Source organism: Streptomyces sp. AHU1, from assembly GCF_045343905.1.
Lineage (GTDB): Bacteria > Actinomycetota > Actinomycetes > Streptomycetales > Streptomycetaceae > Streptomyces > Streptomyces triticiradicis.
In genome coordinates, this window is the sequence record NZ_CP174283.1 from 3970686 (window position 1) to 4200056 (window position 229371).

Sequence of the window (229371 nt, forward strand, 5' to 3'; positions counted from 1 at the left end):
GTGCTCGGGGAAGCCCCAGAAGTCGTACACGAGGGGGACCGTCTCGACGGCTCCGAGGGCGAGCGGGGCCTCCTCCCAGTGGGCGGAGACCATGAGGATCGCCTTGGGGCGGGGCAGGTCGGCGGACCAGGCGGCGAGCTGTCCGGGCCAGACCGGGTCGTCGGCGAGCGGCGGGGCACCATGGCTGAGGTAGAGGGCGGGCATGCGCTCCGGCGCGGGGCGCTCCTCGGTGGCGGCGGACATGGCGGCTCCCTCCGGAGAGTTCCATCGTACGGCGACAGTGTTTGACTCTTGAAGCAGTTACTTAAAGTCTCAAGTTTTTCCGTCGAGGTCGAGACTACGGCGAGTTTGTTTAAGATTCAAGGAGAGGCTCGTACAGTGGAGTACATGAACACGGCACCCGCTCCCGCTGAAGAGCCGCGCTGGCTCACCGACGAGGAACAGCGCATCTGGCGCGCGTACATGCACGCCACGACCCTCCTGGAGGACCACCTCGACCGTCAGCTCCAGCGCGACGCGGGCATGCCGCACATCTACTACGGCCTGCTCGTGCAGCTCGGCGAGACACCGGACCGCCGGCTGCGGATGACGGAGCTGGCCATGAACGCGAAGATCACCCGCTCGCGGCTCTCGCACGCCGTCGCGCGGCTGGAGAAGAACGGCTGGGTGCGCCGTGAGAACTGTCCCTCCGACAAGCGGGGCCAGTTCGCGGTCCTGACCGACGAGGGCTACGAGGTGCTGCGGCGCACCGCTCCGGGCCATGTCGCCGCCGTGCGCCAGGCCCTGTTCGACCGGCTCGGCCCGGACCAGCGGAAGGCCTTCGGAGAGGCCATGCGGCTCATCGCCGAGGGGCTCCAGCCGAAGGACGCGGGCGCGGACCTGCCCTGGCTGCGCTAGGGGGCGCGGACCTGCCCTGGCTGCGCTAGGCCCTGTCGTCGAATTCCCGCCCGCCCGGCGACGGCGCGAACCGTCGGGCAGGTCCTGGGACAGCCCCCGGACAGGGGACCGCCCCGGTTCCGTGTGGCGTGGAACCGGGGCGGTCCCGGGGAGTCGTACGGACGGGGCGTCCCCGTCCCCGTCCGTACGCGACGTCCGTACGCGACGCGTCGCCGTACGGGCCTCGGAAGTACCGGAGTACGGGCGGCCGCGGGATCAGTGCGCGACGACCGGCACCTTCAGCTCGTCCTCCGCGCCCTCGCCCGTGCCCGAGCCGACGACCGCGGAGGCGTCGGGACGGCCGGTGTTGATCAGGGTGAAGGCGATCGCCGCGGCGGCCACGAGGATGCCCACGGCGAACCAGATCGCGTTGCTGTAGCCGTGCACCATGCCCTCCGCCTGGACCAGCTGCTGCTGCGCCTTGGTGCCGGCGCCCGCGATGTGGTCCTTGATGTAGGCGGTGGTCGCGGAGGCGGCGATCGTGTTCAGCAGGGCCGTGCCGATCGCGCCGCCGACCTGCTGCGAGGTGTTGACCATCGCCGAGGCGACACCGGCGTCACGCGGCTCGATGCCGTGCGTGGCCAGCGACATGGCGGGCATGAACGCCGTACCCATGCCGAGGCCGAGCAGCAGCATCGCCGGCAGCACCAGGGAGGCGTACGACGAGCCGATCTCCAGCTGCGCGAGGAGCAGCATGCCGACCGCGGCGACCAGGAAGCCGGGGCCCATCAGCAGGCGCGGCGCGACCCGGGTCATCAGCCGGGCACCGATCTGCGTGGAACCCGTGATCATGCCCGCGATCATCGGCAGGAAGGCGAAGCCGGTCGAGATCGGCGAGTAGCCCTTCACGATCTGCAGGTAGTACGTGAGGAAGAGGAACGTGCCGAACATGGCGATGATCGCCAGACCGAGGGAGAGGTAGACGCCGCCGCGGTTGCGCTCGAGGACGACGCGCAGGGGCAGCAGCGGGGCCTTGACCTTGGACTCGGTGAAGACGAACGCGGCCAGCAGCAGGGCCGAGGCCACGAACAGGCCGACCGTCAGGGAGTCGCTCCAGCCGTCCGACTCGGCGCGGGTGAACCCGTAGACGAGGGAGACCAGACCGAGGGTGGACAGGACGACGCCCGGGATGTCGAGCGGCGAGCGGTTGCGGCCGCCCTTCGGCTCACGGATGACGAAGTACGCGCCGGCCGCGGCGACGATCGCGAACGGGATGTTGACGAAGAAGGTCCAGCGCCAGTTCATGTACTCGGTGAGGACACCGCCGAGGATGAAGCCGACGGCGCCGCCGCCGCCGGCGATCGCGCCGTAGATGCCGAAGGCCTTGGCGCGCTCCTTGGCGTCGGTGAACATCACGGCGAGCAGCGAGAGGGCCGCGGGCGCCAGCAGCGCGCCGAACACGCCCTGGAGGGCACGGGCGCCGAACATCATGGCGCCGCTCTGTGCCGCGCCGCCGATCGCGGAGGCCGCGGCGAAGCCGACCAGGCCCACGACGAACGCCCGCTTGCGGCCCCACAGGTCGGCGATGCGCCCGCCGAACAGGAGCAGGCCGCCGAAGGCGAGGGCGTAGGCCGTGACGACCCACTGCCGGTTGCCGTCCGAGATGCCGAGGTCCTGCTGGGCCGAGGGCAGCGCGATGTTCACGATCGTGGCGTCGAGCACCACCATCAGCTGGGCCAGCGCGATGAAGACGAGCGCCTTCCAGCGGTTGTTGTGCGCGTCGGACACCGGGTCCGGAACTGCTTTGGACGTGCCTGTTTCAGACATGGGGGTACCCACTCCGGGACTTCGTGAGGAAAAAATGAAAGGAAAGGGGACGGCCCGTCGACGGTGACGGCCGGGAGGCGGCTCGGCACGACCCGTCCCTGACGACGAGTGCGCCTCACGCGCGATGAGTTCGAGCTGTGCGTGGTGTAAGGGCTTTAAATGCCGACGAGTTATGGGTGGTGCGGGGCGAGTCGCGCGCCGTGACGCGCGAACCGTGGTCCGTGGGTCGCGAGTTGTCGGATACGAGCAGGAGTCACGAGTTCCGACCGGTGTCCCGCGCCGCGCTCATCGGCCGGAGGCCGACCGGTCACGGCGCCCGACGGGCCGGTCACATGCGTCGCAGTCCCTCCAGGTCGGCCGCCACTCCCGGCAGTTCGGAACGGGCCGGAGCCCGCATGCCGTCCAGGAGCAGCTGCAGATGACGGTGCACGAAGCGGTCGATGCCCTGGCACGCGGTGCCCGGCAGCGGCCTGGTGAGCTGACTGACGGCGATCATCAGATCGCCCAGCTCGACGTCGGGACGCAGCTGTCCGGCCTCACGGGCACGGGCCATCAGCCGCTGTATCAGTTCGGTGATCCGGTCGCGCGCGGCGACCAGGTCGGGGTGGTTCTGGTCGAAGCTCTCGGAGAGCATCGGGCACAGGGCGCCGATCCGCTCGTCGGCGGCGAAGTGCACGAAGCCGCTGAGCGCCTCGAACGCGTCGCCGTCCGTGGCGAGCGCCTCCTCGGCCCACTCCGAGGTGCGGTCCATGACCGAGCACACGACCTCGCGGGCGAGGGCGTCGCGGTCGGGGAAGTTGCGGTACACCGTGGCGTTGCCGACACCTGCCCGGCGGGCGATCTCGTCGAACGGCACCTCGGCGCCGAACTCGACGAACATCTCGCGGGCGGCGGCGACGATCCGCTCCCGGTTGCGCAGGGCGTCGGCACGGGGCCGGGTCACTCGACGCTGCACGGGGGCTGCGGTCTTCACGGCGTACTCCTCGAAGCATCTCGGAGACTGGACGCGATCCGGGGATTCACTCCCCGTTTCGCTCGGACGTATGGCTAAACGGGGAAACGATCCCCGGTTATTTCCCTGATCCGGAAAAGGAATATGTGACCTGCGTCACATTCTGCCGTCCGAGACGGCCGCTCGCCCGCTCCCCGCCCTCCGTCAGGCCCACCACCTGCCCTTTCGGCTTTTCCGCGGCTCCGCCGCACCTCCGGACGGCGGCCGTTTCGCCCCCTCCGGCGCATGAACCCGATCGGGCCCGTCCAGCGCGCGCCCCGCGTGTCGGCGACACAGGGTGATCGAGAGGGCGCAGTCGGACACCGGTGGCTGCCGTGGAGCGAAGGACCTTCCGCATGCAGCCGTTCAGCCGCCGCATACGCCCGCGCCGCATAGCCGCGCTGGCCACGGTGACCGTGCTGACGCTGGCGGTCAGCACCTCCGCCGGCACCGGGCACCTGACGGCAGGCTCCACAACGGCGGGCCCCACGGCGCTGGCCCGCTCCACGGCGCTCGGCCCCTGCATGATCAGCGGCCCCTCGGACGTCCAGATGGGGGAGGGGATCCCGACCGCGACCGGTTACGCCCGCTCCACCGGGACCCTCCGGGCCCTGACCCTGATGGTCGACTTCTCCGACGCGCCCGCCAGGGGCAGCGCCCTCGACCGGTACGACGAGTTCTTCCCGAAGACGCAGGAATGGTTCCGCACCGCCTCCTACGGCCGCCTCGACTACCGCCCCGAGGCCCCGGTCCGGCACTGGCTGCGGATGCCCAAGCCGTTCAAGGCGTACGGGATAGAACGCGGCGCCCCCTTCGACCCCGGGTACCGCGAACTGGTCCAGGACATCGTGGCCACGGCCGATCCCGAGGTCGACTTCCGGTCGTACGACATCCTGAACGTGCTGGTCACACCGAACGCCGGGCCCTCCGCGCTGGACACCGTGCTGTCCGTGACCTTCGCCGGCAACACCGAGGCGCCGGTGGCCGACGGCGTCCCGGTCGCCAACGCGTCCTTCGTCTACAGCCGCCAGGACGACGGCTCGGGCTCCTACGCCGACACCGGCTACCGCGTCCTGCCGCACGAGAACGGCCACACCTTCGGTCTGCCCGACCTCTACACCCAGGACGGCGGCGGCGCGGTCGGGCACTGGGACATCATGAGCGAGGACTGGGGGGCCGACAACGACCTGCTCGGCTGGCACAAGTGGAAGCTCGGCTGGCTCGACGCCTCCCAGGTCAGCTGTGCGACGGCGCGCGGCACCAGCGAGTACACGCTGACCCCGCTGGCCCTGCGGGGCGGCGCCAAGCTCGTCGTCATACCCGTCGGCCCACGGAGCGGGTACGTCCTCGAACTGCGCACCCGCGCGGGCAACGACTCCGCCGTCTGCCGTCCCGGCGTCCTCGTCTACAAGGTCGACACGGGCGTGGACACCGGGAACGGGCCCGTCACGGTGTACGACTCCCACCGCGACAGCGGCGGGTGCACCCGCTCCCCCAACGTCCAGGCGGAACTCTCCGACGCGCCCTTCTCCCCCGGGGAGACCTTCAAGGCCGCCAAGGAGAGGATCACCGTCCAGGTCGCGTCGGTGAACGCCGCGGGGAAGTACCGGGTGTACGTGACCCGTCGCTGACCGCCGGGCGACCTGGCGACCGGCCGACCCGCTCCGGCGTCCGGGCGAGCACTACCGTGACTCCTCCGGGAGCCCCATCGGAGAGCCCATGCCATCACGTCCCACGTCATCGAGCCCCACCTCGTCGCACGTCACGCCCTCGCGCCCCGCGTCGGCGGGGACGGGGGGCGGGTCCACGGCGCCCGGGTCCGAGGTGCCCGAGGAGGCGGTCACGCCACTCGTCCGCGGGCTCGCCGTGCTGCGGAGGCTGACCGAGGCGGACGGGGCGGCCAGCCTGAGCGGGCTCGAACGGGCCACCGGGCTCGCGCGGTCCACCGTCGACCGGATCACCGCGACCCTCGCGCGCATGGGCTACGTACGCCTCGACGGCCGGGACGCCGTACTGGCCCCCCGTCTGATGGAGCTCGGCAACGCCTATCTCGCGGCCCTCCGGCTCCCCCGCCTGCTGGACCCGCACGCCGACGCCCTCGCCGACGCCCTCGACGAGTCGGTGTCCATCGCCGTCTGCGACCGGGACGGCATCCGTTTCGTCCATCAGGCGACCCGGCGCCGCGCAATGTCCCTGCACTTCCGCATCGGCGACCTTCTCCCCGCCGAACGCACCGCGCCGGGACCGCTGTTCGCGTCCGAGTGGAACGAGGAGGAGTGGAGGCGCTGGCGGGAGCGCCGCGCGGCCGATCCGGAGGACCGCGGCTTCCCTGCCGTACCGGCACGGAGCAGGCCGTACGAGGGAGGACCGGATCCGGCCGCACTGCCGGCCTCCCAACGACCCACCGTCGGGGACCACTTCGAGCAGCGTGCGGCCGAAGCGGGCCGAGCGGGCTGGGCGTTGGACGACCAGCTGATCGAACCGGGGCTCGTCGCCGTCTCGATGCCCGTACGGGAGGCGGGGCGGATCGCCTGCGTGGTGAACGTGGTGAGCCACACGAGCCGGCACAGTGCCGCCGGACTGCGGGAGGCACTGCTGCCACGGCTGCGGGCCGCCGTGGCCGAGATGGAACGGGCGCTGGACCGGGAACCAGTGCCTGAACTGGAAGAACCGGCGCCGGAGCGGAAGGCGGGGCCCGCGCCGGGCGGCACACGGGCCGGGACGGGCAGTGCGCGGGCCGGGACTGGCGGCGTGGAGGGCACCGAGGGCGCCGGGGACGCGGAAACCGCGGGGAAGGCCGCCGCTCCTTCCGGGCTCGCCGACTGGACCGGCGCCTCCGAACAGGAACTGGGCCGGGACTTCGTCGAGTCGCTGGCACGGGGCCTGACCGTGATCACCGCCTTCGGCGAGGGCCGCGCCGAACTGACCCTCACCGCTGTCGCCCGGGCGACCGGACTCGCCCGCGCGACCGCCCGTCGAGCCCTGATCACGCTGGAACACCTCGGATACGTCACCACGCACGACCGCGTCTTCCGGCTCACCCCCCGCGTCCTGGGGCTCGGCTTCCCGCCCCTGTCGCGGATCTCGCTCCCCGAGATCGCGGCCCCCCACATGACCGGGCTCTCCCAGCGGCTGCGCGACTCGGTGTCGCTCGCGGTGCTGACCGGCACCGAGATCCAGTACACCGGACGCGTCTCCACCCGCAGCGTCATGAGCGTCGACGTCGCCGTCGGCACCCGGCTGCCCGCGTACGCCACCTCCTTGGGCCGGGTGATCCTGGCCGATCTTCCGGAGGACCGTGCGACGGAGCTGGTGGCCGACAGCGCGCCCGGGGACGTCCCCCGGCGGCCCGCCCCGGACCCGGAACGGTTCAGGGCCGAGCTGGAACGGGTGCGGAAGGATGGATACGCCCTGGTCGAGGGCGAGTTGGAGCAGGGGCTGCGGTCCATCGCCGTACCGGTGCGCGACCGCGCCGGACGGGCCGTGGCCGCGGTGAACGTCGCCATGCACAGCAGCCGCCGCACCGCCGAGGCATGCGTCGGCGACGTACTGCCCGAACTGCGCGCGACGGCCGCCGGCATCGAGGCGGACCTGCACGTCGCGGGCCGCTTCCGCCGGGTGCGGACGAGCTGAGCCGGACACCGCGGGCACAGGACGCCCGCTCCCGGCCCCACCCTTTTCTTGCGCCTTAAACAAGCCCTGTACGCAGGGCAGTTGCCTTATGGCGTGAAGATGATCCACAAACCCGGGCCCCGTTGACAGATCCAAAAGCGGGTTCCTAGCGTCGCTCGCGGCAGGACGAACAGCAGCCGAACCACAAGGAGCGTCCGGGTGGTCACGTCATGGTGAGGCAGGAGAGGTCCGATCGGACCAGGCGCAACCTGATCCGGGCCGCCTCGACCGTGTTCGACCAGGCCGGCTACGAACGGGCCACCCTGGCCGCGATCAGTGATCGCGCGCAGGTCACCAAGGGCGCCCTGTTCTTCCACTTCGCGGCCAAGTCCGATCTCGCCCGCGCCGTCCAGGCGGAGGCCTGCGTCAGGTCCGACGCCGCACTCGTGAAGCTGACGCGGCGCGAGACCCCGGCCTTCGAGACGGCCACCGCCATGGCCCACACCCTCGTGGGCCTCCTCGAGACCGACATGACCGTCCGGGCGGGCGCGCGCCTGGCCCGGGAGATCAGGACGCCCGACGACCCGTCCCTCCACTGTCACCTCAACTGGCTCGACGCCCTGTACCGGATCCTGGACCGGGCCCGGAACGACGGCTCGCTGCTCCCCGGCGTCGACGTCCGCGCGGCCGCCGTGCTGATGCTGTCCATGATCACCGGCACCACGGTCCTGCCCCGCCTCCCCGCCGGCCCCGGCGCCTCCGGCCCCTCCGGCCCCTCCGGCCTCCAGCCGGCCCTTCCCCCGCGACACGCCTCCGGCCTCCGCTTCCCCCGGGAGAACGGCGACCTGTGGCTGACCCGCATGCTCCACCTGACCCGCCCGGCCCTCTCGGACCTCCCGGCCGGCTGAGCCGTACTTCGCGATCCCGGAGAGGATGCCGAACAGCAGTGACGGACAAGCGAGTTGTCATCGTGACCGGTGGGGGTTCGGGCATCGGGGAGGCGACGGCCCGGCTGCTGAGCGAGGGCGGCCACCACGTCGTCGCGTCCGGCCGGCGCGGCGAACCCCTGCGACGCCTCGAAGCCGAGACCGGGGTACTGGCCCACCCGTCCGACGTGGGGGACCCCGGGGCGGCCGACAGTCTCGTCCAGGCGGCCCTGGCCGCCCATGGGCGGCTCGACGGAGTGGTGCTCAACGCGGGCATCGGGCGCGGCGGAGCCGTGGGCGACCTGTCGCCGGATGACTGGGACGAGGTGATGCGCACCAACCTCACCGGCCCGCTGATGCTCCTGCGCGCGGCGCTCCCGAGCCTGCTGGAGACGGGCGGGGCCGTGGTCGCCGTCGCCTCGGTGTCCGCGCTGCGCAACGGCACGAGCAACGCCCCGTACGCCACCTCCAAGGCGGCCCTGCTCCAGCTCTGCCGCTCCGTCGCCGTCGACTACGGGCGCCGGGGTGTGCGGGCCAACGTCGTGTGCCCCGGCTGGGTACGCACCGAGATGGCCGACCGGCGCATGACGCGTTTCGCGGAGGAGGCGGGCCTCGACGGCGGTGTCGACGCCGCCTACGAGGCGGCGACCGCGCTCCTGCCCATGGGGCGGCCGGGTGAACCGCGTGAGGTCGCCGAGGTGATCGCCTGGCTGCTGTCCCCGGCGGCTTCGTACGTCAACGGCTCGGTCCTCACCGTCGACGGCGGCGCGACGGCCCTCGACCCCGGGACCCTCGGGTTCGACTTCCGGATCACCCGACGCGACCGGTGAGGCGCGACGACATTCACCGGATGCCCCGGTCGGCGCGGTCCAGGAGCCGGTCGGCGCGGTACGGGAGCCGGTGATCAAACACCGACGCCGATCTCACCCGACCCGCTACACTGTCGGCGGTGGCCCAGACCTCACCGGCCTGCCCACCACAGCCTGTCGGCAGCAGGCCCGAAGCCCAACACCGTTCACACCGGGTTTCGGACGCGTTTTCCGACAGATCCCCGCCTTCGTAGCTCAGGGGATAGAGCACCGCTCTCCTAAAGCGGGTGTCGCAGGTTCGAATCCTGCCGGGGGCACCAGGGCAAAGGCCCCGGACCGATCATGGTCCGGGGCCTTTGACATCCAGTTCTGACATCGGCGCGGGCGACCGGGACGACGGGGGCGGCTCCCGCGTCCGCGATCAGGCAGCGCGTTCCCCTCGCGGCGCACCAGGAAAGCCGCCACGGGAACTCAGCGCGGCGTCAGGCGATCGATTTGAGTTACAGCCTTCTTCACCGGTTCAAGCCCGGCTGCGCTCCGGTCCGCCGGGCGCGGTGATCGTGCGCACCGCCGGGGTCGCCCCGGCCGCCGGTACCGACGTCAGCTGCGGCGCCGTCACGACTCCTCCATGACCGGCAGCCCCTGGACAGCGAAACCAGCGCGCCCTCGCGACACAAAGAAAGGGTGTCCAATATCACGGGGAAACTTCACCGCCGCCCGCCACCCTTCTGACAAGCGGCAGAGCGGCGAGATCAGGGCTTACGGCTGGAGTATCAAGTGTTCTGCTGCATGCGGCATTTGACGTCGCATCACATAGGCGTGTGATCATGTGACGTGAGTTGAGGTCCAAAAGTATTTCAATCATGAACAGCGGGGTTTCGTATGAGCATGCTCAAGAAAAGTCTGACGATGGCGGCCGTGACAGGTGCATTGCTGGGCGGCACGTTCGTCACACCGGCCGCGGCGGCTGATCCCAACACCTGTCCGAAGGGATATGCGTGTGGCTGGACGGGAGCGAACAGGACCGGTGAGAGGCACGTCAACTCTCTGACGCCCGGCTGCTACCCCCTCCAGAGGGTCAACCGCTCCGTCTCGAACCAGACGTCCTACCGCGTGGTGCTCTGGCACGTCACCGGTGGCTGCGGCAGCGGCACCAAGCTGGCCACCCTGAACCCGGGCACCTACGCGGACAACCCCGGCGCCGTCACCGGCATCGAGGTTTACAAGATCTAGTGCCGCGGCCTTCATCTCGAAGGCCGAGCCCGAGATGCATCGGCGGTGTTCCGCCCGTCACGGGCGGAACACCGCGCCCGAGCCGTCCTGGCCTGCAAAATGCGGCTCTTGGCACTCCGGCCGCAATAACGATGCGCCGGTGAACGTGCGGAATCGGGAACGCGAAGAACTCCCCATGCGGACCGTGAGCCATTTCACCCGGATCGAGTCGCATCGAGTCACGGGGACACGGTGACGAACGGGCAAGAGGTCGCAGCGTCCCTTGTCGAGGTGCCCGGACGGCGGCATGCGCCGGCGCCCCCGCACGGCGGGGACCGGGCCGGGGGATCTCCTCCAGCCGCCGGCACCACCGGTCGGTCTCCTCTTCGCCGCCGTCCCGGCCGGGAAGAGGGCCCTCCGCGACAAAAGCCGAATCTCGGGTCTCGCCCCTGCATGCCCACCCGCCCGCCCCCGGTGAGCAAGGCGCGGATCCGCGAAGCGCACCACGGCGCCCCGCCCCGGGCACCGCACTGGCATGCGAGTGAACGGCCGTATCGTCGAATCGCCCGGATCGTTCCCAGGCCATGAAAAAGATCATCACTGTCGCCGCACTCGCTCTCGCGGGCGCGGCCCTCGCCGCCCCCGCCCACGCCGACAACGACAGCAACTTCGGCAGCGGAGTCAACGCCGCCGACAACTGGAACTTCAGCGCCGCCTCCGTCTGCTTCCAGGAACTGGCCGTCGTCCCCGTGGGCGGCGCGTGGGTGGGCGACGTCCTCAACCACTGCGTCAACGGCAACGTCCTGAACCACAGCCGATAGCGAGCCCGCCCCCGGGTGGACCGACAGTCGGTCCGCCCGGGAACGGCGGCGCCGGCCTGGAGATCCTCGTCACAGGGGACCCCGTCACGGTGCCGGATCCGGGCTGCTCCAGGGCCGAGGACGGTGCGTGCGGACGGGTCCGGCCAACCTCACAGATAAATCTCAGACATCTTCATAGCGAATACCGGTCATCCAGCAGGTAAAGTCCGACCACCTTCTCGAAGCAGAGAACGTCCGTACGCATCGGCTTCCGGCTCGTGGTCATCCGACCCGCTGGTCAGCGAAGCCGTGCGCGGGAATGTTGAGTCGCCTGGAGCCCGCGAAGTGTCAGCCTCATCCGTGCCCGCCCGGTTGCGCACCGCGGCGGCCCGCCTCCTCCTGCCCACGGTGCTCGCCGTGACGTTCGCCGGTCAGGCGGTGGGGGCACTCCTCCCCAGCGTCCCCCTGCTCGTGGCCTGCGCCGCGATCGGGCTGACGGTCGACTACGCCCTGCACCGATGGCAGCAGAGCACGGCCGCCACCCTCGGAAAACTGCACGCGACGGTGTTCGCGCGCCAGGTCGTCCGGGACATGCTGCTGGTGACCGGCCTGATCCGGATCGAGGACCAGGACTACGAGACGAAGTACCTGGCGCTCATCTGCGGTCTGCTGGTCTTCTACGGCCTGCACTTCGCCTGCCAGGCGCTCGCGATCCTCGTGCGCCGCAGCCGCACCCTGCCCGTGGTGACCCGGAACATCGACGCCTCACCGCTGCAGCTGAGCCCCGGCCTCCCGGCGCTGGTGATGCAGCGCTCCGGACAGCGGCTCCTCCTGTTCTCCCTGCCCTCGACGGCCGGCCTGCTGGCCACCGCGACGAGCGGCTCGGCCCGGTGGGCCGCCGCGGGAATCGCCCTGTCCGCCGCCTTCGCGGTGGTGACCGTCGGCATGCTGATGCTGCGGCTGCTGCCGGGACGCAGGCCGAAGACGGGCGATCAGGCGCTGGAGTGGTTCGAGGCGTGGCTCGCGGAGTACCAGCCGACGGTGGGCATGTACTTCTCCGGCGGCACCAGCTCGGTGTACCAGGCGAACATGTGGCTGGAGCCGCTGGCCAAGCTGGAAGGCCGTCCGCTGATCGTGCTGCGTGAGCGGTTCATGGTGAAGCAGATCGCGTCCACCGACATCCCGATCGTGTGCCTGCCGAAGGTCGCCGACCTGATGCGGCTGGAGCAGTCCACGCTGAAGATGCTGATCCACCCCTCGAACTCGGGCAAGACCTCGCAGGTGCTGCGCATCCCCACCATCAAGCACGCGTTCGTCAACCACGGCGAGAGCGACAAGCTGTCCAGCTGCAACCCGTACGCGAAGGCGTACGACGAGGTGTGGGTGGCCGGTCCCGCGGCGCGCGAGCGGTACGCCCTGGCGGACGTGGGCATCGACGACAAGGACGTCGTGGAGGTCGGACGCCCGCAGCTGGACGCGATCCAGCCGCACACCGGCGCGCCCACAGGCGCGTACACCACGGTCCTCTACGCCCCCACCTGGGAGGGCTGGGACGGCAACCCGGGCAACACCTCGATCATCGAGGCCGGCGAGAACATCGTCCGCGCCCTCCTGGCCGATCCGAAGGTCCGGCTCCTGTACAAGCCGCACCCGCTGACCGGATCGGTCGTCCCCCGGGCCGGAGCCGCCAACGTCCGGATCCAGGAGATGATCCGCGCCGCGAACGCCCTCCGTGCCGCGGAACACCCCGATGAGCGTCCGGCGCCCTCCGCGGCGACGGAACTGGCCCTCCGGACCGCCGAACTCGAGAAGCTGACCACGACCTCGTTCCGGAGGGGCGCGGACGACGTGGAGCGGATGCTGCTCCAGTCGGTCCCGGAACCCGGGCGCGCCGCGGCCGTGGCCGCCGCCACCGCCGCCTGGGAGACCGCGCACTGGGCTTCGTTCCCCGCGTGGGAGCACCGGATCATCGTCGAGTCGCGGCCGAACGTCTACGCCTGCTTCAACACCGCCGACGTGTTGATCAGCGATGTCTCCAGCGTCATCTCCGACTACCTGGCGAGCGAGAAGCCCTACGCCGTCACGAACACCAGCGGCCTTTCCGAGCAGGAATTCCGCGACGCCTTCCCCACCGTCCGGGCGGGTGCCGTCCTCACCCCGGACGCCTCCGGCGTACCGGCCCTGCTGGAGTCCGTGCGCCACCCCGAGAAGGACCCCTACGCCGAGGCCCGCGCCGAGCTCAAGCTGCACCTGCTGGGTCCCTCCGACCCGCCGTCCGCCGTCCGCTTCAACGACGCCGCCCTCGCCCTGTGCGCGACGGCCGACGCCCGCCTGGCGGCCATGGCGGTGCGGGCGCTCCCGGCGATCCCGAGCCAGCGGGAGGCCGGGGCGGCGCTGGAGAGCGAGCCCGTCAAGGGCTGAGTCCCCGGGACGTGTACGACGGTGTCCCACGAAACGGCCGGCATGCGCACCGCTCGGTGCGGATGCCGGCCGTTCCCGTGGGACGCTCCGTTTCCGGCTCTAGGCGGCGCCGCTGACGTCCGGGGCGATGTAGCGCCGGTGCAGCGGGTGGAAGGACGTGTCGGGGGTACCGGTGATCCCGGCCTTCTGGACCGCGGGGGCGAGGCGTTCGGCGAAGAAGGTCTCGAACGCCTGCTGGGACTCCCAGACGTCGGTGACGTGCAGTCCCCGGGCGTCGAACCAGGCCACGTGCATCTGGCCGCCGGCCCCCGGGACCTCCTCCCATTGGACCGCGTCCCGCACCGTGTCGTACTGCTCCGGCGTGGCTTCCGCCCAGTGCATCGACATCACGATCGCCATGTCCAGCCCCTTGCTGTTCGTAGTGGTGCCGTCGTTCTCGGAACCGGCAGACATCCGTTCGGCGCCGCTCACATCTCCACGGGGGCCGAAGGCGTTCCCCGCCGGTACCGGGCACCGGGATCGTTCCACCCGCCGGGCCGCACCGGACAGAGCGTGCGGGGGCACTCCGGCGCCCGCGGAAGGCCTCGTACGCTCACCGCGGGCGCCTCCGCGGCCGTGGAAGTCTCCGAAGGGGGCCTCCTGCCACGGAGGCCCCCGGGCCGGAGCGCGGCCCTCCTCCGCCCCTCTCAGTTCTGGTGGACCCGGTCGCTTCCCGGGCCGCCGGAGAGGGTGTCCGTGCCGGAACCTCCGTGCAGGAGGTCGTTGCCGCTGTTGCCGTAGATCTTGTCGTTGCCGGAGTCGCCGTAGAGGCGGTCGTTGCCGCGGCCGCCCTGGATGTTGTCGGCGCCCGCGTTGCCGTGGATCGTGTCGTTGCCGTCGTCGCCGAACAGGCCGTTGTCGTAGTCGACGTAGCTGCCGTCGGCCTCGCTGACACCGCCGCTCAGGACGTCGTTGCCCGCGCCGCCGTGGCAGGTGTAGCCGCAGGAGGTGAGGGTGTCGTCGCCCGCGCCGCCGAAGGCGCCCTCGCCGTAGACGCCGCCGCCCCCGGACAGGCGGTCGTTGCCGTCCTGGCCGTAGAGGACGTCACGGCCGTGGCCGGTGAGGGTGTCGTTGCCGGTCCCGCCGTAGATGCGGGAGTACCCGTGGTTGTCGGGGTCGACCGTCGCGGTGTCGTTGCCGTCCCCGAGGCTGACGATCAGGGTGTCGAGGTCGGAGCCCGAGGTGTTGGGCTCGGTGACCGTGCAGACCGCCTGGGTGGTGTCGCCCGAGGCGGGACGGACACAGCCCGCGCCGAGGGAGATCTTCACCGTGTCGTCGAACGTGTAGATGTAGTCGGCGAGCTGGGAGTCGGGGTCGGTCGCGCCGAGCGCCCAGGAGATCTTCAGGTGGTTCGTCTGTCCGGCGGCCGCCGTGTAGTACAGCTTCTGGCCGGTGGAGACCGCCTTGGCGGTCCTGGAGTCCGCGGCGGTCGCCGTCGGGACGGCGACCGCCGCGGACACGGCGACCGTGGCCGCGGCGAGCGCCAGCGCTTTCGGAAGGACGGCGGTACGACGGCTGAACATGGTTCCCCCTCGTCGGGTTTCCGCGGCCTGGCGGCTCGGCGGGTCTGTCGTTGCGGGGCCGTGGGCGCTCCGGTGTGCCCAGGCACCCCGTTCGACGTCGGTGGGGGATGGGGGGTTGTGACCCCTGTCGTACGACTTCCTTCGGTTCAGGGAGAGTTCATCTCCGATTGCCGTCCCCTTGGTGCGGACGGCTTCGGACGTTGGCACTCCGGGGGCGTGGCGCGGCGCCGGAGCAGCGCGGGGGCCAGGCTCAGCGTCACGGCGATCGAGGCGGCGGCCATCACCGTCATCGCCGTTGCGGGCGAGGCGAGTTGGGCGATCACGCCCGCCAGCGCCGCGCTCACGCCCTGCATCGTCAGCATGCCCGCCGTGTGGAGCCCGAGGGCGTGGCCGCTGAGCTCGTCGGGGATCAGGGCCACCAGCCGTTCCTGCTGGATCAGGCTCGCCCCGAAGCCGATCGAGGCGAGGGCGGCGAGGGCCGCCGCCACGGCCGCTCCCGGACGCAGGACGAAGAAGAGGTACGGCGTCGCGAGGAGCAGCAGGAACGGGATGCCCAGACGGGCACGGACCCGGGGCGGCAGCAGGCGTCCGGTCGTCACGTCGCCCACGAACATGCCGAGGGCCGCGCAGGCGAACAGCGCGCCGGCCCGGCCCGGCGCGTACGACACGTACAGCGATTCACAGCCGACGACCAGGCCGTTCGGCACCCAGAGCAGGAGGTAGAGGGTGCGGCGCTCCGGTGAGGAGAAGAGGCGGGCGTTCGCGTGCCAGGTCCGGGCGACGGACGGGCGGCCCGAGGCGCGGGGGGCCCGGGGCGTCAGACCGAGCCGGGCGGTCAGGGCGGCCGCCAGGTACAGCCCGGCCGCCAGGAGGAGCGTGACGCGCGGGGACAGCAGGACCACGAGGACGCCTCCGGCCGCGTACCCGGTGATCTGGGCCAGCCCGCTCATCATGTTGAACACCGAACGCCCCAGCAGATAGCCCTCCTTGGCCAGGATCTCGGTCAGCAGGCCCCACAGGACCCCGCCGCCGAAGGACTGGACCAGGCCGAGGAGCAGGAGGAGGGCGAAGACCGTCCAAACCGGGAGACCGGGGACCGCCATCACCGCCGTGCCGAGCCCGAAGACGAGCGCGACACCCGCCACCGCCGCGCGCGGCGGCAGCCGGTCGGCGGCCGAGAGCAGGGTGGTCGCGCCGGCCACCTGGGCGAGCGAGGGCCCGAACATGCTCAGCGCGGTGAGCAGCGGCGAGCCGGTCGCCCGGTGGACGAGGGTGCCGAGGGCCAGACCGCTCACCGTCGAGGCGGCGGTCCGGAGACAGGAGGACAGGAAGAGCGGGGTGAACTCCCGCGTGCGGAAGAGCTCGGAGTAGCTGCGCATCCGCGGAGTCTGCGGGGCCGCCCGGGCGGTCGATACTGTTTCGCGCGGGTGCGAAACGTCAGGGGCGGGAGGGGGCCGGGCATGGGCTGGTGGCAGGTGAACGCCGACACCCTCGCCGGGAGCCGCTTCGTGCTGTCGCCCCTCGCCGAGACGTTCGCCTGTCTGAAGCTGCTGCACACGGACACCGCCACGCACCCCGGTGAACGCGCCTGGCTGGACGCCCGGCTCCCGGCGTACCGCGGGCGGCTGGCCGCCGACCCGGTCACCGCGCTGCTCGTGCGGTGCGGGCTCGGGCGGGAGTGGATCGCCGACTTCCTCACCCCGACCCCGTACGGCGACGAGACCTTCGGTACCGAGGTCGCCCGGGTGCGGGAGGCAGCGCCCGAGGAGGCCCGCGCCCATCTCGTCCGCGCGGTGGGCGGTCCGCTGCCCGCCGCCCTCGCGGACCGCGACGATCTGCCCGAGCGGGCCGCCGCGCTGCTCACCGCCGTCTGGGAGGAGGCCGTGCGCCCCGACTGGGAACGGCGGCGGCGCGTCCTGGAGGCCGACGTGGTGGCGCGGACCGCGCGGCTCGGCCAGGGGGGCTGGGCGGCGGCGCTGGACGGGCTGCGGCCCGGGACGCGCTGGCTCGGCGGCAACCGGCTCCAGGTCAACCTCCACGAGTACCCGCCGCGCGAGATCTCCGGCGCCGAACTCGTCTTCGTCCCCGTCACGCCGAAGGCCGGCTGGGTGTCCTGGGAGGGGTCCCGCCGCTACGCCGTGGTCTACCCGTGCTCGGGCGCGCTGGCCGACGCGGGGGCCGTGGTGGTCCCGGAGAGCCTCGGGGCGCTGCTCGGGACGGCCCGGGCCGGCGTCCTGGTCCGCCTCGACTCGCCCCTGTCCACCAGTCAGCTGGTCGCCGTGACCGGCCAGGGGCTGGGATCGGTCGGCCGCCACCTGCGGGTGCTGCTGGACGCGCGGCTCGTGGAACGGCGGCGGGCGGGACGGTCGGTGCTGTACTCGCGCACGGCCGCCGGTGAGGTGCTCGTCACAGCGCAGCGCCAGGACCTGCCCGGAGCACGGGAATTGCCGGACGGGCCCGGGGAGCGGAGCGGCCGGACCGGCGGGAGCGCCACCTACCGGAGTTAGCATCCGCTTATGACTACTGACAACACCGGTACCTCCGTGCTCGACGTCGAGATCGGCGCCCTCCAGGGGGGCTCCGCCGACCTGTCCCAGTACGCCGGCAAGGCCGTCCTCGTCGTGAACGTGGCCTCCAAGTGCGGACTGACCCCGCAGTACGCCGGTCTCGAGCGCCTGCAGGCGCGCTACGCCGACCAGGGCTTCACCGTCCTCGGCGTGCCCTGCAACCAGTTCCTCGGCCAGGAGCCGGGAAGCTCCGAGGAGATCGCCGAGTTCTGCTCCGCGACCTACGGCGTGACCTTCCCGATGACCGAGAAGGTCGAGGTGAACGGTGACGCGCGGCACGGGCTGTACGAGCGTCTGGTGGGCACCGCCGACGCCGAGGGGCACTCCGGTGACATCCGCTGGAACTTCGAGAAGTTCCTGATCGGGCGCGACGGCTCGGTCGTCGGCCGCTTCTCGCCGCAGACCGAGCCGGAGGCGGCGGAGCTGGTCTCCGCGGTCGAGAAGGCCATCGGCTGAACCCGCCCCGCCGTTGACCTTGCCCCAGGGGCAAGGTGGAGCGTCCCTGTCACCGGGCGGAAGGCGCCCGGTGACGGAGGATGACGGGGTGGACGAGGACCTGCTCACCATCGGCGCGTTCGCCTCGCGGGCGCGGCTCTCGGCGAAGGCGCTGCGGCTGTACGACCGGCTGGGGCTGCTGGCCCCGGCGTACGTCGACGAGGCCAGCGGCTACCGCTACTACCGGGCCGGGCAGATCGAACGGGCCCGGCTCGTCGCGCTGCTGCGCCAGCTCGACATGCCGCTGGCGCGGATCGCGGACGTGGTGGAGGCACGCGGAACGGAAGCCGCCGCGCTGCTCGCCGCGTACTGGGAGGGCGCCGAGGAACGGTTCGCCTCGCAGCGGGCGCTCGCCGACTACCTCCGTGGACGTCTTTCCGGGAGGAGTTCCGAGATGTACGAGAAGTTCGCCGTCGAGACCGCCGAGGTGCCCGAGCGGGTCGTGCTGACCGAGAAGCGGCACGTCCTGGCGCCCGAGCTGCCGGTGTGGATCCCCGGCTCGCTGGGACGGCTGGAGGAGGGCGCCCGGGAGGCGGGGGGCGTCACGGCGCCGCCGTTCGTCGTGTACCACGCCGAGGTCACCATGGAGAGCGACGGTCCGGCCGAGGCGTGCGTGCCGGTCGCCGACGAGGCCGCGGCACGGGCCTGGGCGGAACGGCAGGGCCGGGCCGGCGGGGCCGGGGTCCGGGTCGAGCCCGCCCGGCGGATCGCCTTCGCCCGCATCACCAAGGCCCAGGTCGCCCATCCGCAGATCCTCGCCGCCTTCGAGGCGGTCGAGAACTGGGCCGCCGAACGGGGGCTGTCCGTCGACGGCCCGTGCCGGGAGATCTACTTCGCCGACTGGGACGCGGCGGGACCGCAGGACCCGGTGTGCGACGTGGCGTTCCCGGTGAGGTGAGCTGCGTTCCCCGCGACGTGACGTGACCGGGCGCGGAGCGACGGCACGGCGCGGCACGGCCGCCGCGCCACGCCCGCCTCCGTGTCACGGCGCCCACTTGGTGCGGTGCAGCGCCCACCTTCGTGTGACATTGCGGGCGCCGCGCCCGGGAGCCGTGTACGAGTGGGTAGTTTCGGTGGTCTCGTCCCCTCTCGGGAGTTCGCTGTGCCTTCTGTCGCTTCCTCTGTCCATGTTCCCGCCCCCGCGCCGGGAGGCGGGGCGTCCACGGAAGTGGCGGAACACCGGCTCCGGTGGGAGGGCTACGCGTACACCGCGCGGGTCTCCCGGTTCGGCTCCCCCGTCACGGAGCCGCTGCTCGTGCTCGGCGGCTCGGACCAGACGCGGTACTCGTGGACGCGGCACGAGCGGTGGCTCGGGGAGCTCGGGACCGTCGTCACGGTGGACCTGCCCGGGTTCGGGGACGCGGACTTCCTGCCCGTGGAGCACGGGATCGACTTCCTGGCCGAGTGCGCGGCCCACATGGTGCGCGAACTCGGCCTCGGCCCGGTGAACCTGTACGCGGGGTGCTACGGCGCGGCGGTCGGGCTCCGGCTCGCCCAGCGGCGTCCGGAACTGCTGCGCCGGGTCGCCGTGCAGGGGATGCCGGACCGCGTCCCGGGCTGGTTCGCCGAGACGCTCGTGGAGTGGGTCCGGCTCCTGGAGCAGGAACGCATCGAGGAGGCCGCCGAGGAGGCCGTCCGGTGCTTCGTGCCGCCGCCCGGCGAGCACACCGTGCGCAAGCACGCCGCGCTGACCCGGCTGATGTACCGGCAGTTCGCGGCGCGGACCCCGCGTGACGTCGCCGTGACGGTGGAGCGGAACCGGCGGCTGCTGGCCCACGAGTGGTACCGGCGGGCTCCCGTCCCCGCCGTCCCGTACCTCGTGTTCACCGGCGAGCACGACACGCTGGCCACGCCCGACATGGCCCGCTCGGTGGCGGCGGACCTGCCGGGCGCGTGGTTCACCACGCTCACGGAGTGCGGCCACCTGGCCCATCTCCAGCGGCCCCAGGACTTCTGCGATCTGCTCGTCCGCTTCTTCCGCGACCACCGGCCGCAGGACGCGGGCCTGCCGTACTGCGGCCCGTTCGAGCGGTTCCAGGACCGCTAGGCGCTCAGCGCAGCCCAAGGCCTCAGCGCAGCTCCTCCGGGCACGGTGTTCCCCGGGGGAGCTGGTACGGCGCCGCGAGCCGGTAGGTGCCCGGCCTGGGGGCGAGCAGCTCCGTCCACGTGTCGCCCGCCGCCGTCTCCTCCGTCGGCGTCAGACAGCCGTTGAGGTTGTCGTACGTCTTCGGGGCGCCGTCCGCGCGGCGCTTGGACGCCTTCGTCTCCCGGGGCGCCTCCAGGCTCTTGCCGTCCTCGTCGACGATGCTCAGCCACGGCGAGTACGGGATGCGGATGAGGATGCGGCCCGCCTCCTTGACCTCGATGGTCATCTCGCCCTGCTCGGCCAGGTCGACGACGGCGTGCGGCTCGGCGAGCGGGGTGGGGTCGGTGACGGTGAAGAGCTGCCAGTTGGCGTCGCCCCAGATCTGCCGGAGATAGGGCATGCCCCGCTGGACGAGTTCGCGCTCGCGCTGGCCGCCGTCGCCGTCCGGCTCGCCCTTGGGCAGCACGACGTAGTGGATGGCCCAGCGCTGCAGCCATTCGTGGTAGTTCGCGGAGTTGAGCGTGTCGTCGTAGAAGAGCGGGTTGCGCTTCATGTCGGCCTGGCGGTTCCAGCCGCGGGCGAGGTTCACGTAGGGGGCGAGGGCGGACGCCTCGCGGTGCGAGCGGGCGGGAACGACCTCGACGCGGCCCTTCTCGGCGTCCGCGAGCTGGAGCTGGTGGACGAGGGGGGCCAGCTCGCGCGCCCAGGACGCCTCGGGGGTCGTGTGCACGATGTCGTCCCCCGTCTTGATCCCGATCCACACGGTGAACCCGACGAGGGCGACGACGGTGACGTACCACTTGCGCGACTTCGGCACGGTGAAGGGCAGCGCGGCGACCAGGGCGACTCCGGCGAACAGCATCGCCAGGCGCGTGATGTTCGAGCCGATCTGGGAGCTGATCAGCCAGACGAGGACCACCGCGAGGCCGTACACCGCCGCCGTGATCCGTACCGTCGTCCACTCCTTGGGGACCACGTAGTAGACCGAGGCCGCGGACGCGAACGGCAGGATGACCGAGAAGAACGTCATCGGCTGGGTGCCCGAGAAGGGGAACAGCAGGGCCGAGAGCCCGACCACGACCGTCGGGGCGATGCCGAGGGCGTAGGCGCCCGGGCGGCGCTTCTGGAGGAACATGGCCGCGGCCAGCAGGCCCACGAACAGTCCGGCGACCGGTGAGGCGGCCGTGGCGAGCGCGGCGAGCGGCGCCGCGCACAGGGCCTTCGCCCAGCGCTTGTAGCGCCAGCGGTGGGGCCAGCAGAAGACGACGGCGACCGCGCCGAGCGCGAACGCCGTGCCGAGGCCGTACGTCACCCGGCCCGAGATGGCGTTGCAGACCAGCGCGAAGACACCCGCGAGCGACGTGGCGACCGGGTTCCGGACGGTCCGGCTGCGGACGAGGATCAGCGTCAGCAGGCCGGCCGAGATCGTCCCGGCGATCATCATCGTCGTGCGGACGCCGAGCACCGACATCAGGTACGGCGACACCACGCTGTAGGAGACGGGGTGCATCCCGCCGTACCAGGCGAGGTTGTACGCCGAGTCCGGGTGCCGGCCGACGAACTCCGCCCACGCGTCCTGCGCCGCCAGGTCGCCGCCACTGTTCGCGAACGTGAAGAACCACACGATGTGGAGCACGCCGGCGAAGACGGTGAAGACGGTGACGGGGTAGCGGCGGAGGAGGCCGCGCAGCGCGGTGGCGACCGGGGAACCCGGTGCGGACGGCCCGGTCCCGCCGGGCTCCCCCGCGGCGGGGTCACCGCCCGGGTCCGGGTCCGCGCCTACGTCACGGACCGCCTCGCGGGCGCCTGCGGGCAGCGGTATTCGCGGGTCCGTCCCCTGGCCCGCGTCATCGGCGTGTGTCGGCTCCACTGTCGCCACTGCAAGGTTCTCCCGGTGTCCCGTCGGTCCGTTCTGGGCCGGGACCCGCGGCTCGCCAGCAGCCCCGATTAGCGCGACGCTAGCACGCGGTCCGCCGGACGGTCCCCGAGTGGGACGCCGTCCGACGGACCGCGGTGCGGATGCCGCTCCCCGCCGTACGTCACCGGTGCGTGCGCGCGTACGTCACCGGGGTGCGGGTCCGCTCAGCCGACGCGGGTCACCTTCGCGCCGAAGCCGGGCTCGGCGAGGTCCGACTTGAGCGCGACGGGGATGCGAACGGCCTCGCTGGAACCGTCGCCGACCCTCAGCTCGCCGACGACCGTGCCCGCCTTGCCGGTGTGCGGGACAGCGGACCCGCCCTCGCCGATGCTCAGCTTCGTCTTCAGGCCGGGCCAGCCGATCGCGGTCATGTTCTTCGTGGCGACGACCGGGGTCCGGCCGCCGAGCTGGTCGTCCACGTACCCGACGACCTGGCCCTTCTTCACCACCGTGGCGGTGATCAGGCTCTTCTGGACCTTGTCGATCAGCTTCTGGCTGTTCACGAGCGCCAGGTGGAGGCTGTCCCAGACCTTGCCGGTGCCGGCGTCCTGGTTCATCACCGCGCCGTAGATCGTCTGCGTCTTGCCGTCCACGACCTTGGTCGCGGCCCACACCAGGTTGCCGCCGGCGGGCGTCGACGAACCGGTCTTCAGGCCGATCACGCCGACCTGCTGGACCAGCAGGTCGTTGTTGTTGTAGATCGTGCCGGGCAGCCCCGGGATGTCCGCCTTGGCCATCCCCACGATGCTGCGGAAGACGTCGTTCTTCATGACCTCCTTGGCCAGCTTGACCTGGTCCGTGGCCGTGCTGACCGTCGTCTTCTGCAGACCGCTCGGGTCCGTGTACGTCGTGTTCGTCATGCCGAGGTCCTTGGCCGCGGCGTTCATCTTGGCGACGAAGCTCTTGGCGTCGGAGTCCCAGCGGCCCAGCAGCCGCGCCACGTTGTTGCTTGAGGGGATCATCAGCATCTGGAGCATCTGGCGCTCGGTGAACTGCTGGCCCTTCGTCATCGGCGCCTTCGACTCGTCCGGCAGCTTCGACTCGTCCTCGGCCTGCTGGTCGACGGTGATCTTCTCGCCCTCCTCGTTCCCCTTCAGCGGGTGTTCCTTGAGGATCACGTACGCCGTCATGATCTTGGCGACGCTCGCCGTGGGGGCGGGGGTCTGCTTGCCGTCGGTCCCGAGGACGCCCACGCCGTCCACCTCGATCGCGGACTGGCCCTGACCGGGCCAGGGCAGGTCGAGGGCGCCGCCGTCGAAGGTGTACGTGCTGTCGGCGCTGAGCTCGAGAGCCGCGGCCGGCAGCGGACGGAAGGCCTGCGCGACCGCAAAGACCAGCACGAGCAGCAGGACCAGCGGGGTCCAGATCTTGACCCGCCGCACGAGGGTGCGGACCGGGGTCTGCGGCGGCGGCGGGGTGTTCGTCAGCTCGGCGAGCAGGTCCAGCGGGGGCTTCGGCGGAAGCGGGAGCTGGGTGGTGCGCTCGGGACCGACCTGCGGAATGGCCGCGGTGGCCGCCGCGGGTCTGTCCACCGGCTTCGGGGCGGGCGCGGGCTTGGGCGCGGGCGCCGCGGTCCGCTCGGACTCGGACTTCGCGGCCCACTGGGGCTTCTTGGTCCGCTCGGGCTTCTCCGCGGGTTCCGGCTTCGCGGCGGGCTCGGGCTTCGCGGTGGGTTCCGGCTTCGCGGCGGGTTCCGGCTTCGCCGCGGGCTCGGGATCGGGCTTCTCGGTCTCGGCGGGCTCGGGCTTCGGGCGCACCGGCGGGAAGTCGTCGAGCCGGTTCAGGGGGACGAACTTGCTGGTGCGCACGGGGGCACCGGCGGGCTTGGCACCGGGCTCGTCGGCGGACTTGTCCGCGGGCTCCTCCGCCGGGTCGGCCGCGGGCTTCTCGTCGGCCGGCTTCCGGGCGGCGCCGCCCAGCTTGAGCATCGTGGTGGGCTGGTCCACGGACGGGCGCCGGGGAGTCCTGAAGACGGCGGTGGCCTGGTCGACGCGGGGCTCGGGGACGGAGTCCTCGACGGCCTCCGCGTCCGGGACGTCGTCGGTCTTCGCGTCGGACGGCTCGTCGGAGACCGTGTCCGAGATCTCGTCCGCCGGGGTGTCCGAGGGGTCGCCGGAGGAGTCGGCGGCGTCCTCGGGTTCGGCGTCGTCCTCGTCCTCGGGTTCGGCGTCCGCGGGAGCCCCGTCAGAGACGGCCTCCGGCTCCCGGCCGGACCCGGCGTCCTCGTCCGTGTCGGCGTCGGCATCGATGTCGCGGTCGGACTCGGCGTCCTCGTCCTCGTCCGTGTCCGTGTCCGCGTCGGCGTCGGCGTCGGCGTCGGCGGACGCGTCCTCGGCCTCGCCGGAGGCCTCCGTGCCGTCCGTGTCCGCGCCGGACGCCTCGGCGTCCTCCTCGGGCCCGTCACCCTCCGCGGAGCCGGAGCCGGAGCCGTCCTCGTCCGATCCGGCGACCCACGCGGCCACCGCCGCGCGCAGCCGGGTGTCGCCCTCGGCGTTCTTGGTCCCGGAAGCACCGTCGTCGTCGGCGGACTCGGAGACACGCTCCGGCTCCGCCGTACGGGAGGCGTCCGCCTTGCCGGAGGCCTCACCCGACAGCGCCTTCGTGGAGAACACCGCCGTCGCCTGATCCACCCGTACCGTGGCGGCCCTCTCGCGGGCCATCGCCATCCGGGGATCGGCCGGAGCCGAGCTCTGGGTCGACGTCGACGCCGCCGCGCCCGACCGTGCCGGACTCGGAACCGACGCCGGGGTCACCGGCGTCGCTTCTGCCGACGACGCCGACGACTCGTGCTGCTTCGACCTGTCGGGGGACTCGCCCGCCACCGATGCCTCCTCCATGCGGCGCGCGCCCAGTGCGCGCCGAAAACGAACCGTCAAACCCTTGAACCGCCGCCCGGACACCGCTGCCCGAACCATGTACCAGTGTCCTGCGTGAGGGCTCGACCCTTGTGGTAGACGAGAACGACATACCTGCCGGTTCCCTCATATTCCGGTCACGTGCTCTCGACAGACCAATGTGAGAGGGGTCACCCTGTCATTCATCCACGCGGGGAGGCATGGATGGGCAAGAGCCGCAGAACAATTCCGGAGGAGCTTCTGCTGCTGGCGCTGGACCCGGCCACGGGTACCACCGCACAGCCGCAGTCGCTCGACCTCGGTCTGGCCGGAGCACAGCTAGTGGAGCTGGCGCTGGCCGGACGGATAGCCCCAGACGGGGATCGTATCGCCGTGGTGGTGCCACGGCCGACCGGAGATCCGACACTCGACTGTGCGTTGGAACTCCTTCGCCGCCGCGGAGCACCCGTACGCGCGGTCAACTGGATCGGCGGACCCCGCCTGGGGCTCCGTCAGACCTATCTCTCGCATCTGGAGAGGTGCGGCATGGTCCATGCCGTGGCGGGCCAGATGTGCGGGGTCCTTCCGACGACTCGCTACCAAGCGACGGACACGGACATCAGCCGGGAGATCCGAGCCCGGCTGGACAACGCGATCCGCACCGGCGTACCGCCGGACCCGCGGACCGCGGCGCTCGCCGCACTGGCCCACGCGGTCGGTCTCGGCAAGCACCTGTATCCGGGGAACGAGGGGCGATCGTCCCGGTCCCGGCTGCGGGACCTGATCAGGCACGACCCCATGGGCGGCCTCGTGGCGCACGCCGTGATGGACGTTCAGAGCGGTGTGGCCGCACAGCCGCGCCGGGGCCCGGCACCGGCAGGCCGTCCGGCCACCGCCGGGGTCAGGTCCGCACCGGAGCCCGCGCGCGGTGTTCCGGCGCAACCGCGCCACGGTTCGATGGCGCGCGCCGTGGCCCACTGAGCCGCGAGCCCACGGCGACCGGCACCACGCACCGCCGGCGGCACCCGCGGCACATCGCACCCGCACCGCCGGCAACCGCACCGCCAGCACCGCCAGTACTGCCAGCACCGCCGTAAGACAGCCGCACGGCACGAGCGCCGCACCGCAGTCCCCATGATCCGGTTCGGGAGCCGCAGGCTCGCGCGGGGCGGCGGGACCGTACGTCCGGACGACGACACGGTCCCGCCGCCCCGCGCAGCCGCATCCGCATCCGCATCCGCATCCGCATCCGAGGAGAACACGTCCCCTCTGGGGGAGTTCGCGCGGTCCGCGGCGACAGCGCCCGGCCGTGTATACACGCGGAATCTGTGAACTTGCGCCCACCCGGCGCATATACGCCGTTTCCCAGCGGTAGAAAGCACCTTGGTGGCAATCTGCTCAACAGCAGATACGCAAAGTACAGGCCCGCAGCCGGAGGTGCACGTCCCGTGGCGTCAAGTGTCAATCCCACCGTCCGGCGGCGCCGGCTGGGCCAGGAGCTTCGGCGGCTCCGTGAACTCAAGGGCATGACGGCCGAGGAGGTCGCCGAGCGCCTGCTGGTGTCGCAGTCGAAGATCAGCCGTCTGGAGAACGGCAGACGCAGCATCAGCCAGCGCGACGTCCGCGATCTGTGCGGGGTCTACGAGGTCGAGGACCACCGGATCGTCGACTCGCTGATGCAGATGGCCAAGGACTCGCGCCAGCAGGGCTGGTGGCACTCCTTCGGCGACATCCCGTACAGCGTCTACATCGGCCTCGAGACCGACGCCGCGAGCCTGCGCGTGTACGACCCGCAGGTCGTCCCGGGTCTGCTGCAGACCCGGCAGTACGCCGAGGCGCTGATCGCGGGGGCGCTGCCGGAGACCGCGCCCGCCGACATCGACAAGCGCGTCCAGGTCCGGATGAAGCGGCAGGAACGAATCTCCGCCCCCGACAACCCGCTGCGCCTGTGGACCGTCCTCGACGAGTCCGCCCTGCGCCGGGCCGTCGGCAACCGCGCGCTGATGCGCGAGCAGTTGGAGTACCTCGTCGAGCAGTCCCAGCTGCCGCACGTCACCGTGCAGGTGATCCCCTTCGACATGGGCGCGCATCCGGGCCTCAACGGCCAGTACGCGATCCTGGAGTTCCCCGACGCGGCCGACTCCAGCGTCGTCTACATCGAGGGCGTGACCAGCGACCTGTACCTGGAGAAGGCGAACGACGTCCAGAAGTACAGCGTGATGTACGAGCACCTGCGGGCCCAGGCCCTGAACGTGGAGCAGTCGCGCCAGTTCATCGCGGACATCGCGAAGGAATACGCGCGCTGACCGGCGTGCGGGGGCGGTCCCACCAGGGCGCCCCCGTCGATGAGCGGCCGGACCCTACACTGTCGCCGCCCTGACGCGGAAGACCCCTATGGAATATGCCATCCAGTCGAGTGAATAGTCGCTTCGTCGGCCGATGTTGGCGAGTAGCGTCGATCACGCCACGGAGCAACAACGTTGGCGCAATCCGGACTGCGGGTTCCCTGACAGATCCGCAGTCCGGTGACAGTGCGCCGACGGCTCCGTGGCGGCAACTCATCGACGAACGACAGCTTTCTGGAGCGATCATGGCAATTCAGCAGGGCGCCACCGACACCTGGACCAAGTCTTCCTACTCCACCGGCAACGGCGCCTGCGTCGAGGTCAAGTCCCCGGTTGTCGCGGCGATGGCCGTCCGGGACTCCAAGGTCCCCGCCGGCCCCACCCTGGCCTTCCCCGCGGACGCCTGGAACGCCTTCGTCACCGAGGTGAGCCGCGGAGCGTCCGCCCTCGTCTGACCCCTGTGGCCGGAACACATCCGTACGTTCCACCGCCAGAGCCCTCTCGTCCGGCCCGCCGTCCTGGCCGAGAGGGCTGCTTGTTTTTCAGCGCAGCCGGTCCACGTACGTGTCCGTTCCCGGCACCGTGGGGACGAACGGGGCCACCAGCTCCACCCGCCCCAGCCCCGATTCGGCCACGGCCTCGTCCAGGCCCGTGAAGTGCTCCTCCCAGCAGGCGCGCGGGTCCGTCTGCAGGAACCACAGCAGGGTCAGCCGGGTGTCGACGCCCTCCACCTGCTTCACGTAGGTCATGCGGTCGCCGGGGAGCGGGGTCGGCCGGAAGACGGTGACGAGGGCGGCGGGCGAGCCCGCCAGGCGCCTCGGGAGGTGGCGGGAGCGCAGCCACTCCAGCAACTCGGCCCGCTGCTCGGGGGACTCGGCGTCGATGACCTCGACCACGAGACCGGCGTAGGGGTGGTCGAGGGCGTGGAAGTCGCGGGGGCCCGCGGCGCCGTCGCGGTAGACGGTGGCCTCGTGGTCCTGGAAGGCCGTGAAGACGTGCGTACGGTCCTGGTAGACGCGGCCGTCGCGGTTCAGCCGCTTGTTGATGCCGACGGTCCACTTCATGTGGTCGTCGTAGCGACCCTCGGTGACCCAGTAGGTGGAGATGTAGCAGCCCGCGGTGACCGGCTGGGCGACCGCCGACTTCTCCGGGTAGCGCAGCAGTTGGAGCTCGCGGGTGGCCACCCAGCGGCGTCCGGCGTACATCCAGGGCATGGCCATCGCGCCCGCGTAGTAGTGGTCGTCCTCGTACCAGCGGTTGTAGGCGTACTCGTGGCCCGGGTGCGGTTCGACCAGGGTGATCAGGGCGTGGCCCGGGTGGACGCCGTACGGGCCGAGGGCGGCCAGTTCCGCGTAGGTCTCGCTGCGGGTCTCCTCCGACATGACGAACCCCTTCCTCGGTGGACGTGCGCGGCACTTCCTTCCTCCGCCGGACGCCCATACTCTGACGCCCCGTCAGACAATGCGCCAGAGCCGAGGAGGCCCCGGATGTCTTTGCTCGCCGGCAGGACCGTGGTGGTGTCGGGTGTCGGAGCCGGGCTCGGCCACCAGGTCGCGGCGGCCGTGGTGCGCGACGGGGGCAACGCCGTGCTCGGGGCGCGCACGGAGGCCAACCTCGCCAAGTCGGCGGCCGAACTGGACCCGGACGGCACGCGCACGGCGTTCCGGGCGACGGACATCACCGACGAGGGGCAGTGCGAGGCGCTCGCGGCACTCGCGGCCGAGCGCTTCGGACGGATCGACGCCGTGGTCCACGTGGCCGCCTGGGACAGCTACTTCGGCGGTCTGGAGGACGCCGACTTCACGACCTGGCAGTCGGTCATCGACGTGAACCTGCTCGGCACGCTGCGGATGACCCGCGCCTGCCTTCCCGCGCTGAAGGAGCGCGGCGGCTCGGTCGTCGTCATCGGCACGCAGTCGTCGGTCGCCGCCCCGAGCCAGGTGCGCCAGGCGGCGTACGCGGCCTCGAAGGGCGCGCTGACGAGCGCGATGTACTCCCTGGCGCGGGAGCTCGGCCCGCACCGGATACGGGTCAACACCGTGCTGCCCGGCTGGATGTGGGGCCCTCCGGTCGAGGCGTACGTGCAGTTCACCGCCCACACCGAGCAGGTGCCCGAGGCCGACGTCCTGAAGCGGCTCACCGAGCGGATGGCCCTGCCCGAGCTGGCCACGGACGGGGACGTCGCGGACGCCGCGGTGTTCCTCGCGTCCGACCGGGCGCGGGCGATCACGGGGCAGTCGCTGCTCGTGAACGCGGGCGAGATCATGCGGTAGGCGGTGCGGCCGGCGGCTCCTCTCCCAGGCGTACGGGACCCGCATCCCGTACGGCTGTCGGCTTCTCCTTGCTGCTGTGGGTCTGGCGAAGTGCCCGCCCATGGTGTGGCCCATGTCACGCGCACGACAACCGCCCGGTGGGTAAAGTGGAGGCAAAATCGTTCTCCTTTCTGATCTGCGTTCATATCTGTGACCGCGTGAGGGCTTGACCGGCCGGTCGGACCGGCGGTTCAATCCCCGAAGTCCCCGCTCCCGCACGGGGCCGCCCGACTGCCTACTGGCGAAGTGCCGTCCGGTATCTGCAGGTTCACAAGGCGGACCCCTGGAGGGGGCACATGAACGGTCTCGACTGGGCCGTCCTGGTCGCGTACTTCGGCGTGATGACCGCGATCGGCGTCTGGTCCCACAAACGGGTGGGCGATGTCAGCGACTTCTTCACCGCGGGCGGCAAGATGCCGTGGTGGCTGTCCGGCATCTCGCACCACATGTCGGGCTACAGCGCGGTGATGTTCACCGGCTACGCCGGCATCGCGTACACCTACGGCATCACCTCGTACGTCACCTGGGCGCTGCCGATCGCCATCGGTGTCGCCATCGGCGCCAAGGCCTTCGCGCCCCGGCTCAACCGGCTGCGCTCACGGCTGCACGTCGCCTCGCCCCTCGAATACCTCAAGGACCGCTACAACGTGCCGACGCAGCAGGCGCTGGCGTGGTCCGGCATCCTGCTGAAGATCGTGGACGTCGGCGCGAAGTGGGCGGCCATCGCCACCCTGCTCAGCGTCTTCACCGGTGTCACGCTCACCCAGGGCATCATCATCACCGGCGGCATCACCGCGGTGTACTGCACGATCGGCGGCCTGTGGGCGGACGCGCTGACCGAACTCGGCCAGTTCGTCATCCAGTTGCTGGCCGGTCTGGCGATGCTGGTCATCGCGCTGAACAAGATCTCCGACCAGGGCGGGCTCTCCAAGGCGCTGGACTCGCCGAAGCTGCACGGTCACGGGGACGGGTTCGCGGGCCCGTACCTGACGGTGTTCTTCATCGCGTACCTGTTCATCAAGCTCTTCGAGTACAACGGCGGCATGTGGAACCAGGCCCAGCGCTACATGGCCACCAAGAACGCCAGGGAGGCCACGCGCTCGGCCCTGCTGTCCGCCGGACTGTGGTTCGTGTGGCCGGTGGTCCTGTTCATCCCGATGTGGCTCTCACCGCTCCTCGTCACCGCGCAGAAGCCGGACGGCTCGGACGCGTACGGCCTGATGACCGAACAGCTCCTGCCGCACGGACTCCTCGGCCTGGTCGTCGTCGGGTTCTTCTCGCACACGATGGCCATGTGCTCCTCGGACGCGAACGCGATCTCCGCCGTGTTCACCCGCGACGTGATGCCGGTGCTCTCCCGGGCCGCGCGCGCCTGGGACACCCGGGCGGGGCTCGTCGCGGGCCGCGTGACCACCGTCGCCTTCCTCGGCCTGTCCATGGCGGTGGCGACCCAGGTCAACTCCCCCACGTTCAAGGACATCATCACCGTCGTCATCAAGTGGGTGGCGGGTCTGATGGGGCCGATCGCCATCCCGTTCATCCTCGGTCTGCTCCGGCCCTTCCGCAGGTCGGGACCGACGGCGGCCCTGACGAGCTGGGCCTGCGGACTGCTCGCCTTCTTCCTCGTCAACTACCACCTGGACTTCTCGCAGCGCACGGACGTGAAGCTGGAGTACCAGGTCGCCCTCCCGATGGTCATCTCCCTCGTCCTGTACGTCCTCGTCGGCTTCCTGAGGCCCGAGGACACCCCGGAGCGGGACGCGGTCATCGAACTGATCAACACGGACGACGACGGCTCCGCCGCCGCGGCGGTCCCGGCACCGGCGGGAGCGGCGGACGGCGTGGCGGGCACGCCGGTGAAGGACTAGGGAGTGCTTCGGAGGTCCCGTGCCCGCCCCGCTCAGGCGCGCGGGTAGCGGGCGAGCCAGCCCGGGGACGATGCGGCGGGCCCGTGCAGCGCGGGCCCCTGGGTCATCTCCATCGCGAAGTCGTCCGCGAGGACCAGCACCGTGGGACGGCCCTCCAGTTCGGCCAGCCAGGCCGGCGGAAGGGCCGTCTCGCCGTGCAGGGCGCCCAGCAGACCGCCCGTGAGGGCGCCGGTGACGGCGGAGGGCCCGCCGTGGTTCACCGACAGGCACAGGCCGTGCCGGACGTCCTCGCCGACGAGCGCGCAGTACACCGCGGCGGCGAGCGGCCCCTCGGCGATGCCGCTCACGGCGAGCTCCTGGACCCGCTCGGGTGAGGGCATCCCCTGCCGTACGACGCCCAGCGCGCGCTGGAGCGCGGCGGCGACCGGCTGGTGCCCGGGACGGACCGAGAGCAGCGCGAGGGTCTGCTGCACGGCCGCGTCGGGGTTCTCGCCGCGGGCGAGCGCGTGCACGGTGACGGCGTACGCGCCCGCCGTCAGGTACGCCGAGGGGTGGCCGTGCGTCTGCGCCGCGCACTCGACGGCGAGCTGCATCACGAGCTGCGGCTCCCAGCCGACGAGCAGCCCGAAGGGCGCGGAGCGGGCGGCGGCCTCGGGACCCTGCTCGCCGGGGTTCTTGGGCGCGTCCAGCGTCCCCATGATCCCGTCGGCGAGGCCGAGCAGACAGGCCCTGGCCGGGTCGCGGCGGGCGTAGAGCCACTCCTCGCGGGCCAGCCAGCCGTCGTCCTTGCGGCGCTCGTCGGGCCCCCAGTCGCTCTGGGTGGCCGACCAGCGGCGGTAGGCGCGGTGCACGTCGGACGGCGGATGCCAGGCGCCGGTGTCACGGCGCACCTGGGCGCGGACGAGCCCGTCGACGCCGAACAGGGAGAGCTGGGTGAGGTGCGTGACGGTGCCGCGCCGCCCGTACGCGGGGGCCGGGCCGAGGAGGCCCTCCGCGCCGTGGGCCTCCCGGATCGCCTCCAGGGAGAGAGCGTCGACCGGTGCGCCCAGCGCGTCGCCGACGGCCACGCCCAGCAGCGTCCCGCGGACCCGGCTGCGGAAGTCCTGCTGCTCCCCGCGCCCCCAGACGGCACCGGCTGTCGCACCCACCGAGACCTCCTGAGGCACTGTCCGCACGTCCGACAGCAGAGCACTGTAATCGAACGGGAACGACCGGTTGAGGCCATGGATCATAAAGATCCGGTCGGATCCGCCACGCGTGTGATCAGCCGGTGTGGCGCTCCCGGACGGCGTCGCGGGCCGCGGTGACCGCCGCGAGGCGCGGGGTCAGCTCGGCGCTCTCTCCGCCGGGGCAGCGCAGGAGTTCGGCGAGGACGTCCACGAGGTCCGCCAGCTCGTCCCAGTCGGGGTCCATGGACAGCAGGCCGTCCAGTTCCCGGTCCGCGGCGGCCCACTCCGCGAGGGCCCAGCCGACGATGCACCGGCCGGACGCGCGGACCCGTTCCTCCGGTTCGGCGTCCAGCAGCAGCGCCAGCTCCCGCCACCAGGGCTCCGCGGCCGTCCGGCCCCGGGACCGCTGCTCGGTCATCGCCAGCTGGAAGGTGCCCGACAGCGCGTCCTCGGCACGCAGCCGCTCGGCGAGCTGCCGGGCCCGCTCCCACCGACCGGTGTGCCGGAGGACCTCGACGCGCAGGTGGTCGCGGTTCGGGACGAGGTCGTCGTCCGGGCCCGGCTCCGGGCCGGCCTCGGCCAGCCGGGCCATCGCCTCGTCCCACCGGCCGCAGTGGACCAGCAGCTCCACGATCTCCAGACGTGCCGTGTCCGTGGCCCCGCCCAGGGCGATCCGCCTCTCCCAGTCGGCCAGTGCCCGCTCGGTCCGCCCGGTCGCCATGAAGACGCGGGCCCGCTGGTCGAGGGCGTAGGCGTAGTCCGGGTCGGCCGTGAGGGCCCGGTCCAGCCAGACCAACGCCTCCGCGTGATCCCGGAGGTCGTGGTGGGCCGCTCCCAGGCAGCCCATCGCCGAGACGTTGCCGGGGTCCCTCTCCAGCAGGCGCCGGAAGACGGCGATCGCCTCCTCGTTCCGGTCCTCCAGCCGGTAGGTGTTGCCCCGTTCGAGCTCGATCCAGTCGGCGTCCGGGTCCACCGCGAGCGCGCGCCGCAGGTCCTCGTACGCGCCGGGCAGGTCGTCGAGGCGGCGCCTCGCCCTCGCCCGCATCACCAGCGCCCAGGAGTACTCCGGGACCAGTTCGAGGGCGCGGCCGAGGTCGGCCAGGGCCTCTTGGCCGTGGCCCAGTTCGAGGTGCGAGGCCCCGCGGCTCGCCAGGGCCGAGGGATGGTCGGGCTCAAGGGTGACGGCCCGGCCGAGTTCGGCGACCGCCTCCTCGAAACGGCCCGCGAGCCGGTAGGTGTCGCCCCGTTCCGACGCGACCCAGGCGGAATCGGGTTCCAGGCGGGCCGCCCGGTCCAGATCGGCGAACGCCTTCTCCCACTCGTCCGTGTCCCGGCGCAACCGGGCTCTGCGCACGAGCGGCCACAGGAGGTCCCCGTCGATGCTCAGCGCCCGGTCGAAGTCCGCGGCCGCCTCCTCGAACCGGCCGAGGGCGTGCCGGCACACCGCCCGGGAGGCCAGCGCGTCGGCGTTCGTCGGGTCAAGGGCGACGGCCCGGTCGAAGTCCGCCGCCGCTTCCTCCATGCGGCCCGCCATGCGATGGGTCTCCGCGCGCTCGGCGATGATCCAGCCCGTCGCGGGCAGCAGTTCGTCCGCGCGGTCGAAGGCGGCGAGCGCCGCGGGGTGGTCGCCCAGCAACTGGTGGGTGAGGCCCCGGCCGTAGTGCACCCGCGCCTCGTCCGGGTCGAGCTCCAGGGCCCTGTCGTACTCGCCGAGGGCCCGCGTGTACTCCCCGGCGATCCGCAGTTCCCTGGCCCGCACCCCGTGCGCCAGGGCCCGGCCCGGCCCCTGGAGTGCGGGGCTGGCCAGCATCAGCTCCATCGCCCGGCCGACCCCGTCCCCGTCGTCCGCGAGAGCCCCGGTCAGTGACCTGCCCAGCTCGCCCAGGACCGGGGCTCCGGCCACGTCCCCGGCCTCCTGGAGCATCCTGGCCCAGGTGCGCCCGGCCACCCGGTCGACCCGGCAGGCCCAGACCATGGTGTGCAGCGCGTCGCCGAGCGCCGCGCGAGGGCTTGCGCACAGCCGGTGATAGGACTCCTCCAACCGCAGCCGCTGCCACGGCTCGTGCCGCCACACCTCGTCGGGATCCGCCAGTCCCCGCCCCGCCTCGTCGCGCCACCGGCGGAAGACCTCCGCGAGCCGCTCGTGGCGCTCGGTCCAGCCGCGCGGGGAATGGCGCCGCTGGAGCCGGAGCATCGCCTCTCGGACGAGGTCGTGGTACCGGACCCGGTCGCCGCGGGCGTCCACGAAGGGCAGCGCGCGCAGCCAGTCGAACAGCGCGCCGCTCTCGTCGTCCGCGTGCTCCTCGTCCGCGCGCTCGACGGCCGCCCGGAACACGTCCAGGTCCAGGCTCCGGGGCAGGGCGCATGCGAGCGCCACCGCCCGGCGCAGCGGATCCGGTTCCCACTTCAGGAAGCGTTCGACAGCCGTGGCCGAGGGGTCTCCGACGTCACCGGGATCCGCGGGGCGCTGCTCGGCCAGGGTCGAGACCAGCAGGGGGAGTCCGCCGGTGAGCCGCAGGACCTCCGCGACCACCGGCTCCGAGACGACGCCCTTGCCGGCGAGGAGCCCCCGTGCCTCGGTCTCCGTGAACGGCCCGAGGGGCAGGTCGGTGACGAAGTCGCCGAAGCCGCCCCAGCGGGCGGTGTCGAGGGGGCGCTGTCCGGCGGTCACCACGACGACCGTGGCGGGCAGGACGCCGTACTCGCGGGTGGTCATCATCGTGTGGAGCCAGCCGTCGAGGAAGGGCCCGGTCCGCTCGTACGTGTCGAGGAACAGGACGATCCACGGCACGGCCGGGGCCGCCTCGCAGAGCTCGGCGACGAGGACCGGGGTGAGCACGGCCTGCGGCGCGAGGACCAGCCGTACGTCCTCCTGGCTGCGCAGCCGGGCGCTGACCCTGGCGTGCAGCCAATCGGCGCCCTGGGCCAGTTGGGCGGGGTCCACGATCCCGGCGAGGGCGCCGACGCCCGGCACCATCCCGAGACCGAGCAGGCCGGCCCGCGCCACCGCCAGTCCGGCCACCGAGGGGCCGGCCCGCTCCGTGTCCTGCGGGGCGAGGACGGCAGTCTGCGCCTCGTGACGTCGCTCGCGATAGGTAGCCAGCAGACGGTCGAGCTCCTTGAACCGGTGTCCTTGCGCGGCGAACTGACGGCTCATCGTCTCCATGGCCTCGGGCAGCCCCGTGGCGTTCTCGTCGATGTACGCCGTCAACGCACGCTGTTCGGCTGCCAGTTGTTTCATCTCCCGGAGGAGGAACGACTTCCCGACGCCCGCGTCGCCGTGCACGTGGAACAGGAACCGGTGCCGCTCGTCCTCCGGGGGCAGCTCGAAGTTGGCGCGGAACAAGGCCCGTTCGGTACCGCGCCCGACGAACCCGTTCCGCTGCCGCCCCTCGATCAGCTCCTGCATCGACGGCCGCGCCCGTACCATCGGCCCGCTCCCTCCCCCGTGGTCCGACCGGTCCGTTCCCCAGTCTGGCGCACCCCGCCCCGGACCGGGCGGTGACGACCGGACACGTACGGGCGACCGGAACGCGCTTCCGGCCGCCCGTCTCGACGGTGGTCGGTCCCCGGGGACCGGCGGGATCAGGGGTTGATGTCGGCGCCCCAGCCCAGCTGGGCGATCTGGGTCTCGCTCAGGACTCCCTGGTAGGCCTGCACCTCGTCCACGTCGCCGCGCAGGTACTCGGTCCAGCCGTCACCGGCCTTGGCCCGGCCGACCTGGAGTGCGCCGGCGCTGTGCCAGCCGTTCGGGAAAGCGGCACTGGCCCGCGCGTCGAGGCTGCCGTCGACGTAGAGCTTGATCGTGTCGGCCGCGTCGTCGTAGACCACCGCGATGCGGTGGCCGAGGCCCTCGCCGCCGTCCGCGAACTCGGCCTGGGACACCACCTTCTCCGGGGCTCCGGCCTCGTCCTTCTCGGGCATCCGGAGCTCAGGCCAGGTGCGTGTGTGCGAGGACGGCTCTTGACATCCTCCCCGGGCTGAAGGCCGGGGATTCCCGCCTGCACTCAGCCGGTCGGCCGACAGCTTCGGGTGGGTTCCTGCTTCTTCCGCACCGGGGTGCGGGTTGCGCGCTGTGCCGGTACGGGTACCGGTCTTACCTGCGCTCCACGGGCGTTTTGGGTCTCCGCCTGTCCGGCGGCGACCTTCGATCCTTCGGCACGGATGTTGCGGGCCGCGTTTACATCCCGGTCGTGGACCGTCCCGCAGTTCCCACAGGTCCATTCCCGGACATCAAGAGGTTTGGGCCCGTCCTTGAGGCCGCAAGCGGAGCAGAGCTGCGAGGACGGAAAGAGCCGGTCCACGCGAATGAAGACGCGTCCGTACCGGGCGGCCTTGTACTCCAGCATGTCGACGAACGCGGACCAGCCCGCGTCGTAGACGGACTTGGCGAGGCGTGTGCGGGCGAGGCCCTTCACCGCGAGGTCCTCGACGTGCACCGCTTGGTTCTCGCGGGCCAGCGTCGTGGACAGCTTGTGGTGGAAGTCCTTGCGCGCGTCGGCGACCCGGGCGTGAGCCCGCGCCACCTTCACGACCGCCTTCTTACGATTGCTGCTCCCCCGGGTCTTGCGGGCCAGACTCTGTTGGGCCTTGCGGAGCTTGCGCTCCGCGCGGCGGAAAAAGCGGGGTGAGGCGATCTTCCGGCCGTCGGAGAGGACCGCAAAGTACGTCAGGCCCAGGTCGATGCCCACCTCACCGGCGGTCTCGGGCAGCGTCTCGGACGGGTCGGTCTGAACGACGAACGACGCGAAGTACCGACCTGCGGCGTCCTTGACCATGGTCACCGAGGACGGTGTCGAGGGCAGCGGACGGGACCAGCGGACGGGGATGTCGCCGATCTTCGGCAGGCGCAGCTTCCCGCCGGGTGTGAGCGACCAGCGGGCGTTCGCGGTGAAGCGGACCGCCTGCCGTTTGTCCCGCTTCGACTTGAAGCGGGGCGCATTCATGCGCGGGCGCTGGCCCTTCAGGCTGTCGAAGAAGTTCCGGTACGCGGCATCCAGGTCGCGCAAGGACTGCTGCAACACGACTGTCGAGATCTCGCCCAGCCACGCCCTCTCGGGGGTCTGCTTGGCGTTGGTGATGAGCAGCTTCGACAGGTCGCCGGTCTTCGGGAACGGCAGGCCGTCCCGGCGTGCGTCCTCGCGAGCCCGCAGCGCGTCGTTGTATACCACTCGCGCGCAGCCGAACGCCCTTGCCAACGCTGCGCGTTGGCCGGGACCCGGCTCGATGCGGAAGGTGTACCTGAGCTGCACACCGATTCACGCTACAAAAGTGATGCACAAGTATCCACGGGAACGTTCGTCCAGGTAGTCACTGCGGCATCCTGCTTGACGTCCACCTGGCTCTCATGACGAAGGACCGGCACAAGGTGTGCCTTCGGCGACCGACACCTGAGACGCCTCGAAGAGATAACGCACAGTGTGCAAGGACTTCGAGGCTGAGCCAGCCTGATTCAACGGCGGGGCAAGCACGTCCATCTCGCCGTGAACTTCCCGCTCAAGGCAGCCCTGTCCAGACTTGTCAACAGCCTCAAAAGCGTCAGCTCCTGCAGCATGCGTCTGGGACTCCCCTCAGTCGAGTACCGGCAGCAGTTCCGGCAGGTGGCCGTCCGAGGCCGCCGCCGCCCGCTGCCGTTCCAGGGGGACCTCGCCGTAGAGCGTGGTGCGGGGCCGGGCCGGGCGGCCCGCCGCCTCGGCCACCGCGACCAGGTCCTTGACCGACATGTAGGAGCCGTAGCGGGAGCCCGCCATGCGGGAGATGGTCTCCTCCATCAGCGTGCCGCCCAGGTCGTTGGCGCCGGAGCGGAGCATCTCGGCGGCGCCCTCGGCACCCAGTTTGACCCAGCTGGTCTGGATGTTGGGGATGTGCGGGTGCAGCAGGAGGCGGGCCATCGCCATGACCGCGCGGTTGTCGCGGGTCGTCGGGCCGGGGCGGGCGATGCCGGCCAGGTAGACGGGGGCGTTGGTGTGGATGAAGGGGAGGGTCACGAACTCCGTGAAGCCGCCGGTCTCCTGCTGGATGCGGGAGAGCGTGCGGAAGTGGCCGAGCCAGTGCCGGGGCTGGTCGACGTGGCCGTACATCATGGTGGAGGAGGAGCGGATGCCGAGTTCGTGGGCCGTGGTGACCACCTCGATCCAGGTCGCCGCGGGCAGCTTGCCCTTGGTCAGGACCCAGCGCACCTCGTCGTCCAGGATCTCCGCGGCGGTGCCGGGGATGGTGTCCAGGCCCGCCTCCTTGGCCGCGGTCAGCCACTCACGGACGGACAGGCCGGTGCGGGTCGCGCCGTTCACCACCTCCATCGGGGAGAAGGCGTGGACGTGCATGCCCGGGACCCGTTCCTTCACCGCCTTCGCGATGTCGAAGTAGGCCGTGCCGGGCAGGTCCGGGTGGATGCCGCCCTGCATGCACACCTCGACCGCGCCGACGTCCCAGGCCTGGGCGGCGCGGTCCGCGACCTGCTCCAGGGAGAGCGTGTAGGCGTCGGCGTCCGTGCGGCGCTGGGCGAAGGCGCAGAAACGGCAGCCGGTGTAACAGACGTTGGTGAAGTTGATGTTGCGGGTGACGATGTACGTGACGTCGTCGCCGACCGCCGCCCTGCGCACGTCGTCGGCGATCCGGCACAGGGCGTCGAGGGCCGGGCCGTCGGCGTGCAGCAGCGCGAGGGCCTCGTCGTCGGTCAGCCTCGTCGGGTCGTCCGCCGCGGTCGCGAGGGCCGCCCGTACGTCCGTGTCGATGCGGGACGGCACCATCCCGGGGGCCGCGGCCTCCCGCAGGGCCGCCCAGTCGCCGTACACCGTGTCGAAGTCCTCGCGGCGGTCGCCGGTGCGGCCCTCGGTGTCGATGGTGCTGTGCAGGTCGGTGCGCCCCGAGGACGTGAAGGCCTCCTCCGGCTCCTGCCAGGGCCGGCCCTCGACCACCGCGTCCGGCAGCGCGAGCCCGGTCTCCGGGTCCGCGAGCGCCCGTACGTGCGGCAGCAGCCGCGGGTCCAGCCAGGGCTCGCCGCGCCGCACGAACTCCGGGTAGACGCAGAGGCGTTCGCGCAGTTCGAAGCCCGCCTCGGCCGACCGCTCGCGCAGCAGCTCGATCTGGGGCCAGGGCCGCTCCGGGTTGACGTGGTCGATGGTCAGCGGCGAGACCCCGCCCCAGTCGTCGATCCCGGCGCCGATGAGCCGCCCGTACTCGCCGGCGACCAGGTTGGGCGGCGCCTGGAGGCAGGCGGACGGGCCCATGATGTGCCGGGCGACGGCGACCGTGGCGATCAGCTCGTCCAGCTCCGCGTCCGGCATCCCGCGCATCGCGGTGTCCGGCTTGGCGCGGAAGTTCTGGATGATCAGTTCCTGGACGCCGTGGTGGGCCCGGGAGATCCGGCGCAGCGCGAACAGGGAGTCGGCGCGCTCCTCGTAGGTCTCGCCGATGCCGATCAGCAGCCCGCTGGTGAAGGGGACGGAGGAGCGGCCGGCGTCCTCCAGGACCCGCAGCCGCACGGCGGGCTCCTTGTCCGGGGAGCCGTAGTGGGGGCCGCCGGGCTCGGACCACAGCCGGGTCGCGGTGGTCTCCAGCATCATGCCCATCGACGGGGCGACGGGCTTGAGCCGCTGGAAGTCGGTCCACGACATCACACCCGGGTTCAGGTGCGGCAGCAGGCCCGTCTCCTCCAGGATGCGAATGGAGATCGCCCGTACGTAGGCGATCGTGTCGTCGTAGCCGTGCGCGTCCAGCCATTCGCGGGCCTCGGGCCAGCGGTCCTCCGGCTTGTCGCCGAGGGTGATCAGGGCTTCCTTGCAGCCGAGGGCCGCGCCCTTGCGGGCGATGTCGAGGACCTCGTCCGGGGACATGAACATCCCGTGGCCGGCCCTGCGCAGTTTGCCGGGGACGGTGACGAACGTGCAGTAGTGGCACTTGTCCCGGCACAGCCGGGTCAGCGGGATGAACACGCTCTTGGAGTACGTGATGACACCGGGCCGGCCGGCCGCCTCCAGGCCCGCGTCACGCACCCGCGCGGCGGAGGCCGCCAGGTCGTCCAGGTCCGTGCCGCGGGCCTGGAGCAGCACCGCGGCCTCGGTCACATCGAGCGCGACGCCGTCCCGGGCGCGCTTCAGCGCTCGCCGCATGGAGTTCGCCGTCGGCCCGGATCCGGGAGTCGCGCCCGTAGCGGAGGTCGTCATCCTTCGAGCATACGGTCGAGGTGATCAGGTATCGCCGGACGTGCCCCATTCGAGCCGCACGGCATCTGTCGGCCTCCCCGCAAACCGTCGATTCCCCCGGCTTGCCCCCGCGTTCACGGCCTGCCCCCACAGTGGTCCGTGGCACTTCGCATCACTCATGTCACTGTCACACCCGGCCCCTGGGAGCAGCAGTATGTGCGAGGACGACGACGGCATCGGCAGACGCGCCCTGTTCGTGACGGGAGCGGCCGCCGCGCTTACGTTGGGAAGCGTGACCTTCGCCAGCGGTGCGCACGCGGAAGCGGCGGACAATCAGGAGACGCGGACGGTGCGCGGCACCCTGCCCACCGGCTCCCCCGACTTCGTGTACCTCCCGGTCGAAGTACCGGCCGGGGTCGCGGAGATCAAGGTCTCCTACACCTACGAGAGGCCGTCGGTCCCGGCCGGCACCGCGGGCAACGCCCTGGACATCGGCATCTTCGACGAGCACGGCACGGAGCTGGGCGGCCGGGGTTTCAGGGGCTGGTCGGGCGGCGCGCGCACGGAGTTCTTCATCCGCTCGGACGACGCGACCCCCGGTTACGTCCCCGGGCCGGTCCGCCCCGGCACCTGGCACATCGTGCTCGGCCCGTACACGGTGGCGCCGCAGGGACTGGCGTACGCGGTCACGATCACCCTGACGTACGGGAAGCCCGCTCCGGCGCCGGAGCCGGTGTACCCGCCCTCGCGGGCCAAGGGCCGCGGCCGCGCCTGGTACCGCGGCGACTGCCACCTGCACTCCTGGTACTCCGACGGCCGCCGCACCCCCGCCGAGATCGCGGCGCTGGCGCGGGCGGCGGGCCTGGACTTCATCAACTCCTCGGACCACAACACGCATTCCTCACACGCGCACTGGGCGGACCAGGCGGGCGACGATCTGCTGATCATGCTGGGCGAGGAGGTCACCACGCGCAACGGGCACGTGCTGGCGCTCGGCACGGAGCCGGGGATCTTCGTCGACTGGCGCTACCGGGCCCGCGACAACCGCTTCGGCCGGTTCGCGCGCCGTATCCGCGGTGCCGGCGGGCTCGTGGTGCCCGCCCACCCGCACGCCACCTGTGTCGGCTGCGGCTGGAAGTTCGGCTTCGGTGAGGCGGACGCGGTCGAGGTGTGGAACGGCCCGTACACCCCCGACGACGAGGTCGCCCTCGCCGACTGGGACAACATGCTGGTCGCCTCCGTGCACGAGGGCCGCGACGGCCGCGGCTGGCTCCCGGCGATGGGCAACAGCGACGCGCACCGCGACCCCGACCCGGTCGGCTCCCCGCAGACGGTCGTCCTCGCCGACGACCTGACCCGCGAGGCGATCCAGGAGGGCATCCGCGCGGGCCGCTCCTACGTCGCCGAGTCGAAGCTGGTCTCCCTCTCCTTCACGGCGTCCGGCGCGAAGGGCGAGCACGCCGGCATCGGGGGGCGGTTGAGGGTCGCGCCGGACATCCCGGTCACCGTCCGCCTGGAGGTCACCGGCGCCCCGCGCTGCACGGTCCGCTTCGTCACCGACCAGGGCACGCTGTTCACGAGCGACCCGCTGCCGGTCGCGGGCTCGGGCACGGTGGAGTGGCGTACGACGGCGTCCTACGCGGCGTACGTCCGCGCGGAGCTGCGCCACGAGACGGCGGCGGGCCCGGTCCCGGGGGCCTTGGCGGCGTTCACGAATCCGATCTTCCTGGGGGCTTAGCCGGGGCCGGGGCCGCCGCCGCGAGTGGCATCCGCGCCTGTCAGCCCACGATCAGCGGATCGCGGAAGTAGTACACGATGGTCACTCCCAGTCCGGGAGTGTGCGTGTGGACGACGGTGATCGCTTCGGCCGAGTCCCGGGCCAGCGGCGTGGTGTACGTGTACTCCACGGAGGGAGGGCGCCGGCCGGGGATCTCGCGGCCGACCGCCGGGTCCCGTCCGATGGCCGCCAGCGCGTCCCGGACGGCCTCCCGCTCCCCCTCCGTGAGGCCGGTGAACGCCTTCCTGGCGGGCCCGGCCTCCTCCAGCGGGATTTCCGTTCACGTGCCGCCGACTCCGCCGCGCGCGTCTTCCAGGGCCGCCATGATGTCCGGGGAGTTCCTGATCCGGACCCGGTGACGGTAGGCCCTGACCACGGCAGCCGCACCTTCGAGATCGTTGACCGGCGAGGCTCCTACGGCGGCGGCCAGTTCCTTCTCGAACCTCTCCCTGTCGCCGGGAAACCCGTAACGGCTGAGCGCCCCGCGCAGGTCGTCCACGGTCCGGACGAGCGGGACCGGCGTGGTCACCGGGCGCCCGTCCCGCCCCGGCATTCCGCCCACAGCAGTTTCCCGCCTCTCGACGCGCCCATCTCGCGCAGCACGGACACGCCCCATGCGTCGGCGCAGGCCCGTACGAGGTGCAGGCCGCGGCCGTTCTCGGCGTCCGCCGGGGGTACGGAGGCGTGGGGCTGCCCGTAACCGGGCGGGACTCTCGGGTCGTTGTCCCAGACGGCGACCGTCAGCCGGTCCGGCTCCTTCGAGAGGACCCGGAGGGCGTACGGGCCCCGGGTGTGCAGATGGGCGTTGGTGAGCAGTTCGGAGGCCAGGAGCTCGGCGGTGGGGGCGAGTTCGGTGAGCTCGTGCGCCGCGAGGACGGTACGGAGGGTGGCTCGGGCGATACCGGGGGCACGGGGATCGTGCGGGAGTTGGAGGGTGTAGGACCACGGCGGCGATACGGTGGCCATCGGAAGTCTCCGATCACGAGAGGGGGGTTGATCTCTTCGTCTCCGGTGCCCAGTGACCTGGCCGCTCCGTCGAGCGGGGTGCTTCTGGGCGGGGCGCCTGCATACGAAGATACGGCTCCCGCAAATGGAATTTGCGCGAGTTCGAGATGATCCTGCTCGACTTCCCTCGTGTGGGTGACGACTCAACTGGACTTGCGCACCTGAGGAGTTCGCATGACCGCACGGCCAGCCCCCACGGCACGGCGAATTCGCCTGGCTGCAGAGCTGCGCAAGATGCGCGAGCGCGCGGGCATGACGTCAACCGAGGCGGCGCGCGCCCTCGGGACGAGCCAAGGGCAGCTCTCCAACGTCGAAGTGGCACGGTTCGGTGTGAGCCCCGACCGCATCAGGTCCCTGGCCCGCTTGTACTCGTGCCCCGATCAGGCCTTCGTCGAAGCCCTGGTCGAGATGGCGACGGACAAGACGCGAGGTTGGTGGGAGGCGTTCCGCGAGACCCTGCCGTCAGGGCTGCTCGACCTCGCCGAACTGGAACATCACGCCACCGCCGTTCGCACGGCGTACACCACCCACATCTCGGGGCTGCTCCAGACCCGTGAGCACGCTCGCGAGATCTTCCGCCACGTGATCCCCGCCCCCACTCCCCCGGAGATCGAACACCGCGTCGCGCACCGCATCATGCGGCAGGACGTCATCTACCGTCCCGACCCGATCCAGTACCGGACCGTCATCCATGAGGCCGCCCTGCGTATGCGCGTCGGCGGACAGGACGTGGCACGCGCTCAGCTGCAGCACCTGCTCCACATGAGCGAACGGGACCACATCACCGTGCGGGTACTTCCGTTCGACGTCGGCGCGTTTCCGGGGTCGGGCCAGTCCATCAACTACCTGCACGGTCAGGTCCCCCAACTCGACACCGCTCAACTCGACCAGTTCCACGGCCCCGTACTGCTGGACGCCGAGGCACTCTTGGAGAAATACCGCAGCCTGCTCGACATCGTCGAGGACACCGCCCTGAGCCCGGCGAAGTCCCGGGATCTCATCCACGCCATCGCCCAGGACCTGTAGAGGAGCCTCCATGTCCAGTCACGACTGGCAGAAGTCGACCTATTGCCAGGAAGGCGACGCCTGCCTCCACGTCGCAGCCTCTGGCGGCACCGCAGAAACGGTCCATCTCACCGAGAGCGCCGACCCCGCCCACTCCATACTCTCGACCACCCCCGCCGCTTTCGGCGCCCTTCTCCGTGTGCTCAAGGGCGACGGCCGCGGCTGAGTCACCAGGGCTTCAGGGCGTGTCCCGGCCGCCGGTGGGGAGGGACAGCTCGGCCACCATGGCCATGTGGTCCGAGGGCCAGACGCCGCCGACCGGGCCGTCGCCGGCCCGTCGTACGGACCGGACGTGTCCGAGGCCGCCGGGGCCGGGCGGGCCGACGTGGACGTAGTCGATGCGGGCGGCGGGGCTGTGCGGGCCGACGTGGGCGTTCGCCGGGTCCCAGGTGGCCCAGGGTGCCGTCGGGTCGGCGTACTCCCAGGCGTCGAGGAAGACCTGTCCGGGGACGACGGGGGCCGTCTTGTACCCGCCGAACAGGCGGATCTCGTCGGAGTCCGGCCAGGCGTTGAAGTCACCCGTGACGACCGGGGGGAAGTCGGTGCCGCCCCGGTGCGCGGCGACGAACTCCGCGAGCGCGGTGACCTGTTCGCGGCGCACGCCCGAGGCGTGGATCGCCGAGGTGAGGTGGGTGGTGAAGAAGGGCACCTCGTGGGTGGGCGTGGCCAGGCGGGCGTGAAGGGCGAGCCGTCCGTCGTACAGCTCCTCGGGAGCGGGCAGCCGCAGCACCTCCTGCGCCACCACCGGCCAGCGGCTCAGCACGGCGTTGCCGACGTCGACCGTGGGGTCCCCGATCCGCCGCTGCCAGCGGTCCGAGGCGTCGGAGGCGGCCCAGACCCAGTGCATCCCCAGCTCGTCCGCGAGCCATCCGGCGAGGTTCTGGCCGCCGCACTCCCAGACCTCCTGCAGGCCGACGACGTCGGGCCGCAGTTCGCGCAGCACGGCCAGGATCGCTTTCTGCCGCTCCTCCCAGGGCCCGAACCGCCACCAGAGGTTCCAGGTCACGACCCGCATCCCCAGCCACCTGCTCCCGTCGCGCGACATCGGGGACCATTGAAGCAACTTCCTCGTTCCACACACCAGTCCGGACAGGAGACCCACGGACCATGACCCGCCCCGCCGACCTCAGGTTCCGCGCCACGACCGCCTTCCAGCGGCACGTCGTCAACCCGCTCGCGCGCCGGATGCCGTTCCAGACGCTCCTGGAGACCACCGGCCGTGTCTCCGGACTGCCCCGGCGCACCCCGCTCGGCGGCCGCCGCGTCGGCGACGCCTTCTGGCTGGTCTCGGAGTTCGGGGAACGGTCGCAGTACATACGCAACATCCAGGCGGACCCGAAGGTGCGGGTGCGGCTCCGCGGCCGCTGGCACGAGGGAACGGCGCACCTCCTCCCGGACGACGACCCGGTGGCCCGGCTGCGTACCCTGCCCCGGGGCAACAGCGCGGCGGTACGGCTGATCGGGACGGGGCTGCTGACGGTGCGGGTGGACCTGCGGGGGTGAGGCCGCCGGGGTCCTCGCGTCCCAGGCGGACATCCCAGGCGCGCACGTTCTCCGCAGGTCATCGGGGGTGGGATGGTTTCACCGTCCCGAGTTGGCGGGCGGCCGTTGTCCCGGTCCCCCGAGGAATCCCATGCTGTGGGTGTCGCACCGGCCGAGCGGATCGTCCGCCCGGCAGCGCCACAGCACCCCGGCCCACCCGTCCACAGGGGACACCCATGTCCTCGTGCACCCGGGACCGTCGGCGAGTGCGATCTCCGTACTGACCGAAAAGGAAACGGGACACCATGAACACGCCTGCCCGCAGGAACCGCAAGAACCCCGGCAACTGGAAGTCCTACGCCCTGGGGGCCGTGGCGGCCGCGGCGCTGCTCACGACCACGGCGTGCGACCCGGGCGCCGCCGAGGGTTCGGACGGCTCCAAGTCCTCGGCACGGCCGAGCGGAACGGCTTCGGCGAAGCCGGGCGACGCGGGCGGTACGAGCGCCGCGGGCGGCACGGGTGGTACGAGCAGCGCGGGCGGCACCGGCGGCACGGGCAAGGCGGGCGGCGTGACCGGCGGTACTGGCAAGACGGGCGGCACGGGCAGCGGCGGCACCGGCAAGACGGGCGGCGCGAGCACCGGCGGCAGTGGTGGCAAGGCGAGCGCCGGCGGCACCGGCAGCGGCGGCGGCACGGGGGCGATCCCCGCCTGCACCCAGAGGGAGCTCGGGGTGTCCGCCGTGAAGGAGAGGGACTTCCGGCACCTCCTGCTCACCGTGCAGAACGCGAGCGACAAGAAGTGCAACCTCTACGGCTACCCCACCGTGACGCTCGGCGCCGACGCCCAGTTCACGACCCCGGTGATCAAGGACAGCAACGGGACCCCGGGCGAGCCCGTCACCCTCGACCCGGGCCGGGAGGCGTACGCCGCCCTGCTCGTCAGCAGCGGCAACACGGGCGAGTACGAGGCGAAGAGCATCACCCTCAACCTCCAGGGCAGCAAGCCCGGCAGCAGCGTGGGCAGCCCGATCGACGTCCCCATGCCCACCAGCGCCCTGTACGCGGACAACAAGCAGCTCGTCACCTATTGGACGACCGCCTCCGGCTTCGCCCTGCGCTTCATCATGTCGAAGTGACGACCTGACTAGTCGGGCCCGGTCCAGTCGAAGGTGATGTGCTTGCTGGACCGGCCTTCGCGGCTCCAGAGGAAGCCGTGGGCATCGGCGCGATCCACCGTCGAGCGGCCCCAGGTCGCGACCTGGCCCGGTCCGGTCTCCGCACCCGGAAGGTTGGTCGACTGGACGCGCGCGCCTTCCGGGGTCGTGGGTCCGGTGAGCGCGGCCGCGCTCGCCTCGACCCGGCCCGGTACCACGGCCCGCCAGTTCGCGAGGTCGTCGGCGACCTCGATCTCGATGGGGGCGAACTCCATGCCGCGCATTTCGGCGTCCATCATGCTCACCATCTCGGCGGGCCAGCTGCCCGCCCGACCGCCGAAGATCATCTGGAGCGCCTCGCGCTGGGGCCCGTCGGCGCGCTCGTCGACGAAGACCGCGGCGTACGCGTCCGTGTGCTCGGCCCAGATGTTGCCGACGAACGAGGCCACCATCAGCACGTTCAGGCCGTCCAGTCGTACGTCGCCGTAACGGCCCTCGCGGATGTGCCAGGCCAGGATGCCGTCGCAATCGCCGTGGGTGGGCAGCTGCGCGAACGAGCAGGGGCAGGGCACGTTGCACTTGCAGGTGTCGAACCAGTCGCCCGCCGCGTGCCACCGGGGAATGGCCGCCGTCGTCTCGGACATCTCCCTGCCTCCTCGTGACCGGGCCGGGACGTGGGTCTCGGGAGGACGGCAGAACCCCAGGGAGCCACCGCCGACCCATGCCCGGGTCGTGCGGATGTCCACCCATTCTCCCACCTCAGGGGTCACCCGGAGGAGGTGCTTGCCGCGTACACGCGTTCCCGCGCGCACGCGCGGGTGCGCCGTGATGTGCTGGAGGTGTGCGCCTCGACCGGAAGGCATTGTCACTCCCTCTGCGTCCGGCGAACCTGCTGTCTGCCCGGCAGCTCGCGTTCGCCTGGTCCGTGATGGCGTCGATCGCCCTCCTCGCCTGGGTGCTGGTGGTCGACCAGGCACGTGGCATGGGGGTCGAGCCGGGAACCATGGGCATGGGCGTCCCGCTGTTCCTGCTGCTGTGGCTGGTCATGATGATCGCCATGATGTTCCCGTCGGTGGCCCCGGTGGCCCTCACCTGGGCGCGGGCCATCGGGCGCCAGTCGCCCACGGGGGTCGTGCGGGTGGCTCGTACCGTTCAGTTCGTCGGCGGGTACCTGCTGGTCTGGACGGCCTTCGGCCTGATCGCCTACGGGCTCCTCGCCGCGACCGGTGCCCTGGTGGACGAGCACCCGGGCACCGGGCGCTGGATCGGCGCCGGGGCCTTCCTGGCCGCCGGGCTGTACCAGTTCGGCGCGTGGAAGGACCTCTGCCTGCGGCACTGCCGGAGCCCGATGGGCCAGCTCGTGCGCTACGCGGGCTTCCGGCCCCGGGCCCGCGATCTGCGGGTCGGGGCGCACCACGGGGCGTACTGCGTGGGCTGCTGCTGGGGGCTGATGGTCGTGCTCGTCCCCCTGGGCGTCATGAACGTCCTGGCGATGGCCGCGGTGGCCGTGGTGATCTTCGTGGAGAAGCTCTGGCGACTGGGCCCCGTCTTCTCGCAGGTCGTCGGGGCCGTCTTCCTCGTACTCGCGGTACTGAGCCTCTTCCAGCCCTGGCTGCTGCCGGGCCTGATCCCGCCGCAGTCGCCCATGACGGAGATGCTCGGTCCCTAGGGCGTGTTGGCGAGACGGTCCAGCCACTCGGTGAGCAGGGCCGTCTCGGCGGAGGTGAAGGCGGGGCCCGGGTCCTGCCGGAGCAGTGCGCCGAGGTGGGTCGCGGCGGCCGGGACGGTGGAGGTCTCGGAGCCGGCCGCCCGCGCCCCGGGAGCGGTCACGTCCGGGGTGAAGACGGAGGCGTGCACCGCGTCCCGGACGCGGCGGGACAGGGTCTCGTCCGCGAATGTCGCCGGGCGGGAGACCAGCATCAGGCAGACGCCGACGTTGGCCGACATGATCATCTGCGCGGCGAGTTCGGGGGCCAGTCGCAGCTTGCCCTGCTCGGCGGCGCGGCGCAGGTCGCCGGTGAGGATCCGGTGGGCCTCCAGCGCCGCGGCGGGCGGGGTGCGCATCGCCGGGGAGTGCATCAGGCGGTAGAGGTTCGGGTTGCGCAGGGCGAACTCGGTGTGGCCGTCCCAGCCGTCGCGCAGGTCCTGGACCGGGTCCGTACCGGGGTGCCGTTCCCGTTTGGCCGCGAGGTACCGCTCCCAGCCGTGGTCGACGACGGCCGACAGCAGACCCTCCTTGTCGCCGAAGTGGCGGTAGAGCGCGGGGGCGCCGACCCCGGCGGCCTCGCACACGGCCCGCGTCGAGACGTCACCGTCCGGGGATTTCGCGACCAGGTCGGCGGCCACGGCGAGGATGCGGTCCTTGGTTCCCGAGGGGGCGGCCGTACCGGGGTTCGTGCTGTCACTCATGGCGGAGATCCTGGCACCTTCGGGGCCGCGGGCGGAACGGACGGTGTCAGGCGATGCCGCCGTTGGCGCGCAGGACCTGGCCGTTGACCCAGCGGCCCGAGGGGCCCGCGAGGAAGGCGACGACGGAGGCGATGTCCTCGGGGGTGCCGAGGCGCTCCAGTGGCGGCTGGGCGGCCATCCGGGCGATGGTCTCCTCGTCCTTGCCGTCCAGGAAGAGTGCGGTGGCGGTCGGGCCGGGGGCGACCGCGTTGACGGTGACGTCCCGGCCGCGCAGCTCGCGGGCGAGGATCAGGGTCATGGCCTCGACGGCGCCCTTGGTGGCGGCGTACGCGGTGTAGCCGGGGAGCGCGAGGGCCAGTACGGAGCTGGAGAAGTTGATGATCGCACCGCCCGTGCGCAGGCGGCGCGCGGCCTGCTGGTCGACGACGAAGGTCCCGCGGATGTTGGTGCGGTGCATCCGGTCCAGGGCGTCGAGGTCGAGGTCGGCGAGCGGGGCCAGGGTCATGACACCGGCCGCGTGAACGACCACGTCGACACCGCCGAAGGTCTTCTCGGCGAGGTCGAAGAGGGCGGCGACCTCCGCCTCCTCGGCGACGTCGGCGCGGAAGGCGACGGCCTGTCCGCCCGCCTCGGCGATCGCCGCGACCGCCTTGTCGGCCTCGGCGGCGTTGCCCGCGTAGTTCACGACGACGGCGTACCCCTCGCGTGCCAGCCGCTCGGCGCTCTCGCGGCCGATCCCGCGGGACCCACCGGTGACGATCGCGACGCGCGGGGAGGTGCTCGGCTGCTCACTCATGGCGTTGCTCCTTGTCTCGGCCGGGGTAGCGGTGTTCACCATCCCGATGAAAGCAACGCTAACACTTGCGCCGTAGCATCGCTATCCAAAGAGGTCCGCCGTACCGGTAGCGGCACGGACGGCGCCGGATCAGCGGCGCCGCCCGAGCCGTCCGAGCCGCCCGAGCAACGTGGGCGGCGGGATGTCCACCGGCCGGGTGGTGAGGTACCAGGAGCCGCCGCCGCGTTCGTCCTGGACGACCAGGAAGCCGGGGCGGGGAAGACGCAGCGTGTAGTGTCCGGCGCCCCACCCGAATTCGAGTTCGAACCGGTCGTCACCGGGGGTGCCCCTGGGCCATGCGGGCGGGCGGCAGTCGCAGTCCGGCCGGAACCGCAGGCACCGGCCGCACACGTAGCGGACCTTCCTGGCGCAGTGGGTCCGGAGCTGGACGGTGAGCACCGCCGGGCCGCCGTCGTAGCGGAGCACTTCGTCGCCGTGGCCGCGGTGTTCGGGGGCGAGTGCCTTCGCGGCCGACAGCGGGGCCACCCGGATCGACCAACGGCGTTCGTCGCGGCCGTGATCGGTGGTGGTGACGAGCAGGTGGGTGGGGTCCACGGGCAGGTACCGACGGCCGTGGTACTCGCCGGAGATCCAGATCAGGGCCTCGTCGGTGTGGGTCCGCTCCTCGGTGTTCGTCATGGTCTTGACGTCGAGGCTGCCCCCGCCGGTGACGTCGAACTCCAGCAGGGCCGGGCGGCCGGGCTCGGGGCGGTCGATGAGCACCTCGGTCCTGCCCTCGCCGTGACCGGTGGCCACATGGCGTTCGCCGGTGCCGGTGAGCGGCCGGGGGCGGCCGGGTGCGGCGGCGGGCGGCAGGGCGTCGATCGGGACGGGCCGGCCGTGCCGCCGGGCGCCGAGGCGGATCATGGCCGCGCGGCCGTCGTGCAGGGCGGTCAGCACGTCGTGCTCCGTGCGCGCCGAGCCGGCCCGGTCGTACGCCTCCAGCGCCGCCCGGTACTCGTCCAGCACGGCGAGGGTGGCGGCCGGGCCGCTCACGTCGAGCTCCAGGGCGGCCAGTTCCTCCCCGAAGGCGGTCACCGACTCCCGTAACGCCGTGGACAGTTCGGCCGTGGTGCGCCGATGCCGGCGCACCGTCAGGAAGAGCCAGCCCGCCCCCAGGCCGAGCAGGAAACTCACCGCGTGGCCGACCATGTCCCGCATCCTCGCACAGGCGTCCCCGGCTCGACAGAACCCGACGCCCGGCACGCATCCGCCGCGGCTTCCGCCCTTCCGGCCGCTCCCGCCGCCGGCCCGTCGAGCCGGTCAGGTCACGGCACCGGACGCCCCCGGTCCCCGCGCCTCACCCCGGCCACACGATCGCCTGCGTCTCGCTGTACGCGTGCAGGGCGTAGGAGCCCACGTCGCGGCCCACGCCGCTCTTCTTGAAGCCGCCGAAGGGGGCCTCCATGTTGCGGCCGACGGTGTTGACGCCGACGCCGCCCGCGCGCAGCCGGCGGGCCACGCGGAAGGCGCGGGCCACGTCCCCGGACCAGACGTAGTCGATCAGGCCGTAGTCGGAGTCGTCGGCGAGGGCGATCGCCTCCTCCTCGTCGTCGAAGGGCAGCACGACGACGACCGGGCCGAAGATCTCCTCCCGCACGACCCTCATGTCCGGTGTGCAGTCGGCGAGGAGGGTGGGGGCGACGTAGAACCCGGTGGGCAGGGGCGGCCGTTCGCCGCCCGTCACGATCCGCGCGCCTTCCTTGCGGCCGAGTTCGACGTAGGACTCGACGCGGTCGCGGTGGGCGGCGGAGATGACCGGGCCGACCACCGTGTCCGGCTCCCGCGGATCCCCCACCTTCAAGTGACTCGCGTAGGCGGCCAGTTGCCGCACCAGTCGATCGTGGACGCCCCGCTGCACCAGCACCCGTGTCGGCGCCGTGCAGATCTGTCCGCTGTAGAAGGAGAAGGTCGTGCCGATGCCGGACACGGCCGAGCCCAGGTCCGCGTCGTCGAAGACGATCGCCGCGCCCTTGCCGCCCAGTTCCATCAGCTGGCGCTTCATCCCGCGCCCGCACACCTCGGCGATCCGCTGCCCGACCGCCGTCGAGCCGGTGAAGCTGACCATGTCGACGTCCGGGGAGTCGACCGCGGCCTCGCCGGACTCCGCCGTCGAGCCACCGACCACGTTCACCACGCCCGGCGGGGCGCCCGCGGCCTGAAGCGCCTCGGCCATCCGGTAGACGGAGAGCGGGTCCTGCGGGGCGGGCTTCACCACCACCGTGTTGCCCATCGCGAGCGCGGGGGCGATCTTGCCGGCCGGGTTGGCCCACGGGTTGTTGTACGAGGTGATGCAGGTGACCACGCCGACGGGCCGGCGCACGGCCAGCGCGCCCATCACGGCGGCCGGGCCGAACGGGCCCGCCTCGTTGATCTGCGGCGGCAGCGCCGTCTCGACCGGTTCGGGCCGGGCGTAGCGCCGGAAGCGGGCCATCCCGACCCCGACCTGCATCCCGCGCGCCGTCCCGGTGGTGGCGCCGCTCTCCGCCTGCGCGAGGTCGGCGTACGGCACGAAGTTGCGCCGGACGACGTCCGCCGCCCGCGCGAGGACGGCGGCCCGCTCCTCGGCGGGAGTGCGCGACCAGGGCCCGAGGGCCTCGCGTGCCGCCGCCGCGGCCGCGTGCACCTGGGCCCGGGAAGCCTCGGGGGCGAGCCCGACCACCTTCTCGGTCGCCGGGTCCCGCACCTCGTAGAACCCGTGGTCGGGCGCCACCCACGCGCCGCCGACGAACAGTCGCTGCCCGGTGCTCTCCGGGGCCGTCACCGGGTGCTCACCGTCCGGGTGTCGCGGCCCGACCGCAGGACCCTGCCCGGCACCGCGCCCGTCACCACGTCGTCGCGGATCGCCTCGGTCCCGTTGACCCACACGGCGTTCACGCCGATCGCCCGGGAGTCCAGCCGCGGGCTGTCTCCCGGCAGGTCGTGCACCAGGACGGCCTTTCCGGCGTCGATCCGTTCCGGGTCGAAGAGCACCAGGTCCGCATGGAATCCCACCTCGACCCGTCCGCGTCCGCGCAGCCCGAACAGCCGCGCCGGATCGTCCGTCAGCATCTTCACGGCCGCTTCCAGGGAGACGAGCCCGCGTCCGCGCAGACAGTCGCCGAGGAACCGGGTGGTGTACGGGGCCCCGCACATGCGGTCCAGGTGGGCGCCCGCGTCGGAGCCGCCGAGCAGGACGTCCTCGTGCCGCCAGGTCTCGGCGCGCAGGGCCCAGGAGTCCGGGTCGTTGTCGGTGGGCATGGGCCACAGGACCGTGCGCAGCCCGTCGGCCGCGCAGATCTCCACCAGGCAGGCGAAGGGCTCCTGGCCGCGTTCGGCGGCGATGTCGCGCACCACGCGCCCGGTCAGGCCCTCGTTGGCGTCGCTGTAGGTGTCGCCGATGACGTACCGGCCGAAGTCGGCGAGCCGCCGGAAGACACCCGCCTCCCTGCTCTGCGCGCGCCTGAGCATCTCGGCGCGGACCCCGGGGTCGCGGAGCTTCGCGATGCGCTCGGGGACGGGCAGCGCGAGGACCGGTCCCCAGCCGGGGATCAGGTTCAGCGCGCAGAAGGTGCCGAGCGACATGTTCATCGGGGTGAGGATCGGCATGGTGAGCGCGACGACGCGGCCGCCCGCCTTGCGGGCGCGCTCGCTCGCCTCCAGCTGGCGCGGGACGCGCTCGGGGACGGCGGAGTCGATCGTGAGGACGTTCCAGTTGAGCGGCCGGCCCGCGGCCGCGCTCATCTCCACGAACAAGTCGATCTCGGCGTCGCTGAACCGGTCGAGGCAGCCGGCCGTGATCGCCTCGATCTGGGTGCCCTCGTGCTCCCCCACGGCCCGGGCCAGGGCGAGGAGTTCGGCGGGTCCGGCGTGCCGGGAGGCGACCGGCCTGCCGTCCCCGTCGGAGTGGGTGGAGGACTGGGTGGTGGAGAAGCCCCAGGCCCCGGCGTCCATGGCCTCGTGGAACAGCCGCAGCATGGCGTCGAGCTGCTCCGGCGTCGGCTGTCCGCCCACCGCGTCGGGGCCCATGACGTACCGGCGGAGCGCGCAGTGGCCCACCATGAAGCCCGCGTTGACCGCTATCCGGCCCTCCAGGGCGTCCAGGTACTCCCCGAAGCCGTGCCAGTTCCAGGGCGCGCCCTCCTCCAGGGCGACCAGGGACATGCCCTCGACCTTGGACATCATGCGGCGCGTGTAGTCGGCGTCCTCGGGGCGGTCGGGGTTCAGCGGGGCGAGGGTGAAGCCGCAGTTGCCGCCCGCGACCGTGGTGACGCCGTGGTTGAGGGAGGGGGTCGCGTACGGGTCCCAGAAGAGCTGGGCGTCGTAGTGCGTGTGCGGGTCCACGAAGCCGGGGGCGAGGACGAGTCCGTGCGCGTCCTCGCTCGTGCGGGACGGTTCGGTGACCGTGCCGGTCACGGCGACGCGGCCGCCGCGTATCCCCACGTCCGCGGTGTACGCGGGCGCTCCCGTCCCGTCCACGACGGTCGCGCCCCTGATCACGTGGTCGAGCATCGCGGGAGTACCCCCTAGGCGGCTTGGCGGAAGCGGGTGGTGCGGTGCACCGGGTCCGTGTCGATCTTCGGGATCACGTGCTCGCCGATCAGCCGGATCGTCTGGAGGGTCTCCTCCTTGGGGACGCCGACGGGGAGCCCGAAGCTGAGCTGGTCGGCGCCGGCCTGTTCCCAGCGCTTGCACTGGGTGAGCACCTCGTCCGGGTCGCCGCAGATCAGCAGCTCCTCCTCGATGAGCAGCTCGACGAACTCCGCGTTGTACTCGGGGAGGGTCTCGGGCCAGACGGGGAAGCCCTCGGGGCGCGGGAAGGTGTCGTGGTAGCGGAAGACGAGGGAGGGCAGGTAGTGCAGCCCGCCGCCGACCGCGATCGAGATCGCCTCGTCGTGGGTGGGCGCGCAGATGGCGGTGGTGGTCACCATCACGTTGTCGTTGACGAAGTCGCCGACGGGCTCGGCGTCCACGACGGCGGTCTTGTACTGCTCCAGGACCCATTCCATGTCGGCGACCTTCTGCACGCTGAAGCCGAGCACGCCGAGTCCCTTGCGGGCGGCCATGGCGTACGAGGGCGGCGACCCGGCGGCGTACCACATCGCGGGGTGCGACTTCCCGTACGGCTTGGGCAGGATCTTGCGCGGCGGCAGCGACCAGTGCTTGCCCTGGAAGCCCACGTACTCGTCCTGGAGCCACATCTTCGGGAACTCGGCGATGGTCTCTTCCCAGATCTCCTTGGTGTGGTTCATGTCGGTGATGCCGGGGAGGAAGCCGAGGATCTCGTGCGAGCCGGCGCCCCGGCCGGAGCCGAACTCGAAGCGGTTGCCGGTGAGGTGGTCGAGCATGGCGACCTTCTCGGCGACCTTGACCGGGTGGTTGACCTGGGCGAGCGGGTTGAAGATGCCGGAGCCGAGGTGGATGCGGTCGGTGGCGTGCGCGAGGTAGCCGAGGTAGACGTCGTTGGCCGACAGGTGCGAGTACTCCTCCAGGAAGTGGTGCTCGGACGCCCAGGCGTACTTGAAGCCGGACCGGTCCGCCTGGATGACGTACTCGGTCTCCTCCATCAGCGCCTTGTGTTCCGCGAGCGGGTCGGTCTCGGCCCGCTTGCCCACGTATCCCTGTACAAAGAGCCCGAATTCCAAGGAGGTTCACCGTCCCCATCCAGGTATCTGACGTACCGTCAGATTCTTTGAGCCGACTGTTCCACCGCGCGCATGGACCGTCAATAGCTGATACACCGTCAGAGAACACTCACGCCCGCGAGCCAGCCGCCGTCGATCACGAAGGGCTGGCCGGTGATGTACGAGGAGTCCTCGCCGGTCAGGAACAGGGCGAGGCGGGCCACGTCCTCGGGGCGGCCGATCCGGCCGAGCGGCACCAGCTTCGCGTAGAACGCGTCGAGCGCCTGCGAGGCCTCCTCGGCGTCCTGGCCCGGGGAGAGCTGCGCCGGGTTGCTCATCGCCGTGTCGACGGCGCCCGGGCAGACCGCGTTGACGCGGATCCCCTTCTCCGCGAGCTCCAGCGCCGCCACGCGGGTCAGGCCGACGATGGCGTGCTTGGTCGCCGCGTACGCGCCGACGTACGCCATCCCCGTGAGCCCGGTGAAGGACGCCGTGTTCACGATCGTGCCGCCGCCGGCCGCGGCGATCTCGGGCGCGAGGGTCTTGATCCCGAGGAACACCCCGACCTGGTTGACCTGCACGATCCGCAGGAACTCGGCCAGCGGGGTGTCGACGAGCGCGTTGAAGCGCAGGATGCCGGCGTTGTTGACCAGCCCGTCGATCCGCCCGTGCGCGGCCTTCGCGGAGGCGACGGCCGCCGTCCAGTCCTCCTCCCGGCCCACGTCCAGATGGACGTAGGACGCGCCGATCTCCTCGGCCAGCTCCTCCCCCTGCTCGTCGAGCACGTCCGCGACGACCACGCGCGCGCCCTCCGCCGCGAAGAGCCGCGCCTCCTGTTCGCCCTGCCCGCGCGCCGCGCCGGTGATGAGGACGACCCGCCCGTCCAGCTTGCCCATGCCTTGGCTCCCTAGTTGAGGTGGGGCGCGACGTCCGCGCCGAACGCGCCGATCTGGTCGAGGAGTTCGTCGCGGCCGCGGCTGCGGAACCGCACCTGTATCTGGTGCACGCCCATCGCGCCGTACTCCCGCAGCGAGGCGGCCAGCGCCTCGGGCGGTCCGCTCAGCGTCCGCCGCCCGACCTCCCAGCCGGGCTCGCCCACGTACAGCGGCTCGGTGATGGCGCCGATCGTCAGGGGTTCCGTGATGCCCGCCCCGGCGCGCAGGGCCGCGATCCGGGCGATCCGCTCCGGCAGCCGGTCGCGCGGGTCGCCCTGCGGCAGCCAGCCGTCGCCGCGCAGCGCGGCCCGGCGCACGGCGGCGGGCGAGGAGCCGCCCACCCACACGGGCACCCGCTCCCGGGCGGGCCTGGGCCGCTGGCCGAGCCCCTCGAAGTCGTACCGTTTGCCGTGGTGGACGGGGAACTCCTCCGGTCCGAGCGCGGCGCGCAGGGCGTCGATCGTCTCGTCGAGGACCGCTCCCCGGTGCTCGAAGTCGGCCCCGACCGCGTCGAACTCCTCCCGCACGTGCCCGGCGCCGACCCCGAGGACCAGCCGTCCGCCCGAGAGGTGGTCGAGGGTCGCGTACTGCTTGGCGGTGACGAGCGGATGCCGCAGCCCGACGACCGCGACGTGGCTGAGCAGCAGGACGCGTTCGGTGGCGGCCGCGAGGAAGGCGAGCGTGGCGACGGGGTCGTACCAGACGGTGCTCATGGCGTCCGCGAGCCGGCGCGGGATCGCGACGTGGTCGCAGCTCGCTATGTAGGCGAATCCGGCGCGGTCGGCGGCGCGGGCGATCCCGACGAGGTCCTCGGGACCCGCGTCCGCCTCCCACGGCTCCGCGTAGATGGTGCTCTGCGACTGGACCGGGAGCTGCATCCCGTACGCCAGCCGTCCTTCGGGCAGTATCCGCATGACCCGCACCTCTTGTCTGACGGTCCGTCACTTATCGGGCTGCGCCGCCATCCTCATCGCTGACGCACCGTCAGGCAAGGGGCGGGCGGGTGCCGGGCGCCCGGCCCTCGGGAGCGCACGGGCGGACGGGGCCTCAGCCCGCCCAGAGGCCGTCCTCCGTCAGCCCCAGCAGGTCGATCGCGTTGCGCCGCACGATCCGCTCGACCACGTCGGCGTCCAGGTGGCCCATCTGGGCCTCGCCGACCTCCCGGGACTTCGGCCAGGTCGAGTCGGAGTGCGGGTAGTCGGTCTCGTAGAGGACGTTGCCGACACCGATCGCGTCGAGGTTCCGCAGCCCGAACGCGTCGTCGAAGAAGCAGCCGTACACGTGGTCGGCGAACAGCTCGGACGGCGGCCGGTGGACCTTGTCGGCCACGCCGCCCCAGGCGCGGTTCTCCTCCCACACCACGTCCGCGCGTTCCAGGATGTACGGGATCCAGCCGATCTGGCCCTCCGCGTACATCACCTTGAGGTTGGGGAAGCGCTCGAACTTGCCGCTCATCAGCCAGTCGACCATCGAGAAGCAGCAGTTGGCGAAGGTGATCGTGGAGCCGACCGCGGGCGGCGCGTCGGCCGAGGTCGACGGCATCCGGCTGCTGGAGCCGATGTGCATGGCGATGACGGTGCCCGTCTCGTCGCAGGCGGCGAGGAAGGGGTCCCAGTCGTCGGTGTGCACGGACGGGAGCCCGAGGTGCGGCGGGATCTCGGAGAAGGCCACCGCGCGCACGCCCCGGGCGGCGTTGCGCCGCACCTCGTCCGCCGCGAGCCGGGCGTCCCACAGCGGGACCAGCGTCAGCGGTATCAGCCGCCCCCGGGCCGCCGGCCCGCACCACTCCTCCACCATCCAGTCGTTGTAGGCCCGCACCGAGAGGAGGCCCAGCTCGCGGTCGGCCGCCTCGGTGAACGTCTGCCCGCAGAAACGGGGGAAGGTGGGGAAGCAGAGGGCGGACTGGACGTGGTTGACGTCCATGTCGGCCAGCCGCTGCGGCACGTCGTACGAGCCGGGGCGCATCTGCTCGTACGTGATGACCTCGAGCCTGATCTCGTCACGGTCGTAGCCCACGGCCGTGTCGAGGCGGGTGAGGGGCCGGTGCAGGTCCTCGTAGACCCACCAGTCCCCGACGGGACCGTCGTCGCCGGGAGCGCCCATCACGGGGGCGAACTTCCCTCCCAGGAAGGTCATCTCCTTCAGGGGCGCGCGGACGATGCGGGGCCCTGCGTCCCGGTACCGGGCGGGCAGCCGGTCCTGCCAGACGCCGGGCGGCTCGACCGTGTGGTCGTCCACCGAGATGATCCTCGGGAAGGCGGACCGATCGTCCGCCGAGGGGCTCTGCGCGGTTTCCGTGGTCTCCATACCGGCCACGGTAGCGCCGATCTGACGACCCGTCAGCTCCCTGTCGGCGGACCGCCGGACGCCCGTCGGAGGACGCGGCCGACGACGGCGCGCGGATGAACGGGCTGAGAAGTGTGAGGAGTCCGTGTGAGGACCGTGTGGGCTCCCGGGCGGCACCTTGTGATCGCTGTCCCCCACGGCTGACGCATCCGCCATGAACAAGGCAAACTGGCCTCGTTGTACTGACGGTTCGGCAGGGGGAAGCGATGGACGGTGTGCCGCGCGTACCGAAGCAGTGGCATCCGGGCCCCGAGGAGCCCGCGGCGTTGCGCTTCAGCGTGCTCGGCCCGGTGCGTGCCTGGCTCGGGGACGATCCGTTGCCGGCCGGGTCACCGCAGCAACGCGCCCTGCTGGCCGCGCTGCTGCTCCGCGACGGCCGCACCGCCACGGCCTCCGAGCTCATCGACGCCCTGTGGGGCGACGAGCCCCCGTCCCAGGCACTGGCCGCCCTGCGCACGTACGCCTCGCGCCTGCGCAAGACGCTCGGCGCCGAGGTGCTGGTCAGCGAGTCCGGCGGCTACGCCATCCGCTCCCTGCGCGAGGGCGCGCTCGACCACGTGAACGCCCAGGAACTCGCCGCCGACGCCGAGAAGGCGCGCGCGGCGGGCGACCTGTCCCGCGCCCGCGACCTGCTCCGGGACGCCCTCGCCCTGTGGGACGGCGAACCGCTCGCGAGCATCCCGGGCCCCTACGCCGAGACCCAGCGGGCCCGCCTGGAGGAGTGGCGCCTGCAGCTCCTCGAATCCTGCCTGGACATGGACCTGGAGCAGGGCTTCCACGCGGAGGCGGTCTCCGAGCTCACCGCGCTCACCGCGGCGCACCCGCTGCGCGAACGCCTGCGGGAACTGCTGATGCTGGCGCTGTACCGCTCCGGCCGCCAGGCCGAGGCCCTGGCCGTGTACGCCGACACCCGGCGGCTGCTCGCCGACGAGCTGGGGGTGGACCCGCGGGCGGGGCTGAAGGAACTCCAGCAGCGCATACTCCAGGCGGACCCGGGTCTCGCGGAGCCCTCCGCCCCGAAGGCGGAGCCCGTCGTCGCCCTCGTCCGCCCCGCCCAGCTCCCGGCGACCGTCACCGACTTCACCGGCCGGGCGTCCTTCGTGCAGGAACTGAGCGACGTCCTCGCCGCGGCCTCCTCCGAGGAGGGCCGGGTCATGGCCGTCTCGGCGCTCGCGGGCATCGGGGGCGTCGGCAAGACCACGCTCGCGGTGCACGTGGCCCACCAGGCCCGCGGGGCCTTCCCCGACGGGCAGCTCTACGTCGACCTGCAGGGCGCCGGGTCCCGGGCGGCCGAACCGGAGACGGTCCTCGGCGCCTTCCTGCGGGCCCTCGGGACGGCGGACTCCGCGATCCCCGACTCGCTGGAGGAGCGCTCGGCCCTCTACCGCTCCGTCCTCGACGGCCGCCGCGTCCTGGTCCTGCTGGACAACGCCCGCGACGCCGCCCAGGTACGGCCGCTGCTGCCCGGCACCGAGGGCTGCGCCGCCCTGGTGACCTCGCGCATCCGGATGGTGGACCTGGCAGGCGCCCATCTCGTCGACCTCGACGTGATGTCGCCCGAGGAGGCACTGCAGCTCTTCACCAAGATCGTGGGCCAGGAGCGGGTCGCCTCCGAGCGGGAGGCCGCCCTCGACGTGGTCGCGGCCTGCGGCTTCCTGCCGCTGGCCATCCGGATCGCCGCCTCCCGGCTCGCCGCCCGCCGCACCTGGACGGTGTCGGTGCTCGCGGCGAAGCTCGCCGACGAGCGGCGCCGCCTGGACGAGCTCCAGGCCGGCGACCTGGCCGTCAAGGCCACCTTCGAACTCGGCTACGGCCAGCTGGAGCCGGCCCAGGCCCGCGCCTTCCGCCTGCTGGGCCTCGCCGACGGCCCGGACATCTCGCTCGCGGCCGCGGCGGCGGTGCTCGACCTCCCGGCCGAGGACACCGAGGACCTCCTGGAGTCCCTCGTCGACACCTCCCTCCTGGAGTCGGCGGCGCCCGGCCGCTACCGCTACCACGACCTCGTACGCCTCTACGCGCGTGCGTGCGCCGAACGCGACGAGCAGCCGCCGAGCGAGCGGGCGGCGGCCATGTCGCGGCTGCTGGACTTCTACCTCAGCACGGCGGCGGGGGTGTACGCGATCGAACGCCCCGGCGACCGCCTGGTGGACCACCTGGAGCCGACGGCCTACCCGGGGCTGGTGTTCGAGGACCGGCACCGGGCGCAGGACTGGCTGTACTCGGAGGCGATCTCGCTGCTGGCGTGCGTCCGGCAGTCCATCCAGGGCGGATTCCTGCGGCGCTCCGTCGACACGCTGTGGGCCTCCGTGGACCTGGCGGAGTCCGGCACGAACTCCAAGGCGTACGAGGGGGTCGCCTCCGCGCTGCGCGAGGCGGCGCGCGAGGAGGCCGACGCGCACGCCGGGGCGCGGGCCCTGGTCACCCTGGCGTACGTCCACTACTACACGGGCCGCTTCGACCCGGCCCGCGAGGCCGCCGCGGAGGCCCTCGAACTGGCCGCCGAGACGGACCACCTGACGAGCTGCTGGGCCTCCAACACCCTCGGGGTGATCGCCCTCCTGCAGAACCAGTACGAGGACGGCGAGGCGCATCTGAACCGGGCGATCGAGAGCTTCCGGGCCTGCCACGACCGGGCCGGCGAGGCCAGCGCCCTGTGCAACCTCTCGCGCATCCACCTGGCCACCGGACGCACCGGCAGCGCCGTGTCGCTGGCCCAGCAGGGCACCGGCATGTACGACGACATGGGCCACGCGCTCAAGGGCGCCAACGGCCGTTACGCGCTGGGCCTCGCCCTCACCCAGAGCGGTCGGCTGGCGGAGGCGACCGCCGTCCTCGGCGAGGCGCTCGCGGTGTTCCGCAACAGCCGTCAGCGGCTGTGGGAGGGCATGTCGCTGTTCCGCCTCGCGGAGGCCGATCTCGCCGCCCAGCGCCCGGCCGCCGCGGCGACGAACGCCGAGACGGCCCTGACGGTGCTGCGGGGCATCGGCGGCGAGTGGCGCAGGGGCAACGTCCTCATCGTGCTCGGACAGGCGCTGAACGCGATCGGCCACTCCGGCCGTGCCCAGGTCTGCTGGCGCGAGTCCCTCGACATCTTCCAGGCGCTGGGAGCCCCGGAGGCCGCCACGGCCAGGGCACTCCTCAATCCGATGGCGGTCGCCTGAGACCGGCCGGCGACAGGCGTCCGCGGGGTGGCCGGTGCCGGTCCTCCTCGGCGATGACAGCGGAATCGCCGCCGGTGAAGGCGACGGGAAGAAAGATCAAGTGGACCGGACGGGCCTCGGCCGGTTCGGTCCCGCGTGATCGTTCCCGTCCGCCCCGGGATCCGGGAGCGGCTCCATCAGCGGCGCCTCGGCACGTACCACCGTCACGTGCGACAGGGCCGGCAGAAGGGCCAGGGCGCGCCGGCACGCACCGGCCGCCTTCGCCTCGGCCTCGGCGAGACGGTCGGCCAGGACGAAGACACCCAGCGTGGGCCAGGGGACGGCGTGCGCGTGCACGCTCACGTGCTCGATCCGCTCCTCGGGCAGCGCGTGACGCCGGATGAAGTCACCCAGGGATGCGGGAAGTTCGGCCGGAGCGGATGCCAGCACGACATGGATCAGATACATCCGTCCAATTTGTTACCGCTGCCGCCGGTCCGTCCAGGCATCGGGCCGGGCCCCTTGCGGCCTTGGCCGGTTCGGGCCTGGTGAACGGTACAACCCCCGGGACCCCCCGGAGGTCGTTCGAAGTGATCGAAGTTTGCCTACGGGGCGAAAGCCCGCTGGAGGGACGGTCATTGCTCTCGACGCCGGAACCGGACGCCACGGCCGAAGCCGTTCACGAAGCCATGCTGGCGCACCCGGAGGAGGACGTGACCGCTCTCGCCGCGCGACTGGACCTGACCGGGGACCAGGTGCGCTCGGCGCTCGACCGCCTCAGCGAACTCGCCCTGGTGCACCCCTCCTCCGACCCGGTGTCCCTCGGGTGATCCGTCCGCCGGCCGGTCCGAGGGCCGTCCCGGGACCTCATAGGCGTTTGCGGACCGGGGCGTTCATCGTTCGTTTATCGCCGCCCGGCAGTCTCTGTGTTGTCGATCCGTCGCGTCGGGGGGCAGGCGGGACGACCTGAGGCCGTAGCACTAAGGTATCGGCCCCGAGTACCCGTCCGGCGGCCCACGGGGGAGCTGCCGGACGGGCTGCTCCAGCCAACGCACCACAGAACTGTCAGGGGGACAGTCACCATGAGCGACAACAACAGCACCGACAACATCCACGCCACGGACGAGCCGACCGGCGGGACCTCCACGGACAACATCCACGCCACGAGCGAGCCGCTCACCGGCAAGAACCCGATCACCAAGGACGACGGCACCGGCGACGCCTCGACGGACAACATCCACGCGACGGACGAGCCGGTCTAAGTCCCACCTGGGGGGGCGGACTTACACCACACGGGGATCGACCGCGGCGGCGCGGAGGGGGAGCCGCCGCGGTCGCCGTGTGTCCGGGGCCGCGGCGCCGGGCTAGGGCCTGTCGTTTGGATCAGGCGGCATGGAGACGCGGTGCCTTGTCGACTGGGCCGAGCGGGGCAGGGTGCGTGCAGCTGCAAGGCGGAGGAGGGCGACGACGCGGTGGGGGCACCTCCCGGCCGAAGGCTGGGGGACGTCGGCAACCGACGACAACGCCGCTGGGGGTCCCCCCTGCTCGAAGAGCTCGGGGGAGTGCGTGCCCTGCCCCGCGTACCGCCGCATGATCCAAACGACAGGCCCTAACGCCCCCGCAGTTCCCCCTTCACCACCTTCCCGCTCGCGTTGCGGGGCAGTGCGGTGACGAAGGCGATCGTGCGGGGCACCTTGTAGTTGGCCATCTCGCGGCGGGACCAGGCGATGAGCTCGTCGGCCGTGAGGGCGGAGTGCGGGCGGCGGACCACGTAGGCCCTGCCGACCTCGCCCAGGCGGCTGTCCGGCACGCCGATCACCGCCACGTCGGCGACCTCGGGGTGCAGGCCGAGCAGTTGCTCGATCTCCGCCGGGTAGGCGTTGAAGCCGCCGACGATGAACATGTCCTTGATCCGGTCGGTGATGCGCAGGTTGCCCCCGGTGTCGAGGACGCCCACGTCACCCGTGCGCAGCCAGCCGTCCGGCGTCAGGACCTCCGCGGTGGCCGCCGCGTCCTCGAAGTAGCCGCCCATCACGTTGAAGCCGCGGACCAGGACCTCACCGGGGGAGCCGGGGGCCGCGGGGGCTCCCGAGGGGTCCACCACCCGTACCTCGGTGCCCGGGATCGCCCGCCCCGAGGTCGAGGCGATCACCGCCGGCGGGTCACCCCTGCGGCACATGGTGACGATGCCGCTCGCCTCGGAGAGGCCGTACGCCGTCAGGACCGTGTCCACGCCGAGTTCCGTGCGCAGGCGCTCGACCAGGCGCAGCGGGACCACCGCGGCACCGGTCACCACCAGCCGCAGCGCGGAGAGGTCGTGGGTGTCGCGGGCGGGGTGGTCGAGGAGGGACTGGTGGAGGGTGGGCGGGCCGGGGAGGACGGAGACGCGTTCCGCGGCCACGTTCGCGAGCACCGTGTCCACGTCGAACACCGGCTGCGGGACCATCGTCGCCCCGCGCATCAGACAGGCGATGATCCCGGCCTTGTAGCCGAAGGTGTGGAAGAAGGGGTTCACGATCAGATAGCGGTCGCCCTCGCGCAGACCGGCAAGGTCGCTCCAGATCTCGTAGCCGCGCAGGGTCTGGGCGTGCGTGATCAGGGCGCCCTTCGGCCGACCCGTGGTGCCCGAGGTGAAGATGATGTCCGAGGGGGAGGCGCCGGACACACCGGCTCCGCGACGGCGCACCTCGTCCCGCCCCACCCCCTCCCCGTCCGCCAGGAAGTCCTTCCACGTGCGGAAGTCGGCGGGAGCGTCGTCCGCGAGGACCACCACCTGCTCCAGGTGCGGGAGGCCGGGGAGCGGGCCGGGTCCGGCGCCGGGGAGCGGACCGGTGCCGGGGGCGGGGAGCGGACCGGTGCCGGGGGCGGGGTCCGTTCCCGGCTGCTCCCCCGCCGCCCGGCGCAGCGCCGCCACGTACGAGGTGCCGAGGAACGTTCCCGTCACGAACAGCAGCCTCGCCCGGCTCCTGGCCAGTACGTACACCGCCTCGGCACCCTTGAAGCGGGTGTTGAGGGGGACCAGGACCGCTCCCGCGGACACCGCTCCGAGGGCGGAGACGATCCAGTCGAGGGTGTTCGGGGCCCAGACGGCCACGCGGTCGCCCACGCGGACACCGCTCGCCATGCAGGCCGCGGCCGCGCGCTCCACCCGGGCGCCCAGCTCCGCGTAGGAGACGCTCGTCCGGCCCTCGACGACCGCCTCGCGGTCCGCGAAGCGGTCCGCCGCCCACCGCACCAGCCCCGGGACGCCGCCCCACTCCAGGTCACCGCGCATCGAGCACCTCCCGCCGGAACACCACTAGCTGACTGTCCGTCAGATTAGCTGTAGCCTGACGGACTGTCAGCAGCCGGGACCGTGCGCGGAGGTCGCCCATGCCAGGGATCAAGGACGCCACAGCCGTAGTCGGGATCGGCCAGACCGCCTTCGCGAAACGGCTCCCGGAGTCCGAGAAGACGTTGGCCTGCCGCGCGATCCTCGCCGCCCTGGACGACGCCGGCATCGCGCCCGCCGAGGTCGACGCCCTCGCCTCCTACACCATGGAGGAGACCGACGAGGTCGAGGTCGCCAAGTCCGTCGGACTCGGCGACCTCACCTTCTTCAGCAAGGTCGGTTACGGGGGCGGGGGTTCCTGCGCCACCGTCGCGCACCTCGCCGCCGCCGTCGCCGCCGGCCAGGCGACGGTGGGCGTGGCCTGGCGCTCGCGCAAGCGGGGCAGCGGGCCGCGCCCCTGGAGGAACACGGCCGTGCAGCTGCCCACCCCGGCCCAGTGGACCCGGCCCTTCGGACTGCTGCGGCCCGCCGACGAGATCGGCGTGCTCGCGCGCCGGTACATGCACGAGTACGGGGCGACCCGCGACCACCTCTTCAACGTGGCGCTGGCCTGCCGCAACCGCGCCAACCAGAACCCGGCCGCGATGATGTACGAACGCCCGCTGACCCGCGAGATGTACATGACCGCCCGCTGGATCAGCGAGCCGCTCTGCCTCTTCGACAACTGCCTGGAGACGGACGGCGCGCTCGCCTGCGTGATCGTGTCCGCCGAGCGCGCCCGCGACTGCCGGCAGCGGCCCGTCTACGTCCACTCCGCCGCCCAGGGCCTGCCCGCCCAGCACCACGGGATGGTCAACTACTGGAACGACGACCCGCTCACCGGACCCGCCTGGACCGCCGCCCGGCACCTGTGGAAGCACGCCGACCTCACCCCCGAGGACGTGGACGTGGCGCAGATCTACGATGCGTTCACGCCCCTGATACCCCTCTCGCTGGAGGGGTACGGCTTCTGCGGCCGCGGGGAGGGCGCGGCCTTCACGGAGGGCGGGGCGCTGGAGATCGGCGGACGGCTGCCCCTCAACACCGGGGGCGGCGGGCTCAGCGAGGCCTACGTGCACGGCTTCAACCTCATCAACGAGGGCGTGAAGCAGCTGCGGGGCACGAGCACGGCGCAGGTGCCGGGGGCGGCGACCTGTCTGGTCACGGCGGGGGAAGGCGTCCCGACCTCCGCACTCCTGCTGAGGAACTGAGGAGCCGGGATGACGGACATCACCGAAACCACCGAGACCGCCCGGACCACCGGGACGGCCAGGACCACCGGGACCACCAGGACCGCCGGGACGGACCGCGTGGACGAGCCCCTGCTGTCCCCCGTCCCCGACGACGACGGGGCGCCCTTCTGGCGGTACGCCGCCCGGGGCGAACTCCGCGTCCAGGCCTGCGCCGACTGCGGCGAACTCCGTTTCCCGCCGCGCCCCTGCTGCCCGCACTGCCACTCCTTCGCGGACGAGTGGCGCAGGACGAGCGGGCGGGGCCGGATCTGGTCGTACGTCGTCGCGCACCCGCCGCTCCTTCCCGCCTACGCGGCGTTGGCCCCGTACGCCGTGATCGTGGTGGAGCTGGACGAGGCGCCGCGGATACGGCTGGCCGGGAACCTGGTGAGCGGGCCGGACGGGGCCGTCGGCTCCGTTCCGCCGGGGCGGATCCGGATCGGGGCACGGGTGCAGGCGGTGTTCGCCGAGGTGAACGGCGTGACGGTGCCGCGCTGGGTCCTGGAGCGGGTGTGAGCGGGGCGGGGGCGGGGCCGGAGGGCGCCGCTCGCGCGGCCCGTACGGGCGCGGGAGGGGCGACGGGCGGCGGACTCGCGGTGAGCGTCGACAAGGACACCGGGGTCGCCGTCCTCACGCTCGACCGGCCGGACCGGCTCAACGCCGTCGATCTCGCCACGGCCGCCGAACTGGCCGCCGCCTGGCGGGCGTTCCGGTTCGACGACACCGTACGGGCGGTCGTCGTCACCGGCGCGGGACGGCGGGCCTTCTGCACCGGGATCGACCGCGCCGCCGACGTGCCGCAGCCCGGCTCCCCCTACATGGTGGACGATCCGCTCGCCACGATCGGGCCGAAGGCCAACGACCTGTGGAAGCCGGTGATCGCCGCCGTGAACGGGATCGCCTGCGGCGGCGCCTTCTACCTGCTGGGCGAGTCGGAGTTCGTCGTGGCCGACGAGGAGGCGTCCTTCTTCGACCCGCACACGACGTACGGGATGGTCAGCGCGTACGAGTCCGTCTACCTCGCGCAGCGGATGCCGTTCGGGGAGGTGGCGCGCATGGCGCTGATGGGGACCGCCGAGCGGGTCTCGGCGCGGCGGGCGTACGAGGTGGGGCTGGTGTCCGAACTCGCCCCGCCGGGAGGGTCGTTGGCGGCGGCCGTCGCGTGTGCGGAGGTCATCGCGTCCTACCCGGCCGAGGCCGTCCAGGGGACCGTGCGGGCGCTGTGGCAGGCGCAGGAGGCGACCCGCGCGGCGGCCCTGGCGCACGCCCCCCAGCTCGTGTCCCTCGGGAACCTGCCGGGCGAGCGGCAGGCGGAACTGTTCTCGGCGCGCAGGCCGGGGTTCCGGCTGCGCTGAGGACGCTCCGGACCTCGGACGGCCGCGCCGGCCCTCCGCCGGGCCCGGCGGCCGTGGCGGACACCAGGAACGCTCGAGGCCGGCGGGAGCGGGCCGGGCCGTTCCTCGCTCCGTGTGGCGGACCGGTCACGCCGGGCGTAGCCTCGCAGCCGGAGCGGCTTCCGCAGGCCGTCCGCGCGAACGACGGCCGCCGTCCGGAGCCCCTTCCGTGCCCGGTACGGCGGCCGTCGCAGGGGTCGCGGGCCCTCTCACGTGGTGCGCGCGGTCCCGGTGCCCTTCTCCGCGTCCAGCGCGTACACGCAGCGGTCCTTGCTGCACGCGTACACGACGCCGTCCTTGACCACGGGCGCCCCGGTGATCTCGCCACCGGTGGCCAGCTTCCAGCGCAGGCGCCCGTCGTCGGCCTTCAGGGTGTACAGGAGGTGGTCCGTGGAGCCGAAGTGGATACGGCCCTCGGCCACCACCGGAGCGCCGACCAGGTCGCCCCCGGCCTGGAAGCGCCACTTCGGGGTGCCGGTGACGGCGTCCAGCGTGTACAGGCCCTTGCCGCTGCCCACGTGGACGTGTCCGGCGGCCACGAGGACCGGCTCGGCGGAGGCGCGGGACTCGGTGGCGATGCGCCAGCGGTCGCGGCCGTCGGTCGCGTCGAGGGCGTACACCGTGCCGAGGTAGTCGGCGAGGTAGACGCCGCCGCCCGTCACCGCCGGGCCCGGGACGAAGGTGGGCGGGCTGAGGAAGACGGCCGGTGCCTCGAAGTGCCAGCGGACGTGACCGCCGGCCACGTCGATCGCGAGGACGCGGGTGCCCGCGCAGATGTAGACGTAGCCGTCGGGCGCGTGGGTCAGACGGACCGGTACGCCGCCGCAGGAGGCCGCGTCACCGATCGGGTACGACCAGCGCTCCTCGCCCGTACGGGCCTCCAGGGCGCGCAGCCGCGCGTCCTTCCACACGTACACCGTGCCGTCGTGGACCGCCGGACCGGCCTCCGGGGACTCGAAGTCCGTCTGGGCGCCGCTGATCTCCCACAGCTTCTGGCCGTTGGCGGCCTCCCAGGCCTGGACGCCGCCCCCGCGGGTGCCGGTGACGACCGTCCCGCGGTCGGCCTGCAGGGAGTAGATCCAGGCGTCCGTGGACAGGCGCCACAGGTCCGCGCCCTCCCTGGCCTCCAGCGCGTACAGCGTCGGCCCGTCGGACGCGTGGATGCGGCCGTCCGCCACCGCCATCGACCAGGCCACGTCACGGGTCTTGAAACGGCGCCGGCCGGTCGCGACGTCGAGGGCGTGGACCTCGAAGGAGGTGACGTAGACGAGGTCGTCGGCGACCGAGGGGGTGCCCCACACGTCGTTCGACATGCGGAAACGCCAGGGGCGCCAGCCCGTCGTCGTGTCCGGCGCCGGGGGCGCGGGCACCGGCGCCGGTTCGGCGCCGTTCACGCCGACGCGCGGCCGGGACCAGGACGCCGCGAGCCCGGCCTCCGGCGGCGGCGCCTTCACGGCCGCCGCGCGGGCGTCGACGACCCGCGGACCGGGGCCGATGGGCACCTTGCCGCCCGCGAGGCGCACGGGTCCGGTGTCGGGCGCTCCCACGGGCACCGCCGGGGCGTGCGAGGGGGGCGGGGGCAGCGCGGGGCGCCCGCCGCCGCTGCGTCCGCCTCCCGAGGCCGGCTGCTTGACCGGCGGGCGGCCGCCGCGACGCGTCTCGATCAGGCTCACCGCGCGCTCGGGCAGCCACGCGGAGGCCGTACCGCTGTCGTCGGAGCCGGAGCCGAAGAGGTGGGGGGCGAGCTGGGCCTGGAGGTCGGCCGGGTTGGGCCGGGCCGTGGCGTCCATCTGCATGCAGGACTCGATGAGCGGGCGCAGCTCGTCGGGCAGGCCTTCGAGGTCCGGGCCCTCGCGGAGCAGCATGAAGACCGTCTCGACGGGGTTGGCGCCGTGGTAGGGGGCGTGCCCGGTGGCCGCGAAGACGAGCATCGAGCCGAGCGAGAACACGTCGCTCGCGCCGGTGACGCTGCGCGAGTCCTTGGCCTGCTCGGGCGACATGTAGGCGGGGGTGCCCACGGCGACGTTGGTCATGGTCAGACGGGTGTTCGAGACGCCGGACGCGATGCCGAAGTCGATCACGCGCGGCCCGTCCTCGACGACGAGGACGTTCGACGGCTTCAGGTCGCGGTGGACGAGCCCGGCGCCGTGGATCGACTGCAGCGCCTCCGCGACACCGGCCGCCAGCCAGCGCACCGCCTGGGCCGGGAGCGGCCCGCACTCGTTCACTATCTCCTCGAGCGAGGGCGCGGGCACGTAGGCGGTGGCGAGCCACGGCACCGCGGCACGGGCGTCGGCGTCGACCACGGCCGCCGTGTAGAAGCCCGACACGGCGCGGGCCGCCTCGACCTCGCGCGAGAAGCGGACCCGGAACAACTGGTCCTCGGCGAGCTCGGTCCTGACCGTCTTGATCGCCACGCGCCGGCCGGAGGCCGAACGCGCGAGATAGACCAGCCCCATGCCGCCGGCACCCAGCCGGCCCAGCACCTCGAACGGCCCGATCCGGCGCGGATCGTGCTGCGTCAGCTGATCCACCACTTGCCTGCCACCTCCCCGTACGGGTCACGTCATCCACGTATGAACGCGGCCCAGTGCAGCGTCTCACCACCGCACCGCCATGGCGGCACGCACCCCGATTCTTCCTGGCCGAGCCGCCTGTTGCGAACCCGGGGGCGGATCGGGGTGTCTCGTGACAAAACAGCCGCCCCGGCAGGAGTACGGCCGCCGGGGCGCCACGGTTCAGGGCCGAAATGCGCCCCTCACCCCAGAAGTACCCCGCCCCGCGCCCCGGAAGTGCCGTCCCTCACGTCGAATCGCCGCGCCCCTCACCGCGGAAGCGTTTCGGTCTGTTCCCCCGAAGCCTCCCCGGCGCCTTCCGCCGGTGCAACCCCCTCACCTCCGGAACGACGTCACGCCTGGTCACGCCACCGTCACCGTTCGAGCAACGCGAACGACGCACCCTGATTGTCCGTGACGACGGCCACCCGTCCGTACGACGTGTCGAAGGGTGTCACCTGGACCCGGCCCCCGAGCCTGTTCACCGTCCCGAGTGTCTCCTCGCAGTCCTCGACACCGAAGTGGACGAGGAAATGGGGCGGCATCTCGGCCGGAAAGACACCCGACACGGGAACGCGGCCGAAATCGGGGGTCGCGCCGGGCCCGAACAGCGCGTCGTGGAACAGGGCACCGTAGAAACGGTCGACCGTCGTGGTGTCGCGCGCGTACAGCTCGGCCCAGCAGAACGTGCGGCGCTCGTGGCGCCTGGCGAAGCCGGTGTGGGTGCCGGGCTGCCAGAGGCCGAAGACGGCGCCCTCCGGGTCGGTGGCGAGGGCGGCCGTGCCCAGCTCGCCCGACAGGCCGACCGCCGCGGGCACGGAGATGACCCGGCCGCCCGCCTCCGTGATCCGACGGGTGAGCGCCACGGCGTCCGTGGTCGCGAAGTACACCGTCCACACGGTGGGCATCCGCCCGTCCAGCTTGGGCGTGAGCGCCGCGACCGGTTCGCCGTCCAGCTCCGCCCAGCCCACCGGGCCGGGGTCCTCGGAGAACGTCCAGCCGAAGAGCTCGCCGTAGAAGCGCTTGCCCGCCTCCACGTCGGGAAGCTGCGCGTCGACCCAGCAGGGCACGCCCTCGGAGAACCCGGCGACAACGGCTGATTCGGCCATGCGGCCAAGCTAACGGCCCTTTCGGCATCCCGCAGGGCGTGCGCGCCTGCTCCGGTGACGCCCCGTCCCTGCTCAGGGGCCCCGTACGGGGAACACGGGCGCTTTTCCGGAGCGGGGTGCGCACGAAATGCGCGCACCCTTCCCGGAGCCCGCCCGAGAACGCGTACGCCCTTTCCCGGAGCCCGCCCGGGGATCACGGAGCCCCTTTCCCCTTCCCCGGCGCCTGGAATGCGGGCGGCCTTTCCCGCGGCCTGCCGTCGGACGCCCGCCCGCACGGGTTCCCGCTCCCGCGGGAGCGGCGCGGGGACCGCGCACCGGTCCGCGCGCCTCCTCCAGGAGCGCCGGAGAACCCCCGGAACCCCTGGTGAACCCCCCGCCACCCCCCTTCCGAACCCCCGTCGAACCCCCGCGTCGTACGGCCGCACCCCATTTGCAGTCGGCCGAATCGCGCTCCGATCACCCCTCGGTAAGCTGACGGCATGACAGGACAAGTGCGTACCGTCGACGGCCGCGTGGCCGGACGGCGTGGGCAGGCGACCCGGCAGAAGCTGCTCGACTGCCTCAGCGAGATGCTCAGCTCATCGCCCTACCGGGACGTCAAAGTCATCGACGTCGCCCGGAAGGCAGGCACTTCACCGGCGACCTTCTACCAGTACTTCCCGGACGTCGAAGGCGCCGTTCTGGAGATCGCCGAGCAAATGGCCGCGGAGGGCGCCGGGTTGACCCAGCTGCTCGAAGGCCGTTCCTGGGTCGGCAAGGCGGGCTGGCAGACCGCGCAGGAACTCGTCGACGGATTCCTGGAGTTCTGGCGGAAGAACGACGCGATCCTGCGCGTCGTCGATCTCGGTGCCGCCGAGGGGGACAAGCGGTTCTACAAGATCCGCATGAAGATCCTGAACTCCGTGAACAACTCCCTCACGGATTCCGTCACCGAACTCCAGGCCAAGGGAAAGGTCGACAAGGACGTGAACCCGGCCGCGATGGCCGGTTCCCTCGTCGCCATGCTCGCGGCGGTCGCCTCGCACCAGAAGGGGTTCCAGTCCTGGGGCGTCAAGCAGGCCGAACTCAAGCCGAACCTCGCGCTGTTGGTGTACCTGGGCGTGACCGGGAAGAAGCCGACGAAGTAGATTCCCGCGTCCGAACGCCCAGCTCCTGTCATGCGGGCGGCGGTTCGCCCCGGAGACACTCCGGCGGACCGCCGCCCGCTGCGCTGTACGGACGGCGGGAACCGGGCGGCACGGCCCGTCCGCTCGTCCGGCCGAACCGGGCCTACCCCTCCTCGGGACCGTCGGACACCGGCCTGCGCACGATCCTGAAGAGCCGTATCTCCCGGTCCACCCGGGCCTGGTAGGTGGCGTACGGCGGCCAGAAGGCCAGCACCGCCTTCCAGACCGCGTCCCTCTCCTCGCCCGTCAGGAGCCGGGCGGTCACGGGGACGTCCTCGCCCTTCCAGTTGACGACGGCGTCGGGGTGGGCCAGCAGGTTCGCGGTCCAGGCGGGATGGCCGGCGCGGCCGAAGTTGGACCCGACGAGGATCCAGCCGGTCCCCTCCGCGCCCGGGGCGCCGCCCTCCGGCATGCAGGCCAGCGGGGTACGGCGCTCCAGACCGCTCCTGGCACCGCGCGCGGTCAGGACGACCCCCGGCAGCATCTGGGCGCTGAGCAGCACCTTCCCGCGCGTGAGCCGGTGCACGGCGCGGTCGAGGGCCGGTACGAGGTGAGGGGCCGCCCTGGCGAACGCCCGGGTGGAGGACACCTTCTGCACCAGCCGCACACCGGGCACCCTCCTCGCCCCGGTCCCCGTCGCCGCCCTCTTGCCGTCTCCCGTGCCGCTCCCCGTCCGCGAACGCCCGGCCGCCGCCATCAGACCGTCACCTCTCCGCCGTCGAAGAGACGCGCCGCGTCGGCCGCGTGCGCGCGCAGCCGGTGGACGGGGCCGAAGAGCAGTTCGTCGCCGGACGCGCGCTTGAAGTAGAGATGGGCCTCGTGCTCCCAGGTGAAGCCGATGCCTCCGTGCAGCTGGACGCCCTCGGAGGCGGCGGTGCGCAGCGCCTCCAGCGCCTGGGCCAGCGCGAGGGCGCCCACGCGTTCGCCGCCCCTCCCGGTGGCCCAGGCCGCGTAGTACGCCGCCGAGCGGGCCGACTGCACGCCCACGTACACGTCCGCGAGCCGGTGCTTGACCGCCTGGAAGGAGCCGATCGCCCGCCCGAACTGCTCGCGCCTGCCGACGTGTTCGACGGTGCGCTCCAGCGCGCGGTCGGCGGCGCCCACGGCCTCCACGGCGAGGACGGCGGCGGCGGCGTCCCCGGTGGCGGCCAGCGCCGCGGGCACGTCGGCGTGGTCGTCGCCCAGCAATTCGGCCTCCACGTGCCGCAGTTCGAGCCGCGCCTGCGGCCGGGTCGGGTCCAGGGCGGTCTGCCGCGTGCGGACGAGCCCGTCGGCGTCGCCCCGCACCAGGAACAGCAGCGTCCGCGACCGCGCGAACCCGCCGGTGTGCGCGGCCACCACCAGCAGCCCGGCGCTGTGCCCGTCGAGCACCTGCGCCGCCTGCCCGTAGAGCCGCCAGGCGCCGTCCGCGCGGCGCGCCTGGACACCCCCGGCGCGGCCGCCGCCGGCCCAGTCGCCGCGGTTGTCACCGGCCAGCCCGAGGGCGGTGGCCAGGCCCGCGCCGGGGACCGCGAGGGCGGCCGTCAGCGCGCCCGAGGCCAGCGACGGCAGCAGTGCGGTGCGCTGCGCCCCGGTACCGAGGGCCAGGATCAGCGGGGCGGCGAGGACGGCGGTCGACAGCAGCGGCGAGGGGGCGAGGGCGCGGCCCGACTCCTCGCAGGCGAGGGCGAGTTCCGTCATCGAGCAGCCGACCCCGCCGTACGTCTCGGGGAGGGCGAGTCCGGGCAGTCCGAGCCGCAGCGCGAGGCTCTCCCAGAGCGCCGGGTCGTAGCCCGCCGGGGTCCGTTCGGCGGCCCGCAGCTCCTGCGGACCGCAGCGTTTGACCAGCACCTCCCGCAGGGTGCGGCGGATCTCCTCCTGCTCCGCGGTGAGCCGGGCGTCCATGGGCGGGCTCCTCCCTCGTCGGGGGGCTGATCGGGACAAGCCGATCTGGCGGGCCGTCATGTTAGGGCGGAGGCCCCCAGATGCACAGGGGTGCGACCACTCCCGGCGGGACAGTCATCTGATGTACCGTCAGATTCATGACGCATGCCACACCGGGCCGCGGTCGTCGCAAGGTCGCCGTCGTCGGCGCCTCCCTGTCCGACTGCGGCCGCGTGGACGAGGCGACCCCGTACGCGCTGCACGCCCAGGCCGCGCGCCGCGCGCTGGCCGACTCCGGCCTGGACCGCTCGGTGGTCGACGGGATCGCGTCGGCGGGGCTCGGCACCCTCGCGCCGGCCGAGGTGGCCGAGTACCTGGGGCTGCGGCCCACCTGGGTCGACTCGACCTCGGTCGGCGGGTCCGCCTGGGAGGTCATGGCGGCCCACGCGGCCGACGCCGTCGCGGCGGGCCACGCGAACGCCGTCCTGCTCGTCTACGGCTCCACCGCCCGCGCCGACATCAGGGCGGGCCGCCGCACGGGCGACCTGTCGTTCGGCACCCGGGGCCCCCTGCAGTTCGAGGCCCCGTACGGCCACACGCTGATCGCCAAGTACGCGATGGCCGCGCGCCGCCACATGCACACCTACGGCACCACGCTCGAACAGCTCGCCTCGGTGGCGGTCCAGGCCCGCGCGAACGCGGCCCGCAACCCGGAGGCGATGTTCCGCACCCCGGTCACCATCGACGAGGTCCTGTCGGGGCCGATGATCGCGGACCCCTTCACCAAGCTGCACTGCTGCATCCGCTCCGACGGCGGCGCGGCGGTGCTGCTGGCGGCCGAGGAGTACGTGCGCGACTGCCGTACGGCCCCGGTGTGGGTGCTCGGGACCGGCGAGCACGTCTCCCACACCACCATGTCCGAGTGGGCGGACTTCACCGTCTCCCCGGCGGCGGTGAGCGGCCGGCTCGCCTTCGAGCGGGCCGGGGTGCGCCCGGCGGAGATCGACTTCGCCGAGATCTACGACGCCTTCACCTACATGACCCTCGTGACCCTGGAGGACCTCGGCTTCTGCGCCAAGGGCGAGGGCGGCGCCTTCGTGGACGCGGCGAAGGGACGGCTCCTGGTGGGCGGGGAACTGCCGGTGAACACGGACGGGGGCGGTCTTTCGGCCCAGCACCCGGGCATGCGCGGTCTGTTCCTGCTCGTGGAGGCCGTACGGCAGCTGCGGGGCGACCTCCCGGACGGACGGCAGGTGCGGCGCCCCGACGGAAGCCTGCCCGAGCTGGCGGTGGCGTCCGGGACGGGAGGCTGGTTCTGCTCGTCGGGGACGGTGGTGCTGGGACGGGGATGAGGAGGCGTCGCACCCGGGCCGCCCACCCCCGGCCCGAGGAACCGGTCCGCCAGGAACCGGTCCGCCAGGAACCGGGGCACCAGGGCCCCGGCGAAGGCGCCCCGGGTGATACTCGGGACATGGAACCGGATCTTCATGAGCTGCTGAGATCACTGCGGGTGTGGGACACGGAGCTGCCCGGCTTCACCCCCGAGGAGGCCCCGGCGGAGCCGCTGACCCTGTTCACCCGGTGGTTCGCGGAGGCGGTGGCGGCCGGGCAGCCCGAGCCGCACACGATGACGCTCGCGACGGCCGGCGAGGACGGGCTGCCCGACGTCCGGACGGTGATGCTGCACGGCGCGGACGAGGAGGGCTGGGCGTTCGCCTCGCACGTGACGAGCCGCAAGGGACGCCAGCTCGCCGCCCGTCCCTACGCCGCCCTCGGCTTCTACTGGCCCGCCCAGGGGCGCCAGATCCGGCTCCGCGGCCCGGTCACGGTCGCGTCGCCCGAGGAGAGCCAGGCGGACCTGCACGCCCGCTCCACCGGCGCGCTGGCCGCCGCCCTGGTGGGCCGCCAGAGCGAGGTCCTGCCCTCGCGGGCCGAGCTGGACCGGGCCTCGGACGCGGCCTGGGAACGGGCCGAGAGCTCCCCGGACTCCCCCGCCCCCACCTGGACCCTCTACCGCCTCCGCCCGGACGAGGTGGAGTTCTTCCAGGGCGACGCCCGCCGCCGCCACGCCCGCCTCGTCTACCGCCGCACGGATCCCGGCTGGACCACCGAGCTGTTGTGGCCGTGAAACCGGCGACCGCGCCCCGAGGCCGCCCCGGACACCCGCCCCGGGTGTCCGGCCCTACCCGTCGTACGTGAAGTCGTACGACGCGAAGTCGGAGACGGGGCGGTAGCCGATGCGCCGGTACAGGCCGTTGCTGGTCGGATTGGCGAGGTCGGTGAAGAGCAGCACCTCCTGGACGCCGGAGGCGGCCGCGGCGCGGCTCACCTCGGCGGTGACGGCACCGGCGTACCCCCGGCCGCGCAGGTGGGCCGGGGTGTAGACGGGGCCGATCCTCAGCTGTCCGGCGACCGGCGGGGTCGCGCCCGCCATGGCGACGGGGGTGCCCTCGGGGTCCTCCCAGAGGGTGATGCCGCCGTAGGAGATCCGGTCGTCGGCCCAGGCCCCGGGGTCGCGGCGGTGCGCGCCTTCACCGATGGCCCCGGCGAACTCCGCGTACCAGCGGGCGAGCAGGTCCCGGTCGCCCTCGTCGGCGACCCGGGGACGGCCGGTCGGCGCGGGCTCGGGCGCCGACAGCTCGCCGAGCCGATACAGCCGCTCGCCGCGGAACAGCACGGACCGCGCTCCGGTCCGCCGCCCCCAGGCCCCGGCGAAGGCCTCGACGGTGTCCGTGTCGGCGGAGACCCCGGGCACCTCGACCTCCGCGTCCGCGAGCAGCGCGGCGAGCGCCTGCGCGCCCCGCTCGTCCAACGGGGTGAGGTTCAGCCGGTACGGCGGCGTACGGAAGAAGGCCGCGCGGACCACCCCGTCCCGTTCCAGGGCCCCGAAGACCGGCGCGCTCTCCCCGTACCGGCTCATCCCCCGTCTGTGCAGCCCGTCCGTCACGGTCAGCGCGACGGTGTGCTGCGCGGGCCGCGAGCGGAGGAAGTCTCCGGCCAGGGCGAGAAACGCGTCGAGATCGTGGGTGAGCCGCCAGTCGTACGTCACGGAGGTCATGTCCGATGATCCCGTGGGGCCACCGCGCCGTACCTCCGAATTTCGGCATGCGGGAGTGACCCGTGAGCCTGAAGGGGCTTGAATGGCTGGATGGCCGACGTCCGTCTGCAGTTCTCCGTCCAGCCCGAACCCGAGCTGACCGGCCTCGGTCTGCGGCTCCGCCCCTGGGACCCGGAGTCCGACGCCGACGTGTCGGCGTATCTGCGCGGGCTGGCCGATCCCGAGTTCCAGCGCTGGAACACCCCGCTCAGGTTCGTCCGGGACATCGACTCCGCCCGTGAGGCGCTGCGGACCCGCGTCGCGGCGGCGACGAGCGGCACCGGGTTCTCCTTCTGCGTCACCGACGCCGGGACCGGCGGGACGCTGGGGCACATCGGCGTCAACGAGATCGACCACGTCATGAGCTGCGCCCGCGTCGGCTACTGGGTCCTCCCGGAGTCCCGCGGCCGCCGGGTCGCCACCCGCGCCCTCACCCTCGCGGCCCGCTACGGCTTCACCGGCCTCGCCCTGCACCGCCTCGACCTGGGCCACGCCGTGGGCCACGAGGCGTCCTGCCGGATCGCCGAACGCTGCGGGTTCCGGCACGAGGGGACGCTGCGCGGCGCGATGTTCGAGGCCGGCCGCCATGACGCGTTCCGCGACGTGCACCTGCACGGACGGCTGGCGACGGACCCGGAGCCGGCGGAGTAGGGCCGGGCGAGCCGGGAACCATGAGTCCGGAGAGGGTCACCCGCGGGCCGGCGACACGGGCCGGAACACGGGGATCCCCGCCCGGAAGGCCACCGCCAGCTCCATCCCGATCCGCAGGGCCGCCTCCTCGCACCCGATCACCTCGGTCATCATCCGGGGCCCCTCCGCGAGGTCGACGACGGCGGCGGCGTAGGGCACGCGCCCGCCGAACGGCGGCAGGTCGTTGCGGTGGACGACCGACCAGGTGTAGAGCGTGGCGCGCCCGCTCGCGGGACGCCAGCTCACGTCCTCGCTCCAGCAGTGCGGGCAGAACTCCCGGGGGTAGTGGTGGGCGCGGTCGCAGGCCGCGCAGTGCCGGACCAGCAGCCGCCCCTCGGCCGCCGCGTCCCAGTACGTCCGGGTGAAGGCGTCCGCCTCCGGAACGTCGAACCCGCCGCCGCTCACCGGAAGAGTCCGAGGGCGTCGTCCAGGGACCACGTCTGCCAGGCCATCCCGAACAGCGCGACGGCCGAGACCAGCGCCATCATCGCGTTCTGCCCCTGTTCCGCCCAGTCGTGGATCATGAGGGTGAAGTAGAGGGCGTTGAGGAGCAGGCCCGCGACCAGCGCGACGGGAGTCAGCAGTCCGGCCACCAGTCCGAGACCCAGCGCCAGCTCCGCGTACACGACGACGTACGCCATCACCCTGGGCCGCGGGGCGACGATCGTGTCGAACCCCGACCGCACGGCGTTCCACCGGTGCCTGGAAGCGACGTCCGCCGCCCACGCGATCCCGGTCCCGCGCTCGAACCAGCCCTTCTTGTCCTTGTGCCGCCAGCTCTCGAGCCACCACAGCCCGAGCCCGATACGGAGCACGGCCAGCCACTCCGCCCCGCCGAGCCAGATCGTGTCCATGGCCGAACCTCCCGCAGGGGAAACGCATCTGACGGAACGTCAGTTTCAGTCTCGGGAGACGCCCGCGCAAGAGGCCGGCGACGGCCGCCCGGAACGGGACGATCACCACCCCCTCCCGAGGGGCGCGTGGAGCCACCCCCCGCGCTCCCGCAGAAGACGTACACCCCGACGCCCACCTGCGGCGACAACACGCTTTCCCCACATCCCCATCACGCCGAAGTGACCTACGCCACCGGGTCCACCCACCCCTCCCACAGTCGTGACCAGTTCGCAACCGATTCCCCTCTTGACCGAGACCTATCAAGCAAAGCCGTGATTACGCTCGCGCTATGGCCGACTCGACTGCTTCCACGACCTCCCGCACGGTGCCCTCCCACGAGGACCGCCCCGTGTACGTGATCGGAGGCGGCCCCGGGGGACTCGCGGCGGCGTACGCGCTGCGCGCCCGGGGCGTGCGGGCCGTCGTGCTGGAGAAGTCGGACCAGGTCGGCGCGTCCTGGCGGAACCACTACGACCGGCTGCACCTGCACACCACCCGGCGGCTGTCCGCGCTGCCGGGGCTGCCGATGCCGCGCTCGTTCGGCCGGTGGGTGGCACGTGACAACGTGGTGCGCTACCTGGAGAAGTACGCCGAGCACCACGGCCTGGAGATCGTCACGGGTGTCGAGGTCTCCCGCGTCGAGCCCGCCCCGGACGGCGGCTGGCTGCTGCACGCCACCGGCGGACGGGAGCTGACCGGCAGCGCGGTGGTCGTCGCGACCGGCTACAACCACACCCCGCGCGTCCCCGACTGGACGGGCCGCGACACCTACACCGGCGAGCTGCTGCACGCCGGCGAGTACCGCAACCCCGCCCCCTACGCGGGCCGCGACGTCCTGGTCGTCGGCATCGGCAACACCGGCGCCGAGATCGCCGCGGACCTGGCCGAGGGCGGCGCCTCGCGCGTACGGCTGTCCGTCCGCACCGCGCCGCACATCCTGCGCCGCTCGACGGCGGGCTGGGCCGCGCAGTACACGGGCATAGCCGTACGACGGCTGCCGGTGCGCCTCGTGGACGCGCTGGCCGGACCGGTGGGCCGGCTGAGCGTGCCCGACCTGTCGGCGCACGGCCTGCCGCGCCCCGCCACCGGGCTCTACTCCCGCGTCAACGAGGGCTCCATCCCCGTCCAGGACGTCGGCATCATCGACGCCGTCCGCAAGGGGAAGGTCGAGATCGTGGCCGCGGTCGAGGGGTTCGAGGACGACAAGGCCGTCCTCGCCGACGGGAACCGGATCGCCCCGGACGCGGTGATCACCGCGACCGGATACACGCGGGCCCTGGAGGGCATGGTCGGTCACCTCGACGTGCTCGACGGCCGTGGGCACCCGGTCGTGCACGGCGGGCGCACCCCGAAGAACGCGCCCGGCCTGTACTTCACCGGTTTCACCAACCCCATCAGCGGCATGTTCCGCGAACTCGCCCTGGACGCCGAGAAGATCGCGAAGTCCGTAGCCCGCCACGCCGCCAAGTCCCGCCCCACCGGCTGACGCACGGGCACCCCTGCCCACCCCCGGCGATCGCGCCCAGGCCCAAGCAGGTTTTCGCCCCCTCCGCCCCTACCCTTCCCGTCCCTGGGGCTCCGCCCCAGACCCCGCTCCTCAAACGCCGGAGGGGCTGGATCTTGCAGTCGGCATCCGGCGGAAGGGGCCGTGCCGGTACATCGATGCCCGTCGCCACCGACGCCCACTCCTCACCCGACAGCGACGGGCTGATGCACCGGCACGGCCCCGACCCCCCACCGGACCACACCCGTGTTCCCCCGCCCCCCACACCGGGTACCTAACAGAAGCCCGCCCTGCACAACGGTTCCTGACACGACGTCAGTTAAGTAATCTGACAGAGCGTCAGTTATCCATTGGCTGTCACACAGGAGCGGGCGGACCGATGCTTGGATCAACCCACGGCACCCTCACCACCGACTCCCGCCGGGCCAGGGTCATCGCCTGCGGCGAGCAGCCCTCCCCCGTCGTGCACGGACGCCCGGCCGACGTCGACGACCTGGACGTCAGCGGTCGCCCGCTGTACGCCGCCGTACCCGATCTGGACCGCTTCTTCCGCCCCGAGTCCGTGGCCGTCATCGGTGCCTCGGACGCCGAGGGGCGGCCGAACACCGGGATCACCCGCCAGCTCATCGCCTGGGCCGAACGGGTCGGCGCCCGGCTCCACCCGGTGCACCCCACCCGCCGGGCGGTCTTCGGACTCCCCTGCCTCCCGTCCGTGGCCGACCTGCCGGAACAGGTGGACCTCGCGGTGCTCCTCGTCGGCGACCCCCTCCCGGTGATCGCCGAACTCGCCGAGGCCAAGGTGAAGTTCGCGGTCGCGTTCGCGTCCGGCTTCGCCGAGACGGGAGCCGAGGGCGCCGCAGCGCAGGCCCGCCTCGCCGACGCCGTACGCGGCACCGGCGTACGTCTGCTCGGCCCCAACACCAACCTCAACGCGTTCGAGAACTTCCGCGACGACCTCGACGGCCCCGCGGTCGCCCTCATCACCCAGTCCGGCCACCAGGGCCGGCCGGTGTTCGCGATGCAGCAACTGGGCGTCCGTCTCTCCCACTGGGCGCCCACCGGCAACGAGGCCGACCTGGAGACCGCGGACTTCATCTCCTACTTCTCCGAGCGCCCCGAGGTCGGCGCCATCGCCTGCTACGTCGAGGGCCTCAAGGACGGCCGCTCCTTCCTGCTCGCCGCCGACCGCGCCGCCCGCCGCAAGGTGCCCGTCGTCGCCGTCAAGGTCGGCCGCACCGAGACCGGCGCCCGCACCGCCGCCTCCCACACCGGCAAGCTGACCGGCGCCGACGCGGTGGTGGACGCGGCGATGCGGCAGTACGGCGTGATCCGCGTCGACGGACTCGACGAACTCCAGGACACCGCGGCCCTGTTGGCGCGGGCCCGCACACCGCTGGCCGACGGGGTCGTCGTCTATTCGATCTCGGGCGGCACGGGCGCGCACTTCGCGGACCTGGCGACCGAGGCGGGCCTCGACCTGCCGGTCCTCTCGGAGGCCAAGCAGGCCGAGCTGCACACCTGGATACCGGACTACCTGAACGTCGCGAACCCGGTCGACAACGGCGGGCACCCGGTCGGCGACTGGCGCGGCCGGAAGATCATCGACGCGATCCTCGCCGACCCCGCCGTGGGCGTGCTGATCTGCCCGATCACCGGACCCTTCCCGCCCATGAGCGACAAGCTGGCGCAGGATCTCGTGGACGCGGCGGAACAGACGGACAAGCTGGTGTGCGTGGTGTGGGGATCGCCGGTCGGCACGGAGGCGGCGTACCGCGAGACCCTGCTCGGGTCGTCCCGGGTCGCCACCTTCCGTACGTTCGCCAACTGCATCACCGCCGTCCGCGCCCATCTCGACCACGCCCGGTTCACCGCCGCCTACCGCTCGCCCTTCGACGAGGCCCCGCGCACCCCGTCGCCCTCCTTCCGCAAGGCGCAGGCCCTGATGCGTCCGGGCCAGCAGCTGAGCGAGCACGGGGCCAAGCAGCTGCTGCGGGCGTACGGGATCCGCGTACCGCGCGAGCAGCTCGTGACCAGCGCGGCGGCGGCCGTGCGGGCGGCGAGCCAGGTCGGCTACCCGGTGGTCATGAAGGCCTCCGGCGCGCAGATCGCCCACAAGACCGAACTCGGCCTGGTCAAGATCGGGCTGACCTCCGCCAGCCAGGTCCGTGACGCCTATCGCGAGCTGACCGACATCGCCCGCTACGAGGGCATCTCCCTCGACGGGGTCCTGGTCTGCCAGATGGTCGAGCGGGGCGTCGAGATGGTCGTCGGGGTCACGCACGACCAGCTCTTCGGACCGACCGTCACCGTCGGGCTCGGCGGGGTCCTCGTCGAGGTGCTGCGGGACGCCGCCGTGCGCGTGCCGCCGTTCGGCGACGACCAGGCGCGGGCCATGCTGTCGGAACTCCGCGGCCGGGCCCTGCTCGACGGAGTGCGCGGGGGCCCGCCGGTGGACGTGGACGCGCTGGTCGAGGTCGTGATCCGGGTCCAGCGCATGGCGCTCGAACTCGGTGACCAGATCGCGGAGCTGGACATCAACCCGCTGATGGTGCTGCCCCGGGGACAGGGTGCCGTGGCCCTGGACGCGCTGGTGCTGTGCCGCTGAACCGCCCCGGCCGTGCGCCCTCACCCGCACCCCGTACGAAACGGAGCACGCCCATGACCGACTCCGCCGAGAAGCCCCTCGCCTCATCGATACGCCACACCACCGACAACGCGGTCTCGTGGATCACCCTCGACCGGCCCGAGGCGATGAACGCGCTCACCCGGGACCAGCGCGAGCGCGTGATCGAGCTGCTCGCGGCCGCGTCCGCCGACCCCGCCGTACGGGCCGTGGTCATCACGGCCACCGGGCGCGGTTTCTGCGCGGGAGCGGATCTGCGGGGCGGCCCCGCCGCCGGGGAGCGGGTGCCGGGCGATGTCGCCCGCACCATCCGGCTGGGCGCGCAGCGCCTGATCGCCGCCGTCCTCGACTGCGAGAAACCGGTGATCGCGGCGGTCAACGGCACGGCGGCCGGGATCGGCGCGCACCTCGCCTTCGCCTGCGACCTGGTCGTCGCGGCCGAACCGGCCCGGTTCATCGAGGTGTTCGTGCGCCGCGGTCTCGTACCGGACGGCGGCGGGGCCTATCTGCTGCCCCGCCTCGTCGGCCCGCAGCGGGCCAAGGAGCTGATGTTCTTCGGCGACGCGCTGAGCGCCGCGGACGCCGAACGGATCGGCCTCGTCAACAGGGTCGTACCGCCCGGGGAGTTGGAGAAGACGGCCCGCGCCTGGGCCGAGCGGCTGGCGGCCGGACCCACCCGTGCCCTCGCCCTCACCAAGCAGCTGGTCAACGCCTCCCTCGACACCGACCGCGCCGCCGCCTTCGCCGCGGAGGCGGCGGCGCAGGAGATCAACATGACGACGCTGGACGCCGACGAGGGCGTGACGAGCTTCGTGGACCGCCGCGTCCCCCGCTTCGAGGGCCGCTGACGATCCGAACCCGGCGCACCCGAGCCACCACGCACCCGCAGCCGGGATCCGGCGGGAGGGGCCGTGCCGGTACATCGAATGCCCGCAGGCCGGACGGATCAGAACCCACCCGCACCTCTCGACCCCGCTGGGATCCGTCCGGATGCGGGCGGATGTACCGGCACGGCCCCGACCCACCCACCGGCCGGACCCGGCTCGGCGCGGAGGCGGCGCCCGCTTCACCCCCGCCGCAATATCCGCAGGTCCCCCGCGTCGGGGTCACCGAAGAGGACGAAGAGTTCCGGACGGGCCTCGGTGCCGCCGATCGTCCAGTACGTGTCGTGGCCGCAGTCGCCGACGCGGACGACCACGCCGTCCCGCCGCTCGGAAACGGGTCCGTCGGCGTACGGGTCGTAGCGGCCGGCGGTGTCCAGGAACCACTTGCCGACGCCGTCGCAGCGCGTGAACTCCTTGGTGGTCACGTCCCCGAACTCGGGCTGGGCGGGCACGGCGGAGAGCTCGGCCCGGCCGTCGGTGCGCAGCCGCAGCACCGCCCCGTGATCGCCGCGCCAGACACCGGTGAGCCGGTCGGCGCCGAGCTTCGGGGGTTCGTACTCCCGGATGAGCCCCGTGGCCAGGCCCGCCGCGCCCGCCGCCGCGACCAGCGCGCACAGCCCGAGGGCCACGAGCGCCGAGCGGAGCCGGACGCGCCCGTCCTCCGGTGGACGTCCGGTGGCGCGTTCGCGCCGTCGCGCCCGGGCGAGACCCAGCGCGGGCGGGACCCCCGACACGGCGAGCAGCACGGCCTCGGCGCCGGTGGGCGCGGGGCCGGGGAGGGCGACCGCGAGCGCGGCCCAGAACGTGCCGAGCAGCAGGACGAAGCCCGTGTGCCAGGCGCCCTCGGGGCCGGGGGCGCGGCGGCGCGCCAGCCGGGCGAGCGTGGCCGCCGGCATCGTGCAGGCCACCGTGTGCAGCAGGCCCAGGGCGGCGAGCAGGGGCGGTCCGAGGACCAGCACGCACAGCAGCCCGACGGCGGCGGGCACGCCGCCGAGACCCGCGCCGTGGTGGTCGTCGTCGAACGTCCCGACCCACCGGACCGCGACGACGACCGCGAACTGCGCCGCGCAGATCGCGGCGGCGAGGTTCACCTCCGCACCGGTCCACGCCGTCCGGGGGCGCGTGGGCCTCCCGGAGTTCCCCGACCTCATGAGGCGAAAGATACGCGGGCGAAACACGACGTGCCGCAAGAGGTTCCCGCCACCCCGTCGAACCGCTCCCCTCCTCCTCCCGGACCCCGGACCCCGGACCTCGAACCCCCAGACCCCCAGCCCCTGCGAGCCCCTTCCTATCTGACATACCGTCAGCTTCAATGGTGGATGTGATGGGACACGCAGGGATGGCGGCCGCCGCCGTCCGCTACCTCAGGTCAGCCGGGGCCCCCACCGTCGCGGGGCCCGTCGAGGCATTGCCGCGCCCGGACCTGCGCGCGGTCGGCGAGGACGAGCGGGCGCCGGTCGATCCGGCCCGGTTCCGGCGCGTACTGGGGCACTTCGCGACCGGGGTGACCGTCGTGACGGCACCGGCCGTCGCCGCCGGGGACCCCGCGGGCCCGGCCGGCTTCGCCTGCCAGTCGTTCGCCTCGCTCTCCCTCGATCCTCCGCTGGTCTGCTTCATGGTCGGCCGTACGTCCACGACCTGGCCGCGGATCGCGCGTGCGGGGGCCTTCTGCGTCAACGTGCTCGGCGCGCACCAGGGAGAGTTGTGCCGCGGCTTCGCGGTGAGCGGCGCGGACAAGTTCGCCGGGGTGGTGTACGACGCCGCTCCGGTGTCCGGCTCCCCGCGCCTCGCGGGCGCCGCGGCCTGGATCGACTGCGCGGTCCACGCGGTGCACACCGGAGGGGACCACCTGATCGTGGTGGGCCGGGTGGACGCCCTCGGCGCGAGCGACGACGAGGGCGCGGACGTGCCGCCGCTGCTCTTCCACCGGGGCCGCTTCCTCACCTGACGCAGGCGGGACCCACGAGACGAGACCGGCCCCACCCAACCCGACACAAGACCAGCCCCCCACCCGACACGCGGGAGCCGGGTGGCACCCCACCCGTCACGCAGGAGCCGGTGACACCGCCGCGGCCCGCGCCGGGACCGCCGGACGGCGTCGGCGGATCACCAGGACCATCAGCGCGGCCGCGGCGCACAGCGCGCCCGAGGCGTACCAGACCATGTCGTACGAGCCGAAGCGGTCGCGGGCGGCGCCGCCGAGGAAGGCGACGAGGGCGGCGCCGACCTGGTGGGAGGCGAGGACCCAGCCGAAGACGATGGCGCTGTCCTCGCCGTACTGCTCACGGCACAGGGCCAGGGTGGGCGGGACGGTCGCGACCCAGTCGAGGCCGTAGAAGACGATGAAGAAGACCATCGGCGGGTGCACGCTCGGCGCCAGCAGCATGGGCAGGAACAGGAGCGAGATCCCGCGCAGGGCGTAGTACACGGCCAGCAGCCGGCGCGGCTCGAAGCGGTCGGTGAACCAGCCCGAGGCGACCGTGCCGACGACGTCGAAGACGCCGATGACCGCGAGGAGCGAGGCGGCCGCGGTGACGGGCATGCCGTGGTCGTGGGCCGCGGGTACGAAGTGCGTCTGGACCAGGCCGTTCGTCGAGGCCCCGCAGATCGCGAACGACCCGGCCAGCAGCCAGAAGGGGCCCGTGCGGACGGCGGAGAACAGCACGGTCAGCGCGCGCCGGGCGGCGCCCCGCACCGGCTCGGGCTTCGGCACGAACTCCGTCGCCCCGTACGGCGCCTGGCCCACGTCGGCCGGGTGGTCGCGCAGCAGCAGCCAGACGAAGGGGACGACCGCGAGGGCCGCGAGCGCCACGGTGACCGCGGCCGGACGCCAGTCGTGCTCCGTGACGATCCAGGACAGCAGCGGCAGGAAGATCAGCTGGCCGGAGGCCGAGGCCGCGGTCAGGATGCCCGTCACCAGGCCCTTGCGCTCGGTGAACCAGCGGTTGGTGACCGTCGCCGCGAAGGCGAGCGCCATCGAACCGGACCCCAGCCCCACCAGCAGGCCCCAGCAGAGCATCAGTTGCCAGGCCTGCGTCATCCACACGGTCAGCCCGGAGCCGACCGCGATCACGGTCAGGGCCACGGCGACGACCCGGCGGATGCCGAAGCGGTCCATGAGCGCCGCCGCGAACGGCGCCGTGAGTCCGTACAACGCGAGGTTGATCGAGACGGCCGCGCCGATCGTGCCGCGCGACCAGTGGAACTCCTCGTGGAGGGGGTCGATCAGCAGTCCGGGGAGCGACCGGAAGGCCGCCGCGCCGATGATCGTCACGAAGGTGACGGCGGCGACGAACCAGGCCCGGTGGACGCGGTGGACGCGGGGGGACGGAGCGGGGCGGACGGACCGGGAGTCCTCCGGGACCTGCGCGGCTTCGATTGTCTGGGTCACGTCATAGAGCTTCGGGGAACGGGCACCGCCGAACCACTGGCCCGAAGGACAGCATTCGTTAGGATCGGGCCATGGCCACCCCCGGTACGCCGCCCCCGCACCGCGTCGTCGTCCTCGCGCTCGACGGCCTGCTCCCCTTCGAGCTGGGCATTCCGCAGCGCATCTTCGGCAAGGCCCGGGACGCCGGGGGGCGCCCGGTGTACGAGGTCGTCACCTGCTCGGTCCGGCCGCCGGGCCCCGTCGAGACGGACGCCGACTTCTCGGTCATGGTCGGCAACGGTCCGGAAGCGCTCGCCACCGCCGACACCGTGGTCGTCCCGGCCTCGTACGAGCTCGGTCCCGTACAGCAGGAGGGCATCCTGACCCCGGAGCTGGCGGCGGCCCTCGCGCACATCCGCCCCGGCACCCGCCTCGTCTCCATCTGCACCGGCAGCTACGTCCTGGCCGCCGCCGGGTACCTCGACGGCCGCCCCGCCACCACGCACTGGATGCACGCGGAGCACTTCCAGCGGCTCTTCCCGCGGATCGACGTCGACGCGGACGTGCTCTTCGTCGACGACGGCGACGTCCTCACCTCCGCCGGGGTCGCGGCCGGGATCGACCTGTGCCTGCACCTCGTACGCCGTGACCACGGCGCCGCCGTCGCCAACGAGGTGGCCCGCCGGACCGTCGTACCGCCGCACCGCGACGGCGGGCAGGCGCAGTACATCCGGCGCCCGGTCCCGGAGGCGGGCTCGGCCGGCACGACCGCCGCCCGGGCCTGGGCGCTCGGCCGCCTCCACGAGCCGATCCAGCTGCGCGACATGGCCGAGCAGGAGTCCATGTCGGTGCGCACCTTCACCCGGCGCTTCCGCGAGGAGGTCGGCGTCAGCCCCGGCCAGTGGCTCACGCAGCAGCGCGTGGAGCACGCCCGCCATCTCCTGGAGTCCAGCGACCTGTCCATCGACCACGTGGCCCGCGACGCCGGCTTCGGCACGGCCCAGTCGATGCGCCAGCACCTGCAGGCGGCCCTCGGAGTCACCCCGACCACCTACCGGCGCACCTTCAGGTCCGGCACCGGAACCGGCGGCTGACCCCCGGCGGCCCGGAGCCCGCCCGGCCGCCCTTCGGGCAACGACGGGAATCGTCGGACAGGCCCTAGAACGTGAGCACCGCCCGCGCCACCTTCCCCGCGTGCGCGTCCTCGGCCGCCCGCTCGAAGTCCTCGACCGGGTACGTCGCCGTCACCAGCTCGTCGAGGAGCAGACGGCCCTCGCGGTACAGCTCGGCGTACAGCGCGATGTCGCGCTGGGGGCGGGACGAGCCGTAGCGGCAGCCGAGGATGGACTTGTCGAGGTACATCGAGGAGACGAGGAAGGAGGCCTCGGCCGTCGCCGGGGGGACCCCGAGGAGGATCGCCTGGCCGTGCCGGTCGAGCGCGTCGACGGCCCGGCGGATGAGCTCGACGCGTCCGACGCACTCGAAGGCGTGCTGGGCCCCGGTGGGCAGGACGTCCTTCACCCCGTCCACGGACGTCAGGAAGTGCGTCGCGCCGAACTGCCGGGCCACGGCCTCCTTGGCCGGATTGGAGTCGACGGCGACGATCTTCAGCGCGCCCGCGAGCCGGGCGCCCTGGATGACGTTGAGGCCGATGCCTCCCGTGCCGATGACCAGGACGGTGTCGCCGCTCTCGACCCGGGCCCGGTTCAGGACCGCTCCGACACCCGTGAGGACCCCGCAGCCGATCAGCGCGGCCGAGGTCAGCGGGATGTCGCCGGGAATCCGGACGGCCTGCACCGCCTTGACCACCGTGCGTTCCGCGAAGGCCGAGTTGGCGGCGAACTGGTACAGCGGTTCGCCGGAGCGCGCGAAGGGCCGCTGCGGCATGCCGATCGCCTTGCGGCACATCGTGGGCCGCCCCCGGTCGCACTCGGCGCAGGTCCCGCAGTTGGCGAGGGTGGACAGCGCCACGTGGTCGCCGGGCCCGACGTGGGTGACGCCCTCGCCCACGGCCTCCACCACGCCCGCGCCCTCATGGCCGAGCACCACGGGGACGGGGAAGGGGATGGTCCCGTCCACCACGGAGAGGTCGCTGTGGCAGAGTCCCGCCGCGGCGACCGCCACCCGGACCTCCCCGGGTCCCGGGTCCCGTATCTCCAGGTCGTCCACGACCTGGGTCCTTCTCCCGTCGAAGATCACGCCTCGCATCGCGCCGGCTCCCCTCTTCCCGGGCCGCCCCGGGCTGCTCCTGGGCTGTTCCTGGGCCGTTCCTGGGCCGTTCCTGGGCTTCCCCGGTCCTCACCGGGCCGTTCCGAACCTTTCCGTTCCGACCCTTTCCGCTCCGAACCTTTCCGCTCCGGACCGTTCCGGGACCGGTCACGGCCGGCCCCGCGGTTCCTTCGGCAGGCCGAGCGCGCGCTCGGCGATGATCGTGCGCTGGATCTCGTCCGAGCCGCCGTAGATCGTGTCGGCCCGGCTGAAGAGGAACAGGTGCTGGGACGCGTCCAGTTCGTACGGCAGCGCGGCCGACCAGTCCGCCGGGCCCACCGCCGCCGCGGCCCCCCGCACCAGGACCGCCGCCTCGCCGAGCCGCCGGTGCCAGCCGCCCCACAGCAGCTTCGCCACGCTCGGCGCACCCGCGCCCCCGGGACTCCCCGAACCGCCCAGCGTGCGCAGGGCGTTCCACCGCATCGTCCGCAACTCGGCCCAGAGCCGCACGAGTCGCTCGCGCACGACGGGATCGCGGTCCGCCCCCGTCGCCGCGGCCGTCCGCAGCACCCGCCCCAACTCCTCGGCGAAGCCGATCTGCTGGGCGAGCGTGGAGACCCCGCGCTCGAAACCGAGCAGGCTCATGGCGACCCGCCAGCCGTTGCCCTCGCCGCCCACCACGTGCCCGGCCTCCGCCAGGGCCCCGTCGAAGAACACCTCGTTGAAGTCGCTCGTGCCCGTCAGCTGGCGGATCGGACGGACCTCTATCCGGCCGGGCTGGTCCATGGGGACGAGGAGGAAGGACAGACCGTGGTGGCGGGTGGACCCCGCCTCCGTGCGGGCGAGCACGAAGCACCAGTCCGCCTCGTGGGCGAGCGAGGTCCAGATCTTCTGCCCCGTGATCCGGTACGTCCCCGGCGGACCGCCCCCCGTGTCCCGCACGGCGGCCGTCCGGACCCCGGCCAGGTCCGAGCCCGCGCCGGGTTCGCTGTAGCCCTGGCACCACAGTTCCGTCCCCCGGGCGACCGGTGGCAGGAAGCGCCGCTTCTGCTCCGGGCTCCCGTGCGCGATGAGCGTCGGCGCCAGCAGGTTCTCGCCGATGTGCCCGGACCGGGGCGGCGCCTTGGAGCGGGCGTACTCCTCGGCCCACACGACCTGCCGGGTCAGGTCCGCGCGCCGGTTGCCGTAGCCGTCCTCCGCCCAGCCGAGTCCGATCCAGCCGCCCCTGCCGAGCTCCCGCTCCCAGTCGCGGCGCGCGGGGGCGCCGGCCAGGTGCTCCCGGAGCCAGGCCCGCGCCTCGCGCCGGAAGTCCTCGTCCTCGGGACCGAATGCGAAATCCACGCGCCCTCCTCCCCGCCGGTCCCGGGACACCGGGACCGGGAACGGTCACGCGTTGGGGCGCGCCTTGTCCGCCGCCGCCCGCGCCATCGCCTCCAGCTGTTCCAGCAGCGGCATCGGATCGACGCCGACGGTCCCGGGCAGGAAGTCGGCGATCCTCTCCGGGGTCCAGGCGCCCTCGGCGTATCCGGCGCGCAGTTCGCGCGGCTGGGCCCATACGGCGATCTTGGGTCCGGCGATCGTGTAGACCTGCCCGGTGATGCGTTCCTCGCGGGCCCGGTCCGACAGCAGGTAGACCACGAGGGCGGCCACGTCCTCCGGTTCGCCGATCTCCTTCAGCTCCATCGGCACGTTCGCCGACATGCGGGTACGGGCGACGGGCGCGACCGCGTTGGCGGTCACCCCGTACTTGTGCAGCCCGAGGGCCGCGCTGCGCACCAGCGAGATGATCCCGCCCTTCGCCGCGCTGTAGTTGGCCTGCGCCACCGACCCCTGGTGGTTGCCGCTGGTGAAGCCGATCAGCGTGCCCGAGCCCTGTTCGCGCATGACGGCGGAGGCGGCCCGGAAGAGGGTGAACGTGCCCTTGAGATGGGTGGCGATCACCGGGTCCCACTCCTGCTCGGACATGTTGAACAGCATCCGCTCGCGCAGGATGCCGGCCACGCACACCACACCGTCGACGCGTCCGTACGAGGCGAGCGCGGTGTCGACGACGCGCTGCCCGCCCGCCATCGTCGAGATGTCGTCGGCGACCGCGACCGCCTCCCCGCCGGCCGCCTCGATCTCCTTGACGACGGCCTCGGCGACCGAACTCGTGGGCTCGCCGCCCTCGATGGACACGCCGTGGTCGTTGACGACGACGCGTGCCCCCTCGGCGGCCGCGGCGAGGGCGACCGCCCGGCCTATCCCCCGGCCCGCGCCCGTGACGGCGACGACCTTGCCCGCGAGGAAGTTCCCCATGCCCGGCCCCTTCCCGCAGTTTCTGACGGTCCGTTAGATTCCCTTTGGATTCTACGACCCGTCAGACGCCTGGAGACAAGACCCCGGGGAGGACTCATGTCGCAGCCGGCGCTCCGTCCGGAGTTCCACGAGATCGCGAAGCGCGTCAACAACTGGGGGCGCTGGGGTGCCGACGACGAGATCGGGACGCTGAACCTCATCACCGACGAGGTGGTGCGGGAGGCCGCGGCGGCCGTACGGACCGGACGCCGGGTGCCGCTCGCGCTGCCGCTCCAGCAGGACGGCGTGCAGACCGGGATGATCCCGGGCCGGGTCAATCCGCTGCACGCGATGGTGCAGATCAACCAGGAGATCTTCGGCCCCGGCACGGTGGCGTGCAGCGACGACGCCGTGACCATGGGCCTCCAGGCGGCCACCCACTGGGACGCGCTGCCGCACGTCTCGCACTCCGGCCGGCTCTACAACGGCCGCCCCGCCTCCACCGTCACCCCGCACGGCGGCGCCGAGTTCAGCGGCATCGACAAGCCGCGGCACATCGTCTCGCGCGGCGTCCTGCTCGACGTGGCACGGGCGCGCGGCGAACACCGGCTGGCCGGAGGGCACGCCGTCGGTCCCGAGGACCTGGAGGCGGCGGAGGAACTGGCGGGCACGCGGGTGCGGGCGGGCGACATCGTGCTCGTACGGACCGGCCAGATCCAGGTGTACCTGGCGGGCGACAAGCACGGCTACGGCTATCCGTCACCGGGCCTGTCGGTGCGCACCCCCGAGTGGTTCCACGCGCGCGATGTCGCGGCGGTCGCCAACGACACCCTGACCTTCGAGATCTTCCCGCCCGAGATCGAGGACCTGTGGCTGCCCGTGCACGCGCTCGACCTGGTCGAGATGGGGATGCTGCAGGGACAGAACTGGAATCTCGAAGAATTGTCCACAGCCTGTGGAGAAGAGGGCCGGTACACCTTCCTGCTGTCGGCGATGCCCGAGCCCTTCGTCGGCGGCACCGGCACGCCCGTGGCCCCCGTGGCGATCCTCTGACGGCCCGCCCGCCCGGACGCCACTACCGAGGACCGTCCGCCCGAGGGCCGGCTGGCGGCGCGCCTCCCCCACTCCCGACTGCGCCCGGCCGGAAGGTCCCCCACCTCACCCCGGGCACGGCACCACGCGCCGCCATCCGTCTCCGGCGCACCCGCCCTGCCTCCCCTGGCCGTGGGGGAGCCGACGCCGAATCACGACCCGCACTCGCCGAGGGCCCCCGTCACCGGAACCCTCGTCGTCCCCTCGCGGCGAATCGCTGAACACAAGCGTGATCAAACGGACACGTCACGTCAACACCCGATCGGGGATTTACGGTGTTACACCCTATTTGAGACGGCGCGTGCGGAAGCACGGACCGGCGCATTCGGCCACAACGGCGGCCGTGTACAGCGGTTTCGTGCATACATGCACGAAACGCCAGGCATGCGCGGGGAGGGCCACCCCTCCCCGACGCCCCGACCGTTCGCGCGGCGCGCGCGAGGAAGCGGCCGGACCGGCCGTCGAGGGCGGCCCCTCAGACCGCCTCGTACGCGAAGCCTCCGTAGGCGCCGTACGGGGAGTCCTGCGCGGCACCCGAGGCGCAGCGGTCCAGTTCGCACCAGATGCGCTTGCCGGCGCCCTCGGGGTTCCAGCCCCAGCGGTCCGCCAGGCCGTCGACCAGTTCCAGGCCGCGGCCGTTGGTCTCGTCACCGTCCGCGTGCCGGGGCATCGGCGGCCGGGCACTGGAGTCGGCCACCTCCAGGCGCACCGTCGCGGCCCCCGCGCCACCACCCGGCAGGCACAGGCGCAGCACGGCCGGACACCCGGTGTGCACCACGGCGTTCGTGACGAGTTCGGAGACGAGCAGGATCAACGTCTCGGCAAGTGGTTCATCTGCATCTATCCCGGACCCCGCGAGCCTCGAACGGGCCCACTGTCGGGCCCGACCCACCTCTGCGGGGTCGGGCCGGATCTCCAGCTGCACTTGAAGCACCTGCACCGCTCACACCATCCGAACCGGCGGACACATCGCCTCGCGCCTCACAAGGGCCACGATCGTAGCCATTTTCTGCATGGCCAGAACAAGGATCACGGAACGTGATTCCCTTACGAGACAGCATGGTTGACGTACAGTCACCCCAACAAGCGCTTCGGGCATATTCCAGCGCGAAGGAGTACGCGTGCGGCATACTGTGCGACGCTCGCCTTGGGGAGTCGAACAGGCAGGTGCGGGGGTCCGCCCTGCCCCGGGAGCGGCGCGCATCGCCAGGTCCGGCGCGGCCTCGGGGGCAACACCGGGATGGCTCGGCCTCAGAACCACTCGCATCCCACACAAGGTACCGGAGCCCGGCGCCGACTCCAGGCCGTGACAAGTCACGCCTAGGACACAACCAGGTCTCAACGCTCCGTGATTCCGTTCCGCCACGATCCGCGACATCCGCCCGCGCTCCTCCCGCGGCGCCCCGGGCCGGCGGCGGCCTACCCCGCCCCGGACAGCAGATCCTCCGCCAGCTCCTCCTCGCTCCGCGTCGCGCCACCGGGACGGTGGGTGCGCGTCCACGCCCTCTTCAGGTGCAGATGGACGTCGGACTCCCAGGTGAAGCCCATGCCGCCGTGCACCTGGAGACAGTCGCGGGCGCCGCGCACGGCGGCCTCGTCGGCGAGCAGGCGGGCCGCCGCGACGTCCACCGGGTCTGCGGTGACCGAGGCGGCGTAGACGGCCGCGCGGGCCGTCTCGACCCGTACGAGCATGTCCGCGCACAGGTGCTGCACCGCCTGGAAGGCGCCGACCGGCCGCCCGAACTGTTCGCGCGTCCGGGCGTGTTGCGTGGCGATCTCACAGGTCCGGGCGGCGCTGCCGAGCTGTTCGGCGGCGCTGAGCAGCGAGACGAGGAGCCCCTCCGGCGTCCGGGCCGCCCCTCGGCCGGCGGTCGCGGGCAGCCGGTGCACGGGGGTCAGCGGGTCCACCGGCGCCAGCGGCTCGGCCCCGGTGGCGTCCCCCAGGACGACGTCGGCCTCGTCCAGCCATTCCACGAGCCCCCCGTCGGCGGACGTCACGACCGCTTCTCCGGTGGCCGCCCCGGCCACCGCGCCCGCGGCGAGATGGGTGGCGATCAGCGGGCCGGGCAGCAGGACCCGCCCCGCCTCCTCGAAGGCCAGCACGGCCTCCGGGAGCCCCTGCCCGGCGCCGCCCCCGTCCTCGGGCAGGCGCAGCGCGAAGAACCCCGCCGCGCCCAGCTCGCGCCACAGCGCCCGGTCGAGGACGCGCCCGTCCCCCCGGCGCCTCCCGTCCGCCCCCTCCTTCCCGTCCGCCGCGCCCTTACCGTCCGCCCGGTCCAGGGCCGCGCGCAACGCCTCCCGTCCGAAGCGGCCCTCCAGCAGCGCGCGCACGCCCCGCCGCAGAGCCCGTTGGTCGTCCGTGAGCCGGAAGTCCACCGCCGGGTTCACCTCCCCCTGGGAAGGCCGAGGATCCGCTCGGCCACGATGTTCCGCTGGATCTGCGAGGTGCCGGCCGCGATGGTGTACGACAGCGACGACAGCCGGTCCAGGGTCCATTCCCGCCCCAGGTCCAGGGCGTCGGGGCCGAGGACCTCCGCGGCGGCGTCGAACAGCTCCTGGCGGGCGTGCGAGTACGCCAGCTTGAAGACCGAACCGCCGACGCCGGGCACGCCCCCGGTCCCCTGCGCCTCGCTGACGTTCCACTGGGTGAGCCGCCACAGCGCGCGGAACTCGGCGTTCAGCCCGCCGAGGCGGCGGCGCAGCGCGGCGTCGTCCCAGCGGCCGTTCTTCCGCGCCTCGCGCGCGACCTCGCACAGCACGCGCCGGCAGGCGACGACCTCGCCGACGAAGGCGGTGCCGCGCTCGTAGGAGAGCGTCACCATGGTCACGCGCCAGCCGTCGTTCTCGGCGCCGACCCGGTTGGCGGCCGGGACGCGCACCTCGTCGAGGAAGACCTCCGCGAACTCGGTGGAGCCCGCGAGCGTGCGCAGCGGGCGGACGGTGATGCCGGGCGCGTCCATCGGCATCGCGAGCCAGGTGATGCCCCGGTGCTTGCGGGCGCCGGGGTCGGTGCGCACCAGCAGTTCGCACCAGTCGGCCACCTCGGCGTGGGAGGTCCAGATCTTGGACCCGCTGACCACGTAGTCGTCGCCGTCGCGCCACGCGCGCGTGCGCAGCGCCGCGAGGTCGGAGCCGGCGTCCGGTTCGCTGAAGCCCTGGCACCAGACCTCCTCGCCGCGCAGCACGGGCGGCAGCCAGCGCGCCCGCTGCCCCGCGCTCCCCTCGGAGGCGATGGTCGGTCCGGCGTGCAGCAGCCCGACGAAGTTGGCCCCCACGTAGGGGGCGCCCGCCTTCTCGGTCTCCTCCAGGTAGATGAGGTGCTGCGTCGGCGTGGCGCCCCGGCCGCCGGCGTCGACGGGCCAGTGCAGGCCCGCGTACCCGGCGTCGTACAGCATCCGCTGCCAGCCGAGGTCGTACGCCCGTCTGGCGGGCCAGTCGTGCGGGGACGGCTTCGGCGGCAGCGTCGGGAGCACCCCGGCGAGCCAGGTCCGCAGCCGCGCGCGGAACTCCTCCTCCTCTGGGGTGTACGTCAGGTCCACTACAGGTCCAGCTCCAGCATGCGGATGGCGTTGCCCCGCATCAGCTTGTGGACGGTCTCGTCGTCGAGGCCCTTCACGTGGTCGAGGGCGACCTCCTTGGTGTGCGGGAAGGTCGAGTCGACGTGCGGGTAGTCGGTCTCGAAGGTGGCGTTGTCGCGGCCCACCACGTCCAGGGACGCGACCCCGTGCTTGTCGCGGAAGAAGCAGCAGAAGACCTGCCGGTAGTAGTACGTCGACGGGGGCTCCGGGATCAGGTCCCTGACCCCGCCCCAGGCCCGGTGCTCCGACCAGACGTCGTCGGCGCGCTCCAGCGCGTAGGGGATCCAGCCCATCTGGCCCTCGGAGTAGGCCAGCTTGAGGCGCGGGAACTTCACCAGGACGCCGCTGAACAGGAAGTCCATCATCGAGGCCATCGCGTTGTTGAAGGACAGCGAGGCCTGGACGGCGGGGGGCGCGTCGGGGGAGGCGGCGGGCATCTGGGAGGACGAGCCGATGTGCATGTTCACGACCGTCCCGGTCTCCTGGCAGACCGCGAAGAACGGGTCCCAGTGGCCGGAGTGGATGGAGGGCAGCCCCAGGTGGGTGGGGATCTCGGAGAAGGTGACGGCCTTCACGCCCCGGGCCGCGTTGCGGCGGATCTCGGCGACCGCGAGGCCCACGTCCCACAGGGGGATCAGGCACAGCGGGATCAGCCGGCCGCCGCTGTCGCCGCACCACTCCTCGACCATCCAGTCGTTGTAGGCCCGCACGCAGGCCAGGGCGACCTCCTTGTCGTGGGCCTCGGCGAAGGTCTGGCCGCAGAAGCGCGGGAAGGTGGGGAAGCAGAGGCTGGCCTCGACGTGGTTGAGGTCCATGTCCCTGAGCCGCTCGGCGGGGTCCCAGCAGCCGCGCCGCATCTCCGCGCGGGTGATGCCCTCCAGCGTCATCTCGTCGCGGTCGAAGCCGACGGCGGCGATGTTGCGCTTGTACGGGAACTGGAGGTCCTCGTAGATCCACCAGTCGGTCGGCGGGCCGTCCGGGTCCATGGTGATCCGGTACTTGCCCCCGACGTAGGCGAGTTCGCCGATCCCCGCGGTCAGCGGTTTCGGTCCCCGGTCGTGGTACTTGCGCGGCAGCCAGGTCTCGAAGAGGTGCGCGGGCTCGATCACGTGGTCGTCGACGCTGATGATGCGGGGCAGTTCGGTCATGGTCCCCTCCGCCTGGCGTTCATTTCTGATGACCCGTCAGATCCGTCTCTCCGAGCAGGCTAGCCCCGCACCTATGGACCGACAAGGCGGCGGGCCCTACGCTCTGCGCACGATCTGACTGACCGTCAGCCACGGATGCCGAGGCGAACGACCGCAGGGGGCCGAAGTGAACGACACCGCACACGCCCTGAGCTCCGCGCGCACGCTGTGGGAACTGGTCGACCGCCGGGCCGGCCTCACCCCGGACCGGCCCGTCCTGCTCCAGGGTGACCGCTCCCTGACCTTCATCGAGCTGCGCGACCGTGCCGAGCGGGTGGCGGCGGGCCTGTACGAGCGGGGCGTGCGCCCCGGCACGGTGGTCGCCTGGCAGCTGCCCACCCGGATCGAGACCGCCCTGCTGTCCTTCGCGCTGGCCCGGATCGGCGCCGTGCAGTCGCCGGTCATCCCCTTCTACCGCGACCGCGAGGTCGGCTTCGCGCTGCGGGAGTCGAAGGCCGAGTACTTCGCCGTGCCGGGCGAGTGGCGCGGCTTCGACCACACCGCGATGGCGCACCGGCTCGGCGCGAGGAACGTCTTCGAGGCGTACGACGCCCTGCCCGACGGCGACCCCGCCGCCCTGCCCGCCCCGCCCTCCGACGGCACCTCGGTCCGCTGGATCTACTGGACCTCGGGCACCACCTCCGACCCCAAGGGCGTGCTGCACACCGACCGCTCACTGATCGCGGGCGGCTCCTGCCTCGCCCACGCGCTGCGCCTGTCCGGGGACGACGTGGGCTCGATGGCCTTCCCGTACGCGCACATCGCCGGGCCCGACTACACGGTGATGCTGCTGCTGTACGGCTTCCCGGCCGTGATGTTCGAGCACTTCGCGCTGCCCGACGCCCTCGCGGAGTACCGCGGGCACGGCGTGACGGTGGCGGGCGGCTCGACCGCGTTCTACTCGATGTTCCTCGCCGAACAGCGCAAGCGGCCCGGGGAGCCGGTGATCCCGACCCTGCGGCTGCTCGCGGGCGGCGGCGCCCCCAAGCCGCCCGAGGTCTACCACTCGGTCGTCCGGGAGATGGGCGTCCAGCTCACCCACGGGTACGGGATGACCGAGGTCCCGATGATCACGATGGGCGCGCCGGACGACACGGCCGAGAACCTGGCGACCACCGAGGGCAGGCCCCCCGAGGGCATGGAGGTACGGATCGTGGACGCGGCGGGCGCTCCCCTGCCGGCCGGCGTCGACGGGGACGTACGGCTGCGGGGGGAGGCCGTGTGCCAGGGGTATCTGGACCCGGCGCAGACCGCGGAGGCGTTCGACGGGGACGGGTTCCTGATCACCGGGGACGTGGGGCACCTGACCGGGAGCGGTCACCTCGTCCTCACCGGCCGGGTGAAGGACATCATCATCCGCAAGGGGGAGAACATCTCCGCCAAGGAGATCGAGGACCTGCTCCACCGGCACCCGGCGGTCGGCGACGCCGCCGTGATCGGGCTGCCCGACGCCGAGCGCGGGGAGCGCGTGTGCGCGGTGGTGGAGCAGCCGCCGGGGGCGCCGGAGCTGACGCTGGCCGGGGTGACGTCGTACCTGCGCGGGGAAGGGCTGTCCGTGCACAAGCTGCCGGAGCAGCTGGAGGTCGTGGACGCCCTTCCGCGCAACGAGACCCTGCGGAAGGTGCTCAAGTACCGGCTCAGGGAGCGCTTCTCGGGGTGAGAGACCTCAAGGTGAGGTCCGGGGCGAGGTCCGGGGTGTGGTCCCGTCCGGCCCCCGTGGCGGGGGCCGAACGGCCGTCCGCTCCGGTCAGTCCGGCACCGTGAAGTAGCGGGCGAAGGCACTCACGATCTCCGTCTCGCCGATCCGTCCGTCGGCGTCCGCGTCCAGGGCGGCGGCCACGGTATGGGCGATGCCGTCGCCCACACCGAGGGCCCTGAGGACGCGCGTGATCTCCTCGACCGTGGCCGCGCCGTCCCCGTCGGTGTCCGCCACGGCGAGGGCCGCGTGCAGGAAGGGGCGGGCGATCTCGGCGAACCGCTCGGGGTTGTCGCGCAGCCGCTTCACGGCGCCGCTCACGAACTCCTCGCGCGTGATCCGCTGGTCGCCGTCCCGGTCCGCTATCCCTGCCATGCCCTGCCAGAACGCCTCGGCGCCGACGTAGAGGGCCTGGCCCTTGTCGCACCGGGCCGTGGTGCCGAACTCGGCGAGCACGGCCTTGGTCGCGGCGCTGAAGTCCTCCCGGTCGATGTAGCCGTTGCCGTCCTGGTCGAAGCCGGCGAACCGGGCGGCGATCCTGCGCTCGTACTCGGAACTGACCATGGTGTGTTCGGACCGCCTCACTTCTCAGCCGGCCTCGGCCGGACTGCACTTCATCCGGGACGGAGCGTACGACGCCCGGACCCCGCGGGGTGCCGGAAAGCGACGGTTGTGCCAAGAACGCAAGAATTCCGGGACAACGGCGTGGCCTGGGCCGCGCGGCGGTCAGGGGTGCCGTCCGGGCGGGGAGCGGGCCGTCAGGCCGACAGCGGGCGGGACTCCTCGTCCACGGCCGCGTCGACGTCGGGGTACACGTCGAAGAGCCGGCGCACCCCGAGGGCCCCGAGGACGCGGTTGACGTGGGACCCGTCGGCCGCGCCCCCCGCGGGCAGGATCAGCCGCAGCCGCCCCCGGCAGGAGCGCATGAGACGGCGGGCGGCGATCAGGACGCCGACCCCGCTGGAGTCGCAGAACACGACCCCGGAGAGATCCAGGACGATGCTGTGCCGGCCCGTGGCCACCACGTCGTGGACGCTCTGGCGCAGCGCCGGTGACGTCACGAGGTCGAGCTCGCCCGACACCCGCAGCACGGCCCATTCGTCCTCGCGGCGGCGCGGGGCGCCCGGACCGTCCGCGCTCCCTCTTCCCGTTCCGCCCGCGCCGCTCCCGTCCCCGGTCACGTCGGTCACATGGGTCACCTTGAGCGTCACCGCCACGCCTTTCGCTCGCCTCGCCCGCAGAAGCGGAAGCTCTCCGTACGCTTCCTTCCGGCGCGGCTGCCCCGCCGTCCTTCCATGAAACACGGATCCCGCCAGGAAGAAACGACTGTCTACGGTCGAAAACGCTTCCCGAGGGTTCTCTTTCGGTCGTATACGAGCAGTTGCGGTCAGGTACGAGGGTGGAAGTGGCGCGCTCTTACCATCTACGACCCGCCCGGGGGCGCACATTGACGTAAAGGGGCGTGCGTCGCGGCACGTGCCGACTACATTCAAGACAGCGGCCTCGCGCAGGCTGGACGCACGGACGGACACCGGGCACGACCAGGGGCGAGGGGGCCGTATGGCGACACAGGACGCACCGCCCCGCTGGGACCGCAAGATGCAGCAGCGACTCTCGCGCGGGGAGGCGGCCGCGCTCGGCGAGCTCTACGACCGGTTCGCCTCGCTCGTGCACGGACTCGCCCATCGCGTCCTCGGGGACGAACGGGCCGCCGACGGGATCACCCGCGAGGTCTTCACCCACGTCTGGGAGAACCCCGACGCCTACGACCCCCAGCAGGGCCCGCTGCGCTCCTGGGTCGCCGCGCTGACCCACCGCCTGGCCGTGCAGCGGCTGCGCGCCACCGAGACCGCCGCGCTCGCCCGGAGCGGTGACGGCACCGCCGAGGAGCTGGAGCGCAAGGTGCGCAGCGCGTCCGTCGCCGCCCGCGCGGACTACATCGTCACCTCCATGCCCACCCCGCTGCGGACCGCTCTGGAACTGGCCTATTTCCAGCGCCGTGACTACCGCCAGGCCGCGGCCGATCTCGGCGTCACCGAGGACGAGGCCCGCCGGCGGCTCCGCCTCGGCCTCCAGCTGCTGTCCACCGCCCACGACGCCGGGCCCACCGGCGCGCCGCCGGAACACGGGGGCGCGCGGTGAGCGGGGAATCCAGCCGGTTCACGTCGTCCGACGACGAGGAGGGGCGCGAGAACGGGCACGAGGACATGCGCGGGGACATGGACGAGGGCGTGGACGAGGACGAGGACGGGCACGGGGGCATGCGGGAGGACGGACACGAGGACGTGGGCGGCTCCGGGCCGCGGCCGGGCGGGCCGGCGCGCATACCGCCGCCCCGCGCCTCCGTGGAGGACACCGGCCTGCCGCTGCCCGCACCGGCCGCCGTGTCCGGCCCGGCGCCGCTGGTCCTCGAACACCGGGTCCTGAAGTCGCTGCTGGGCGCGTGGGCGCTGGCCGCCTGCTCGGCGGACGAGACGAGTGCCGTCGAGGAGCACCTGGGGCACTGCGGCCCGTGCGCGGACGAGGCGCTGCGGCTGCGCGAGGCGGTCGGGCTGCTGCACCCCGCGGAGAGCCTCGACCTGGACCCGACACTGCGCACCCGCGTCCTGACGAGCTGCCTGGACCGGCGCCCGCCGCGCATCCCGGTGCCCGAGTGGGCCGCTCCCTACGACGCGGAGACCGCCCGTCTCGACGCCCTGCTCCAGGACATAGGCGGCTCCGAATGGCACGCGCCCGTGCGGCTGCGCTGGTTCGAGGGCGAGGGACCCGTGAGCCGCCGTACGACGGTCGCCGGGGTCATCGCCCACCTGCTGAGCGTCGACGGACTGGTCGCCGTCGCGCTGGGCCTGGACGATCCGCTCGGCGAGCCCGACGCGGAGCGGGCGACTCCGCAGGACCGCACCGAGGCGTACTGGCGTGCCTCGCGCGTCCCGCCCACCCGGTCCGTGCGCGATCCCTGGCGGGAGCAGAGCCACGGCATCGTCCGGTCGGTGTCGTTCGTGGAGGAGGGCGCCCCGCCGGCGGGCGGGGTCGCGGGCGGGGAGGCCTCCGGGCGGCTCACCGTGGCGTACGGCGGCTTCGACCTGCCGCTCAGCGACTCGATGCTGGACCGGGCCTTCGAGTGCTGGGTGCACGCGGGGGACATCGCCGACGCGGTGGACTACCCGTACGAACCGCCCGCTCCCCGGCACCTGCACCGGATGATCGACCTGGCCGCGCGGATGCTGCCCGTCTCGCTCGCCGAGCGGCGCCGGGCCGGGCTGTCGGAGCACCCGCCCCGGCGTCTCGTCACGGCGGGCGCCCCGGGCCGCAGCCTGCGCCTGGAGATCGAGGGCTCCGGGGGCGGCGAGTGGCTCGTCCCGCTCGACTCGCCCGGCGCCGTCGGCTCCGCCGAGCACGAGGTGGCCCATGTCGCGCTGGACGGGGTGGAGTTCTGCCGCCTGGCCGCGGGCCACGTGTCCCCGGAGGAGGCGGCCGCCGGACAGGACGGCGACCGCGAGGTCATCAGGGACGTACTGCTCGCTGTCGCGTCACTGAGCCGGATCTAGCCCGGCGCGGCCGGGCGGCCGGGCGGTCAGGCGGTCAGGCGGTCAGGCGGTCAGGCGAAGACGACCGTCCGGCGTCCGTTCAGCAGGATGCGGCGCTCCGCGTGCCACTTCACGGCACGGGCCAGCGCCTGGCACTCCACGTCACGTCCGATGGCGACCAGCTGGTCGGGGGTGACGTCGTGGCCGACCCGCTCGACCTCCTGCTCGATGATCGGGCCCTCGTCGAGGTCGGCGGTGACGTAGTGCGCCGTGGCGCCGATGAGCTTGACCCCGCGGGCGTGCGCCTGGTGGTACGGCTTGGCGCCCTTGAAGCTCGGCAGGAAGGAGTGGTGGATGTTGATGATCCTGCCGCTGAGCTGCTTGCACAGGTCGTCCGAGAGGACCTGCATGTAGCGGGCGAGGACGACCAGCTCGACGCCCTTCTCGCGCACCAGCTCCAGCAGCTGCGCCTCCGCCTCGGCCTTCGTTTCCTTCGTCACCGCGATGTGGTGGAAGGGAATGTCGTAGGACTCCACCAGCTCCGCGAAGTCCGTGTGGTTGGAGACCACCGCGGCGATGTCGACGGGCAGCGCTCCGATCCGTGCGCGGAAGAGCAGGTCGTTCAGGCAGTGGCCGAACTTGCTCACCATGAGGACGACCCGCATCCGGTCCTCGGCCCGGTGGATCTGCCATTCCATGTGGAACGCGTCACCGACCGCCGTGAAACTCGCACGCAGTTTCTCCACGGTCACCGGCGACTCCGCCGAGAAGTGGACGCGCATGAAGAACAGACCCGTGTCGTGGTCGCCGAACTGCTGGCTGTCCTCGATGTTGCAGCCGGTCATGAACAGGTAGCTCGACACGGCGTGCACGATGCCCTGCTTGTCGGGGCAGGACAGCGTCAGGACGTACTGCTCGGCGGCGGGCGCGGTCCCGCGGACGGACGGCTCATTCATGCGGGACAGAATCCCATACCAGGGGTCCGCACAGCAGTGCCGTCCCGCCACGCGGACGCCCCGCGGGGCGCCTCACGGTCGCCGGACCAGGGGGCCGACGGCTACGCGGACCGCGTCAGGATGCGCAGGACCTCGAGGGTGCGCGGAGGCGCGTCCGGGTCCTCGCCGTCGCTCGACGCCATCCGTACGTGCGCGGCGCGCGCGGCCTGGAGGGCGTCCGGCCACCCCTGGTGGTCGAGATAGGCGGAGACGGGCGCGTCGGGTCCGACCTGGTGCATGATCCGCAGGACCCGCAGGACGGCGCTGTCCACGAGGGCCGCCTCCTGGGAGTCCCGGAAGATCGTGCCGACGTATTTCTCGGCCGACCAGTTGTCCAGCCAGGTGTCCTCGACCAGGCGGTACACGGCGTCCGTGACGTCGCCGTACCCGTCGGCACCGGCGAGCCAGACGTCTCTCTGGAAGACCGGGTCGGAAAGCATGTGCAGCGCGGAGCGCACATTGCTGCGCCAGCGCCACCAAGGCATGTCGTTCAGTGGCATGCCGCCCATGGTGGATGAGCGACGGCCGCGGCGGGAAGGGTTCTCCGAGTCTTGCACGGTCATCGATCGTACGGTCCCTGTGAAAAACAGTTCATCGGCCCCTGTAATTCACCTCTGCGTCACCTGGTGTCGACCACGTGTCACATCAATATTTTTGGTGTGGCGGAATCGTGCATGCCCATGACCGGTAGGCGACGTACTCGCACCACCTCCCCCACTCCGCCCCGGCCCCGCAAGGCCAAGCTGCTGTACGCGAGCGCTTTAGTCGCATGCGCGTCGGTCGCTGTCGGATGCGGGGCCATCCCTGGTGCCACGGGGGGCTCCGGGGATGGCCCCGTGAAGGTGATGACCTGGGCCCCCGAGAAGACCAACGCGACGAACAAGCCCGGAATGCCCGCGCTGGCGAAGGCCTACGCGCGCTGGGTCAACGCCCACGGCGGCATCAACGGCCGCAAGCTGGAGGTCCTCACCTGCAACGACCACAACGACTCGGTCGACGCCGCGCACTGCGCCGAGCGGGCGGCCGAGGAGAAGGTCGTCGCGGTCGTGGGCTCCTACAGCCAGCACAGCCGTGCGTTCCTCTCCCCGCTGGAGAGCGCGGGCATCCCCTACATCGGGGGCTTCGGGGTGACCGACGACGAGTTCACCAGCCCCGTCTCCTATCCGGTCAACGGCGGTCAGGGCGTCCTGCTGGCCGGACTCGGCGAGCAGCTCGGCAAGAACTGCGGCCCCGTCTCGCTCATACGCCCCGACACCATCGCCGGTGACGAACTGCCGGTGCTGCTCGACGCCGGCCTGAAGGCGCTGGGCCACCCGCAGGCCGCGGACCAGCGGGCGGCCGAGGACGCCACCGAGTACTCCCGGCCGACGCAGCTGGCCCTCGAGCACGCGACCTCCGAGCCCGGCCGGCAGGGCTGCGTGGTCCCCGCGCTCGGCGACCGCACGAACACCTTCATGGACTCCTTCCGGCGCGACAGCGCGAACTACCGGAAGGTGCACACCGGTACGGTCATCGGCAGCATCGACCAGTCGCAGATCGACGCCACCGGCGGCAAGTCGGGCCCCTACGAGGGTTCGTACGTCACCGGCTGGTACCCGACCGCGAACGACCCGCGCTGGGACGCGATGCGAAAGGTGATCAAGGAGCAGGCCTTCGGCGACAACCGGATCGATCCCGCCGACTCCGGGGTGCAGACCACCTGGATCGCCTACACCGTGCTGCAGAGGGTCATCGAGTCCCTCGGCGCGGGAGAGGTGTCGCCGCTCACCGTCCGGCACCAGCTCGACAGCGGCATCAAGGTGGGCACGGGCGGGCTCACACCGACGCTCAGCTGGCGCTTCGACGCGCAGACCTCGGCCGCCAGCTTCCCGCGCCTCGTCAACGCGGACGTCACCTTCCAGGTCATCCGCAACGGCCAGCTGACCTCGCAGCGGAGCGGGTTCGTCAACATGGCGAAGACGCTGGCGGCCGCGGACTAGAGGGAACCGCGGCGGCGCTCACGGCGAAGCCCGACCCCTCTCGCCCGCATCGGCGAGGGGGGCCGGGCTTCGTACCGGGTCACAGCTGTGTGCGGGCCCGCTGGGTCAGGCCGTACTTCGCCGCGATGGCGTTCCACAGCGTCGCGGCCTTCCCCTTCTGCGCGGAGGCCGTGCCGCTGGCCCGATCGCCCGCCTGGGTCTCCCCGGTGGTGCGGGCCTGGCCCTTGCGGCAGCCCTTCTTGCCGTTGCCGACCTGGTCGGCCCAGGCCGCGTAGTGGTTGTCGGCCGAGGCGGAGGCCTTCCAGCCGCTGTTGAGGGCGGCGGTCAGCTCCTCGTGGTTCGGCAGCTTGTCGACCGCGAGGCCGGAGAGCCGGGTGACCAGCTCGCCGCGCTGCTTGGCCGCGTCCCGCAGGTCACCGGCCGCCTGGCCGAGGTTGTTGCACGCCTTCACGTTCGCCACGGCCCTGATCACCGAGTCACGGCTGTTGGCGCTGTCCGCGAGGAGCTTGTCCAGCTCGACGGCCTGCGCCTTCACCGGGTCGGCACCGGCGGGCGCCGACGAACCCGCCGTCGTCGCGGGCGCGGTTGCGGCCACCGTCTTGCCGGTGTCGTCCTTGCCGTCGTCACCGCCTCCGCCACCGCTGAGCAGGGCGCCGGCGCCGACGCCGAGCACGATGATGCCGATGCCGACGGCCGCGATCACCGGAACGCGCGAGCCGGTGCGGCCACCGCCGCCGCCTCCGTCACGGTCGGACGGGCCACCGCGCCGCCCGGCGGACCGGCTGCCGGGCGCGCCCGGCGCGGACTGGGCGCCGTACGTGTCGCGCGGGGCCTGCGGGCCGCCCGCGTCGATGCGCGGCAGCATCTGCGTCGGCCCCGCGGCCTCCGGCTCGCTGCGGAAGAGGTTGTCGAACTCCGCCGGGGGCTGCCGCTCCTCCGGCGCGCCGGAGGGCATCCCGAAGGAACCCGACGGCTGTGCGGGCACGGGCGGGATGTACTGGGTGGCGTCGGCGTCCGAGCCGGCGGACGGCGGGGATCCCGCGCCGGGGCCGCCCTGCGTCGCCTGCCCCAGGTACTGCGGCGCCCCGGCCCCCGTCTCCGGCGGCAGCGCGCCCGGACCCACCGGCGGCATGAACTGGGTGGCGCCCTCGTCCGGCGCGGCGGCGACCGGCGGTATGAACTGCGTCGCCCCCTCGTCCGAGCCCGGGGCGGCCGGTATGTACGGAATGTACTGGGTGGCGCCCTCGTCGCCGCCGGACGGCAGCGAGGTCCCCTGCCCGCCCTGCTGCTCCTGGGCCCCGTAGCCGCCGTAGCCGTCGTAGCCGACGGCGGAGTGCGAGCCGTGCGCCCCCGGCGCATAGCCGTTCTGGACGCCGTACGCCGAGGACTGCGCGCTCTCGGGCGGCAGCGGCGCGGAGCCGGATCCCGGCTGGGCGAAGCCCTGCGCCTGCTGTGCGCCGTGCGGGTCCGACGCCGGCCAGCCCTGGCCCCCGGAAGGGGCGGAGGCGCCCCATGACTGGGGGGTGTTCGCGGGCGCGCCCCAGCCGTCGCCGGGCCCCGGGGCCTGGGCGGCAGAGCCGTCGGGGCCCCACTGTCCGCCCCAGGCCGGACCACCGACCGGGGTCGGGCGGTCACCCGCCGTGCCCGGCAGCAGCGGCTCGCTGCCGTCGGAGGGCAGCACGATGCCTTCGCGCGCGGGCCGCGCCGAGGGCTCCTCGCCCTGTCCACTCTGCGTCACCGGGACTCCTACGAATGGGGGACCTTCGGAATCATCGGCTCACGCTACCGGGTCCCCACAACCCGGTGCCACGCAGCACCTGTGATGACCACCCCGCCCTGTGACACGGGTAACGAAATCGCACCCGAATGCGCTGTATTCGACTCACCCCGCTCACAGCGCCCCTGTTCTCCCGGTGTTCACGCCGGTACGGGCCGTACGTTCACGCGCGCGGGCCCGGACGGCGCGGAAGAGAAATGATCACACTCCGCGCCGAGGGAGCGGGGCCGGGCGGGGAGCGGGTCCGGGCGGGGCGCACGCGGTGTGCGCCCCCGGCGGACGCGCACCGGCCCGGCCGCACCGGACGGCACGCCCTCCCCTCACGCGTCCCCGAGCCCCCCGTGTCCCCGGAGTCCCTCGCGTGCGCTCACGCCGCCGCCTGCAGCTCCATGCGCGCCCCGAACTCCCGTACCACGGCCTCGTCCTGGAACGGCTCCAGGCGCTGCTGCAGGTCCTCCAGGTACTCGGCGCCGCGGTTGGAGCGGAGGGTGCCGAGGAGTTCGACGGCGCGCAGGCCGGTGTGGCAGGCCTGCTCCACCTCGCGCTGCTGGACCTGTGCCGTGGCCAGCAGGACGTAGCCGATGGCCCGGCGGCGGGCGCGCGTCTCGGGATGGCCGGCCAGGGACTCCTCGGCGCACCGCGCGGCGGCCTCGGCCTGGCCGAGGTCCCGGTGGCAGTGGGCCAGCTCGTCGGCGAGATAGGCCTCGTCGAAGTGCGCGATCCACGTCGGGTCGTCCCCGGAAGCCGCGTCGGCGTTCTCCAGGGCCGTGACGGCCCGCCCGGCCGCCACCTGGGCGGCGCGCGCGTCGCCCAGCAGCGCGTGCCCGCGCGCCTCGGCGGCGTGGAACATCGACTCCGCCCGCGGTGTCGCCCGTCCGCGCGCCCCTTCCTGGGCCGCGCGCGCCAGCTGCGCGATCTCGCGCGGGTTGCCGAGCTGGGCGGCCAGGTGGCTCATGGACGCGGCGAGGACGTAACCGCCGTAACCGCGGTCGCCGGCCGCCTGCGCGAGCCGCAGCGCCTGGATGTAGTAGCGCTGGGCGAGCCCCGGCTGACCGGTGTCGATGGCCATGTAGCCGGCCAGTTCCGTCAGCCGGGACACGGCCGCGAACAGCTCGCGTCCGACCGCTTCCCGGTAGGAGCCGGCGAGCAGCCCGGAGACCACGCTGTTCAGGTAGTGCACGACGACCGGGCGCACGTGTCCGCTGCCGTACTGGTGGTCCAGGCCGACGAGGGCCTGGGTCATCGCGCGGACGGCCGCCACGTCCGAGAGCCCGACGCGCGGGCCCGCCGAGCGGGCGACCTGCGAGTCCGGCGACGAGATCAGCCAGTCGCGGCTCGGCTCGACGAGCGCGGAGGCGGCGACGGACGACCCGGACAGGAAGTCCCGCCGCCCCACGTCGCTGCGCCACAGCTCGCAGACCTGCTCGATGGCGCCCAGTACGGTCGGCGAGAACTGGAGACCGACACCGGACGCCAGGTTCTTGCCGTTGGCCATGCCGATCTCGTCGATCGTGACCGTCCTGCCGAGCTTGCGGCCGAGCGCCTCGGCGATGATCGCCGGAGCCCGCCCCCGGGGCTGCTGACCGCGCAGCCAGCGCGCCACGGACGTCTTGTCGTAGCGCAGATCGAGTCCGTGCTCCGCTCCGCACATGTTGACCCGGCGGGCCAGCCCGGCGTTCGAGCAGCCCGCTTCCTGGATGAGCGCCTGCAGCCGTTCGTTCGGCTGCCTGGCGATGAGAGGCCTTGCGGCCATGGCGTACCCCCTGTGGCTGCGGTGCCTGCCCACGCACCGGGTTGACGTGTCCTCACTGGCCGGTCGCCGGAGGAGAGCGGCCAGGAAGATCAATGCCCCGCGGACATACCGAAGATGCGAGACATATGAGGATTGCCGGGGTAAAGGCGGCTGCCCGGCCCCACCCCTGATTACCCGCTACCGGCTGCCGTTCTCCCGCGCGCCCCCGTACGTGCACCCGTGCGCCCCGGCCGGAGAACCGGTGCTCCTCCCCCGCGCGCGTATCCCCCGTAACCCGAAGTGGACGCGGGAGTTGAGACCCACGTGGAAGAGACCATCGCGGGCACCGAGTCCGCACAGATACCTCACCAGCGTGGTGATTCGCTGCGGGAGACCGCCGTGCGCTACGTCGAGGAACGCCACTGGGACGTGTTCCCCGGCACCTGGCTGGAAGCGGCCGGCGGCGTGCAGCTCTGCTCCTGCGGCGACCTCTCCTGTGCCTCACCCGGCGCCCATCCGGCGCGCCGGGAGTGGGCGACCCAGGCCACGGGCAGCACGACGGTCGCGTGGCGGCTCTGGTCGGACCGGCCGGCGGCGTCGATCCTGCTGCCCACGGGGCGTACGTTCGACGCGATCGACGTGCCCGAGTCGGCCGGGTTCCTGGCGCTCGCCCGCATGCGCCGGATGGATCTCGGCCTCGGACCGGTGACGTGCACCCCGGACCGTCGCATGCAGTTCTTCGTGCTCCCCGGAGCGGCGGCGAAGATCCCCGGTCTGGTGCGGGCGCTGGGCTGGTCGCCGGCCTCGCTCGATCTGACCGCGCTCGGCGAGGGAGCCTGGGTGGCCGCGCCGCCGACCCGGGTCGGATCCCGGGGTGCCGTGCAGTGGGCCTGCCGTCCGACGCCCGCGAACCGCTGGCTGCCGGACGCGGAGGAGCTGATCTCACCGCTGGCCTACGCCTGCGGGCGGGACCGGTAGGGAGCGGCAGGGACCGGCGGGGATCCGAAGGAGCCGGTGAGGGCGGGCGGAGGCCGGTGACGACCGGGAGATCGTCCGGGACCCCGCAGGGACGGGTGGCGAACGGCCGGGGGCACTTAGGGTGCCTGTATGAGCGAGGCAGTGAAGGGCGGCGGCGTGCCCGCCGTGCGGGTGCGGGGGCTCTGGAAGCGGTTCGGTGAGCAGGTCGCCGTGGCCGGGATCGATCTGGAGCTTCCCGCCGGGCAGTTCATCGGACTCGTCGGGCCGAACGGCGCCGGCAAGACCACCACCCTGTCGATGGTGACCGGGCTGCTCAGACCCGATCAGGGCACGGTCGAGGTCGTCGGTCACGACGTGTGGCGCGACCCGGCGGAGGTGAAGGCCCGGATCGGCGTGCTGCCCGAGGGGCTCCGGCTCTTCGAGCGGCTCTCGGGGCGCGAACTGCTCGGCTACACCGGCCGGCTGCGGGGTCTGCCCGGCGCCGAGGTCGACAAGCGCGCCACCCAACTCCTCGACGTCCTCGGCCTCGCGGGCGCCCAGCACAAACTCGTCGTCGACTACTCGACCGGCATGCGCAAGAAGATCGGCCTGGCCTGCGCGCTCCTGCACAACCCCGAAGTCCTCTTCCTGGACGAGCCGTTCGAGGGCGTCGACCCGGTCTCCGCGCAGACCATCCGGGGCGTCCTGGAGCGCTACACCGCGTCCGGCGCCACCGTCGTCTTCTCCTCCCACGTGATGGAGCTGGTCGAGTCGCTGTGCGACTGGGTCGCCGTCATGGCCGCCGGACGCATCCGCGCGCACGGGCCGCTCACGGAGGTGCGCGGCGGCGCGCCCTCGCTCCAGCAGGCGTTCCTGGAACTGGTCGGCGCGCACGGGAGCGGCACCACGGCCGACCTGGACTGGCTGGGCGGCGGGGCGTCCCGGTGAGCGCCGGCCCCGGCGTCTCCGCCGCCTCGATCACCCCCGTCGTCGTACGCCTGAAGCTGTCGCTCCTGCGCAACGGTCTGCGGCAGTCCGCGGGCCGGCGGGCCGCGTTCATCGCGTCCACGGTGCTCGTGCTGCTCTTCGCCGCGCTCCAGCTGATCGGCCTGATCGCGCTGCGCGGCAACGAGCACGCCACCGCGATCGGCGTCCTGCTCGTGGCGGTCCTGGCGCTCGGCTGGACCGTGATGCCGCTGTTCTTCCCCAGCGGCGACGAAACGCTCGACCCGACGCGGCTGGTGATGCTGCCGCTGCGGCCGAAGCCGCTCGTGCGGGCGCTGCTGGCCGCCTCGCTGGTCGGCGTCGGACCGCTCTTCACGTTCTGCCTGCTGCTCGGTTCGGTGATCTCGGTCGCGCACGGGAGCGCGGCGTACGCGACGGCGGTGGTCGCCCTCGTGCTCGCCCTGATGGTCTGCGTGGCCCTCGCGCGGGCCGTCGCGGCCGCCAACATCCGGCTGCTGTCCAGCCGCAAGGGCCGCGACCTGGCGGTGCTCAGCGGGCTGGTCGTCGCGGTCGGCGCCCAGCTGGTCAACTTCGGCGCGCAGCGGCTCGGTTCGGCGGGCGGCCTGTCGAGGCTGGACCCGGTGACGGACGTGCTGCGCTGGATCCCGCCCGCGTCGGCGGTCGGCGCCGTGGACTCGGTGAGCGACGGGTCGTACGGGGCCGGGGCCGTCCAGCTCGCGCTGTGCGCGGCCGCCCTGGCGGGGCTGCTGGCGCTGTGGTCCCGGCATCTGACGCGGCTGATGACCTCGCCCGACGGGTCCACGCTCCAGGCCGCGGAACCCGCCGCCAGGGAGCGCGGCTCCTCGGGGCTCGCGCGCCTGCTGCCGGCCGGGCGCACCGGCACGGTCATGGAGCGCAGTCTGCGGTACGTGTGGCGCGATCCGAAGACCAAGGCGGCGTGGGTGGGCTCGCTGGCCATCGGTCTGATCGTGCCGGTGTTCAACGCGCTCCAGGGCACCGGCTCGGTCTACTTCGCGTGCTTCGCGGCCGGGATGCTCGGGATCCAGATGTACAACCAGTTCGGGCAGGACACGTCCGCCTTCTGGATGGTCGCGCTGACGATCTCCTCGACCCGTGACGCCTACGTCGAACTGCGCGGACGCGCGCTGGCCCTGCTGTCGATCACCCTGCCGTACGCGATGCTCGTGACCACGGTGACGACCGGGCTGCTCGGGGCGTGGGAGAAACTGCCCGAGGTGCTCGGCCTGTCCTTCGCGCTGCTCGGCGCGATGCTGGCGACCGGCGCCTGGTCCTCGGCCCGCTTCCCGTACTCCATCCCCCAGGAGGGCTACAAGAACGTGGCCCCCGGTCAGACCGGTCTCGCCTGGATCTCCATCTTCGGCGGCCTGGTCTCGGCCGCCCTGCTCGCCTCCCCCGTCATCACCCTGACGATCTGGCTGAACGTGAGCGCCGACGGCGGCCGCTGGACCTGGCTGCTGCTGCCCGTGGGCGCCGTCTACGGGACGCTGATCACGCTGCTGGGGCTCAGGCTCGCGGCACCCCGGACGGCCGGGCGCCTGCCGGAGATCCTGGCGGCGGTCAGCAAGGGGTGAGGGGCGCCGGCTTCATCCGGTGAGCACGCCGTCCAGGAACGGCTCGATCGCGGCGCGCCACGCCTCGGGCCGGTCGTAGTGCACGAGGTGGCCGGCGTCCGCGACCTCCGCGTACTGTCCGCGGGGCAGGACCCGGACCATCTCCTGGGACTCCGCCCGGCCGAGCTCGCCGTCGAGGCCGCGGACGACCAGGGCGGGGCACCGGACCTGGGCGAGCTCCTCCCAGTGGGCGTCGTACACCCATGTCCGGCGGGACTCGAGCATCTGTTCCGGTTCGAAGACCGGGCGCCAGCCGTCGGGGGACTCGTGCATCACCTCGGCGTAGAACTCGCCGCGGGAGGGATTGCGGCGCTCCACCCAGGGGTCGTCCTCGCCGAACCACTTCCGTACGTCGTCGAGGGTGGCGAAGGGGAGGGGCCAGGCCTTGAACCAGTCCTCCCACTCGCGCTGCGAGGCGGCTCCCAGGGCCGAGGCCCGCATGTCACAGATGATCAGGGCGCGGACGAGATCGGGGCGTTTGGCGGCGAGCTGCCAGCCGGTCAGCGCGCCCATCGCGTGGCCCACGACGACGGCCGGTCCGAGGCCGAGCTGTTCGAGGGCGGCCTCGGCGTCCTCGACGTAGGCCTCACGGGTGTACTCGGCCTTCGGTGCCTTGTCGCTCTGTCCGTGGCCGCGCTGGTCGAGGGCGACGGCGCGGTGCCGCTCGGAGAGCCAGCGGGCGGTGGGGGCCCAGTGCGAGGCGCGGCCCATGAGGCCGTGCAATAAGAGCACGCCGGGCGCCCCGGGCGCCCCCGGCCGGCCGCTCCCGGGAGGATCGGCGAACTCCCAGGCAGCCAGGCGTACACCGCCCGCCCCCGTCACGTCGATGCGCCGCACCATCGGTAATGGCACCCCCCTAGCTCGCTCGGACCGGCCCGCTCCCACTCTTCCCGGCCGGTCCACCCGTACCGCTTCCTGCCGCTGTTCCAGCTGTGCCGGTCGGTCTCTCTCGTGCACTCCCGCCACACCGCCACGTTATCGAATAGGGTTTCGAAACCGGCCTTTTCAGCCGCAACACCCCTCGTTCGAGTGACCACTCATCAGGATTGACCGCCGTCGCCCGGGGGAGATCTTCTGCGGGAGGCGGACCGCTCGGGGAAAACGGTCCGAGGGGATTGACCCTGGGAGCTCGGGGCTCCGGGTCAGCTCAGGGGAGGACAGGCCCCGGCGCCGAAAGGCGCCGGGGCCCTCTCCATGTCTGCGGCACATTCTCACGCCCCCTCTCCGACCGTGCACCTTCGCTCTCGGACACGGTCAAGAGCCCTCAGGTCATATGCCTCACGCGACAGCCTCGCACGCAAACGGTCCCCGCGCTGCGATTCGGCACACTGAATCTTGGTTTCGACAAGGTCGCGAAAGCATCACAACTGCCTCTGAAGTCACAGCAGTTGACGTGTGCGGGGCGGTGCGGGCCGAGTGCGTCCCACGGTGTCCGGCGTGCTCCCGGGCGCCGACGTGGAGGTCAGCGACCGCCGACCCCCCGGCCGGCGCCCGGAAGCTGCCCCTCGCGGGCACCGGAAGCGCGGGTGGAGAAGAAACGGGGATCCGGAATCAGGGACACCGGACGTGTGGACGCCCGGGGCCCGGACGCCGGGGGCCCGGACACCACGAGGCCGGCCACCGGCGGCGCCGGGGCCCTCGGACCCGGGGGTCGTGTCAGCGCTTGGCGACGAACACATGAGAGGCAACGTCCGCCTCCAGCTCCGCGGCCTCGCCGCCGCTGCCGACGAGGACCCCGCCGGCCGACTCGGTCACGCTGACCACGGAGCCGGGCTGCACGCCCGCCCGCCGCAGCGTGTACATCAGCTGGGCGTCCGTCTGGATCGGCTCACCGATCCGCCGTACGACCACGGTCTTGCCGTCCAGGCCCGGGTCCAGCTCGGACAGCGCCACCATGCCCTCGTCCAGGAACGGGTCCGCGCCGTCCTTCTCGCCCAGCTCCTCCAGGCCCGGGATCGGGTTTCCGTACGGCGACTCGGTCGGGTGGCGCAGCAGCTCCAGCACCCGCCGCTCCACCGCCTCGCTCATCACGTGCTCCCAGCGGCAGGCCTCCGCGTGCACCTGCTCCCACTCCAGACCGATGACGTCGACGAGCAGACACTCGGCGAGGCGGTGCTTGCGCATGACGCGCGTGGCCAACCGCCGGCCCTCGTCCGTGAGCTCCAGGTGCCGGTCGCTCGCCACCGCCACCAGGCCGTCGCGCTCCATTCTCGCGACCGTCTGACTCACCGTCGGGCCGCTCTGGTCGAGCCGCTCCGCGATACGGGCGCGCATGGGGACGACGCCTTCCTCCTCCAGCTCGAGGATGGTGCGGAGATACATCTCCGTGGTGTCGATCAGTCCGGACATTCGTGCCCCTCGATTAGCTCTGCCGGAGACCCGATGGTCCACCGGCGTGTGCGCTGGCCCTGGACTCAATTCTGACGCATAGCACTGACAACCGTGCCTCGCCGTTCGAACCGCTTGACGCCGATCGTCCCGGATCCACGCGGCCGGGGCGCCCGGCCCGTCCGCGGGCGTCGTGGCCGGCGCGCTCGGAAACGCCCCCGGAAGCCGTATTGACAGGGCAGTGGTCCAGACCGCAACGTGATCCGCGACACGACGGGAGTACGGTCGGCGCGGGGCGACCGGTCCGGCCGTCCGCCCGCCCGCCCCGCGCCGGCCGGGCGCCGCCGGGACGTCCGAGCCGACGAGACTTCTAAGGGGCTTCGCCGATGAGCGACAGCAAGCTTGCCGGGCAGTTCTTCGACGCCGCGATCGGCCTGCTGCGGCGGGTACGGGACGAGGACACCGGGGAGATCGAGGCGGCCGGGACCCTGATCGCCGACACCGTCGTCGACGGCGGCCGGCTCTTCGCCTTCGGCGCCGGACACTCCTCGCTCGCCGCGCAGGACATCGTCTACCGCGCGGGCGGCCTCGCCCTGATGAACCTGCTCGCCGTACCGGGGGTGGTGGGCGTCGACGTCATGCCCGCGACCCTGGGCTCCGCCCTGGAGCGGGTCGACGGCCTGGCGAGCGCGGTCCTCGACTCCAGCCCGCTGCGCTCCGGCGACCTGCTGGTGATCATCTCGCTCTCCGGCCGCAACGCGCTCCCGGTGGAGATGGCCATGAAGGCCCGCGCCCTCGGGGTGAAGGTCGTCGGCGTCACCTCCGTCGCCTACGCCACCGAGACGACGTCACGTCATGTGTCGGGCACCTACCTCAAGGACCACTGCGACGTCGTCCTCGACTCGCGGATCCCGGTCGGCGACGCGGAACTCGCCCTGGACTCCATCGAGGCGCCCTTCGCCCCCGCCTCGACCGTCGTCACCTCGGCCCTCCTCCAGGCCGTCATGGCCACGGCGGCGGGCGCCCTCGCGGACCGCGGCATCGAGCCGCCCCTGCTCCGCTCGGGCAACGTCGACGGCGGCCACGAGTGGAACGCCCGCGTCATGACGGAGTACGGGGACCGGATCTTCTACCGCCGCTGAGGAGACTCCGGAACCGGACCTCGATCGACACCGGAGGGCGCCCCGGGGCCTCCGGGGAGCCGGCCGGGCGGCCGGAGGTGCCCTCAGGGCTTCTCCGTCAGTTCCGCCAGGTCCAGGGCCGTCGCGATCCGTACGGCCACGTCCTCCGCGTACATCGCGTCCGCGCGCTCGAACCGGCTGCGGCCCGCGTTCCGCAGGAACGTGACGACCCCCAGCGTCCGGCCGCGGCTGCGCAGCACCGCGCACAGGGCGTGCACGGAGTCCCGCGGCCACTGCCGGGCGAGCGCCCACTCACGCGCCTGTTCGGGGTCGGCGGCGGCCGCGTCGGCCCGTACCGAACCGGCGCGCTCCACGCACTGCAGCGCGGGGTGCCCCTCCCCGTAGCGCAGGGGCAGTCCGGCCTTCCCGGTGATGTGACTCGGTCCGGGCGCCCCGGCGGGCGTGGCGACCGTCCGCACGAACCGCACGGGCCCCTCCTCGTCCGCCGGCCGGCCCTGGGCCACCCGGTCGACCAGGGCGTGGTCGGCGAAGCCCGCGAGGGCGAAGTCCAGGTGGACGGCGGCGGCCTCGGCCGGGCTCTCGCACTCGGCCGCGGCCCGCGCGGCGCGGTGCAGCTGGTTGGCGCGGAAGCGCAGCATCGCCGCCTCCTGCTCGGCCTGCTTGGCCTCGGTCACGTCCTGGAAGAGCCAGCCGACGCCGAGCGGCACGGGTTCCTCCGCGAGCGGCGAGGCGAGCCGCACGAAGCCGCTGAGCCAGCACCGCCGTCTGTCGCCCTCCGGCGTGCGCACGCCCACCCACATGTCCGCGGGGGCCGGCGGCGCGCCCTCGGACAGGACGTGGGTGAGGGCGGCCTCCAGCTCCTCGACGCCCAGGGAGAGCAGGTCTCCCAGCGGCCGGCCGAGGACGGAGCCGCGTCCGGTCCCGAAGGCCTGGGCGGCGTGCTCGTTGACCACGGCGGGCCGCAGGTCCGCGTCGACCAGCACCACGCCCCAGGCGGCGTCCTCGAAGAGCGCCTCGCTCAGCGCGATCGACCGTTCCAGGTCGATCTGGGTGTGCACCTCGCTGAAGGCGCAGTACACCCCGGCGGGCTTGCCGTCCGGACCGCGTACGGCGGCGGACTGGGTGCGCACGAGCACCCTGCCCCCGTCCTTGGTGAGGAGCGCGAACTCCTGCACCTGGCGGCCGGGGGCCTCCATGGCGGACATCAGCCGGCCCTCGACCTCCTCGGCGTCCGCGGTCCGCACGGCCCAGCCGGCGAATCCGCGCCGCCCCACGGCCTCGGCCGCCGTCCACCCGAGGATGCGCTCGGCCTCGCGGTTCCAATGGGTGAGGACCCCGTCGGCGTCGAAGGCGCACAGGGCCGCGTCCATGCCGTCCAGCAGCGCGGCCAGCAGATCCGAGCCGTCCCGCCCGGGCTCGTCCGGCCCCAGCTCGTCGGTGGTCCCACTACGCCGGGAAGCACTCACCTGGACCCCCTGCAGGCTGCGTCTGTGTACGGCGCGACAGTTCACTCAGTCGTCACCATTCAACTCGAACGTGACCCAGCCCACACCTCGTTCCCCGAAGATGGAGGAAATCGCTGTACTCCGGATTTCCGCACCGCCCGCCCCAGGAGCCCCCGGCCCCTCCGGCATCCCGCGATAAATCGCTTGAGGCCTCCGGGACGCGTTCCTAGAGTGGTGCGCACGTAGGAGAGGAGGTGGTTCGGCTCATGACGGAAACCCGGACATACGAGGTGGCTGCGGGCTAGCGGCCCGTTGTCGAACTCGGTTCGGCGCCGGACCAGCATGTGTGATGTGCATGCAGCCGGCCCAATCCAACGCAGTCACCCGACCCGCGAGCTCGCCGGTGCGTCCGGCCGGCCCCGTCGCCGCAAGGCGGAGGGACCCGAGCTCGCGGGTCGTCCGCGTTCGCGGCCCGGGCACGCGTCCCTCCCGGGTGGACGGGCCTTGGGGGCCGAGCGGCCCACCGGAGTGATCCGGATCACAGATGGATCGCGGGGGCCGCAGTAGGCTGTGGCCATGCTTCCGATGCTCGTTCGACGCCGCCACGTGGACTACGTGCGCGTCACGAGCACGGGCTGTCGGCGCTCTGCCTGACCGGCCCCCTTCGCACAGCCCCTTCCCCTCACCCGGCACCCGTGGACCCCGCCCCACCCCTGGCGGCCTCCCGGGTCCCCGTACACCCCGCGGACGCATCTCATGACGACGAACACGTCTTCCACGTACTCCACGCACGCCTCGAACGGGCGGCCGTCCCCCTCGTACCGGCAGCTTCCGATCATCGACCTCTCCGCGGCCGACCGCGGCCCGCAGGCACGGGCGCTGCTGCACGCGCAGCTCCACAGCGCCGCCCACGACGTGGGGTTCTTCCAGCTCACCGGACACGGAGTGACCGAGGCCGAGACCGACGCGCTGCTGCGGGCCATGCACCGGTTCTTCGCGCTCCCCGAGGCCGACCGGCTGGCCCTCGACAACACCGGCTCACCGCACTTCCGCGGGTACACGCGCACGGGCGACGAGCGCACGGGCGGCAGCCGGGACTGGCGGGACCAGCTCGACATAGGCGCCGAGCGGCCCGCGCGGCCCCCTCGCCCCGGCGAGCCCGCGTACTGGTGGCTCCAGGGTCCGAACCAGTGGCCGGCCGCGCTGCCGGAGCTGCGCACCGCCGCGCTGACCTGGATGGAACGGCTGAGCGAGGTCGCGGCCCGGCTGCTGCGCGAACTGCTGACCGCCATCGGGGCTCCCGCCGGTTTCTACGACCCGGTCTTCGGCGAGCACGCGCATCCGCATCTGAAGCTGGTGCGCTATCCGGGAAGCTCCGACGACGGCTCCGGCCAGGGCGTGGGCGCGCACAAGGACTACGGATTCCTGACGCTGCTGCTCCAGGACCGCGTCGGCGGGCTCCAGGTGCAGCGCGAGGACGGCCTCTTCCACGACGTGCCGCCGCTGCCGGGCGCCTTCGTGGTCAACCTGGGCGAGCTCCTGGAGGTCGCCACGAACGGGTACCTCCTGGCGACCAACCACCGGGTGGTGAGCCCCGCCGGGGCCACCGAGCGGTTCTCGGTGCCGTTCTTCTACAACCCGCGCCTCGACGCCCGGATCGAGCCGCTGCCCTTCCCGCACGCCTCCGGCGCGCCCGGCGTCACCGACGACCCGTCGAACCCGCTCTTCGCCGAGTACGGCTTCAACGAGCTGAAGGGCAAGCTGCGGGCGCATCCGCTCGCCGCCGCCCGCCACCACGCGGAGCTGCTCGCCCCCGCGTGATGACCGGCGGCCCGCACGGGGTCAGTGCGCGATGTCCTCGAACCCCTCGACCTCCTGGACGCCGCGCGTGCCGGGGCCCACGTAGCGCGCGGAGGGGCGCACCAGGCGGCCGGTGCGCTTCTGCTCCAGGATGTGCGCCGACCAGCCCGCGGTACGGGCGCACGTGAACATGGAGGTGAACATGTGCGCCGGGACCTCGGCGAAGTCCAGGACGATCGCCGCCCAGAACTCGACGTTCGTCGCGAGGACACGGTCCGGGCGACGGGCGTGGAGCTCGGCGAGGGCGGCCTTCTCCAGGGCCTCGGCTACCTCGAAGCGGGGGGCGCCCAGCTCGCGCGCGGTGCGGCGCAGGACCCGCGCGCGCGGGTCCTCGGCGCGGTACACGCGGTGGCCGAAGCCCATCAGGCGCTCGCCGTTGTCGAGGGCGTGGCGGACGTAGGCCTCCGCGTCCCCGGTGCGCTCGATCTCCTCGATCATGCCGAGGACACGGGAGGGGGCCCCGCCGTGCAGCGGGCCCGACATGGCTCCCACGGCCCCGGAGAGCGCCGCGGAGACGTCCGCGCCGGTCGAGGCGATCACCCGGGCGGTGAAGGTGGAGGCGTTCATGCCGTGCTCGGCGGCCGAGGTCCAGTAGGCGTCGACGGCGGCGACGTGCTTGGGGTCCGGCTCGCCGCGCCAGCGGATCATGAACCGTTCGACGACGGAGTGCGCCTTGTCGATCTCGCGCTGCGGAACCATCGGCCGTCCCTGGCCGCGGGCGGACTGGGCGACGTAGGACAGGGCCATGACGGCGGCGCGGGCGAGGTCCTCGCGGGCCTGCTCCGCGTCGATGTCGAGGAGGGGCTTGAGGCCCCAGACGGGCGCGAGCATGGCGAGCGCGGACTGCACGTCGACGCGGATGTCACCGGAGTGGACGGGGATCGGGAACGGCTCGGCGGGCGGCAGGCCGGGGTTGAAGGCGCCGTCGACGAGAAGTCCCCAGACGTTGCCGAAGGAGACGTGGCCGACGAGGTCCTCGATGTCGACGCCTCGGTAGCGAAGGGCGCCGCCCTCCTTGTCGGGTTCGGCGATCTCCGTCTCGAACGCGACGACTCCTTCGAGTCCGGGTACGAAGTCGGACATCAGGCGGCTCCTCGTGATGTGTACGACGGATGGTGTTGTCGGGGTGGAGGTGACCGGGCGCCCCTGTAGGGGTGGCGGTCGACGGTGAGGCGCCTCGCCTGCCGGTTCCACGGTCGTGAGCGAAGAATCCCGAATGCTCTTCGGTCGGTCTCCGCCGACTCGCGGTCCGGAAGCGGTCACCCCGGTGATGCCCCGTACGGCGGGTCCTCCAACCGGAACGGCACCAGCACGATATCTCCGAGTGCCATCTTTAGGGAGGGTACGCGGCACTGAGTGCCACCGCGTGACGAAGCACACCGCTCCCGCATCCGCCCCGGAAACGGGGCCCGATGCGGCAGGATGACCGCGTGAACGATCGTGTCCCGGACGAATCCACGAACGAGCCCCTCATCAAGGCCGCGGCCGAGGCCGCCGAGGCCGCGCACGAGGAGATCGCCGACGACCCCGCCTCCATGCGGGCGCACTACCGCGCCGAGGGACTCGACGAGGGCGACGTCGCCGCGCACCCCATGGAGCAGTTCTCCCGCTGGTTCAAGCAGGCGGCGCAGGCCGCGGTGCACGGCTTCGTGCACGAGCCGAACGCGATGGTCGTCTCCACGGCGGACGCCGAGGGCCGGCCCAGCTCGCGCACGGTGCTGCTCAAGGGGTACGACGACCAGGGCTTCGTGTTCTACACCAACTACGACTCGCGCAAGGCCCTCGAACTGGCCCGCAACCCGTACATCTCGCTGCTCTTCCCGTGGCACCCGATGGCCCGGCAGGTCATCGTCACCGGGACGGCGCGGCGCACCGGCCGGGACGAGACCGCCGCGTACTTCCGCACCCGCCCGCACGGCTCCCAGCTGGGCGCCTGGGCGAGCACGCAGTCCAAGGTCATCCCCTCGCGCACCGAACTGGACGTCCTGTACGCGGAGCTGAGCACCCGCTACCCGGAGGGCGAGCAGGTGCCGGTGCCGCCGCACTGGGGCGGCTTCCGGGTCGCCCCGCAGGCGGTCGAGTTCTGGCAGGGCCGTGAGAACCGCCTCCACGACCGGCTGCGCTACGTGGCCGAGCCCGACGGCAGCTGGCGGATCGAGCGGCTCAGCCCCTGAGCGGCGGCCGGGGACGGCGCCGGAGCGCCGCTCAGCCGAGCGTCTGCTCCACGATCGTCCCCCACTGCGCCACGACCCGCTCCCGGCGCGCGGTGTCGTCGGTGAGCAGGTTCGCGAGGCCGAGACCGCGCGCCATGTCGAGCAGGCCCTGGACCGTCTCGCGCACCCCGGGCCGGGACTCGTCCGCGCCCAGCAGGTCCACCGCGATCCGGTGGCTCTCGCGGCCCACGCGGGCCTCCAGCTCGGTCACCCGCGCCCGGAGCTGTTCCTCGTTCGAGGCCGCGACCCACAGGTGGAGGGCGGCGCGGAACAGTGGCCCGGTGTAGAGGCCGACGAGGGCCGCGACGACGGCACGCCGGTCGGCGGGGCCGTCGGGGAACAGGTCCCGCAGGGCGGTGGAGCGTTCCTCGGCGACGTACTCGACCGCCGCGGTGAAGAGGTCCTCGCGGGTGGGGAAGTGGTGCTGGGCGGCCCCCCGGGACACCCCGGCGCGCTCCGCGACGACGGAGACCGTGGAGCCCGCCCAGCCGTGTTCGGCGAGGCAGGCCACGGCCGCGGCCAGGAGCCGCTGCCGGGTGGCCCGGCTGCGGTCCTGTTTGGGGACGTGCGGAGTACGTGCCGCGTGTTCCGTCGCGCTCACACCACCCATGCGGGATCCCGTCGTTCGAGGAAGGCCGTCATCCCCTCGCGGGCCTGCGCGGAGGAGAACAGCCGGGCCGAGAGCGCGGTCAGGTCACCCGCGTCCCGGTCGAAGGTCTGAAGCACCTTAGCCGTGAGCAGCGCCTTCGTCTCGGCGAGGGCCTCGGGTGCCGACCGGCGCAGCCCGTCGAGCACGGGCGCGAGCACGGCGTCCACGTCGTCCCCGGCCGCCGTGAGGAGCCCGGTGCGGACCGCCTCGGCGGCGTCGAAGCGCTCGCCGGTGAGGTAGTACCGGGCGAGGGCGCGCGGGTCGGCGCGGGGCAGCAGCGGGAGCGAGATGACGGCGGGGGCGACCCCGATCCGCACCTCGGTGAAGGCGAAGCTCGCCGCCGCGCCCGCCACCGCGATGTCACAGGCCCCGAGCAGGCCGAGGCCGCCCGCCCGGACGTGTCCGTCCACCCGGGCCACGACGGGCTTGCGCAGCTCGACGATCCGCCGCAGCAGGCCGACGAACGCCTCCGGCGGCGGCGGGTCGCGCAGGTCGGCGCCCGCGCAGAAGGTGTTCCCGGTGTGGGTCAGGACGACGGCGCGCACGTCGGCGTCCTTGCCGCAGCGGGTGAGGGCGTCGGCGAGCTCGCCCACGAGGACGGCCGACAGGGCGTTGCGGGTGGCGGGCGAGTCCAGGGCGAGGGTGGTGACGCCCCGCTCGTGTTCCGCGCGGACGACGGTCATGACAGGCCTCGCAGTTCACGGCGCAGGATCTTCCCGGAGACGGCCCTCGGGACGGCGTCGATGAAGGTGACGATCCGGACCCGCTTGTACGGGGCGACGCGCTCGGCGACGTACAGCATGACCTCGTTCGCGGAGAGGTCCGCGGCCGAGGGCTGGCGCACCACGAAGGCGTGCGGGACCTCGTTGTTGTCCTCGTTGTAGGAGCCGATGACGGCGGCGTCGGCGATGCCGGGGTGGGTGAGCAGCAGTGCCTCCAGTTCGGCGGGGGCGACCTGGAAGCCCTTGTACTTGATGAGCTCCTTGACCCGGTCCACGACGAACAGCCAGCCGTCCTCGTCCACGTGGCCGACGTCCCCGGTGTGCAGCCAGCCGTCCGGGTCGATCATCGCGGCGGTCGCGTCGGGCCGGCCCAGATAGCCCTTCATGACCTGCGGTCCCCGCACGACGATCTCGCCGTGCTCTCCGACCCCGAGGTCCTTGTCCGGGTCGTCGAGGGAGACGATGCGCATCTCGGTGCCCGCGACGAGCTTGCCGACCGTCCCCGGGGGCGGGTTCTCGGCGTCCAGCGGGACGACGTGCGTGCCGGGCGACAGTTCGGTCATGCCGTAGGCCTGGCCCACCGGCGGCAGTCCGAGCCGGGCCGAACAGGCGGCCGCGAGCGCCGCGTCCAGGGGCGCGGCCGAGCAGAGGATGTACTTCAGGGAGGACAGGTCGTACTCCGCGACGGCCGGGTGCTTGGCGAGCGCCAGGACGATCGGCGGTGCCACGTACAGGCCGGTGATGCGGTGCTCCTGGACGGCGCCGAGGAAGGTGTCGAGGTCGAAGCGGGGCAGCACGACCACGGTGGCGCCCTGCCGCAGCGGCGCGTTCATCAGGGCGGTGAGCCCGTAGATGTGGAAGAACGGCAGCACGGCGAGGATGCGGTCGTCCGGGCCCATCGGCATGGCCGGGAAGAGCTGCGCGAGGTTGGTGGCTATGGAGCGGTGGGTGAGCATCACGCCCTTGGGGACGCCCGTGGTGCCCGAGGAGTACGGGAGCGCCGCCACGTCCTCCACGGGGTCGATGTCGACCTGCGGTTCGGGCGCCGTGCTGCCGAGCAGGTCGGCCATGGACCGGTGGCCCGCCGCCTGGTCGCACACGAAGATCTCCCGTACGCCGCCGGCGAGTCCGGCGGCCTGCCGGGCCGTCTCCAGCAGGGGCGAGACGGTCACGATCCAGCGGGCCGAGGAGTCCCGCAGCTGTTTGGCGAACTCCTCCGCCGTGGCGAGCGGGTGCACCGTGGTGACCGACGCCCCCGCCCGGGTGGCCCCGTAGAAGACCACGGGGAAGGCGATGGTGTTGGGGCTGTGCAGGGCGAGCACGTCGCCCTTGCGCAGCCCCGCCTCGGCGAACGCGGCGGCCAGCCGCCGGTGGAACCCGTCGACCTGTGCGTAGGTGAGCGTGGTGCCGTCGACGCCGTCGACGAGCGCGGGCGCGTCGCCCCGCTCGGCGGCGCCGCCCAGGACGGCCTCGTGGATGGGTTCCTCGACGGCCGGGACATCTGCGTACTCGCTGCGGAACACGGTTCCTCCTAGAGCGCTCAGTACGACTTGGGCAGACCCAGGGTCTGGTGGGAGACGTAGTTGAGAATCATCTCCCGGCTCACCGGTGCGATACGAGACACGCGCGCCGCCGTGATCAGGGAGGCGAGGCCGAACTCCCGGGTGAGGCCGTTGCCCCCGAGGGTGTGCACCGCCTGGTCGACGGCCCGTACGCAGGCCTCCCCGGCCGCGTACTTGGCCATGTTGGCGGCCTCGCCCGCCCCGATGTCGTCGCCCGCGTCGTACAGGTACGCGGCCTTCTGCATCATCAGGCGGGCCAGTTCGAGTTCGATGTGGGCCTGCGCGAGCGGGTGGGCGATCGCCTGGTGGGCGCCGATCGGCGCCTTCCAGACGGTCCGCTCGCGCGCGTACTCGACGGCCCGGGAGAGCGCGAAGCGGCCCATGCCGATCGCGAAGGCGGCCGTCATCACCCGCTCCGGGTTGAGCCCGGCGAACAGCTGCAGCAGGCCGGCGTCCTCGTCCCCGACCAGCGCCTCGGCCGGCAGCCGGACGTCGTCCAGGGTGAGCTCGAACTGCTTCTCGGCGCTGGCCAGTTCCATGTCGATCTGCCGCCGGCCGAAGCCCTCGGCGTCGCGCGGGACGATGAACAGGCAGGGCTTGAGGCTGCCGGTGCGCGCGTCCTCCGTGCGGCCCACGATGAGCGTCGCGTCGGCGATGTCGACGCCGGAGATGAACACCTTGCGGCCGGTCAGGACCCAGTCGGTGCCGTCACGGCGGGCCGTGGTGGTGATGCGGTGCGAGTTCGAGCCGGCGTCGGGCTCCGTGATGCCGAACGCCATCGTGCGGGAGCCGTCCGACAGACCCGGAAGCCACGCCCGCTTCTGCTCCTCGGTGCCGAAGCGGGCGATGACCGTGCCGCAGATGGCGGGCGAGACGACGAGCATCAGCAGCGGACAGCCCGCCGCGCCCAACTCCTCCAGGACGATCGACAGTTCGGCGATGCCGCCGCCCCCGCCGCCGTACTCCTCGGGGAGGTTCACGCCGAGGTAGCCGAGCTTGCCCGCCTCGGCCCACAGCTCGTCGGGGTGACCGCCCTCGGCGACGGCCTTGGTGAGGTACGCGCGGCCGTAGCGCTTGCCGAGAGCGGCGACCGCGGAACGGAGCGCCTTGTGTTCGTCGGTCTCTGTGACAGGGCTCATGAGGGCTCCTCGGTGAGAAGAGTACGGAAAACGCGGCCTGTGCATAGCTGTCGGACCCGCGCGGCGAAGACCCCGCGCGGTGGTGCGGCCCGGCGCCCCGGGGCGGGGCGCCTCCTCACCCGGCGCCGTCCGCCGCCGGGCCGGGCGCCGTCTCCTCCCGCACGACGGCCAGCAGCGCGCCCACCTCGACCTGCTGTCCGACCACGGCGTGCAGGGCGGTGAGCGTGCCCGCCGCCGGCGCGGCGATCCTGTGCTCCATCTTCATCGCCTCCAGCCACAGCAGCGGGTCCCCGGCCCGCACGGCGGCGCCCTCGGCCAGTCCCTCGGCCACCCGGACCACGGTTCCCGGCATCGGCGCGAGCAGCGAGCCCGGGGCCCGGTCCGCGGCCGGATCGGGGAAGCGGGGGAGTTCGGTCAGCGCGGTCGCGTTCACGAAGACCCGGCCGTCGTCGTACCGCGTGACGTCGAACGTCCGCCGCACGCCCTCCACTTCGAGGACGACGCGGCCCGCGTCGGCGTGGAGCACGCGCACCCCGTCGGCCGCGAGTCCCGTACGGGTGTGCCGGTACGCGGCCTCGTGCTCGGTGCCGTGCATCCGGTAGCGCTTGGTCTGCGGCGCCGACGCCAGGTTGCGCCAGCCGCCGAACCGGGAACGTCCGTGCGCGTCGGCCAGGGCGGCGGCCAGCGGGGCGTACGGGTCCGGGGCGGGCTCGGTCAGGGCGGCCAGGTGGCGGTCGTAGAAACCCGTGTCCATCCGGGCCCCGGCGAACTCCTCGTGCCGCAGCGACCGTACGAGCAGGTCCCGGTTGGTGACCGGGCCGTGGACCGTGGCCCGCTCCAGGGCGCCGGCCAGTTTCCGCACGGCCTCCGCGCGGGTGGCGCCGTGCGCGACGACCTTCGCGAGCATCGGGTCGTAGTGGATGCCGACCGGGTCGCCGTCGGCGAAGCCCGTGTCCAGCCGGACGCCGTCCGGGACGGCGATCCGGTGCAGGGTGCCCGTCTGCGGCGCCCACGCGCCCGCCGGGTCCTCCGCGTACAGCCGGGCCTCCACCGCGTGGCCCCGCGCGGGCGGGGGCTCGCCCTCCAGCCGCTCCCCCTCCGCGATCCGCAGCTGCAGGGCGACCAGGTCGACCCCGAACACCGCCTCGGTCACCGGGTGTTCGACCTGGAGCCGGGTGTTCATCTCCAGGAAGTGCGCGGTGGTGCCGGCGACCAGGAACTCGACCGTTCCGGCGCCGACGTAGTCCACGGCACGGGCGGCCCGCACCGACAACTCGTACAGCCTGCCCGTGAGTTCGTCCCCGAGTCCGGGGGCGGGCGCCTCCTCGATCACCTTCTGGTGGCGCCGCTGGAGGGAGCAGTCGCGGGTGCCCAGCGGCCAGACCGTGCCGTGCGCGTCGGCCAGGATCTGCACCTCGACGTGCCGGCCGCCCTCCACGTACGGCTCGACGAACACCTCCCCGTCGCCGAAGGCGCTCAGCGCCTCCGCCCGAGCCGCCTCCAACTCGGCTTCCAGCTGCGCCAGTTCGCGGACGATCCGCATCCCGCGCCCGCCGCCGCCCGCCGCCGCCTTGACCAGCACGGGAAGGTCGGCCTCGGTGACCTTCTCCAGGGGTTCGAGTCCCATCAGCTTCTTGGCCCGGGTCTTGGACGCCATCGCCTCGATCGCCTCGGGGGACGGCCCGACCCACAGCAGCCCCGCGCCGGTCACCGCCCGCGCGAAGTCCGCGTTCTCCGACAGGAACCCGTACCCCGGGTGCACCGCGTCCGCGCCCGCCTCCAGCGCGGCCCGCACGATCAGGTCGCCCCGCAGATACGTCTCGGCGGGCGTCGACCCCGGCAGCCGCACCGCCGCGTCCGCCTCCCGCGTGTGCAGGGCGTCCTCGTCGGCGTCCGAGTACACCGCGACGGTGCGCACCCCGGCCTCGCGGCAGGTGCGGAAGATCCGGCAGGCGATCTCGCCCCGGTTGGCGACCAGCAGACTCGAAATCACGTGATCCCTCACATCCGGAAGACGCCGAAGCCACCGCGCGCGCCCTCGAAGGGCGCCGTGTGGATCGCGGACAGGCACAGGCCGAGGACGGTGCGGGTGTCGCGGGGATCGATGACCCCGTCGTCGTACAGCCGCCCGGACAGGAACATCGGCAGCGACTCGGACTCGATCTGCTGCTCCACCATGGCGCGCAGCGCCGCGTCCGCCTCGTCGTCGTAGGGGTGCCCCTTCGCCGCCGCCGACTGCCGGGCGACGATCGACAGGACGCCCGCGAGCTGCTGCGGTCCCATCACGGCCGATTTGGCGCTGGGCCAGGCGAACAGGAAGCGCGGGTCGTAGGCGCGGCCGCACATCCCGTAGTGGCCCGCCCCGTAGGAGGCGCCCATGAGCACCGACAGGTGCGGGACCCGAGAGTTGCTCACCGCGTTGATCATCATCGCGCCGTGCTTGATGATCCCGCCCTGCTCGTACTCCTTGCCGACCATGTAGCCGGTGGTGTTGTGCAGGAAGAGCAGCGGGATGTCGCGCTGGTTGGCGAGCTGGATGAACTGGGCGGCCTTCTGGGACTCGGCGCTGAACAGCACGCCCTGGGCGTTGGCGAGGATGCCGACCGGGTAGCCGTGCAGGCTCGCCCAGCCGGTGGTCAGGCTCGTCCCGTACAGCGGCTTGAACTCGTCGAAGTCCGAGCCGTCGACGATCCGGGCGATCACCTCGCGCGGGTCGAAGGGCTGCTTGAGGTCGCCGGGGACGATCCCCAGCAGCTCGTCCCCGTCGTACTTGGGGGACTCGGCCGGAGCCGGATCGCCGTACGCCTTGCGGTGGTTGAGCCGGGCGACGACCCGGCGGGCCTGGCGCAGCGCGTCCCGCTCGTCGACGGCGAAGTGGTCCGCGAGACCGGACACGCGCGCGTGCATCTCCGCGCCGCCGAGCGACTCGTCGTCGCTCTCCTCGCCCGTGGCCATCTTCACCAGCGGCGGACCGCCGAGGAAGACCTTCGCCTTCTCCTTGACCATGATCACGTGGTCGGACATCCCGGGGACGTACGCGCCTCCGGCGGTGGAGTTGCCGAAGACCACGGCCACCGTGGGGATCCCGGCCGCCGACAGCCGGGTGAGGTCACGGAAGATCGCGCCCCCGGGGATGAAGATCTCCTTCTGGGAGGGCAGGTCGGCGCCGCCGGACTCGACCAGGCTGATGCAGGGCAGCCGGTTCGCGAGGGCGATGTCGTTGGCCCGCAGCGCCTTCTTCAGGCTCCAGGGGTTGCTGGCGCCGCCGCGCACGGTCGGATCGTTGGCGGTGATCAGGCACTCGACGCCCTCGACCACCCCGATGCCGGTGACCAGGGAGGCGCCGACCGTGTAGTCGCTGCCCCAGGCGGCCAGCGGGGACAGCTCCAGGAACGGGGTGTCCGGGTCGAGGAGCAGCTCGATGCGCTCGCGGGCGAGCAGCTTGCCGCGCTTCCGGTGCCGCTCGACGTACTTCTCGCCGCCGCCCGCGAGGGCCTTGGCGTGCTCGGTGTCCAGGTCGGCGAGCTTCGCGAGCATGGCCTCGCGGTTCGCCCGGTAGTCCTGGCCGCCCACGTCCAGGGCGGACGAAAGGACCGTCATAGCAGGGCCTCCGGAATATCCAGGTGACGGGAGCGGAGCCATTCGCCGAGGGCCTTGGCCTGCGGATCGAAGCGGGCCTGGGAGGCGACGCCCTCGCCGAGGATCCCCTCGACCACGAAGTTCAGGGCGCGCAGATGGGGCAGGAGGTGCCGGACCACGGTCAGACCCGCGCTCTCCGGGAGCAGCTCCCGGAAGCGGTCGGCCGTCAGCTCGTGGGCGAGCCAGCGCCAGGCCTCGTCGGTGCGGGCCCAGACGCCGACGTTGGCGTTGCCGCCCTTGTCGCCGCTGCGGGCTCCCGCGACGAGGCCGAGCGGGGCCCGGCGGGTCGGCCCCGCGGGCAGCGGCTCGGGCGGGGACGGTTCCCCGGCCGGCTCCAGTACGCGCGTGTCCTGGGCCGGGAGCACGGACAGACGGGTTCCGTCGTGGAGGACGGCCGTGTGGTCCACGGAGCCCTGAGGGACGTACACGTCCTCGAAGACCCCGTAGGGCGCGCCCTTCCCCGGTGGCGCCACCACGTGGAACCCGGGGTAGCTGGCGAGGGCCAGCTCGATGGCGGCCCCGCTCAGCGCGCGCCCCACGGCGGCCTGGTCGGGGTCGCGGACGACGAGCCGCAGCAGGGCGCTCGCGGTCTCCTCGGTCCCCGCGTCGGCCCGGTCGGTGCGCACCAGTTCCCACCGCACGTCCGCGGGCGGTGACTTGGCGAGCGCGTCGCCCATCTGCTCGCGCACCAGCGCGGCCTTGGCCTCGACGTCGAGGCCGGTCAGGACGAAGGTCACCTCGTTGCGGAAACCGCCGAGCCTGTTGAGGCCGACCTTGAGGGTGGGGGGCGGGGCCTCGCCGCGGGCGCCCTCGATCCGCACCCGGTCAGGGCCGTCCTGGCTCAGCCGGACGGTGTCCAGGCGGGCGGTGACGTCGGGTCCCGCGTACCGGGCGCCCCCGGTCTCGTACAGCAGTTGCGCGGTGACCGTGCCGACGTCGACGAAGCCGCCGGTGCCGGGGTGCTTGGTGACGACGCAGCTGCCGTCCTCGTGGATCTCCGCGAGCGGGAAGCCGGGCCGGCGCACGTCACCCTCGCCGAAGAAGGCGTAGTTGCCGCCGGTGGCCTGGGTTCCGCACTCCAGGACGTGTCCGGCGACGACGGCTCCCGCGAGCCGGTCGTACTGCGTGGGACTCCAGCCGAAGTGGGCGGCGGCGGGCCCGGTGACCAGGGCCGCGTCGGTGACCCGCCCGGTGACCACGACGTCCGCGCCCGCCGTGAGGCACTCCGCGATGCCGAAGCCGCCGAGGTAGGCGTGGGCTGCGAGGCTGCCCGGGTACGCGGCGGTGAGGTCGTCGCCCTCGACGTGGGCGACCCGCACCGGGATGCCGAGCCGGCCGGCCAGGGCGCGCACCGCGTCCGCGAGCCCGGCCGGGTTGAGGCCCCCGGCGTTCGTCACGATCTTCACGGACCGCTCGTGCGCCAGGCCGAGGCAGTCCTCCAGCTGGCGCAGGAAGGTGCGGGCGTATCCGGCGGCGGGGTCCTTCAGCCGGTCCCGGCCCAGGATCAGCATGGTCAGTTCGGCGAGGTAGTCGCCGGTGAGGACGTCCAGTTCGCCGCCGGTGAGCATCTCGCGCATCGCGTCGAAGCGGTCGCCGTAGAAGCCGGAGGCGTTGCCTATGCGCAGGGTCACTCCGCCTCCCCCTTCGGCGGACGTCCGTCGCCGGGCGGGCCCGCGAAGGCCTGGGCGATGTCGAGCCAGCGGTCGGCGTCGGGGCCCTCGGCACTCACGGCGACGTCGGCGCGGTGCGCCCGCTGGGTGACCAGCAGACAGAAGTCGAGGGCGGGGGCGGTGACGCGCTGGGGGGCGTCCTCGGGACCGTAGGCCCAGGTGTCGCCGGAGGGGGCGAGGATCTCCACCCGGAACTCCTCGGCGGGCGCGGCGAGTCCGCGCGCGCCGAAGGCGAAGTCCCGTGCCCGCACACCGATGCGGACCACGTGCCGGAGCCGGTCGGTGGGGGTACGGACCACCCCCAGGGCGTCGGCGACGTCCTGGCCGTGGGCCCAGGTCTCCATGAGCCGTCCGGTGGCCATGGAGGCGCCGGACATGGGCGGGCCGTACCAGGGGAAACGGGTGCCGGGCACGGACGCGCGCAGGGCCCGGTCGAGCGCGGCGCGCCCCGCGCGCCACCGTTCCAGCAGTTCGGCGGACGGCAGCCGGGATCCCTCCTCGGCGCCCTCGTCCACGAACGTCCCGGGGGCCACGAGGGCCTTCTCGACGAGGCCCTGGAAGGCCTCGGCGTCCGTGACGGCGAGGAGGGCGGAGTGGTCGGTCCAGGCGAGGTGGGCGATCTGGTGGGCGACGGTCCAGCCGGGGGCGGGTGTGGCGAGCGTCCACCGGTCGGGGCCCAACTCGGCCACGAGCCGGTCGAGTTCTTCGCTCTCGTCACGCAGATCGTCGAACACGGGCGTCGGATCGGACACGTTGGAGCCCCTCTCGGGCACGACGGTGTGCGGCGCGGCACGGAGTCATGTGCGGTGCGGAGTCGTACGCGGTGCGTTCTGGAGCATGGCAGCGGACCTAAAAACAAGCAAGCATGCTTGCATTAAATGCGTCATCCGTTCGCCGCCGCGTCCGGAACGAGTGGACCCGGCACCCGCGGCATCGGCCATTCACCCGAGGGACCCAACCATCGGACGCCCTCGCGCATCTAAACCATCGCGGCGCCGGACACCGGACACCGGACGCCGGCACCGACGGCCACGGCCACGGCATCGGCATCGGCATCGGCATCGGCCGTGAACCCGTCCGGGCGGCCCCTCGTCGCCGTCGGCGGCATGTCCCGCCTTACCCGGAACAAGTGGATTCGGCACCCATATGCCGATCATTCGGTTGAAGAGCACAACCTTCGGGCGCTCTCCCGCATCTAACCCCACGTATTCACCGAATGTTTTCGCACACATCAGCTCATACCGGCTGCCCGGCAACCGGTCCGAGCTGGAGAACGGGCACCGAACGACGCCGCCGCCCCCGGAGCAGCGAGTACGGACCGTCGCCGCCGAGTCCCGAGGAGCGCCATGCACCAACCCCGAGTCAGCGTGATCGTCCCCGCCTACAACGCCATGCCCGAGCTCACCGAATGCATCACCTCCGCGATGGAGCAGACCATCGGCCCGGACCAGCTCGAGATCATCGCGGTGAACGACGGGTCGACCGACGGCACCGGCAAAGAGCTCGACCGGCTCGCCGCCCTGTGCCCCTCGTTGAAGGTCATCCACCAGGAGAACTCGGGCACCGCGGCCGTCCCGCGCAACGTCGCGCTCGACGTCGCCCGCGGCGACTACGTCTTCTTCCTCGACTCCGACGACTACCTGGGCCCCGACGCGCTGCGCCGCATGGTGGCCATGGCCGACGAGAACGGCACCGACGTCGTGCTGGGCAAGATGGTCTCGGTGGGCGGCCGGGGCGTGCCCACCGCGGTCTTCAGGAACACCCAGCCCCGTACGGACATCTTCTCCTCGGCCGCCTACTCGACCCTCGGCTGCTGGAAGCTCTTCCGCCGCTCGCTGCTGGAACGGCTGAACCTGCGCTTCCCCCCGTTCCGCAACACCGAGGACAAGCCGTTCACCGCCGCCGCGTACCTCAACGCGGACGGCATATCCGTCGTCGCGGACTACGACTGCTACTACCACCGCAACCGCGCGAACGGGAACAACCTCACCCTCACCGCGCAGAACCTGAGCCACCGGATGCGGGGCACCCGGATGTGCTTCGAGACGGTGGCCCGCTATCTGGAGCCGGGCCCGCGGCGCGACCAGATCATGCGCCGGCACGTCGCGTGGGAGCTGTGCGGCCCGCTGTGGTGGCTGCTGCTCCGGGAGGACGACGAGGACATCCGCGAGCGCATCTACCCGGAGATCCGCGACTGGGTGGAGAACTGGGTCACCGACCCGATCATCGAGAAGCTCGAACCGCGCGACCGGCTGCTGCTGCACCTGCTGCGGGCCGACCGGTTCGAGGACGTGATGACGGTCATCCGCGACGCCAAGGAGGACGCCGGGCGCGGTCACGTCGTCGACGGGGGCCGGGTCTACTGGGAGCATCCGCTCTTCCGCGACACCGCGGCGGGGGTGCCGGACAGCGCGTTCGACGTCACCGACAGGCTGCCGGTGCACCACCGGCTCGCATCGGCGGACGTGCGGGAGGACGGGGTGCTGCGGCTGACCGGCCACGCCTACGTCGAGAACGTCGCCTCCGTCGGCGCGGCCACCGAACTGGTCCTGCGCCGCCACGACGCGGACCACCCGGAGATCCGCGTCCCCGCGCCGGTGCACGCCGTCGCGGGGCTCCCGGACGACGAGCGCCACGCGAACGCGGGCTTCGTCGCGGAGGTCGACCTGTCCACGGCGGCGGCCGGCGCCCCGCTGGGCCACGGCCGGTGGAACCTCTTCCTCGACGTACGGGCCCAGGGGGTCAGCCGTACGGTCCGGCTGAGGAAACCCGAGGACGGGCGGACACCGCCGCAGTGGACCATGACGACGGGAACGGGCGAGCCCACCACCATCACCCCGTACGTGACCGGCCAGGGCAACTTCTCCCTCGACGTCGGCCAGGACGTGCCCCGCGACGACACCCCCTGCCAGGTGACCGGGACGTCGTGGCACAGGTCGCGGAGGGGCACGCTGGTGGTGACCGGCACGCTGGCCGGTGAGGGCGCGCAGGACACCGGGACGCTGCGCTTACGCGTCGAGAACGCCGCGGGCGACCGTCACGAGGTGCCCGCGTCGCCCGGCCGGACCCCCGGGGGCTTCACGGCGGAACTCCCGGTCAAGGGTCTGCGCCCGGGCCGCTGGACGGTGACCCTGCCCCTGTCCGGCCCCTCCGCGTCCTCCGTCGCCGCCGTCCCCTACCTCGCGGGCCTGGGCCGCACCCGCTGGTTCCGCCTCGCCCGCCCCTACGCCGCCCGTCCGGTGAAGGGGGCGTCGGAGACGACGCTGGTGCTGGAGATCCACGCGGTGGACGTCCCCGGGGTCGTACGACGGAGACTGCGGGCAGTGGTGCGCAGGGTCCGGAGGTAGCGGACCGCGCTCACCGGCCGTCGGCATCAGGGCGCGCCGTTTCCGGTGCGTCCGGGTGCCGTTTCCGGTGCGTCCGGGTGCCGGTTCCCGTGCGTCCGGGCGCCGGTTCAGGGCGTACGGCCGGTGTCCGGCCCCTTCGCCCTGCCCCGTCCCACCTGCGTCCGCACCGCGCCCATGCTCGCGCCGATGACCAGGGCGATCGCGGCCGCCTGGGTGGCGGACAGGGACTGGTGGAGGATGAGGAAGCCCGCTGTCGCGGCGATGGCGGGCTCCAGGCTCATGAGGATCGCGAAGGTGGAGGCGGGCAGGCGGCGCAGGGCGAGGAGTTCGAGGGTGTAGGGCAGGACCGAGGAGAGGACCGCCACCGCCGAGCCCAGGGCCACGGTGGTGGGGTCCAGCAGCCGGGTGCCGGACGAGACGATCCCGAGCGGCAGGAACAGCAGCGCCGCCACCGCCATGGCCAGCGCCAGTCCGTCGGCCTGCGGGAACCGGCGGCCCGTACGGGCGCTGAAGACGATGTAGGCGGCCCACATCGCGCCCGCCCCGAGCGCGAAGGCGACGCCGGCCGGGTCCAGGTCGCTGAAGCCCCCGCCGCCCAGGAGGAAGACCCCGGCCAGGGCCAGGGCCGCCCAGACGGCGTTGACCGCGCGGCGGGAGGCCAGCACCGAGAGGGCGAGCGGGCCGAGCACCTCCAGGGTGACGGCGGGACCGAGGGGGATGCGGGCCACCGACTCGTAGAAGAGGCCGTTCATCGCGCCCATGGCGATGCCGAAGACGGCGACCGTCCCCCAGTCGGCGCGCGAGTGGCCGCGCAGCCGGGGACGGCAGACCACGAGCAGGATCACCGCGGCGGCGAGCAGGCGCAGGGTCACCACGCCGAGCGCGCCGGTCCGCGGCATGAGGGTCACCGCGAGGGCACCCCCGAACTGGACCGAGATCCCCCCGGCCAGCACCAGCCCGACGGGCCCGAGGGAACCGAGTCGGCCGGGCGCGCCGCCCGCGGACACGGGAACGCGGTCCGTCCCGGAGGCGGGCGAGGACGACGAGGTGGTGGCGCTGGGGGTGCTCACGGGCGGTCCTGGAGGCTGGCTCGGTCGGGTGTGCATCACAATGTACTGCCGAGTCCAGGGTAAGAGACTTCGCCAGGAGTGTGAACCGCTTACGCAACTGTCCTGGATGCTGAGACCCGGGCGGGGTCGTCCCGCCTCAGCGACGGGCCATGTAGACCTGGAGCGCCTTGTGCAGCAGCCGGTTGACGGGGAAGTCCCACTCCCCCAGGTACTCGGCGGCCTCGCCGCCCGCGCCCGCCTTGAAGCGCAGGAGGCCGACGAGGTGGTCGTCCTCGTCGAGGGTGTCGGTGATGCCGCGGAAGTCGTAGACGGCGGCGCCCAGCGCGTGGGCGTCGGTCATCATCCGCCACTGGACGGCGTTGTTGGGCTGGACCTCGCGCTTGCGGCCGGTGGAGGCGCCGTAGGAGTACCAGACGTGGGTGCCGACGGTCAGCATGGTGGCCGCGGCGAGGACCTCGCCCTCGTGCCGGGCGAGGTACAGCCGCATGCGGTCCGGGTCCTCGGCCGTCAGCGCGGTCCACATCCGCTGGAAGTAGGACAGCGGACGCGGAATGAACCGGTCGCGCTCCGCCGTCTCCGCGTAGAGCCCGTGGAAGACGGGCAGGTCGTCGTAGCCGCCCCGGACCACCTCGACGCCGGCCTTGTCGGCCTTCTTGATGTTGCGCCGCCACTGCTGGTTGAGCCCCTTGTGGATCTCCTCCAGGGACCGTCCGGCGAAGGGGACCTGGAAGACGTAGCGCGGCTGTCCCGCCGCGAAGCCGTCCTCGCCGCCCGCCTCGGTCCGCCGCCAGCCCATGCCCCGCAGCCGGTCGGCGATCTTGTCGGCACCCGGCTCGTACGAGGTCGCCGTCACCTCGCCGAGGCGCCGCGCCGCCGGATCGGCGATGGCCGTCTTGACCGCGTCCGCGCTCCAGCGGCGCGCGACCACGGGCGGGCCCATCTTCACGGTGAACGCGCCGCGCGACTTCAGGTGCGCGACCATCGGCCGGAGCCAGCGTTCGGCGAGGTCCGGGTCGTGCCAGTCGATGACGGGGCCCTCGGGCAGGTACGCGAGGTACCGCTTGACCTTCGGCAGCGGGCGCAGCAGTACGAGACCAGCCCCTTGGAGACGGCCGTCCGCGTCGAACCAGCCGAGGCTCTCCGCGCGCCAGTCCGGCTTCACGTCCCCCCAGGACGGCACCTGCATGTGGCTGGCCGAGGGCCGCGAGCGGACGAAGGCCAGGTGTTCGTCACGGGTGATCGCCTGCAGGCGGAGGGACATGCGCGGGGCTCCTCTGGGTCCTTCGGCCGGTGAAGTCCCAGCGTACTTACGGAGTTGCCGGGAACCGGCCGTCCCGCGGGACGTCGTCCAGCGCCTCGGCCAGCACCTCCGCCAGGTGGCGGCCCCGGCGGCCGGACAGCTGGGCCAGCTGGGTGCGGCAGGAGTAGCCGTCGGCGAGGACCACCGCGCCCTCGCCGGCCGCCCGTACCGCCGGGAGCAGCTGTTCCTCCGCGCAGGCCCGCGACACCTCCTCGTGTCCCCGCTCGAAGCCGAAGTTGCCCGCGAGGCCGCAGCAGCCGCCGGCCAGGGTGCCGGTCAGGCCCGCCGCCTCGCGCAGCCGGCGTTCGGCCCCGTCGCCGAGGACCGCGTGCTGGTGACAGTGCGTCTGACCGGTGGCCGGGCGGTCCACTCGGGGCGGCGTCCAGCCCGGAGCGTGCTGTTCCAGTGCCTCCGCGAAGGTCGTCACCGCCGCCGCGAGCCGCGCCGCGCGCGGGTCGCCGGGCAGCAGCTCGGGCAGGTCCGTGCGCAGGGCCGCGGCGCAGCTCGGCTCCAGCACGACGACCGGGAGGCCGTCCACGGCGAAGCAGGGCTCCAGGAGGTCGAGGGTGCGGCGCAGGACGGCGCGGGCGCGGTCGAGCTGACCGGTCGAGACGTACGTCAGTCCGCAGCAGACGCGCCGGCGGCGGCGCGGGAGCAGCGGGCCGAGGCGCAGGGGGCTCCTGGTGACCCCGTCGCCGACGGGCCCGTGCCTCCACGGTGTCTCCGGCGGCAGCAGCACGGTCAGTCCGGCGGCCTCCAGGACCCGTACGGCCGCGCGTCCCACGGAGGGTTCCAGGTGCTCGGTGAAGGTGTCCGGCCACAGCAGGACCGTCTTCCCGCCGGAGCCCGGGAACGGTCCGTCCGCGCCCCGCTCGCGCGCGTACGCCCGTTCCCGGAGCCGGGCCGACCACCACCGGCCGAACGTCTCCGGCGCCAGCCGCGGGATCTCCCGTCCGGGCGCGACACCGGCCAGGCGCTTGGCGGCGGCGGCCAGGGGGCGCAGGGAGGCGAGGGAGTTGACGAGCCGCGCCGAGCGGGTGCGGGCCACCGCGGCGAGCCAGAAGGGGAGCCGTCCCAGGGCGTAGTGGGCGGCGGGACGGCGGCGTCCGGCGTAGTGGTGGTGCAGGAACTCCGCCTTGTACGTGGCCATGTCGACGCCGACCGGGCAGTCGGACCTGCATCCCTTGCAGGACAGGCACAGGTCCAGCGCGTCCCGGACCTCCGTCGAGCGCCACCCGTCGGTGACGATCTCGCCGGCGAGCATCTCGTGCAGCAGCCTGGCCCGCCCGCGCGTGGAGTGGGCCTCCTCCCCGGTCGCCCGGAAGGAGGGGCACATGACCTCGGCTCCGCCCGGCGCCGACGCCGTACGGCACTTGGCGACGCCCACGCAGCGGCGCACCGCCGCCGAGAAGTCGCCGCCGTCCGCCGGATAGCCGAACTCCACGTCCACCGGGCGCTTCGGCAGCACCGCGAAGCGCAGGTTCTGATCCAGCCGGTGCGGGCGCACGAGCATGCCGGGGTTGAGCAGGCCGTCCGGGTCCCAGAGGTCCTTCGCCCGCTCGAAGAGGCGGACCATCTCGGCGCCGTACATGGCCGGCAGCAGTTCCGCGCGCGCCTGTCCGTCCCCGTGCTCGCCGGACAGCGAACCGCCGTGGGAGACGACGAGGCGGGCCACCTCCTCCGAGAAGCGCCGGAAGCGGGCCACGCCCGCCGCGGAGACCAGGTCGAAATCGATCCGGACGTGGATGCAGCCGTCGCCGAAGTGCCCGTACGGGGTGCCGCGCAGCCCGTGGTCCGCGAGCAGGGCCCGGAAGTCCCGCAGGTACGCGCCGAGCCGGGCGGGCGGCACCGCGCAGTCCTCCCAGCCGGGCCAGGCCTCGGCGCCGAGCCCGCGGCCGGTGCCGGGCGGGGAGCCGTCACCGGCGTACGGCATCCGGGTCGCGGTACCGGCGGCGTCCTCGCGCAGCCGCCACAGCGCCCGCTGCCCCGCCGGATCGGTGACCACCAGGGCGTCCCGTACGTCCGCCGCCCGCACGATCGTGTCCGCGTGCGCGCGTGCCTCGGCCGGGGACCCGCCGCCCGTCTCCACGAACAGCCAGGCCCCGCCGCGCGGCAGCCCCGCGTCGGCGGGCACGAGATCGGCGGCCATGCCCTCCACGGTCAGCGGCCCGTGTCCGAGCAGGCCGGCCGCGGCGTCCGCGGCGGCGCTCTCGTCGGGATAGGCGAGGACGGCCAGCGCCCGCGCCCGGGGCGCCTCGACCAGGCTCACGACCGCCTCGGTGAGCAGGCCCCAGGTGCCCTCGGAGCCGCAGAACGCGCGGGCCGTGTCCGCGCCCCGTTCGGGCAGGAGCGCGTCGAGGGCGTATCCGGAGATCCGCCGCGGGAGTTCGGGGAAGCCGGTCCGCAGGAGCGCCAACTCGCTTTCCACCAGGGCCCGCAGGCCGTCCGGGGCGCCCCGCCAGTCGCGGCCGAGGCGGCGGGCGTCCCCGGCCGCGCCGACGACCGTGAGTTCCCGCACGTTGTCCGCCGTGGTGCCCCAGGCGACCGAGTGGGAGCCGCAGGAGTTGTTGCCGATCATCCCGCCGAGGGTGCAGCGGCCGTGGGTGGAGGGGTCGGGGCCGAAGCGCAGACCGTGCGGGGCGGCGGCCTCCTGGAGGCGGTCGAGGACGGCACCGGGCTGGACGACGGCCGTCCGGGTCTCCGGGTCCAGCGCGAGGATCCGGTTCATGTGCCGGGTGAAGTCGAGGACGACGCCGGTGCCCGTGGCCTGTCCGGCGATCGAGGTGCCGCCGCCGCGCGCCACGACCGGAACCCCGTGGGCACGGCACACGGCGAGGGCCGCGGCCACGTCGTCGGCGTCCCGCGGGGCCACCACACCGAGCGGTACGCGCCGGTAGTTGGAGGCGTCCATGGTGGTCAGCGCCCGTGCCGTCGCGCCGAAGGAGACCTCACCGCGCACGGCCCCCGCCAGCTCGGCCCGCAGCCGGCCGGCCGCCCCCGTCCCCCGCCGTCCTTCGGGCCTTCCCTCCGGTCCTCCACCCAGATCCGTCATGCCTCCAGGATGCCGCCGGGCACCGGTGACGGCCCTTCGGACGTGCGCCGAAAGGCCCCGATATGCCGGGGCGATCATGAAACCGCTTCCCGAAGCTTCCCAATCGGATCACGAACTCTCATATAGTGACGACGAGTTGAGCATCATGTGTCGCTTCTCGCCCAGGACCGACCGAGGACACGACCGAGGACACGTTCTCCCCCCAGAACACGACCGAGGACCGATTGATGACCCCGCCCCTGCCCTCCGGCGAACGACCCGCCCCGCGCACCACGGCGAAAGCCGCGCTGACCGCAGCCGTCCCGGCCGCCGCCGCGGTGGTGGCCGCCGTCCTGCTGGCCCCGGAGCCGGCCCGCGTGCCCCTCGCCTGGGGCACCGGCGCCGCCGCGTTACTGCTGTGCGCCGCCGTCGCGGTGGCCGCCCACGCCGTACAGGGCAGGCGACTCGCCCTCCGGCGTCTCGACGGCGTGACCAAGGACGTCGGCCGGCTCCTGCAGGAACGCGCCCGGATGGCCGAGGAGTTCGACAAGGAGCGGACCCGGATCACCGACGAGGCCGCCCGCGAACGCGCCCGCGCCGCCGAGGCCGCGGCCCAGGAGCGGGTCCGCCTGACGGAGACGGCCGCCCGCGAACAGGCCCGCCTCACCGCGGAGTTCGCCGAGGAGCGCGAGCTGCTCATCGGCGACCGCGCCCGGCTCACCGAGCGCAACGCCGACCTCTCCGAGCGCGCCCGGCGGGCCGACAGCAACCGGACCGCCGCGGTCGCGGCGACCGCCAACGCGGCCGCCCGCATGCAGGCGCTGTCCACCGGCATGCTCGCCGACCTGCGGGCCATGGAGGAGAAGCACTCCGACGAGGACGTCCTCGCCGACCTCCTCCACCTCGACCACCGCACCGCGCAGGCGGGCCGCCTCGCCGACTCCGTCGCCGTCCTGACGGGCGCGCGCTCGGGACGGCGCTGGGCCCGCCCGATCGTCATGGAGTCGATCCTGCGCGGCGCCATGGGCCGCATCGGCGGCTACCAGCGGGTGCGCGTCCACTCCGCCAGCGAGGTGGCCGTCGCCGGTCACGCCGCCGAGGGCGTCATGCACGCGCTCGCCGAACTCCTCGACAACGCGGCCACCTTCTCGCCGCCGACCGCCGAAGTGCACGTGTACGTCGAGGAGGTCCCGGCGGGCGTCATCGTCTCCGTCGAGGACAGCGGCCTGGTGATGGGGGACGTGCAGTTGCGGCGCGCCGAGCGCGCCGTCTCCGGGGACCTCGTGAACGCGTCCGACCTCGGCGGCCTCACCGGCACCCGTCTCGGCCTCGCGGTGGTCGGCCGGCTGGCCCGCAAGTACGGCCTGAAGGTGTCCTTCCGGCCCTCCGCGCGCGGCGGCACCGGCGTCCTGGTCCTGATCCCGCAGGACATCCTCACCCAGCCGAACCCTCCCCACGCCGCGGACCGGCCGCCGGCCGGTCCCGAGCCCGTCGTGGCGGCCCCGGCCGCCGTCGGCGGCCGCACGTCCGCGCCGGGGTCCCGGAACGGCGGGGAACCGCCGGAGGCCCGGCGTCCGCGGGAGTCCGGGGCACCGCGGGAATCCGCCGGGGCCACCGCCTCGTACGCCGCCGCCCGCGCGGCCGGCGACCTCGACCCGGACCCCGTCCCGACCCACGACTCGCCCCGGCACGAGCAGGGCCCCGCGTCCACCGGCGGCCTCCCCAAGCGGCGCCGCGGACGCACCCTCGCCCACGCCGAGCGCAGCCGCTCGCACGCCGCTCCCCCGGAGCCCCGCACCGGCGACGACCCCAAGACCCGGCCGGCCGCCCGCTTCGGCACCTTCCGCCAGGCGGTGCGCGGCACGGCGCCGGACGCCCCCGGACCCGTGGCGGGCGAGGAGCCGCCGGAGGCCGGGGCACCCGTACGGCCCGAGGACCACGCACCCGCGTCCACCGGTTCCACCACCCCCACTCCCACCGCGCACGCGCTCCCGGAAGGCGACACCACCCCATGACCGGCACCCTCACCGCCGACGAGAAGCTCACCTGGCTCATCGAGGGCCTCCTCGAGCGCACCCCGGGCGCACGGCACGCGCTCGTGCTCTCCCGCGACGGACTGAAGCTGTGCCGCACTCCGGAGCTGTCGGTCGACCAGGCCGACCAGCTCGCCGCCATCGCCGCCGGCATCCAGTCGCTGTCCCACGGGGCCTCCGTGGAGTTCGGCGACGGCAGCGGGGGCGTGCGCTCGGCGATGGCCGAGTTCTACGGAGGGGTGCTGTTCATCGTGGAGGCCGGTGACGGCGCGCACCTCGCCGTCGTCACCGGCGAGGACGCCGACGCCGGACTGGTGGGACACAACATGAGCGAACTGGTGGAACAACTCGGCGAGCACCTGACCGCGCCGCCCCGGTCGTCATGAGCCGTCCTGGCAGGGACGACGCGCCCGACCGGCTGTACACCCTCACCGGAGGGCGCACCCGGTCCGGGTCCGACACCCCCTTCGACCTCGTGACACTGGTGGTCGCCGAGTGCGACCCGGTGGTGGGCATGCAGTCCGAGCACGCCGCGATCCTGCGGATGTGCGAGCGGCCGACGGCGGTCGTGGAGATCGCGGCGGAACTGAACCTGCCGGTGTCGATCACCCGCGTCCTGCTCTCCGACCTGCTCTCCACGGGCCGCGTCAGCGCCCGTCACCCGCACACCACTGTTCCTTCCGGTCTTCCCGATCCCGACATCCTGGAGCAGGTGCTCGTTGGACTCCGTAACCTCTGACGCTCGTGCGCCCCTGTCCGCGTCGGCCGACAACGGCCTCAAGATCGTGATCGTGGGCGGCTTCGGTGTCGGCAAGACGACCATGGTCCGCTCGGTCAGCGAGATACGTCCCCTCAACACCGAGGAGACGATGACGCAGGCCGGCGAGGCCGTCGACGACATCAGCGAGGTCCGCGGCAAGTCCGCGACCACCGTCGCCTTCGACTTCGGACGCATCACGCTGGACACGCACAACATCCTGTACCTGTTCGGCGCGCCCGGGCAGGAGCGGTTCTGGTTCCTGTGGGACCGGCTGTTCTCCGGGACGCTCGGGGCGATCGTCCTGGTCGACACCCGCCGCATCGACGAGTCCTGGTACGCCATCGACCGGCTGGAGCACCACGGCACGCCCTTCATCGTGGCCTGCAACGACTTCGGCGGGCCCCCGCACACCCCCGCGCAGATCCGCGAGGCCCTCGACCTCGACCCGCACGTCCCCCTGCTCGACTGCGACGCCCGCTCCCGGGAGTCCAGCAAGCAGGTGCTGATCACGCTGGTGGAGCACCTCCAGTCCCACTACGCCCGTCACGGCGCCACGGCCGCGGAAGGCGCCCTTCACTCACCGGAGCCCGCGCTGTGACCCCCGCCCCCGCACCCGCGCCCGTCCCCCTCGGCGGGCCGCGGTTCCAGACCGAACCCGCCGAGCTGTACCGGGAGATGCGGCGCGACCACGGCAGCGTCGTGCCGGTCGTCCTCGACGGCGACGTCCCGGCCTGGCTCGTGCTCGGCTACCGCGAGCTGCACCAGGTCACCGGCGACCCCCAGCTGTTCAGCCGGGACTCGGACCTGTGGAGCCAGTGGGACCGCATCCCCGACGACTGGCCGCTGCTGCCGATGATCGGCCGCAAGCAGCCCTCCATCCTGTACACCGTCGGCGAGCGCCACCGCGAGCGCGCCGCGATGATCAGCGACGCCCTCGAAGCCGTCGACCCCTTCGAACTGCGCTCCCAGGCCGAGAAGTTCGCCGACGAGCTGATCGACGCGATCTGCCCCAAGGGCGAGACGGACCTCATCGGCGACTACGCGGCCCTGCTGCCCGTACGGGTCCTCGCGACGCTCTACGGCTTCGCGGACGAGCAGGGTCCGGGCCTGGTCACCGCCCTGAACGACATGATCAACGGGCGCGAGGGCGCGCTGGCCGGACAGCAGCACCTCGCCGCTTCCATGGCTCGGCTGATCGCCGACCGCAAGGAGGCGCCGGCCGACGACGTCGTCTCGCGGATGCTCGCGAACACCGCGGGCTTCGACGACATGGAGATCGTCCAGGACCTCATGGTCATGATGGCCGCCGGCCACCAGCCGACCGCCGACTGGATCGGCAACTCCCTGCGCCTGATGCTCACCGACGAGCGGTTCGCGGCCTCCCTGTTCGGCGGCCGGCACAGTGTCGCCGAGGCCATGAACGAGGTCCTGTGGGAGGACACCCCCACCCAGAACGTGGCCGGGCGCTGGGCCTCCCGCAACACCCAGCTCGGCGGCCGCCGCATCCGCGCCGGCGACCTGCTGCTGCTCGGCCTGCAGGGCGCCAACTCCGACCCCCAGGTCCGCACCGACGGTTCCGCGCTCACCGGCGGCAACAACGCCCACTTCTCCTTCGGCCACGGGGAGCACCGCTGCCCGTTCCCGGCCCAGGAGGTCGCCGAGGTCATCGCGCGGACCGGGATCGAGGTCGTGCTGGACCGGCTGCCGGACATCGACCTGGCGGTCCCCGCCGAGTCGCTGACCCGGCGCCCCTCCCCGTGGCTGCGGGGACTGAACGAACTGCCCGTGCGGTTCACGCCCGTTCCCGTCCTCTGAGACACCCGTTGCCACCCGGCCGGCGCACCCGCCCGGCCGGGTCCCGGGGCTGTCCCCATGCCCCGGGGAAGACGCGTCACCCCACCCAGCCCTTGGAGGCACCCCCGCATGACCACCGGTACCGAAGAGACCCGCATAGCCCTGGACCCCTTCGTCACCGACCTGGACGGCGAGAGCGCCGCGCTGCGTGCCGCGGGGCCGCTCGCCGCCGTCGAACTGCCCGGCGGGGTCCCGGTGTGGGCGGTCACCCACCACGCCGAGGCGCGCGCCCTGCTCACCGATCCCCGCCTGGTGAAGGACATCAACGTCTGGGGCGCCTGGCAGCGCGGCGAGATCGCCCCCGACTGGCCGCTGATCGGACTCGCCAACCCCGGCCGCTCCATGCTCACCGTGGACGGCGCGGACCACCGGCGGATGCGCACCCTGGTGGCGCAGGCGCTGACCCCGCGCCGGGTCGAGCAGATGCGGGAGCGGATCTCGAAGCTGACGGAGAGTCTGCTCGACAACCTCACCGGGGACGTCGTCGACCTGAAGGCCGACTTCGCCTACCCGCTGCCCATGTACGTCATCGCCGACCTCATGGGCATCGAGGAGTCCCGGCTGCCGCGCCTCAAGGAGCTCTTCGAGAAGTTCTTCTCGACGCAGACCCCGCCCGCGGAGGTCATCGCCACCCTCACCGAACTGGCCGGGATCATGGCCGAGACGGTGGCGGCCAAGCGCGCCGAACCGGGCGACGACCTGACCAGCGCGCTGATCCTGGCCTCCGAGGACGGCGACCACCTCACCGACGCCGAGATCGTCTCCACGCTCCAGCTGATGGTCGCGGCGGGCCACGAGACGACGATCTCCCTCATCGTCAACGCGGTCGTCAACCTCTCCGCCCACCCCGAGCAGCGCGCCCTCGTGCTGTCCGGCGAGGCGGAGTGGTCGGCGGTCGTCGAGGAGACCCTGCGCCACTCGACCCCGACCTCCCACGTCCTCATCCGCTTCGCCACGGAGGACGTCCCGGTCGGCGACAAGGTGATCCCGGCGGGCGACGCGCTCATCGTGTCGTACGGAGCGATCGGCCGCGACGAGAACGCCCACGGGCCCACCGCGGGCGAGTTCGACATCACCCGCACCGTCAAGAACCGGCACATCTCCTTCGGCCACGGACCCCACGTCTGCCCCGGCGCGGCCCTGTCCCGGCTGGAGGCGGGCGTCGCCCTGCCCGCCCTGTACGAGCGCTTCCCGGCCCTGGACCTGGCCGTCCCGGTGTCGGAACTGCGCAACAAGCCGGTGGTCACGCAGAACGACCTGTTCGAGCTGCCGGTCAGGCTCACCACCGGGTGAACCGGACCGCGTGATCCGGTGGCCGCCGTCAACACGCCCCGTCTCAGCCGACGGACGACGTTTCACCGAGGTTTCCCGGAACGGATAGGCTCATGACGTGGCTGATATCCAGATCCCCGCTGACCTCAAGCCCGCCGACGGACGATTCGGCGCCGGCCCCTCCAAGGTGCGGACGGAGGCACTGGACGCGCTGGCCGCGACCGGCACCTCCCTGCTCGGCACGTCCCACCGCCAGGCCCCGGTCAAGAACCTGGTCGGCAAGGTGCGCGAGGGCGTGCGTGAACTGTTCTCCCTGCCCGACGGATACGAGGTCGTCCTCGGCAACGGCGGCTCCACCGCGTTCTGGGACGTCGCGACGCACGGCCTGATCGAGAACAAGTCGCAGCACCTCACGTTCGGCGAGTTCTCCTCCAAGTTCGCGAAGGCGGCGAAGCTCGCGCCGTGGCTCGCCGAGCCGAGCGTGGTCTCCTCCGACCCCGGCACGCACCCCGAGCCGGTCGCCGAGGCGGGCGTCGACGTCTACGCCTTCACCCACAACGAGACCTCGACCGGTGTCGCCGCCCCGATCAAGCGGGTCGCGGGCGCCGACGAGGGCGCCCTCGTCCTGGTGGACGCCACCTCCGGCGCCGGCGGCCTGCCCGTCGACATCGCCGAGACCGACGTCTACTACTTCGCCCCGCAGAAGTCCTTCGCCTCCGACGGCGGTCTGTGGATCGGCGTGTTCTCCCCGGCCGCGATCGAGCGCGCCGAGCGGATCCACGCCTCGGGCCGGCACGTCCCGGAGTTCTTCTCGCTGCCCACGGCGATCGACAACTCCCGCAAGAACCAGACGTACAACACCCCGGCGCTGGCCACGATCTTCCTGCTCAACGAGCAGCTGGAGTGGATCAACGGCCAGGGCGGCCTCGCCTGGTCCGCGGCCCGGACGAAGGACTCCTCGACCCGCCTGTACCGCTGGGCCGAGGACAGCAAGTACGCCACCCCGTTCGTGACGGACGCGGCCAAGCGCTCGCAGGTCATCGGCACGATCGACTTCGCCGACGAGATCGACGCCGCCGCCGTCGCCAAGGTCCTGCGCGCCAACGGCGTCGTGGACACCGAGCCGTACCGCAAGCTCGGCCGCAACCAGCTGCGCGTCGCCATGTTCCCGGCGATCGACCCGGCGGACGTCGAGGCGCTGACGCACTGCATCGACTACGTCATCGAGAAGCTGTAGCCCCAGCCGTTCCCACGACCGAGGGGCGTCCGGCACGCGAGCGTGCGGGACGCCCCTCGGCGTGTGTACGGGCCGTGGCCGCGGGTCAGCGGCGGCGGCGCAGGCGCCTGAAACCGAGGACCACGGCGAAGAGGGCCGCGACCGCGACCGCGCCGACCTTCGCCGGACCGCTCATGCCGCCGTCCCCGTCCCCGCCCCCGGCGGCCGAACCGGCGCCCTTGGAGGACGAGTCGGAGCCGGACCCCGAGGCGCCCGGCGCGTCCTCCGGCTCCACGGGGCTGTCCGCGCCCTCGCTGCCGTACATGAGCTTCGATCCGTCGGGGGTGTAGGTGATCGACTCGCCCTGGCCCTGGAGCGGCACGTTCAGGCGCTCCAGGCGCTTGATCCGGCCGCCGTTCCACGTGTACGCGATGCCGCCGAAGTAGCCGCGCACGGCGAGCTGCCGGCCGTCGGGCGAGAAGGCGCCGTCCGTGACCCACAGGTCGACGGCGGCGACGGGCTTGAAGACGTTCGTGGCCGTGGCCGAGAGCTCGGCGGGTCCCTCGTAGAGGTGGCCGCCGTCCTCGTCCTTGTCGATTATGTAGACGCGCCCCGTCTTGGGGTGCACCATCAGCGCCTCCGCGTTGCGGGGACCGTCCGCGTACTTCACCACGTACTGGGTGGCGCGGACCGTCTGGTCCTTCAGCACCTTCGGCTCGGGCAGCTTGTAGATCCACACGTGGTCCCACGTGCCGCCGAGGTTGTCGCCGATGTCACCGACGTAGAGGTCGCCGTCGGGGCCGAGGGAGATCGCCTCGACGTCCCGGGGCGCGCCGACCCCGCTCATGGTGACCCTGGCGACGGTCCGGCCGGTCCTGCTGTCGACCGCGTAGAGGTAGGGCCCGTCGTCGCTGTCGTTGTGGGTCCAGTAGACGCCCGGGTGGATGCGCGAGGCGGCGAGACCGCTGGACTCCTTGATCCGGGGATCCTTGACGGTGAACCCCCCGTCCCCTCCGTCGGCGAGGGCGGGCGGTGCCAGGGCGAGGACGAGGGCCGCTCCGGCAAGGGCTCCGGACACGGACGAGGGCGATCGGCGCATGTCCCCAAGCCTGCCATCCCGTCGGCCCGTTCACGCCGCCGCCGTCCGCCGGGACCGCACCGCCCGGCCCTCGCTCAGGCCCGCCCGGCGCACCGCGCCGGACCGGGCGTCCGCGTGTCCAGCCTCACACCGCCCGGGACCGTGGCACCCGGGCCGATCGTCCATGATGATCGGATGCTCAGGTTCATGCCCGTCGGCGACTCCATGACGATCGGTAGCGCGGGCGAACACACGTGGCGGTACCGGATGTGGCAGCACCTGTGCGCGACGTACGGGGGCCCGTTCAAGATCGTCGGCCCGCGCGAGGCGCTCTACGACAAGGCGACGGACTCCCCCGCCTCGTACGAGTACGCGGACCCGGAGTTCCCCCGCGCCCACCTGGCCGGCTGGGGCGAGGGCTGGCTGCACATGGCCCCGCTGATCGAAGAGGCGGTACGGACGCACCGGGCGGACGTGCTGCTCGTCTCCCTGGGCCTGATCGACCTCGGCTTCTACACGAACGCCGAGCAGACCGTCGAGAACGTACGGGCCTTCGTCACGGCCGCCCGCGCGGCGAACCCGCGCGTCCACATGGTCCTGCTGCCGGTCGTCCCCAACATCCGCGCCCTGACGGACGCCCCCTTCGCGGCCCAGGTCACCCTGTTCAACGAACTCCTCGCGAAGACGGCCGCCGACCTGGACGACCCCGGCTCCCCCCTGCTGCTGGCCTCACCCCCGTCGCCGTACGACCTCGACCGCGACACCTACGACGGCACCCACCCGGGCCCCTCCGGCGAACACAGGATCGCCGCGGCCTTCGCGGACGCGATGCACCAGGGGTGGGGGCTTGGAGAGGCGTACGAGGACTGAACCCGTGACCGGGTGACCGTGCGTATCGTTGTACCGCTCGGCGGCTCTCACCGAAGGAGCGGCCGGGGAGGAACGCCACGATGACCGTCCTTGAAGACAGGATCGCGATGGCCGAGAGCGACAACCCGATCACGCTCGACAGCCTGTTCGAGCGACTCGAGAAGATGCCCGTCCCCGAGGGATACAAGGTCGAGATCGTCGAGGGGACCATCTCCACGTCGCCACAGCGGGACGCCCACTGGGAAATCATCGCCGCCCTCTACGACCAGTTGCGCACCAGGTATCCCCGGCAGCGGGTGAAGTCCGACGTCCGGATCGACTACCCGGGACGGCTCAACGGCTTCGCCACGGACCTGACGGTGATCGCTGAAGGTGCCGAGAAGACGGCGGGCGGTCAATGGCGCCATGAGGACGTCGAGTTCGCCGCGGAGGTCATCTCCAAGGGCACGGCGACGAACGACTACGGTCCGAAGCGGACCGCCTACGCCACCGCCGAGGTGGCCGTCTACCTGATCGTCGACCCGTACCAGGGCAAGTGCCACCTCTTCACCCAGCCCAAGGACGGCGACTACACCACCGAGACGATCGTGGAGTTCGGCACCGACGTCGACATGACCACCACCCCGCTGGAGCTCACCCTGAAGACCGACGAGTTCCCGCGCGACTAGGGCCTCCCCGGGCGCCACCCACCCTGCTCTTGCCTAGAGCGCACTCCACGCCGTTGGCTGGTGAACCATGAAGTACACACAGCTCGGACGCACGGGGCTCAAGGTCAGCCGGCTCGTCCTCGGCACGATGAACTTCGGACCGCAGACGGACGAGGCCGACAGCCACGCGATCATGGACGCGGCGCTGGACGCCGGAATCAACTACTTCGACACGGCCAACGTCTACGGGTGGGGCGAGAACAAGGGCCGCACGGAATCGATCATCGGGAACTGGTTCGCGAAGGGCGGCGACCGCCGCGACCGGACGGTCCTCGCGACCAAGGTGTACGGGAACATGGGCACCGAGGGCGACCCGTGGCCCAACCAGGACAAGCTCTCCGCCCTGAACATCCGGCGCGCGGTCGAGGCGAGCCTGAAGCGGCTGCAGACCGACTACATCGACGTCTACCAGTTCCACCACGTCGACCGGTCCACCCCCTTCGAGGAGATCTGGCAGGCGATCGACGTCCTGGTGCGGCAGGGCAAGATCCTCTACGTGGGGTCCAGCAACTTCCCCGGCTACAAGATCGCCCAGGCCAACGAGATCGCCGCCCGCCGCGGCGGCACCATCGGCCTGGTCAGCGAGCAGTGCCTCTACAACCTCGCCGAGCGCCGCGCCGAGATGGAGGTCATCCCGGCCGCCGAGGAGTACGGGCTCGGGGTCATCCCCTGGTCGCCGCTGCACGGCGGCCTGCTGGGCGGTGTGATCAAGAAGGAGGTCGAGGGCGGCCGCCGGGCGAGCGGCCGGTCCGCCGACGCCCTCGCCAACACGGCCGTGCGCACCCAGATCCAGGCCTACGAGGACCTGCTGGAGAAGCACGGCCTGGAGCCCGGAGAGGCCGCGCTGGCCTGGCTGCTGACCCGTCCCGGCGTCACCGGCCCCATCGTGGGCCCGCGCACCGCGGAGCAGCTCGGATCGGCGCTGCGCGCGGTGGAGCTGGAGCTGTCCCAGGAGGTCCTGGAGGGGCTCGACGAGATCTTCCCGGGCCCGGGGCCGTCCCCCGAGGCGTTCGCCTGGTGACGGGCCGTCCGGCGGTGGCGGTCGCTACCTGACCGCCGCCGCCACGGCGACGACGAAGAACATCAGCACGAGCACACCGGCCATGACGCGGTTTCGGGTCTTGGGATCCACGCCATCGAGGTTAACCGCCCGCGTGACCGCTCCCGTCGCCCGCCCCCAGCGGCCAGCTCGCCACCGTTTCGTATCGGGGCTGCTCACGGGGCACTCCCGCGGTCGGCAGGTTGCTGCGGACGAGACACAGCTCACCCACGGTCCAGGGTGTCCCGGCGAACGCGTCCAGGGCGGCGGCGTACGGCTTGAAGTCCGCGGAGCCACGGCTGCGGGCCACCGTCAGATGCGGCCGGTAACGCCGGTGCTCCTCCATCTCGACGCCCGCCTTGCGGCCCGCCGCGTCCGCCCGGTCCGCCAGCAGCCGCATGGCCGGGACGTCCCCCGTCGCGCCCACCCACAGGGCACGGCCGCCGAAGTGCCCGCCGCCGCGCAGGGACAGCGGGAACGGGCCGGTGCGACGGGCGGCCCGCAGCAGCCGTTCCGTGAGGTCCGGGACGACGTCGTCGGCCACCTCCCCGTAGAACGCGAGGGTGAAGTGCCAGCCGGGGCGGCCCGTCCAGCGCAACGCGTCCGCACCCGGCATCCGCTGCAACGCGTCCACTTCCGAGGCCAGTTCACGCACCGCATCGGCAGGGGGCAGTACCGCCGCGAAGAGTCTCATGGGGCCAGCCTTCCAGGGAACGGCCGTCGGCACACGGGAGTGTCCGGGGCCGCGGACCGCGCCGGCCGCCTCCGGGGACGCGGGGTCGGCACCACCCGGCCTCGGGCACACGCGAGACCCCCGAGGGACGCGCGCGCCACCGGAGGCCCGACGAGCCGTCCGGCCTCAGCCCCACGGAGAACCACCGGAAAACGCGGGAGGAGGCCCGGGGAACGCGGGAGGCGGCCGACCGGCCCCGGGGCCGTGGGAAACCGCCGGAGGGGCGCGTCGTGAGAAGGCCAGGAGAGACCGGAGACACGGCGAGGACGGCCTGCCGGAGGCAGCGGAGGGTCATGGGAGGCGGCGGAGGCGATCGGCCGCGTGAGCAGGGCGGGAGACGGCAGCAGGCCGGGAGACCGAGGGCCGGGTGAGCGGGCCGGGAGACGGCAGCGGACCAGAGACCGGAGCCAGGGAAGTGGCGGAGACGGCAGCGGGATGGGAGACCGAGGGCCGGGAAGCGGCGGAGGCGGCAGCGGGCCGGGAGACCGGAGCCCGGGAAGCGGCGGAGGCGGCAGCGGGGTGGGAGGCGGCGGAGGCGGTCGGCCGCGTGAGCGGGGCGGCCGCCTCCGGGGCGCCCGGTCACACCGCGGTGGCCAGCCGCTCCTCGTTCCGCGTGCGCGGGACGAAGCGGATCCTGGGGCGGCCGTGGTGCCATCCCAGGGAGACCCGCAGGCCGCCGACGCGGGCCAGGACCAGACCGATCGCCGTCGCCGCCGCCATCGAGACCAGTCCGCCGAGCGCGAAGCCCACCCGGGGACCGTAGACGTCGGTGACCCAGCCGATCAGCGGCGCGCCGAGCGGCGAGCCGCCCACGAAGACCATCATGAACAGCGCCATGACCCGGCCCCGCATGGCCGGGTCGGTGGCCATCTGGACCGAGGTGTTCGCGGTGACGTTCACCGTCAGCCCGAAGACGCCGATCGGGACCATCAGGAGCGAGAACAGCCAGAGCGAGGGAGCCGTGGCGGCCACCACCTCCAGCGCCCCGAAGGCCAGCGCGGCCGCGATCAGCACGCGCAGCCGGGCCGTGCCGCGCCGGGCGGCGAGCAGCGCGCCGGTCAGCGATCCCAGCGCCATCAGCGTGTTGAAGAGGCTGTAGGCACCGGCGCCCGAGTGGAAGACGTCGTCCGCGTACGCCGACAGCCAGACGGGGAAGTTGAAGCCGAAGGTGCCGATGAAGCCGACGAGGACGATCGGCCAGATCAGCTCGGGCCGGCCGGCGACGTACTGGAGGCCTTCGCGGAGCTGGCCCTTGGCGCGCGGCGCGCGCTCGACGACGTGCAGTTCGCGGGAGCGCATCAGCAGCAGTCCCGCCAGCGGGGCCACGAACGACAGGCCGTTGAGCAGGAAGGCCCAGCCGGTCCCCACGCCGGTGATCAGCAGGCCCGCGACGGCGGGACCGACCAGACGCGCGGACTGGAAGTTGGCCGAGTTCAGGCTGACCGCGTTCTGCAGCTGGCCGGGGCCGACCATCTCGGAGACGAAGGACTGGCGCGCCGGGTTGTCGACGACGGTGGCCATGCCGACGGCGAAGGCGGCGAGGTAGACGTGCCAGACCTGGACGTGGCCGGAGAGGGTGAGGAAGGCGAGCGCGAGGCCGGTGAGGGCCATCGCCGTCTGGGTCACCAGCAGCGTGGGGCGCTTGGGGAGACGGTCGACGAGGACACCGCCGTACAGGCCGAAGAGCAGCATCGGCAGGAACTGGAGCGCGGTGGTGACACCGACCGCGGCGGAGGAGCCGGTCAGGCTCAGCACCAGCCAGTCCTGGGCGATGCGCTGCATCCAGGTGCCGATGTTGGAGACGACCTGGCCCAGGAAGAACAGGCGGTAGTTCCGGATCCTCAGCGAGCTGAACATCGAGGAGGGGCGGGGGGAGTCGTGGGCGGCTGTGGAGTCGTGGGTGGCTGGTCCGGGGGCGGAGTGTGCTCCGGGTCCCGTACTCAAAAGGGCTCGCCTCCAGGGCAGTCGTGGACGTCGGCGTCATGGGGGGCGTCGGCGCTTGCGGGGTGGGGCGGACCCTCCGCGCTCCGGGACCGTGGTCCGGACCGGGACCGGTGACCCCGGCCGGGACCGGAGGTCCGGGTCGTGACCGGTGACCCGGCACGGGACCGGCGGTCCGGGCCCGGATCAGTGATCCGGGACGGGACCGGGGAGCGCACGAGGGCCGCCGTCGGTCAGATGTGCGCGAGCTTCTCCAGGACCGGAGCGGCTTCGCGGAGCTTGGCCCATTCGTCCTCGTCGAGGGCCTCGACCAGTCCGGCCAGGAACGCGTTCCGCCTGCGGCGGCTCTCTTCGAGCATGGCCTCCGCCTTGTCGGTCTGCGTCACCACCTTCTGGCGCCGGTCCTCGGGGTGCGGCTCCAGCCTGACGAGCCCCTTGGCCTCCAGCAGCGCGACGATGCGGGTCATCGACGGCGGCTGCACGTGTTCCTTGCGTGCGAGTTCGCCGGGCGTGGCGCTGCCGCAACGGAAGAGGGTGCCGAGCACCGACATCTCGGTGGGGCTCAGCGACTCGTCGACCCGCTGGTGCTTGAGTCGACGCGACAACCGCATCACTGCGGAGCGCAAGGCGTTCACGGCGGCCTCGTCGTCGCCATGGGTGAGGTCAGGCATGTTCTTTAGCGTAACTCATTACTCTCGCTAAAGAACAATGGGGTACCCATAACGCGCGCCATTGGACGCGGCGATCACTCATACGAGTGAGACTGCTCCGGGAAATGACCCGAATCCGGTCGGGAAGCGGCGACCCTCGACTGCATGGCGACCAGCGTGCTCAGCCTGCGCATCGACGGGGAGCTGCTCGACCGGCTCCGACAACATGCCGCGAAACGCGGAATGAGCGTCCAGGACTATGTGGTCCGGACGCTCATTCGCGACGACTTCGACGAGCGGTTCCAGACCGCCGTCGAGGAGACGGAGAAGTTCTACGGGGTCACGTGACCCCGCGTGCGACGCCGGGGGGCCGGGCGACCCCCCGCACGGCCGACGCCGCTCAGGTCAGGCCGAGGGCCGGCATGAGGTAGTAGAAGGTGAACACCGCCGCCACCACGTACATGGCGACCGGGACGTCACGGCCGCGGCCCGCCGCCAGGCGCAGCACGACGAAGGTGATGAAGCCCATCCCGATGCCGTTGGTGATCGAGTAGGTGAACGGCATCATCATCATCGTCACGAAGGCCGGGATGGCGATCGTGTAGTCCGCCCAGTCGATCTCCTTGACCGAGTGGGACATGATCAGGAAGCCGACCGCGATCAGCGCGGGGGTGGCCGCCTGGGACGGGACCATCGTGGCGACGGGGGTCAGGAAGAGGGCGACGGCGAAGAGCGCGCCGGTGACCACGTTCGCGAAGCCCGTACGGGCACCCTCGCCGACACCGGCCGTGGACTCCACGAAGCAGGTGGTGGCCGACGAGGAGGAGGCGCCGCCCGCGGCGACGGCGATGCCGTCGACGAAGAGGACCTTGTTGATGCCGGGCATGTTGCCCTCGGCGTCCGTCAGCTTGGCCTCGTCGCTGATGCCCATGATCGTGCCCATCGCGTCGAAGAAGCACGACAGCAGCACGGTGAAGACGAAGAGGATGCCGGTCAGCACGCCGACCTTGCCGAAGCCGCCGAAGAGGCTGAACTGGCCGATGAGCCCGAAGTCGGGGCTGGCGACCGGGTTGCCGGGCCACTTCGGGGTGGTCAGGCCCCAGGACGGGACGGTGGTGACGGCGTTGATGATCACCGCGGCGACCGTCATGGTGACGATCGAGATGAGGATGGCGCCCGGCACCTTGCGCACGATCAGCGCGAGGGTCAGCAGCGTGCCGAGGACGAAGACCAGGACGGGCCAGCCGTGCAGGTGGCCGTCGGTGCCGAGCTGGAGCGGGACGGTCGTCTGGGCGACGTCCGGGATGCGCGTGACGAAGCCGGAGTCGACCAGGCCGATCAGCATGATGAACAGGCCGATGCCGATCGCGATGCCCTTGCGCAGGCCGAGCGGCACCGCGTTCATGACGCGCTCGCGCAGACCGGTGGCGACCAGGATCATCACGACGAAGCCCGCGAGGACCACCATGCCCATGGCGTCCGGCCAGGACATCCGGGGGGCGAGCTGGAGGGCGACGACCGTGTTCACGCCGAGGCCCGCCGCCAGCGCGATCGGCACGTTGCCGATGACGCCCATGAGGAGCGTGGTGAAGGCCGCGGTCACGGCGGTCGCGGTGACGAGCTGCCCGTTGTCGAGGTGGTGCCCGTACATGTCCTTCGCGCTGCCCAGGATGATCGGGTTCAGCACGATGATGTACGCCATCGCGAAGAAGGTGGCGAAACCGCCGCGGATCTCGCGCGAGAGGCTGGAGCCCCGCTCGGAGATCTTGAAGTAGCGGTCGAGGGTGCTCTGCGCGGGCCGGGACTCCGGCTCCTGCGGGGCGGGGGCCTTGGTGGCGGCCGAGGTGGACATGCGGGTCCTCAAACGTGCAGGGGGACGGGACGTGATCGAGCCTGGTCAGTGGTCGTTCACCAGCAGGTTCCCCCAGGACACTGTTGGTGTTTCATACGAATACAACTGGCCAGACTCAGACAGTTTCAGTATGAACATATGAGTGTGAAATCGCTATCTCCGCGCGTAGACCCTTGCGGCGCATGGAGAGAGCGGGCCCGAACACAACCGGTCGCCGGCACTCGTAAGCTGTGCACATGGCGAAGTGGACCCCCAAGCACGAGGCGCCGGAGCCCCTGGAGGGCCCCGTGGTCGCCACCATCACGGGCGGCACGATCCTCTGGTTCGTCCTCTTCCTGGTGCAGCTGCCGTTCTACGGCTGGTTCGACGACCACGGACACCTGTGGTGGCTGGGGACCTGCCTGGCCGGCGCGGGCCTCGGACTGATCGGCATCTGGTACGTCCGCAAGCGCGACGCGGCGATCAAGCGCGCCCTGGCGGCCGGTCCCTCCGCCGACCCCGTGACGGAGTAGGGGTCCTTCTCCACCCACGGCAGCACGGCCCGCCGCCACCGCTCCTCCCCAAGTCGGAACTTCGGCCCACTCGGCGGGTGAAGCCGCATATCCGCACGTACCGTCGAAGGCATGACCCACACCGACGCGGGCGCCGGACTCGATCCCGCTCACCCCGTGCCCATACCCGCCTCCCGGCGGGCCGAGGGGCTGTCGGCCGCCGAGGTGGCCGAGCGGGTCGCGCGCGGCGAGGTGAACGACGTACCCGTCCGCAGCAGCCGTTCCATGGGCGAGATCGTCCGGGCGAACGTGTTCACCCGGTTCAACGCGATCATCGGTGTCCTCTGGCTGATCATGCTGTTCGTGGCGCCGTTCCAGGACAGCCTGTTCGGCTACGTGATCATCGCCAACACCGGGATCGGCATCATCCAGGAGTGGCGGGCCAAGAAGACGCTGGACTCGCTCGCGGTGATCGGCGAGGTGAGACCGACCGTCCGCAGGGACGGAGTGGCCGCCGAGGTGAGGTCGTCGCAGATCGTGCTCGGGGACCTCATCGAGATCGGGCCGGGCGACAAGGTCGCCGTCGACGGCACCTGCGCGGAGGCCGACGGGCTGGAGATCGACGAGTCGCTGCTCACCGGTGAGGCCGACCCCGTGGTCAAACACGCGGGCGACACGGTGATGTCGGGCAGCTTCGTGGTCGCCGGCAGCGGCGCCTTCACGGCGACGAAGGTGGGCCGTGGGGCGTACGCGGCGCAGCTGGCGGAGGAGGCGTCCCGGTTCACGCTGGTCCACTCCGAACTGCGCAGCGGCATCTCCACGATCCTCAAGTACGTGACGTGGATGATGATCCCGACCGCCATCGGCCTGATCATCAGCCAGCTCGTCGTCAAGCAGCACGGCTTCAAGGACTCCGTCGCGCGGACCGTCGGCGGGATCGTGCCGATGGTCCCCGAGGGCCTGGTCCTGCTCACCTCGGTCGCCTTCGCGATCGGTGTCATCCGCCTCGGCCGGAAACAGTGCCTCGTCCAGGAACTCCCCGCCATCGAGGGCCTCGCCCGCATCGACACCGTCTGCCTCGACAAGACCGGCACCCTCACCGAGGGCGGCATGGACGTCACCGAGCTGCGGCCGCTGAACGGCGCCGACGAGACGTACCTGCGCAAGGTCCTCGGCGCGCTCGGCGAGTCCGATCCCCGGCCGAACGCCTCCCTCCAGGCGATCATCGCCGCCTACCCGGACAGCGAGGAGTGGCGCTGCACCCAGTCCCTGCCCTTTTCCTCCGCCCGCAAGTACAGCGGCGCCGGCTTCAGCGAGGGCGACGGCGAGTCGAGCACCTGGCTGCTCGGCGCTCCCGACGTGCTGCTGCCCACCGGGGACGCGGCGCTCACCGAGACCGAGCTGCTCAACGAGGCGGGGCTGAGGGTGCTGCTGCTCGCGAGGACCACCAAGGACCTCGACGAGCCCGGCGTCGCGGAGGACGCGCGGCCCGCCGCGCTGGTCGTGCTGGAGCAGCGGCTGCGCCCGGACGCGGCCGACACCCTGCGCTACTTCGCCGAGCAGGACGTCAGGGCCAAGGTCATCTCCGGCGACAACGCGGTCTCGGTGGGCGCGGTCGCCGGAAAGCTGGGGCTCACCGGCGAGGCCGTGGACGCGCGCCGGCTGCCGGACGAGCGCGAGGAGATGGCCAAGTCCCTGGAGAAGGGCACGGTCTTCGGGCGGGTCACCCCGCAGCAGAAGCGGGACATGGTCGGCGCCCTGCAGTCCCGCGGGCACACGGTGGCGATGACCGGCGACGGCGTGAACGACGTCCTGGCCCTGAAGGACGCCGACATCGGGGTGAGCATGGGCTCGGGGTCCGAGGCGACCCGCGCCGTGGCCCAGATCGTGCTGCTGAACAACAGCTTCTCGACCCTCCCCTCGGTGGTCGGGGAGGGCCGCCGGGTCATCGGGAACATCACCCGGGTCGCGACGCTCTTCCTGGTGAAGACGGTCTACTCGGTGCTGCTGGCCGTGCTGGTGGTGTGCTGGCAGGTCGAGTACCCCTTCCTGCCACGCCACCTGACCCTGCTGTCCACGCTGACGATCGGCGTCCCGGCGTTCTTCCTCGCCCTCGCCCCGAACAAGGAGCGCGCCCAGCCCCACTTCGTGCGGCGGGTGATGCGGTACTCGATCCCGGGCGGGGTCGTGGCGGGAGCGGCGACCTTCGTGATGTACCTGATCGCGCGCCACTACTACACGGGGGAGGGCTCGCTGGAGGCGGAGACGAGCGCGGCGACGCTGACGCTGTTCCTGGTCTCGATGTGGGTGCTCGCGATCATCGCCCGGCCCTACACCTGGTGGCGGATCTGCCTCGTCGCCTCGATGGGCGCGGCGTTCCTGCTCGTGCTCGTGGTGCCGAGGCTGCAGCACTTCTTCGCGCTGAAGCTGGTCGGCACGACGATGCCGTGGATCGCGGTGCTGATCTCGGTGGTGGCGGCGGCCGTCCTGGAGTTCCTGTGGAGGTGGGTCGACCGCCGCGTTCCCGCGTAGGGGGTTGTCTCAGCGCTTACCGCACGTCGACGTAGTCACCCGTGGCGCTGACCGCCGGGGTGGTCGAGGTGCCCGCGAAGCTGTAGCGGAAGTAACCGTCGACGGTGGCCTTCGTGGTCGTCTTCAGGTTGCCGGAGCCGTCCGACTTGATGGTCTTGAGGGTCGTGTAGGTGCTGCTGCCCTTCTTGCGGAACTGCAGCTTCACCGACTGGCCCGTGTAGCCCCGGTAGGTGTGGGTCTCCCAGTCGGCGCGGGTGAGCTTGCCGGTGACCGTGACGGTCTTGTTCTTCTTCACCGGCTCCGGCGCGGCGTTGACCGTCAGCTTGGAGTAGCGCTGGAGCTTGCTGGTGATGTTGGGCATGTCCTGGTCGACGTAGCCGATCTTGCTCAGGTCGGCGTCGTCGTCGCCCGGGTCGACACCGTTGAAGGCGATCGCGGTGCCCATGGCCTTCCACGTGGTGGCGTCGGCGTTGGCCAGTTCGTCGGCCGGGTAGACGTCGATGGTGCCCTTGCACTTGGCGGCCTGGGTCCCGGCGGCGGTGCAGGAGGGGAAGTCGTCGCCCATCAGCAGGCCGGTCGGCTCGTCGTAGGAGCCGCGGTAGAGCTCGACGTCCAGGAAGAAGTCGTCGGCGGTGATGTCGACGTCGGCGGTGTACTTGATCTCGAAGGTGACCGGAACGGTGACCTGGTTGGAGACCCCGGCGACGATCGGCTTGCCCTTGTTGACGACCACGTTCGAGAAGTTCAGGCCGAGTTCGTAGGGCTCCCCGTCGGAGCCGGTGGAACCGGTGAACGGGGTCTTGCCGGAAGCGGCGCGGGCGGCTTCCCGCACCTTGGCGATGTCCGCGCGGTGGTCGTCGGAACCGGCGGCGTGGGCGCCCGGAGCGACGAGGGCGGAGAGGGCCAGGGCGCCGGAGACGGCGGCCACGGTGGCACGGATACGCATGCGATCCCCCCAGTGGAGACAGGGCCCGGATGTGGTCGTTCCTCACGGCTCGCGGTCACGGGGCCCAGGTGTCGGCGGAGTCTGATGACTCGTCAGTGAAGATCATCGAGGTGCCCGAACGGTTGCACCGGAGATGAATTTTTTGTGCGACCCGCACGAACACCTTCCGGTGCGGGGCGGCGAAACGGGCACACACATGGCCGGAACAGACAAAAATCCCCGGCCCTGGGGCCGGGGATTTCTGGTCACATCAGGTACTTCACATCAGGTGCTTCACACCAGGTGCTTCACATCAGGCGTCACTGCACGTCGACGTAGTCACCCGTGGCGTTGACGGTCGAGGTGGTCGAGGTGCCCGCGAAGCTGTAGCGGTAGTAACCGTCGGCGGTGGCCGTGGTCGTCGTCTTCAGGTTGCCGGAGCTGTCCGTCGTGATCGTCTTGAGGGTCGTGTAGGTGCTGGTGCCCGCCTTACGGAACTGCAGCTTCACCGACTGGGTGCCGTAGCCGTAGTACTTGCCGGCGTCCCAGCTCGCGCGGGTCAGCGCGCCGGTGACCGTGACGGTCTTGCCCTTCTTGACCGGCTCCGGCGAGGCGTTGACGGTCAGCTTGGAGTAACGCTGGACCTGGAAGCTCTTGGCGTTGTCCTTCTGCGTGTAGTCGGCGTCCTTGCCCGTGGCGATCGCCCAGACCTTCCAGCCGCCGGCCACCGAGTTGATCAGGTTGTACTGCGGCTCCATCTCGAAGGTCGACTTGCAGTTCGACGTCGTGGCGCTGACCACGGTGCAGGTGGCACGGTGGTTGCTGCTCGTGGCGACGGCACCGCTGTCGGACGAGTCGATGTTCGTGCCGTGGTACAGGATCGCCTGCGCCCAGTCGACGCCCGAGGCGTCCTTGACGGTGAAGCTGACCGTGATGGTCTTCGTCGTGGTCGCGCCGACGACGACCGGCTTGCCACCGTTCACGACGACGTTCGAGATCGTGGTGTCGCCTTCGACCTCGTCGGCGTGCGCGGCCGGCACGGCGAGGGCGGCGAGGGCCAGGGCGCCGGAGACGGCGGCCACAGTGGCTCGTATACGCATGGGTTCCCCAGGTGGAGAAGGGGTCCCGGCGCTGGTCGTTCCGAACGGTTCGTCGTCGGCGCGGGACCCAAGTGATCGGTGAGTCTGTTGACTCAGGGGGTGAGATTAGCGAGGGGTGCGCATGGTTGTACGGGTGGGGTGGAGCGGCCGCAGTCTTTGTGATCGCTTTACACAGCGGTGGCGGACGTGAGGGAACGCCCGGCCCCGGGGTGTCGCGGGGGCGGGCGTTCCTGGAGGGCTGGGGGTCAGTCGAACCAGCGGTCCCTGGCCAGTTCCTCGGTGCGGGACGGGTCCTCCAGCAGCGCGGCGACCTCGAAGCGGCGCGGCCACTGGCCCGCCGACCAGGCGAGTCCGGCGGCGACGCCCTCCAGGGTGGCGGCGTGCAGCACCCCGTCCCGGGTGCGACGCCAGTCGAGTTCGGTGCCGTCGACCACCAGCTCCTCGTGCTCGACGTACGAGGCGGGGGTCGCCGGGCCCAGCAGGACCCGTACGGACTCCGGTACGTCGTGCTCGGTGCCCTCGGAGGTCACCTCGCCGGTGACCGACTCGCTGAGCCGCCGCACCTGGAACAGCTCGGCGAGCTCCGCGGCCCGCGACGGAGGCACCGGCAGCAGCGGCACCCCGTCGGTGAAGGCCAGCAGATCCGGGGAGTCCACGACCACCGCGTCGGCCGCGTCCACGACCCGCACCTCGCCGTCCACGACCGCCCGCAGCTCGTCCGGCAGCGTCACCTGCTCGGGGTCGAGATCGGCCAGCGCGCCGTACAGGGCGTGCAGCTGCGCTCCGGTGACCGGGCGCCCGGGGTCGGCGAGCCGGTCGAGCAGCTCGGCCGCTCCGCCCGGCTCGTCGAGCAGGGCGGCCACGGACGTGCGCACGCCGAGCGCCCGCAGGACCTGCTCGTCCTCGAAGCCGGTCGCGTCCGCCTCGTCGTACAGCCCGCGCAGCAGCGGATCGCCGCCCGCGGCCCGCAGACCGGCCGGGCGGCGCCCGTCGAGCACCGGGTGCCCGCGCAGCCACCACGCCGTGTACGGCCGGACGATCTCGTGCGTGCCGTCCGGGAGCAGGATGCGCACCTGCTGGATGATCGCGTCCCGCAGCGGTGGCTGGGCGAGCAGCGCGAGGGCCTCGGGCCACCGGTCGTCGTCCACCAGGTCCAGGTCCCGCACGGCCACGATCTCGGTGGCGACGGGCGGCACCGGGGAGTCGGGCAGCCGGTCCAGGACGTCCTCGCACCACACGTCCACCGCGTCCAGCAGTCCCGCGTCGTCGGGCTCGGCGAAGTCCCCCTCGCGCGGCTCCAGTTCGTCCGGGTCGAGCACGACGTCGGTGGCGCGCACCAGGGCGAAGCCCGCGAGCACCCCGCAGGCGGCGAGCGGCTGCTCGCCCCAGCGCTCGGTCAACTCGGAGTCGACGAAGGCGAGTTCGTCCTCGCGCATGATCCGGGCGAACGGACTGCCGGGCAGCACGAGTTCACCGGCGGGAACGAGCTCGCCCTCGTCGTCCGGCAGGGCGAGCGCGCCGAGCCAGGGCTCGTCACCGGGTTCGAGCGCGGCGTCACGGGCCAGCGCGAGGACGGTGTCCGCGAGCTCCTCCGCGTCCAGGGTGTCCTCGTCCCACGCCCCGCCCTCGTCGTCGAGCGAGGCGGCCACCGCGGCCCGCACCTGCGGGGTGGTGAGCACCGCGCGGGGCGAGGCCGGCAGGGCCCCCAGCTTCTCCAGGAGCGGGTGGGCCGCGTCCGGGTGCGCGACCTTGAGGCCGAGCCTGGCGAGCGTGCCGGGGGCGACCAGGGACTCCCCGGCGGTGGGCAGCAGGATCTGGCGGGGCCCGATCGTCGTGCGGCCGTCGGCCAGCGGCACCGGCAGTCCGGACAGCCGGTCCGGGTCGACCCCGGCGAGGCTGTCGTACAGCCGGTACCACCACTCGGGGTCCTTCTCCAGGCCGGCCAGCCGGTCCACGGCCTCGGTGAGCGCGACCCGGGCGACGCCCAGCGTGCGCAGCTCCACCCGCCGTTCGAGCCCGGCGGGCAGCAGACCGGTCAGCACCTCGGCGAGCACCCGGACGGTCTCGGCGCCCGCGCCCTCCACCACCTCGGCGTCCCGCGGCCGCAGGGCGGCGGGGTTCTCCGCGGTGCTGCTCGCGGGCCAGTCCTCGGGGGCGTCGACGCTCGGCAGCCGGTCCGGCGGGGCGGCGGGCGGCAGGAACGCGGTGCGCGGCAGCCGGTCCAGGATCGCCTGCCGCAGCGCTCCGTCCAGTTCGCCCTTGCCGAGCGGGCCGGGCACCAGGTCGATGATCCCGGCGTCCACCGGCCGCCAGGAGGCGAGGAGCTCGGCGTAGGCGTCCGCCGCGCGCTCCACCAGGAAGTCCGTCAGCGGGCCGGGGGCGGCGTGGCGCCGGGTGGTGTCGAGCGGGAACGAGGCGATGAGCAGCGCGGGCACGCCGAGGGCCTCGTCGCTGGGCGTCGGCGCGTGCACGACCGGGCTGGTCCGGGGGCGGGCCGGGGCTCCCTCCCTGTCGACCGGGACGGCCCAGGTCACGGACCAGTGCGGGCGCAGGCGCTCCTCGACCGGGCGGTCGGCGAGCAGGGCGGCGTCGAGGGGGCCGTGCGCGGCGACGGTGCGGTAGCGGGTCGTGCCGTCGCGGGAGTCGTCGATGACGGTGCCGTGCTCGGCTCCCGTCCGGCGCAGGGTGCGGACCTCGGCGTCGCCGATCTCGACGACCACTTCCTCCAGGCCCGGGAGGGCCAGCAGGAGGGCGTCGTCGACGGTGCGCAGGAGACGCTCGGCGAGGTCCTCGGCGGCGGCGTCGCGCAGCGGCAGGATCACGGCGGTGTCGTACGGGTCCGGGGCGGTGCCCTCGGCGGCGAACGGCAGCCGCAGCAGCGGTACGTGGCCGTCCCGTCGGCGGATCTCGTCGCCGAGGCCGGGGCTGTCCGTGGCGGTGCCGGCGGCGAGGTCGCGGGCCTCGGCGAGCGCCCAGCGGACGCCGCCGTGCCGTCCTACGACGGCGGGTTCGTCGGTGACGGCGAGGACGGCGGCGAAGCCGACGCCGAAACGGCCCACGGCCGTGCCGGGGGCGTCCCGCTTCGCGGAGGCCCTGAGGGTGGCGAGCGACTCGACGCCGGCCGCGTCGAGGGGGGCGCCGGTGTTGGCCGCCACCAGGACGCCGTCGCGGAGCGTGAGGCGCAGACGGCCCGGGGTGCCCGCGCGGGCCGAGGCGTCGGCGGCGTTCTGGGCGAGTTCCACGACGAGGCGGTCGCGGTACCCGCCGAGGACGAGGTCCTCCTCGGCGTTGGCGTCCTCGCGGAACCTGGCCGGGCTGGTCGCCCAGGCGTCCAGCACTCCGCGGCGCAGGCGCGCCGTGCCGAACGGGTCCGCGCCCTCGGCGGCCGGCCGCACGAACTTACTCACGGGTTCACTCTCCCTCTCGCCTGGCGCGACCGCGAGTGCTGCACCGGGTCGCGGCACGAAGGTACCGCGCGCGGTCGGTCGCTCCGGGCCGGTGGGGGGTCGGGGCCGCGCCAGTACATCCGCCCGCATCCGAACGGATCCCATCGGCGCTGAGAAGTGCGGGTGGGTGCTGATCCGTCCGGCCTGCGGGCATTCGATGTACCGGCACGGCCCCTCCCGCCGAATCCCGACTGCGGGTGCAGGATCCAGCCGGTCACAGCCCCGACCGGCGAAAGTTTCAGCCCCTCCGGCGTTTGAGGAGCGGGGTCTGGGGCGGAGCCCCAGGGACGGGAAGGGTAGGGGCGGAGGGGGCGAAAACAGGCTGGGCCCGCGCCCGTGCCGGGGATGGTGCGGGCGCCGGTTCCCCGGGGCCGACGAAGGCCCCGGGGCCGGAGAAGACTACGAGTGGCCCAGTTCCGCCTGGGATTCGTCGGTGGTCGCCGGGACCGAGCCCGAGTCGGGGGACGGCCGCAGCGGGAAGGGGTCCACCTGGGTCTCGTCGATCACCGGGAGCGGCGGCCGCGGAGGCTTCGGCATGACCGCGGCCTCCGAGTGCCCCCCGCACCCGTACGCGAGGGACACCACACGCCCGTCCGCCGGCGAGAACTCGTTCGCGCAGACACCGAACGCCTGTCCGAGCGAGCCCCCGATGCGGTTCAGGAAGCCACAGCTGACGCACGACGCGGGCGCGGCCTGGGCCATCGCCGTCCTGGCTCCGTAGGAGTCCTCCCAGCGGTCGGCCGCGACGTGCAGCCCGTACCGGGAGAGCACCCGGGCCCGACGGAGCCCCAGCTCCTCGGCCACGGCGGTGATCGAACCCCGGCGCGGGGCCATCGGCAGGTTCGCGGGCGTCCCCGCCGTCACCTCCGCGTCCTCCGCCTCCACCAGCTCGGCCATGTCCTCGGAGACCGCGGAGTTCGGGGCGGGCTCGTCCTCGCCGGACCAGCCCGGCTCCAGCCGGAGGTCCTCGGCGTCCGTGGGCAGCAGGTCCCCGGGGCCCAGGTCGCCGGGACGGAGCCGCTCGCTCCACGGCACCCACTCCGGGGCCAGCAGCGCGTCCGTGCCGGGCAGCAGGACCGTCTCGTCGAGGGTGACGATCTTCGCGCGGGAGGCGCGGGCCACGGTCGACGCCCAGCGCCAGCCGCGGTAGCCGGGTTCCTTGCACTCGAAGTAGTGCGTGACAACGCGGTCCCCCTCGGAGACCATCCCGAGGTGTTCGCCGACGACGCCGGGATAGGCGGCTTCCTCGGCGGCCGCGCGGGCGAGGTCGACGGCCTCCGCGCACAGACGGTCCGGGGTGCGGCTTCGCGTTGTCGCTGCGCTCACAGGTATCGCTTCTCTCCTACGCCGTCTCACGGGTGCGCCATTCCTCGGCGGGGGTGCGGACGGAGCGGACCGGTGGGCCGCGTCGACGTCCGCGCCCGATCGCACTCGGGCGCACCTACGCCATCCATTCTGCGGGATGGCCGAGAGGCGCGCGGCCGAGAACAATCGCCGCAGGCGCGTTACGCACGCTACCTTCTCCTGGCTCCTGGGCCCACACCGGCGGCCGTCTTCGGTGCTCCGCGCCGGGATCTTTGCCGCCCCGCGACCCGTTCTCCGCCGCCCCGCGGCGATGCCCCGGCGCTCCGCACCGAAAGTTTCCCCTCCGCCCGGTCCGATGGTCCCGACATGACCCCACTCGGCCCCGTACGCACGGTAACCGCACTACGCACCCCGAACTCGGGGCACTATGACGGAGTGACATCCGCGAGGTCGCCCCAGGGAGCAACCGGTGTCGGTGGCGCCAAGGGGAGCAACCGCAGTGGCGGATCGGGCCGGCTGACCGGATCCGTCCGCGCGGTGGGGCGCGCCCTGCACTTCCCGGTGCGCAAGACCGCGCACGGCATCCGCAAGGCGACGCACGCGCACGGCGCGGGTGAGTCGGGCCTCGGGAAACTGATCGAACTGCACGCGGTGAACGGCGCGGGCGACGTCATGATCACGGTGGCCCTGGCGTCCACCGTGTTCTTCTCCGTGCCGACCGACGAGGCCCGCGGCCGGGTCGCCCTCTACCTGGGCATCACCATGGCGCCCTTCGCCGTCCTCGCCCCCGTGATCGGCCCCCTGCTCGACCGTCTGCCGCACGGCCGGCGGGCCGCGATGGCGGGCTCGATGCTCGCGCGGGCGATGCTGGCGCTGATGCTGGCGAGCGCGGTCGTCACCGGCACCTTCGAGCTGTACCCCGCGGCGCTCGGCGTGCTCGTCGCCTCCAAGGCGTACGGCGTGGTGCGCAGCGCCGTCGTACCGCGGCTGCTGCCACCCACGTTCTCCCTGGTCAAGGCCAATTCCCGGGTCACTCTGGGCGGGCTCCTCGCCACCGGTGTGGCCGGACCCGTCGCCGCCCTGCTCCAGACGCTGGGGGCGCGTTATCCGCTCTACGGCGCCTTCACGATCTTCATCGCTGGCACGTTCCTGTCGTTCTCGCTGCCGCCCAAGGTCGACTCCGCCAAGGGCGAGGACACGGCGCTGCTCGCCGCCGACGCGGACCATCTGCACGGCCCGCACCTGAAGAAACCCCCGCGCCCCAATCTGCGGACCGTGGGCACGGCCGTCACCCACGCCCTCGGCGCCAACGCCTCGCTGCGCTGTCTGTCCGGCTTCCTGATCTTCTTCCTCGCCTTCCTGCTGCGCGAGCACCCGCTCACCGGCAAGAGCGCGGCGGTCTCGCTCGGCCTGGTGGTCGTCTCGGCGGGCGTGGGCAACGCGCTCGGCACGGCCGTCGGCGCCTGGCTGAAGCAGCGCGCCCCGGAGATCATCATCGTGACGGTGGTGGCGGTCGTGGTGGCCGCCGCGATCACGGCGGCGCTCTTCTTCGGCACCCTGATGGTGGCGTGCCTCGCGGCGATCGCCGGCTTCGCGCAGGCCCTCGCCAAGCTGTCCCTGGACGCCCTGATCCAGCGCGACGTCCCCGAACTTGTCCGGAACTCGGCGTTCGCCCGCTCCGAGACACTGCTCCAGATGTCCTGGGTCCTCGGCGGGGCCATCGGCATCGCGATGCCGCTCAACGGCCCGCTCGGCCTCTCCGTGGCCGCCGGGATCGTCGCCGTCGGGTGGCTGACGACCGTACGGGGACTGCTCCAGGTGGCGCGGCGCGGCGGTTCGTCGCGCCCCCGCGTCTCCTGAGCCGCGCGGGGGCCGCGCACGGCACGCCGCACCCCACGTGGGGGCACCGGTGGACGTGCCCGATAACCTTCGGTCATGACCTCCCTGCCCCGCGGCAGAGCCGCTAATGGACACCGCGCTGCGCGCCGTCGCCGCGCCGTCGCCACGGTCGGCGCCGTTTCCGCCGGACTCCTCGCCCTGTCCGCCTGTGACAAGCCGACCCCGATGGCCACCGTCACGGTCGGCACCAAGTCGGTGAGCTCCGAGGCCGACTGCTACAACGACGGCGACGCCCTGAAGACCGCGGACCTGACGAGCTGCCTGCGGTCGAAGGACATCAAGTCCATCACCGTCGACCCCGACGCGACCGTACGGTTCGGCGTGGACCCGAAGATCGCGGACAAAGGCTGGACGATCCTGATGAACGGGCAGCAGCTGCTGCCCGAGACCACCAACAAGACGTACCTGACGATTCCGGGCAGCGTCTTCTTCAACCAGCAGTACGGCGCCAGCGGCAGCTCGACCCTCGTCTCCATCAAGGAGGGCAAGACGACGGCCACCGGTCTGTGGTCCTTCAAGTTCAAGAAGGACACGGACAACTGACCGCCGCCGCCGGGCCGAGGGTGCTCGTGGCCACCGCCGTCTCCGCGGAGAGGGAAGCGGTGGCCGCGGCGTCGTCCGGCACGGCGCACGAGATACGGCTCCCCGGGGCGACGCTCCACCGGGCCGGCGGGCACGATCTGCTCGCCGCCGGTGTCGGCCCCGCCCTCGCCGCCGCCTCCGTCTCCGCCGCGCTGACCGCCGCCGCCCTCGGCGGCGCTCCGTACCGCCTCGTCGTCTGCGCGGGCATCGCCGGCGGATTCCAGCCCGGAGCTCCCGTGGGCTCGCTCGTGGTCGCCGACGACATCGTCGCGGCGGACCTGGGCGCCGAGGCGCCGGAAGGGTTCCTGCCGGTCACCGAACTGGGCTTCGGGACCGTCAGCCACCGGCCTCCGAAATCACTCGTACGAGAAGTCGCCGCCGCCACCGGCGGCCGTGTCGGAACGGTCCTGACGGTGTCGACCGTGACCGGCAGCGCCGGGCGCGCCGCCGAACTGCGCGCCCGGCACCCGGGCGCCCTCGCCGAGGCGATGGAGGGGTTCGGGGTCGCCGAGGCGGCCGGCGCGCACGGCGTGCCGGTGCTGGAGATCCGCGCGGTGTCCAATCCCGTCGGCCCGCGGGACCGCGCCGCGTGGCGCATCGGTGACGCCCTCGCGGCCCTCACCGGGGCGTTCGGGAAGCTGGGACCCCTGTTGGAGAGTTGGAACCCCCATGAGCTCACTGACTGAATCCGCCGAAGCCCTGCGGATCGCCTACTCGCCCTGCCCCAACGACACCTTCGTCTTCGACGCCTGGGCGCACGGCCGCGTCCCGGGCGCGCCCGCCCTGGACGTGACCTTCGCGGACATCGACATCACCAACGGCATGGCCGAGCGCGGCGAGTTCGACGTGCTGAAGGTGTCGTACGCCGTGCTGCCGTACGTCCTCGACGACTACGCGCTGCTGCCGTGCGGCGGGGCGCTGGGGCGCGGCTGCGGCCCCCTGGTGCTGACCAAGGAGGCCGGTACCGACCTTACGGGGCGTACCGTCGCCGTGCCGAGCGAGCGGTCGACGGCTTACCTGCTGTTCCGGCTGTGGGCGGCGGACACGGTTCCCGGCGGGGTCGGCGAGATCGTGGTCATGCCGTTCCACGAGATCATGCCGGCCGTACGGGACGGGAAGGTCGACGCGGGGCTCGTCATCCACGAGGCGCGTTTCACGTACCAGAACTACGGGCTGCACAAGCTCGCCGACATGGGCGAGCACTGGGAGCGCACCACCGGGCTGCCGATCCCGCTGGGCGCGATCATCGCCAGGCGGTCGCTGGGGGCGGAGCGGCTCCAGGAGCTCGCCGAGGCCGCCCGCGCCTCGGTCCGCGCCGCCTGGGACGACCCCGAGGCCTCCCGCGCCTACGTCCTGGAACACGCCCAGGAGATGGACCCGGGCGTCGCGGACCAGCACATCGGCCTGTACGTCAACGAGTTCACGGCCGACCTGGGCGAGTCCGGTTACGCGGCGGTCCGCGGGCTGCTCACGCGTGCGGCGGCCGAGGGGCTGGTGCCGCCCCTCGGACCGGACGCGCTGGCGTTCCCCTGACTACCGCTCACACGTCGAGCTGGTCGGCGACCGCGCGCAGCAGACCCGCGATCTTCTTGCCGGAAGCCTTCTCGGGGTAGCGGCCGTTCTCCAGGGTGGGCGTGATGTTCTCGAGGAGGGTCGTCAGGTCCTGGACGATGGACGCCAGTTCGTCCGGTTTGCGGCGCTGGGCGGCCGCGACCGAGGGGGTCGGCTCCAGCAGGGTCACCGAGAGGGCCTGATCGCCGCGCTGACCGGCGACGACACCGAACTCGACACGCTGGCCGGGCTTGAGTGCCTCTACTCCGGCGGGCAGGACCGAGGAATGGACGAAGACGTCGCCGCCGTCGTCGCGGGAGAGAAAGCCGAAGCCCTTCTCAGTGTTGAACCATTTGACCTTGCCAGTCGGCAAAGCACACGCTCCCTCTGTCTGCCCCGGACTGGCCGGACGCCTTTGAACTGCCGTCATGACAGCCTACCGGGGGTCTCTCCAGCCGAACACGCCTTAAAACGGGAGTGAGCTCTTACCGGGTAGGCAAGGGCTCAAAGTGGTTGCAGAGGTTTACCGAGGGGCGTTCAGCACCCCTTGGCTTTCCCCGTGGCGCGTAAGGCTGCTGCCCGGCCAAACCCGTGCCGGTACCGGATTGCGCGGAGCCGGCAGAAGCAGAAGACCCCCACCGATTGGCATGGGTCCGATAGAGCTGCAAGAGGAGTTCTGCCCTGGTTCCCGTCATGGGCCCGGAGAGTCTGAGACCACGTTTGAGATCTGGTCGTAGGACAATCGATCGGTGACGCCCTCCTTCCTACCTCCTGCCACTGGCGCTGGAGGTGCTGCGGGACAACCCGATGGCAGAGGGGCACATGGACGAAGGCGATCTGCTGTCCGCGGTCCTCACCAGGAAACCAGCAGTCCGGACCGAGTTTCCCGAACTCGGCCGAGAGCTTCGCGCGATCGTTTCGAAGTTGACCGGCGTCTCGACGTCGACCAGCCTGCCCCCTGACGCGCAACAGGGGGCTGAGCGCCTTCTGGCTCAATAGCGCACCGACGCAGCACGCTCCCGTGGAAGAGAAGGCCGACGTATCCACGGAACATCTCGCAGGAGCAAGCGCCGGCCCGGACGCGTCGCTGGTCGGCCACGGGCGAGTCGGCGGACCATGATGCCGATCATTGCCCAGCGGATCATGGTCTCTGAGCGGGCCGGACCGGTCTCGTAGTCACGCGCGAGGCGGCGATGGTCGGTGAGCCACGAGAAGGTGCGCTCGATCGCCCATCTCTTGGGCTGGACCTGGAATCCGCGCGGGTCCGGGGCCTTGCGCACGATCTCAAGTTCGCGGCCGAGGATCGTGCGTGACCACTCCACGAGGCGGCCGCCGAAGCTCTGGTCCGCCCAGATCTTCTGCACGCCCGGATGGTCCAGGGGGACCACAGCAACGAACGCTTCGCGCCGTCGCGATCCTGGATGTTCGCCGCGACCACGTGAACCACCAGCAGCAGGTCCAGGGTGTCCGTGACGATGAACCGCTTGCGGCCCTTCACCTTCTTGCCTGCGGCGAAGCTCCGGGGGCCGACCGGGACCGTATCGGCCGTACGCACGGACCGCGAATCGATCAGCCCGGCGGTCGGCTCCGCGGTACGGCCGTCAGTCTCACGGACCCGGCCACGCAACGTGTCGTGGACCTGCTCGACGGTCCCGTCGTCGTGCCACCAGGTGAAGTACCAGTACACAGTGGGCCAGGGCGGGAAGTCCTTCGGCAGTCGGTGCCAGGCGCACCTGATCCTTGCCCCTTGAGCAGATCGCCTGCACAAGTCCATGAGGTGGCGGGCACGACGCCGACGAGGTCCCTCGTGCACAGGCTGAGCGGCCTGTGCACGTCGCTTACTTGGCCTGGTCCGGGCCTGTACGACCGCGGACCGGACTTGCATTAATGTGCGAGCCATGACAGCTGATGAACGTGAAAAACCTGTCACGGAGCACGAGTTAGCGGCATCTCCCTGGAGCTGGGGAGGCCTGGGCCCGATCGGCGGCTTCCTCTTGACGCTCTCTGGACTCGGTCTGCTCCTGTGGGCGTTCCTGGGCCGGGCGAGTTCCAGCCCTTCACTGATCTACCAGGCTGCGAAGGCCGTGGCGATCGGCCTGGTGGTCACCGGTACCACTCTGGTGGCGCGCCGACGCGACTCGTCACGACGCTCCGACGTAGAGACAGAGCCTTCTCCACGATCGTGAGAAGTTGTTGTCTTTTCCGATCCTGGGCGTCGCGGGGGGGAGAGGAGACGAGTGGCTTCGTCAGCGTCTCCGACGGCACCTCCCGGGCCCGGAGACCAGCGACCCCGTTGCGGGACCGCGGAAAACACAACGGGGCTCCGTCAGGGCTTCGTGAGAGCGTCAACAATCTTATGACGCTGCTCTTTGGTCGCGTTGCGAGTGAAGACTCTTTCAACCTTATTTTTCCCGATTCGGTCAGGGAAGAGTTCTTCGACCATGGTGCGGATGTCTCCAAGATCCATCACCAAACCCTTGTCGCTCTCGTCGGCCCCCTGGTTCCACCCGTAGACCTTGATCTGATAGCCCCTCAGGAACTCTCGGCGGTCTTCCTGGTCTTTGGCTCCCCAGACCTCTCCGTACTTCCGGCCGGTCGCCTTGAGGGTCGGGTGAGCCCTCTCCGCCTCCTGCTTCACCAGGAGAGCCACCTTTGCCGAGAGACCCTTGTGCATACGCCGGTAGGACTCTTCCTGTCCCTCTCCGTCGTACTCGCCTGCCATGTAGTCGGCTTCGAGCTTGTCCAGCCGCGCCTTTGCCGACTGAAGTTCCCTTGCCTGGCTCGGTCCCGTTCCGGCGCGCTCGTACATGGCCCACTGGCCCACGCTCCCCTGGATCTGCTCGTCAACCCATGCATCAAGGACGTCGGAGCGGACGGAAAAGCCCTCCGTGCACGTGCCTCCCTTGAACTTGTCGGAACAGCGGTAATACCTGCGCCCCGGAACCCTGGTGCCGTCTTTCTTGACGTGCCCCGAGTTCAGGAGAGAGGTGACGGCCGCTCCGCAGGCTCCGCATCGTGCGATGCCGGCCAGAAGGCTCCTGGTACTGACCCGGCTCTCCGCTCCCTCACCCTTGGACGCAGGCTTGATCCGGTCCACCAGGTCTGTCCACTCGTCCATCGTGGCCAGAGGCTTCTCAGGAAGGATCACCGGCTCTCCCTGATCGCCCAGGACAGCCTCGCCCTTGTACGTGTAGAGCCCTGGGACCCATGAGGAGCGAATGAACTTGTTGATGATCGTGGCTTGCCACTGAGTCCCCTTGGGCTTCTCCCCCCTCAGCTCCCTCAGACGGTCTCCCCATGTGGGTACGCCTCTGGCATTGAAGTCCCGCGCGATCCGGTGCGTGGACTGTCCCTCACGAATGCGCCGGAAGATCTCTTCCACGTAGGGGTAGAAGCCCTGGTCGATCTCCAGAACCTTCCGCTTCCCGCCCTCGATCGCCTTGATGGCGTAGCCGGTCGGCGCAGCCCCCACCAGCCAGGAGCGGTTCTCCAGACGACTCTGTACGCCATTGAGGATGCGGGCCTGGATCGTGTCCCACTCGGCCTCGGCGAACACGGCCGTCATGCGAGCCATCATCTTGCCCTGAGGGGTGGAGAGGTCGAACCCTTCCTCTACGCACACGATGTACTTCCCGTGCTCCCGCGCCCACTCCAACAGTTCGTTGAAATGCATCGAGCGACGGGTGAGCCTGTCCATCTTGGCTGCGATGATCACGTCAAAGTCGTCGACTCGGGACGTAAGCCACTTGCCCAGCTTGGGCCGCTTGAACGGGGAGATGGAACCGGACACGTCTGCGTCCTCCGCTTCGCCCACCATGACGCCGGACAGGTGGGGCGCGGCAACGTGGTGTCGGATCACACCTCTCTGCCACTCGATGGATGTGGAACTGTCCGAGTCGGCAGAGAGACGGAGACATGCGAGGTAGCGCAGACCGGGTGTCATGGAAGCGAGGCTATCGGTCCCTGTGTGTCTACATGACCTACTTCATTTTGCCGGTGGGCACGTCTTCCTGCGTCCTCGTACTCCTCGGGAACTTCTTCGGGAACGGCTCGGGTGGTTGCAGGGGCAACTGCCCGGGAAACGCCTCTGGATAGCACTACAGCGGGTCAGCCGACCCGCCGGTACCAAGGCCAATGGTCCGTCGGCTCGTGACAAGACGTCGCTGGATTGTTCCTTCGCGCAGGGAACTACCCTGGTCCGGTGCGTGACAAAACCCAAGCGAATTCCCCCGAAGCCGGTGACGGGCTGATCCGTGCCGGTGCCATCGTGTTCTTCGTCGGAGCGCTCGCCACACTGGTCACCGTGGCACCGCTGTTGCTGGGAACGAAACCTTTTCCGTTCTACATGTTCGGCTTGAGCATGCTGATGGGAGTCGGATTCGTGCTGGCCGCGGCGGGCGTACTCCGGTCGGCCGCCGATGGCCGCCGCCGGGCCCGCGCCGCCCGTTCCTGACGCCCCCGTTCCCGAGGCACCCGGTCCCGACGCCGTCCGTCCCCGCGGACCGGCTCCGGGTCCGCCGGTGCCGGATCCGGCGTGCCCTCAGCGGTGGCCCTCCAGCCACGCCGGGAACTCCGTGAGGTCCCCGAGGACGACGTCCGCGCCCGCCGCGCGCAGTTCCTCCGCGTCGCACGGCCCGGTCGCCACCGCCACGCTGTACGCCCGGGCGGTGCGCGCGCCGCGCACGTCACCGGTGTGGTCGCCGACGTACACGCTCGCTCCGTGCTCGCGCAGCGCCACCGCCTTCTGCTCGGCCCACAGGCCGCCGACGACGTCGTTGGCGTCGATGCCCAGGTGGTCCAGGTGCAGCCTGGCGTTGGGCTCCCACTTCGCGGTCACGACGACCGCGCGGCCGCCCGCCGCCCGCACCGCCGTGACGGCCTCGCGCGCGCCGGGCATCGCGAGCGAGCCGGTGATCGCGTGCTCCGGGTACATCTCGCGGTAGAGGCCGGCCATCTCCTCTATCCACTCGGCCGGGAACCAGTGGGCGAGCTCCTGCTCCAGCGGCGGCCCGAGCCGGGTGACCACGAGATCGGCGTCGATGTGCGTCCCGGTCCGTGCCGACAGCGCCTCGAAGCAGGCGCGGATCCCGGGGCGGGAGTCGATCAGGGTCATGTCGAGGTCGAAGCCGACGGTCAGCGCAGGTGAGGTCATATGGGCCATTGTGCCCAGGCCGCCGGGCACCGGGTCCAGGCCTTTTCCCCGGACCGCACGCCGAGCCCTTCCCGGAGGGCCGGGGGTCCCTCGTGCCGGGGGTCCGGTGTCAGCGGCCGCGCTGGGAGCGCCAGACCAGGTACAGGGCCGAGGCGACCGCCGCGCCGCGGACGACGAAGGGCCAGGTCTGGGCCATGGCCTCGTTCATGTGGCCCTCGGCGACGGGAGCGCCCCAGCGGCCGTTCGCGCGGCCCCAGAGCCAGACGACACCGGCCGTGGCGGACAGCCCCGGCAGGACGAGGACGGCCCACTTCGACTCCGCCTGGGTCAGCCGGCGCGAGCCGTAGGCGATCAGCCAGCCGAGTCCGAGCGCGAACCAGTTGCCGAGGACGGCGCCGGCGACGAGGAGGGCGGCGGCGAACAGGAGCAGCGGGTTGGTGTAGCGGCCGGAGCGCGGGAGGAGGAAGCGGCGCGCGACGCCGGCCCCGGCGGGCGGTTCGTCCTCGGGGCCCGGTGCGGCGGCCGTCTCCTTCGCCGGGTCCGCCCCTTTTCCGGGTCCGCCGTCCTCGTCCCCCTTCCCCGGCGGCGGCTTGAGCAGCTCGGGGATCTCCACACCGCCGACGAACCCCGGCACGTCGTCGCCGAGTCCGAAGGGGCTGTCGGTGGTGCGCCACCAGTCGGGCCGGGTCGCGCTGTCGCCCAGTTCGGCCGCGCTCGCCAGATGGGGCGGGGACGGCGTTCCGGCCCCGGCGCCGTCGGCGGGCCGCTCCGGGGCCGGGCGGGGGCGGGGGACGACGCGGCGCGGTTTCCTCGTGCGCTCCTCCGGTTCGGCGGCGGCGCGCTGGGACGGCACGGCGGCCCTGGTCCGGCCGTCGGTCCCGGTACCGCCAGTGTCCCGTCCGGCCGCCGTGACGACCTCGTCGGGGGTGCCGAGGCGGTCGAGGATGCGGCGTACGGCGGCGGGGCTGTCGCCGCCGGTTCCGGCCCGGCGGCGGCCGATCTCCTCGCGCAGTTCCGTGACCAGGCGCATGCGGGTCGCCGACGGCAACTGCCGCTGCTGGGCCAGGTCACCGACCCGGCTCAGATAGTCGAAGACCAGCTGGTCGCTCTCGATCCCCACGAAGTCCCCTCCGGGGCGCGTGCGTTGAATACCCCCGTGCGGGACGAAGGTACCGGTTCTCCCGTGCGCGGGAGCGCCCGGTCCGGGCCTCGGGCAGCCGTACGACGTCCACCCGCCCCCGGGATCGCGCGGCCTGCGGACGGTCCACCGGCCGGGGACCGGGCCCGGGGGGCGTGCCACCCGCTACCGTTGACGGGATGAGCCCCGAGACGACCGCCCCGCGGTCCCTGGCGGAAGCCCTCCGCGCGCGGGACGACGCCTCGCTGTCCGCCCTCCTGCGGTCCCGGCCGGACCTGATCACCCCCGTCCCCACGGACCTCACCCAGCTGGCCACGCGGGCGGGCACCCGGGCGTCGGTCGTACGCGCCCTGGAGCGTCTGGACCGTTTCACGCTGCAGACGGCGGAGGCGCTGGCCGTGGCGCGGGAGCCGGCGACGTACGAGGAGCTGCTCGGGCTGCTGGCGGGCGACGACGGCGACCCGGCGGCCTCGGCGGCCTTCCCGCACGCGCTCGCCACACTGCGCGAACAGGCGCTCCTGTGGGGGTCAGACGACCGTCTCCGGCTCGTGCGCACGGCACGTGAGCTGCTCGCGCCGTCCCCGCAGCACCCGTCCCCGACGGGGCTCGGGCCGACGGTCGGCGAGGCCACCGCGGGCATGTCGCCGGGGCGCATCCAGGAGATCGTGGCCGAGGCGGGGCTGGCCACCACCCATGACTCGGTGTCGGCGGTCGCCTCGCTCAGTGCCCTGTTCTCCGACCGGAGCCGGATGTCGGCGCTGCTCGACGAGGCGCCCGCCGAGGCGGTGGACGTGCTGTCCCGGCTGGTGTGGGGGCCGCCGTACGGGCAGGTGACGGCCGAACCCGCGCCCCATCTGCGCTGGCTGATCGCGCGGGGCCTGCTGCTGCCGACGGCGCCCGGCACGGTCGTCCTGCCCCGGGAGGTCGCCCTGCACCTGCGGGCGGGCCGCGCGCACCGGGTGACGCAGCCGGTGGCCCCCGCGGTCGAGGCCGCGGCGGTCCACGGCCCGGGGGCCGTGGACACCGCCGCGGCCGGTCAGGCGTACACGACGCTGGCGACCGTCGAGGAGCTGCTGAAGGACTGGCACGAGGGCGGCCCGCCCGTGCTGCGCGCGGGCGGGCTGAGCGTGCGGGACCTGAAGCGGACGGCGGTGGCGCTCGACGTCCCCGAACCGGTCGCCGCCTTCTGGGTCGAACTCGCCTACGCGGCGGGCCTGGTGGCGTCGGACGGCGAGGCGGACGAACGGTACGCGGCGACACCGGCCTACGACACGTGGCTGGAGCTGCCCGCCGCGGAGCGCTGGGCACGGCTCGCCTCGGCGTGGCTCGCGGCGACCCGCACGGCCGGTCTCGTCGGCGGACGGGACGCGAAGGACCGTACGCTCTCGGCGCTCGGCCCCGGCCTGGACCGTTCCGCGGCGCCCGAGGTCCGCCACCGCGTCCTGGTCCTGCTCGCCGAGCTCCCCGAGGGCGCCTCCCCCGACCCGGACTCGCTCCTCGCCCGGCTGCACTGGGAACGGCCCTCGCGCGGTGTGCGGACCGCGCCGGACGGCCTGCGGGCCCGGCTGGCCCGCTGGACGCTGTCCGAGGCGGAACTGCTCGGGGTGACCGGCCGGGGCGCGCTGTCCGCGCAGGGGCGGGCACTCCTCGGCCTGCCCGCACCGGCGGGCGCGCGGGCGGCGGAGCCGTCCGGCCCGGGCGACAAGCTTCCCGCCCACCACAAGCGGCGCGGCGCCCCTCCCGTGGCCGTCCCGACGCCGCACTCCCCCGCCGAGCGGGCCGCGGCGGCGGCCCGGGCCGCCGGACTCCTCGCGCCGCTGCTGCCCAAGCCGCTCGACCACGTCCTGCTCCAGGCGGACCTGACGGCGGTGGCGCCCGGCCCGCTGGAGCGTCCGCTGGCCGACACGCTCGGGGTGCTCGCGGACGTCGAGTCCAAGGGCGGCGCGACGGTCTACCGCTTCACCCCGGCCTCGGTGCGCCGGGCGCTCGACGCGGGCCGCTCCGCGTCCGACCTGCACGCCTTCCTCGCGGCCCACTCCCGTACGCCGGTCCCGCAGCCGCTGGCCTATCTGATCGACGACATGGCACGCCGGCACGGCCATCTGCGGATCGGGGCGGCGTCGGCGTACGTGCGCTGCGACGACGAGGCGGTGCTCAACGAGATCCTCGCCGACAAGCGGTCGGGGGAGTTCGGGGTGCGGCGGATCGCGCCGACGGTGCTGGTCGCGCAGGCCGACCCCACGACCCTCCTCGCCGGTCTGCGGACGATGGGCTTCGCCCCGGCCGCCGAGTCGGCGGAGGGCGACGTGCTGATCAGCCGGGCGCACGCCCACCGCACTCCGCCGCGCCAGGCTCCCGAGCCCGTCCCGGACGGCCCGCCGGTGCCCGACGCCACGCTCCTCGGTGCCGCGATCCGCGCGATCCGGGCCGGGGACCTCGCCTCCACGGCCCCGCGCAAGGACGATCCGGCCCCCGGCCGTCCCGGTGACGGCGCCCTGCCCCGCACCAGCTCCGCCGAGACCCTGGCGACCATGCAGGCCGCCGTGATGACGGGCGAGGCGGTGTGGATCGGCTACGTCAACGCCGAGGGCGCGGCCAGCCAGCGCGTCATCGCCCCCATCCGGGTCGAGGGCGGCTTCGTGACGGCGTACGACCACACGGCGGACGAGGTCCGGACCTATCCGCTGCACCGGATCACGGGAGTCGCGGAGCTCGCCGACGACCAGCTGTGACCACCCGCCGGTGGGGCACACTGGACGTTTGGCCGAGCATCCGCGCCGGGTGCCGCCACGCAGAAAGGGACAGGTGTGAACGGACCTCTCATCGTCCAGTCCGACAAAACGCTTCTGCTGGAAGTCGATCACGATCTGGCCGACGCCTGCCGTCGGGCCATCGCCCCCTTCGCCGAGCTGGAGCGGGCTCCCGAGCACATCCACACCTACCGGGTGACGCCGCTCGGCCTGTGGAACGCGCGGGCCGCCGGGCACGACGCCGAGCAGGTCGTGGACGCGCTGGTGGAGTTCAGCCGCTATCCGGTCCCGCACGCGCTGCTCGTGGACATCGCCGAGACGATGGACCGCTACGGACGCCTCACGCTGAGCAAGCACCCCGCCCACGGGCTCGTCCTGACCACCACCGACCGGCCCGTCCTCGAGGAGGTGCTGCGCTCCAAGCGGATCACCCCGCTCGTCGGCGCCCGGATCGACCCGGACACCGTGGTCGTGCACCCCTCCGAGCGCGGTCAGATCAAGCAGACCCTGCTGAAGCTGGGCTGGCCGGCCGAGGACCTCGCCGGGTACGTCGACGGAGAGGCGCACTCCATCGACCTCGACGAGACCGGCTGGGCGCTGCGGCCCTACCAGCGCCAGGCCGTGGAGAACTTCTGGCACGGCGGCTCCGGCGTGGTCGTGCTGCCCTGCGGCGCGGGCAAGACGCTCGTCGGGGCCGGTGCCATGGCCGAGGCCAAGGCGACCACGCTCATCCTCGTCACCAACACCGTCTCCGCCCGGCAGTGGAAGCACGAGCTGGTGAAGCGGACCTCGCTGACCGAGGACGAGATCGGCGAGTACAGCGGCACCCGCAAGGAGATCCGTCCGGTCACCATCGCCACCTACCAGGTGCTGACGACCCGGCGGAAGGGCGTCTACCCGCACCTGGAGCTCTTCGACTCCCGCGACTGGGGCCTGATCCTCTACGACGAGGTCCACCTGCTGCCCGCCCCGGTCTTCAAGTTCACCGCCGACCTCCAGGCCCGGCGCCGGCTGGGGCTGACCGCCACGCTGGTGCGGGAGGACGGGCGCGAGTCGGACGTCTTCTCGCTCATCGGGCCCAAGCGGTTCGACGCGCCCTGGAAGGAGATCGAGGCACAGGGCTACATCGCGCCCGCGGACTGTGTCGAGGTGCGGGTGAACCTCACCGACTCCGAGCGGCTCGCGTACGCCACCGCCGAGAACGAGGAGAAGTACCGCTTCTGCGCCACCACCGCGACCAAGCGGAAGGTGACCGAGGCGCTGGTCCGCAGGTTCGCCGGGCAGCAGATCCTCGTGATCGGCCAGTACATCGACCAGCTCGACGAGCTGGGCGAGCACCTGAACGCGCCCGTGATCAAGGGTGAGACCAGCAACGCCCAGCGGGAGAAGCTGTTCGACGCCTTCCGGGAGGGCGAGATCAGCGTGCTCGTCGTGTCCAAGGTCGCCAACTTCTCCATCGACCTGCCGGAGGCCACGGTGGCCATCCAGGTCTCGGGTACCTTCGGCTCCCGTCAGGAGGAGGCCCAGCGCCTGGGCCGCGTCCTGCGCCCGAAGGCCGACGGCCACCAGGCCCACTTCTACTCCGTGGTCGCCCGCGACACGATCGACCAGGACTTCGCCGCCCACCGCCAGCGCTTCCTGGCGGAACAGGGCTACGCCTACCGGATCATGGACGCGGACGAGGTGCTGGCGGACACCGAGTAGCAGAATTCCAGCCCCTCCGGCGTTCGAGGAGCGGGGTCCGGGGCGGAGCCCCGGGGGGTGAGTCAGGCGGGCCCGAGCCGTCCACCGACGGGCCCGGACCGGAGCTCTGGTGGGCCCGGGGCAGAGAAGCGGGCGTACGCGTCAGCGGCGCCGGACGCCCGCCTCCTCGCCGTACTCGCCGAGCAGGACGACCCCGATGGCCGCGCGCCCGAACACCTTGACGGCCTTCAGGGCGTCGCCGAGACGGTGACGGTGGTCGACGGAAGTGACGGCCGTCGCGCCGTGCGCGACGGACCCGGAATGGGCAGGACCTGGGGTGAAAGTGACTGCGCTCATATCTCCATGGTGCGGGCACCCCGACCCGAACGGCGTCGGTCCCAGGACCGAACCTCGCCACTCCTCAGGTACGGCTCCGGCCCGTCCGCCGTCCGCCTCACGACGGACCCCGCCCCCTAGGGACCCCGGGGCCCGACCCCGAAACGGCGCTCGGGCCCCGGGAAAACCATTGGCCCCGGCAACCGGCCGTCACCTACAATCTCCGGTCTTGCCCGCCTCCCTTCACGGAGTGCCGCCGTCCGGACGGAAACCGGACGGCACCTGGAATCACACCGGATTCCGAAGGAATTCCTGACGGATTCCCGACGGAATCCGAAGCGATTCACGAACTGCACCACTCGCGCAGCACCGCCCGAGCACCGCGGCACTCCCGCAGTACCCCCACCGCAGGTTTCCCGGAGGCAATTCCCCGTGTCCACCCTGTCCGACAGTCCGTCCGGCGCCCCGTCCCCGTCCGACGGCCCCCTGGCCCGCGAGCGCTCCCACCTCGCCGAATCCCGTTCGGCGCTCCGCGCGATGCGCGAGGACGCGGAGAACCTCGACATCCGCGACGTCACCGCGAACTGGGTGAACGCCGAGGTGCTGCACCGGCAGATCGCCGAGCGCATCAAGGCCCTCGCCGACCTCAGCCACACCCCGCTGTTCTTCGGCCGGCTCGACTACCTGCACGCCCCGGGCTCCGACCTGGCCGAGGGCGCGGAGGGCGAGCGGTTCTACATCGGGCGACGGCACGTCCACGACGCCGACGGCGACCCCATGGTCATCGACTGGCGCGCCCCGGTGTCCCAGCCGTTCTACCGGGCCTCGAAGAAGGATCCGATGGACATCGGGCTGCGCCGCCGCTTCGGCTACACCGGCGGCGACCTCACGGCCTACGAGGACGAGCACCTCTCCGACCCGGCCGAGGCGGCGGCCACCAGCAAGCTGCTCCAGCAGGAGATCGAGCGCCCGCGCGTCGGTCCGATGCGCGACATCGTGGCGACGATCCAGCCGGAGCAGGACGAGATCGTACGGTCCGGGCTGTCCGGCTCGGTCTGCGTGCAGGGAGGCCCCGGCACCGGGAAGACCGCCGTGGGCCTGCACCGGGTCGCGTACCTGCTGTACGCGCACCGGGAACGGCTCGCCCGCACCGGCACCCTGGTGATCGGGCCGAACAAGTCCTTCCTGCACTACATCGAGCAGGTCCTGCCCGCGCTCGGCGAGCTGGAGGTCAAGCAGGCGACCGTCGACGACCTCGTCGCCCATGTCGAGGTGCGCGGAAGCGACGACGCGGCGGCGGCCGTGATCAAGGGCGACGCCCGGATGGCCGAGGTGCTGCGCCGGGCCGTGCGCTCGCACGTGACGATCCCGGCCGAGCCGGTGGTGGTGGTCAGGGGCTCGCGGCGCTGGCGCGTCCCGGCGTACGAGCTGGAGGAGATCGTCCGCGAGCTGCTCGACCGGGACATCCGCTACGGCGCGGCCCACCAGGCCCTCCCGCAGCGGATCGCGCACGCCGTGCTGGTCCAGATGGAGCGCTCCGGGGAGGCCCCGGACGACCGGGTGCAGGACGCCGTCGCCCGCAACGCCGCCGTGAAGGCCGCGGTGAAGGCGATCTGGCCGCAGGTCGACCCCGCCAAGCTCGTGCTCCGGCTGCTCACCGACGCCGACTTCCTCGCCGCGCACGCGGAGGGGCTGCTGGACGGGGCCGAGCAGAAGGAGATCCTCTGGGCGAAGCCCGTGCGCAGCGTGAAGAGCGCGAAGTGGTCGGCCGCCGACGCGGTGCTGATCGACGAGGCGACGGACCTGGTCCAGCGCACGCACTCCCTCGGGCACGTGGTGCTCGACGAGGCGCAGGACCTCTCCCCGATGCAGTACCGCGCCGTGGGCCGGCGCTGCACGACGGGGTCGGCGACCGTGCTCGGCGACCTGGCGCAGGGGACCACCCCGTGGGCGACCCGCAGCTGGGAGGAGGCCCTCGACCACCTGGGCAAGGGCGACGCGGTCGTCGAGGAGCTGACCGCGGGTTTCCGTGTCCCCACGGACGTCATCACCTACGCGTCCCGGCTGCTGCCGCACATCGCGCCCGGTCTCGCGCCGGTCGCCTCGGTGCGGGAGAACCCCGGCTTCTTCGAGGTGCGCGCGAGCACGGAGGACGCCGAAGTCCTGGGCGCGGTGGAGGAGTTGCTGGAACAGGAGGGGTCGGTCGGGCTGATCGCGGCCGATGCCCGGATCCCCGCGCTGGCCGAGGCGCTGACGGCGGCCGGGCGGACGTATCTCGGTCCGGGCGAGGAGACGACGGCCGAGACCCGGCTGACCCTGGTGCCGGCCTCGCTGGCCAAGGGCCTGGAGTACGACTACGTGGTCCTGGACGAGCCGCGGGCGGTCGTCGACGGCGAGCCGGACGAGCGCACCGGGCTGCGGCGCCTGTACGTGGCCCTCACCCGTGCGGTCTCGGGGCTGATCGTGACGCACGCGGCACCGCTCCCGGCCGAACTGGCCTGACGCCGGCCCGACGGGGCCCGGGCACGGACGCCGACGGCCCCCGGCACGGATGCCGGGGGCCGTGAACCGCGTCGCGCGAAGGGCTACTTGAACTTGTTGCTGGTCGCCAGGTAGACCTGCTTGGCGTTCGCGCCGAGGCGCGGCCCGGTGACGAACGTCTTGCGGTCGCTCAGGGAGTTGTTGGAGACCAGGTAGGTCCGGCCGTTGTGGCTCATGAACCAAGGACCGCCGGACGCGCCGCCGTTCATGGTGCAGCCGATCATGAACTGGGCGGGGACGTTGCTCGCGAGCACGAACCGCTTGGTGGCGCCGTGGCAGTCGTACATCTTCGAGCCGTCGTAGGGCGCCTCGGCCGGGTAGCCGCGGACCTGCATGGACTTGACCTTGTTGGCGGCCGGGGCGCCGAACCAGACGGGAAGGGCCGAACCGAGCCGCTCCTGGAGGGACTTGCCGCCGTTCTCGGGCTTGACGTGGAGCACGGCGTAGTCGTACCCGGAGGCCGCGGTGCCCGCGTGGGCGCCGCCCTTGATCCACTGGGAGGAGGTGGTGGCCCAGTCGGCCCACCAGATGCCGTACGGGGAGACGGCCTTGGCGCGCGGGTCGGTGATCTGGCGGTTGCTCAGGTTCGCGTTGTTGTTGTACGAGGGGACGAAGGCGATGTTGCGGTACCAGCCGCCGCCCTTGCCCGCGTGCACGCAGTGACCCGCGGTCCACACCAGGTTGGACTTGCCGGGGTGCGCCGGGTCGGTGACGACGGCGGCCGAGCAGACCATGTTGCCCCGGGGCGAGGAGAAGAACATCTTGCCGACGGGCGGCGCGTAGCGGTGGTAGGTGCTCTTGACCTTGGCGGCGGTCTGCTTTTTCACCTTGCCGTCGGGCAGGTAGGAGGTGGCGCCGCTGCCCGAGCCGGAGCTGGTGCTGCCCGCCTGGGCGAGCGGGATGCTGGCCTTGGCCTTGGCCATCTTCTCCGGCGACCAGAAGTCCTTGATGTACGGGTTGGCGAAGTCCTCGGCCTCGGAGGCCCACTTGCTGTAGTCCTGCCACCCCCCGTTCTTCCACTTGTCCAGGGCGGCGCCGCTGAGTTCGGTGGGAACGCCCGAGGGCAGCTTGTAGCCGCCGATCGAGACGGAGCCGTCGTCCTGGCCGGTGTCGACCCCCTTGTCGGCCTGGGAGGACGACGAGGGCCGGGAGGCGGCCCCCGTGTCGTCCTTCTTGTCGTCACAGGCCGTGGTGGTGATCATGACGGCCGCGATCACGGCCGCGGCCGCCGCGAGCGTGCGGCTGCGTATGGATGGCATGAAGCCCTGTCCCCCTGAGGCTGCTGTGCTGCCGCACCGCTTTCGCCGGCACGCACATATGTGTGATTGTCATGCCCCAGTCGATCGGGGCACGATCAAATATGCACGCAAAAAACGGCTCATTGATCGTCCCGTGACTCTCACAACACAACAACTACGCGGCGGAGATGGATCCGTGACCTGTCGGCCGGACCGGCCGCGCGGACACCGAGGGGGACGGCGTCCGGCACGCCGACGGGATCCAGGGCCTGTCCGACAATTCCCGTCCGCCCGGCCCTAGCCGTCGAGGGCGGTCCGCCACTCCCGTACCGCTTCCGCCGAGACCGGCCCCGTCCAGCCTTCCGGACGCGCGGCACCGCCGATGTGGAAGGCGTCGAGACCCGCCGCGCGCAGCTCCGGCAGGTGGTCGAGGCGCAGGCCGCCGCCGACCATGATCCGCGGCTCGTACCCCGGTTCGCCGCGGCGGGCGGCCTCGGCCACGAGGACGGGGAGCCCCTCGTCGACGCCCGCCGGGGACCCGGCGGTCAGATAGGTGTCGAGGCCGGGCAGGTCCGCGAGCTGCTTGCGCAGGGCGTCGCGGTCGGCGGCACGGTCGACCGCGCGGTGGAACGTCCAGCGGCAGCCGTCCAGTGCGGCGACGATCCGCTCCACGGCGGCCAGGTCGGGGCCGCCGTGCTCGTCGAGGAAACCGAGCACGAACTCGTCCGCGCCGGCCTCCCGCAGCTCGTCCGCGGCCCGCACGAGGGCGTCGACGCCCTTCGCGCCGCCCGCCGAGAAACCGTCCGACAGGCGCAGCATCACGCGCAGCGGGATGTCGACGGAGGCGCGGATCCCGGTGAAGGTCTCCACCGGCGGGGTCAGCCCGTCGGCCGCCATGTCCGTGACCAGCTCCAGCCGGTCGGCACCGCCGGCCCGAGCGGCGACCGCGTCCTCCACGCCGAGGGCGATCACCTCCAGGACCGCGCTCTTCCGCTCACTCATCGGACCTCTTCTCTTGGGCCGCTATAGGTCTAGTCCAATCCAACAGTACGCGGGCGGGAGCGGGGGCGCGAGAAGATCACGGCGAACGGGGGACCCCGGGGGGACTTCTTCCGGACCGCTTCCCCGGCCCTGAAGGACCGGGAAGAATGCCCGAAAACAAGGTGGATCCGAAGTCGACGACGACCAAGTACCGCGACGCCCTCTGGGCGACGACCTGGACTGTCGCCGCCAAGCAGGCGGTGAAACTCGTGGTCGTCGGTACCGCCGGACGGCCCGCGATCACGACCGACGGGCTGGTGTACCTCAAGCAGCCGAAGGGCCGGTCCTTCAGGGGCCACCGTGCCGTCCGGTGCGGTGGCCCCTGTCTGCCGGGTGCGGTCCGGTCCGCCGCGGCCGGACCGGCCGCCCGCCCGGTTCACCCGAACAGGTTCAGCTCCTCCTCCCGCGCCCCCACCAGCTCGTACACCGTCGTCCCCGGGACCGGCCGGCCCGAGCACAGCCGTACGAGGGTCGCGGCGCCGCCGATGTACCGGGCCGGGGGGCGGTCCCCGGGGACGCCGCCCAGGCGCAGCGGGTCGTCCAGGTCGTCGAGGTCCGCGTGCAGCGGCACCAGGTCGCGCTCGCGGCTGATGCGGGCCAGGAGACGGAGGGCGTGCGGGAGTCCCGGCCCCGCGTAGGCGCCCGGTTCGCCGAACGCCTCGCGCACGTCCCCGGCGTGGATCCACTCGCCGAGCGCGACCGCGTCGACGGCGCCCCGGGTACGGGCGATCACGGGTCCCGCCTCGGTCATCCCGCGTTCCAGTTCGTCGATGACCCGTTCCGTCGACCAGTCGGCGCGCTCGGCGATGTCGCGGTCGTTGGCCTCGGGCGAGAACACCCCGGGTTCGTAGCGGCGTTCCACGACCCGCATCAGCGCGGACGAGCAGTGCGCCAGCACGTCCCGCACCGTCCACTTGGGGCATCCGGCCGTCGGACGGGAGAAGTCGTCCTCCGGGCGGGCCCGCAGCAGCGGGATCAGCGCGTCGCGCTCGGTGCGCAGGAGCAGACCGGGCAGTTCCGGGTCCCGTTCATCGTGTGCGTCGTGAGGAATCATTCCTTCACGCTAGGGGCTGGTGTACCCGGAGGCCGTGTTCGCGGGGCCCGTTGTCCATAACCCGCCACCGCTGCCCGCACGGTTCGAACGAGATGTGCGGGGACAATGGCGCCATGGCAGCAGAGAGCACCCGCCACCCGGCCCACGCGGAACTGACGAAGCGCTGGGCGGACACCGTCCTGGCCGCGCGTGACGGCGACGAGGGGGCCGGCCCCGCGCCGGGGCCCTACGGGGCGAACCTCCTGGACCGCTGGGCCGAACCCCGGCGCCGGTACCACACCACCGACCACCTCCTCGCGGTCCTCGGCCACATCGACGTGCTGGAGGCCCACGGGGAGCGCGCCGGTGATCCGGCCGCCGTGCGCCTGGCCGCCTGGTTCCACGACGCCGTGTACCTCCCGGACCGCTCGGAGAACGAGGAACGCTCCGCCCGGCTCGCCGAACGCGCCCTGGCCGAACTGGGCGTCGCCCCGGACCGCACGGCCGAGGTCGCCCGGCTCGTCCGGCTCACCGTCTCCCACGACCCCGCCGGCGACGACACCGACGGCGCCGTCCTGTGCGACGCGGACCTGGCGGTCCTGGCCTCGCCACCGGCCGCGTACGCCGCCTACACCGCCGCCGTCCGCGAGGAGTACGCCTTCGTCCCCGACGACGCCTTCCGCGCGGGCCGGGCGGCCGTGCTGCGCCAACTCCTCGGCCTTCCGAGGCTGTTCAGGACCTCGTACGGGGAGCGCGTCTGGGCCGCCCCGGCGCGCCGGAACATGGAGGGCGAGCTGGCAGGAATCAGCCCCTCCGGCGTTTGAGGAGCGGGGTCCGGGGCGGAAGCCCCGGGTACGGGAAGGGCAGGGGCGGAGGGGGCGAAGGAAGCCCGGGGTGCCGGTACGGCGAGTAATCCCGTAGGTCCGGCCGGGCGATCCGTCCTATTCTCGGCCGCATGACTGACACGGGCGGGGATCAGGTCGAGGAAGCCGTCGCGAGCTGCGCGGCGCTGCTGCGGGCGGCGGCCGGACACGACTGGGACGGCGCCCGGGCGGGACGGCTGGAGTGGAGCTGCCGGCGGACCGCCGAGCACATCGCCGACGATCTCATCGCGTACGCGGGGCGTCTGGCGGCGCGGGCCACCACGGCGTACGTGCCGTTCCAGATCAAGCTGGACGAGGGCACCGGCGACGCCGGGGTCGTCGACGTGATCGAGGCGGCCGGCCGGCTGCTCTCCGCCACGGTCCGGACGACCCCGCGCGAGGTGCGCGCCTTCCACCCGTACCCGTTCCGCAGCGCGAACCGCGTGGGCTTCGCCGCGATGGGGGTCGCGGAGGTCCTGCTGCACACGCACGACATCGCCGAGGGCCTCGGCCTGCCCTACGAGCCGCCGGCCGAGCTGTGCTCCTGGGTCCTCACCCGGATCTTCCCGCACGTGCGGCCCGAGCCCGACGCCCCGTGGAGCACGCTCCTGTGGGCCACCGGGCGCGGAGACCTGCCCGGCCGGGAGCCGGTCACCGAGTGGCGCTGGAACAACAACCTGGTGATCGGCACCGGGCGGCTCACCCTCGAGGGCGTCACCCCGGCCGCCGCCGCCGATCTGCGCGCGGGCGGCACGGGTGGCTTCGAGTGGATCGAGGGCGGTCCGTTCGAGGGCACCCGGGACGCCGCCGGGATGGTCGCGAGCTCCTACGAGAAGGGGCTGCACCGGCCGGAATGGGGGATGTTCGTGCTCGTACGGCGCGAGGACGGTCTCGCGGTCGGCGCGATCGGCTTCCACGGCGTGCCCGACGAGGAGGGGCGCGCCGAGGTCGGGTACGACCTCGCGGAGAACGCCCGCGGCCGGGGCTACGCCACCGAGGCGCTGTGCGCCCTCGCCGAGACGGCCCTGGCCCGTGACGACGTCAAGCTGCTGTTCGCCGCCATCGAGCGGGAGAACGCCCCCTCGCAACGGGTCATCGCCCGCGCCGGTTTCACCCGGGCGAGCGAGGACGTGGAGCAGGCCGCCCGCGAACTGCACGGCCTGGAGGAGTCCTTGAGGCTCTACTCCCGCGAGGCCTGAGTCCGCGCGGGACCCCGGCGCCCGGGACCCGGGCACGCGAGACCCGGGCGGCGCGCGGGACCGGCCCGCCCGGTCACCGCGCCCGCTTGCGGCGGCGCAGTCCCGCCCCGTGCAGCAGCCGTACGACCTCACGGCTGCTGACCTCCACCGCGCCCGCGGCGACCGCGGCGGCGTAGCGGTGCGAGGGGATGTCGTAGTGGTCGCGCTCGAAGGCCCGCGGGGGCGCGCCCAGTTCCCCGGCGAACGCGTGGAGTTCCTCGTAGGAGACGTCGCTGATCAGGTGGGACCACACCCGGCCGTGCCCCGGCCAGGTGGGGGGATCGATGTAGACGGTCACGAGGGCGGGTTCGTCCCGGTCGCCGAGCCGAGGGAGCCCACCGGGGAGATCTTCACGCCCGCCTGGTGGCACACCCAGTGCGGGTCGGGGCCCAGTTCGGGCTCGACCTCCAGGGCGTGCGGGTCGCCGGTGGCGCACACCGGGCACAGCGGCCACCGTCCGTGCCGCTCCAGGAGCGCGTCCTGCACGTCCTGGGCGACGAGCCCGGCGACGAACTCGGCGCCGTCCGGCCACTGCTCGACCCACCAGCGGCGCTGCACCACCGAGTCCTCGACCAGGGAGACGACGTCCGCCTCGGCCACCCGGCCCGCGACCAGATCGGCGAGCACACGGGCGCGCGCCGCGTGCAACGCCTGCTCCAGGGGACTGAGGGGGTTGCCGGTGGGGTCCATGTCCCTATTGTGCGCACCCTTGACCGCACACCCCAAAGGAAAATATCTTTCATGGTGTGACCGATGACGTGAAGGAAAGTTTCGCCGGTGCGGCGCCGCCCGCACCCGCGGCCCTCGCGGCCAAGGTGCGGACCCTCGCCCCCTCGATGACGCGCTCCATGCAGCGGGTCGCCGAGGCCGTCGCCGGCGACCCGGCCGGCTGCGCGGCCCTCACGGTCACCGGACTCGCCGAACTCACCGGCACCAGCGAGGCCACGGTCGTGCGCACGGCCCGCCTCCTCGGCTATCCCGGGTACCGGGACCTGCGTCTCGCGCTCGCCGGACTCGCCGCCCAGCAGCAGTCGGGCCGGTCCCCCTCCGTCACCGCCGACATAGCGGTCGACGACCCCATCGCCGACGTCGTGGCCAAACTCGCCTACGACGAGCAGCAGACCCTCGCCGACACCGCCGCCGCGCTCGACACGGTCCAGCTCGGCGCCGCCGTGGCCGCCATAGCCACCGCCCGCCGCGTCGACATCTACGGCGTCGGCGCCTCCGGACTCGTCGCCCAGGACCTGCTGCAGAAACTCCTGCGGATCGGGATCGTGGCCCACGCGCACAGCGACCCGCACCTCGCGGTGACGGGCGCGGTCCAACTGCGCACCAAGGACGTGGCGATAGCCATCACGCACTCCGGCTCGACCGGCGACGTCATCGAACCGCTGCGGGTCGCCTTCGAGCACGGCGCGACGACGGTGGCCGTCACCGGCCGTCCGAGCGGGCCGGTCGCGCAGTACGCCGACCACGTCCTCACCACCTCCACCGCCCGCGAGAGCGAGCTGCGCCCGGCGGCCATGTCGTCGCGCACCAGCCAACTGCTGGTGGTGGACTGTCTGTTCGTGGGGGTCGCCCAGCGCACCTACGAGACGGCGGCACCCGCGCTGTCCGCCTCGTACGAGGCCCTGGCGCACCGCCACTCCCCGCGCGGCGGCCGGTAGCCGTCCCGCACGACCGACCTCATCGGAAAGAGCCGCCTCTCCCATGACCTCCATGCCCGACCACGGCGATCTCCGAGCGGAGTTGGAGACGCTGACCACCGAGGCGTTCCGCCCCGAGCTCTCGGAGATCGACCGTCTGCCCACGCTGGAGATCGCGCGGCTCATGAACGGGGAGGACGCGACGGTGCCGGCGGCCGTCGCCGCGCGGCTCCCGCTCATCGCCGCCGCGATCGACGGCATCGCGGAGCGCATGGCCCGCGGCGGCCGCCTGATCTACGCGGGCGCCGGCACCGCGGGCCGCCTCGGCGTCCTGGACGCCTCGGAGTGCCCGCCCACGTTCAACACCGATCCGTCCCGGGTGGTCGGCGTGATCGCGGGCGGCCCGGCCGCCATGGTCACCTCGGCCGAGGGCGCCGAGGACTCCCGGGAACTCGCGGCGGCCGACCTGGACGCGCTCGCCCTGACGGCCGACGACACGGTGGTCGGTGTCTCCGCCTCGGGCCGCACCCCGTACGCCGTCGGCGCGGTCGAGCACGCCCGCAAGCAGGGCGCTCTCACGATCGGCCTGTCCTGCAACGCGGACAGCGCGCTCGCCTCCGCCGCGGACCACGGCATCGAGATCGTGGTCGGCCCCGAACTGCTCACGGGCTCGACCCGGCTGAAGTCCGGCACCGCGCAGAAGCTCGTCCTCAACATGCTCTCGACGATCACGATGATCCGGCTCGGCAAGACGTACGGGAACCTGATGGTCGACGTACGGGCCTCGAACGAGAAGCTGCGGGCCCGCTCCCGCCGGATCGTCGCGCTCGCCACCGGCGCCTCCGACGAGGAGATCGAGCGCGCGCTCGCCGCCACCGACGGCGAGGTGAAGAACGCCGTCCTGACGATCCTCGGCGGCGTGGACGGCCCCACCGCCGCCCGCCTTCTGGAGGAGTCCGAGGGCCATCTGCGCGCCGCGCTGGCGGCTTCGGCCGGCTGACCAGCACGCTCGGGGAGTGCGCACCCCTGACTCCACCACAGCAGCGGCGATCCTCCCCCTCGTGGGCGGCCCCGCGAACGTCCTCACCGTCGCCCACTGCATGACCCGGCTCCGGCTGGGTCTGCGGGACCGGGGCCTGGTGGACGAGGAGGGCCTGCGGGCCCTGCCCGCCGTCCTCGGCCTGGTCGCGGACGGCGGCTCGTGCCAGGGCTCCCGCCGGGAGGGTTCGTACCAGATCGTGCTGGGGCCCGGGACGGTCGCCCGGGTGACACCCGCGTTCGAGGCCCTGCTGACCACCGCCGGTCCCGCCCTCCCCGACCCGCCCGCACCCGGCGGAGCGACGGCCCCGGCTCCCCTGGCTCCACCCGGCGGCGGGCCCGGCACCCCGCAAGGCGCCGACCCCGCCGCCACCGCGGCCCCGTCCGGCCCTCTTCCCGCGAGCAGCACCGCACCGCCCGCCCGGCACGGCACCGAACCCGCGGCCGCCGCGGACCGCTCCGGCCCGACCGGCGCCGGCCCCGGGGACACCGCGGGCCTGCTCGCCGCGCGCGGGGCCGAGCTGAAGGCGGCCCGCGCCCGCCGCAACGCCACCCCCCTCAAGCTGTTCCTGCGGCGGATCGCGGACGTCTTCGTGCCCCTGATCCCGGCCCTGATCGGCTGCGGGGTGATCGCCGGCCTCAACGGCCTGCTGATCAACCTCGGCGTGCTGCCGGGCCTCACCCCCGCGCTGACCGCCGTCGCGGGCGGGTTCATGGCGCTGATCAGCGTCTTCGTCGGACACAACACGGCCAAGGTGTTCGGCGGCACCCCGGTCCTGGGCGGCGCGGTGGCCGCCGTCGTCGTGTACGCGGGCGTCGCGAAGGTCACCGTCCTCGGCGTCACCCTCGCGCCCGGCCAGGGCGGCGCGCTGGGCGCCCTGGCCGCGGCCCTGCTCGGCACGTACGTGGAGAAGTGGTGCCGCAGCTAGGTCCCGCCCGCCCTGGACGTCCTGGTCACCCCCACCCTGACCGTGCTGCTGACCGGCCTGGTGACGCTGTACGCGCTCATGTACGCGGCCGGTGAGCTCTCCGCCGCCATCGGCACCGCCGCCGCCTGGCTGCTCTCCACCACCGGCGCCTTCGCCGGGCTCGTCCTCGGCGCCCTGTTCCTCCCCCTGGTGATGCTGGGCCTGCACCAGGCCCTCATCCCCATCCACGCCACGCTCATCGAGCAGCAGGGCTACACCGTCCTGCTGCCCGTGCTCGCCATGGCGGGCGCGGGCCAGGTCGGCGCCGCCCTCGCGGTCTACGTCCGGCTGCGCCACGACACCTCGCTGCGCACGACGATCAGATCGGCGCTCCCGGCCGGCCTCCTCGGCGTCGGCGAACCCCTGATCTACGGCGTCTCGCTCCCCCTCGGGCGCCCCTTCGTCACGGCCTGCGCGGGCGGAGCGGCGGGCGGCGCCTTCATCGGCTTCTTCTCGATGCTGGGCGACCGGGTCGGCTCGACGGCCATCGGCCCCTCCGGGCTGGCCCTGTTCCCGCTGCTGTCCGGGAACCGGGGCCTCGCCGTCACCGCGGCGATCTACGCGGGCGGCCTGCTGACCGGGTACGCCGTCGGGTTCGCGGCCACCTGGTTCCTCGGCCTCGGCGGTGTCCCCGCGCACGGTCCCGACGGCGGCCTCGGCCGTGCCGCCGACGGCGCGCCACCGGCCCGCCCGGCGGAACGGAACGCCGCATAGCCGCGCCGTCGGCGGCACGTGCGAGGCTGGGGGCATGAACCACGCACAGCTGACCGCCCTCGGCCGCGCCCTGCGGCTGCTCGGGGAGCACGGCGACGCGCTGAACGCCGACACCCCCGACGCCAGGCTGCACGAGGTCAAGGCGGACCTGAAGCGGGCCCTGGACCTGCTCGACGAGACGGTGACGACGGCCGCGCCGACCACCCGCTGCGCCGAGCACCCGAACGGCCCGGTGGACGAGAGCGCCCCGGACCGCTGTCTGCTCTGCGAGACCCGCCGCCGCACCGCGCGCCGCACCGAGGTCAACGACGCGTACGGGCACGGCCGGACGCCCGCCCCGGACGAGCTGCCCGACCGCACGATGTCCCGCTACGGAGTCCGCGGCGACCGCCCCCAGCCGCAGCAGCGCTGGCTCCCGGAGGTCTGGAACGGCCAGACGTGGCTCCTGTGCGGCACCCCCCGCCGCGACCGCCAGGAGGCCGAGCGCTATCTCGCCGCCGAGCGCAGGGCCCCCCGCCCCGGCATGGCCTACCGCCTGGTCCACGAGTTCACCGACTACGAGGTGCTCCGCATCTGGGGCACGCCGGTCAAGGTCGACATCGAGCCGATGGGGAACCTGTAGGCGGGCGGCCCGGACCGGCCGGTCCGTGGGCGGGCGCTCCGGCCGGCCGGCGCGGAGCGCGCAAAGGGACGGCGCCCGCGTCGCGGCGGGCGCCGTCCCTCCCCCGTTCCCCCCGTCTCCGGGAAGTCCGTCCGGTCAGCTCAGCGTCTTCAGTGACTCCGCGTCGTAGGCGGCCAGTTCACCGAAGCGGCCGGCCAGGACCTTCGCGGCCCACTCGGGGTCCTGGAGCAGCGCGCGGCCGACGGCGACGAGGTCGAACTCGTCGCGCTCCATGCGGTCGAGGAGGTCGTCGATGCCCTTGACCGGGGAGCCCTCGCCCACGAACGCCTTGACGAAGTCGCCGTCCAGGCCGACCGAGCCGACGGTGATGGTGGGCTTGCCCGTCAGCTTCTTCGTCCAGCCCGCGAGGTTGAGGTCGGAGCCGTCGAACTCGGGCACCCAGTAGCGGCGCGTGGAGGCGTGGAAGGCGTCCACTCCGGCCGCGGCGAGCGGGGTGAGGATCGCCTCCAGCTCCTCGGGGGTCTCGGCGAGCCGGGCGTCGTAGGCCTGCTGCTTCCACTGCGAGTAGCGGAAGATGACGGGGAACTCGGGCGAGACCGCGGCGCGCACCGCGGCGATGATCTCCGCCGCGAACTTCGTACGGGCCACCGGGTCACCGCCGTACGCGTCCTCGCGCCGGTTGGTGCCGGCCCACAGGAACTGGTCGAGCAGGTAGCCGTGGGCGCCGTGCAGTTCGACGCCGTCGAAGCCGATGCGCTCGGCGTCGGCGGCGGCCTTGGCGAACGCCTCGACGACGTCGTCGAGGTCCTGCTGGGTCATGGGCTTGCCGGTGACCTTGGCGCCCTCCTTGTAGAGGCCGGAGGGGCCGACGGGCGGGGCGTCCGCGAAGGGCGGCTCGCCCGCCTTGCGGACCATGCCGATGTGCCAGAGCTGCGGGACGATCGTGCCGCCCGCGGCGTGCACGGCGTCGGCGACCCCCGCCCAGCCGGCGAGCTGGTCCTCGCCGTGGAAGCGCGGCACGTCGTCGCTCTGGCCGGCCGAGTCGTGGCCGACGTACGTGCCCTCGGTGACGATCAGGCCGACGCCCGCGGCGGCGCGGCGGGAGTAGTAGCCGACCACGTCCTCCCCCGGTACACCGCCCGGCGAGAACATCCGGGTCATGGGGGCCATGGCGATCCGGTTCGGAACGGTCAGGCCGTTGATGGAGACGGGGCGGGACAGGATCTCGGCTGCGCGGGACGCGGCGTCAGCGGTCACGTGGGGGCTCCTCGGAGAGGTGGTCGGTACGGCGTCGAGCGGTCTGCTGGGACAGGAGATTCCGCGCGGTATGTGCACATGCATCGACTGTCTGTCCGAGACAACCGCTCCGCCGGGCGCCGCATTCCGCCGCTTCCGTACCCGCCGCCGTGATTCGGGCCACACCCCGGGAGGCGTCCGGCCCGCGGAGCCCTCCCCGTCCCGGCCCGCGCGACCCCGGCCGACCGGGGCGGGAGGCCGCGTTCCGGGCACCGGACGAAGAGCGACCCCTGCCCGTCGATAGGGTGTGATTCCTTCGAACGACCTTCGAACAAAAGGAAATTGATGAGCCGACACATGAGACGGCTGGCGGCACTCGCCGCGCCCCTGGCTCTCGGCGCGACCCTGCTCGCCCCGTCCGCGGCCCGGGCGGAGACCGTGGTCTCGGGGAACTACACGGCGGTCTTCACCTACCCCAAGCCCACGACGTACGACTCCTCGATCAACACCTCGGTCGGCGACCTGATCGATCTCGCGGCTCCCGGCTCGACCCTGTACATGGGCATGTACTGGTTCAACAGCTCGGACCTGCGGGCGAAGCTCACCGCCGCCCAGGGCCGCGGCGTCACGCTGCGCATCATCTCGGAGTCGGCGAACCGGCCCAGCAGCGACCTTGACAGCCTCGCGCTGACCGGCGGCTCCACCCTCACCTGGTGCTCCCGCGGCTGCATGGGCAACGGCTCGGGCGACACGAACGCGATCGACCACGACAAGTACATCGTGTTCGACGCTCTCACCGACGGACGCAAGAACGTCGTCTGGCAGAGCTCGCAGAACCTCGCCGGCGGCCAGGACGGCGAGATCAACAACGCGGTCGTCGTGTCCGGCAACGCGACCCTCGCGTCCCGGTACCGCGCGCACTTCAACGACCAGGTCAGGCACTCCGCCGACAGCCTGCACACGACGTACGACCACACCACCGGCGATCCGTCCTCCCCGGTCGAGGCGTACTTCTTCCCGCGCGACACCGCCTCGGACGCCTCCTACTACGGCAACGCCGACATCCTCGCCTCGTTCATCGACCAGGTCGACTGCTCGATCAACGGGAAGATCAGGATCTCGGCCGCCGAACTCGACCAGCGGACCACCCGCCCGGCCGTCTACGACGCCCTGGCGGCGAAGCGGTCCCAGGGGTGCAGCGTCGACGCGAACGCCCGCGACCTCAGTGACGGCGGCGGCAACAACGGAATCGACGACCTGACCGCCCTCGACGTCGCGGCCTACGGCAACCGCCCCGGCGGCTGCCGCTACAAGGCCTCGGCGGGATCCTCCTGCAACCACGGCACCACCCACTCCAAGTACCTGCTGACGGAGTGGAAGAAGAGCGACGGCACCCAGGTCCAGCACGTGTACACGGGCTCCCACAACTGGACCGCGGGCTCGCTCAAGACGAACGACGAGACGATCCTGCGCATCGACGACGCGGGCACCTACCAGGCCTACGTCGCCAACTTCGACAAGGTGCGCGCGGGCGCGGTCGACCTCGACGCCGCGAAGTACGGCTCGACGTCCCAGCACTACTCCCGGGTCAACGTGAACGCGAGCGGCGACCAGCACTACAGCGCCGTCGCCTCCGGCGGCACCTCCCCCGTCTACACCGCGGTGGCGTACGAGCAGGGCGACCGGCACGACTCCTCGGACAGCGAGCTGGGCACCGACGTGTACCTGCGCCTGTACAAGGACGGGGTGCCGCTGTGGGACGAGAAGCTGCTGAGCAACGGCAACACCGGCACCGGCACGACCTGGTCGCACCAGAAGCCCGACGTCGGCGTGGACGACCAGGGCAACGCCATCGTCGTGTGGGCCAAGGACGACGACGGCAACAAGTACGCGGACATCGCGGTGCGCAAGGTGACCCCGGGCGGCACGGTCACCACCCTCCCGCGCCCGCACGCCTCCGGTGACGGGGACCAGCTGCGGCCGACGGTCGCGGTGGCCGGCGACGGCTCCTACACCGTCGCCTGGGAGAACACGGCCGACGGCTCGACCCTCAACCAGGTGTACGCGAGCAGCTGGTCCGGGACCGGCGCGCTGCGCTACCAGGACGTCCAGGTCAGCACGATCAACTCCGGTGCCGCCGGATCGAACCGCCGGCCCGACGCGGCGATCGACGACGCCGGGAACACCGTGATCGTCTGGGAGGAGGACGCGGACGGCAACGGCGGCATCAACATCGGCGTCGCCAAGCTGAACACCTCGGGCGGCTTCTCCGTGACCCGCAGGACGGGCAACTCCCTCACCGACGGACAGCAGACCAAGCCCGCGGTGGCATCCACGGGCGACGGCCGGTTCGCCGTGGCGTGGACGGACGAGTACACCACGGGCAGCGGCACGCCGGTCCGCCCGCAGCGGATCCAGCAGCGTTTCTTCTCCGCGGCGGGCAGCCCCGCGGCGGCGGACCGGCGGACCACCGAGGACGGCACGGACACCGGCCCCTACGTCGATGCCAAGCGGCCGATCTCCGACCAGGCGGACGCCGATGTCACGGTCGCCGACGACGGCACCTTCGCCGTCGCGTGGAAGGAGGCCTTCGACGTGTTCGTCGGCGGCGCCCTGCACGCGGGCAAGGACGACGTGTGGGCCCGCGGCTTCAACGCCGACGGCACGACGGCCGGCAGGTTCCCCGCCACCCGGATGAACGTGGTGACCGGCGGCGGCCAGGGCGGTCCGGCCGTGACCGTCGCCCCGAACGGCCGGCTCGCGCTGACGTACTCGGACGACTACGACGGCAACGGCTTCAACGAGATGCGGCTGCGCGACGCGTTCAGCAACTCCTGATCACCGATTCCCGATCACCCCTCCCGCCGCGGCCCGGACAGCCGTGGCGGGAGGGCGTGAACGCCCGAGGGCGGCACCCCCGGTGAAGGGGGTACCGCCCTCGGTCCCGTACTGCGACGAACCGCCGATCCGCGAAGGGATCAGAAGTCCATGTCACCGCCCGGCATGCCGCCGCCGGCCGGCGCGGCGGCCTTCTCCGGCTTGTCGGCGATGACGGCCTCGGTGGTCAGGAACAGCGCGGCGATGGAGGCGGCGTTCTGCAGAGCGGAACGGGTCACCTTCGCCGGGTCGATGATGCCTTCGGCGATCATGTCGACGTACTCACCGGTCGCGGCGTTCAGGCCGTGGCCGACGGGCAGGTTGCGCACCTTCTCGACGATGACGCCACCCTCGAGACCACCGTTGACGGCGATCTGCTTGAGCGGGGCCTCCAGGGCCAGGCGCACGGCGTTGGCGCCGGTCGCCTCGTCGCCCGAGAGCTCGAGCTTCTCGAAGACCGAGGAAGCCTGGAGCAGGGCCACGCCACCACCGGCGACGATGCCCTCCTCGACGGCCGCCTTCGCGTTGCGCACGGCGTCCTCGATGCGGTGCTTGCGCTCCTTGAGCTCGACCTCGGTGGCGGCACCGGCCTTGATGACGGCCACGCCGCCGGCCAGCTTCGCCAGACGCTCCTGGAGCTTCTCGCGGTCGTAGTCCGAGTCCGAGTTCTCGATCTCGGCACGGATCTGGTTCACCCGGCCGGCGACCTGGTCGGCGGCACCGGAGCCGTCGACGATCGTGGTCTCGTCCTTGGTGATGACGACCTTGCGGGCGCGGCCCAGCAGGTCCAGACCCGCGTTCTCCAGCTTGAGGCCGACCTCCTCGGAGATGACCTCGCCGCCCGTGAGGATGGCGATGTCGCCGAGCATGGCCTTGCGGCGGTCACCGAAGCCCGGGGCCTTGACGGCGACGGACTTGAAGGTGCCACGGATCTTGTTCACGACCAGGGTCGACAGGGCCTCGCCCTCGACGTCCTCGGCGATGATCAGCAGCGGCTTGCCCGACTGCATGACCTTCTCCAGGAGCGGGAGCAGGTCCTTCACGTTCGCGATCTTGGAGTTCGCGATCAGGATGTACGGGTCGTCGAGGACGGCCTCCATACGCTCCATGTCGGTGGCGAAGTACGCCGAGATGTAGCCCTTGTCGAAGCGCATGCCCTCGGTGAGCTCCAGCTCCAGACCGAAGGTCTGGGACTCCTCGACCGTGATGACGCCTTCCTTGCCGACCTTGTCCATCGCCTCGGCGATGAGCTCGCCGATCTGGGTGTCGGCGGCGGAGATGGAGGCCGTGGAAGCGATCTGCTCCTTGGTCTCGACATCCTTCGCCTGCTCGAGCAGGGCACCGGAGACGGCCTCGACGGCCTTCTCGATACCGCGCTTGAGGGCCATCGGGTTGGCGCCGGCGGCGACGTTGCGCAGACCCTCGCGGACGAGCGCCTGGGCGAGGACGGTGGCGGTGGTCGTACCGTCACCGGCGACGTCGTCCGTCTTCTTGGCGACTTCCTTGACCAGCTCGGCGCCGATCTTCTCGTACGGGTCCTCGAGCTCGATCTCCTTGGCGATGGAGACACCATCGTTGGTGATCGTGGGCGCGCCCCACTTCTTCTCGAGGACGACGTTGCGGCCCTTGGGGCCGAGGGTGACCTTGACGGCGTCGGCGAGCTGGTTCATCCCGCGCTCGAGACCGCGCCGTGCCTCCTCGTCGAACGCGATGATCTTGGCCATGTGAAGTGGTCCTCCCGGACGGGGTGGATTGCTCCGGATCGCGCCCGCGCCCGCGACGGACGGCCCCCGAGCCCTGTGGTTCCTTGCCCCACAGGCCTGCGGACCTCGCCGGCCCGATCCAAGTTCTGTCACTCTCACTCGGAGAGTGCTAACGCCAATGATTAGCACTCGACCCCTGCGAGTGCAAGCGCCATCCCACAAAACAGACCGCCCGCGGCACCCGAGGAGAGAGCACTCGCGGGCGCACACGGGACGGCGGAGGACGGCCGCGGACGCACGAGGGGCCCGCATCCCCGGTGGGATGCGGGCCCCTCGTGCGTGAGTTGCGTCGGTGGTCGTTCGCGCCCGATCAGACGGCGAGTTTGACCATGTCCGCCTGCGGACCCTTCTGGCCCTGCGAGATCTCGAACTCCACTCGCTGACCCTCTTCAAGGGTGCGGTAGCCGTCCATCTGAATCGCGCTGTAGTGCACGAAGACGTCCGCACCACCGTCGACCGCGATGAAGCCGTACCCCTTCTCCGCGTTGAACCACTTGACGGTGCCCTGAGCCATGCCTAACTCCCCTATTACTGGCCCTTGCACAGATCCACACTTCGCGGATCCGGGTCAGACCTCACCCCCCAACGGTTGGGGGTGTGCGCCGGAACGCGTCGACCGCGGCTGAATGTATCTGTCCAACTGCCCTCTGCAACAGGTCAATCGGACGAGAATTCTGGGCATGGCTGATCAATGATATGCGGAGGATACGCGAAGATCCGGGGCAATTCGGGCCCCGCAAATGCCATAAAATGCCCAAAAAGGCGATCCACTTTGGCTACTTCTTGTCGGCCGCCGAACGATCACTCATATGCGTCCGGCATGAAACCAACATCGAAAGCGGAGCGGCTTCCCCAACTCTAGCGCGCTCAACCCCACAGAATTGCCCCCTCCGTTTGTCTCACGGAGGGGGCAATTCTGTGAACGCAATGTGTTCGGCATTACCGAGGGTAACGATCAGCCTCCGGCGACGGCCGGAATGATCGATACGCCCGCGCCGTCCGGGGTCGCCGTCTCCAGACCCTGCTCGAAGCGCACGTCGTCGTCGTTGACGTACACGTTCACGAAGCGGCGCAGCTTGCCCTGGTCGTCCAGGACGCGCGCGGCGATGCCCGTGTGGTTCTGCTCCAGGTCGGCGATGACCTCGGCGAGGGTCGCGCCCTCGGCCTTCACCTCGGCGGCGCCACCGGTGTAGGTGCGCAGGATGGTGGGGATGCGGACGTTGACGCTCATGATGCGAGGCCAGCCTCTCGGAAGGAGTCGAGGTTCGGACGGATGGTCGCGGTCAGCCCGGTGTCGGAGGCCACCGCGTCCAGGGTCTTGAGGCCGTCGCCGGTGTTCAGCACGACCGTCGTCAAGGTCGGGTCCAGGAGACCGTTCTCGATCAGCTTGCGGGTGACGCCGACGGTCACACCGCCGGCCGTCTCGGCGAAGATGCCCTCGGTGCGCGCGAGCAGCTTGATCGCGTCGACGATCTGCTCGTCGTCCACGTCCTCCACCGCGCCGCCGGTGCGCCGCGCGATGTCCAGCACGTACGGTCCGTCCGCCGGGTTGCCGATGGCGAGCGACTTGGCGATGGTGTCCGGCTTCTGCGGCCGTACGACGTCGTGGCCGGCCTTGTAGGCGACGGAGACCGGGGAGCAGCCCTCGGCCTGGGCGCCGAAGATCTTGTACGGCTTGTCCTCGACGAGCCCGAGCTTGATCAGCTCCTGCAGCCCCTTGTCGATCTTCGTGAGCTGGGAGCCGGAGGCGATCGGCACGACGAGCTGGTCGGGGAGCCTCCAGCCGAGCTGCTCGCAGATCTCGTACGCCAGCGTCTTGGAGCCCTCGGCGTAGTAGGGCCGCAGGTTGACGTTGACGAAGCCCCAGCCCTCTCCGGCCGGGTCGCCGATCAGCTCGGAGCAGAAACGGTTCACGTCGTCGTAGTTGCCCTCGATGCCGACGAGCTCGCCGCCGTAGACCGCGGCCATGACGACCTTGCCCTGCTCCAGGTCGTGCGGGATGAACACGCAGGAACGGAAGCCGGCGCGGGCGGCCGCGGCGCCCACCGCTCCGGCGAGGTTGCCGGTGGAGGAGCAGGAGAGGGTGGTGAACCCGAAGGCGCGGGCCGCCTCGAGGGCCTGGGCGACGACGCGGTCCTTGAAGGAGTGCGTCGGGTTGCCGGAGTCGTCCTTGACGAAGAGCTTTCCGGCGTCGACACCCAGCTCACGGGCCAGGTTGTCGGCCTGGACGAGCTTGGTCCAGCCGGGGTTGATGTTCGGCTTGTCCGCCACGTCCGCGGGGACGGGCAGCAGCGGCGCGTAGCGCCAGATGTTCGCGGGTCCCGCTTCGATCAGCTTGCGGAGTTCCTCGGTGTCGTAGGCCGAGAAGTCGTAGGCGATCTCCAGCGGGCCGAAACACTCCTCGCAGGCGAAGACCGGGCCGAGCGGGACGCGGTGTCCGCACTCGCGGCAGGAAAGCGCCGCGGCCGGGCCGAGGTCCACCGAGTCGGCGGAGTTCGTGGTGCTTGCAACTGTCTGCGCAGCCATGGAGGCGAGGCCCTTTCTCCTCATCTTCCTCACGGCGCACTTCGCCGTGAGACGGATTTGGCACCTTCCCTAGCCGGGAGCCCCGCGACGCGATCGACATCGATCGGTACGAGACCGGCTGGAGGGTTGCCGGGGCTTCATCGGGCCGTATCCCTCTGCCCCTCTGGATGAGCGGTATTTGATTGTTGAACTGTTGAACGCGATACGCGCCGACGATCCAGGACATGCGATGGTCATGCGCGTTGTTCAAGACTGTAACCGAAGCCCAGGACAGTTGAGATAGTCGTCCGAACCGCGAGACGAGCCAATCGATCTGCCGCCGGCCGCGGCGGGCACGCCGATGAGAGCGTGTGATCAGACAGTGAGGAGCCGCAGACGGTGCTGAGAGAAGTCGAGAGCTGGCTGAGCACACGCTCCTGGTCCGTGACCGACCGCCCGCTCCACGGGCTCATGGCGGCCAAACGCGCCACGGGGTCGACGGTCAGTGTCGTCCTGCCCGCGCTCAACGAGGAGGAGACGGTCGGCGAGATCGTCTCCGTCATCCGCCACGACCTGATGCAGCAGGTGCCCCTCGTCGACGAGATCGTCGTCGTCGACTCGGGCTCCACCGACCGCACCTCCGCGGTCGCCGCCGCCGCGGGCGCGCGGGTCGTGCACCGCGACGACATCCTCCCGCGGATCCCGGCGGTGCCCGGCAAGGGCGAGGTGCTGTGGCGGTCGCTGCTCGTGACGAGCGGGGACATCGTCTGTTTCATCGACGCCGACCTCAAGGAGTTCTCGTCCGACTTCGTCTCCGGCATCGTGGGCCCCCTGCTCACCGATCCCGGCGTCGACCTGGTCAAGGCCATGTACGACCGCCCGATGGCCGGCGGCGGCGGACAGGGCGGCCGGGTCACCGAGCTGATGGCCCGCCCCCTGCTGAACATGCACTGGCCGCAGCTCGCGGGCTTCGTCCAGCCGCTCGGCGGCGAGTACGCGGCCCGCCGCTCGCTGCTCGAACAGCTCCCCTTCCCCGTCGGCTACGGCGTCGAACTGGGCATGCTCGTCGACGCCCTGCACCTGGTGGGCCTGGACGCCCTCGCCCAGGTCGACGTCGGGGTGCGCAAGCACCGCCACCAGGACGGGCAGGCGCTCGGCCGCATGGCCGCCGCGATCTACCGCACCGCACAGCTCCGGCTGGCGCGCGGCCACCTGATCCGCCCCTCCCTCACCCAGTTCGAGCGCGACCGCGACGGTTTCCGGCCGCGCACATACTCCGTGGACACCGAGGAAAGGCCGCCGATGACCGAAATCTCCGAGTACCGGCGGCGCAGAGCCGCATAGGCAGGCGCCGACGGCCGTCGATCGCATACGGCCGAAGGGCGCGTTTGAGCGTTTCGAGACGGGGCTAGGTTTCGAGGCATGGCTTCAACGCACGGTGCCCACAGGATCCTGGTGGCCTCCAACCGCGGCCCGGTCACCTACGAGGTACGGGAGGACGGCTCGCTGCACGCCAGACGCGGCGGCGGCGGCCTCGTCTCGGGCCTCTCGGCGATCGGACCGGACGCGGGCGCCCTCTGGGTCTGCTCCGCGCTCGGCGACGGCGACCGGGAGGCGGTCCGGCGCGGGGTCCACGAGGACGGCGTACGGATGCTGGCCATCGACGCGGACACGCACGCCGACGCGTACAACGGCATCGCCAACTCCGTGCTGTGGTTCGTCCACCACATGCTCTACCAGACCCCGCTGGAGCCGGTCTTCGACGCGGAGTTCCGGCGCCGGTGGGAGGCGTACCGGGCCTACAACCGCGCCTTCGCCGAGGCGCTGGCCGAGGAGGCGGCCGACGGCGCGGCGGTGCTGGTCCAGGACTACCACCTGTGCCTGGTGCCGGGGATGCTCCGCGAACTCCGCCCCGACCTGCGCATCGGCCACTTCTCCCACACCCCGTGGGCGCCCGAGGACTACTTCCGGATGCTCCCCGACGACATCCGCGCGGAGCTGATGGCGGGCATGCTCGGAGCGGACCGGGTGGCCTTCCTGACCTGGCGGTGGGCCACGGCCTTCATGCGCTGCGCGGAGGGGGCCGAACCCGGCCGCTACAGCGCCACCCGGCCCTCGGGCACCTCCCCGACGATCGAGCACCTGGACGGCGCCCGGCCGCCCGTGCGCGAGACCCGGGTCGGCGTGCACGGCCTCGGCGCGGACGCCGAGTTCCTGCGCGAGCGCTCGCGCCGGGCGGACGTCGGGGAGCGGATGGCCGCGCTGCGCGAGGAGATCGGCGCGGGCCGCAGGACGATCGTGCGCGTCGACCGGACCGAGCTGTCCAAGAACATCGTGCGGGGACTGCTGGCGTACCGGCAGCTGCTCGACGACCACCCCGAGTGGCGTGAGCGGGTGGTCCACGTGGCCTTCGCCTACCCGTCGCGGCAGGACCTCGCGGTGTACCGGGACTACACGGCCGAGGTGCAGCGGCTCGCCGACGAGATCAACTCCCGCTACGGGACGCCGGGCTGGGCCCCGGTCGTGCTGCACGTGAAGGACGACTTCGCGCGCTCGCTCGCCGCCTACCGGCTGGCCGACGTCGCCCTCGTCAACCCCATCAGGGACGGCATGAACCTCGTCGCCAAGGAGGTCCCGGTCGTCTCCGACGAGGGCTGCGCGCTGGTCCTGTCGCGGGAGGCGGGCGCCTACGAGGAGCTGGGCGAGGACGCGATCACGGTGAACCCGTACGACGTGACCGGGACGGCGCGGGCGCTGCACGAGGCACTCACGATGCAGCCCGGCGAACGCGCCGAACGCACCAAGCGCCTGGCCGCCGCGGCCACCGCGCTGCCCCCGGCCCAGTGGTTCCTGGACCAACTGCGCGAACTGGATTCCTGAGCAGGAGATTTCAGCCCCGGCCGGGAAGATCCAGCCCCTCCGGCGTTTGAGGAGCGGGGGTCCGGGGGCAGCGCCCCCGGATACGGGAAGGGCAGGGGTGGAGGGGGCGAGACAAGCCTGCCGCCACCCCGGCCCGCCCGGGTGACGAGCAGGCGGCTCAGGCGAGTGCGGCCGCGAGGGCGGCGAGCAGGCGCACGACCCCGGCCGGACCGTCGACCACCAGGTCGGCACGTTCGGCGAGTTCGGCGACCTCGGAGCTGCCGCTGCACACCAGGAGCCCGGGAACCCCGTCGGAGCGGAGCTTGTCGACGGCGGCGAAGGCGGGCAGGTCGCCCAGGTCGTCACCGGCGTACAGGACGGCCTCGGCGCCGGTCTCCCGGACGTACTCCGACAGGGCGACCCCCTTGTCCGTCCCGGGCGGACGCAGCTCCAGGACCATCCGTCCCGGCTCGACGATCAGACCGTGCCGGGCGGCGAGTTCACCCAGCGGCTCCCGGAGCGCCTCGAAGGCGGCCTGGGGGTCGGTGGCGCGGCGCGTGTGCACGGCGACCGCCCGGCCCTTCTCCTCGATCCAGGTGCCCTGCCAGGCGCCGATCCGGTCGAGGAAGCCGGGCAGTTCGGCGCGGACGGCGGCCACACCGGGATGCGGGGCGGGCGCGGTGACCGTGCCGCTCACCGCGTCCCAGCGCTCGGCGCCGTAGTGACCGAGGACGACCAGGTGCTCCAGTCCTGGCACGCCCGCGAAACCGCCGTGGCGCACGGCCACGCCGGCCGGGCGGCCGGTGACCACGGCGACGGAGGCGACCCGGGGGGCCAGCGCGGCGAGCGCGGGGACCGCGTCGGGGTGCGCGCGGGCACGGTCGGGGTCGGGAACGATGGGGGCGAGGGTTCCGTCGAAGTCGAGTGCGACGACCGTCCGGGCGGGACGCGTGAGGATCGCTTCCAGAGCGTCGCGTCCGGCGGGGGTCACCGGGTCCGGCAAGGAGTCCTGGGATTCGGAGTGGCTGCCCATGGAACGACCCTATCCGGGTGGGCGCGGGCGTACTCCCGACTCGTGCCCGAGCGCGCGGCCCGGAACGCCCCGATCCCGCCGCCCGTCCTCACCGCTCGTCCCGGCGGGCCTCCCGCACCCTGCGCAGCCTGTTCACCGTGACGGGGTCGTGCGCCAGGGCCCTCGGGTCGTTCAGCAGCGCGTTGAGCAGCTGGTAGTAGCGGACCGGGGCCAGACCCAGCTGTTCGCGTATGGCGCGCTCCTTGGCGCCGGGACCGGAGAAACCGCGGCGCTCCAGGGCGAGAATGCTCCGCTCGCGCGCGGGCAGCTCTTCCATCTCTCTCCTCGGGGCCGGTCGGGAAGCCCCTCGTCCACGAGGGGAGGAGCCACGGACAGCACGGTAGTCCCCGCCACCGACAACCGCCGGGACGAGGGACCGGAACGGGCACCCGGACGAACAGCGGGGCCAGGGCGGACACCGGGAGCAAGAGCGGAGACCGGGAGCAAGAGCGGAGACCGGGAGCAAGAACGGAGACCGGGAGCAAGGGTGGAGACCGGGAGCGAGGGCGGAAGCGGTGCCTTCCGGAGGCGGTGCCCTCCCCGCGCTCCGGACGGCTCGTCCCGGAATACGGGCACCCGGCCTCCGGCATGCGAGTGGACTAGACCTTTCCGGGGTCAAAGGGCGACACTGTCCCCCGTGAGACACGTCATCGCCCTCGATGTGGGCGGCACCGGGATGAAGGCCGCCCTCGTCGGGGTGGACACCGAGCCCTCCCCGGACGGCCCCGACGCGCCGCGGCCGGGGGCCCCCGGGCACCCCGCGCTGCTGCACCAGGCCCGCCGGGCGACCGGCCGTGAGCGCGGACCCGACGCCGTCGTCGAGGACATCCTCGACTTCGCCGCCGAGCTGCGCGCGTACGGCGAGGAGCGCTTCGGGACGAGCGCGCTGGCCGCCGGCGTCGCCGTCCCCGGCATCGTGGACGCGCGGAACGGCGTCGCGGTCTACGCCGCCAACCTCGGCTGGCGCGACGTCCCGCTGCGCCGGCTGCTCGGCGAGCGGCTCGGCGGCGTGCCCGTCGCGCTCGGGCACGACGTGCGCACCGGCGGGCTCGCGGAGGGCCGGATCGGCGCCGGGCGGGGGGCGGACCGTTTCCTGTTCGTGCCGCTGGGCACCGGGATCGCGGGCGCCATCGGCATCGACGGCGGCGTCGAGGAGGGCGCGCACGGCTTCGCGGGCGAGATCGGCCACATCGTCGTACGGCCCGGCGGGGCCCCGTGCCCGTGCGGACAGCGCGGCTGTCTGGAACGGTTCGCCTCCGCGGCGGCCGTCAGCCAGGCCTGGGCCGAGGCGTCCGGGGACCCCGGGGCGGACGCGGCGGACTGCGCCAAGGCCGTCGAGTCGGGCGACCCGAGGGCGCTCGCCGTCTGGCAGGAGGCCGTCGACGCGCTCGCCGACGGCCTGGTCACCGCGCTCACCCTCCTGGACCCGCGCACGCTGATCATCGGTGGCGGGCTCGCCGAGGCCGGGGAAACCTTGTTCACACCCCTGCGGGCCGCGGTCGAGCGACGCGTCACGTTCCAGAAGCTGCCGTCCATCGTCCCCGCGGCCCTCGGGGACACCGCCGGATGCCTCGGTGCCGGGCTCCTCGCCCGGGACCTCCTGAACACCACTTCTACGACTCCCCGGAGGTAACCACCCGATGGCCCCTAGCAAGGTTCTCGCCGGCGCCCGGGTGGTGCTGCCCACCGGGATCGTGCACGACGGCCGCGTGATCATCGACGGTCCGGTGATCTCCGGCGCGGGTGCCCCCGAGACACGGCCGGCCGGAGCCGCCGGGGCGGTCCCCGCGGACACGCCCGTGACCGACCTGTCCGGCCACTGGGTGGTCCCCGGCTTCGTCGACATCCACAACCACGGCGGCGGCGGCGCGTCCTTCACCTCGGGAACGGCCGAGGACGTCCTGCGGGGCATCCACACCCACCGGCTGCACGGCACCACGACCGTGGTCGCCTCCACCGTCACCGGCGACATGCACGGCCTCGCCGAACGCGCCGGGATGCTCTCCGAGCTGGCCGAACAGGGCGACATCGCGGGCATCCACTTCGAGGGCCCGTTCATCTCGCCGTGCCGCAAGGGCGCGCACTCCGAGGAACTGCTGCGCGACCCGGACCCGGCGGACGTCCGCAAGCTCCTCGACGCGGCGCGCGGCCGGGCCAGCATGGTCACGCTCGCCCCCGAACTGCCGGGCGGCCTCGACTCCGTACGCCTGCTCGCCGAGCACGGGGTGATCGCCGCGATCGGGCACACCGACGCGACGTACGAGCAGACGAAGGCGGCCATCGACGCGGGCGCGACCGTGGCGACGCACCTGTTCAACGCGATGCCGGGACTGGGGCACCGGGCGCCGGGCCCCATCGCCGCCCTCCTGGAGGACGAGCGGATCACCGTCGAGCTGATCAACGACGGCACGCATCTGCACCCCGCCTCGCTGGAGCTGGCGTTCCATCACGCCGGTCCCGGCCGGGTCGCGTTCATCACCGACGCGATGGACGCGGCGGGCTTCGGCGACGGCCGCTACATGCTCGGCCCGCTGGAGGTCGAGGTCGCGGACGGCGTCGCCCGGCTGGTGGAGGGCGGTTCGATCGCGGGCTCCACCCTCACCCTCGACCGCGCCTTCCAGCGTGCCGTCACGGTCGACAGGCTGCCGGTCGAGGACGTCGTGGCGGCCATCTCCGCCAACCCCGCCCGTCTGCTGGGCGCGTACGACCGGGTGGGTTCGCTGGAGCCGGGCAAGGCCGCGGATCTCGTGGTCCTCGACGCCGACTTCGCGCTCAAGGGCGTGATGCGCGGGGGAGAATGGGTGGTCGATCCCCAACTGGGGTGATTCACACCTTTGTTGCTTGCGGCGGTTGGCCCGGGGGGACTGGGCCGACCGCCGCTGTGTTTGGCATGATCGAGCCTCCGGAACCACCGGCGGGCGCCCGACCGGCGCCCATGTCACAGAACTCTTCGGGGGAGGTCGTCGCAGGTGATCCTCACGGTCACGCTGAACACCGCTCTCGACATCACCTATCACGTACGGGCCCTGCGCCCGCACGGCACGCACCGGGTGAGCGAGGTGACCGAACGCCCGGGCGGCAAGGGCCTGAACGTGGGACGCGTGCTCGCCGCGCTCGGCCACGAGGTGACGGTCACCGGTTTCACGGGCGGAGCGACCGGCCGCGCCGTGCGGGACCAGCTCGCCGGGACGGCCGGGGTGGTGGACGCGCTCGTCCCGGTGCAGGGCTCGACGCGCCGCACGATAGCCGTCGTCGACACGACGACCGGTGACACGACCCAGCTCAACGAACCGGGACCGGCGATAACCCCCGCCGAGTGGTCGGCCTTCCAGGAGACGTACGAGCGGCTGCTGCGCTCCGCCTCGGCGGTGGCCCTGTGCGGCAGCCTGCCCCCGGGCGTCCCGGTCGGCGCCTACGCCCAGCTCGTCCGCACCGCACGAGCTTCGGCCGTCCCGGTGCTGCTGGACACCAGCGGTGAGCCGCTGCGCCGGGGAGTCGCGGCCCGCCCCGACATCGTCAAGCCGAACGCCGAGGAACTGGCCGAGCTCACCGGCTCCCACGACCCCTCGCAGGCCACCCGCTCGGCCCGCCGACGCGGCGCCCACACCGTCGTGGCCTCCCTGGGCGCCGAGGGGCTGCTCGCGGAGAACGCGGCGGGCCGCTGGCGGGCCGCTCCCCCGCGCCGGGTCCACGGCAACCCGACGGGCGCGGGCGACTCCGCGGTCGCGGGTCTGCTGTCGGGGCTGGTCGAGGACCTGCCGTGGCCTGAGCGGCTGGCACGGGCCGTGGCCCTGTCCGCGGCGACCGTACTGGCCCCGGCCGCGGGCGAGTTCGACCGTGCGGCGTACGAGGCCCTGGCGGGGCAGGTGGCGGTGACGAGCGAGGCGTCGGCGGCGTAGTCACGGCGCCGGTCCGCGCCCGCCGCCGAGGGGAAACACGTTTCGGATGTTTCACGCGATCGATTAATGTCATATGCATGTCATTCTCGAAAACAAAGCTTCGCAGGACCGTTCAGCTCGGCGGCACCGCCCTGGGAGCCCTCGTGCTGACCGTGGCGACCTCCAACGCCGCACAGGCCAACCCCATGCAGGCCGAATGCTCGACCACCGGCGCGTACGGATACGTCTACTCCGACTACTACGGCGCCGACACCCGGCTCGACTTCGACATGACGATCTACGACTCGCTGGCCGACGGCCACCACGTCCGCGCCCGCCTCATCACCAAGGACGTCAACGGCGTCCGCAAGAACTGGCCGTGGCACGCCAACACCAAGGGCTACAACACGAGCGTCGACCTGACCTCGTACGCCGTCAACAGCTCGGGCATCTTCGACTGGGGCGTCCAGGTCGCCAGGTTCGAGGGTGACACGCTGCTGAACTCCTGCACGAACTGGATCTGATCCTCCGGGACGGCCGCGGGCCGGGCGGTCCGACCCGGCACGACGAGCACGACGGGAGGGGCGTCACGACAGCACCACTGTCGTGACGCCCCTCTTCGTTCGTCTACCGGCCGTGGACTAGCTCAACTTCCACCCGGACTCCAGCGAGAGCTGGTCGAAGTTCACGTCGCACTGGTTGCCGTCCGCGCAGGAGATCTGGATCGTGTTCGTGCCCTTGTTGAGCATGATGTTCGCCCAGGTGTTGGTCCAGCCCTTCGCGGCGTCGCCCTCCGCCGCCTTGGCGAAGTTCTTCAGGTTGAGGGGGCGGTCCTGGGACGTGCCGTTGACCGTGAGGGTGGCGTTGGCGTCCTTGCCGGGGACTCCGTAGTTGACGTTCAGCGTGTACTTGCCGGCCTTCTCGATGCCGCTGACGCTCCAGACGATCGACGCGCCGACGTGGTTGAACCCGGTGACGTAGACACCGCCCTCCGCCTTGGCGCCCTGGATGTCGGACGCCGTCGTCACGCCGTCGCCCAGGTTCAGCACCTTCGCGTCGGCCTTGGGGAGCTCCTTGGGCTTGTCGGCGCCCTTCGTCTCCTCCTGGGTCGGGGCCGCGCTCTGGGAGGCCGTCGGGGTCGCGTCCGCCTGGTCGTCGCCCTTGTCGTCGTCCCCGCCGCCCGTCATGGCGATGGCGATGCCGATCACCACCGCGGCGACCACGGCGATCGCGCCGATCAGCAGGCCCTTGGTGTTCGGGCCCCGGCCGCGCCCGCCGCCGCCACCGTGACCGGGCATCGGCGTCCGCGCCGTCTGCGCGCCGCCGGGAACGGTCTCGGGGGCCCCGTAGTGGGCGTTCGGCTGGCCGTAGCCGCCCTGCTGCGGCACCTGGCCGTACGGGGCGGTGGGGGCGGTCTGCTGGCCGTACTTGCGCTCACCGACCGCCCGCACCCGGTTGACCGAGCCCGGGTAGCCGTAGCCACCGCCCCCGGAGGGCGGCGTGGCTCCATTGGCCTGACCGTCGGCGTAGAGGTAGCCGAACGGGTCGTCCTCCTCGGGCGTGCTCGCGCCGTTGTTGCCGGGCGTCATCCCTTGGGTCTCCTCAGCGGTGCGGTTCTGATGCGGTACACGAACTGAAGGGCGAGCCTACCCGGTTTCACTGGACCGAACGGGGGACCTTCACCGCATCGGCGCACCGACCTGCGCTTTATCCCGCGCGCCGGTGCTGTTTGGGACGAGAACGTTTCTCGACGTACATCCGTTCGTCAGCTGATTTCAGCACTTCGTCCGCCGTCATCCCGCAGTGGGCCCACCCGATGCCGAAGCTGGCGCCCACGCGGACGGCCCGTCCGTCGACCCGGATGGGAGGAATGATCGCGTTCCGCAGGCGTACGGCGAGGTCCTGGGCGTCCGCGCGGCCGAGACCGTCGGCGAGCACCACGAACTCGTCACCGCCGAGCCGGGCCACCGTGTCGCCGTCCCGGACCCCGTGGGTGAGGCGGCGGGCGACCTCGATGAGAACCTCGTCACCCGCGTTGTGCCCGAACCGGTCGTTGATCGACTTGAAACCGTCGAGGTCGCAGAAGAGCACCGCGAGCCCCTTGGTGCCGTCGTCCGTCTCGCCCTCCGGGGCGACGGTGTGCACATGGTGGTCGAAGGCCTCGAACGCCTCGGCGTCGGCCCTGAAGTCGAAGCCGTGCCCGTTCCCGTCGTAGGCGGGGTGGCCGTTGTCGTCGTAGTCGTAGTCGCCGGCGAAGTCCGCGTGCCCGTACGCCGCGTCCAGCGAGGCGACCGCGCCGGGCGGCAGGGACTGCGGACGCTGGCAGAGCCGGGCGCCGAGCCGGGAGCGCAGCTCGGCGGAGTTGGGCAGGCCGGTGAGGGCGTCGTGCGAGGCGCGGTGCGCGAGCTGGAGCTCACGGCGCTTGCGGTCCTCTATGTCCTCGACGTGGGTGAGCAGGAAGCGGGGGCCGTCGGCTGCGTCCGCGACGACGGAGTTGCGCAGGTGGACCCAGACGTAGGTGCCGTCTCGGCGCCCGAGCCTGAGCTCGGCCCGGCCGCCCTCGGCGGAGGTCCGCAGCAGGGTGCCGATGTCCTCGGGGTGCACGAGGTCGGAGAAGGAGTAGCGGCGCATCGCGGAGGCGGGCCGGCCGAGGAGCCGGCACAGGGCGTCGTTGGTGCGCAGGATGCGGCCGTGCTGGTCGCCGCCCATCTCGGCGATCGCCATGCCGGAGGGGGCGTACTCGAAGGCCTGCCGGAAGGATTCCTCACTGGCGCGCAGGGCCTGCTGCTCGCGCTCGAGGCGGACCAGGGCGCGCTGCATATTGGCACGTAGACGCGCGTTGCTGATCGCGATGGCGGCCTGGAAGGCGTACATCTGCAGGGCTTCACGGCCCCAGGCGCCCGGCCTGCGGCCGTTGCGCGGCCGGTCGACCGACAGCACGCCGATCAGCTCGCCGCGGCCGCCGGCGCCGGAGACGTTCGGGGTGTACATCGGCGCGAAGAGGCGGTCGGAGGGGTGCCACTCGTCCTCGAAGCGGGGCGCGGGGCCGTCGGTGTACCACTGCGGTACGTCGTCCTCGTCGAGGACCCAGCCCTCGGTGTGCGGTATGAACCGCAGGTCGCCCCAGGCCTCGCCCATGGTGAGCCGACGGTCCCAGGAGGCGCGGGAGCCGACGCGGCCGGTGATGAGGGCCTCGGCTGCGGGATTGCCGGCGAGAGCGGCGGCGACGAGGTCGCCGTCGGGGCGCACGAGGTTGACGCACGCCAGCTCGTAGCCGAGCCCGGTGACCACGCCGTCGGCGACGGTCTGCAGCGTGTCGGCCAGGCTGCGGGCGGTGTTCATGTCCGCCATCACCTGGTGCAGCTGCCGCAGGGTCGCAAGACGGACATAGGGCTCCGACTCGGTCTCCATTCGCCCTCCCCTCGAGACCTCGCAGCAACTCCAGGGTTCTCTCGGCGTACTGGGTGCTTTCGGTTCCGTGCTGACTGCTCGGCGCTCCTCGTGGACCCCTTCACGCCGTATTGCTTGGTAGCTTCCCCCGTGTAACGCCTCCGCCACTGAATCACAGCGCGCTCCCCACTCGGTACACAGGGTCAACAAAATATGGCTCCTGTGACTCAAGTCACAGGGAAACCTGAACAATGGAGTGGAGTTTCTGCATTTCAGTATGCGTTTGCCGAACGCATTATTCGACGGCTGTGAGGAACCTGTGCACTTCTGTGACCGTCGGGCGAGTACGGACGAGGGTACGGCCGCCCCTCTCCGCCCCCGGACCTAGGTCCCGGTTCGGGCCGAGGTCCGATGTGACACCCCCGGGGCGGAGATTAGCGTTTCGGCATGCTCACGACTTCCAGCGCTCTTCCCGTCACCTCGTCCGTGCATGCTGAGGGGGTGAGCAACGACGAGTTCCGCGCCGCCATGACCCGGCTGGCCGCGGGCGTGGTCCTGGTGACCGCGCACGAGCCCGCGCTGGCCCCGGACGGGCCGCGCGGCGAGGACGTCGGCATGACCGCGACGTCGTTCGTGTCCGTCTCCCTGAACCCGCCGCTCGTCCTGGTCAGCCTGCGCGAGGGGTCCCGGATGGACGACCTGCTCGACGAGCAGCCGCTGTGGGGCGTCTCCGTGCTCGCGGAGAGCCAGCGCCACATCGCCGGCCGCTTCTCCATGAAGGGCCGCATCAGCGACCGGCTCCTCTTCGAGGACATCCCCTGCGCCCGCGGCGAGGCGTCCGGAGCGCTCCTGGTGGGCGGCGCCCTGGCCACCCTGGAGTGCAGCACCGAGCAGCGGATCCCCGCCGGGGACCACACCCTCGTCATCGGCCGCGTCCTGACGGCCCGGGTGCCGAGCGCGGACGGCGGGCCCCTGACGTACTTCAAGGGCCGCTACCGGCAGCTGGGCTGAGGCGGCCGGGGGCAGGCCGGGGTCAGGCCGCGGGGTCAGCCCCAGTCGCGGCCCGTGCGGCCGCGCTTGGTCTCGGAGCGGGCCTTCTTCTCGCGCAGCCGGCGTTCGTTGATGCCCCGGGGGATGCGGGTGGGGCGGCGCGGCCGGGGCGGGGGCGCGGTGGCCTCGGCGAGGAGGGAGGCCAGCCGCACGGCCGCCGTCTCGCGGTTGCGCCACTGGGAGCGATGCTCGGAGGACCGGACGCTGACGACCCCGTCGACGAGCCGCCCCGCCAGTTTCTCCAGGGCGCGCTCCTTCCACACGGGCGGCAGCGCCTCGGTGTTCGCGAGGTCGAAGCGGAGTTCGACCTGCGAGTCGCTGGTGTTCACGTGCTGCCCGCCCGGACCGCCGGAGCGCGAGAAACGCCACATGAGCTCGGCCTCGGGCAGGGAGACGGAGCCACGGATGACATAGGGACCGGACATGTGTTCATGGTCGCGTGCACGACCGGTTCGCGTCACCCGTTTTTCGGCGCCCGTCGGGGTGAAGTCGGCGCCCGTCGGGGTGAAGGAGGGGAGTCCGGGTAAAAAAGGTAAAGACCGGCGGAACCTCGGGTACCCCCCTTGGCGTTCATAGGGGTGACGGTAGCTTCGTCACCGGTACGAAGCCCGTACGTCACGAGGGAAGGGACTCCCAACAATGGCTGTAAGCCTGTCCAAGGGTGGCAACGTCTCGCTCACCAAGGAGGCTCCGGGCCTGACCGCCGTCACCGTGGGCCTCGGCTGGGACGTCCGCACCACCACGGGCACCGACTTCGACCTCGACGCCTCGGCCATCGCGGTGAACACCCAGGGCAAGGTGTACTCGGACGCCCACTTCGTGTTCTTCAACAACAAGCAGACCCCGGACAACACCATCGTCCACACCGGTGACAACCGCACGGGTGAGGGCGCCGGCGACGACGAGGCCATCAACGTCAACCTGGCGGGTCTCCCGGCCGACATCGACAAGATCGTCTTCCCGGTCTCCATCTACGACGCGGAGAACCGCTCGCAGAACTTCGGCCAGGTCCGCAACGCCTACATCCGCATCATCAACCAGGCCGGCGGCGCCGAGATCGCCCGCTACGACCTCTCCGAGGACGCGGCCACCGAGACCGCCATGGTCTTCGGCGAGCTCTACCGCAACGGCGCGGAGTGGAAGTTCCGCGCGGTCGGCCAGGGCTACGCCTCGGGCCTGGTGGGCATCGCGCAGGACTTCGGCGTCAACGTCTGACGGACCCGCGCGCACGCATGACGAGAAGAGCCCCCGGACTTCGGTTCACCGGGGGCTCCTCTCGTGCGCGGCTCACGGGTGGGCCGGTCTGCCCTTCCCGTACAGCCAGTCCTTCCAGATCCCGCTGAAGTCCTTGTCCGGCGCGGCCTTCTCGACGTACGCGGTGAAGTCGGCCGTGTCCGCGTTCGCGTGGCGGCGGGCGGCGGTCCAGCCCTGGACGATGTCGTAGAAGGTGTCGTCGCCCACCAGTTGACGGATCTTGTGGACGACCATCGCGCCGCGGTAGTAGACGGGCGGGTCGGAGATCTGCGCGGCACCGGGCGGGTCCGCGGGCGGGAAGGCCCAGATCTCGTCGCTGTCGACGGGTTCGTAGTAGTCGCCCCTGTAGAGGGAGTTGAAGATCTTCTCGGCCGAGTCGCCGCCGTGGTCCTCCTTCCACAGCCACTCCGCGTAGGTGGCGAAGCCCTCGTTGAGCCACATGTCCCGCCAGGACTTCGGGGTGACCGAGTCGCCGAACCACTGGTGGGCGAGTTCGTGGACCAGGGTCGCGGTACCGGGAGCGCCGGGGAAGACGGGGCGGGTCTGGGTCTCCAGTGCGTAGCCCGCGTCGTCGGGACGGTCCACGATCGCCCCGGTGGAGGAGAAGGGGTACGGGCCGAAGTTGTACTCCTCCCAGTCCATGACCTCGGGGATCTTCCCCAGCACCTTCTTGCTCGCCCGCTTCTGGGTCGGGTCCACCGCCACGTAGACCGGGAGCCCGTGCCCGGCCGTCGAGCGGGTGATGTCGTACGTGCCGATCGCGAGCGTCGCCACATAGCTCGCCATCGGCTGGGCGGTGTGCCAGACGTACGTCGTACGGCCGTTTCTGGTCGACTCGCTCGTCAACTCACCGTTGGAGACGGCCTGGAGGCCCTTCGGCACGGTGATCCTGACGTCGTACGACGCCTTGTCGGAGGGATGGTGGTCGCCGGGGAACCAGGCCATCGACCCCGTGGGCTCCCCGAGGCCCAGGGCGCCGTCGGCCGTGCGCAGCCAGCCCTCCTCCGAGCCGTCGGCGTCGGTGATCGTCCGGGGGGTGCCGGAGTAGCGGACGGTCGCGCTGAACGTCTCCCCCTTGTCGAGGTCGTCGTGCGGGCGCACGGTCAGTTCCTGGCCCGCCCGGCTCCAGCCGGCGTCGCGGCCCTCGACGGTGACGTCGGTGACGTGCAGTCCCAGCAGATCGAGGCGGAAGGCGCTGAGGTCCTGCAGGGCCCGCGCGGTGATCTCGGCCGTCCCCGTCAGCCGCTTGTCCCGGGGGTCGTAGGACAGGGTGAGTCCGTAGTGGGTGACGTCGTACCCGCCGTTGCCCATCTTCGGGAAGTAGGGGTCGCCGACACCGGCCGCGCCGGGTTTCCCGTGCACGTCGTCCCCGCCGCAGGCGGTGAGCCCGGCGACCAGCGCGAGGGCCAGGGCAAAGGGGACGGTGACGGAAGATCGGGGCACATCCGCGATCCTAGGCCGCCGCTCCCCCGCCCGCGGGGCCGCGGTGGCCACCCGCGGGCCCGAAGCCCCTGGTACGGCCGGAAACCGCCGCCCCGGCGCCGTCGGCACGGCCGGAAACCGCCGCCGCGGTGCCCTCCGCCCGGCCCGGAGCCGCCTCACGCGGCCGGCCGGGAGGCGGACGCCCCCGGCGTGACACCATCACCTCGTGCTCGACATCGGCTACGCCCTCTCCAACCGCTTCCCCGACCCCCCGCAGACCGACTACCGCCGCGCGGACGTCCGCTCGCTGCGGCACGACCTGTTCTGCGGCGACGTCTACCTCGCCGACACGAAGACGGACCGCGAGGTGTCCACGGGCTGGGGCTGGGTGCCGGTGCTCGACTTCGCGTGGGCGCTGTGCGACATCGTCGAGCAGCTCGACCGCGATCCGCTCGGCAGCCGGGCCTCCCGCCCCCAGCAGGCGGAGCTCGACTTCACCGAGTCGACCGACCGCATGCTCTTCGAGCGCCGCTTCGGCTGGGTGGACATCGAGGCCGACTGGATGCCGGGCGACGAGGAGCCGCTGACCTTCTCCCACACCGAGCTGCGCCGCGAGGCCCGCGACTTCCTGCACGACCTGCTCGCGGACCTCACCGACCTGCACGAGGACCTCGCCGAGAACCCGGCGGTCTGGACGCTCCAGGCCCGCTTCCCCCGCGTCTCCTGAGGAGGCGGGCGGGGCTCAGGCCCCTTCCGCGCCGCCGTCCACCCGTATCCCCAGCGCGGCCGCCAGCACCGGTGCCAGGTCCAGGAGCTGGTGGGTGCTGACGACCGCGCCCGCGAGCCGCTCCACGCCCCGGGCGATGTCCAGCTCCGCCGCCGCGCGCAGGTCCACGTCCACGAGGGCGGCCCCGGTGAGGTCCGCTCCCTTCAGGACGCAGTCCACGAACTCCACCCGCTCCAGGCGGGCGCCCCCGAAGTCCGGTTCGACCAGGACACAGCCCTCGAAGACGACGTCCTTGAGTCTCGCCTCGCGCAGATTCAGATAGTCGATCTTCCCGCCGCGCACGACCACCCGCTCCAGGACGGAACCGTGCAGCCGCGTCCCGCCGAGACGGGCGTCGACCAGCTCGACGTCGCGCAGCGTCGACTCGGCCAGGTCGGTGCCGACCCCCCGGACGCCGGTGAGGACCGAGTCCAGCACGCGCGCGCGGTGCAGCCGGGTCTCGTCCAGCGCGCAGCCCGTCAGCGCGCAGTCCATGAAGCGGGCTCCCCCGCCGTCCTGCCCGGCGAGGTCCGCTTCCCGGAACTCCAGGCCGTCGTAGTCACCGTCCGGCTCCAGCTCCGCGCCGTCGTACGGCTCCAGCGGGGGCAGCCGCAGCTCCGGCCGCCGCGCCGCCCTCACCCCGGCCCCCGGCGCCTTCGCACCCGTCCCGACGCGCCCGCCCGCCACTCTCCTCGCCATGCCCCCATCCTGCCCGCCCCCACTGACACCCGGCACCGGCCCCGTGCGTCCGGGAGCGTCTTGACCTCAAGCGCGCTTGAGGTCGAAGAGTGGATGTTCCACCGGCCTCGCCGTCCCTGCCGGTCCCACCGACCCCGAGGAGCCCCGATGTACGCGATCCGTCTGCACGCCTTCGGTCCCGCCGGGAATCTCGTCCACGAGCGGACCGAGGACCCCGAGCCGGGCCCCGGCCAGGTCCGGATCGCCGTGGCCGCCGCGGGCGTCCACCTCCTGGACACCGCCCTGCGCGAGGGCATGACGGGCGGCCCGGTGCCCCCGCCCGTCCTGCCGACCGTCCCCGGCCGCGAGGTCGCCGGGACCGTCGAGTCCCTCGGCGAGGGCGTCGCCGGGCCCTGGCTCGGCAGGCGCGTCGTCGCCCACCTCGGTTTCGCCCCCGGGGGCTACGCCGAACTGGCCGTCACGGACGTCGAGCGCCTCCACGAGATCCCCGGGAACCTCGACTTCGCCCAGGCCGTCGCCATGATCGGGTCGGGCCGCACGGCCATGGGGATCGTGCAGTTCGCCGAGTTCGGCCCCTCCTCCGTGGTCGTCGTCCCCGCGGCCGCGGGAGGCATCGGCACGCTCCTCGTGCAGTACGCGCGCAACGCGGGCGCGACCGTGGTGGGCCTGGCGGGCGGCCCGGAGAAGGTGGCGCGGGCCCGTGCGAACGGCGCTGATCCGGCCGTCGACTACACCGATCCCGGCTGGCCGGAGAAGGTCCGCGCGCACCTCGGCGGCCGGGCGGCGACGGTCGTGCTCGACGGCGTCGGCGGCAACGTGGCCCGGGAGGCCGTCGCACTGCTCGGCCCCGGCGGCCGGCACGTCGTCTTCGGCTGGTCCGGGGCGGGCGTGCGCGACGGCTCCCCGTACCTCGTGGAAGGGGTGTCCGAGCAGGTGCTCGGCCCCGTGATGATGCGCAGGGCGGGCGGACCCGACCCCGTGCGGACCCTGGAACTGCGGGCCCTGACCGAGGCGGCGGCCGGCTGGCTCGTCCCGGCCGTGACCCGTTTCCCCCTCGCCGAGGCGGCCTCGGCGCACCGGGCCCTGGAGGACAGGGCCACGATCGGGAAGGTGGTGCTGGAACCATGACCACGCGCCGGCGGAACGCGCCCCACGAGGCGGAATCGCCCGAAGATGCGACCCGTTCCGTTCCATGGTCTTCTGGGCGAATGAGTGTCACCCGGACAGGTGAACCCGACGCGCCGGTGGGTCCCGATCCGCATCGCTGGTGGGCGCTGGTGGTCATCGCGCTCGCCCAGCTGATGGTGGTGCTGGACGCGACGATCGTGAACATCGCGCTCCCGTCCGCTCAGCGGGACCTCGGCATGTCGGACGGCAACCGGCAGTGGGTCATCACGGCCTACACGCTGGCCTTCGGCGGCCTGCTGCTGCTCGGCGGCCGCGTCGCCGACCTCGTCGGGCGCAAACGCACCTTCGTCATCGGCCTGATCGGCTTCGCGGTGGCGTCGGGCCTCGGCGGCGCGGCCACCACGTCCGGCATGCTGTTCGGCGCCCGCGCCCTCCAGGGCGCCTTCGCCGCCCTGCTCGCGCCCTCGGCGCTGTCCCTGCTGACCACGACCTTCACCGATCCCAAGGAGCGCGGCAAGGCGTTCGGCATCTACGGCGCGCTGGCGGGCTCGGGCGCGGCGATCGGCTTCATCGTGGGCGGCCTGCTGACGGAGTACCTGAACTGGCGCTGGTGCCTGTACGTCAACATCCCCATCGCCGTCATCGCGGTCTTCGGCGCGTTCGGACTCCTGCGGGACCGTCCCGGCCACAAGAACGTCCGGCTGGACGTGCCGGGCGCGGTGCTGGGCTGCGGCGGGCTGGTGGCGATCGTCTACGGGTTCAGCGAGGCGGAGTCGCGCGGCTGGTCGGACCCGCTGGTGCTGGGCCTCCTCGCGGGCGGGGTGGCGCTGCTGGTGGTGTTCGTGTGGTGGCAGAACAGGGCGCCGAGCCCGCTCCTGCCGCTGCACATCGTCAAGGACCGCAACCGCGCCGGCTGCTTCCTGACGATGGGGCTCGCCGTCATCGGCATGTTCGGCGTGTTCCTGTTCATGACCTACTACCTCCAGGTCGTCCTCAGGTACTCGCCGCTGAAGACGGGGCTCGCCTTCCTGCCGCTGACCGTCGCCATCATCATCGGTTCGACGCAGATCTCGGCGCGGCTGCTGCCCCGCGTGGCCCCGCGCGTGCTGATGGTCCCGGGCATGGTCCTGGCCGCCGGCGGCATGCTGTTCTTCACCCAGCTCACCGTGGACTCCGACTACGCGGGCGAGCTGCTGCCCGGTCTGCTCCTGCTGGGCCTCGGCATGGGCCTGACCTTCATGCCGGTCTTCGCCACCGCCACCGCGGGGGTCGCCCCGCAGGACGCGGGCGTGACCTCGGCGACGGTCAACACCTCGCAGCAGGTCGGCGGTTCGATCGGCACGGCGCTGCTGAACACCATCGCCACCACCAGCAGCGCCGCCTACATCACCGCGCACCTCCGCGATCCCGCGCAGAAGGCGCTGGTCGTCCGCGAGGGCACGGTCCACGGCTACACCGTGGCCATCTGGTGGGCCGCGGGGATCATGCTCCTGGCCGGCCTGGTGGCGGGCCTCATGGTGACGGCCAAGGCACCCAAGCACGCGCCGACGGGTTCGGCGGTCCCGGAGTCGGTGGGCTGACGCCGGGGTCAGTGGCGGCCCGCGACCCGGTCGGCGATCCGGGCCAGCCGGGACGACTCCGGGCTGTGGGTGGCCGTCTCGCGGCGGTCGGCCGTGCGGTAGGTCGCGTACATGCCGTGGACGCCGATCCAGCGGAAGGGCTCCGGTTCCCACTTGCGGACCTCGTGTCCGACCCAGGGCAGGGCGGTCAGCCCGGTCGCGCCCGCTTCTCCGGAGTCCTGGCGGACGAGGTCGCGCAGGGTCCGGGCGGCGAGGTTCGTGGTGGCGACGCCGGAGCCGACGTAGCCGCCGGCCCAGCCGAGCCCCGTGGAGCGGTCCAGGGTCACGGTGGCGCACCAGTCGCGCGGGACGCCGAGGACGCCCGACCAGGCGTGGGCGATCCGGACGCCGGTCAGCGACGGGAAGAGCCGGACGAGGATCTCGTACAGGGCGTCGACGGTGGACTGCTGGGTGCGGCCGTCGTTGTCGGTGCGCGAGCCGAAGCGGTACGGGACCCCGCGGCCGCCGAGCGCGATGCGGCCGTCGGCGGTGCGCTGGGCGTACATGTACGCGTGGGCCATGTCGCCGAGCGTCTCGCGGCCCTCCCAGCCGATCTCCGCCCACTGGCCGTCCGTCAGCGGCTCCGTCGCGATCATGGAGGAGTTCATCGGCAGCCAGGTCCGCCGCTGGCCCTTGATGTTCGCGGTGAAGCCCTCGGTGCAGCGCAGGACGTAGGGGGCGCGGACGGTGCCGTACGGGGTCACCGCGTGCCGGGGCCGGATCTCGGTCACCGGCGTCTGCTCGTGGATCGTGACGCCGAGCGCCTCGACGGTTGCGGCAAGGCCCTTGACCAGCTTCACCGGGTGCAGCCGGGCCCCGTGCGGGGTCCACGTCGAGCCCACCGCGTCCGCGACCCGGATCCGCTCGGCGGTCTCCTTCGCGCCGTACAACTCGCGGTCCTCCTCGCCGTACGACAGCTCGTGTGCGTGGAAGGCCTTGAGCCGCGCCAGCTGGGCGGGCGTGTACGCCACCTCCAGGACGCCGCCCCGGTGGATGTCGGCCTCGATCCCCTCCTCGGCGGCCACCCGGACGACCTCGTCCACGGTGTCGTTCATGGCCCGCTGGAGGCGCCCGGCCGCCTCCTTGCCGTGCAGCCGCGCGTACCGGTCGCGGCCCGCGATGCCGTTGTAGAGCCAGCCCCCGTTGCGCCCCGAGGCGCCGTAGCCGCAGAACTTCTGCTCCAGGACGGTGACGCGCAGGGAGGGGTCCGCCTTCTTCAGGTAGTACGCGGTCCACAGTCCCGTGTAACCGCCGCCGACCACGACGACGTCGGCGGTCGCGTCCCCAGGCAGCGGCTCCCGGGGCGCGGGCAGGCCGTCGTCCGCGTACCAGAAGGAGACGCCACCGTTCACGACATTGCCCGCCGAGCTGCTCATAGCCGGACGTTAACTCCGGAAAGTGCCGGTTGTCTCCTTCGGATTCCATGCTTTTCCGCGCCCCCGGGTCAACGGATAACAGGCCAGACCGAGGAGAACGGAGGTGAAATGCCCGAGATCGGTGAAGGTCCGCCCGGTCACGAAGGGAATCCCGTACACCGCCAGGACGGCCACCAGATACAGATAGCGCCAGGGCGCCGCGATCCGGTAGGTGAGCACGCCGACCACTCCCGCCAGCGCGTAGCTCACCCCGACGTCGAGGGTGTCGACCGCGGAGTGCGGTGCCATGCCGCGCTTGATCGCCCAGAGCAGCGCACCCTCGCTGACCAGCGTCGACAGGACGTGCGCGGTCGCGTTGACCGCGAGCCAGCGGGCCGTTCCCAGCCAGCGTTCGACCGGCGCCTGGAAGGCGGTGTAGAGGACGGCGTACGGGATCCAGTGCCCGCCGTCGATCCACATCGCGCTCGCGAACAGCACCCGCACCGGATTGTTCGACAGTTCGTGGATGTTCGTCGAGCGCTGCCGCAGGAAGTCCTCTTCGAAATCCGGGGACATGTGGTGCAGGGCCACGGTGGTGACGAAGAGAATCGTCAGCCAGATGTACGTGCCCGGCGCGCCGCGCACATACGTCCACACCCTGTGGAAGAACCGCTCACCGCGCATGACCCGCCTCATCCATGCCGGTAGTGTCCCTTATACGCGATCGGCATTCCGGACGATCCGCCCGCGCCGGGGAGCTTCCGGCACGACGGCGGCCCGGGCCCGGCCGTACGGGCGGCCGCGCGGCCCCCTAGTCTCGGCGCATGATCCGTATCGCGACCCCCGACGACGTCCCCGTCATCCACTCCCTGGTCCGTGAACTCGCCGAGTACGAGAAAGCCCTGGAGGAGGCGCGGGCGACACCGGAACAGCTGCACGAGGCGCTGTTCGGGGAGAACCCGGCCGCGTACGCGCACATCGCGCAGGACGACACCACGGGCGAACCAGTCGGCTTCTCGGTGTGGTTCCTGAACTTCTCGACCTGGCGCGGCGTCCACGGCATCTACCTGGAGGACCTGTACGTACGCCCCTCGGCGCGCGGCGGCGGCCACGGCAGGGCGCTGCTCACGGAACTCGCGCGGATCTGCGTCGAGCGCGGCTACCAGCGCCTGGAGTGGTCCGTCCTGAACTGGAACAAGCCCGCGATCGGCTTCTACGAGTCGCTCGGCGCGCGCCCGCAGGACGAGTGGACGGTGTACCGGCTGACGGACGGGGCGCTGGAGTCCCTCGGGAAGCGCGGCTGAGGCTCGAAGGCCCGGCTCGGACACCGTCCGAACCGGGCCTTCGAGCCGAGTCCCCTGCCGGATGCGAACCGACGACCCACGCATCACGAGTCGTCGAATCTTGGTCCGAGGGTTTCAAAGCGCGTCCGCAGGGTTGCCCAAATCATTGCCCAGAGATATCTCCGGGCACGAGTGGAGACCGCGGACACCGATGGATTGGCGCAAGGACTAGACCGCAACCGGGACCACTGTCTCCTGAAGAGCACAGCAAGAAGGGGCACGCGAGTTTTCCCAATGTCGCCCACTCCACCCGCGACTCACCCGCTTCAGGTCACTCGCGACCGAGGGGATCCATCGCATTCAAAATCGAACCGAGAACGTCACGCCCGCCCGAATACCCAAGGGCCACAGTTGAATATTTTGCCGGTCGACTTTTCCCCCAAGCATGCCCTGACAGTCACTTGGTGCCCCTCAGGAACGTTCCAGCTCGCATCGCCGCTGGTTCCGCTTCCGCCCGAGGCCCAGAAGAGCTTGTCGTACTGGTTGGCCGACTGGAAAGGTTCGGCGTCCGCCTCCAGGACGGCTGAATGCCCGTCAGCACAGGTGTCTTCAATCTCGAAGACGTCCCCTACGTTATAGAACTTTCCCTCCCCGCCATACACGCAATTGCTGCTCGCATCAGCAACGGCGTGGGACACGTCCGAGCTCGTCCCAGCCGAGGCGGGGGAGGCAGCAAGAGTAATCATTGCCGCGCTAACAGCGCCCACAAGTAGAGTCTTTCGGCTCATTCGCCTCATCGCACACCCTTCATAAAATGCTCTGCTTTTCTTCGCGGATCATCCCCGAAATGCCGAACTTTGGCAAGCGGACGCTTCTTCAGCACACTCTCCCAATTAGAGAAAATATCTCATACCGCTCAAAGCGCAGGCCATTGAGTCGGAGATCACAGCCGATCGACAAATGGAAGAACATGTTCAACTTCGTTCAAGGGTTTACCCAACCCCGGCTCCTGTTGTGACACCGTAGATGCACTGGTCACCAGCCGGCCATTCCTCAATTTTCAGCCCCGATCAGGAAATATCGCCCTATTGCTCCAGCGGGACTTCTATATTTCCGCTGGAGCACTGAGCCCTCAGCCTCGTCGCCCCGTGTTGGGTTGCGCATACAGAGAAGGCGTCAATAGCCGCCACCCGCACGACCGGCGTCCACCACGTCCCGGACACGGTCCTGAATAGGCATGGGCATGGAGATCATTCGGCCACGCAGACCAGTCGAACGCAGCGATACGCGAGGAGGCTCTCTCGCTTCTCGAAAGACTCGATGCGCCGCCACGGGAGAACACCTTCCCGCCCGCGCCACAGGTCCCCCACTGGGACCGCAACTGAGAACCTCGACAGCCGTGCGGCCCGCGCCGCGCGCCGCCGTCGCGTCCGCTGAACGCAAAAGCCCAGCCCAGAGACCATCTGAGCTGGGCTTTCCGCTGAGCCCCCTGTCGGATTCGAACCGACGACCTACGCATTACAAGTGCGTTGCTCTGGCCATCTGAGCTAAGGAGGCCTGCCGCGCGCGAGGCGTGCGTGCCCGTGCAGTGTACCCACGTCACGGCGGTGACCTGTCGAGAGTTTCCGCGAACTTCACAGGCTCCGGGGTGCTGACAGAACACATGAACGCCAGGTAGCGTCCTGACCCAGTTCACTCGTATGGACTACACCACTATGGACGTCTCCATAGTGGATCACCCCGTTTACAACGGATCGTCCGGCACGTTCCTGCCGGTGAAGGGGGCCCATCACCATGGCCACTGTCTCGTTCGACAAGGCGACCCGGATCTACCCGGGTTCCGAGAAGCCCGCCGTCGACGCCCTTGAGATCGACATCGCGGACGGCGAGTTCCTCGTCCTCGTCGGTCCCTCCGGCTGCGGCAAGTCCACCTCGCTCCGCATGCTCGCGGGGCTCGAGGACGTCAACGGCGGCGCCATCCGCATCGGCGACCGCGACGTCACGCACCTGCCGCCCAAGGACCGGGACATCGCGATGGTGTTCCAGAACTACGCGCTCTACCCGCACATGACCGTCGCCGACAACATGGGCTTCGCGCTCAAGATCGCCGGCGTCAACAAGGCCGAGATCCGCCAGAAGGTCGAGGACGCGGCGAAGATCCTCGACCTCACCGAGTACCTCGGCCGCAAGCCGAAGGCCCTCTCCGGCGGTCAGCGCCAGCGCGTCGCCATGGGCCGCGCCATCGTGCGCGAGCCCCAGGTCTTCCTCATGGACGAGCCGCTGTCGAACCTGGACGCCAAGCTCCGCGTGTCGACGCGTACGCAGATCGCCTCGCTCCAGCGCCGCCTCGGCATCACCACGGTGTACGTCACCCACGACCAGGTCGAGGCCATGACCATGGGCGACCGCGTGGCCGTGCTCAAGGACGGTCTGCTCCAGCAGGTCGACTCGCCGCGCAACATGTACGACCGCCCGGCCAACCTCTTCGTCGCCGGCTTCATCGGCTCCCCCGCCATGAACCTGATCGAGGTCCCGATCACCGACGGCGGCGTGAAGTTCGGCAACAGCGTCGTCCCGGTCAACCGCGAGGCCCTCACGGCCGCCGCCGACAAGGGCGACCGCACGGTCACCGTCGGCGTGCGCCCCGAGCACTTCGACGTCGTCGAGCACAACGGCGAGGCCGCGAAGTCGCTGTCGAAGGACACCGAGGACGCCCCGGCGGGCCTGGCCGTCTCCGTGAACGTCGTCGAGGAGCTCGGCGCCGACGGTTACGTCTACGGCTCCGTCAAGGTCGGCGACGAGCACAAGGACCTCGTCGTCCGCGTCAGCGGCCGTGCCGTCCCGGACAAGGGCGCCACGCTGCACGTCGTGCCGCGTCCGGGCGAGATCCACGTGTTCTCCACCTCGACGGGCGAGCGCCTGTCCGACTGACGTCCGCGTCATCCGGGCGGGAGCGCATCCCCCCGTAAGGGGTGAATTCACCCAGGTTGACGAAGAGGGCCCCGCGGTAAGCCGCGGGGCCCTCTTCGCTGTCGCCAAATACCCCGGCAGACCGGGCATTTCGATCCCCGTACGATCCCCGAACGTCAACACGCCACCCTGAAAAGCCCGTTCACCCATCCCTCGAACCGGTGACTAAATGTCGCCAAATCATCACCCCGCGCTACCCTCACTCGCGTGAAGCACTCCACCACTAACCAGCGGCCCCGGCGCGGCCGTGGCCCGGCCCGCCAGATCGGCCGCACCCTCGCCCTCGTTCTGCCTGTCGTCCTGGTGCTCTCCGGGACCCTCGCGGTCACCCAAGTCAACTGGTCGGGGAATCCCTCGAGCTCGGTGCTCACCGCGTCCTCCGAGGAGGTCTCGACGCGGGCCGTCTCCCGCGCCCCGCAGGACGTCCTGCGCGACAAGCTGCTCCTGGAGCTGCAGGAGAAGAACCCGGGCGTGGCCCTCACCCACCTCCAACAGGCCGTGAACGGCCGCCCGTCGCTCGCGAAGCACTGCGCCTCCATCGCCCGCTCCCTGGGCCGCGCCGCGGTCCGCGCGTACGGGCCGACGCGCGCCCAGTCCTTCGCCCGGCCCGTCTGCGACACGGCGTTCGCCTCGGGGGTCGCGGCCGGCCACCTCTGAGGCCACCGCGCCCGGGTCCGTACCCGGGCCGCGCCCCGGCGCCCCTCGGAGACCACGGCTCTCCGAGGGGCACGGCCCTTCACGGCCGCCCGACGCTCTCCGGCGACAGCCGGCCGAGGGGCGGTCGCCGCGGGAAACCCGCGCGCGGAGAGCGCCACGTACAGTTCGGACATGACCGATCCGAACGCCGCGTCGCGTCCCGTCCAAGCCGTCGTCCTGGCCGGCGGCCAGGGTTCCCGGCTGCGCCCCTACACCGACGACCGGCCCAAGCCGATGGTCGAGATCCCCGGCACCGGGACACCGATCATCGGCCATCAGCTGACCTGGCTCGCCGAAGAGGGCGTGACCGACGTCGTCGTCTCCTGCGGCCACCTCGCCGGCGTCCTGCAGAAGTGGCTGGACTCGGCCGACCTCCCGCTGAACGTCACGACGGTCGTCGAGACGGAGCCCCTCGGCCGCGGCGGCGGCCTCAAGTACGCCGCCGCGCACCTGCCGCACCCCGACCTCCCCTGGTACGCGACGAACGGTGACATCTGGACCCGTTTCTCGCTGCGCGACATGGCGGACTTCCACACCGAGCGCGACGCCGTCGCCACACTCGCGCTGGCCCGTCCGCGCATCCCGTGGGGCGCCGTCAAGACGGACGGCTTCGGTCACATCACGGACTTCATCGAGGCCCCGCCCTCCACGTTCGAGATCAACGCGGGCGTCTACGTCTTCTCCCCCGAGTTCACCGACATGCTCCCCGAGCGCGGTGACCACGAGCGCACCACGTTCCCGCGCCTGGCCCGCGAACGCCGGCTGTCCGGTTTCCCG

At 72.3% G+C, this 229371-nt stretch carries 195 protein-coding genes, 2 tRNA genes, 2 pseudogenes and 1 riboswitch (2 of these 200 running past the window's edge); of the genes and pseudogenes, 96 read left to right on the forward strand and 103 right to left on the reverse strand.

Annotation, left to right across the window (positions count from 1 at the left end):
* Positions 1-243, reverse strand: partial view of a dioxygenase gene (locus ACICHK_RS17725; protein WP_406837671.1) — the 5' end (the start) only. The gene continues 564 nt to the left of window position 1, outside the view; only the first 243 of its 807 coding nucleotides appear in the window; the start codon lies at positions 241-243; the stop codon falls past the left edge of the window.
* A gap of 144 nt (positions 244-387) precedes the next feature.
* Between ACICHK_RS17725 and ACICHK_RS17730 the strand changes: the two genes are divergently transcribed.
* Positions 388-897: a MarR family winged helix-turn-helix transcriptional regulator gene (locus ACICHK_RS17730; protein ID WP_406837672.1), complete on the forward strand. Its 510-nt coding sequence runs from the start codon at positions 388-390 to the stop codon at positions 895-897.
* A gap of 255 nt (positions 898-1152) precedes the next feature.
* Here the strand turns inward: ACICHK_RS17730 and ACICHK_RS17735 are convergent, their stop codons facing one another.
* Both ACICHK_RS17735 and ACICHK_RS17740 read right to left on the reverse strand, forming a co-directional pair.
* Positions 1153-2703: an MFS transporter gene (locus tag ACICHK_RS17735; RefSeq protein WP_406837673.1), complete on the reverse strand. Its 1551-nt coding sequence runs from the start codon at positions 2701-2703 to the stop codon at positions 1153-1155.
* A gap of 328 nt (positions 2704-3031) precedes the next feature.
* Positions 3032-3676 carry a TetR/AcrR family transcriptional regulator gene (locus tag ACICHK_RS17740; RefSeq protein ID WP_406837674.1) on the reverse strand — a complete coding sequence of 215 codons (645 nt, stop codon included), beginning with the start codon at positions 3674-3676 and terminating at the stop codon, positions 3032-3034.
* A 374-nt stretch (positions 3677-4050) separates the two neighbouring features.
* On the opposite strand from ACICHK_RS17740, the gene ACICHK_RS17745 reads away from it, so the two are divergent.
* The 8 genes from ACICHK_RS17745 to ACICHK_RS17780 all read left to right on the forward strand — a co-directional run bounded on the left by ACICHK_RS17745 (position 4051) and on the right by ACICHK_RS17780 (position 13474).
* Entirely contained in the window at positions 4051-5325 is a 1275-nt protein-coding gene (locus tag ACICHK_RS17745; protein WP_406837675.1) for a M6 family metalloprotease domain-containing protein, read from the forward strand.
* An 88-nt stretch (positions 5326-5413) separates the two neighbouring features.
* Complete coding sequence (locus ACICHK_RS17750; RefSeq protein ID WP_406837676.1) at positions 5414-7327, forward strand: IclR family transcriptional regulator C-terminal domain-containing protein; 1914 nt, start codon at positions 5414-5416, stop codon at positions 7325-7327.
* 209 nt (positions 7328-7536) lie between these two features.
* Positions 7537-8214 (forward strand): ScbR family autoregulator-binding transcription factor, encoded by a 678-nt coding sequence (locus ACICHK_RS17755; RefSeq protein WP_406837677.1) that lies wholly within the window; start codon positions 7537-7539, stop codon positions 8212-8214.
* A gap of 38 nt (positions 8215-8252) precedes the next feature.
* The gene (locus ACICHK_RS17760; protein WP_406837678.1) at positions 8253-9062 is read left to right on the forward strand and encodes an SDR family NAD(P)-dependent oxidoreductase; all 810 of its coding nucleotides are present in this window, start codon (positions 8253-8255) and stop codon (positions 9060-9062) included.
* Between the two features lie 223 nt (positions 9063-9285).
* Positions 9286-9361 (forward strand) — tRNA-Arg (locus ACICHK_RS17765).
* Between the two features lie 568 nt (positions 9362-9929).
* Positions 9930-10274: a peptidase inhibitor family I36 protein gene (locus ACICHK_RS17770; RefSeq protein ID WP_192582373.1), complete on the forward strand. Its 345-nt coding sequence runs from the start codon at positions 9930-9932 to the stop codon at positions 10272-10274.
* 563 nt (positions 10275-10837) lie between these two features.
* Positions 10838-11074, forward strand: coding sequence for a hypothetical protein (locus tag ACICHK_RS17775; RefSeq protein WP_406837679.1), 237 nt, complete (start codon positions 10838-10840; stop codon positions 11072-11074).
* A 324-nt stretch (positions 11075-11398) separates the two neighbouring features.
* Positions 11399-13474: a hypothetical protein gene (locus tag ACICHK_RS17780; protein WP_406837680.1), complete on the forward strand. Its 2076-nt coding sequence runs from the start codon at positions 11399-11401 to the stop codon at positions 13472-13474.
* Positions 13475-13573: 99 nt separating this feature from the next.
* On the opposite strand, the gene ACICHK_RS17785 is transcribed toward ACICHK_RS17780, so the two are convergent.
* The 3 genes from ACICHK_RS17785 to ACICHK_RS17795 form a co-directional block, all read right to left on the reverse strand.
* On the reverse strand, positions 13574-13927 hold the full coding sequence (locus tag ACICHK_RS17785; RefSeq protein ID WP_406837681.1) for a hypothetical protein: 354 nt from the start codon (positions 13925-13927) through the stop codon (positions 13574-13576).
* Between the two features lie 233 nt (positions 13928-14160).
* A complete protein-coding gene (locus ACICHK_RS17790; protein WP_406837682.1) occupies positions 14161-15036 on the reverse strand; it encodes a calcium-binding protein in 876 nt (291 codons plus the stop codon).
* A gap of 146 nt (positions 15037-15182) precedes the next feature.
* Positions 15183-16415: an MFS transporter gene (locus tag ACICHK_RS17795; protein WP_406837683.1), complete on the reverse strand. Its 1233-nt coding sequence runs from the start codon at positions 16413-16415 to the stop codon at positions 15183-15185.
* Between the two features lie 81 nt (positions 16416-16496).
* On the opposite strand from ACICHK_RS17795, the gene ACICHK_RS17800 reads away from it, so the two are divergent.
* The 4 genes from ACICHK_RS17800 to ACICHK_RS17815 all read left to right on the forward strand — a co-directional run bounded on the left by ACICHK_RS17800 (position 16497) and on the right by ACICHK_RS17815 (position 20145).
* On the forward strand, positions 16497-17543 hold the full coding sequence (locus ACICHK_RS17800) for an ArsR/SmtB family transcription factor (protein ID WP_406837684.1): 1047 nt from the start codon (positions 16497-16499) through the stop codon (positions 17541-17543).
* A 9-nt stretch (positions 17544-17552) separates the two neighbouring features.
* The gene (locus ACICHK_RS17805) at positions 17553-18059 is read left to right on the forward strand and encodes a glutathione peroxidase (protein WP_151469299.1); all 507 of its coding nucleotides are present in this window, start codon (positions 17553-17555) and stop codon (positions 18057-18059) included.
* 70 nt (positions 18060-18129) lie between these two features.
* Positions 18130-18996: a MerR family transcriptional regulator gene (locus ACICHK_RS17810; RefSeq protein ID WP_406837685.1), complete on the forward strand. Its 867-nt coding sequence runs from the start codon at positions 18130-18132 to the stop codon at positions 18994-18996.
* A 204-nt stretch (positions 18997-19200) separates the two neighbouring features.
* A complete protein-coding gene (locus tag ACICHK_RS17815; RefSeq protein WP_406837686.1) occupies positions 19201-20145 on the forward strand; it encodes an alpha/beta fold hydrolase in 945 nt (314 codons plus the stop codon).
* A 22-nt stretch (positions 20146-20167) separates the two neighbouring features.
* Here ACICHK_RS17815 and ACICHK_RS17820 read toward each other — a convergent pair whose 3' ends face one another.
* Positions 20168-22063: an MFS transporter gene (locus ACICHK_RS17820; protein ID WP_406837687.1), complete on the reverse strand. Its 1896-nt coding sequence runs from the start codon at positions 22061-22063 to the stop codon at positions 20168-20170.
* A gap of 203 nt (positions 22064-22266) precedes the next feature.
* Positions 22267-24732 (reverse strand): serine hydrolase, encoded by a 2466-nt coding sequence (locus ACICHK_RS17825; protein WP_406837688.1) that lies wholly within the window; start codon positions 24730-24732, stop codon positions 22267-22269.
* 7 nt (positions 24733-24739) lie between these two features.
* On the opposite strand from ACICHK_RS17825, the gene ACICHK_RS17830 reads away from it, so the two are divergent.
* The 4 genes from ACICHK_RS17830 to ACICHK_RS17845 all read left to right on the forward strand — a co-directional run bounded on the left by ACICHK_RS17830 (position 24740) and on the right by ACICHK_RS17845 (position 27736).
* On the forward strand, positions 24740-25036 hold the full coding sequence (locus ACICHK_RS17830) for a hypothetical protein (RefSeq protein ID WP_406837689.1): 297 nt from the start codon (positions 24740-24742) through the stop codon (positions 25034-25036).
* Between the two features lie 125 nt (positions 25037-25161).
* Complete coding sequence (locus tag ACICHK_RS17835) at positions 25162-25917, forward strand: GPP34 family phosphoprotein (RefSeq protein ID WP_151469302.1); 756 nt, start codon at positions 25162-25164, stop codon at positions 25915-25917.
* Between the two features lie 467 nt (positions 25918-26384).
* The gene (locus tag ACICHK_RS17840; RefSeq protein ID WP_151469303.1) at positions 26385-27242 is read left to right on the forward strand and encodes a helix-turn-helix transcriptional regulator; all 858 of its coding nucleotides are present in this window, start codon (positions 26385-26387) and stop codon (positions 27240-27242) included.
* A 284-nt stretch (positions 27243-27526) separates the two neighbouring features.
* Entirely contained in the window at positions 27527-27736 is a 210-nt protein-coding gene (locus ACICHK_RS17845) for a DUF397 domain-containing protein (protein WP_151469304.1), read from the forward strand.
* A gap of 87 nt (positions 27737-27823) precedes the next feature.
* On the opposite strand, the gene ACICHK_RS17850 is transcribed toward ACICHK_RS17845, so the two are convergent.
* Positions 27824-28663: a hypothetical protein gene (locus tag ACICHK_RS17850; protein WP_406837690.1), complete on the reverse strand. Its 840-nt coding sequence runs from the start codon at positions 28661-28663 to the stop codon at positions 27824-27826.
* A 105-nt stretch (positions 28664-28768) separates the two neighbouring features.
* On the opposite strand from ACICHK_RS17850, the gene ACICHK_RS17855 reads away from it, so the two are divergent.
* On the forward strand, positions 28769-29554 hold the full coding sequence (locus ACICHK_RS17855; RefSeq protein WP_406837691.1) for an SDR family oxidoreductase: 786 nt from the start codon (positions 28769-28771) through the stop codon (positions 29552-29554).
* Positions 29555-29889: 335 nt separating this feature from the next.
* Complete coding sequence (locus ACICHK_RS17860) at positions 29890-31461, forward strand: sodium:solute symporter family protein (RefSeq protein WP_406837692.1); 1572 nt, start codon at positions 29890-29892, stop codon at positions 31459-31461.
* Positions 31462-31493: 32 nt separating this feature from the next.
* Here the strand turns inward: ACICHK_RS17860 and ACICHK_RS17865 are convergent, their stop codons facing one another.
* The 5 genes from ACICHK_RS17865 to ACICHK_RS17885 form a co-directional block, all read right to left on the reverse strand.
* Positions 31494-32609, reverse strand: coding sequence for an ADP-ribosylglycohydrolase family protein (locus ACICHK_RS17865; protein WP_406837693.1), 1116 nt, complete (start codon positions 32607-32609; stop codon positions 31494-31496).
* 115 nt (positions 32610-32724) lie between these two features.
* Complete coding sequence (locus ACICHK_RS17870) at positions 32725-36060, reverse strand: tetratricopeptide repeat protein (RefSeq protein ID WP_406837694.1); 3336 nt, start codon at positions 36058-36060, stop codon at positions 32725-32727.
* 155 nt (positions 36061-36215) lie between these two features.
* Positions 36216-36554: a LamG-like jellyroll fold domain-containing protein gene (locus tag ACICHK_RS17875; RefSeq protein ID WP_406837695.1), complete on the reverse strand. Its 339-nt coding sequence runs from the start codon at positions 36552-36554 to the stop codon at positions 36216-36218.
* An 83-nt stretch (positions 36555-36637) separates the two neighbouring features.
* The gene (locus tag ACICHK_RS17880) at positions 36638-37882 is read right to left on the reverse strand and encodes an RNA-guided endonuclease InsQ/TnpB family protein (protein ID WP_406837696.1); all 1245 of its coding nucleotides are present in this window, start codon (positions 37880-37882) and stop codon (positions 36638-36640) included.
* Between the two features lie 318 nt (positions 37883-38200).
* The gene (locus tag ACICHK_RS17885; protein WP_406837697.1) at positions 38201-40795 is read right to left on the reverse strand and encodes a bifunctional FO biosynthesis protein CofGH; all 2595 of its coding nucleotides are present in this window, start codon (positions 40793-40795) and stop codon (positions 38201-38203) included.
* 193 nt (positions 40796-40988) lie between these two features.
* On the opposite strand from ACICHK_RS17885, the gene ACICHK_RS17890 reads away from it, so the two are divergent.
* Positions 40989-42512, forward strand: a complete 1524-nt coding sequence (locus tag ACICHK_RS17890; RefSeq protein ID WP_406837698.1) for a CehA/McbA family metallohydrolase — start codon at positions 40989-40991, stop codon at positions 42510-42512.
* Positions 42513-42552: 40 nt separating this feature from the next.
* Here ACICHK_RS17890 and ACICHK_RS17895 read toward each other — a convergent pair whose 3' ends face one another.
* The 3 genes from ACICHK_RS17895 to ACICHK_RS17905 all read right to left on the reverse strand — a co-directional run bounded on the left by ACICHK_RS17895 (position 42553) and on the right by ACICHK_RS17905 (position 43517).
* Positions 42553-42681, reverse strand: coding sequence for a hypothetical protein (locus tag ACICHK_RS17895; RefSeq protein WP_406837699.1), 129 nt, complete (start codon positions 42679-42681; stop codon positions 42553-42555).
* 150 nt (positions 42682-42831) lie between these two features.
* Complete coding sequence (locus ACICHK_RS17900) at positions 42832-43080, reverse strand: hypothetical protein (RefSeq protein ID WP_406837700.1); 249 nt, start codon at positions 43078-43080, stop codon at positions 42832-42834.
* Positions 43077-43517 (reverse strand): ATP-binding protein, encoded by a 441-nt coding sequence (locus ACICHK_RS17905; protein ID WP_406837701.1) that lies wholly within the window; start codon positions 43515-43517, stop codon positions 43077-43079. The genes ACICHK_RS17900 and ACICHK_RS17905 overlap by 4 nt, the downstream gene beginning before the upstream one ends.
* 213 nt (positions 43518-43730) lie before the next feature.
* On the opposite strand from ACICHK_RS17905, the gene ACICHK_RS17910 reads away from it, so the two are divergent.
* Positions 43731-44582, forward strand: coding sequence for a helix-turn-helix transcriptional regulator (locus ACICHK_RS17910; protein WP_406837702.1), 852 nt, complete (start codon positions 43731-43733; stop codon positions 44580-44582).
* Positions 44583-44592: 10 nt separating this feature from the next.
* Complete coding sequence (locus ACICHK_RS17915) at positions 44593-44787, forward strand: DUF397 domain-containing protein (protein ID WP_406837703.1); 195 nt, start codon at positions 44593-44595, stop codon at positions 44785-44787.
* A gap of 12 nt (positions 44788-44799) precedes the next feature.
* On the opposite strand, the gene ACICHK_RS17920 is transcribed toward ACICHK_RS17915, so the two are convergent.
* The gene (locus tag ACICHK_RS17920) at positions 44800-45636 is read right to left on the reverse strand and encodes an endonuclease/exonuclease/phosphatase family protein (RefSeq protein ID WP_406837704.1); all 837 of its coding nucleotides are present in this window, start codon (positions 45634-45636) and stop codon (positions 44800-44802) included.
* A gap of 92 nt (positions 45637-45728) precedes the next feature.
* Here ACICHK_RS17920 and ACICHK_RS17925 point away from each other — a divergent pair, with 92 nt between their 5' ends.
* Positions 45729-46124: a nitroreductase/quinone reductase family protein gene (locus ACICHK_RS17925; protein ID WP_406837705.1), complete on the forward strand. Its 396-nt coding sequence runs from the start codon at positions 45729-45731 to the stop codon at positions 46122-46124.
* Positions 46125-46408: 284 nt separating this feature from the next.
* Entirely contained in the window at positions 46409-47239 is an 831-nt protein-coding gene (locus ACICHK_RS17930; protein ID WP_406837706.1) for a DUF4232 domain-containing protein, read from the forward strand.
* 8 nt (positions 47240-47247) lie between these two features.
* Here ACICHK_RS17930 and ACICHK_RS17935 read toward each other — a convergent pair whose 3' ends face one another.
* A complete protein-coding gene (locus tag ACICHK_RS17935) occupies positions 47248-47901 on the reverse strand; it encodes a DUF1326 domain-containing protein (RefSeq protein WP_406837707.1) in 654 nt (217 codons plus the stop codon).
* Positions 47902-48098: 197 nt separating this feature from the next.
* On the opposite strand from ACICHK_RS17935, the gene ACICHK_RS17940 reads away from it, so the two are divergent.
* On the forward strand, positions 48099-48926 hold the full coding sequence (locus tag ACICHK_RS17940; protein WP_406837708.1) for a DUF2182 domain-containing protein: 828 nt from the start codon (positions 48099-48101) through the stop codon (positions 48924-48926).
* Here ACICHK_RS17940 and ACICHK_RS17945 read toward each other — a convergent pair.
* From ACICHK_RS17945 to ACICHK_RS17985, 9 genes are all read right to left on the reverse strand, one after another.
* Complete coding sequence (locus tag ACICHK_RS17945) at positions 48923-49666, reverse strand: TetR/AcrR family transcriptional regulator (protein ID WP_406837709.1); 744 nt, start codon at positions 49664-49666, stop codon at positions 48923-48925. The two genes, ACICHK_RS17940 and ACICHK_RS17945, sit on opposite strands and share 4 nt — an antisense overlap.
* A gap of 46 nt (positions 49667-49712) precedes the next feature.
* Positions 49713-50462, reverse strand: coding sequence for an SDR family oxidoreductase (locus ACICHK_RS17950; protein WP_406837710.1), 750 nt, complete (start codon positions 50460-50462; stop codon positions 49713-49715).
* Between the two features lie 129 nt (positions 50463-50591).
* A complete protein-coding gene (locus ACICHK_RS17955; protein WP_406837711.1) occupies positions 50592-51653 on the reverse strand; it encodes a hypothetical protein in 1062 nt (353 codons plus the stop codon).
* Between the two features lie 148 nt (positions 51654-51801).
* Positions 51802-53265: an aldehyde dehydrogenase family protein gene (locus tag ACICHK_RS17960; protein ID WP_406837712.1), complete on the reverse strand. Its 1464-nt coding sequence runs from the start codon at positions 53263-53265 to the stop codon at positions 51802-51804.
* Positions 53262-54992, reverse strand: coding sequence for an amidohydrolase family protein (locus ACICHK_RS17965; protein WP_151469326.1), 1731 nt, complete (start codon positions 54990-54992; stop codon positions 53262-53264). Before ACICHK_RS17965 ends, ACICHK_RS17960 begins: the two co-directional genes overlap by 4 nt.
* 14 nt (positions 54993-55006) lie before the next feature.
* Positions 55007-56125: an LLM class flavin-dependent oxidoreductase gene (locus ACICHK_RS17970; RefSeq protein WP_406837713.1), complete on the reverse strand. Its 1119-nt coding sequence runs from the start codon at positions 56123-56125 to the stop codon at positions 55007-55009.
* Between the two features lie 98 nt (positions 56126-56223).
* Positions 56224-57000: an SDR family NAD(P)-dependent oxidoreductase gene (locus tag ACICHK_RS17975; RefSeq protein ID WP_151469328.1), complete on the reverse strand. Its 777-nt coding sequence runs from the start codon at positions 56998-57000 to the stop codon at positions 56224-56226.
* A gap of 11 nt (positions 57001-57011) precedes the next feature.
* The gene (locus tag ACICHK_RS17980) at positions 57012-57953 is read right to left on the reverse strand and encodes a TIGR03619 family F420-dependent LLM class oxidoreductase (RefSeq protein WP_406837714.1); all 942 of its coding nucleotides are present in this window, start codon (positions 57951-57953) and stop codon (positions 57012-57014) included.
* Positions 57954-58086: 133 nt separating this feature from the next.
* Complete coding sequence (locus ACICHK_RS17985; protein ID WP_406837715.1) at positions 58087-59346, reverse strand: amidohydrolase family protein; 1260 nt, start codon at positions 59344-59346, stop codon at positions 58087-58089.
* Positions 59347-59591: 245 nt separating this feature from the next.
* Between ACICHK_RS17985 and ACICHK_RS17990 the strand changes: the two genes are divergently transcribed.
* The gene (locus ACICHK_RS17990; protein ID WP_406837716.1) at positions 59592-62546 is read left to right on the forward strand and encodes a BTAD domain-containing putative transcriptional regulator; all 2955 of its coding nucleotides are present in this window, start codon (positions 59592-59594) and stop codon (positions 62544-62546) included.
* Positions 62547-62642: 96 nt separating this feature from the next.
* On the opposite strand, the gene ACICHK_RS17995 is transcribed toward ACICHK_RS17990, so the two are convergent.
* Positions 62643-62993, reverse strand: coding sequence for a hypothetical protein (locus ACICHK_RS17995; RefSeq protein ID WP_406837717.1), 351 nt, complete (start codon positions 62991-62993; stop codon positions 62643-62645).
* A 170-nt stretch (positions 62994-63163) separates the two neighbouring features.
* On the opposite strand from ACICHK_RS17995, the gene ACICHK_RS18000 reads away from it, so the two are divergent.
* Together ACICHK_RS18000 and ACICHK_RS18005 are read left to right on the forward strand one after the other, a co-directional pair.
* Positions 63164-63355, forward strand: coding sequence for a hypothetical protein (locus ACICHK_RS18000; protein WP_406837718.1), 192 nt, complete (start codon positions 63164-63166; stop codon positions 63353-63355).
* Positions 63356-63607: 252 nt separating this feature from the next.
* A complete protein-coding gene (locus tag ACICHK_RS18005) occupies positions 63608-63787 on the forward strand; it encodes a hypothetical protein (RefSeq protein WP_151469334.1) in 180 nt (59 codons plus the stop codon).
* A 347-nt stretch (positions 63788-64134) separates the two neighbouring features.
* On the opposite strand, the gene ACICHK_RS18010 is transcribed toward ACICHK_RS18005, so the two are convergent.
* Positions 64135-65799: a fatty acid--CoA ligase family protein gene (locus tag ACICHK_RS18010; RefSeq protein WP_406837719.1), complete on the reverse strand. Its 1665-nt coding sequence runs from the start codon at positions 65797-65799 to the stop codon at positions 64135-64137.
* A 98-nt stretch (positions 65800-65897) separates the two neighbouring features.
* On the opposite strand from ACICHK_RS18010, the gene ACICHK_RS18015 reads away from it, so the two are divergent.
* The 3 genes from ACICHK_RS18015 to ACICHK_RS18025 all read left to right on the forward strand — a co-directional run bounded on the left by ACICHK_RS18015 (position 65898) and on the right by ACICHK_RS18025 (position 68422).
* The gene (locus tag ACICHK_RS18015; RefSeq protein ID WP_406837720.1) at positions 65898-67046 is read left to right on the forward strand and encodes a lipid-transfer protein; all 1149 of its coding nucleotides are present in this window, start codon (positions 65898-65900) and stop codon (positions 67044-67046) included.
* A 111-nt stretch (positions 67047-67157) separates the two neighbouring features.
* Positions 67158-67583 (forward strand): Zn-ribbon domain-containing OB-fold protein, encoded by a 426-nt coding sequence (locus ACICHK_RS18020; protein WP_406841252.1) that lies wholly within the window; start codon positions 67158-67160, stop codon positions 67581-67583.
* Between the two features lie 80 nt (positions 67584-67663).
* A complete protein-coding gene (locus tag ACICHK_RS18025; protein WP_406841253.1) occupies positions 67664-68422 on the forward strand; it encodes an enoyl-CoA hydratase/isomerase family protein in 759 nt (252 codons plus the stop codon).
* A 248-nt stretch (positions 68423-68670) separates the two neighbouring features.
* Here ACICHK_RS18025 and ACICHK_RS18030 read toward each other — a convergent pair whose 3' ends face one another.
* Together ACICHK_RS18030 and ACICHK_RS18035 are read right to left on the reverse strand one after the other, a co-directional pair.
* On the reverse strand, positions 68671-70998 hold the full coding sequence (locus ACICHK_RS18030) for a PQQ-binding-like beta-propeller repeat protein (protein WP_406837721.1): 2328 nt from the start codon (positions 70996-70998) through the stop codon (positions 68671-68673).
* Between the two features lie 392 nt (positions 70999-71390).
* On the reverse strand, positions 71391-72125 hold the full coding sequence (locus ACICHK_RS18035) for a VOC family protein (protein WP_406837722.1): 735 nt from the start codon (positions 72123-72125) through the stop codon (positions 71391-71393).
* 479 nt (positions 72126-72604) lie between these two features.
* On the opposite strand from ACICHK_RS18035, the gene ACICHK_RS18040 reads away from it, so the two are divergent.
* The gene (locus ACICHK_RS18040; protein WP_103554393.1) at positions 72605-73252 is read left to right on the forward strand and encodes a TetR family transcriptional regulator; all 648 of its coding nucleotides are present in this window, start codon (positions 72605-72607) and stop codon (positions 73250-73252) included.
* 142 nt (positions 73253-73394) lie between these two features.
* On the opposite strand, the gene ACICHK_RS18045 is transcribed toward ACICHK_RS18040, so the two are convergent.
* Both ACICHK_RS18045 and ACICHK_RS18050 read right to left on the reverse strand, forming a co-directional pair.
* The gene (locus ACICHK_RS18045; RefSeq protein WP_406837723.1) at positions 73395-73907 is read right to left on the reverse strand and encodes a nitroreductase family deazaflavin-dependent oxidoreductase; all 513 of its coding nucleotides are present in this window, start codon (positions 73905-73907) and stop codon (positions 73395-73397) included.
* A gap of 80 nt (positions 73908-73987) precedes the next feature.
* Positions 73988-75175: an acyl-CoA dehydrogenase family protein gene (locus ACICHK_RS18050; RefSeq protein ID WP_406837724.1), complete on the reverse strand. Its 1188-nt coding sequence runs from the start codon at positions 75173-75175 to the stop codon at positions 73988-73990.
* 137 nt (positions 75176-75312) lie between these two features.
* Here ACICHK_RS18050 and ACICHK_RS18055 point away from each other — a divergent pair, with 137 nt between their 5' ends.
* Together ACICHK_RS18055 and ACICHK_RS18060 are read left to right on the forward strand one after the other, a co-directional pair.
* The gene (locus tag ACICHK_RS18055) at positions 75313-76506 is read left to right on the forward strand and encodes a thiolase C-terminal domain-containing protein (RefSeq protein WP_406837725.1); all 1194 of its coding nucleotides are present in this window, start codon (positions 75313-75315) and stop codon (positions 76504-76506) included.
* A gap of 119 nt (positions 76507-76625) precedes the next feature.
* A complete protein-coding gene (locus ACICHK_RS18060) occupies positions 76626-77282 on the forward strand; it encodes a pyridoxal 5'-phosphate synthase (RefSeq protein ID WP_406837726.1) in 657 nt (218 codons plus the stop codon).
* Between the two features lie 54 nt (positions 77283-77336).
* Here the strand turns inward: ACICHK_RS18060 and ACICHK_RS18065 are convergent, their stop codons facing one another.
* Complete coding sequence (locus ACICHK_RS18065) at positions 77337-78212, reverse strand: GNAT family N-acetyltransferase (protein ID WP_406837727.1); 876 nt, start codon at positions 78210-78212, stop codon at positions 77337-77339.
* A 90-nt stretch (positions 78213-78302) separates the two neighbouring features.
* On the opposite strand from ACICHK_RS18065, the gene ACICHK_RS18070 reads away from it, so the two are divergent.
* Positions 78303-78902: a GNAT family N-acetyltransferase gene (locus ACICHK_RS18070; RefSeq protein WP_406837728.1), complete on the forward strand. Its 600-nt coding sequence runs from the start codon at positions 78303-78305 to the stop codon at positions 78900-78902.
* A gap of 36 nt (positions 78903-78938) precedes the next feature.
* On the opposite strand, the gene ACICHK_RS18075 is transcribed toward ACICHK_RS18070, so the two are convergent.
* The gene (locus tag ACICHK_RS18075; RefSeq protein WP_406837729.1) at positions 78939-79346 is read right to left on the reverse strand and encodes a Zn-ribbon domain-containing OB-fold protein; all 408 of its coding nucleotides are present in this window, start codon (positions 79344-79346) and stop codon (positions 78939-78941) included.
* Positions 79343-79795 carry a DoxX family protein gene (locus ACICHK_RS18080; protein WP_406837730.1) on the reverse strand — a complete coding sequence of 151 codons (453 nt, stop codon included), beginning with the start codon at positions 79793-79795 and terminating at the stop codon, positions 79343-79345. Before ACICHK_RS18080 ends, ACICHK_RS18075 begins: the two co-directional genes overlap by 4 nt.
* Before the next feature lie 329 nt (positions 79796-80124).
* Between ACICHK_RS18080 and ACICHK_RS18085 the strand changes: the two genes are divergently transcribed.
* The 3 genes from ACICHK_RS18085 (at position 80125) to ACICHK_RS18095 (ending at position 84810) form a co-directional block, all read left to right on the forward strand.
* On the forward strand, positions 80125-81321 hold the full coding sequence (locus tag ACICHK_RS18085; protein ID WP_406837731.1) for a flavin-containing monooxygenase: 1197 nt from the start codon (positions 80125-80127) through the stop codon (positions 81319-81321).
* Between the two features lie 397 nt (positions 81322-81718).
* Complete coding sequence (locus tag ACICHK_RS18090; protein WP_406837732.1) at positions 81719-83944, forward strand: acetate--CoA ligase family protein; 2226 nt, start codon at positions 81719-81721, stop codon at positions 83942-83944.
* 53 nt (positions 83945-83997) lie between these two features.
* A complete protein-coding gene (locus tag ACICHK_RS18095; protein WP_406837733.1) occupies positions 83998-84810 on the forward strand; it encodes an enoyl-CoA hydratase/isomerase family protein in 813 nt (270 codons plus the stop codon).
* A gap of 218 nt (positions 84811-85028) precedes the next feature.
* Here the strand turns inward: ACICHK_RS18095 and ACICHK_RS18100 are convergent, their stop codons facing one another.
* A complete protein-coding gene (locus tag ACICHK_RS18100; protein WP_406837734.1) occupies positions 85029-85997 on the reverse strand; it encodes a hypothetical protein in 969 nt (322 codons plus the stop codon).
* 173 nt (positions 85998-86170) lie between these two features.
* Between ACICHK_RS18100 and ACICHK_RS18105 the strand changes: the two genes are divergently transcribed.
* Entirely contained in the window at positions 86171-86794 is a 624-nt protein-coding gene (locus tag ACICHK_RS18105; RefSeq protein ID WP_406837735.1) for a flavin reductase family protein, read from the forward strand.
* A 96-nt stretch (positions 86795-86890) separates the two neighbouring features.
* Here ACICHK_RS18105 and ACICHK_RS18110 read toward each other — a convergent pair whose 3' ends face one another.
* Positions 86891-88237, reverse strand: a complete 1347-nt coding sequence (locus ACICHK_RS18110) for an MFS transporter (RefSeq protein ID WP_406837736.1) — start codon at positions 88235-88237, stop codon at positions 86891-86893.
* Between the two features lie 71 nt (positions 88238-88308).
* Between ACICHK_RS18110 and ACICHK_RS18115 the strand changes: the two genes are divergently transcribed.
* The gene (locus ACICHK_RS18115) at positions 88309-89310 is read left to right on the forward strand and encodes a GlxA family transcriptional regulator (protein WP_151469350.1); all 1002 of its coding nucleotides are present in this window, start codon (positions 88309-88311) and stop codon (positions 89308-89310) included.
* Positions 89311-89374: 64 nt separating this feature from the next.
* Here the strand turns inward: ACICHK_RS18115 and ACICHK_RS18120 are convergent, their stop codons facing one another.
* The 3 genes from ACICHK_RS18120 to ACICHK_RS18130 form a co-directional block, all read right to left on the reverse strand.
* A complete protein-coding gene (locus ACICHK_RS18120; protein WP_406837737.1) occupies positions 89375-90424 on the reverse strand; it encodes a Zn-dependent alcohol dehydrogenase in 1050 nt (349 codons plus the stop codon).
* A gap of 168 nt (positions 90425-90592) precedes the next feature.
* On the reverse strand, positions 90593-91765 hold the full coding sequence (locus ACICHK_RS18125) for an acyl-CoA dehydrogenase family protein (RefSeq protein WP_406837738.1): 1173 nt from the start codon (positions 91763-91765) through the stop codon (positions 90593-90595).
* A 45-nt stretch (positions 91766-91810) separates the two neighbouring features.
* A complete protein-coding gene (locus tag ACICHK_RS18130) occupies positions 91811-92722 on the reverse strand; it encodes an SDR family oxidoreductase (protein ID WP_406837739.1) in 912 nt (303 codons plus the stop codon).
* Positions 92723-92818: 96 nt separating this feature from the next.
* Here ACICHK_RS18130 and ACICHK_RS18135 point away from each other — a divergent pair, with 96 nt between their 5' ends.
* Positions 92819-93754, forward strand: a complete 936-nt coding sequence (locus tag ACICHK_RS18135) for a cyclase family protein (RefSeq protein WP_406837740.1) — start codon at positions 92819-92821, stop codon at positions 93752-93754.
* A gap of 514 nt (positions 93755-94268) precedes the next feature.
* On the opposite strand, the gene ACICHK_RS18140 is transcribed toward ACICHK_RS18135, so the two are convergent.
* From ACICHK_RS18140 to ACICHK_RS18155, 4 genes are all read right to left on the reverse strand, one after another.
* Complete coding sequence (locus ACICHK_RS18140; protein WP_225860495.1) at positions 94269-94733, reverse strand: ATP-binding protein; 465 nt, start codon at positions 94731-94733, stop codon at positions 94269-94271.
* Between the two features lie 479 nt (positions 94734-95212).
* Positions 95213-96169, reverse strand: coding sequence for an acyl-CoA dehydrogenase family protein (locus ACICHK_RS18145; RefSeq protein WP_406837741.1), 957 nt, complete (start codon positions 96167-96169; stop codon positions 95213-95215).
* Positions 96170-96177: 8 nt separating this feature from the next.
* Positions 96178-97332, reverse strand: a complete 1155-nt coding sequence (locus ACICHK_RS18150) for an acyl-CoA dehydrogenase family protein (RefSeq protein WP_151469357.1) — start codon at positions 97330-97332, stop codon at positions 96178-96180.
* Positions 97332-98519, reverse strand: a complete 1188-nt coding sequence (locus ACICHK_RS18155) for an amidohydrolase family protein (protein ID WP_406837742.1) — start codon at positions 98517-98519, stop codon at positions 97332-97334. Before ACICHK_RS18155 ends, ACICHK_RS18150 begins: the two co-directional genes overlap by 1 nt.
* Positions 98520-98685: 166 nt before the next feature.
* On the opposite strand from ACICHK_RS18155, the gene ACICHK_RS18160 reads away from it, so the two are divergent.
* Positions 98686-100218: a class I adenylate-forming enzyme family protein gene (locus ACICHK_RS18160; protein WP_406837743.1), complete on the forward strand. Its 1533-nt coding sequence runs from the start codon at positions 98686-98688 to the stop codon at positions 100216-100218.
* Between the two features lie 87 nt (positions 100219-100305).
* Here the strand turns inward: ACICHK_RS18160 and ACICHK_RS18165 are convergent, their stop codons facing one another.
* On the reverse strand, positions 100306-100818 hold the full coding sequence (locus ACICHK_RS18165; protein WP_406837744.1) for an EF-hand domain-containing protein: 513 nt from the start codon (positions 100816-100818) through the stop codon (positions 100306-100308).
* A 194-nt stretch (positions 100819-101012) separates the two neighbouring features.
* Positions 101013-101465 (reverse strand): STAS domain-containing protein, encoded by a 453-nt coding sequence (locus tag ACICHK_RS18170; protein WP_406837745.1) that lies wholly within the window; start codon positions 101463-101465, stop codon positions 101013-101015.
* A gap of 349 nt (positions 101466-101814) precedes the next feature.
* On the opposite strand from ACICHK_RS18170, the gene ACICHK_RS18175 reads away from it, so the two are divergent.
* Positions 101815-102396, forward strand: a complete 582-nt coding sequence (locus tag ACICHK_RS18175; protein ID WP_406837746.1) for a sigma-70 family RNA polymerase sigma factor — start codon at positions 101815-101817, stop codon at positions 102394-102396.
* Positions 102397-102461: 65 nt separating this feature from the next.
* Positions 102462-103802, forward strand: a complete 1341-nt coding sequence (locus tag ACICHK_RS18180) for a zf-HC2 domain-containing protein (protein WP_406841254.1) — start codon at positions 102462-102464, stop codon at positions 103800-103802.
* A gap of 50 nt (positions 103803-103852) precedes the next feature.
* On the opposite strand, the gene purU is transcribed toward ACICHK_RS18180, so the two are convergent.
* Both purU and ACICHK_RS18190 read right to left on the reverse strand, forming a co-directional pair.
* Positions 103853-104737 carry a formyltetrahydrofolate deformylase gene (gene purU / locus ACICHK_RS18185; protein WP_406837747.1) on the reverse strand — a complete coding sequence of 295 codons (885 nt, stop codon included), beginning with the start codon at positions 104735-104737 and terminating at the stop codon, positions 103853-103855.
* A 101-nt stretch (positions 104738-104838) separates the two neighbouring features.
* Positions 104839-105339: an SCO4402 family protein gene (locus ACICHK_RS18190; RefSeq protein ID WP_406837748.1), complete on the reverse strand. Its 501-nt coding sequence runs from the start codon at positions 105337-105339 to the stop codon at positions 104839-104841.
* Between the two features lie 117 nt (positions 105340-105456).
* Here ACICHK_RS18190 and ACICHK_RS18195 point away from each other — a divergent pair, with 117 nt between their 5' ends.
* The gene (locus tag ACICHK_RS18195; protein WP_406841255.1) at positions 105457-106755 is read left to right on the forward strand and encodes an ABC transporter substrate-binding protein; all 1299 of its coding nucleotides are present in this window, start codon (positions 105457-105459) and stop codon (positions 106753-106755) included.
* A 79-nt stretch (positions 106756-106834) separates the two neighbouring features.
* On the opposite strand, the gene ACICHK_RS18200 is transcribed toward ACICHK_RS18195, so the two are convergent.
* Together ACICHK_RS18200 and ACICHK_RS18205 are read right to left on the reverse strand one after the other, a co-directional pair.
* Entirely contained in the window at positions 106835-108493 is a 1659-nt protein-coding gene (locus ACICHK_RS18200) for a hypothetical protein (protein WP_406837749.1), read from the reverse strand.
* 406 nt (positions 108494-108899) lie between these two features.
* The gene (locus ACICHK_RS18205; protein WP_406837750.1) at positions 108900-110285 is read right to left on the reverse strand and encodes a transcriptional regulator; all 1386 of its coding nucleotides are present in this window, start codon (positions 110283-110285) and stop codon (positions 108900-108902) included.
* 303 nt (positions 110286-110588) lie between these two features.
* Between ACICHK_RS18205 and ACICHK_RS18210 the strand changes: the two genes are divergently transcribed.
* The 3 genes from ACICHK_RS18210 (at position 110589) to ACICHK_RS18220 (ending at position 113779) form a co-directional block, all read left to right on the forward strand.
* Positions 110589-111242 (forward strand): bifunctional DNA primase/polymerase, encoded by a 654-nt coding sequence (locus ACICHK_RS18210; RefSeq protein ID WP_406837751.1) that lies wholly within the window; start codon positions 110589-110591, stop codon positions 111240-111242.
* A gap of 129 nt (positions 111243-111371) precedes the next feature.
* Entirely contained in the window at positions 111372-112169 is a 798-nt protein-coding gene (locus tag ACICHK_RS18215) for an ABC transporter ATP-binding protein (RefSeq protein WP_406837752.1), read from the forward strand.
* On the forward strand, positions 112166-113779 hold the full coding sequence (locus ACICHK_RS18220; protein WP_406837753.1) for a transporter: 1614 nt from the start codon (positions 112166-112168) through the stop codon (positions 113777-113779). The genes ACICHK_RS18215 and ACICHK_RS18220 overlap by 4 nt, the downstream gene beginning before the upstream one ends.
* A 12-nt stretch (positions 113780-113791) precedes the next feature.
* Here the strand turns inward: ACICHK_RS18220 and ACICHK_RS18225 are convergent, their stop codons facing one another.
* Positions 113792-114658, reverse strand: coding sequence for an alpha/beta fold hydrolase (locus ACICHK_RS18225; protein WP_406837754.1), 867 nt, complete (start codon positions 114656-114658; stop codon positions 113792-113794).
* An 816-nt stretch (positions 114659-115474) separates the two neighbouring features.
* Complete coding sequence (locus tag ACICHK_RS18230) at positions 115475-116167, reverse strand: metal-dependent transcriptional regulator (protein WP_103554111.1); 693 nt, start codon at positions 116165-116167, stop codon at positions 115475-115477.
* A 365-nt stretch (positions 116168-116532) separates the two neighbouring features.
* Between ACICHK_RS18230 and ACICHK_RS18235 the strand changes: the two genes are divergently transcribed.
* Positions 116533-117288 carry an SIS domain-containing protein gene (locus ACICHK_RS18235; RefSeq protein ID WP_151469370.1) on the forward strand — a complete coding sequence of 252 codons (756 nt, stop codon included), beginning with the start codon at positions 116533-116535 and terminating at the stop codon, positions 117286-117288.
* 83 nt (positions 117289-117371) lie between these two features.
* Here ACICHK_RS18235 and ACICHK_RS18240 read toward each other — a convergent pair whose 3' ends face one another.
* Positions 117372-118754 (reverse strand): PAS domain-containing protein, encoded by a 1383-nt coding sequence (locus ACICHK_RS18240; protein ID WP_406837755.1) that lies wholly within the window; start codon positions 118752-118754, stop codon positions 117372-117374.
* 735 nt (positions 118755-119489) lie between these two features.
* On the opposite strand from ACICHK_RS18240, the gene ACICHK_RS18245 reads away from it, so the two are divergent.
* Positions 119490-120554, forward strand: a complete 1065-nt coding sequence (locus ACICHK_RS18245) for an isopenicillin N synthase family dioxygenase (protein ID WP_406837756.1) — start codon at positions 119490-119492, stop codon at positions 120552-120554.
* Between the two features lie 21 nt (positions 120555-120575).
* On the opposite strand, the gene ACICHK_RS18250 is transcribed toward ACICHK_RS18245, so the two are convergent.
* Positions 120576-121676, reverse strand: a complete 1101-nt coding sequence (locus ACICHK_RS18250) for a citrate synthase 2 (protein WP_406837757.1) — start codon at positions 121674-121676, stop codon at positions 120576-120578.
* Positions 121677-122128: 452 nt separating this feature from the next.
* Between ACICHK_RS18250 and pdxH the strand changes: the two genes are divergently transcribed.
* Complete coding sequence (gene pdxH, locus ACICHK_RS18255; protein WP_406841256.1) at positions 122129-122767, forward strand: pyridoxamine 5'-phosphate oxidase; 639 nt, start codon at positions 122129-122131, stop codon at positions 122765-122767.
* A 31-nt stretch (positions 122768-122798) separates the two neighbouring features.
* Here the strand turns inward: pdxH and ACICHK_RS18260 are convergent, their stop codons facing one another.
* The 8 genes from ACICHK_RS18260 to ACICHK_RS18295 all read right to left on the reverse strand — a co-directional run bounded on the left by ACICHK_RS18260 (position 122799) and on the right by ACICHK_RS18295 (position 132939).
* Positions 122799-123416, reverse strand: coding sequence for a TetR/AcrR family transcriptional regulator (locus ACICHK_RS18260; RefSeq protein ID WP_406837758.1), 618 nt, complete (start codon positions 123414-123416; stop codon positions 122799-122801).
* On the reverse strand, positions 123404-124138 hold the full coding sequence (locus ACICHK_RS18265; RefSeq protein WP_406837759.1) for an enoyl-CoA hydratase family protein: 735 nt from the start codon (positions 124136-124138) through the stop codon (positions 123404-123406). Before ACICHK_RS18265 ends, ACICHK_RS18260 begins: the two co-directional genes overlap by 13 nt.
* The gene (locus tag ACICHK_RS18270) at positions 124135-125700 is read right to left on the reverse strand and encodes a 4-coumarate--CoA ligase family protein (RefSeq protein WP_406837760.1); all 1566 of its coding nucleotides are present in this window, start codon (positions 125698-125700) and stop codon (positions 124135-124137) included. The genes ACICHK_RS18265 and ACICHK_RS18270 overlap by 4 nt, the downstream gene beginning before the upstream one ends.
* A gap of 17 nt (positions 125701-125717) precedes the next feature.
* Entirely contained in the window at positions 125718-126878 is a 1161-nt protein-coding gene (locus ACICHK_RS18275) for an acyl-CoA dehydrogenase family protein (RefSeq protein ID WP_406837761.1), read from the reverse strand.
* 115 nt (positions 126879-126993) lie between these two features.
* Entirely contained in the window at positions 126994-128871 is a 1878-nt protein-coding gene (locus tag ACICHK_RS18280) for an acetyl/propionyl/methylcrotonyl-CoA carboxylase subunit alpha (protein WP_406837762.1), read from the reverse strand.
* Between the two features lie 8 nt (positions 128872-128879).
* On the reverse strand, positions 128880-130478 hold the full coding sequence (locus ACICHK_RS18285) for an acyl-CoA carboxylase subunit beta (protein ID WP_406837763.1): 1599 nt from the start codon (positions 130476-130478) through the stop codon (positions 128880-128882).
* Positions 130475-132148: an acyclic terpene utilization AtuA family protein gene (locus ACICHK_RS18290; protein WP_406837764.1), complete on the reverse strand. Its 1674-nt coding sequence runs from the start codon at positions 132146-132148 to the stop codon at positions 130475-130477. Before ACICHK_RS18290 ends, ACICHK_RS18285 begins: the two co-directional genes overlap by 4 nt.
* Complete coding sequence (locus ACICHK_RS18295) at positions 132145-132939, reverse strand: TIGR03084 family metal-binding protein (RefSeq protein ID WP_406837765.1); 795 nt, start codon at positions 132937-132939, stop codon at positions 132145-132147. The genes ACICHK_RS18290 and ACICHK_RS18295 overlap by 4 nt, the downstream gene beginning before the upstream one ends.
* Before the next feature lie 594 nt (positions 132940-133533).
* Between ACICHK_RS18295 and ACICHK_RS18300 the strand changes: the two genes are divergently transcribed.
* Entirely contained in the window at positions 133534-135534 is a 2001-nt protein-coding gene (locus ACICHK_RS18300; protein ID WP_406837766.1) for a glycosyltransferase family 2 protein, read from the forward strand.
* Between the two features lie 107 nt (positions 135535-135641).
* On the opposite strand, the gene ACICHK_RS18305 is transcribed toward ACICHK_RS18300, so the two are convergent.
* The 3 genes from ACICHK_RS18305 to ACICHK_RS18315 form a co-directional block, all read right to left on the reverse strand.
* Positions 135642-136604 (reverse strand): EamA family transporter, encoded by a 963-nt coding sequence (locus ACICHK_RS18305; RefSeq protein ID WP_406837767.1) that lies wholly within the window; start codon positions 136602-136604, stop codon positions 135642-135644.
* A 136-nt stretch (positions 136605-136740) separates the two neighbouring features.
* Positions 136741-137865, reverse strand: a complete 1125-nt coding sequence (locus ACICHK_RS18310; protein ID WP_406837768.1) for a lipid II:glycine glycyltransferase FemX — start codon at positions 137863-137865, stop codon at positions 136741-136743.
* A 46-nt stretch (positions 137866-137911) separates the two neighbouring features.
* A complete protein-coding gene (locus ACICHK_RS18315; RefSeq protein WP_406837769.1) occupies positions 137912-140956 on the reverse strand; it encodes an FAD-binding and (Fe-S)-binding domain-containing protein in 3045 nt (1014 codons plus the stop codon).
* Positions 140957-141183: 227 nt separating this feature from the next.
* On the opposite strand from ACICHK_RS18315, the gene ACICHK_RS18320 reads away from it, so the two are divergent.
* The 7 genes from ACICHK_RS18320 (at position 141184) to serC (ending at position 148091) form a co-directional block, all read left to right on the forward strand.
* On the forward strand, positions 141184-142950 hold the full coding sequence (locus tag ACICHK_RS18320; protein ID WP_406837770.1) for an ATP-binding protein: 1767 nt from the start codon (positions 141184-141186) through the stop codon (positions 142948-142950).
* Complete coding sequence (locus ACICHK_RS18325; RefSeq protein WP_151469387.1) at positions 142947-143354, forward strand: roadblock/LC7 domain-containing protein; 408 nt, start codon at positions 142947-142949, stop codon at positions 143352-143354. The genes ACICHK_RS18320 and ACICHK_RS18325 overlap by 4 nt, the downstream gene beginning before the upstream one ends.
* Positions 143351-143707, forward strand: coding sequence for a DUF742 domain-containing protein (locus ACICHK_RS18330; protein WP_406837771.1), 357 nt, complete (start codon positions 143351-143353; stop codon positions 143705-143707). The genes ACICHK_RS18325 and ACICHK_RS18330 overlap by 4 nt, the downstream gene beginning before the upstream one ends.
* Positions 143688-144326, forward strand: a complete 639-nt coding sequence (locus ACICHK_RS18335) for a GTP-binding protein (protein WP_406837772.1) — start codon at positions 143688-143690, stop codon at positions 144324-144326. The genes ACICHK_RS18330 and ACICHK_RS18335 overlap by 20 nt, the downstream gene beginning before the upstream one ends.
* Entirely contained in the window at positions 144323-145543 is a 1221-nt protein-coding gene (locus ACICHK_RS18340; RefSeq protein ID WP_406837773.1) for a cytochrome P450, read from the forward strand. Before ACICHK_RS18335 ends, ACICHK_RS18340 begins: the two co-directional genes overlap by 4 nt.
* A gap of 108 nt (positions 145544-145651) precedes the next feature.
* Entirely contained in the window at positions 145652-146875 is a 1224-nt protein-coding gene (locus ACICHK_RS18345) for a cytochrome P450 (protein ID WP_406837774.1), read from the forward strand.
* A 97-nt stretch (positions 146876-146972) separates the two neighbouring features.
* On the forward strand, positions 146973-148091 hold the full coding sequence (gene serC / locus ACICHK_RS18350; RefSeq protein WP_406837775.1) for a phosphoserine transaminase: 1119 nt from the start codon (positions 146973-146975) through the stop codon (positions 148089-148091).
* 85 nt (positions 148092-148176) lie between these two features.
* On the opposite strand, the gene ACICHK_RS18355 is transcribed toward serC, so the two are convergent.
* Positions 148177-149169, reverse strand: coding sequence for a WD40 repeat domain-containing protein (locus ACICHK_RS18355; protein ID WP_406837776.1), 993 nt, complete (start codon positions 149167-149169; stop codon positions 148177-148179).
* A 174-nt stretch (positions 149170-149343) separates the two neighbouring features.
* Between ACICHK_RS18355 and ACICHK_RS18360 the strand changes: the two genes are divergently transcribed.
* The 3 genes from ACICHK_RS18360 (at position 149344) to ACICHK_RS18370 (ending at position 151746) form a co-directional block, all read left to right on the forward strand.
* On the forward strand, positions 149344-150018 hold the full coding sequence (locus tag ACICHK_RS18360; protein WP_406837777.1) for a GDSL-type esterase/lipase family protein: 675 nt from the start codon (positions 149344-149346) through the stop codon (positions 150016-150018).
* Positions 150019-150098: 80 nt separating this feature from the next.
* Complete coding sequence (locus ACICHK_RS18365; RefSeq protein WP_406837778.1) at positions 150099-150686, forward strand: Uma2 family endonuclease; 588 nt, start codon at positions 150099-150101, stop codon at positions 150684-150686.
* A 67-nt stretch (positions 150687-150753) separates the two neighbouring features.
* Positions 150754-151746, forward strand: coding sequence for an aldo/keto reductase (locus ACICHK_RS18370; RefSeq protein ID WP_406837779.1), 993 nt, complete (start codon positions 150754-150756; stop codon positions 151744-151746).
* 121 nt (positions 151747-151867) lie between these two features.
* Here the strand turns inward: ACICHK_RS18370 and thpR are convergent, their stop codons facing one another.
* The 3 genes from thpR to ACICHK_RS18385 all read right to left on the reverse strand — a co-directional run bounded on the left by thpR (position 151868) and on the right by ACICHK_RS18385 (position 155109).
* The gene (gene thpR / locus ACICHK_RS18375) at positions 151868-152458 is read right to left on the reverse strand and encodes an RNA 2',3'-cyclic phosphodiesterase (protein WP_151469395.1); all 591 of its coding nucleotides are present in this window, start codon (positions 152456-152458) and stop codon (positions 151868-151870) included.
* A gap of 618 nt (positions 152459-153076) precedes the next feature.
* Complete coding sequence (locus ACICHK_RS18380; protein ID WP_406837780.1) at positions 153077-154441, reverse strand: MFS transporter; 1365 nt, start codon at positions 154439-154441, stop codon at positions 153077-153079.
* A gap of 230 nt (positions 154442-154671) precedes the next feature.
* Positions 154672-155109, reverse strand: coding sequence for a MarR family winged helix-turn-helix transcriptional regulator (locus tag ACICHK_RS18385; protein ID WP_151469396.1), 438 nt, complete (start codon positions 155107-155109; stop codon positions 154672-154674).
* Between the two features lie 144 nt (positions 155110-155253).
* Here ACICHK_RS18385 and ACICHK_RS18390 point away from each other — a divergent pair, with 144 nt between their 5' ends.
* Complete coding sequence (locus ACICHK_RS18390) at positions 155254-155436, forward strand: ribbon-helix-helix protein, CopG family (protein WP_151469397.1); 183 nt, start codon at positions 155254-155256, stop codon at positions 155434-155436.
* A gap of 52 nt (positions 155437-155488) precedes the next feature.
* Here ACICHK_RS18390 and ACICHK_RS18395 read toward each other — a convergent pair whose 3' ends face one another.
* Positions 155489-156940, reverse strand: coding sequence for an NCS2 family permease (locus ACICHK_RS18395; RefSeq protein WP_406837781.1), 1452 nt, complete (start codon positions 156938-156940; stop codon positions 155489-155491).
* A 236-nt stretch (positions 156941-157176) separates the two neighbouring features.
* Between ACICHK_RS18395 and ACICHK_RS18400 the strand changes: the two genes are divergently transcribed.
* Together ACICHK_RS18400 and ACICHK_RS18405 are read left to right on the forward strand one after the other, a co-directional pair.
* Positions 157177-157452: a DUF2530 domain-containing protein gene (locus ACICHK_RS18400; protein ID WP_151469399.1), complete on the forward strand. Its 276-nt coding sequence runs from the start codon at positions 157177-157179 to the stop codon at positions 157450-157452.
* 111 nt (positions 157453-157563) lie between these two features.
* Positions 157564-159963, forward strand: a complete 2400-nt coding sequence (locus tag ACICHK_RS18405; RefSeq protein WP_406837782.1) for a cation-translocating P-type ATPase — start codon at positions 157564-157566, stop codon at positions 159961-159963.
* Between the two features lie 16 nt (positions 159964-159979).
* Here the strand turns inward: ACICHK_RS18405 and ACICHK_RS18410 are convergent, their stop codons facing one another.
* The 4 genes from ACICHK_RS18410 to ACICHK_RS18425 all read right to left on the reverse strand — a co-directional run bounded on the left by ACICHK_RS18410 (position 159980) and on the right by ACICHK_RS18425 (position 166760).
* Positions 159980-160909, reverse strand: a complete 930-nt coding sequence (locus tag ACICHK_RS18410; RefSeq protein WP_406837783.1) for a hypothetical protein — start codon at positions 160907-160909, stop codon at positions 159980-159982.
* A 299-nt stretch (positions 160910-161208) separates the two neighbouring features.
* Positions 161209-161988 carry a calcium-binding protein gene (locus tag ACICHK_RS18415; protein ID WP_406837784.1) on the reverse strand — a complete coding sequence of 260 codons (780 nt, stop codon included), beginning with the start codon at positions 161986-161988 and terminating at the stop codon, positions 161209-161211.
* A 245-nt stretch (positions 161989-162233) separates the two neighbouring features.
* The gene (locus tag ACICHK_RS18420) at positions 162234-165395 is read right to left on the reverse strand and encodes a sacsin N-terminal ATP-binding-like domain-containing protein (protein WP_406837785.1); all 3162 of its coding nucleotides are present in this window, start codon (positions 165393-165395) and stop codon (positions 162234-162236) included.
* A gap of 438 nt (positions 165396-165833) precedes the next feature.
* Positions 165834-166760 carry a DUF3027 domain-containing protein gene (locus ACICHK_RS18425; RefSeq protein ID WP_406837786.1) on the reverse strand — a complete coding sequence of 309 codons (927 nt, stop codon included), beginning with the start codon at positions 166758-166760 and terminating at the stop codon, positions 165834-165836.
* Between the two features lie 414 nt (positions 166761-167174).
* On the opposite strand from ACICHK_RS18425, the gene ACICHK_RS18430 reads away from it, so the two are divergent.
* The 4 genes from ACICHK_RS18430 to ACICHK_RS18445 all read left to right on the forward strand — a co-directional run bounded on the left by ACICHK_RS18430 (position 167175) and on the right by ACICHK_RS18445 (position 170753).
* Entirely contained in the window at positions 167175-168599 is a 1425-nt protein-coding gene (locus ACICHK_RS18430) for an MFS transporter (protein ID WP_406837787.1), read from the forward strand.
* A gap of 75 nt (positions 168600-168674) precedes the next feature.
* The gene (locus ACICHK_RS18435; RefSeq protein WP_406837788.1) at positions 168675-169181 is read left to right on the forward strand and encodes a DUF2771 domain-containing protein; all 507 of its coding nucleotides are present in this window, start codon (positions 168675-168677) and stop codon (positions 169179-169181) included.
* 26 nt (positions 169182-169207) lie between these two features.
* Positions 169208-169906 (forward strand): futalosine hydrolase, encoded by a 699-nt coding sequence (locus tag ACICHK_RS18440; RefSeq protein WP_406837789.1) that lies wholly within the window; start codon positions 169208-169210, stop codon positions 169904-169906.
* On the forward strand, positions 169890-170753 hold the full coding sequence (locus ACICHK_RS18445) for a 1,4-dihydroxy-6-naphthoate synthase (protein WP_151469408.1): 864 nt from the start codon (positions 169890-169892) through the stop codon (positions 170751-170753). The genes ACICHK_RS18440 and ACICHK_RS18445 overlap by 17 nt, the downstream gene beginning before the upstream one ends.
* A 7-nt stretch (positions 170754-170760) precedes the next feature.
* Here the strand turns inward: ACICHK_RS18445 and ACICHK_RS18450 are convergent, their stop codons facing one another.
* On the reverse strand, positions 170761-171144 hold the full coding sequence (locus ACICHK_RS18450; RefSeq protein WP_406837790.1) for a cold-shock protein: 384 nt from the start codon (positions 171142-171144) through the stop codon (positions 170761-170763).
* A gap of 398 nt (positions 171145-171542) precedes the next feature.
* Between ACICHK_RS18450 and ACICHK_RS18455 the strand changes: the two genes are divergently transcribed.
* The gene (locus ACICHK_RS18455) at positions 171543-171770 is read left to right on the forward strand and encodes a contact-dependent growth inhibition system immunity protein (protein WP_406841257.1); all 228 of its coding nucleotides are present in this window, start codon (positions 171543-171545) and stop codon (positions 171768-171770) included.
* Here the strand turns inward: ACICHK_RS18455 and ACICHK_RS18460 are convergent.
* The 3 genes and pseudogenes from ACICHK_RS18460 to ACICHK_RS18470 all read right to left on the reverse strand — a co-directional run bounded on the left by ACICHK_RS18460 (position 171764) and on the right by ACICHK_RS18470 (position 174714).
* Positions 171764-172135: a transposase gene (locus ACICHK_RS18460; protein WP_406837791.1), complete on the reverse strand. Its 372-nt coding sequence runs from the start codon at positions 172133-172135 to the stop codon at positions 171764-171766. The two genes, ACICHK_RS18455 and ACICHK_RS18460, sit on opposite strands and share 7 nt — an antisense overlap.
* 38 nt (positions 172136-172173) lie before the next feature.
* Positions 172174-172671 (reverse strand): annotated as a pseudogene (locus ACICHK_RS18465) (transposase); the annotation flags it as partial.
* Between the two features lie 426 nt (positions 172672-173097).
* Positions 173098-174714 carry a recombinase family protein gene (locus tag ACICHK_RS18470; RefSeq protein ID WP_406837792.1) on the reverse strand — a complete coding sequence of 539 codons (1617 nt, stop codon included), beginning with the start codon at positions 174712-174714 and terminating at the stop codon, positions 173098-173100.
* Positions 174715-174972: 258 nt separating this feature from the next.
* Between ACICHK_RS18470 and ACICHK_RS18475 the strand changes: the two genes are divergently transcribed.
* Entirely contained in the window at positions 174973-175224 is a 252-nt protein-coding gene (locus ACICHK_RS18475) for a hypothetical protein (RefSeq protein WP_406837793.1), read from the forward strand.
* Between the two features lie 87 nt (positions 175225-175311).
* Here ACICHK_RS18475 and ACICHK_RS18480 read toward each other — a convergent pair whose 3' ends face one another.
* Together ACICHK_RS18480 and ACICHK_RS18485 are read right to left on the reverse strand one after the other, a co-directional pair.
* The gene (locus ACICHK_RS18480) at positions 175312-175932 is read right to left on the reverse strand and encodes an HAD family hydrolase (protein WP_406837794.1); all 621 of its coding nucleotides are present in this window, start codon (positions 175930-175932) and stop codon (positions 175312-175314) included.
* Between the two features lie 100 nt (positions 175933-176032).
* Positions 176033-177043 carry a hypothetical protein gene (locus tag ACICHK_RS18485; RefSeq protein ID WP_406837795.1) on the reverse strand — a complete coding sequence of 337 codons (1011 nt, stop codon included), beginning with the start codon at positions 177041-177043 and terminating at the stop codon, positions 176033-176035.
* Between the two features lie 197 nt (positions 177044-177240).
* Between ACICHK_RS18485 and ACICHK_RS18490 the strand changes: the two genes are divergently transcribed.
* On the forward strand, positions 177241-179793 hold the full coding sequence (locus tag ACICHK_RS18490; protein ID WP_406837796.1) for a helicase-associated domain-containing protein: 2553 nt from the start codon (positions 177241-177243) through the stop codon (positions 179791-179793).
* A 75-nt stretch (positions 179794-179868) separates the two neighbouring features.
* The gene (locus ACICHK_RS18495) at positions 179869-181515 is read left to right on the forward strand and encodes a DNA repair helicase XPB (RefSeq protein WP_406837797.1); all 1647 of its coding nucleotides are present in this window, start codon (positions 179869-179871) and stop codon (positions 181513-181515) included.
* A 141-nt stretch (positions 181516-181656) separates the two neighbouring features.
* Here the strand turns inward: ACICHK_RS18495 and ACICHK_RS18500 are convergent, their stop codons facing one another.
* Positions 181657-181851, reverse strand: a complete 195-nt coding sequence (locus tag ACICHK_RS18500; protein WP_151469418.1) for a hypothetical protein — start codon at positions 181849-181851, stop codon at positions 181657-181659.
* Between the two features lie 516 nt (positions 181852-182367).
* Between ACICHK_RS18500 and ACICHK_RS18505 the strand changes: the two genes are divergently transcribed.
* Entirely contained in the window at positions 182368-184332 is a 1965-nt protein-coding gene (locus ACICHK_RS18505; RefSeq protein ID WP_406841258.1) for a HelD family protein, read from the forward strand.
* Positions 184333-184415: 83 nt separating this feature from the next.
* On the opposite strand, the gene ACICHK_RS18510 is transcribed toward ACICHK_RS18505, so the two are convergent.
* The 3 genes from ACICHK_RS18510 to ACICHK_RS18520 form a co-directional block, all read right to left on the reverse strand.
* Entirely contained in the window at positions 184416-185630 is a 1215-nt protein-coding gene (locus ACICHK_RS18510; protein WP_406837798.1) for a trypsin-like serine peptidase, read from the reverse strand.
* A 276-nt stretch (positions 185631-185906) separates the two neighbouring features.
* Positions 185907-186611, reverse strand: coding sequence for a copper homeostasis protein CutC (locus tag ACICHK_RS18515; RefSeq protein WP_406837799.1), 705 nt, complete (start codon positions 186609-186611; stop codon positions 185907-185909).
* A gap of 415 nt (positions 186612-187026) precedes the next feature.
* Positions 187027-187704 carry a maleylpyruvate isomerase family mycothiol-dependent enzyme gene (locus ACICHK_RS18520; protein ID WP_406837800.1) on the reverse strand — a complete coding sequence of 226 codons (678 nt, stop codon included), beginning with the start codon at positions 187702-187704 and terminating at the stop codon, positions 187027-187029.
* A 113-nt stretch (positions 187705-187817) separates the two neighbouring features.
* Here ACICHK_RS18520 and ACICHK_RS18525 point away from each other — a divergent pair, with 113 nt between their 5' ends.
* Together ACICHK_RS18525 and ACICHK_RS18530 are read left to right on the forward strand one after the other, a co-directional pair.
* Complete coding sequence (locus ACICHK_RS18525) at positions 187818-188507, forward strand: hypothetical protein (RefSeq protein ID WP_406837801.1); 690 nt, start codon at positions 187818-187820, stop codon at positions 188505-188507.
* 131 nt (positions 188508-188638) lie between these two features.
* Positions 188639-189745: a GNAT family N-acetyltransferase gene (locus tag ACICHK_RS18530; RefSeq protein ID WP_406837802.1), complete on the forward strand. Its 1107-nt coding sequence runs from the start codon at positions 188639-188641 to the stop codon at positions 189743-189745.
* Between the two features lie 73 nt (positions 189746-189818).
* Here the strand turns inward: ACICHK_RS18530 and ACICHK_RS18535 are convergent, their stop codons facing one another.
* Both ACICHK_RS18535 and ACICHK_RS18540 read right to left on the reverse strand, forming a co-directional pair.
* The gene (locus ACICHK_RS18535; protein WP_406837803.1) at positions 189819-190082 is read right to left on the reverse strand and encodes a DUF4031 domain-containing protein; all 264 of its coding nucleotides are present in this window, start codon (positions 190080-190082) and stop codon (positions 189819-189821) included.
* Positions 190079-190474 (reverse strand): hypothetical protein, encoded by a 396-nt coding sequence (locus ACICHK_RS18540; protein ID WP_151469428.1) that lies wholly within the window; start codon positions 190472-190474, stop codon positions 190079-190081. Before ACICHK_RS18540 ends, ACICHK_RS18535 begins: the two co-directional genes overlap by 4 nt.
* A gap of 56 nt (positions 190475-190530) precedes the next feature.
* On the opposite strand from ACICHK_RS18540, the gene ACICHK_RS18545 reads away from it, so the two are divergent.
* The 4 genes and pseudogenes from ACICHK_RS18545 (at position 190531) to ACICHK_RS18560 (ending at position 194772) form a co-directional block, all read left to right on the forward strand.
* Positions 190531-191451, forward strand: coding sequence for a MurR/RpiR family transcriptional regulator (locus ACICHK_RS18545; RefSeq protein ID WP_151469429.1), 921 nt, complete (start codon positions 190531-190533; stop codon positions 191449-191451).
* Positions 191452-191494: 43 nt separating this feature from the next.
* Entirely contained in the window at positions 191495-192430 is a 936-nt protein-coding gene (gene murQ, locus ACICHK_RS18550; protein ID WP_406837804.1) for an N-acetylmuramic acid 6-phosphate etherase, read from the forward strand.
* 49 nt (positions 192431-192479) lie between these two features.
* Positions 192480-194150 (forward strand): annotated as a pseudogene (locus ACICHK_RS18555) (PTS transporter subunit EIIC).
* A gap of 34 nt (positions 194151-194184) precedes the next feature.
* Positions 194185-194772 (forward strand): hypothetical protein, encoded by a 588-nt coding sequence (locus ACICHK_RS18560; protein ID WP_103550996.1) that lies wholly within the window; start codon positions 194185-194187, stop codon positions 194770-194772.
* 135 nt (positions 194773-194907) lie between these two features.
* On the opposite strand, the gene ACICHK_RS18565 is transcribed toward ACICHK_RS18560, so the two are convergent.
* Complete coding sequence (locus ACICHK_RS18565) at positions 194908-196029, reverse strand: NADH:flavin oxidoreductase (protein WP_406837805.1); 1122 nt, start codon at positions 196027-196029, stop codon at positions 194908-194910.
* A gap of 324 nt (positions 196030-196353) precedes the next feature.
* Between ACICHK_RS18565 and ACICHK_RS18570 the strand changes: the two genes are divergently transcribed.
* On the forward strand, positions 196354-198846 hold the full coding sequence (locus ACICHK_RS18570) for a phospholipase D-like domain-containing protein (RefSeq protein ID WP_406837806.1): 2493 nt from the start codon (positions 196354-196356) through the stop codon (positions 198844-198846).
* Between the two features lie 140 nt (positions 198847-198986).
* On the opposite strand, the gene groL is transcribed toward ACICHK_RS18570, so the two are convergent.
* From groL to thrC, 4 genes are all read right to left on the reverse strand, one after another.
* Positions 198987-200609, reverse strand: a complete 1623-nt coding sequence (gene groL, locus ACICHK_RS18575) for a chaperonin GroEL (RefSeq protein WP_406837807.1) — start codon at positions 200607-200609, stop codon at positions 198987-198989.
* A gap of 349 nt (positions 200610-200958) precedes the next feature.
* On the reverse strand, positions 200959-201162 hold the full coding sequence (locus ACICHK_RS18580) for a cold-shock protein (RefSeq protein ID WP_005315736.1): 204 nt from the start codon (positions 201160-201162) through the stop codon (positions 200959-200961).
* 441 nt (positions 201163-201603) lie between these two features.
* Complete coding sequence (locus ACICHK_RS18585) at positions 201604-201879, reverse strand: MoaD/ThiS family protein (protein WP_151469434.1); 276 nt, start codon at positions 201877-201879, stop codon at positions 201604-201606.
* The gene (thrC, locus tag ACICHK_RS18590; RefSeq protein ID WP_151469435.1) at positions 201876-203174 is read right to left on the reverse strand and encodes a threonine synthase; all 1299 of its coding nucleotides are present in this window, start codon (positions 203172-203174) and stop codon (positions 201876-201878) included. Before thrC ends, ACICHK_RS18585 begins: the two co-directional genes overlap by 4 nt.
* Before the next feature lie 17 nt (positions 203175-203191).
* A riboswitch (SAM riboswitch) is annotated at positions 203192-203348 on the reverse strand.
* Between the two features lie 204 nt (positions 203349-203552).
* Here thrC and ACICHK_RS18595 point away from each other — a divergent pair.
* A complete protein-coding gene (locus ACICHK_RS18595) occupies positions 203553-204497 on the forward strand; it encodes a glucosyl-3-phosphoglycerate synthase (RefSeq protein WP_406837808.1) in 945 nt (314 codons plus the stop codon).
* A 78-nt stretch (positions 204498-204575) separates the two neighbouring features.
* The gene (locus ACICHK_RS18600) at positions 204576-206033 is read left to right on the forward strand and encodes a trehalose-6-phosphate synthase (protein ID WP_406837809.1); all 1458 of its coding nucleotides are present in this window, start codon (positions 204576-204578) and stop codon (positions 206031-206033) included.
* Positions 206034-206190: 157 nt separating this feature from the next.
* On the opposite strand, the gene otsB is transcribed toward ACICHK_RS18600, so the two are convergent.
* Both otsB and ACICHK_RS18610 read right to left on the reverse strand, forming a co-directional pair.
* Entirely contained in the window at positions 206191-207045 is an 855-nt protein-coding gene (otsB, locus tag ACICHK_RS18605) for a trehalose-phosphatase (protein ID WP_406837810.1), read from the reverse strand.
* Positions 207046-207133: 88 nt separating this feature from the next.
* Complete coding sequence (locus tag ACICHK_RS18610; protein ID WP_103553249.1) at positions 207134-207361, reverse strand: DUF3263 domain-containing protein; 228 nt, start codon at positions 207359-207361, stop codon at positions 207134-207136.
* A gap of 360 nt (positions 207362-207721) precedes the next feature.
* Here ACICHK_RS18610 and ACICHK_RS18615 point away from each other — a divergent pair, with 360 nt between their 5' ends.
* From ACICHK_RS18615 to ACICHK_RS18630, 4 genes are all read left to right on the forward strand, one after another.
* Positions 207722-208717, forward strand: coding sequence for an ROK family protein (locus ACICHK_RS18615; RefSeq protein WP_151469439.1), 996 nt, complete (start codon positions 207722-207724; stop codon positions 208715-208717).
* 7 nt (positions 208718-208724) lie between these two features.
* Positions 208725-209909 (forward strand): N-acetylglucosamine-6-phosphate deacetylase, encoded by a 1185-nt coding sequence (gene nagA / locus ACICHK_RS18620; protein WP_406837811.1) that lies wholly within the window; start codon positions 208725-208727, stop codon positions 209907-209909.
* 144 nt (positions 209910-210053) lie between these two features.
* Positions 210054-210983 (forward strand): 1-phosphofructokinase family hexose kinase, encoded by a 930-nt coding sequence (locus ACICHK_RS18625; protein WP_406837812.1) that lies wholly within the window; start codon positions 210054-210056, stop codon positions 210981-210983.
* A 77-nt stretch (positions 210984-211060) separates the two neighbouring features.
* Complete coding sequence (locus tag ACICHK_RS18630) at positions 211061-211486, forward strand: hypothetical protein (protein ID WP_151469442.1); 426 nt, start codon at positions 211061-211063, stop codon at positions 211484-211486.
* 117 nt (positions 211487-211603) lie between these two features.
* On the opposite strand, the gene ACICHK_RS18635 is transcribed toward ACICHK_RS18630, so the two are convergent.
* Together ACICHK_RS18635 and cdgB are read right to left on the reverse strand one after the other, a co-directional pair.
* Positions 211604-212551: a CBM35 domain-containing protein gene (locus ACICHK_RS18635; protein WP_406837813.1), complete on the reverse strand. Its 948-nt coding sequence runs from the start codon at positions 212549-212551 to the stop codon at positions 211604-211606.
* A 118-nt stretch (positions 212552-212669) separates the two neighbouring features.
* Positions 212670-214373 carry a diguanylate cyclase CdgB gene (cdgB, locus tag ACICHK_RS18640; RefSeq protein WP_406837814.1) on the reverse strand — a complete coding sequence of 568 codons (1704 nt, stop codon included), beginning with the start codon at positions 214371-214373 and terminating at the stop codon, positions 212670-212672.
* Between the two features lie 426 nt (positions 214374-214799).
* On the opposite strand from cdgB, the gene ACICHK_RS18645 reads away from it, so the two are divergent.
* Positions 214800-215363, forward strand: coding sequence for a flavin reductase family protein (locus tag ACICHK_RS18645; protein ID WP_151472658.1), 564 nt, complete (start codon positions 214800-214802; stop codon positions 215361-215363).
* Between the two features lie 35 nt (positions 215364-215398).
* On the opposite strand, the gene arfB is transcribed toward ACICHK_RS18645, so the two are convergent.
* Positions 215399-215827, reverse strand: coding sequence for an alternative ribosome rescue aminoacyl-tRNA hydrolase ArfB (gene arfB / locus ACICHK_RS18650; protein WP_151472659.1), 429 nt, complete (start codon positions 215825-215827; stop codon positions 215399-215401).
* Positions 215828-216041: 214 nt separating this feature from the next.
* Here arfB and ACICHK_RS18655 point away from each other — a divergent pair, with 214 nt between their 5' ends.
* The gene (locus ACICHK_RS18655) at positions 216042-216617 is read left to right on the forward strand and encodes a TerD family protein (RefSeq protein ID WP_037670126.1); all 576 of its coding nucleotides are present in this window, start codon (positions 216042-216044) and stop codon (positions 216615-216617) included.
* Positions 216618-216689: 72 nt separating this feature from the next.
* Here the strand turns inward: ACICHK_RS18655 and ACICHK_RS18660 are convergent, their stop codons facing one another.
* Positions 216690-218099, reverse strand: coding sequence for a M1 family metallopeptidase (locus ACICHK_RS18660; RefSeq protein ID WP_406837815.1), 1410 nt, complete (start codon positions 218097-218099; stop codon positions 216690-216692).
* A 205-nt stretch (positions 218100-218304) separates the two neighbouring features.
* Here ACICHK_RS18660 and ACICHK_RS18665 point away from each other — a divergent pair, with 205 nt between their 5' ends.
* Positions 218305-218805: a hypothetical protein gene (locus ACICHK_RS18665; protein ID WP_151472661.1), complete on the forward strand. Its 501-nt coding sequence runs from the start codon at positions 218305-218307 to the stop codon at positions 218803-218805.
* A 15-nt stretch (positions 218806-218820) separates the two neighbouring features.
* Here the strand turns inward: ACICHK_RS18665 and ACICHK_RS18670 are convergent, their stop codons facing one another.
* Positions 218821-219543 (reverse strand): pentapeptide repeat-containing protein, encoded by a 723-nt coding sequence (locus ACICHK_RS18670; protein ID WP_406837816.1) that lies wholly within the window; start codon positions 219541-219543, stop codon positions 218821-218823.
* A 147-nt stretch (positions 219544-219690) separates the two neighbouring features.
* Between ACICHK_RS18670 and ACICHK_RS18675 the strand changes: the two genes are divergently transcribed.
* Positions 219691-220671, forward strand: coding sequence for a zinc-binding dehydrogenase (locus tag ACICHK_RS18675; RefSeq protein ID WP_406837817.1), 981 nt, complete (start codon positions 219691-219693; stop codon positions 220669-220671).
* A gap of 80 nt (positions 220672-220751) precedes the next feature.
* The gene (locus ACICHK_RS18680) at positions 220752-222251 is read left to right on the forward strand and encodes an MFS transporter (protein WP_406837818.1); all 1500 of its coding nucleotides are present in this window, start codon (positions 220752-220754) and stop codon (positions 222249-222251) included.
* 8 nt (positions 222252-222259) lie between these two features.
* Here ACICHK_RS18680 and ACICHK_RS18685 read toward each other — a convergent pair whose 3' ends face one another.
* Positions 222260-223666 carry an NAD(P)/FAD-dependent oxidoreductase gene (locus tag ACICHK_RS18685; protein ID WP_406837819.1) on the reverse strand — a complete coding sequence of 469 codons (1407 nt, stop codon included), beginning with the start codon at positions 223664-223666 and terminating at the stop codon, positions 222260-222262.
* Positions 223667-223675: 9 nt separating this feature from the next.
* On the reverse strand, positions 223676-224329 hold the full coding sequence (locus ACICHK_RS18690) for a rhomboid-like protein (RefSeq protein ID WP_406837820.1): 654 nt from the start codon (positions 224327-224329) through the stop codon (positions 223676-223678).
* 140 nt (positions 224330-224469) lie between these two features.
* On the opposite strand from ACICHK_RS18690, the gene ACICHK_RS18695 reads away from it, so the two are divergent.
* Positions 224470-224949 carry an N-acetyltransferase family protein gene (locus tag ACICHK_RS18695; protein WP_406837821.1) on the forward strand — a complete coding sequence of 160 codons (480 nt, stop codon included), beginning with the start codon at positions 224470-224472 and terminating at the stop codon, positions 224947-224949.
* Between the two features lie 1462 nt (positions 224950-226411).
* Here ACICHK_RS18695 and ACICHK_RS18700 read toward each other — a convergent pair.
* A tRNA-Thr gene (locus ACICHK_RS18700) sits at positions 226412-226485 on the reverse strand.
* 237 nt (positions 226486-226722) lie between these two features.
* On the opposite strand from ACICHK_RS18700, the gene ACICHK_RS18705 reads away from it, so the two are divergent.
* The 3 genes from ACICHK_RS18705 to ACICHK_RS18715 all read left to right on the forward strand — a co-directional run.
* Positions 226723-227859 (forward strand): ABC transporter ATP-binding protein, encoded by a 1137-nt coding sequence (locus ACICHK_RS18705; protein WP_103553231.1) that lies wholly within the window; start codon positions 226723-226725, stop codon positions 227857-227859.
* Between the two features lie 246 nt (positions 227860-228105).
* Positions 228106-228555, forward strand: a complete 450-nt coding sequence (locus tag ACICHK_RS18710; protein WP_151472667.1) for a hypothetical protein — start codon at positions 228106-228108, stop codon at positions 228553-228555.
* Between the two features lie 171 nt (positions 228556-228726).
* Positions 228727-229371, forward strand: partial view of an NDP-sugar synthase gene (locus ACICHK_RS18715; protein WP_406837822.1) — the 5' portion only. Its footprint extends 87 nt past the window's final position; 645 of the gene's 732 nt are visible here — the first part of the coding sequence; the start codon lies at positions 228727-228729; its stop codon lies off the right edge, out of view.

Excerpts from the sequence above, each read along its gene's own strand:
- ACICHK_RS17730 (WP_406837672.1), top strand. The coding sequence starts at position 388 with ATGAACACGGCACCCGCTCCCGCTGAAGAGCCGCGCTGGCTCACCGAC.
- ACICHK_RS17735 (WP_406837673.1), bottom strand. The coding sequence starts at position 2,703 with ATGTCTGAAACAGGCACGTCCAAAGCAGTTCCGGACCCGGTGTCCGAC.
- ACICHK_RS17745 (WP_406837675.1), top strand. The coding sequence starts at position 4,051 with ATGCAGCCGTTCAGCCGCCGCATACGCCCGCGCCGCATAGCCGCGCTG.
- ACICHK_RS17750 (WP_406837676.1), top strand. The coding sequence starts at position 5,414 with ATGCCATCACGTCCCACGTCATCGAGCCCCACCTCGTCGCACGTCACG.
- ACICHK_RS17755 (WP_406837677.1), top strand. The coding sequence starts at position 7,537 with ATGGTGAGGCAGGAGAGGTCCGATCGGACCAGGCGCAACCTGATCCGG.
- ACICHK_RS17770 (WP_192582373.1), top strand. The coding sequence starts at position 9,930 with ATGCTCAAGAAAAGTCTGACGATGGCGGCCGTGACAGGTGCATTGCTG.
- ACICHK_RS17775 (WP_406837679.1), top strand. The coding sequence starts at position 10,838 with ATGAAAAAGATCATCACTGTCGCCGCACTCGCTCTCGCGGGCGCGGCC.
- ACICHK_RS17785 (WP_406837681.1), bottom strand. The coding sequence starts at position 13,927 with ATGTCTGCCGGTTCCGAGAACGACGGCACCACTACGAACAGCAAGGGG.
- ACICHK_RS17790 (WP_406837682.1), bottom strand. The coding sequence starts at position 15,036 with ATGTTCAGCCGTCGTACCGCCGTCCTTCCGAAAGCGCTGGCGCTCGCC.
- ACICHK_RS17795 (WP_406837683.1), bottom strand. The coding sequence starts at position 16,415 with ATGCGCAGCTACTCCGAGCTCTTCCGCACGCGGGAGTTCACCCCGCTC.
- ACICHK_RS17800 (WP_406837684.1), top strand. The coding sequence starts at position 16,497 with ATGGGCTGGTGGCAGGTGAACGCCGACACCCTCGCCGGGAGCCGCTTC.
- ACICHK_RS17805 (WP_151469299.1), top strand. The coding sequence starts at position 17,553 with ATGACTACTGACAACACCGGTACCTCCGTGCTCGACGTCGAGATCGGC.
- ACICHK_RS17835 (WP_151469302.1), top strand. The coding sequence starts at position 25,162 with ATGGGCAAGAGCCGCAGAACAATTCCGGAGGAGCTTCTGCTGCTGGCG.
- ACICHK_RS17845 (WP_151469304.1), top strand. The coding sequence starts at position 27,527 with ATGGCAATTCAGCAGGGCGCCACCGACACCTGGACCAAGTCTTCCTAC.
- ACICHK_RS17850 (WP_406837690.1), bottom strand. The coding sequence starts at position 28,663 with ATGTCGGAGGAGACCCGCAGCGAGACCTACGCGGAACTGGCCGCCCTC.
- ACICHK_RS17855 (WP_406837691.1), top strand. The coding sequence starts at position 28,769 with ATGTCTTTGCTCGCCGGCAGGACCGTGGTGGTGTCGGGTGTCGGAGCC.
- ACICHK_RS17860 (WP_406837692.1), top strand. The coding sequence starts at position 29,890 with ATGAACGGTCTCGACTGGGCCGTCCTGGTCGCGTACTTCGGCGTGATG.
- ACICHK_RS17870 (WP_406837694.1), bottom strand. The coding sequence starts at position 36,060 with ATGGTACGGGCGCGGCCGTCGATGCAGGAGCTGATCGAGGGGCGGCAG.
- ACICHK_RS17875 (WP_406837695.1), bottom strand. The coding sequence starts at position 36,554 with ATGCCCGAGAAGGACGAGGCCGGAGCCCCGGAGAAGGTGGTGTCCCAG.
- ACICHK_RS17885 (WP_406837697.1), bottom strand. The coding sequence starts at position 40,795 with ATGACGACCTCCGCTACGGGCGCGACTCCCGGATCCGGGCCGACGGCG.
- ACICHK_RS17890 (WP_406837698.1), top strand. The coding sequence starts at position 40,989 with ATGTGCGAGGACGACGACGGCATCGGCAGACGCGCCCTGTTCGTGACG.
- ACICHK_RS17905 (WP_406837701.1), bottom strand. The coding sequence starts at position 43,517 with ATGGCCACCGTATCGCCGCCGTGGTCCTACACCCTCCAACTCCCGCAC.
- ACICHK_RS17910 (WP_406837702.1), top strand. The coding sequence starts at position 43,731 with ATGACCGCACGGCCAGCCCCCACGGCACGGCGAATTCGCCTGGCTGCA.
- ACICHK_RS17915 (WP_406837703.1), top strand. The coding sequence starts at position 44,593 with ATGTCCAGTCACGACTGGCAGAAGTCGACCTATTGCCAGGAAGGCGAC.
- ACICHK_RS17920 (WP_406837704.1), bottom strand. The coding sequence starts at position 45,636 with ATGCGGGTCGTGACCTGGAACCTCTGGTGGCGGTTCGGGCCCTGGGAG.
- ACICHK_RS17925 (WP_406837705.1), top strand. The coding sequence starts at position 45,729 with ATGACCCGCCCCGCCGACCTCAGGTTCCGCGCCACGACCGCCTTCCAG.
- ACICHK_RS17930 (WP_406837706.1), top strand. The coding sequence starts at position 46,409 with ATGAACACGCCTGCCCGCAGGAACCGCAAGAACCCCGGCAACTGGAAG.
- ACICHK_RS17935 (WP_406837707.1), bottom strand. The coding sequence starts at position 47,901 with ATGTCCGAGACGACGGCGGCCATTCCCCGGTGGCACGCGGCGGGCGAC.
- ACICHK_RS17945 (WP_406837709.1), bottom strand. The coding sequence starts at position 49,666 with ATGAGTGACAGCACGAACCCCGGTACGGCCGCCCCCTCGGGAACCAAG.
- ACICHK_RS17950 (WP_406837710.1), bottom strand. The coding sequence starts at position 50,462 with ATGAGTGAGCAGCCGAGCACCTCCCCGCGCGTCGCGATCGTCACCGGT.
- ACICHK_RS17955 (WP_406837711.1), bottom strand. The coding sequence starts at position 51,653 with ATGGTCGGCCACGCGGTGAGTTTCCTGCTCGGCCTGGGGGCGGGCTGG.
- ACICHK_RS17965 (WP_151469326.1), bottom strand. The coding sequence starts at position 54,992 with ATGCTCGACCACGTGATCAGGGGCGCGACCGTCGTGGACGGGACGGGA.
- ACICHK_RS17975 (WP_151469328.1), bottom strand. The coding sequence starts at position 57,000 with ATGGGCAAGCTGGACGGGCGGGTCGTCCTCATCACCGGCGCGGCGCGC.
- ACICHK_RS17980 (WP_406837714.1), bottom strand. The coding sequence starts at position 57,953 with ATGCGGATACTGCCCGAAGGACGGCTGGCGTACGGGATGCAGCTCCCG.
- ACICHK_RS17985 (WP_406837715.1), bottom strand. The coding sequence starts at position 59,346 with ATGGAGACCACGGAAACCGCGCAGAGCCCCTCGGCGGACGATCGGTCC.
- ACICHK_RS17990 (WP_406837716.1), top strand. The coding sequence starts at position 59,592 with ATGGACGGTGTGCCGCGCGTACCGAAGCAGTGGCATCCGGGCCCCGAG.
- ACICHK_RS17995 (WP_406837717.1), bottom strand. The coding sequence starts at position 62,993 with ATGTATCTGATCCATGTCGTGCTGGCATCCGCTCCGGCCGAACTTCCC.
- ACICHK_RS18005 (WP_151469334.1), top strand. The coding sequence starts at position 63,608 with ATGAGCGACAACAACAGCACCGACAACATCCACGCCACGGACGAGCCG.
- ACICHK_RS18010 (WP_406837719.1), bottom strand. The coding sequence starts at position 65,799 with ATGCGCGGTGACCTGGAGTGGGGCGGCGTCCCGGGGCTGGTGCGGTGG.
- ACICHK_RS18015 (WP_406837720.1), top strand. The coding sequence starts at position 65,898 with ATGCCAGGGATCAAGGACGCCACAGCCGTAGTCGGGATCGGCCAGACC.
- ACICHK_RS18035 (WP_406837722.1), bottom strand. The coding sequence starts at position 72,125 with ATGGCCGAATCAGCCGTTGTCGCCGGGTTCTCCGAGGGCGTGCCCTGC.
- ACICHK_RS18040 (WP_103554393.1), top strand. The coding sequence starts at position 72,605 with ATGACAGGACAAGTGCGTACCGTCGACGGCCGCGTGGCCGGACGGCGT.
- ACICHK_RS18050 (WP_406837724.1), bottom strand. The coding sequence starts at position 75,175 with ATGGACGCCCGGCTCACCGCGGAGCAGGAGGAGATCCGCCGCACCCTG.
- ACICHK_RS18055 (WP_406837725.1), top strand. The coding sequence starts at position 75,313 with ATGACGCATGCCACACCGGGCCGCGGTCGTCGCAAGGTCGCCGTCGTC.
- ACICHK_RS18060 (WP_406837726.1), top strand. The coding sequence starts at position 76,626 with ATGGAACCGGATCTTCATGAGCTGCTGAGATCACTGCGGGTGTGGGAC.
- ACICHK_RS18065 (WP_406837727.1), bottom strand. The coding sequence starts at position 78,212 with ATGACCTCCGTGACGTACGACTGGCGGCTCACCCACGATCTCGACGCG.
- ACICHK_RS18070 (WP_406837728.1), top strand. The coding sequence starts at position 78,303 with ATGGCCGACGTCCGTCTGCAGTTCTCCGTCCAGCCCGAACCCGAGCTG.
- ACICHK_RS18080 (WP_406837730.1), bottom strand. The coding sequence starts at position 79,795 with ATGGACACGATCTGGCTCGGCGGGGCGGAGTGGCTGGCCGTGCTCCGT.
- ACICHK_RS18085 (WP_406837731.1), top strand. The coding sequence starts at position 80,125 with ATGGCCGACTCGACTGCTTCCACGACCTCCCGCACGGTGCCCTCCCAC.
- ACICHK_RS18090 (WP_406837732.1), top strand. The coding sequence starts at position 81,719 with ATGCTTGGATCAACCCACGGCACCCTCACCACCGACTCCCGCCGGGCC.
- ACICHK_RS18095 (WP_406837733.1), top strand. The coding sequence starts at position 83,998 with ATGACCGACTCCGCCGAGAAGCCCCTCGCCTCATCGATACGCCACACC.
- ACICHK_RS18100 (WP_406837734.1), bottom strand. The coding sequence starts at position 85,997 with ATGAGGTCGGGGAACTCCGGGAGGCCCACGCGCCCCCGGACGGCGTGG.
- ACICHK_RS18105 (WP_406837735.1), top strand. The coding sequence starts at position 86,171 with ATGGGACACGCAGGGATGGCGGCCGCCGCCGTCCGCTACCTCAGGTCA.
- ACICHK_RS18115 (WP_151469350.1), top strand. The coding sequence starts at position 88,309 with ATGGCCACCCCCGGTACGCCGCCCCCGCACCGCGTCGTCGTCCTCGCG.
- ACICHK_RS18120 (WP_406837737.1), bottom strand. The coding sequence starts at position 90,424 with ATGCGAGGCGTGATCTTCGACGGGAGAAGGACCCAGGTCGTGGACGAC.
- ACICHK_RS18130 (WP_406837739.1), bottom strand. The coding sequence starts at position 92,722 with ATGGGGAACTTCCTCGCGGGCAAGGTCGTCGCCGTCACGGGCGCGGGC.
- ACICHK_RS18135 (WP_406837740.1), top strand. The coding sequence starts at position 92,819 with ATGTCGCAGCCGGCGCTCCGTCCGGAGTTCCACGAGATCGCGAAGCGC.
- ACICHK_RS18155 (WP_406837742.1), bottom strand. The coding sequence starts at position 98,519 with ATGACCGAACTGCCCCGCATCATCAGCGTCGACGACCACGTGATCGAG.
- ACICHK_RS18165 (WP_406837744.1), bottom strand. The coding sequence starts at position 100,818 with ATGGTCAGTTCCGAGTACGAGCGCAGGATCGCCGCCCGGTTCGCCGGC.
- ACICHK_RS18175 (WP_406837746.1), top strand. The coding sequence starts at position 101,815 with ATGGCGACACAGGACGCACCGCCCCGCTGGGACCGCAAGATGCAGCAG.
- ACICHK_RS18180 (WP_406841254.1), top strand. The coding sequence starts at position 102,462 with ATGCGCGGGGACATGGACGAGGGCGTGGACGAGGACGAGGACGGGCAC.
- purU (WP_406837747.1), bottom strand. The coding sequence starts at position 104,737 with ATGAATGAGCCGTCCGTCCGCGGGACCGCGCCCGCCGCCGAGCAGTAC.
- ACICHK_RS18190 (WP_406837748.1), bottom strand. The coding sequence starts at position 105,339 with ATGACCGTGCAAGACTCGGAGAACCCTTCCCGCCGCGGCCGTCGCTCA.
- ACICHK_RS18195 (WP_406841255.1), top strand. The coding sequence starts at position 105,457 with ATGACCGGTAGGCGACGTACTCGCACCACCTCCCCCACTCCGCCCCGG.
- ACICHK_RS18205 (WP_406837750.1), bottom strand. The coding sequence starts at position 110,285 with ATGGCCGCAAGGCCTCTCATCGCCAGGCAGCCGAACGAACGGCTGCAG.
- ACICHK_RS18215 (WP_406837752.1), top strand. The coding sequence starts at position 111,372 with ATGAGCGAGGCAGTGAAGGGCGGCGGCGTGCCCGCCGTGCGGGTGCGG.
- ACICHK_RS18225 (WP_406837754.1), bottom strand. The coding sequence starts at position 114,658 with ATGGTGCGGCGCATCGACGTGACGGGGGCGGGCGGTGTACGCCTGGCT.
- ACICHK_RS18230 (WP_103554111.1), bottom strand. The coding sequence starts at position 116,167 with ATGTCCGGACTGATCGACACCACGGAGATGTATCTCCGCACCATCCTC.
- ACICHK_RS18235 (WP_151469370.1), top strand. The coding sequence starts at position 116,533 with ATGAGCGACAGCAAGCTTGCCGGGCAGTTCTTCGACGCCGCGATCGGC.
- ACICHK_RS18245 (WP_406837756.1), top strand. The coding sequence starts at position 119,490 with ATGACGACGAACACGTCTTCCACGTACTCCACGCACGCCTCGAACGGG.
- ACICHK_RS18250 (WP_406837757.1), bottom strand. The coding sequence starts at position 121,676 with ATGTCCGACTTCGTACCCGGACTCGAAGGAGTCGTCGCGTTCGAGACG.
- pdxH (WP_406841256.1), top strand. The coding sequence starts at position 122,129 with ATGCGGGCGCACTACCGCGCCGAGGGACTCGACGAGGGCGACGTCGCC.
- ACICHK_RS18260 (WP_406837758.1), bottom strand. The coding sequence starts at position 123,416 with ATGGGTGGTGTGAGCGCGACGGAACACGCGGCACGTACTCCGCACGTC.
- ACICHK_RS18265 (WP_406837759.1), bottom strand. The coding sequence starts at position 124,138 with ATGACCGTCGTCCGCGCGGAACACGAGCGGGGCGTCACCACCCTCGCC.
- ACICHK_RS18275 (WP_406837761.1), bottom strand. The coding sequence starts at position 126,878 with ATGAGCCCTGTCACAGAGACCGACGAACACAAGGCGCTCCGTTCCGCG.
- ACICHK_RS18285 (WP_406837763.1), bottom strand. The coding sequence starts at position 130,478 with ATGACGGTCCTTTCGTCCGCCCTGGACGTGGGCGGCCAGGACTACCGG.
- ACICHK_RS18300 (WP_406837766.1), top strand. The coding sequence starts at position 133,534 with ATGCACCAACCCCGAGTCAGCGTGATCGTCCCCGCCTACAACGCCATG.
- ACICHK_RS18310 (WP_406837768.1), bottom strand. The coding sequence starts at position 137,865 with ATGTCCCTCCGCCTGCAGGCGATCACCCGTGACGAACACCTGGCCTTC.
- ACICHK_RS18315 (WP_406837769.1), bottom strand. The coding sequence starts at position 140,956 with ATGACGGATCTGGGTGGAGGACCGGAGGGAAGGCCCGAAGGACGGCGG.
- ACICHK_RS18320 (WP_406837770.1), top strand. The coding sequence starts at position 141,184 with ATGACCCCGCCCCTGCCCTCCGGCGAACGACCCGCCCCGCGCACCACG.
- ACICHK_RS18325 (WP_151469387.1), top strand. The coding sequence starts at position 142,947 with ATGACCGGCACCCTCACCGCCGACGAGAAGCTCACCTGGCTCATCGAG.
- ACICHK_RS18330 (WP_406837771.1), top strand. The coding sequence starts at position 143,351 with ATGAGCCGTCCTGGCAGGGACGACGCGCCCGACCGGCTGTACACCCTC.
- ACICHK_RS18345 (WP_406837774.1), top strand. The coding sequence starts at position 145,652 with ATGACCACCGGTACCGAAGAGACCCGCATAGCCCTGGACCCCTTCGTC.
- ACICHK_RS18355 (WP_406837776.1), bottom strand. The coding sequence starts at position 149,169 with ATGCGCCGATCGCCCTCGTCCGTGTCCGGAGCCCTTGCCGGAGCGGCC.
- ACICHK_RS18360 (WP_406837777.1), top strand. The coding sequence starts at position 149,344 with ATGCTCAGGTTCATGCCCGTCGGCGACTCCATGACGATCGGTAGCGCG.
- ACICHK_RS18365 (WP_406837778.1), top strand. The coding sequence starts at position 150,099 with ATGACCGTCCTTGAAGACAGGATCGCGATGGCCGAGAGCGACAACCCG.
- ACICHK_RS18370 (WP_406837779.1), top strand. The coding sequence starts at position 150,754 with ATGAAGTACACACAGCTCGGACGCACGGGGCTCAAGGTCAGCCGGCTC.
- thpR (WP_151469395.1), bottom strand. The coding sequence starts at position 152,458 with ATGAGACTCTTCGCGGCGGTACTGCCCCCTGCCGATGCGGTGCGTGAA.
- ACICHK_RS18385 (WP_151469396.1), bottom strand. The coding sequence starts at position 155,109 with ATGCCTGACCTCACCCATGGCGACGACGAGGCCGCCGTGAACGCCTTG.
- ACICHK_RS18390 (WP_151469397.1), top strand. The coding sequence starts at position 155,254 with ATGGCGACCAGCGTGCTCAGCCTGCGCATCGACGGGGAGCTGCTCGAC.
- ACICHK_RS18395 (WP_406837781.1), bottom strand. The coding sequence starts at position 156,940 with ATGTCCACCTCGGCCGCCACCAAGGCCCCCGCCCCGCAGGAGCCGGAG.
- ACICHK_RS18400 (WP_151469399.1), top strand. The coding sequence starts at position 157,177 with ATGGCGAAGTGGACCCCCAAGCACGAGGCGCCGGAGCCCCTGGAGGGC.
- ACICHK_RS18405 (WP_406837782.1), top strand. The coding sequence starts at position 157,564 with ATGACCCACACCGACGCGGGCGCCGGACTCGATCCCGCTCACCCCGTG.
- ACICHK_RS18410 (WP_406837783.1), bottom strand. The coding sequence starts at position 160,909 with ATGCGTATCCGTGCCACCGTGGCCGCCGTCTCCGGCGCCCTGGCCCTC.
- ACICHK_RS18415 (WP_406837784.1), bottom strand. The coding sequence starts at position 161,988 with ATGCGTATACGAGCCACTGTGGCCGCCGTCTCCGGCGCCCTGGCCCTC.
- ACICHK_RS18435 (WP_406837788.1), top strand. The coding sequence starts at position 168,675 with ATGACCTCCCTGCCCCGCGGCAGAGCCGCTAATGGACACCGCGCTGCG.
- ACICHK_RS18445 (WP_151469408.1), top strand. The coding sequence starts at position 169,890 with ATGAGCTCACTGACTGAATCCGCCGAAGCCCTGCGGATCGCCTACTCG.
- ACICHK_RS18470 (WP_406837792.1), bottom strand. The coding sequence starts at position 174,714 with ATGACACCCGGTCTGCGCTACCTCGCATGTCTCCGTCTCTCTGCCGAC.
- ACICHK_RS18480 (WP_406837794.1), bottom strand. The coding sequence starts at position 175,932 with ATGGCCCATATGACCTCACCTGCGCTGACCGTCGGCTTCGACCTCGAC.
- ACICHK_RS18490 (WP_406837796.1), top strand. The coding sequence starts at position 177,241 with ATGAGCCCCGAGACGACCGCCCCGCGGTCCCTGGCGGAAGCCCTCCGC.
- ACICHK_RS18500 (WP_151469418.1), bottom strand. The coding sequence starts at position 181,851 with ATGAGCGCAGTCACTTTCACCCCAGGTCCTGCCCATTCCGGGTCCGTC.
- ACICHK_RS18505 (WP_406841258.1), top strand. The coding sequence starts at position 182,368 with ATGCGCGAGGACGCGGAGAACCTCGACATCCGCGACGTCACCGCGAAC.
- ACICHK_RS18510 (WP_406837798.1), bottom strand. The coding sequence starts at position 185,630 with ATGCCATCCATACGCAGCCGCACGCTCGCGGCGGCCGCGGCCGTGATC.
- ACICHK_RS18515 (WP_406837799.1), bottom strand. The coding sequence starts at position 186,611 with ATGAGTGAGCGGAAGAGCGCGGTCCTGGAGGTGATCGCCCTCGGCGTG.
- ACICHK_RS18520 (WP_406837800.1), bottom strand. The coding sequence starts at position 187,704 with ATGATTCCTCACGACGCACACGATGAACGGGACCCGGAACTGCCCGGT.
- ACICHK_RS18525 (WP_406837801.1), top strand. The coding sequence starts at position 187,818 with ATGGCAGCAGAGAGCACCCGCCACCCGGCCCACGCGGAACTGACGAAG.
- ACICHK_RS18530 (WP_406837802.1), top strand. The coding sequence starts at position 188,639 with ATGACTGACACGGGCGGGGATCAGGTCGAGGAAGCCGTCGCGAGCTGC.
- ACICHK_RS18540 (WP_151469428.1), bottom strand. The coding sequence starts at position 190,474 with ATGGACCCCACCGGCAACCCCCTCAGTCCCCTGGAGCAGGCGTTGCAC.
- murQ (WP_406837804.1), top strand. The coding sequence starts at position 191,495 with ATGACCTCCATGCCCGACCACGGCGATCTCCGAGCGGAGTTGGAGACG.
- ACICHK_RS18560 (WP_103550996.1), top strand. The coding sequence starts at position 194,185 with ATGAACCACGCACAGCTGACCGCCCTCGGCCGCGCCCTGCGGCTGCTC.
- ACICHK_RS18570 (WP_406837806.1), top strand. The coding sequence starts at position 196,354 with ATGAGCCGACACATGAGACGGCTGGCGGCACTCGCCGCGCCCCTGGCT.
- groL (WP_406837807.1), bottom strand. The coding sequence starts at position 200,609 with ATGGCCAAGATCATCGCGTTCGACGAGGAGGCACGGCGCGGTCTCGAG.
- ACICHK_RS18580 (WP_005315736.1), bottom strand. The coding sequence starts at position 201,162 with ATGGCTCAGGGCACCGTCAAGTGGTTCAACGCGGAGAAGGGGTACGGC.
- ACICHK_RS18585 (WP_151469434.1), bottom strand. The coding sequence starts at position 201,879 with ATGAGCGTCAACGTCCGCATCCCCACCATCCTGCGCACCTACACCGGT.
- thrC (WP_151469435.1), bottom strand. The coding sequence starts at position 203,174 with ATGGCTGCGCAGACAGTTGCAAGCACCACGAACTCCGCCGACTCGGTG.
- ACICHK_RS18600 (WP_406837809.1), top strand. The coding sequence starts at position 204,576 with ATGGCTTCAACGCACGGTGCCCACAGGATCCTGGTGGCCTCCAACCGC.
- otsB (WP_406837810.1), bottom strand. The coding sequence starts at position 207,045 with ATGGGCAGCCACTCCGAATCCCAGGACTCCTTGCCGGACCCGGTGACC.
- ACICHK_RS18610 (WP_103553249.1), bottom strand. The coding sequence starts at position 207,361 with ATGGAAGAGCTGCCCGCGCGCGAGCGGAGCATTCTCGCCCTGGAGCGC.
- nagA (WP_406837811.1), top strand. The coding sequence starts at position 208,725 with ATGGCCCCTAGCAAGGTTCTCGCCGGCGCCCGGGTGGTGCTGCCCACC.
- ACICHK_RS18630 (WP_151469442.1), top strand. The coding sequence starts at position 211,061 with ATGTCATTCTCGAAAACAAAGCTTCGCAGGACCGTTCAGCTCGGCGGC.
- ACICHK_RS18635 (WP_406837813.1), bottom strand. The coding sequence starts at position 212,551 with ATGACGCCCGGCAACAACGGCGCGAGCACGCCCGAGGAGGACGACCCG.
- cdgB (WP_406837814.1), bottom strand. The coding sequence starts at position 214,373 with ATGGAGACCGAGTCGGAGCCCTATGTCCGTCTTGCGACCCTGCGGCAG.
- ACICHK_RS18645 (WP_151472658.1), top strand. The coding sequence starts at position 214,800 with ATGCTCACGACTTCCAGCGCTCTTCCCGTCACCTCGTCCGTGCATGCT.
- arfB (WP_151472659.1), bottom strand. The coding sequence starts at position 215,827 with ATGTCCGGTCCCTATGTCATCCGTGGCTCCGTCTCCCTGCCCGAGGCC.
- ACICHK_RS18655 (WP_037670126.1), top strand. The coding sequence starts at position 216,042 with ATGGCTGTAAGCCTGTCCAAGGGTGGCAACGTCTCGCTCACCAAGGAG.
- ACICHK_RS18670 (WP_406837816.1), bottom strand. The coding sequence starts at position 219,543 with ATGGCGAGGAGAGTGGCGGGCGGGCGCGTCGGGACGGGTGCGAAGGCG.
- ACICHK_RS18675 (WP_406837817.1), top strand. The coding sequence starts at position 219,691 with ATGTACGCGATCCGTCTGCACGCCTTCGGTCCCGCCGGGAATCTCGTC.
- ACICHK_RS18680 (WP_406837818.1), top strand. The coding sequence starts at position 220,752 with ATGAGTGTCACCCGGACAGGTGAACCCGACGCGCCGGTGGGTCCCGAT.
- ACICHK_RS18685 (WP_406837819.1), bottom strand. The coding sequence starts at position 223,666 with ATGAGCAGCTCGGCGGGCAATGTCGTGAACGGTGGCGTCTCCTTCTGG.
- ACICHK_RS18690 (WP_406837820.1), bottom strand. The coding sequence starts at position 224,329 with ATGCGCGGTGAGCGGTTCTTCCACAGGGTGTGGACGTATGTGCGCGGC.
- ACICHK_RS18695 (WP_406837821.1), top strand. The coding sequence starts at position 224,470 with ATGATCCGTATCGCGACCCCCGACGACGTCCCCGTCATCCACTCCCTG.
- ACICHK_RS18705 (WP_103553231.1), top strand. The coding sequence starts at position 226,723 with ATGGCCACTGTCTCGTTCGACAAGGCGACCCGGATCTACCCGGGTTCC.